This is a genomic window from Kitasatospora sp. NBC_00039 (assembly GCF_045160625.1).
Lineage (GTDB): Bacteria > Actinomycetota > Actinomycetes > Streptomycetales > Streptomycetaceae > Kitasatospora.
The window spans coordinates 501,652-732,337 of the sequence record NZ_CP108289.1 but is presented as its reverse complement, the minus strand read 5'-3'; the positions used below and the strand labels follow the sequence as shown (position 1 = coordinate 732,337).

Genomic DNA, 230,686 nt, shown 5'->3' with positions numbered 1-230,686 from the left:
GCCGAGGAGGAGCAGCGCTCCCTCGGTCGGGTCGCCGACCACCGTGCCGTCCACCAGCTTGGCGTCGCTGGCGATCAGGTACGGCAGGATGGCGTCCTCGATGTCGGCGGAGGAGCCGGCGGCGTGGTGCACACGCCCCTCCAGACCGTAGCCGCTACCGGAGACGGTGTAGCGGTCGGTGGGGCTGAGGACCTCGACGACCGTCATCTGGTTCATCGTCAGGGTGCCGGTCTTGTCGGAGTTGATGGCGGAGGTGAACCCCAGGGTCTCCACGGACGGCAGTTCCTTGACGATGGCGTTACGCTTCGCCAGGTTGAGGCTGCCGACCGAGAGGATCACCTGGGTGACGGTGGGCAGGGCCTCAGGGATGGCGGCGATGGCCAGCGAGACGGCACTGACGAACAGGGCGTCCCAGGCCTGGCCGCGGCTGCGGCCGAGGGCGAACATCACCACCATGGTGAGGCCGGCCGCCGCCACGATCCACAGGGTCAGGGTGTTGAGCTCCCGGGTGAGCGGTGTCTGCTCCTTCTCCGTCGCCGAGAGCATCCCGGAGATCTTGCCCAGCTCCGTGCCGGCGCCAGTCCCGGTGACGATCAGCACGCCACTGCCGTGGGTGACCGGGGTGTTCATGAACGCCATGGTGGACTGGTCGCCCGGGCCGAGCTGATCGCCCGTCAGGGTGCCCGCCTCCTTCACCGCCGGTACGCTCTCGCCGGTCAGCGCCGACTCGTCGATCTGCAGCGAGCTGGCCCGCACGATCCGCCCGTCCGCCGGGACGGTGTCGCCGGCGGCGATCAGCACGACGTCTCCGACCACCAGCTGTTCGGCCGGGATCTCCGCCTCGGCCCCGTCCCGCCGGACCCGGGCCGTGGTCTCCAGCATCGACCGCAGCGCGTTCATCGCGCTCTCGGCCTTGCCCTCCTGCCGCAGCCCGACGACCGCGTTGAACAGCGTCAGGACGATCAGCAGGATCGCGGTGCTCCACTCCTTGATGGCCAGCGCGACCACCGCCGAAGCGACCAGGATGATCTGCATGTAGCTGCGGTACTGGTCGAGGAAGCGCAGCCAGCCCGGCCTCGTCTTCTCCTCCGGCAGCGCGTTCGGGCCGTGCGCGGCCAGCAGCTCCACCGCCCGGGCGGCGGAGAGTCCGACCTCCGGGTCCACGCCGAGCCGTGCCGCGACCTCGTCCGGCGGTGTCGCGTACCAGGGCCGCATGGCCGGGCCCGATCCCGGCGGGTCAGTCCGTGCCGCCATGGCAGCACCTCCGATACGTTCCGTTCCTCGCGAGGGTCGGCCCCTGCGGTGCTCAGCCACGGTGCCCGTTGCGGTGCTGGTGCTCGGCTGCGTACGGGTCGCGGGCGGCGCCCTCGGGGGCGTCCTGCTCCAGCAGGCGCTTTGCGGCGCGCAGCTGTTTGCGGGCCTTCTTGCCGACGACCGGGTACCGGGGGTCGATCTCCATCAGCGTGTGCACGAGCACCGCGGCGGCGCAGATGCGTGCGAACCACTTGCGGTCGGCCGGCACGACGTACCACGGTGCCCATGGGGTGCTCGTGGCCGAGAGCATCTCGGAGAAGGCCTGCTGGTACTCGTCCCACCTCTCGCGCTCGCGAAGGTCCGCGGCCGAGAACTTCCAGTTCTTCTCCGGTCGGTCGATCCGTTTCAGGAAGCGAATGCGCTGCTCTTCCTCGGAGAGGTTCAGGAAGATCTTCACCACCCTGAACCCGTTGTCGCAGAGGTAGCGCTCCCAGTCGTTGATCTCCCGGTAGCGGCGCGCCCAGACGTCCCGGCCCTTCGCCTCCTCGGGCAGTCGTTGGCGGTCGAGGTTCTCGGGATGCACCCGCACGACGAGGACTTCCTCGTAGTGCGACCGGTTGAAGATCGCGATGTCCCCGCGGGCCGGCAGGCGCCAGGCGTAGCGCCACAGGTAGTCGTGGTCGAGCTCTTCGGCGGAGGGCACCTTGAAGCTGCTGACGTGAACGCCCTGCGGGTTGACCCCGCTCATGACGTGACGGATCGTCCCGTCCTTGCCGCCCGCGTCGATCGCCTGGAGGCAGAGGAGCACACCGTAGGTGTCCTGGGCGGCCAGCTTCGCCTGGTACTCGGCGAGCAGGGCGACACCGGTGCGCAGCAGCTCGGCGCCGTCCCGTTTCTTGATCCGGGCCTTGTAGCGGGGGTCGAAGTCCTCGGCGAGGTCCACCCGTGAGCCCGGCTCCACGCGCAGCGGTTCGATGAACTTCGCGATCCGTCTGGCCTGCTTGTCCGCCATCGCCGGCAACGCTTCCTCTCGGTCCGCGACTGCTGTGGCTCACCCGCCCGGTCCCTGCCGTCGTCATCGCCCCGGCCGGCCGGGGTCGTCGGCCGGCTGGCCGGTCGGTCGGTCGGGTCCGGTGCCCGGCGCGCGGCCGGTCCCGCTGCTGCGGTGATCCGGCCCACCGTGCGGTGGGCGTCGGTACCTGTCACCCTCCGACCGGCCGTCGGGCCCGTCCAACCGGACGCCGCCGTCCGGGTGGCCGCGCGTCCCACCGCCGGGACGGGCAGGTTCAGAACGCCGCGCGCACCGCCGGCAGCAGCGTGTCCTGGGCCCAGTCGAGGAACGCGGGCTGGCTGTCGCCGCCGACCTGGACGAGGGCGACCTCGCCGAAACCCGCCTCGACGAACGGTCTGACAGCCTCGACGAACTCCTCGACCCGTTCGCCGCAGGGGATGGCCTCGGCGACGTCGTCGGGGCGGACGAACCGGCTCGCGGCGGCGAAGCCCGCCGTCCCGGGCAGTTCGGCGTTGACCTTCCAGCCGCCGCCGAACCAGCGGAACTGCTGGTGGGCCCGGCGTACGGCCGCGTCCCGGTCGGCGTCCCAACACACCGGCAACTGGCCCACCGCCGGTTTCCCGGCTCCGCCGTGCTCGGCGAACCCGGCGATCAGCTCCCGGTCGGGCTCCACGGCGATCACGAGGTCGGCCAGCCGGCCCGCCAGTTCGCAGGAGCCCGGCCCGGACACCGCGACCCCGATCGGCGGCGGCCGCTCGGGAAGGTCCCACAACCGCGCGCCCTCGACGTCGAAGTACCGGCCGTGACGGGTCACGTACCCGCCGTCGAACAGGGCGCGGATGATCTTCACCGCCTCGTCGAGCATCTCCTGGCGCACCGGCACCGCCGGCCAGCCACCGCCGACCACGTGCTCGTTGAGGTTCTCACCGCTGCCCAGGCCGAGCCGGAAGCGGCCCTCGGAGAGCAACTGCACCGTGGCGGCTTTCTGCGCCACCACCACGGGGTGGTAGCGGAAGGTCGGGCAAGTCACGTAGGTCATGAGCGGGATCCGGGAGGTGGCCTGCGCGGCTGCGCCGAGCACCGCCCACGCGTAGGACGCGTGGCCCTGCTCGTCCAGCCAGGGGAAGGAGTGGTCCGAGATCACCGAGAAGTCGAAACCGGCCCGCTCGGCACCCACCACGTCCGCGACCAGGTCACGCGGGCCTCGCTGCTCGGTCATCATCGTGTATCCGATTCTCACCATGACCCGCGCCTGCCCAGTTCGCCGCAGGTGACGCGCTGAGGTTCGGCCTCGAGGAGAACGGCCTCGAGGAGAACGGCCTCGAGGAGGAGAACGGCGCTTCGCACCGGAGCGGTATGGCTGAACACGACCGTGGACCTACCCCCGCCGGATCGCTCGGCCACCACTGAGGGCAGCGAGCGTACCCGGATGCGGCTCCCGGAGCGGAACTCCACGGCACGCCGTGCGGACCGCTGCCGGGTCCCGGCGTCCCGGCGTCGCCGCTCAGGCGGTCGGCGGGTACATGGCGGCGGTGCTGAGACCGACACGCCATGCTCCTTCCCTCAGGAGCGGTCCGCGCGGGCGCCGTCGGGGTCGACCGGATCCTCGGGAATGACATGGACCGCGGCCTCCTCCGCCGATGCGGCAGCGCCATCCACGCCGACGTCCACTGCGAACCCGTCCGGTCCCCGCCCCGGCGGCTCGACCAGGCGCCCGGCGCGCTCGTCGCCCACCTCGCGGTCGGCGCCGACCGGCTCGTCCGCCGCGCCACCGTCGGCCGGGTCGCCGACGACCTCCAGCGCAGGGTCCGGGACCTCCTCGGCCAGGCGCTGGTCGAGGGTCTCACCGGCCCGCTGCTCGGCCGGCGTGGTGCCGGTCCGGTCGACGGCCAGCGGACGTTCGACGGGTGACCAGCCCTCCTCGTACGGATCGGCACCGCGATCGATCAGGGTGTCCTCCGGATCGAGTACCCCGCTGTCCTCGCGCTGCTCACCGTCGGGCTGGTAGACCTCGTCACCCTTGGCTCCCTCCGGTGTCGCCGCCATGAGCCCGCTCCCTTCCGGTCGGTCGTGCCGAAGCGTCTGCCCGGCCCACCTCGGAGCATGCCCCCGGCGCAACGGCCGATCGCCGGAGCGACCTGCACGGCGCCACCAGCGGGGCGGCCCGGCCCTGGGGCCTTCCAGCGCCGGTCGAGCCGCCGGTCGAGCCGCTCGCGGACGAGGTCTCGCGGCTTGCCCCGGGTGCGGATGGGGTCCGGCACACTGCGACCGGACAGCCGCCGACTCGTGCGTGGTGTGCCCGCCTCAGGTGATGGGTTCGGGGGCTGGTGCCGGCCCCGGCAGCGGGCCCGGTTGCGGCCCCGGCCCCGGCCCCGGCCCCGGGGCGGGTGGCGGCGGCGGGTCGGGCTCGGGCTGCGGCGGTGCGGGCGGTACGGGGTCGGGCCCGCCCGGCGTGGGCACGGGCCCCGGCACCGGGCCGGGCTGCGGTCCCGGACCGGGTCCGGGAGCCGGCGTCGGACTGGGAGGTACGGGATCGTTGGGAGGGATGCCCATGACGCCTTCTTTCATCGGGGTCCAGGAGGGAGCAGGCCTCATCGAGGCGGCTACCCGTATGCGGCCGGGTGAAGCCGCTCGCAGGGCGGTATTGTGTCGGGCCGGCGCGTCGGGGGCGAGGATGGTGCGGTGGACCACACGCTCCCCGGAGGCCCGGTGCTGCGGCGCCCGGTTGTGGGGGACGCCCGTGAACGGGATCGCGGTGCCGGTCGCGGGCGACGGCGAGGGGTTCAAGCGGGTCGTTCGGGCGATGGTCGACGAGCCGGGCTCGGACAGGGTGGACGCGGGCGGCATCGACGAGTCCTGGCGCAGGCAGCCGGCCACCCCGGTGTACGGGCTGCGCGCCGGCGTCGAAGCCCCGGGCGCTCGCGGAGGTCTCCCCGGAGCGCCCGGAAGCCCACCGGGCGTAATGTCCCCGCGGATCATCGGGCGCCCGGTTGAGGATGAAGCGCCCGTGGTCAGGTCGAGGCGGCGTCGCCGCTCGACCTGACCGTTCGGCTACTCCTCAGGCGGGATTCCATCCAGCAGAGGAACGCCGTGGCTCAGCATCGCCTCTGTGACGGCGCGCCATTCGTCGCTGTCCTCCCGCCTGGGTTCATCACTTTGCCTTCCGGGTCGAACCGGTGGACCTTGCCACCCCCGCCCACTGGAATGATCGTCGACGAACGCATCGGAGACCCGAAATTCAGGGTTGACACGCGGGTCCAGGCAGCGTGTCAGCTGGGTTAGCTGTCGCCCCGTCAACCGGCTGCACTCGGGTCAGTGGTCAGACCGGTAACGGTCCGACGTGCACGCCTCAAGGACGTTGCGCCCGTCCGGTCCCGGTAGTTAGGCCGGACGGTGCGTTTGACGGTCTCGGTGACCTCCGGGTCGGCACCGTGCACCGGGTCCCTGACCCGGTGGCAGATCTGCTGCTGCCAGGCGGGCAGCGCGTCGATTCAGGCGTCGACGCGCGGACCGGTCGCGTGGGCGGCCATGGCGGTCCTCCTCGGGCGGTGCTGCGGACGGGAGCTCACCTCGGACGATTGTGCTCCTGCTCCACGGGGACGGCGGCGAACACTGCGCCGCCGGCGGCCCGTTCGAGGCGGTACCGCCTGAGCGCCCGGTCGAAGCGGGCCCGGCTGCCCGGCGGGGCCCCGCGAAGGTCGGCTATCAAGGCGTCGTCCGGTACCCGGGCGGCGAGTTCGGCGACCACCCGGTCCGTGCCGGGGCTCCGCAGTTCGGCCGCTGGGTACAGCGGCAGCGCGGGGCCGGTCAGGTTCAGGAGGTCCCAGAAATCGTCGGCGTACGGCTGGATGCCGTCCTCGAAGCCCGTCTCGTCGACCAGCTCCTCCGCGGTGCCGATCACCCGGTCCAGCCAGTCGGGCAGGGAGTCGGCCTCGATGAAGAGTCCGCCCTCGCGGTACTGCATCAGCACCTGGCCCCAACGGCCGTCGGTCTCGATGTCGACCCAGGTGACGCCGCCACCGCCGTCGTCGGTGACCAGCCAGTGCGGGTGCGGGAGGCCGTGGTCATGGGACTGGCGGGGGTGGCCGGTCAGCGTGAACTCCACCGGCGGCACCGAGAAGCCGCCCAGGCGGCGCAGCAGTTCGCGGGCCGCGGACGGCACCGGGACGGGCCAGCCGTCGAAGTCGTCGGCCGTTGCTCCGGGGCGGACCGCGAGGTCGAACGGAACGCGGGCGGCCAGCGCACGCAGCCGTGTCGTGAGGACGTCAGCGAAGATCACGCGTACACGCTAGCCGAGCGGTCGGACACCCTTCGTTGCGCCCGGACCTCGTGGTGCCCGGACCGTCCCTGCCTCGCTGCCCGGGTCACCCCCGCGCGGCGGCGGGGCACTTCGCCGTCCGGCGGCCCGCCGCCCCGGGTAACGGAAGGGTCTCGGGGTGGCGGTCGGCCGCGCAGAGGGCTTGACGGGGCCACGAGGGTGAGCGTTTGCTGTCTCCCACCCCACGGACCTGTTTGGTTCTGCTTGGTTTTGGGGATTTGAACGTTCAAATTCGGGAGGGATCTCATGCCGGTGCGCTCTGTCCCGGAGTACCTGCGGCAGTTCGGCGAACCGGCCGGGTATCTGGACTTCGCGCGGTTCGGGCCGGTGTCGGCTGCGGTGCACGAGGCGCTGGTCCGGTCGGCCACGCAGATCAGTCACCTGGGCTGGGAGGCGCTGGACTCCCTGGACGCGACGGGGGAGGAGGCGGCGCGGACGGCGGCCGAGCTCCTCGGGTGCGCGCGGCACGAGATCGCGTTCGTCGGCTCGACCTCGCACGGCATGTTCGCCGCGGCCCACGCCTTCGCCACCGCGCCGCCGGGGAGCACCGTCCTGGTCGGCCGGTCGGACTTCCCCGGCGCGCTCTACCCCTGGCTGCGGGCCGCCGGCAACGGCGGCCTGACGGTGCGGCTGCTGGACAACCCGGTCACCGCCGACACCGTGCGGGAGCACCTGGACGAGCGGGTCCGCGCCGTCTCGGTCTGTGCGGTGGACGGTGCCACCGGGTTCCGTGCGCCGCTGGCCGCGATCAAGGAGGTGATCGGCCCGGGGCGGGTCCTGGTGGTGGACGCGGTGCAGGCGCTGGGGGCGGTGGAGTTCGCCGCCGACGCCGCGGACGTCCTCGCCTCCGGCGGCCAGAAGTGGCTCCGGTCCGGCTGGGGCGCGGCTCTCCTGATGGTCCGCGACCGGGTGGCCGGGCTGCTCGCCCCCGGGCTCGGCGGCTGGTCGGGCGTGGTCGACCCGATCGACGCGCCCGACCACCCGCGCCCCGCCAGGACGGGCGCCGTCGCGCACACGCTCACCAACCCGGACGGCCCGGCCGTCGCCGCGCTGGGCGCCGGCCTCGGGCTGGTCCGGGACGTCGGCGTCGGGCGGATCAACGCCCGGATCGGCGAGGTGCTCGGCGTGCTGCTGGACGCCGCCCGGGCCGCCGGCGCCGAGACCTCCGGCAGCCCGGAGGCCGGCGGCGGAGCGGCCGGGGTCAGCGGGATCGCCCGGCTGCGGCTGCCCGGCGCCGACCCGCAGGCCGTCCACGACGTGCTGACCCGGGCGGGCCTGGCCACCACCCGGCGCGCCGACTGGATCCGGCTGTCGCCGCACGCCAGCACCGACCCGCACGCCGCCGCGCGGCTGGCCGAGGCGCTCAAGCGAGCCGCCACCACCTGACCGTTACGCACGGACCGGCGCACAGCCGCACGACTCCCGCCCTCGCGCGAAACCCGCCGTCGCGCACCCCCCGCCTCGCCACGGCCTCAAGCCCCCGCAGCCCCAAGCCCCCGTAGCCCCAAGCCCCCGTAGCCCCAAGCCCCCGTAGTCGCAAGCCCCGTAGCCCCAAGCCCCCGTAGTCGCAAGCCCCCGCAGGACCGGGCCCGCCCCCTGAATCGGGCCACCCCTCAGAGAGGAATGCAATGTCACACCTTTCCCGCCGCGATCTGCTGCGCGCCTCCGGAGCCGGCCTGCTGGCCCTGGCCGCCGGTGGTGCGATGTCCGCCTGCTCCGGCTCGGGAGGCGACGTCGCCTCGGGCGGAGACGCCGCCACCGGTACCGTCACCGTCTGGTCCTGGGCCACCGCGGCCGAGGCGCTGCGTGGCGTGGTTCCGGCCTTCGAGAAGGACAACCCCGGGATCAAGATCGACGTTCAGGACGTCGGCGAACCGGCGATCTGGGACAAGATCACCGTCAGCATGGCGGCCGGTGGCCAGGGCCTGGCCGACGTCCTGCACATCGGCTGCGACTACCTGCCCGGCTACATGGAGAAGTTCCCCGGCGGCCTGGCCGACCTCTCCGCGCTGGGCGCCGACGCCCACAAGGACAAGTTCGCCCAGGGGCTCTGGCCCGTCGTCACCGGCAAGGACGGCCGCGTCCACGCGCTGCCCTGGGAGGTCAACCCGCTCGGCTTCTTCTACCGCAAGGACATGTTCGACAAGGCCGGAGTCGACCCGACGACGTTCCAGACCTGGGACGACGTGCTCGCCATCGCCGACCGGTTCAAGGCCGCCAACCCCGGCAAGGCCCTGATCGGCCTCAACAAGCCCGCCACCCCCGGCGCCGACCTCGACTTCCTGCAGGCGCTGATGCAGCTCCAGGGCGCCTTCTACTTCGACCTGAAGGGCGACATCACCCTCGGCTCCCCGGAGGCGGTGCGGGCGCTCACCATCATCAAGCGCCTCGACGAGGCCGGGCTGGTCGCCGACGCCGCCGGCGACCACGGCTGGCGCAACCTGATGAAGGCCGGGACGCTCGCCACCGGCCCGCTGCCCGCCTGGGCCGCGCACTACCTGGAGGCCAAGTTCCCCGACCAGAGCGGCAACTGGCGCCTCACCCGGCCGCCGGCGGTCACCCCCGGCGGCCGGCGCACCGCGATCGTCAACTCCACCTACCTGGCCGTCGCCGGCTCCAGCCCACGCCGCGTGGCCGCCTGGAAGTTCGTCGAGTACGCGCTCACCCGGCCCGCCTCGGTCAACGCCATGTTCACCTCCGGCGGCGTCTTCCCCGCCCTGACCGCCGCCCACGCGGACCCGATGTACTCCGCGCCCAGCGACTACTACGGCGGACAGCCCGTCCTGAGGCCCTTCGCCGACCTGCTCGCCGAAGGCGCCGAGGCCACCAACTACTCCGCCGACTTCGCCCGCGCCCTCAAGCTCGCCAGCGACGCCCAGGTGAAGGTGTTCCTCAAGGGCGGAGACCCTGCCACCGTGCTCCAGGAGGCCGCCAAGCAGCTCGGCCAGCAGACCGGGCGTGCGGTCCGGTGACCGCGATTGCCCCACCCGCCGCCACGGTCCGGGCGGAGTCGCCGCCGGCCCGCCGCCGGGCCGTGCTGCGCCGCCGGGCGCTGCCGTACCTGCTGCTCGCCCCCGCCCTGGTCACCTTCGCGGTGTTCAAGGCCTATCCGATCGTCTCCTCGCTGCTGCTGTCGCTGACCACCGGCTCCGGTGCGGCCACCCACGGCGCCGGCGCGGCCAACTACCGGCGCCTGCTCCACGACCCGCTGTTCTGGACGGCCCTGGGCAACACCGCCCGGATCCTCGTCGTCCAGGTCCCGCTGATGCTCGCGCTCGCGCTCGGCCTGGCCGTCGGCATCAACTCGGCCGTCGTCCGCTGGCGCACCGTCTGGCGCTTGGGCGTCTTCATGCCCGCCGTCACCGGCCTGGTCGCCACCGGCGTGGTGTTCGCCTTCCTCCTCAACACCCGCCAGGGCGCCGTCAACCACGTCCTCGAACAGCTCGGCCTGCCCGGCGTCGACTGGCTCGGCAGCCCGTTCTGGTCCCGGATGGCCGTTGTCCTCGTCCTCACCTGGCACTACACCGGCTACAACGCGGTGATCTACCTGGCCGGTCTGCAGGGCATCCCCAAGGAGCTGTACGAGGCCGCGATGATGGACGGCGCCGGGCCGCTGCGCCGGTTCGCCTCGGTCACCCTGCCCGCCCTGCGCCCGGTCCTGCTGTTCACCGTCGTGCTCTCCACCATCGGCACCCTCCAGCTCTTCGACGAGCCCTACGTGCTGACCCGCGGCGGCCCGGACAACGCCACCCTCACCGTGTCGATGTACCTGTACGACAACGGCTTCCGCTACTTCGACTTCGGCTACGCGTCGGCCATCGCCTACGCGCTGACCCTGCTGGTGTCGGTGCTCGGCGCGGCCCAGATGCGTCTGATGGGAGAACGCCCATGAGCACCGCGAGGTCCGCGCGGCTGCGCGGCTGGCCCCTGACCCTTGTCCTCGCCGGTGTCGCCGGCCTCTCCGTCGGCCCGTTCTACTGGCTGGTGGTGGCCGCGACCCGGTCGGACTCCGAGATCTTCGACTGGCCGCCGAACCTGCTGCCCGGCGGCCACCTCGGCGAGAACCTCGACCACCTCCAGGCCAAGATCGGCCTCGGCCGGGTCGTCCTCAACTCCCTGGCCGTCGCCGGCCTGCAGACCACCGGCGCGCTGGTCGTCGCCCTGCTCGCCGGGTACGCCTTCGCCAAGTTCCGCTTCCGCGGGCGCACCGTGCTGTTCGCGCTGCTGCTCTCCACCCTGGTGGTGCCCGAACAGGTCATGCTGGTGCCCCTGTTCAAGATGATGATGTCGCTCGGCCTGCTCGACAGCTACCAGGCCGTGGTCCTGCCCGGCCTCTGCGTGCCGTTCGCGATCTTCCTGATGCGCCAGGCCCTGAGCAGCATGCCGGACGAACTCCTGGACGCCGCCCGGGTCGACGGCGCCGGCGAGCTGCGGGTGCTGTGGAGCGTGGTCGTCCCCGTCATGCGCCCGGCCCTGGCCGCGCTGGCGATCTTCCTCTTCCTCGGGTCCTGGAACCAGTTCGTCTGGCCGCTGATCGCCCTGCGCAGCCCCGGGATGCACACCCTGCCGGTGGCGCTGGCCACCCTCCACGCCAGCGAGAGCACCACCGACTACGGTGCGATCCTCGCCGGAACCGCAGTGTCCACCCTGCCGATGATGGTCCTCTTCCTGGCCCTCCAACGGCAGTTCATCTCCGGCCTGCTGGCCGGCGCCACGAAAGGCTGACCCATGGACGACATCTGGGAACCGCACGCCCCCACCGCCGGCGGACTCCGGCCGCTGCCCGCCGAGGGCCTTGACCTGCGGGTGAGCGGTGAGGCCACGGTCCGCCCGGTCACCGAGGGCGTGACCGAGGTGACCGCCGAGAGCGAGGGCGAGACCCGGGTCGAGTGGCGCGTCCCCTGCGTCGACGCCACCGCCTTCTGGACCCCCGAACCCCGCGGCACCGGCTGGCTGCCCGCCGCCTGGAGCGCCCCGCGCCGCACCGGCCTCGCCAAGGGCGCGCCGGTCGCCGCCCTGATCGGCACCGGCGACGTCGCGCTCTGCGCCTTCGCCGCCGACCGCACGGACGTCCTGGCCGGCGCGGGAGTCGTCGAGGAGAACGGCGAGTTCCGCTTCTGGGCCCAGGCCACCGGCCGCCTCACCGTCCGGATCGACACCTCCCGCCGGCACTTCGCCCGCAGCCTGGCCGACCTCGCCCAGTGGTGGGGGAGCGGCCGGGCGGCCCACGTCCCCGACGCGGCCCGCCGACCCGCCTACTCCACCTGGTACACGCTCCAGCAGAACGTCACCCCCCGGACGGTGGAGACCCAGGCCGCCCTCGGCAAGGCCCTCGGCCTCGACACGATCATCGTCGACGACGGCTGGATGACCGGTGACCGCACCCGCGGCTACGCCCACTGCGGCGACTGGGAACCGCTCTCGCTGCCCGACACCGCCGCCCACGTCGGCCGCGTCCACGACCTCGGTGTCCGGTACCTGCTCTGGTACGCCCTGCCGTTCATCGGCAAGGAGAGCGCCGCCTGGGATCGGCTCGGCCGCTACGCGCTCGCGGACGCCGCACACATGGGCGCCGTCGTCGCCGACCCCCGGTACCCGGCCGTCCGCGAGCACCTCACCGACCGGCTGGCCCGAGCCGTCGAGGAGTGGGGGATGGACGGGCTGAAGATCGACTTCATCGACTGGTTCGCCGTCCCGGATCCGCCGGCGCCCGGCCCGGAGGCGGACTGCGCCACCGTCGACGAGGGCGTCGAACGGCTGCTCGCCGCCATCCACCGCCGGATCACCGCCGCACAGCCCGAGGCGATGACCGAGCACCGCCAGCCCTACACCAGCCCCGGTCTCTGGCCGTACACCACCATGGTCCGCGCCAGCGACTGCCCGCTCAGCCCGCAGGAGAACCGCCAGCGCACCATCGACCTGCGGCTGGTCGCCGGGCCGGTCGCGGTCCACGCCGACATGCTCATGTGGCATCCGGCCGAGCCGGCCGAGCAGGTCGCCTGCCACCTGATCAACGTCCTCTTCGCCGTCCCGCAGATCTCCGTCGACCTGGCGGCCCAGAGCCCGGAGCAGCGCGAGGCCCTCGCGTTCTGGCTCGGCGTCGTCCGCGAGCACCTGCCCACCCTGCAGCTCGGCGAACTCCTCCCGGCCCGGCCCGACCTGGGCTACCCGATGGTGACCGCCACCGGCGACGGGACGGTGGCGGTCGCCCGCTACGCCCCGCTGCCCGTGCGGGCCGGTAGCGGCCCGTGGCACACCCTGCTCGTCGCCAACGCCGACGGCGACCCCGAGGTGCGCGTGCTGGGCGTCCGCGGCCCGGCCGCGGTCACCGTCCACGACGCCCGCGGGCGTATCGTCCGTAGCGACACCGCCGACCTGGCCGGCGACGGCGTCGTCACCGTTCCCCGCGGGGGGCTGCTGACCCTGCGCCGACCGCAGGCGTAGCCGCCCGGGCCGCCCGACACCTTACGGAGCACCGATGACCCAGGGAGCACGCCCGCCGCGCCGCGCCACCACCATCGCGGAGGTGGCCAACGCGGCGGGCGTCTCCCGTCAGACGGTCTCCAACACCCTCAACGCCCCCCACCGCGTCCACCCCGACACCCTGGCCCGGGTCACCGCGGCCATCGAGGAGCTCGGCTACCGGCCCGACCAGTCGGCCCGCTCGCTGCGCACCGGCGAGCGGCGCACGATCGGCTACCTCGCCCCGGTGGACGACCCGTTCGACCCGAACCCGCTGATGGCGGGCTTCCTGGAGGCCCTGGTGGACGCGGCCGCCGCGGAGGGGCACCGCGTCCTGCTGGTCCGCCCGGCGCCGGGCGAGGCGGCGGCCCGGGCGGCGATCGACGAGCTCGTGGCGGCCCGTCAGGTGGACGGCCTGGTCTTCGCGGACGTGCTGCACGACGACGCCCGGGTGGCCCGGGCAGCCGGGGCCGGCGTCCCGTTCGCCGCCTTCGGACGCACCACGGCCGACCTGCCGCAGCACTGGGTGGACATCGACAACGGCGCGGCGATGGCCGACGTGGTCCGGCACCTGGCGGCGCGCGGTCACCGCAGGGTCGGCTTCGCGGCCTCGGCCGCGGACCTGCCATGGATGGCGGCGCGGCGCGAGGGCTTCCACGCCGAGGCCCGCCGGCTGGGCCTGGACGTGGTGCAGCCCCCGCCGGGCGGGCCCGGGGCGCCCGGGGTAGCCGGCGCGCCGGGGGTGGCCCCACTCCGCGCCCTGCTGCGAGGCCCGGACCGGCCGACGGCCGTGGCGGCCGAGAGCGACCTGTCGGCCCTGGACGTCTACGAGGCGATCCGCGCCGAGGGCCTGGCCGTCGGGCGCGGCGTCGCCGTGACCGGCTTCCACGACACCCCGCTCTGCCGGCACCTGCACCCCGCGCTGACCTCCGTGCGGCTGCCCCTGCGGGCCATCGCCTCCGCCCTGGTGCGGCTGCTGCTCGCCCAGGTCCGCGGCCAGACGGTGCCCGCCGCCGGCCAGGTACTGGCCACCGAGCTCGTCGTCCGGACCAGCTCGGAGTAGTCGGGAGCAGCTCGGCCGGCTGGGACCGGCCTGGCACGGAGCAGCTCGGCCCGGCTCGGCCTGGCACGGACCGGCCCGGCGGCCCGTCGGCCACCGTTCGTACCCTCGGGCCCGCGTGTCGTCCTTGCGGACCCTTCCTGTGGGCTTCCGGCTTCCTTGTTGAGTACTGTTCGATAATGTTTGCTCCTGGTTTACTCCCGTCGCCGTGCAAGGAAGACGAAGAACACATGGCCGAGACCGCCGCCGCACCGACCGTCAGGACCGTGACCAGGCTGGCCGACGGGCGTGAGCTGATCTACTACGACCGTGGTCCGGCGCCCGGCCGGGACACCGCCGACCGCCGTCCGCTGGACCGGCCCTCCGGTGGCTCCGAGATCCGCCTGGATGCGGCCACCGGCGCCTGGGTCACCATCGCGGCGCACCGCCAGGCCCGGATCTACCACCCGCCGGCCGACGAGTGCCCGCTCTGCCCCTCCCGGGGCGGCCGGCTGAGCGAGATCCCGGCCGAGGAGTACCAGGTCGCCGTCTTCGAGAACCGCTTCCCCTCCCTGGCCGGCCTGCCCGGCCCCGACCTCCCGGCCGGCGAGGACCCGCTGCGCACGTCGCGGCCGGCGGCCGGCCGGTGCGAGGTGGTCTGCTTCACCGCCGACCACGACGCCTCCTTCGCCGACCTGGACGAGGAGCGTGCGCGGCTGGTGCTGGACGCCTGGACCGACCGCACCGCCGAGCTCGCCGCCCTGCCCGGCGTCCGGCAGGTCTACTGCTTCGAGAACCGCGGCGCCGAGATCGGCGTCACCCTCGCCCACCCGCACGGCCAGATCTACGCCCTGCCCTTCACCACCCCGCGCACCAGCCGCATGGCCGAGCAGGCCGCCCGCCACCGCGCCGCCACCGGCCGCAATCTCTTCGAGGACCTGGTGGCCGCCGAACGCGCCGACCCCGCACGGGTGGTGGCGGCCGGGGAGCACTGGACGGCGTTCGTGCCGTTCGCCGCCCGCTGGCCCTACGAGGTCCACCTCTACCCGCACCGCCGGGTGCCCGACCTCACCCGCCTCACCGCGGACGAACGCGCCGAACTCCCCGGCCTCTACCTCGACCTGCTCCGCCGCTTCGACCGCCTCTTCGGCACGCCGCAGACTCCCGTCCGGGCGCCCTACATCTCCGCCTGGCACCAGGCGCCCGCCGTCGGCGGAGACGAACTCGCGCTCCACCTCGAACTGTTCACCGTCCGCCGCACCGCCGAGAAACTCAAGTATCTGGCCGGCACCGAGTCCGGCATGGAGGCCTACATGAACGACGTCGCCCCCGAGGACGCCGCCCGCCGTCTGCGCGAGGTCGCCCGATGAGTGCCACCGCCTTCCAGCAGCTCTACGGCCACGCCCCCGACGGCACCTGGGCCGCTCCCGGCCGGGTCAACCTGATCGGCGAACACACCGATTACAACGACGGGTTCGTGCTCCCGATCGGACTCCCGCAGACCGTCCGCGCCCAGGCCCGCCGCCGTGACGACGGCCTGCTGCGCCTGCGCTCCACCCGCAGTGGCGGCCCGCCCGTCGAGCTGGTCGTCGACGATCTCGCCCCCGGCGCCGTGGACGGCTGGGCCGCCTACCCCGCCGCCGTGGTCTGGGCGCTGCGCGCGGCCGGCCACCAGGTCGGCGGCGCCGACCTGCTGTTCGACAGCGACGTCCCGGCCGGCGCGGGCCTCTCCTCCTCGGCCGCCCTGGAGTGCGCCGTCGCCATCGCCTACCGCGACCTCCACCAACTCGACCTGGACCGGAAGCAGTTGGCGCTGATCGCTCAGCGGGCCGAGAACGGGTTCGTCGGCGTCCCGTGCGGGGTGATGGACCAGATGGCGTCGATGTGCTGCCGCGCCGGTGCCGCCCTCCACCTCGACACCCGCGATCTCAGTGCCCGGCAGGTCCCGTTCGACCTGGCCGCCGCCGGACTGACCCTGCTGGTCATCGACACCCGGGTCAGGCACGACCTCGGGGACGGCGCCTACGCCGCGTTGCGGGCCGGCTGCGAACGGGCCGCCGCCCTGCTCGGGCTGCCCGCGCTGCGCGATCTCCCGGCCGCCGACCTCGACCGTGCTCTCGCCCGACTGCCGGACGAGCTCGGGCCTTTGGTGCGACACGTGGTGACCGAGAACGACCGGGTCCGGCAGGCGGTGGCGCTGCTCGACGCCGCCGACCCGGCCGGCCTCGGCCCCGTCCTCACCGCCGGCCACACCTCCCTGCGCAAGGACTTCCGAGTCTCCTGCGCCGAGACGGACCTCGCTGTGGAGGCGGCCGTCGCCGCCGGGGCGCTCGGTGCCCGGATGACCGGCGGGGGGTTCGGCGGCTCCGTCATCGCCCTGGTGCCCGACCGCGCCGCCGCGGCCGTCGCCACTCAGGTCACCGCCGCCTTCCGCGCCGCCGGCCACACCGGGCCGCGGATCTTTCCCACCCTCCCCGCCGAGGGAGCCCGCCACCTGGCCTGACCGCCCCGCGGTCTGCCGGAGCCGGGCCGGAGAGCCCCGAGCGCCATGAAACGGCCCGGGCGCGGTGCCGGACCACGTCCGACACCGCGCCTTCGGGCCGAGGTGAAGGTCAGCAGGTGAGAACGGGGTTCGCCCAGTCGGCGTGGTCGCTGTTGGTGCCGTCGCCGCCGTCGGTGACCACGAGGTGCAGCTCGTCGGCGCCCGTGAGGTCGGCGGTGAGGTGCTTGGCCGCGGACGCCGCGAGCATCAGGCCGCTGTCGGCGACCTTGGCGGCGTCCTTGTAGATCTCGAAGGTGACGCTGCCGCGGCCGTTCGCCTCGGCGTCCACGCCCACGTCGGTGGTGAGGGAGGTGCAGGAGCCGCCGAGGTAGTAGACCACCTCGCTGAGCGCGTTGACGCCCAGGCCCTTGGCGTACGTGGTGCCCGCGATGGTGATGGTCCGTCCGTCCCGGGCCTGGTTGTCGCCGTTGCTCATGTCCCTCTCGACCGGGCCCCAGCTGTTTCCGGCCGAGGACCAGGGGAGGCTGGAGAGCTGGTGGGTGCCGGCGGCCGGGCCGCTGCCGCAGGCGATGTGCGCGCCCGCCCAGTCGGCGTGGTCGTAGCTGGTGCCGTCGCCGGCGTCGGTGACCACCAGGCGGACGGTGGTGGCGCCGGTCAGGTCGGCGGTGAGGTGTTTGGGCTGGTCCTTGCCGGTGACGGTGCCGCTGTCGGCGACCTTGGCCCCGTCCTTGAAGACCTGGAACACCACCGAGCCGTTGCCGTAGGTCTCGTCGTCGAGCCCCACGTCGGTGGCCAGGTTCCGGCAGGCGCCGCCGAGGTGGAAGCTGACGTCACTGGGGGCGTGCACGCCCAGGCCCTTGGCGTAGGTGGTGCCGCGGATGCTGAGGGTGTGCCCGTCACCCGGCTGGTGATCACCGTTGCTGCGGTCCCGCTCGACCGGGCCCCAGTGGTTGGCGGCCGCGCCGAACGGGAGGTCGCTGAGCTGGGTCACCCCGGTCGGCGGGGGGACGGGCGAGCCCGGGGTGACCCGGAACATCGCCGTGCCGTGCCCCGGGACGGTGGCGCTGACGGTCCCGTTGCCGGTGGTGGTCTTCTTCGACCACAGGTCCTTGACCTTGTAGGAGTCCGCCCCGCCGATGCCGAGGGTCTGAGCGGTGGCCGTGATGGTGGCGTCGTAGGAGCCCTCGTTGGTCAGGGTGACCGCCCGGCCGCCGTCCGCCAGCGGCTTGGACATCACCACGAGGCCCTGTTCACTGGAGACCACGGAGCCCTGCCGGCCCAGCGGGTCCTGGTCCACCGCGATCACGTCGGTGTTGGTCAGGATCTCGAAGGTCTCCGGCTCGGCGCTGCGCAGGTCGGTGCCGATCATCAGGGGTGCGGCCATCTCGGCCCAGAGGCTGAAGTGGGTCCGGTACTCGGTCGCGGTCATCCCGCCGTTGCCGACCTCCAGCATGTCGGGGTCGTTGAAGGCCCCGGCCTTGGCGTAGCCGGCCAGGCCCTGGTTGGCCTGGGCGATGGAGATCATGCTCTGCCAGGTGTCGCTGATGTCGCCGGTGGTGCGCCAGGAGTTGCCGACCGACGGTGCCCAGTTCCACGGGCCGGTGCTGCCCCACTCGCAGATGCTGTAGAGGATCGGGCGTCCGGTCGCCTTCAGCGCGTCGCCCATCGCCTTGTAGCGGGTCTGGGCGTCGATGCCCAGGTTGTGGCAGTTGTCGTACTTCAGGTAGTCCACGCCCCAGGAGGCCCAGAGCCTGGCGTCCTGCCGCTCGTGGTTGAGGCCGCCGGGGAAGCCCTTGACGTCGCAGGTGTGGTCGCCCGCGCTGGAGTAGATGCCGAACTTGAGGCCCTTGGCGTGGACGTAGTCGGCGAGCGCCTTGATGCCGTTCGGGAAGCGGACCGGGTCGGGGACGAGGTCGCCCGCGGCGTTGCGCTGCGGCAGCGCCCAGCAGTCGTCCAGGTTGACGTACTGGTAGCCGGCGGCCTTGAGGCCCTTGCTGACGAAGAGGTCGGCGATACCCTTGATCATCGCTTCGTTGAACTGGGCACCACACTGGGTGGAGTTCCAGTTGTTGAAGCCCATCTGCGGCGTGAGGGCGAGCCCGTTGTCCGCTGCCAGCGCCGGTGGCGCGGTGGCGAGTTGGAGTCCGACGGCGAGGGCGCCGCCACCGGTGAGCAGAGTCAGGGCCGTCAGTGCCGACGCGATGCGGCGGGAGGGCGCGGAACGGCGGGACTGCGAGGTGCTGGGGGAGCGCAAAGGTCCTCCAGAGAAGGTGTGTTGGATGGGACCCCCGGCCCCGGCGAGACGCCGGAGCCGGGGGAGCAGGGGGTGGGGAGCATCAGGAGAGCAGGCTCCAGGACTGCCCCGCCGCCGATCCGTCGGACGGACTGAGGACCACCGGGGAGGTCGCGGCGGCCTGCGGGGCGGCCAGGACCAGACCGGTCGCGACGTTGGTGACGGTCAGCGCTCCGGTCGCGGTGTTCTGGACGACGCGCCACTTCTGGGCGGGGTTGCCGGGGTCGTAGGCGTTCTGGACCCGGGCGGGCTGGCCGGGCGTGCCCGGGCCGGTGAGCGTGCCGTGGATCTGCGTGCCCGTGTAGCAGTTGTCGGTGATGCGAACCGTGCCGTCGGCGTTCGCGGCGAAGTTCCACTGCTCCGAAGTGTGGGAGCTCCACCAGGTGTTGATGTCGACGGGGGAGCCGTCGGGGGCGCTGCACGTGCCCTGGACCTCCAGCGCCTGGCCGCCGGTGCCGCCGGCGCTGATGCCGTGGTACCGGCCGTCGCCGATCACCGTCGCCGGGACGGTGCCCGGCAGCGCCTTGAGGCGGTACAGGGTGACGCCGTGCGGCTCCACCTGGGCGCTGAGGCTGCCGGTCACGTTGCCGGTGGCGCCGGTCCAGAGGTCCTTGGCCGAGTAGCCGGGCCCGGTCAGACCGAGGTCGGCCAGGCTGGTGGAGACGGTCCGGTAGCCGGCCGGGTCCTGGTTGATCAGCAGGACAGCGGTGTCACCGTTGGCGAGTTGGCGCTTGAGGACGACCGGTGCCGTGCTGCTGTTGGGCGGGGCGCCGACCAGGGTGGCGGGCTTGGCCAGCCGGTCCTGGTCGATCGCGATGACGTCGGTGTTCTTGTAGACGGCCAGCTGGTCGGCGGTGATGCCGGTGGACCAGGTGAGGCCGTCCCGGGTGTGCTGGGAGTTGGCGGCGGTGCGCAGGTCCGCGCCGGAGATGAGCGGGGAGGCCATCATGGCGAGGACCGACATCTCGCTGCGCGACTCGGTCAGGGACATGGGCTTGTGGCAGGGGCAAGTGTCGGTCTGGCCGTACACGCCGTAGGGGTTCTGCCAGCCGGCGAACATCATGTCCATGTCATTCCAGCTGCCCGGCCGGGCGTTGCCGGGGTACTTCAGGGCCGTCTGCAGCTGCCCGTTGTAGAGCACGCCCTCCAGGTCCGGGCCGCGGTCGCCGCCGATCCGGCAGAGGTTGGCCACCTGCCCGCACCACACGCCGGTCGGGGCGTAGCCCGGTGCCTCGTTCGCGGGAGTGCCGGCCGCGACCACCACCGGGTCGGTGCGGGCGGGGTCGTCGGAGGCCAGGAGGTAGGGCACGCCGGTGTGCACCGGCTGCGCGGAGACGCTCAGTGCCACCCGCGGGCGCCCCTGGGACTGGGAGGCGGAGTCGAGCGCCCGCTGGAAGTCGCGAACCCGGGCGTAGATGGACCGGGTCAGCTCCCTCCCCTCGCCCTGTGTCCAGTAGTTGTGGCCGTCGGGGCCGATGATCTGGGGGCCGTACGGGCAGTCGTCGTACTTGACGAAGTCCACGCCCCAGGCGACGAAGTCGGCGGCGTCGGTGGACTCGTGGCCCAGGCTGCCGGGGCGGCCCTGGCAGGTGGTGTAGGTGTCCGTGGCGTAGAGGCCGAACTTCATGCCCTTGCTGTGGGCATACCAGGACAGGTACTGGATCCCGTTCAGGGACTGCCCGTTGACGGTGTGCGCGGGGAAGCGCGCCGCGTCGGGGACGAGGTGGCCGGAGGTCAGGTCGAACCCGGAGCCGTCGGTGCCGCTGGTGGGGTTGCGGTTGGCGTCGTAGAGCTGCATCGCGCCGTAGGAGTTCTTGACCAGGTCGGTGGTCTGGCCGTCGCGGTGGCCGAGCGACCAGCCGTCGTCGATGGTGACGGTGTCGTAGCCGGCCTGGACCAGCCCGTTGGCGGACATGAAGTCGATGGTCTGGACGACCTGTTCCTGGGTCACTCCGGTGCCGAGGGTGTTCCAGGAGTTCCAGCCCATCGGCGGGGTGAGGGCGAGTCCGTTGTCCAGGGCGGCCGCGGGGGCGGCCGCACCGAGGACGACGGTGCCGAGCCCGGTGGCCGCGAGTGACAGCGCGACCAGGGCACGGGGCAGTGAGCGGGGCAGGGGTATCCGCATGGGCGCTCCAGAGTGCGCGGGTGGGGGGTGGGGGTCGGCAGTCCACTGCCGTTGATTTCTGTTTGAAGTCCCAACAGAAAGCAACGCAGCATAGACACACGGACACGCCGGGCTCAAGTGCCTTGCACAGAGCCGCCGGTGACGGCCGCTCGACCCGAGTGGCACGGAGGGCTCCGCCACGTGCCGTGGCATGTCACAGGTTGATCTCGGCGTGACAACCTGCTTGACGCCAGCTCAGTGCAGCATGTGATATTTCACATCGCGTTGAAATTCGTTCAGTTCTGATCGCTTATTGAACAGGTGCTCGATCCCGGGCCTGTTCGGCGCACCCTCGATCCCCACCCGTGTCGGTACCGGTCCCGCACCGGCACAAAGGAGCGTTTCCCCCATGATCCGAAGCACCGCCGGCCGTGCCGCCACCACCGCCGGCCTCCTGCTCGCCCTCGGCCTGACCACGACCGCCTGTTCCACCGGTCAGGAGTCCGTGAAGTCGGGCGACGCCTCCGTGGCCACGGTGAGCGGGAAGATCTCGATCACCTACCTGCAGAAGCAGGGCGACCAGGAGTACTTCGTCGGGGAGGCGGCCGGAGCGAAGGCGAAGGCCGCGGAGCTCGGCGTCGACCTGAAGGTGGTGAACCTGGGCAGCGACGCCAACAAGACGGTCAGCGAGGTGCAGGCGGCCATCGCGCAGAAGACCAACGGGGTGATCATCGTCGTCCCGGATCCGGCCGTGGGGCCGCAGGTCGTGCAGACCGCCCGGGACGCCAAGGTCGCGCTCCTCACCTCGGACGACCAGGTCTGCGCCACCGGCCCGGACCCCGCCGCCTGCGCCAAGAGCGACCTGGTCGCCCGGATCGGCTTCTCCGGCCAGCAGATGGGCACCGAGGTCGGCAGGCGCGCCGCCCAGGAGTACAAGAAGGCCGGCTGGAGCCCGGCCGACACCCGGATCATCTCCGCCTGGAAGCAGGACGTCACCGTCTGCGGCGACCGCGTGAAGGCCGCCAAGGAGGCGTTCAGCACCGCCGCCGCCCAGGTGCAGACCATCGACGTCGCCACCGACAACACCCCCACCGGCGCCCAGGACAGGGTCGCCGCGACCGTCACCGCCAACGCCGGCGTCAAGCACTGGATCGTCTGGGGCTGCAACGACGAGAACGTCCAGGGCGGCGTCACCGCCCTGCGCAACGCCGGCGTGAGCGCCGACAACGTGGCCGGCGTCGGCCTCGGCGCCTACCTCGCCTGCAAGGACTGGAGCGGCACCCAGCCCTCCGGTATGAAGGCCGCGCTGTTCATCAACGGCCGGGACGTCGGCGCGCTCGCCGTCCAGACCATGTACGACAAGCTCAAGAACGGCAAGGACATGCCCGCCGAGGCATTCGCCAAGACCACCATGGTCGACGCCGCGACCTGGAAGAGCGCCGGGGTCACCTGCAGCTGACCGGCCGTCACCGGCGGCCGCCCGCCCCGTACGGGCCGGGCGTGCACCCGGTGCTGCGGCCCGGCGCCGACCCGGCGGAACGTCGTCAGGGGCGCGCTGCCGGCGGCCGCCGCGGTCGTCCGGCAGCGCGCAACGGGGACCGCGCCCCCGCGACCGCGCCGCGGGCCCGCCCGGGTAGGGCCGCACCGGGCGGCGCTGGTCGCCGAGGCGTCGTGCTCAGGTCGCGGGCACCTCGGCGACCACCAGTTCGCCGACCGCCTCCGCCAGGACGCCCCGGGCGTGCTCGCCCAACCCGGAGTCGGTGACGAACACGTCGATGTCCTCCAGCGCCGCGAACCCGCTGAGGCCGACGACGCCCCACTTGCTGTGGTCGGCCACCACCGCGACGCGCCGGGCGGAGGCGATCAGCGCCCGGTTGGTCTGCGACTCGGCGAGGTTCGGCGTCGTCAGACCGGCCTTCTCGGACACCCCGTGGGCACCCAGGATCAGCAGGTCGACGTGGAGCGCCCGGATCGACTGGTCCGCGAGCGGTCCGACCAGCGCCGCGGACGGCGTCGGGGAGCCCCCGGTCAGCAGCAGCGACGGCGCATCCGGATCGTGCTGCTCCCCGGCCGACCGGATCAGGTCGGCGACGGGCAGCGAGTTGGTGACGACGGTGAGCCGCGGCACCCGCAGCAGCCTCGCCGCGACCGCGAACGCCGTCGTCCCCGCCGAGATCGCGATCACGCTGCCCGGTTCGACCAGGGCCGCCGCCGAGTCCGCCACCGCCGCCTTCGCCGCGGACTCGAGGCCGGACTTCACCTCGAACCCGGGCTCGGCCATCGCCGTCTCCGACCCGAGCACGGCACCACCGTGCACCTTCTTCACCGTGCCCGAACGCTCCAGCGCGTCCAGGTCCCGGCGGACGGTCATGTCGGAGACGCCCAACTGCTCGACCAGATCCGCGACCCGCACCGCACCGCTGCGGCGCACGATCTCGGCGATCAGCGCCTGCCGCTGATGGGCCAGAAGTCCGGTATCCGCCACAGCCCCGCTCCCCTCACCACCACACCGAAAACACCAGAACCAAACAGCTACAGAGGATACGCAACCCACGGGCGCAGCGGCCCGGCGCGTACCGGGGAGCGCCTTCGAGGCGGTGCCCACCGGGATCGTACGTCGTCAGCCGCCGGCGGAAGGCCCGCCGTCGAACTGCTCCGCCAGCGCCGTCAACGTCGCGCCGAGTGGCAGGGAGAGCGTCACCTCCGCGTACGCGTCCCCACGCGTCCCGCCCTGGTTGACGATCGCGACGGGCTTGCCGGTGGCGGCGGCGTGCCGCACGAAGCGCAGGCCCGACAGGACGGTCAGGGAGGAGCCGAGGACGAGCAGCGCGCGGGCGTCGTCGACCAGGTCGTAGCAGTGCCGGACCCGTGGCCCGGGCACGTTCTCGCCGAAGAAGACGACGTCGGGCTTGAGGATGCCGCCGCACGCCGTGCAGGGCGCGACGCGGAAGGACGCGGCCGCCGCGTCGGGCAGCTCCACGTCCCCGTCCGGGTTCACCCGGGCGTCCGCGCCCGCGGCGGCGCCGTTGAGGGCGTGCAGGCGACGGTCGAGCTCCTCGCGGGTGCTGCCGCGCCCGCAGCCGAGGCAGACGACCCGGTCGAGTCCGCCGTGCAGTTCGACGGCGTCGACGGTGCCGGCCGCGCGGTGCAGCCCGTCGACGTTCTGGGTGATCACCGCCGACACCTGGCCGGCCCGGCGCAGCCGCTCGACCGCCCGGTGCCCGGCGTTCGGCCGCGCCTCGGCGATCGCCCGCCACCCGGCGTGACTGCGGGCCCAGTACCGGCACCGGCTCGCGTTGCTCCCCACGAACTCCTGGTACGTCATCGGCGTGTGCCGACGAAGCAGGCCGGTGGCACCCCGGTAGTCGGGGATGCCCGACTCCGTCGACAGCCCCGCGCCGCTCAGGACGGCGACGCCCCGCCCCGCCAGCAGCCGCCGGAGCTCGTCCAGCCCGTCGGCCTGCGGCACGCGCTCACGGGCGGCCGGCCCTTCGGGTCCTCGATGTACGGGCATGCAGCCAGCGTAGGACAGCCGCCGCCCGGGCGGGCCGGAGAGCCGCCGCTCGTCGCTCGGGGAAGGACGAGCGGCGGCCCCCGCGGTCAGCGCGCGGCGGTGGCCAGCGCGGCGACCTCGGCGCGCAGGGCGGGCAGGCTCGCGTACATGGAGCCGCCGGGGCAGTCGGTGGCGAGCCAGTCGCGGTGGCCGCTGATCATCTCGACCGGCTTCGTCACGCCGTTGACCGGGTTGACGAAGGTGACGTGGGCCTGCGGGTCGAGGTGGTGCGTGCCGGTGACGAGGGCGAGCAGGGCCGTCAGGGAGCGGCGGGCCTGCGGGGTGGGGTCCTGGGTGCTCAGGGTGCCGAGCAGGGCGATGCCGAGGTTGCCGGAGTTGAAGCCGGCGGTGTGGAAGGCGGTGACCACGTTGCCGGCGCCGTCCTCGGCCGGGGCACCGTCGTCGCCGGACCAGCGGCCCTCGTAGATCCGCCCGGCCTCGTCGATCAGGAAGTGGTAGCCGATGTCGCCCCAGTCGTTGGTGATTGCGTGGTACTCGTATATCGCGCGCACGGTCGCCGCCGGGTCGGGGTCGGCGTTCGGGGTGTCGGTGTGGTGGACCGTCAGGGTCTGGAGCGGGTAGTACTTCGCGGGGGAGTTCTCCACGCCGTTCTTGAAGCGCTTGGACTCGTCGGCGCCCCAGGCCGCCCGGGAGAGGTACTCGGCGCCGGCGAGGGTGACCGGCGAGGTGGGGGAGACGGCCAGGCGGCGGACCGGGCCGTGCACGGTGTCGATGGCGGCGGTGCGGACGTTGCCGGCACCGTCGGGCAGACGCAGGTCGTAGCCGGGCGCGCCGCCGGCGGCGACCAGCGCGGTGGCGGTACCGGTGTCTCCCGGACGGCCCGGGCCCTCGGGGCCGTCCGGCCCACCCGCGCAGCCGGCGGGCAGCGGCTGCCAGGCGCCGGGTACCGCGCCGTCCTGGTGGAGGCGGATCGCGGCGCCGCGCCGGGGGCCGTCCCAGCTGACGCCGACGTACCGGATCGGGAACCCGGCCCGCACGCTCGTGGCCTCGCTGCCCGCCGCGGACTGCGCCCGGGTGGCCGGGGCGCTGACGGTCCGCGCGCCCCGTCCGGTGGCGGGCGCGGCGGGCGCGGCCGGAGCGGTGGACGTGGCGGCCGCGGCGGCAGGAGCGACGGCGAGGGCGGCGGCAGTGGCGCCAATCGCCCCGACGACGGTGCGCCGGGTCACGGCGGGCTGCGGGTTCGGCATCAAGGGTCCTGTCCAGGGTGCGGGAACGGCTCCGAGGGCGCGACGACCTGCTCCGGCTCCGCGCCCCCGGTGACTGATCATCAGTCAGCCGCGAATGTACCCGATTGATCGTTTCTGCTGGTCAGATTTCGGATCATCTCCACCCATCTCTGCCCGAAGAGGCACACCGTCCGCACCGGGATTCCGGTGGATCCCGGCCACGGCCACCGGCCGGCCGGGATCCACCCGGGGCCGGCGGCCCACGCCGGAGGGCGGGTGCCGCACGCGCGGCCCCGCCCTCTGCCGACCAGCCCGGGCGCCCGCCGTCGTGCCCGGCCACGCCCTCCCGCCTCAGCCGGTACCGGCGCTCAGGAGGCCTCGACCGCCGCCTTGATGCGCCGCCCGAACGCGGGTGCGTCCTTGCGGGCCGCGCTCAGGGCCAGGCCCACCAGCAGCTTGCCCAGGCCGTGGCCCTCCAGCTTGTTGAAGATCCGCACCCGGGTCGTGGTCTCCGTGAGCGGCGCCAGGTCGTAGCCCCCGACGTCGGAGGTGACGAGGTTCTTGGAGACCTCGGTCCAGCGGAGCGTGGTCGGCGCGTCCAGTGCGGTGATCCGGATCTGCCGCCGGGTCTTCATCCCCGCGTCCTTGACCGTGCTGCTGAACACGGTGCCGACGGTGGTCGGACCGTCCGGCGTCTTGCTGATCTCCAGCACGCGCGGGCTGAACCTGGGGTCGTTCCGGCCGTCCGCGAGGAAGGCGAACACCTCCGCGATGGGCCGCTCGACCTCGATCACGGCCTCGAACTGACCTGCCATGGATCCTCCTTCGACATTGGGGTGACGTGGCGTCATGGTTCCAGTCCACCGGGGTGACTGACGTCAGGCGCGGCGCTGCATAGACTCGGTCGCCAGCTGTCCGGACGAGCCGAGGAGCCCCCGCATGCCCACCCCGCCTCCCAGCATCGACGCCGGCGCCTCGGCCACACCCCTGCTGGACGACACCATCGGCGCGGCCCTCGACCGTGCCGTCCGCGCCTTCCCCGGTCGCGAGGCCCTGGTCGACCTGCCCACGGGCCGTCGCTGGACGTACCGCGAGCTGTCCGCCGAGGTGGACCGGGTCGCGGGCGGCCTGCTGGCCCTCGGCGTCGGCCGGGGCGACCGGGTCGGGATCTGGGCCCCGAACTGCGCGGAGTGGGTCTTCGTCCAGTACGCCACCGCCCGGATCGGCGCGATCCTGGTGACCGTCAATCCCGGCTACCGCACGCACGAACTCGAGTACGTACTAACGCAGTCGGGCATCCGGACGGTCGTCGCCGCGCCCTCGTTCAAGACCTCCGACTACGCGGCGATGCTCGCCGAGGCCGGGCCGCGGTGTCCGGAGCTGAAGGACGTCCTGCTGATCGGTTCGACCGGGTGGAGCGACCTGCTCGCCGCCGGGGACACCGACCGGCCCGGGAGCACGGGCGCCGCACTCGGTCCGGACGACCCGATCAACATCCAGTACACCTCGGGCACCACCGGCTTCCCCAAGGGCGCGACGCTCTCCCACCGCAACATCCTCAACAACGGCTTCTTCGTCGGCGAGCTGTGCGGCTACTCCGAACACGACCGGATCTGCGTACCGGTGCCCTTCTACCACTGCTTCGGCATGGTCATGGGCAACCTCGCGGCCCTCTCGCACGGTGCCTGCGTGGTGATCCCCGCCCCGGCGTTCGATCCAGCCGCAACCCTGCGCGCGGTGGCCGCCGAGCGTTGCACCTCGCTCTACGGCGTCCCCACCATGTTCATTGCCGAGCTCAACGACCCGGCCTTCGCCGACCACGACCTGTCCAGCCTGCGGACCGGCATCATGGCGGGATCGCCCTGCCCGACCGAGGTCATGAAGCAGGTCGTCGAACGGATGGGAATGCGCGACGTGTCGATCTGCTACGGCATGACCGAGACCTCCCCGGTCTCAACCCAGACCCGCGTCGAGGACCCACTGGAGCGCCGCGTCTCCACCGTCGGCCGGGTCGGGCCGCACCTCCAGGTCAAGATCGTCGACCCGCAGACCGGGCAGACCGTCCCCCGCGGCACCCCCGGCGAACTCTGCACCCGCGGCTACTCGGTCATGCTCGGCTACTGGAACCAGCCCGACCGCACGGCCGAGGTGGTCGACGCCGACGGCTGGATGCACACCGGCGACCTCGCCGTGATGGACGAGGAGGGCTACCTCACCATCACCGGCCGGATCAAGGACATGGTCATCCGCGGCGGCGAGAACATCTACCCCCGCGAGATCGAGGAGTTCCTCCACACCCACCCCGACGTCCTCGACGCCCAGGTCATCGGGGTCCCCGACGCCAAGTACGGCGAGGAGCTGATGGCCTGGATCCGGCTGCGCCCCGGCGCCGACGAGCTGACCCCCGAGACCCTGCGCGCCTACTGCACCGGACGCATCGCCCACTACAAGATCCCGCGCTACGTCCACCTGGTGGACGAGTTCCCGATGACCGTCACCGGCAAGGTCCGCAAGGTCGAGATGCGCGACCGGGCCGCCGCCCTCCTGGGCCTCCGCACGGAGGCGGGTGAGGAGCACGCCTGACGGCTGCCCGGGCCTCGCCGGCTGCTGCCGGCGAGGCGGCCCCTGACACCTGTGCAGCGCTTGCCGCAGGTCAGCTGTACTCGCGGATGCGGATGTCCTTCGACCGCCACGGCTCAGGGATCTCGTCCGCGTCCGCCAAGCGCTGCATCCAGGCCAACTGCTCGGCGAAGTACTGCCAGTACGGCGTGCCGTCGCCCTCGCCCTTGTCGAAGACCAGGATCGGTCCGTCGGTCCCGCGTTTCCCGTGGCCGTACAGCATGACGCGCATGGTGTCGTCGATCTGCTCGATCGCGAAGCTGCACGGGAAGTCGTAGAGGTAGACCTTCAGGTCGGTGCCCTCGCGGGCGACGGCCTGGACGAGAGGGTTCAGCACCTCTCGCACGTAGCGATTCGGATCCTCCATCGCTGCCTCGGCCGGCTCCAGCCGGTACCGGTCTCTACGGGAGGCGCAGTGTGGATCCATGATGAAGATCCGAATGGGAACCTCTTTGGACTTGGAGGTGAACAGCGGCAGCATCTCGTCGTTGCCGTAGAAGTTCCTGGTAAGGCCGAACATGACGATGCGTTCACGCGCACCGCGCAGACGATCGATCAGATCGGCTTTGGAGTCAGCGTTGGTCAGCGGGAAGGCGCCGGACAGGCCGGCCTGTTCGAGGTGTCCCAGCATGGCACCACTGTAGTCATGCCCAAACCCCAACCGGTCGGGCCGCGTGCCATAGACGCGGCAAAGGTAGTCAACGCGCTCATCGGACGGACGACGCTGGCCGTGCTCCCAGCGGCACAGCTCAGCGTCCGAGACGTGCGGAGGATGAAGTCCGTCGTCCTCGTAGACGCGGTCGATGTGGGCCGACAACTCTGATCGACTCCACCCCTGTGCCCATCGGTGCGCCTCCAGAAGGTGCACGTTGGGAAGGGCCGTCAGGATCCGCATCACGATCTCGCTGGGCGGTAGGCCATCACGGATGCCCCCGAGCCGAATTGTTCGGGCTGCTTGCTCCGCTTGCCGGCGTGACCCACGGTCTACGCGCTGGATTGACGTCGTCACGGCGCTCATATTGACGGATGGCGTCAATGCTTTTGGCGTCTTTGCGCATACTGCCAGGTCGTCAGGCATCCGATGCTGAGTAGGCGGCCAGCTCAACTCCCGGCGGGCTGGCTTTCCAGCGGGAGACGGCAGGTCCAGACAACACCTGAACGCGGGGTAAGGAGCGGCGATGACGGTACGTAGGCAGCTGGGTGGCGATGCGGTCCACGCGGAGGAAGCCCAACCGCCCCCGAACCCCTGCAAGTACGCGCCCCCGGATGGGTGCGGGTGCCCCTCGCACGCGTGGCAGGGGGTGCTGGGTGGCGCTTCGTAGGACTGCCCCGCAAACGCCCGACGCTCCCGCGCCGGCCGCCCATGAGTGTCCCGAATGCGCGTTCTTCGCCGGCGCCGAGGAGCAGTACTCGGCGGATGAGTACCCCACGATCCGGCGCAACCTCGCCAAGGCCCGTGCACAGCACGTGGACGACGGGGAGTGCGTGGCTCTGGAGGCAGTACATGGGCAGCGCTGAGGAGCGGCACCCGGCCCCGTGGACGCACTTCCTGGGCGGCCCTGCACCGTACCCGTCGGATGTGCCGGGCGATGAACTGGCAGTGCCGGTCAACCCGTTCGAGTGGCTGAGGGAGCACCGGTGGCCGCCGAAGCGCCCGTCAGCTCCCCGCCCGGTTCTGACGCCGGAGGAGTTCAGCGAGATCCCGTTGACGTCGGAGCAGCGTCAGCGGCGAGCGGAACTGCTGGCCCGGGTTCGCGAAGCCAACCACCTGAAGCTCCGCTGATGCACCCGTACTCCGCGGCCGTCTTTGGCATCGGCGGCCTATGAGCTGACCAGCGCCGAGCGCGGGACGGCCTCTCACCTCCTGTGCCCCGGTAGGCACAGGACCTGCCCTCTTGGGTCCGCACAGATTCCCGCCCCGACCGTCAATCCCTGGCAGGCAGCCGGCCGGAGCGGGTTCCGCAACACCGAACGGCCCCGGCGTCGCCGACGTCGGGAACCCCGCAGTGTGAGGAGACACCAGTATGACCACTCCGACGCCGCCCACACCGCCGGCTCCGCCCGGATCCGGGCCGATGATCCCGGCGAAGCCGGACGCCCCGACGATGACGTTGCTCACGCGGGACGAGTTCCGCCGTGTTGCCCTGACCGTCGTCGGCAACAACCCCGGTATGGAGATGAACCTTGCCGGGCAGATCGTCGGGGAAGCCTTGGCCTACCTCGTCACAGTCTCGCGGAACCGGGACCTCCCGCTCGCGCCGTCGCCCGTGGTGGACGAGGGCTGGCACGCCCTGATCCTGCACACGGAGACGTATGGGCAGCTCTGCGAGAAGCTGGGTGGCTTTATCCACCACTACCCGGAGACGCCGGAGGAGACGGCGTACGACGCCGAGAGCATCGCCCTGACGCTCGCCACCATGGAGGCGGCCGGGGTGGCCCCGGACCGTGCGCTGTGGGCCGGCCCGGAGGAGAACGAGGTCGGGGTCCGGTCGATCGTCTGGCACACCCCGAGCTCCAACTGCGGGCCGATCAAGATCGAGAAGAAGCCGAAGCCGAAGCCCAGCAAGGCTGTTCCGGCGTAACAGTCGGCCACGCTCCGGGCAGTCCGTACGCTGCTGCGGGAAGGGAGACCTCATGGACAGCTGGACCGACCCGCAGTACGCGGATCTCGTCAGGACGTACCACCAGGCGGTCGAGGATGCCGAAGGGGAAGCGGAACAGCCCGTAGCGCGCATGTTCCTCGTTGACCCCGACCCGGAGTAGCCCGAGCCGGCCCGGCCGTTCCCACGTCCCCCACGGAGGACGGCTGGGCCCCTGAACGCCTCCCCCTCGCGCCGGCGCGCAGGTCTGGGGGAGAGGGCAGGGCAGAGCAGAGCCCCCGGAGACGCTTGGCGGTGTCATTCCGGGGGCTCTGTGCTGTGGGCGCGATTCTCGTGCGCTTTGTAAAGCGTAAATACAAGGTGCGGACTGTGTTCTTCAGAGCGACGCTGCTGAATTACTTCGGAATTGGCCCACGTGGAATAGAAGGATTGAACGCCAGGCTCCGTGATCTCTAGGGAGAATTGGCAGCCAAATTCGTCGCCCTCAAGTGAAGACTCGGCTATCTCCATTACTGCCGTGAACTCACCGGGGTTGCATGGCTGATTAATGGCTCTGGCGTCCCCTGCCCTGATCGAGCTGGTGAGTACCGTCTCGGTACCTTGGAACGTCGCGTCTGGTTGTTGCTTCTGCCTCGTCGGGAACATTCTCTGGCGAAGGCTTTTGTGATGGGTCTGGCCAGATTGGTGGTAGCTGGTATGAGACATGAAGCAGGGGCGTGCAAGGAAATTCCAGTAGACGTCACCGTCCTCGCTGCGACGAATGTCAAAAACCTGATGCAATCCAGCCCCATCCCGTACGGCGATGGCGTACTTTAACTTGCATTTCTTCTGCTCGAACCACAAGTCGCCCATGCCTATCGTCTAGGGGCGGTTTCGGCGGCCTGTCTGGTCGGGGGTGCGTGGCAGACTTCGCGTCTGAGGCGCACGCTGAAACTCGGATGAATTCGCGAACTGCTGCTACGGACCGTAACGCCAGGCCGTAGGCCGTCGTTAGACTGCCCTAACCCGCTCCACCGTCCGGCCAAGTCCACCGTCCTCCGCCCTATAAGCTGGACGAACAAACTGTTGCCTAGGTGTTCCATTGTCATTCGGCATGGTCATGGGCAACCTTGCCGCCCTCTCGCACGGTGCCTGCGTGGTGATCCCCGCCCCGGCGTTCGATCCAGCCGCAACCCTGCGCGCGGTGGCCGCCGAGCGTTGCACCTCGCTCTACGGCGTCCCCACCATGTTCATTGCCGAGCTCAACGACCCGGCCTTCGCCGACCACGACCTGTCCAGCCTGCGGACCGGCATCATGGCGGGATCGCCCTGCCCGACCGAGGTCATGAAGCAGGTCGTCGAACGGATGGGAATGCGCGACGTGTCGATCTGCTACGGCATGACCGAGACCTCCCCGGTCTCAACCCAGACCCGCGTCGAGGACCCACTGGAGCGCCGCGTCTCCACCGTCGGCCGGGTCGGGCCGCACCTCCAGGTCAAGATCGTCGACCCGCAGACCGGGCAGACCGTCCCCCGCGGCACCCCCGGCGCCGGCGAGCTGACCGCCGAGACCTCCACGCGGAGGCGGGTGAGGAGCACGCCTGACGGCTGCCCGGGCCTCGCCGGCTGCTGCCGGCGAGGCGGCCCCTGACACCTGTGCAGCGCTTGCCGTAGGTCAGCTGTACTCGCGGATGCGGATGTCCTTCGACCGCCACGGCTCAGGGATCTCGTCCGCGTCCGCCAAGTGCTGCATCCAGGCCAACTGCTCGGCGAAGTAGCTGGAAACCCCTGGAGCAACACGACCTGCCCCCGCACCCGCACGCGACACCCACCGAGGTGACCGTGGGCAGCTGGGGCGAGCTCAACGTCTTCGCCTGCCCCACCGACCCGGGCCACCCGCACCGCTGGAGCCTCCAGTAGGCCGCCGGCCCCCGGTCGGAGGCCCCCAGCGGGCCCCCACCGCCCCCGGAGGACCGTCAGGCGGACACCCGGTCGACGAGAGCGGCCAGCGCGCCCGCCAGTGCGCCGAGCCCCGAGCCCGCCGGGCCGCCGGGCTCGTCCATGTAGAGGTCGCGGCGGATCTCCACCATGAGCGCGCTGACGTCGGCGGCCTTCCCGTAGTACCGCAGGGGCACGTACGTGCCCGCGAACGGGCTGTCGAGGCCGGTGCCGCCGAGGCCGGCGAACGCCTGCTGCGCCGCGTCGAGCAGCGCTGCGGGCGTGTGGAAGGGGTCCGTGCCGAGGCAGATGGGCGGCCGGGGCCCGTCGCCGTGCAGCTCGTACGGCAGGGCCTTCGTCGGGTACGAGTGGACGTCGATGACCACCGCGCGCCCGACCGCTTCGAGGCGGTCCGCGACCGCGGCCGTCACCGCCTCCGCGTACGGGTGGAAATAGCGCTCCAGCAGCGGCTGCCCGTCGAAGCCGGCCGGGCGGAGCTCCTCGCGGTGCGTGGTCCGGGTGTAGACCGCCCCCATGCCGGCGGCCAGCATCTCCTCGCGCTCGTCGGGGAAGCGCTCGGGGTCGATGACGAGGCGGGACAGCCGGTTGACGAACCGCCAGGGAGTGACGCGCGCCGCCGCTGCCGCAGCGGCGGCGATCTCCGCCGTGTGCGCGTCGGTGATGTGGTCCAGTTCCAGCGCGAGCGCCTCGTCGTCCGGCACGATCCCGGCGCGGACGTCGGCGGGTATCGCGCGGGAGGAGTGCGGGACGTGCAGGATCACGGGGGAGCCGGGCGATCCGGGGTGGAGCCGGAAGGAAGCGGAGGCGTCGGTCATCTGTCCTCGATGCGGGTCGGGTCCGGTGATGGGGTGTCACCCCCATCATGTCCGCCCGACGGCCGGCTCCGTGCGGCCCGGGTGGCGTGCGCACGTGCGGGCAGGCGTGCCCGCTGATCCGGGCGCGCCATTTGCCCCCGGAGCCTCGGTGGCCTGCCGCGACAGGCGTCCTCGGCCTGCCGGGCTGCACCCGGGTTCACGTGCGGATACGCTGACGTTGCCCGCTCCCCGTCCGTCCCCGTTCGCTTCCGTCCGCTTCGATGGCTCTGCGTCCCGAGGCTCCCATGACCCACCGGCTGGTGCTCTCCGCCGTTCCCCGGCTCGCCGGCTCGGCGGTCCTCGGAGCTGCTGCCGGCGCGGCCGTCGGTGTGCCGACCAACCTGCCGCTGGGAATCCTCGCCGGCATCGCGGTGGCGGAGACGGTCTTCGTGGTGGCCGGGTGGCTCGTCCTGTGGCCGATGAACCCCACCAGCACCCATCACAACGTCGGGCGTGAGGAGTTCCGCCCCGTCGTCGAGGAACTCGCCGTCGTCGCGGCCGCCCTGTGCGGACTGGTCGGGATCGTGGTGCTGCTCCTGGTCGGCAAGACGGACGTGAGCCGGGCCGCCGCGGCGACGGCGCTCTGCGGCGTGTTCATGGCCTGGGCGGCGCTTCACCTGATGTACGCCACCCGCTACGCGTACCTCTACTACCTGCCGCCGGAGGGCGGGGTCGACTTCAACACCGACGACCCGCCCCGGTACAGCGACTTCCTGTACTTCAGCTACAACCTCGGGATGACCTACCAGGTTTCCGACACCGGCGTCTCCAGCTCGGAGCTTCGGGCGGTGATCCTCCGGCACTGCCTGCTGTCCTACGTGTTCGGTGCCAGCATCCTGGCCACCACCATCAACCTGGTGGCCGGAATCGTCGGGCTGACGGGCTGATGGGCTGACAGGTTGTGGGCAGACGGGCTGCCCGAACCGCAGGCGCCGACCTGTCGCCCGTCATCCCGAGTCCGCCCGCCTCCCGAGTCGCCCGCCTCCCGAGTCGCCCGTTTCCGGCCGTCGTTACCCGTCGTCCCCGCCGCCGAGGGAGAGCACGACGGCCGTCGTCCGCCCCCCGGGCGCCTCGTAGCTGACGGTGTCGCCGGCGCGGCGGCCGATCAGGGCGCGGCCGAGCGGGCTGTCGGTGGTGACCAGTGTCCGGTCCAGTGCCCCGGCGACCTGGCCGATCTGCAGGGTGATCTCCGTGCCGTCCGCGAACCGCACCGTCACGGTGCTGCCCACGCCGACCGCATCGGTACTCGGAGGGCCCGCCACGGCGGCCTGGCGCAGGCGGCCGTTGATCTCGGCGATGCGGGCGTCCAGCCGGTCGACTTCCGTGGCGCGCTGCAACTCGTCGGCCTGGTCCGCCCGGTCGCCCACCTCCTCGCCGCCCCGCAGGGTGTCGGCGACCTTTTCGCGGTCGGTGCGCAATGCGGCGAGCTCGCGTTCGAGTGCCTCGCGGGCGACAGTGCTGATGGGCTCGGCTTCACCGGTCATTCCTGGCTCCTCGGGGGGCAGGTGGCACGGGTGAGTGCCACAGGACAATTGCGGCATTTCCGAAGATATCAGGCAAGTGGTGGGGCTGCGGTGGCTGGCCGTGGCCCCACTCCCGGCCCCGGCCGGCCCGGGCGGGGCGGGTGGCTCGCCGTCGCTCAGGCGAACGGTGTGCGGTGGAGGGAGATCAGCAGGCGCCAGCTGTGGGCGGCGAGTTCGGCCGGGGTGGCCGGCACCAGGTCGTGGAGCCAGTCGGCGAGCAGGGCGGTGAAGGTGGCGGCCACCGCGGTGGCGACCAGGTCGGGGTGCGGGGCTCCGGCCAGCTGCCGCTCGGTGCGGCTGCGTTCGCGGAGCTCGCGGTGGAGGAGGTCGCCCAGCGGGCCGGTGCCGCCGGGCCGGAGCAGGGAGCGGTAGACCGCCGCGAGCCGGTCCACGTCGGTGAGGAAAGCGGTCAGGGCGGGTGGAGGGGCGGCGGGGTCGGGGGTGCCGCGCCACGCGTGCAGCGCATCGACGGCGTCCCGGACGACCTCGGCGCAGGCGTCCACGGCGAGGGCCTGGAGGTCCTCGTAGTGGAGGTAGAAGGTGGCCCGCCCCACGGCCGCCCGCCGGACCACGGCGGCCACGCTCACCTCTGCCAGCGGGCGTTCGGCGCACTCGGCGAGCAGTGCGGCACGGAGGCGGGCCCGGGTGCGGTCGGCCCGTGCGTCGCTCATCGGGCGGCCAGGACGGCGGCGAGAGCGAGGGTGCCGGGCAGGGCCTGGGCGAAGAGGATCCGGCGGTTGGCGGTCGCCGCGCCGTAGAGACCCGCCACGACAACGCAGGAGAGGAAGAACACCTGGACGCGGAAGCCGGTCGGGTCGTCGGCGACCAGGCCCCAGACCAGGCCGGCGGCCAGGAAGCCGTTGTAGAGGCCCTGGTTGGCGGCCAGCGGGGCGGTGGCCTTGGCCATCGGTGCGTCGAAGCCGGAGAGTCCCCGGCCGGGCGCGCGCTCCCAGAGGAACATCTCCAGCACCAGGATGTATCCGTGCAGTGCGGCCACCAGGGCCACGAGTGTGTTCGCCACGATGACCACGACGGGCCCCTTTCTGGACTGTTGTCCAGCAATCATAGACACATGTCCAGGAGCGTGGCGAACGCGATCGATTCAAGAGGTGAACTCACGTGACTGGGGCAGAAGTTCGTTGCTTCACCTCTTGACCGTGGCGGGCCAAGGCGGGACAGTGTGTCGACTGTGTGAGAGCGCTCTCAGGCGCGCTCTCCTTCATTCCCCTCTCGTCCGCCGCGCCCCACTGCGCCGAGGGAAGGCCTCCCCATGACGGCACCCGCCCCCGCCCCCGCCCCCGTGCCGGGGCCCGCCGGCCACCGCCCGGGCCTCGACAGCCCGGGCCTCGACAGCCCGGCCATCCGTCGCCCGGACCACCATCGGGAGGCCCAGCACCGACCGTGGCAGCACCGCCCGGCCCAGCACCGCCGGCCGCGACGCGGCCTGCCGATGGCCGTGCTCACGGTGCTCGCCCTCCTGCTCACCGGCCTCTGGACGGCGGCGGGCGCGCGGGCGGCCACCGACTACACCCAGTCGGCGGCCACCGCCGGCCCCGGCTCGGTCCGGTTCACCTTCACTCCGGCCACCCCCACCGGCCTCGTCGACGTCCACTACCGGCCGAGCACCGGCGGCCAGCAGGACTTCCGGATGACCCAGAGCGCGGGCAGCTGGCAGAAGACCGCCGACGGGCTGGCCGCCGGCTCCACGCTGGAGTACTGGTTCACCTACGAGAAGTCCGGCCCGCTCTACGACACCCCGCACTTCGCCTTCACCGTCGGCTCGTCGGAGCCGGGGACCCCGGGCGGGGGCGGCGGGCCCGGCACCTTCCCGCTCACGTTCGCGAACAACACGCGGGGCGCCTACGCCGACTCCCAGATCTACGTGACCGTCCTCGGCATGGTCACCCCCGGCCAGTGGTCCTACCTGCGGCCCGACGGCACGACGGCGCACATCGACCACCGCGACGCCATGGCCCCCGGCCACCTGACCAAGAACGGCGTCGCCTACCCGAACATGTCCTTCGCCCTCGACCGGGCGCGCACCGTCCCCTCACCGGCCTCGATCCGCGGCGGCCGGATCTACATCTCGCTCGGCTCGCCCCTGTTCATCCCCGTCTCGCCCGACGACCAGGGCTGGGGCGGGCCGGACCCACGCAACGCGGCCGACCCCAACAACGACGTCTACTACGACTGGTACGAGTACACCTACGTCAACGGCGAGGTCGCGTTCGGCGGCAACACCACCCAGGTCGACGGCTTCGGCTTCCCGCTGACCGCCCGGCTCCAGCAGGCGTCCAGCGGCTACGACACCACCGCCGGGATCACCCGGACCCGCGCCGAGGTGATGGCCGGCTACGCCGCGGCCGTCGGGCCCGCCTTCCGCCCCCTTCAGGGCACGTACCGGATCGTCGCGCCGCGCTCGTCGGACCTGTTCCTGGCCGGCGGTGCGCAGCAGGCTTACCTCCAGCCGGTGATCGACCGGTTCTGGTCCACCTACACGGCGGGCCAGTTCACCCTCACCCGGCTCGGTGAGACCTTCACCGGGCGGGTCGCCGGCGACACCCTGGCCTTCACCAAGAACGGCGCCGGGCCGTTCCACCTGGCCAAGCCCACCTCGCCGGACGTGATGGCCTGCGCAGGCGCGCTGGCCAGCGGCAACGACACCGAGAAGCAGCTCGGCGCAGAGCTGTGCGCGGCCTTCCACCGCGGGGTCGCGCTCACCCCGGCGGACTGGTACCGGCCCTCGGCCTACTACCACAGCGGCGTGGCCGGGAACGACTACGCGGCCTACCTGCACGGCGTCAGCCTCAACGGCCGCTCCTACGCCTTCCCGTACGACGACATCAACGACCAGTCGTCCGTGCAGATCCTCGGCAACGCCAACCCGCCCACCGGCCTGACCCTCGGCATCGGCTGGTGAACCCGAGCCGGCGGGCGGGAGGTGCCTTTTCGCCCGCCGTTCCGCCCGCACGCGGCTCCGCCGTACCGCCCGCGGCCGGCTCCGCCGTACCACCCGAACCCTGCACCGATCCCACGTCCGCCCATCCACGGAGGTGCACCACCGTGTCCGCACGTACCGTTCCCAGAACCACCGTCACCCGCCGCCGGCGTCCGCGCCGGGCGCTGGCCACCGTCCTGACGGCGGCCGGCGCCGCCACCGCGCTCTGCGCCGCGCTCCTCGGCTCCACCGCCACGGCCGCCGTCCCGCCCGCCCCGGCCGGCTGGACCACCGTCTGGAGCGACGACTTCGGCGGCGCCGCCAACACCCTTCCCGCCGGGGCCGACTGGATCGTCGACACCGGGACGAGCTACCCCGGCGGCGCCGCCAACTGGGGCACCGGCGAGGTCCAGACCTACACCTCCGACACCGCCAACCTCCGCCAGGACGGCGCCGGGAACCTGCGCATCACCCCGATCCGGGATGCCAACGGCAACTGGACCTCCGGCCGGATCGAGACCCGGCGCAGCGACTTCGAACCGCCGGCCGGGGGCAAGCTGCGGATCGAGTCCCGGATCCAGATGCCGAACGTGACCGGCCCGGCCGCCGCCGGCTACTGGCCGGCCTTCTGGACGCTGGGCGCGCCGTACCGCGGCAACTACTGGAACTGGCCGACCATCGGCGAGTTCGACCTGATGGAGAACGTCAACGGCGTCAACCAGGTCTGGGGCACCCTGCACTGCGGCGGAAACCCCGGCGGCCCGTGCAACGAGACCACCGGCCTCGGTGCCGTGCACGCCTGCCCGGGCTCCGCCTGCCAGGGCAACTTCCACACGTACGCGCTGGAGTGGGACCGGAGTGTCAGCCCGCAGCAGCTGCGCTGGTACGTGGACGGTGTGCAGTACCACTCCGTCACCTCGGCGCAGATGGACGCCGCCACCTGGAACGCGGCCACCGCTCACGGGCACTTCATCCTTCTGAACGTCGCGATGGGCGGCGCGTTCCCGGACCCGGTGGCCGGGTACAAGACGCCGACGGCGGGGACGGCGTCCGGCGTGCCGATGCTGGTCGACTACGTCGCGGTCTACAGCTCCGGGGGAGGGGGCACGACGCCGCCGACCACGCCGCCGCCGACCACCCAGCCCCCGACGACGCCGCCGCCCACCGCGCCGCCCGGCGGCACGGGCAGCGCGTACGGCACCATCCAGGCCGAGGCCTACAGCGGCCAGTCGGGAACGGAGCTGGAGACCACCACCGACAGCGGCGGCGGCCAGAACCTCGCCGCCCTGGCCAACGGCGACTGGGCGCTCTACCGGGGTGTCGACTTCGGTGCCACCGCGGCCCGGCAGTTCAAGGCGAGGGTGGCCTCGGGGGCGGCCGGCGGCGTCAGCGGGCTGGTGGAGGTCCGGCTGGACAGCCCGGCCAGTGCTCCGGTCGGCTCGTTCGCCGTCGCCAACACCGGCGGCTGGCAGAGCTGGACCACCGTGCCGGCCAACATCAGCGCCGTCACCGGCAAGCACGACGTCTACCTGACGTTCACCAGCGGCCAGCCGGCCGACTTCGTCAACGTCAACTGGTTCACGTTCAGCACCACCTGACGCGGGGCGCCGCGCGGCGGCAGACGGTCACCGTCTGCCGCCGCCGCGGCGTGCGCGGGTGCGGCGGCAACGGGCACGGCAGCGCTCATGCGAGCGCCCGTGGGAGGGCCGCATGGGAGCGCTCTCAACCGTGCGGCCGCGACCCGCTAGGCTCTGGGACGAAGCGTCCGCGTGCGAGAGGAGCCCACGGTGCCGGAGCAGACGCCGCGTCCCACGGCCGAGGCCGACGCGGCCGCGCCGCGACCGACACTGGAGTCGGTCGCCGAGCGGGCCGGGGTCTCCCGGGCCACGGCGTCGCGGGTGGTGAACGGGGGAGCGGGGGTCCGGGAGGCGCTGCGGGAGAAGGTCCGGCGGGCCGTCGAGGAGCTCGGCTACCTCCCCAACCTGGCCGCCCGCACGCTGGTGACCCGGCGCAACCACGCGGTGGCCGTGGTGGTGGCCGAGCCCGGCAGCCGGCTCTTCTCCGACCCGTTCTTCGCCCAGCAGCTGCGCGGAATCGGCCGTGAACTCTCCGCGGCCGACAACCAGATGGTGCTGATGATGGTCGAGGACCAGCACGACTACGAGCGGGTGGGCCGCTACCTGGCCGGCGGCCACGTGGACGGCGCTCTGCTGTTCTCGCTGCACCAGCCCGACCCGCTGCCCGAGATGGCGCGCAAGGTCGGGCTGCCCTTCGTGGTGGGCGGCCGCCCGGGCTGGCCGGGCGCCGAGTCCGACCGCGAGCTGGTCTACGTGGACAGCGACAACCGCGGCGGCGCCCGGCTGGCCGTCGGCCACCTGCGTGCGCTCGGGCGCGGTGCCATCGCCACCATCACCGGCCCGCTCGACCAGACCTCCGCCATGGACCGCCTGGACGGCTACCGGGACGTGCTGCCCGACGGTGACCCGGCGCTGATCGCCGAGGCGGACTTCACCCCCGACGGCGGCGGCCGCGCGATGGCCGAACTGCTGGGCCGCCGGCCCGACCTGGACGCGGTGTTCGCCGCCTCCGACGCGATGGCCTCGGGCGCGCTGCGGGTGCTGCGCGACGCGGGGCGGCGGGTGCCGGAGGACGTCGCCGTGGTCGGCTTCGACGACGTCGAGTCGATCGCCGCCTGGACCGAGCCCCCGCTCACCACGGTGCGCCAGGACATCGAGGAGATGGGCCGGCTGATGGCCCGCCTGCTGCTGCGCCGGCTCGCCGAGGCCGGCCCGGCCACCGGCGCGCCCGCGGGGCCGGCACCGTGGCCGGCGGTTGGACCGCGCCCGGGGGGTCCGGCCTCGGTGATCACCCCGACCAGGCTGGTCCGGCGCGCCTCGGCCTGAGTGGCACCTCCTCCCGAGTAGCGCCCTCCGGCTCCCGAGAGGCGCCTTCCGGCTCCCGAGTAGCGCCTTTCGGGTGCTGCCTTCTGCGCCGCCGCCTTCACTTCCTGAACGCCCGTTGGCGGTAACTCCGAGATTACGTTCGGGTTTCGACCCCTTGACCGGTGCGCCCACCGCGCGGCACTCTCCTCTCAGCGCTTGAGAGCGCTCTCAGAAAGCGCTCTCACCCACCGCGCCGCGCTCGCACCCATCGCGCCACGCACTCACCAAGCGCTCTCGCACCGAGCCCGCGCACTGCTCTCTTGCACCGCAAGCACCGCTCGCACCGCCTCGGCCGCCGATCTCGGTCGGCCCGCCCGCATCGCCCGCCCCCGAAGCCCGCCCGCCCCGCCAGGGAGACCTCATGCGCCGCTCCGCCGCCGCCCTCGGCAGCACCGCCCTCGCCGCCATCCTCCTGCTCACCTCGTGCAACAGCTCCGCCGGCTCCTCCGACACCGCCGCCGACGGCAAGGTGACCATCACCGTCGACCTCTTCGGCACCTTCGGCTTCAAGGAGAGCGGCCTCTACGAGGAGTACATGAAGCTGCACCCCGGCATCACCGTCAAGCAGACCGACACCCAGGACGAGGGCCAGTACTGGCAGGCCCTGCAGACCAAGCTGGCGGGCGGCGGCGGCCTCGCCGACATCCAGGGTCTGGAGGTCGGCCGGGTGGCCAGCGTGCTGCAGAAGCAGGCCGACAAGTTCACCGACCTGAAGACCCTCGGCCTCGGTGCGGTCAACGACGAACTGGTGCCGTGGAAGGGTGCCGCGGTGAAGACCGCCGACGGCCGGGTGCTCGGCGCCGGCACCGACATCGGGCCGGAGGCGATCTGCTACCGCACCGACCTGTTCAAGGCCGCCGGCCTGCCCACCGACCGCACCGAACTGGCCGCCCGCTGGTCGACCTGGCAGGGCTACCTCGACCTCGGCAGGGAGTACGTCGCCAAGGCCGCGCCCGGCAATGTCTGGACCGACAGCGCGGCCGGCATGTTCACCGCCGAGGTCGGCCAGCAGAAGGTCCGCTACGCCGATGAGAGCGGCAAGCCGGTCTTCGAGACCAGCCAGGCCGTGAAAACCGCCTGGGCCGACGCCGGCCGACTGGTTGCGGACGGCCTCTCGGCGAAGCTGCCGCAGTGGACCCCGGAGTGGAACAAGGCCTTCAGCACCGGCAAGTTCGCCACCCTCAGCTGCCCAGCCTGGATGCTCGGCTACATCAAGGGCCAGGCGGGGGAGGCCGGTTCGGGCACCTGGGACGTCGCCCCCGGACCAGGCCGGACGGGGAACTGGGGCGGCTCCTACCTGATGGTGCCGAGGGCGGCCAAGCACCCGAAGGAGGCCGCCGAGCTGATCAAGTGGCTGACCGCCAAGGAGCAGCAGACCACCCTGTTCACCAAGCAGGGCTCCTTCCCGTCCTCCACCGGCGCACAGGCCGCGATCAAGGGCGTCGCCGACCCGTACTTCAGCAACGCGCCGATCGGCCGGATCTTCAGTGAGTCGGCGGCCGGCATGCCCGCCCAGGTGCTCGGTGTGGACGACGGCGTGATCGGCAAGGCGTTCACCGACGCCCTCGGCGAGGTCGAGCGGACCGGCACCGCGCCCGACACCGCCTGGAAGCACGCCATGGACAACATCCGCAAGGCCAACGGCATCTGACGATCGATCACGAAAGCGCCATGATGGCCACCCTCTCCTCCGCCGGCCTGCCCGCCGCCAGCCCGGCAAAGGCCCGCACCCGCCGGGCCGGCCGGCTCGCGCCCTACGGCTTCCTCGCTCCCTTCTTCGTCCTCTTCGCGGCCTTCGGGCTCTTCCCCCTCCTCTACACGGCCTACGTCTCGCTCCACCGGGTCGAGCTGCAGAGCGCCGACCGGATGGACTGGCTGGGCCTGCAGAACTACACCCGCCTGCTGGTCGACCCGTTCTTCTGGAACGCGCTGCGCAACACCTTCACCATCGGCGTGCTCTCCACCGTCCCGCAGCTTCTGATGGCCCTCGGCCTGGCCCACCTGCTCAACTACCGGCTGCGCGGCCGTACCTTCTTCCGGGTCGCGATGCTGCTGCCGTACGCGACCTCGGTGGCCGCCGCCACGCTGGTCTTCGCCCAGCTCTTCGGGCGCGACTACGGCTTGATCAACTGGGTGCTCGGACAGCTGGGGCTCTCCCCGGTGGACTGGCAGGCCGACACGTGGGCCTCGCAGTTCGGCGTCTCGGCCATCGTCACCTGGCGGTGGACCGGCTACAACGCGCTGATCTACCTGGCCGGCATGCAGGCCATCCCCGGCGAGCTGTACGAGTCGGCGGCGGTGGACGGCGCCTCCCGGTGGCAGCAGTTCCGGCACGTCACCGTCCCCGGCCTGCGCCCGACGATCGTCTTCACCGTCGTCGTCTCGACGATCGGCGCCACCCAGCTGTTCGGCGAACCGCTGCTCTACGAGGGCAACGCCGGCGGCGGGATCTCCCACCAGTACCAGACCCTCGGCCTCTACCTGTACGAGCAGGGCTGGAGCTTCTTCCACCTGGGCCGCGCGGCGGCCGTCGCCTGGGTGATGTTCCTGTTGATCGTCGTCCTGGCCCTGTCGAACGCGGCGATCGCCGCCCGGCGCAACCGTACGGACCGGTGACCTCGTGACCCTCGTGCGACCTACCTCCCGCCTCCGGCTGGCCCGCCGCCTCCGGAAGGGCCCGAGCCTCCGGAAGGGACCGAGCCTGCGAAAAGGTCCCAGCCTCAGGAAGGCCCCCCGCTCGCCGCTGCACGGCGGCCCACTCGCCTACGCGGTGCTGATCGCCGCCACCCTGGTGTTCGCGTTCCCGTTCTACTGGACGCTGGTGGCCGCCAGTCGCTCCAACGCCGAACTCAGCTCGGCCGCACCGGCCCTGACCCCCGGGCCGAACCTGCTGCACAACATCGGTGAGGCCCTGCAGCAGGCCGCGATCGGCGAGGCGCTGCTGAACTCGCTGATCGTCTCTGCCACCGTCACGGCCGGGGTGGTGCTCTCCTCCACCCTGGCCGGCTTCGCCTTCGCCAAACTGCGGTTCCGCGGCCGCGGGCTGCTGCTGGCCGTCACCGTCGCCACCATGATGATCCCGCCGCAGCTCGGCGTGATCCCGCTGTTCATGCTGATCGTCCGCCTCGACCTGCAGAACACCCTGCCGTCGGTGATCCTGCCGTCGCTGGTCTCCGCCTTCGGTGTGTTCTTCATGCGCCAGTACCTGATCCAGGCCCTGCCGGACGAACTGGTCGAGGCCGGGCGCGTCGACGGCGCCTCGCTGCTGCGGATCTTCCGGTCGATCGTGCTGCCGGTGGCCCGGCCGGGGATGGCGGTGCTGGGCATGCTGACCTTCATGGCCACCTGGAACGACTTCTTCTGGCCGATCGTCGCCCTCAGCTCCCAGAACCCCACCGTGCAGGTGGCGTTGAAGTCGCTCGGCCAGGGGTACGTACCCGACCAGTCGATCGTCCTGGCCGGCACCCTGATCGGCACGCTCCCCGTCCTGCTCGTCTTCGGCCTGCTCGGCCGCCAGATCGTCGGCGGCATCATGCAGGGCGCCGTCAAGGGCTGAACCCCCGAGACGCCACCACCCCGAACCCGGACCCACCACCCCGAGAAGCCACCACCCCGAACCCGGACCCACCACCCCGAGAAGCCACACCCTTGAGAACCGGCGACCCCGGACCGGCGGTCCCGACCCACGACCCCGGACCCGACGGCCGGCCCCCGAACCCGCGACCCCGGAAGGCGACATGACCGACCACGCCCCGCCCCTCACGTTCCCCTCCGACTTCGTCTGGGGCGCGGCCACCGCCGCCTACCAGATCGAGGGTGCGGCCGCCGAGGACGGCCGCACCCCGTCCATCTGGGACACCTTCAGCCGGACACCGGGACGAGTCCGCAACGGAGACACCGGCGACGTCGCGACCGACCACTATCACCGCTACCGCGAGGATGTCGCGTTGATGGCCGAACTCGGCCTGCCCGCCTACCGGTTCTCGCTCGCCTGGCCGCGCGTGCAGCCCGGCGGCAGCGGGCCGGCCAACAAGGCCGGCCTGGACTTCTACGACCGGCTCGTGGACGAACTGCTCGCGCGCGGCATCGCCCCGGTGGTCACGCTCTACCACTGGGACCTGCCACAGGAGTTGGAGACCCCAGGCAACGGCGTCTCCGCCGCGGGCGGCGGCTGGACGGACCGGGCCACCGCCCACCGCTTCGCCGAGTACGCGGCGCTGGCCGCCGCCCGGCTCGGCGACCGGATCGGCACCTGGACGACGCTCAACGAGCCCTGGTGCAGCGCCTTCCTCGGCTACGGCAGCGGCGTCCACGCCCCCGGCCGTACGGACCCGGCCGCCGCCCTCGCCGCCCACCACCACCTGCTGCTCGCCCACGGCCTCGCCGTCGGCGCGCTGCGCGCCGAACTCCCCGCCGCCGCACAGGTTTCGCTCACCCTCAACCTGGCCGCCGTCCGCCCGCTCACCGAGGGACCGGCGGACCGGGAGGCGGCCCGGCGGATCGACGGCCTGGCCAACCGGATCTTCCTCGACCCGGTCTTCCACGGCCGCTACCCGGCCGATGTGCTCGCCGACACCGCGCAGGTCACCGACTGGTCCTTCGTCCGGGACGGCGACCTCGCCGAGATCTCCCGCCCGATCGACGCGCTCGGCATCAACTACTACACCCCGACCGTGGTCGCCGCCGACGACCCGGCCGATCCGGCCCCCCGCGAGGACGGCCACGGCGGTGAGCGGTCCCCGTGGCCCGCCGACCGGGGCATCCGCTTCCTGCCTGCCGAGGGCGAACGCACCGCCATGGGCTGGCCGGTGGACGCCGACGGTCTGTACGAGCTGCTCACCCGCCTCCGCGACGAGGTGCCCGGCCTGCCGCTGCTGGTCACCGAGAACGGCGCCGCCTACGACGACTACAGCGACCCGGCCGGCGCCGTCCACGACCCCGAGCGGATCGCCTACCTGCACGCCCACCTCACCGCCGTCCACCGGGCGATCGCCGCCGGCGCACCCGTGCGGGGGTACTTCCTCTGGTCCCTCCTCGACAACTTCGAATGGGCGTACGGCTACGGCAAGCGGTTCGGCGTCGTCCACGTCGACTTCGCCTCCCAGCGTCGCACCCCCAAGGACAGCGCCCGCTGGTACGCCGAGGTCATCCGCACGGGCAGGCTCGGGCCTGCGGCCTGAGCGGCCGACCGCGGCCCGGCCGGGAGGAGAGCCGAAAACCCACTGGCGCGAAGGCGGTGACTTGGCCAGGCTGCGGCCCATGGACTGGATGCCCCTGCTCTCCACACTCGCCGGTGCCGGTATCGGCATCACCGCCACCCTGATCGCGGACCGCAACCGCTGGCGGCGCGAGCAGGCCCGGCACGCGCTGGACGTCCGGCGCGAGGTGTACACGGAGTTCGTCTCCGCGCTCAAGGCGGCCGGTGAGGACATCCGGGCGGTCGCGCTGGGCGACCACCGCTCCGACGCGGCGCGCGACGCGGCCGTGCGGGAGGCCTTCCGGAGCACCGGCCTGTACACGGCGAGCGAACGCCTCTGGCTGGTCGGGCCGCCGCCGGTCGTCACGGCCGGCAACGAGGCCTTCCTCAGCCTGCGCCGGATCCGCGACGCCTACGCCCGCGGGGTGGCAGTCGGCTCCGTCGAGGACGCGCCCCTGATCGCCCGGCGCCGCACCGCCATGGCCCGGATGCGCGGCCTGATGCGCGAGGACCTCGGCATCGGGCCGCTGGGCTTCGAGTGACCGCGCCCCACCCGTGACCGCGCCCCACCCGTGACCGCGCCCCACCCGTGGCCGTGCCGGCGGCGCGGCACCGACGCGGGGCGCGGGGGTGGCTCTCCCCTCCGGACCCACCCCCGCGCCCCGTCCCCCGTGCGCCGGCCCCGTCCGTCGGCCGCCTCCGCACTCGTTGGCGTCCCGTCAGGCCAGCGGGCTTCCCACGTTGCGCAGCATGCGCTGCAGCACCCGCAGGGCCGCCGCGTAGTCCGCATCGTCGATGCCCTCGTGGATCCGGGCCCGGATGGCGGGCGCCTGCGACTTGAGCCCGGCCCGGGCCGCGTCACCGGCCTCGGTGATCCACAGCCGTCCGTCGTCGTCCCGGGAGACCCAGCCGCGCTCCAGCAGCACCTCGGCCTCGGCGTCCAGATCGTCCTCCGGCCGCAGGTACGACGCGGTGGCGTCGACCAGTTCGGGGACGGTCATGCCGTGACCGTCCTTGGAGATGTCGTTGCGCGACAGGTGCCGCAGCATCCAGTACTGCGGCTGGGTGAAGCCGAGTTCGGCCTGCTGGCGCCGGATGAACGCGATGATCTCCTCGTAGGCGACGCCGGTCCAGTACGCGACCGGTTCCGCGGCCAGCGCCTGCTGCGTGTACTCCTGCGTTTCCACGGTGGTGTGCTCCTTCGGTGAGGTGGTGTTGCGGGTGGGTGATGGAGGTGGCGGTCTGTTGGTCAGAGCGTGGTCCGGCGGGCGTACCAGACCGTCAGCGTGGTCAGCAGGCCGATCCCCGCGCCGGTCCAGAGAGCGGTGGTGAGGGTCGCCGCGTCGACGATGAGCCCGCCGCCCAGCGCCCCGAGGGCGATCGCGAGGTTGAACACCGAGGTGTTCAGGGCGGTGGCCGCCTCGGTGTCGCGGGGTGCGGACCGCAGGATCCAGGTCTGGACGCTCACGGGGACGCCGCCGAAGGCGAGCCCCCAGCCGATCAGCAGCGCCGCGCCACCGACCGGCGCCGTTCCGACGAGCGGGAAGAGCGCCAGGATCACGGCGAGCGCCAGGCCGATGGCCATGACGATGCTGCGGATGTCGCGCCCCACGGCCGCGCCGACGAGGAAGTTGCCGGCGATGCCGGCGACGCCGAAGGCCAGCAGCAGCGGGCCGACCATGCCCGGGCTGATGCCGGAGACGTCCTGCAGGATGGGGCTGACGAAGGTGAAGGCCGCGAAGTGGCCGCCCACCAGCAGGAAGGTGGTCAGCACGCCGGCCCGTACCGCGGGGTTGCGGAGCTGCGCGGCGAGCGTGGCCAGCCGCACCGGTTCGGTGGCGGGCATCGCCGGCAGCAGGACGAAGAGGGCGGCGACGACGAGCAGGCCGAGCCCGCCGACGGTCGCGAAGGCCGTCTGCCAGCCGCTGAACTCCCCGATCAACGTGCCGGCCGGCACGCCCAGCACGTTGGCGGCGGTGGCGCCGCCGAAGGTGATGGCCGTTGCCCGGCCGACGAACGCGTCCGGCACCATCCGGACGGCGATGCCCGCGGCGAGCGCCCAGAATCCGCCGATGCTGATGCCGATGAGGAAGCGCGCCCCCAGCAGCACGACGAAGTCGGGTGCCGTCACGGAGAGCAGGTTCGCCGCGGCCATCAGGCCCAGCAGTGCGATCAGGACGGTCCGGCGGTCCCGGCGTCCGATCAGTACGGGCAGCAGCGGCGCGGCGGCGGACGCCACGAGGCCCGGCACGGTCACCATGAGGCCGGCGACCCCTTCGGAGACGTCGAACGCGCCTCCGATGGGCGTGAGCAGCCCCATCGGCAGCTGCTCGGCGGTCACCATGGCGAACGTGCCGACGGCCACGGCCACCAGGGCCAGCCATCGTCGCAGGGGTACGGCGTCCGGGCCGGGAGCCGGTTCGGTGCCGGCGGTGGTCGCCCGGGCGGATTCGACTGTCGTCATGTGAGGCGTTCCTCGGGTGGGGGCGGGCAGGCGGAAGCAGCCGCCGGCCCGTCAGCGGACAGGCGTCGTGGGGTGCAGGGGGGAAGGGCCGGCGGCGCGTGCCGTCGGGGTCAGGCCATGACCGGGGTGGTCTGCGCGCTGCTGATCAGCCAGCTGCTCCCGGCTGCCGATCCGTCCCCTGCTTGGTCGAACTGGCCCTCATCGCCGACGAGTTGCCTGACGACGACATAGGTGAGACGCCCTGTGCGGGTGGCGGGCAGGCGGACGCCGGGGCCGTCGTCGGGTGACGGCTCCCGCTGGTCGAAGACGTGCTTCACGCAGGCCACGATCGCCGTGTCGGGGCCGATGAAGCGGATGTCGTCGATCTCGGTCCTCGTCAACACGTCCGCGAGCGACGATGCCAGCGCCGCGGTCATCGCCCGGGCCAGGCTCTCCCGGCCGGCGACCCGCCGGCCTCCGAAGTTGACGACGCTCACGTCCGCCGTGTGGAGCGGGATGAAGCGGGCCGGGTCGCTCTGGTACTCCTCGGCCTCGGCGACCAGCCGTCGGATGGCCGCGAGGTCGTGGTCCCGCTGGGAGAGATCATTCATCGTGCAAACCCCGTTCGTGTCGTCGATCGGCCTGCGCCGCGGGCAGGTCCGTGGAGGTGTCCGGTCCGGCTCGCCGGGCGTGGACCCGGCCGAAGTGCGCCCACTGCTCCTCGGTCACGAGGGCCTGGACCAGCGGGAGCACCGCCTGCTCCTCGTGGCCGAGGTGGCCGCCGACTCCCGCGACGAGCGAACCGGCGAGGTCGGCGAGGAGGTCCGGACCGGCGCCCGGAGCGGCCAGCGCCTCGTCGATCGCCCCGATCAGCCGGTCGATCGCGAGGTGTTCGGCCTCCAGCGCCTCCAGCAGCGCCAGGTCGAAGGGCCGGCCGTTCAGCGCCCGGCGCAGGACCGGCCAGAGCGCGTCGTCCTCGGCGCTGTGGTGGACGCGCAGCGCCTCCTTGAAGGGTTCCCAGACGCCTGCTGTGCGCAGGCCGTCCCGGGGGTCGTCCTCGGGGTCGGCCACGGCCTCGGCGATGCCGTGCAGGCCCCGTCGCAGAACCTCGTGCATGGCGTGCATCGCCGCCATGTCGAGCTTGTCGTTCACGGCCGTCCGTCCTCCGCGCTCGCGCGGTCCGGCGGGTCGCTCGCGGGTTCCGTCACGCGTACGGACACGTTGTCTCCTTCGGGGGATCGGTCGGTCGCCCGTTGAACGGGCAGGCCGTGGCGAGGGCCGGCCGCCGCTCGGAACAGGCGGGCACGGCACGTCAATGAGGTCTGCGGAAAGGCGAGTTGCGCCGACCGAGAAGCGCGGCGGACGTGCTTCCGTGGACTCTCCCACCTTCCACCCGCAGTAGTTCGGCGATCAACGTAGACTTCGCGCGCCGATCGATAACTCCGGGGTTATCGCACGTGAGGGGCGGGGGAGCCGTGGAGCTGCGCGATATCGAGATCTTTCTGACACTGGCCGACGAACTTCATTTCGGCCGTACCGCCGAGCGGTTGCACATCTCCCAGGCGCGGGTCAGCCAGGCCATCAAGAAGCAGGAACGCCGCATAGGCGCCGCCCTGTTCGACCGCACCAGCCGCACGGTGACGCTCACCCCCGTCGGACGCATCCTGCGGGTCGAGCTGCAGCAGGCCTACGACCTGATCCACGCCGGGCTGGCCCGCGCCAGCGACGCCGCACTGGGCGTGCGGGGCACGCTCCGGCTGGGGGTCATGGGGGTCATCGGCAACGAGATGCGCCCGATCATCAGCGCCTTCGAGACCCGGTACCCCGAGTGCACCGTCCAGGTCGTCGAGTACCACTTCAGCGACCCCTTCAGCCTGCTGCGGGCCGGCAAGCTGGACGTGCAGGTGGCCTGGCGCCCCGTGCACGAAGCGGACCTCAGTGTCGGGCCCACTGTCTTCACCGAGGGCCGCGTCCTCGGCGTCGCGGCCGGCTCGGACCTCGCCGACCGTGAGTCCGTCTCGCTGGAGGACCTCGGCGGCCGGCTGGTGCTCGACGGCGGGCCCCGCGTCCCGGAGTACTGGATCGAGGCCATGATCCCCAAGTACACCCCGAGCGGGCGCCCGATACCGCGCGGCAACTCCGTGCAGACCTTCCACGAGCTCCTCTCCCTCCTCGCCGCGGGCCAGATCGTCTGCCCGCTCAACGGCCATGTCCGCCGCTACTACACCCCACCCGGCATCGCCTTCATCCCCATCCACGACGCCCCACCCACCGAGTGGGCCCTCGTCTGGCCCACCGCCACCGAGCCCGCCCGCCTCCGCGCCTTCCTCGACACGGCCGCCGAGTTCGGCGCAGCCCACGCCCCGCGGACCGGCTGAGTCGTCGAGGCGCCTGCGGGCGCGGGGGAGCCGCGGAGTGGCGGCGGGAGCGGAGCCGGGCCTCCGGGGTGCCGGCCCGCAGCGGCGCGAGGGTCGCGACCGCCCGCACCGTACGCACCGCACCGCCCGCATCTCATGCACCTCACGCACCGCACTGCAGCACCCGCACGTCACGTACCACACGGCACCGCCCGTACCGCGCCGCACCGGCCTCCTCCGGCCAATTGGTGGCGACCGACGTCTTGGCAGGGCGTGGGCGCCGTCCTTACCGTCGAGTAACGCGATTGGGCGACACCGCCTCCGACTCGCGCTCCGACGCCTGCCCCCGCACCCCTGCTGTCCGGCGCCTGCTCCCCTGTGCCTGCTTTCCGATGCCCTGCTTTCCGACCCTGCTTCCGACTCTGCGCACCCGCGAAGGAGCGGCGATGTCCCCGCAAGAGCCCCGGTCCGACTCCGGCCCGTCCCGCCGATCCCGGCCCGCCAGGGCCCTGGGCGCCCTCGCGGCCGCCCTCGTCCTGCCCCTCACCGCCATCGCCCCGGCGGCCGCGACGGCCGGCGCCGCACCCGAACCCGCGGGCGCCGCCCTGCGCGAGGTGATGTTCGTCGGCAACAACTGGGACGGCACCGCGGACGTCATCCGCTCCACCGGCGACCTGGCCAGGATCGGCCGCGTCAACGTCGTCCCCGACAAGGACCAGCGGCTCGCCGAGATCTACCTCAACCCCGTCAAGCTCGCCTACTTCCTGGGCATCCGGCTGGGTCCGGGCGAGGGGCACGACCAGTTCGTCGACGACATGTACTCGACCCCGGACGGATCCGCCGTGGTCGTCTCCCGCCCGAGCTTCGCCGACGTGGTGTCCATAGACCTCGCCACCGGGCGGATCAACTGGCGCTTCCCCGTGTCGGGTTACCGCTCCGACCACATGGCGCTCTCCCCGGACGGCACCCGCGTGGCGGTCTCCGCCTCCACCTCCAACACGGTCCACGTGCTCGACGTCCGCACCGGCGCGCAGCTCGGCTCCTTCCAGACCGGCGACAAGCCCCACGAGAACCTCTTCACCGACGGCGGGCGGCAGATCTGGAACATGTCGATCGGCGAGGTCAACACCGCCCTCGACGCGCCGTGGCTGGACTGGACGAAGGGCGACCGCCGGATCACCGTGGTCGACGCCGCCACGTACGCGCCGGTCAGGATCATCGACATGCGGGAGCGGCTGGACGCCGCCGGCCGCTCGGACCTCTCCGACGCGATCCGCCCGGCCGCGTTCACCCCCGACGGGTCGACGCTCTACTTCCAGGTGTCCTTCTTCAACGGCCTGGTCGAGTACGACGTCGCCGCCGACCGGATCACCCGGGTCAAGACCCTGCCGAAGAACCCGGCGACCAGCGAGGACCGCACCACCTGGGTCAACGACTCGCGCCACCACGGCCTGTCGATGAGCCCGGCCGGTGACAAGCTGTGCGTCGCGGGCACCATGGACGACTACGCGACCGTGGTCGACCGGGCCACGCTCCAGGAAGGGCCGCTGGTGCCCGCCTCGAAGCCGTACTGGGCCACCGTGAACGGCGACGGCACGGCCTGTGTGATCTCCGAGAGCGGCGCCGACCAGGTCACCGCGATCGACTTCGCGACCGGGCGCAAGACCGTCTCCGTGCCGGTCGGCGACCACCCGCAGCGGGTGCGCCTCGGCCATGTGCCGGCCGACTGGACCGGCCCCTCGGGAGCGTGAGCGCGGCCGGTCCCGGCGTCACCCGTCAACGTCAATCGGTGTGGTGGACGATCAGGAAGTCGTCGAAGACGTGCCGCCCGGGCCGGCCGGCCACCTCGTCGAGCGCGCTGCGGACGTCGTGCAGCTGGCCGACCGTCATCTGCAGGGGAGGCTCGTCGGGCTGGTACGTGTAGCGGATCGGGTAGTCGACACCCGGCTGGTCGGTCATCTCGACGTGGCAGCCGAGCACGTGGCTGACCGGGTGGTCGGCCGCGAAGGCGATCAGCCGGTCGATCGTCGCCACGTAGGCGTCCCAGTCGGCGACGTACAGGCGGCCCGGGTAGACGGTGTCGCCGGTGAGCAGGAACCCGGTGAACGGGTCGTAGTAGGTGATCGCGGCCTCGTGGTGGCCGGGGCTCGTCAGACAGGTGAGCACCCGGCCGCCGAGGTCCAGCCGGGCCGGCTCGTCGGGGTCGTCGCCCAGGCCGAGGAACGCCCGGACGGTGCCGAGCCCGGCGTCCACCACCTCGGTGTCCGCGCGGTCGGCGAACTGGGCGTCCCCCGCGATGTGGTCGCCGTGGCCGTGGGTGTGCAGGACGAGCAGCCGGTAACCGGTGCGCGGGTGGCGGGCGAGCCAGTCCGCGACCAGCTCGTCGACGACGCGGCGCAGCGGGAAGTACGCGGGCGACGCGGTGGCCCCGGTGTCGATCAGGACGGCGCACTCGTTGCCGAACAGCAGGAACAGGAACGGCGCTTCGTAGTTGACGGCCTTGTTCTGCCGCAGGATGACGGTGTGCTCGTCGTAGTGGTGGACCTGGAGCTCGGGGTCGGTGTTGTGCTTCGCCGACTCGGAGCCGTGGATCCAGCGCACGTCGAGCGAGCGCCCCGCGAGGTGCGCGGCCTGGTCGGTGAAGTCGACCGGGCTCGTGAAGTCGGCCGGTTGCTGGCGGGGGGTCATGCGGTCTCCCGTGGACGTCCTCCTCGCCGGCCGAGTGCGGCACCTGCCCCGCCGGCGGCGGCCCGACTGCGGGCCGCCGTTCGCGAACCTACCAGGCACCGCGGCGGGAGCGCGGCGCCCCCTTCGGGCATGCCCGGCTCCGACCGCCCCGGGCCTGTGTCCGGGCGCCCGGGGATGCGCGGAGCGGCACCGTCGGCTATTCCTCCCGGGCCGGACGGAGTACCCGGCGCACGGCGTCACGCAGCCACTGGTGGCCCCCGTCGGCGGTGCGGCGCGGGTGCCAGGCCATGCCGATCGTCAGTGGCGGCAGCGGCAGCGGGATTTCCAGCAGGCGCAGTCCCAGCGCGTGCGCCGCGTCGCTGAGTGGTGACGGGGGCTCACCCGGCAGCGCGGTCGGCACCAGGCAGACCGCGTCGCCGCCTGCGGCCAGCGCCATCGCCGCCAGATGTCCGGGCAGGACGGCGCTGACCCGCCGGCTGAGCCCTTGCTCAGCCAGGGGCCGCGTCCAGCGGGCCGGTGAAGCGTCCCCGGCGGCTGACCGCCACGTGCTCGGCGGCGGCCAGCCTGGCGGGCGTCAGGGTTCCTTCGGCGAGCGGGCCGCCCGCCGCCGATCCCGCGTCGGCCCCCGGTCAGAGCGGGCGGCGCGGCTCGATCCGGAAGTCGAAGGCCGCGGTGCCCGGGTCGAGGGCGGTGACCCCGCCGTCGACCGTGAGCACCGCGCCGGTCACGTAGCCGGCCGCCGGCGACAGCAGCCAGCTGATGGCCGCGGCCACCTCCCCGGGCTCGCCGGGGCGGCCCGCGGGGGTGAGCCGGGTGGCCTCGCGGTAGGCCTCGTCCACGCCTCCGGCCAGTCCCTCCCGCTCCGCGAAGCGGGCCATCGGGCGGTCCGCCATCTCCGTGCGCACCCAGCTCGGGCAGACGGTGTTGGCCCGGAGCCCGAGGTGGCCGTAGTCGACGGCGAGCGAGCGGCAGAGCTGGAGCAGCGCGGCCTTCGAGGTGGCGTAGGCGGCGTTGGCGGCCCCGTTGCGCAGAGCCGAGACGGAGGCGACCGCCACGACGGCCCCGCGGGACCGCAGCAGGTGCGGCAGCGCGGCGCGCAGGAGGAGGAACGGGCCGGTGACGTTGGTGCGCATCACCAGCTCCCAGTCCTCCAGGGTGACGTCCCCGACCGAGCCGCCCCGGCCGACCCCGGCGTTGAGCACGAGCCCGTCGAGCCGGCCGAAGGTGGAGACGGCAGTCTCGACGAGGGCCTCGACGTCCTCGGGGTCGGTGGTGTCGGAGACGTGGGCGATCGCGCCGGTCTCGCGGGCGACGCGCTCCAGCGGTTCGGGGCGCCGCCCGGAGATCACCACCTGGTGCCCCTCGGTGCGCAGCAGCCGGGCGGTGGCAGCACCGATGCCGGTACCGCCGCCGGTGATGACGACGACGCGCTGGTCGGACATGGGGGTGCCTCCGTGGGGTCGATGGTCTGCGGATCATCGGATCCTATGCTCACGCAGCGTCAGGTCCACTCCCGGGGCTGCAGGGTTCTCCCGCCGCCCCTGCCCGACAGGACCGTCATCAAGGCCCTCGCTCACCACCCGCACACCCCACGGCAGTTGAGCCTGGCGAAGCTCCGGCTCGATGTCCGACCCGGGCCGGAGCCGGTCGAAGTCGGCGCAATCTCCTTCGACTTCGACGAGATCGTCCGCCGGCTCGCCGGGCCGGGGTCGACGCCGACGTCCCGGGGGCCCGGCGGGCCGAAGGAGGCCCTGGTTAGGATGAGATGACTTGACGTCACGGATCGCGGGGAGAACTCATGTGGGACGATGCGGTGCTCGGCGGGCCGGGGCAGGCGGTGACGGGGGAGTGGCGGCCGCCGGCGGAGCTGAACACCGGGATCCCGCACCCGGCGCGGATGTACGACTACTACCTCGGTGGGAAGGACAACTTCCCGGCTGACCGGGAGGCCGCCGAGAAGGTCATCGCGGCCATGCCCGACGCCCGGCTCGGGGCGCGGATCAACCGTGACTTCCTCGGGCGCGCGGTGGAGTTCGCGGTCGGCCAGGGGGTCCGCCAGTTCCTGGACATCGGCACCGGGATCCCGGCGGTGGGCAGTACCGGCGAGGTCGCCCACCGGGTGGCTCCGGACGCCCGGGTCGTCTACGTCGACAACGACCCGATCGTCCTCACCCACTCGCGTGCGCTGCTGGCCCGCCACCCGGCCGGTCACACCACCGTCCTCCACGCCGACCTCCGGGACCCGCAGGCGATCCTCGGCGATCCGGGCCTGAAGGAGGCGCTCGACCTCTCCCGGCCGGTGGCCCTGATGCTGGTGGCGGTGCTGCACTTCGTCCGGGACGAGGAGGGCGCCGCCGATACGGTGGCCCGGCTGCGGGACGCGCTGGCGCCGGGCAGCCTGCTGATCCTCTCCCACGGGACGCAGGACTTCATGTCGGCGGAGGCGGTCGCCGAGACGACGCGGGTCTACAGCCGGGCGAGTTCCCCGCTGGTCCTGCGGACCCGTCCCGAGGTGCAGGAGTTCTTCGGCGACTTCGAACTGGCCGACCCCGGGCTGGTGCAGCTGCCGCTGTGGCGGCCGCAGACGGACCTGCCGCAGGGATGGCAGCAGGCGGCCCCCGCCTACGCGGGAGTCGCCGTCAAGCGCTGACCGCCCGGCGGAGCCGGCCGTTGACGCCGACGGAGGCAGCGCTGACAGGGGCAACGGCTGACAGGAGTCAGCGGCCGACAGCGGCGACGGCCGACGAACGGAACGGTTGACGAACGGACCGGCCGACGGCAGCGACGGCCGGCGGACGCGGCGAAGGGGCCCGGCGGAGAGCCGGGCCCCTTCGTCTGCGGAGGGCCGGTCAGTCCGTGCCGGACTCCATCGCGGCGCGGTCCAGCAGTTCGTCGGCACCGGAGACCTCGCCCCGGGAGGCGATGGCCTCGGCGCCGCCCTGCGGCATGGCGCCGATCAGCCCGGTCGCGGCCGCCTGGGCGGCACCGACGGCGGGGTTGGCGTCGCCGATCAGGCCGAGCCGGGCGTACTGCTCCAGCTTGGCGCGGGAGTCGGCGATGTCGAGGTTGCGCATGGTGAGCTGGCCGATCCGGTCGACCGGGCCGAACGCCGAGTCCTCGGTGCGCTCCATGGAGAGCTTGTCCGGGTGGTAGCTGAAGGCGGGGCCGGTGGTGTCGAGGATCGAGTAGTCCTCGCCGCGCCGCAGCCGCAGCGTCACCTCGCCGGTGACGGCGGCGCCGACCCAGCGCTGGAGCGACTCACGGATCATCAGGGCCTGCGGGTCCAGCCAGCGGCCCTCGTACATCAGCCGGCCGAGGCGCCGGCCCTCGTTGTGGTACTGGGCGAGGGTGTCCTCGTTGTGGATGGCGTTGACCAGGCGCTCGTAGGCGGCGTGGAGCAGGGCCATGCCGGGCGCCTCGTAGATGCCGCGGCTCTTCGCCTCGATGATCCGGTTCTCGATCTGGTCCGACATGCCCAGGCCGTGGCGGCCACCGATGGCGTTGGCCTCCATCACGAGGTCGACCGGGGTGGCGAAGGTCTTGCCGTTGATCGTCACCGGGCGGCCCTGGTCGAAGCCGATCGTCACGTCCTCGGCGGCGATCTCGACGGACGGGTCCCAGAACCGCACGCCCATGATCGGGTCGACGGTCTCGACCCCGGTGTTGAGGTGCTCCAGGGTCTTGGCCTCGTGGGTGGCGCCCCAGATGTTGGCGTCGGTGGAGTACGCCTTCTCCGTGCTGTCGCGGTAGGGCAGGTCGTGGGCGAGGAGCCACTCCGACATTTCCTTGCGGCCGCCGAGCTCGGTCACGAAGTCCGCGTCCAGCCAGGGCTTGTAGATCCGCAGGTGCGGGTTGGCGAGCAGGCCGTACCGGTAGAACCGCTCGATGTCGTTGCCCTTGAAGGTCGAGCCGTCGCCCCAGATCTGGACGTCGTCCTCGAGCATCGCCCGGACGAGGAGGGTGCCGGTGACGGCGCGGCCGAGCGGGGTGGTGTTGAAGTAGGCGCGTCCGCCGGAGCGGATGTGGAACGCACCGCAGGTGAGCGCGGCCAGGCCCTCCTCGACCAGCGCCGCGCGGCAGTCGACCAGGCGCGCGATCTCGGCGCCGTAGGTCTGCGCACGGCCGGGTACCGACGCGATGTCGGGCTCGTCGTACTGGCCGATGTCGGCGGTGTAGGTGCAGGGGACGGCGCCCTTGTCGCGCATCCATGCGACCGCGACCGAGGTGTCGAGGCCGCCGGAGAAGGCGATGCCGACGCGCTCGCCGGCGGGAAGGGAGGTGAGGACCTTGGACATGGGAAGAGTATGCATGATCTCGCATGGTCATGCAAGAGGACGGTATGTCTCCGAAAATGCCGGAGCGGGAGGCCCGGCCGGCCCGGCGCCGTGGCGGCCACGGCAGCCCGACCGCGGGGCAGTCCGGCCGAAACCGCTGCGCGCGCCGCCCGACCGCGGGGCACACCGCCCCGGCTCTCCCGTCCCGTGCGGCGCGCCCGTCCGGCTAGGGTCGGGAGCCGACTGCCGGCCCGGGAGGACCAAGCATGACCAGCGAAGCAGCACCGTTCGACGAGCTGGACCGCCGAATCGTCAACGCCCTGATCGAGAATGCCAGGGCGAGCTTCGCGGAGATCGGTGCGTCGGTCGGCCTGTCGGCCAGCGCGGTCAAACGCCGGGTCGACCGGATGCGCAAGGACGGCGTGATCACCGGGTTCAGCGCCACCGTCCGACCGGCGGCCCTCGGCTGGAGCACCGAGGCGTACGTGGAGGTGTACTGCGACAGTGCCGCGCCGCCCAGGCGCCTCGCGGAGGTCGTGCGCGACTACCCGGAGATCACGGCCGCCATGACGGTGACCGGCGCCGCCGACGCGCTGCTGCACATCCGGGCGACCGACGTCCGGCACTTCGAGGAGGTCCTCGAACGCATCAGGAACGAGCCCTTCGTCCGCAAGACGATCAGCTGCCTGGTCCTCTCCCACCTGCTGCCGGAGAGTCCGGAGGCCGGGGTGGGCCGGGCGGGCGAGCGGGCCGCGCCCGGCCACGCAACGAACACGCGCTGACCGGCGGCCGAACGCAGCATTCGTGCGTACCTGAGCAGCGCAGACGCCTTGTCCCGCGGCTGTGGGCATTCCTACCGTTGAGACACGTCAGATCACCACCTCACCGGAAGCGGAGGAACCCCGCCGTGCCCACGAGCTGCGAGGTCCAGGAGTTCTTCGTCGCCCCGCAGGACCGCGGCCTCGTCGGCCGGCCCGCCGACCGCGGGTACGTCCCCGTCCCCGTCGACCGGCCGGAGTTCCGCAAGGCCGGCGGCGGCATCACGTGCTGCACCCAGGAGATCCGCGCATGACCACCCCCACCACCGCCTCCACCTCCGCCTCTCCCAGCGCGGCCTCTCCCGCCCGGGCCGCGCGCTCCTCGGCCGAGCTCATCCGGGCGGAGGAACCCGTTCTCGCGCACAACTACCACCCGCTGCCCGTCGTCGTCGCCCGCGCCGAGGGCGTCTGGGTCGAGGACGTCGAAGGCCGGCGCTACCTCGACCTGCTGGCCGGCTACTCGGCGCTCAACTTCGGCCACCGCCACCCGGTGCTGGTCGAGGCCGCGCACCGCCAGCTCGACCGGCTCACCCTGACCTCCAGGGCCTTCCACCACGACCGCCTCGCGGGCTTCGCCGAGGCGCTGGCCGGACTGACCGGCCTCGACATGGTCCTTCCGATGAACACCGGCGCCGAGGCGGTGGAGAGCGGCATCAAGGTCGCCCGCAAGTGGGCGTACGACGTCAAGGGCGTGGCCGCGGACCGGGCGACGATCATCGTGGCCGCCGACAACTTCCACGGCCGCACGACGACCATCGTCGGCTTCTCCACCGACGACACCGCCCGCGCCGGATTCGGGCCCTTCGCCCCGGGCTTTCGCGTCGTCCCCTACAACGACCTCGCCGCACTCGAGGCGGCGATCGACGAGACGACGGCCGCCGTCCTGATCGAACCCATCCAGGGCGAGGCCGGTGTGGTCATCCCCGACGACGGCTACCTGACCGGCGTCCGCGCACTGACCCGGCGTGCGGGCTGCCTCCTGATCGCGGACGAGATCCAGTCCGGCCTCGGCCGCACCGGGCGCACCCTGGCCGTCGACCACGAATCCGTCGTACCGGACGTCCTGCTCCTCGGCAAGGCGCTCGGTGGCGGCATCGTCCCCGTCTCCGCGGTGGTCGCCCGCCGCGAGGTCCTCGGCGTGCTGCATCCGGGCGAACACGGCTCCACCTTCGGCGGCAACCCGCTGGCGGCCGCCGTCGGTTCGGCCGTGGTCGGGCTGCTGGCCACCGGCGAGTTCCAGCGCCGCGCGGCCGAGCTGGGCGAGGTCCTGCGCAGCGGCCTGGAGGCCCTGAACGGCAGGGGCGTGACCGGCTACCGGGCCCGCGGGCTGTGGGCCGGGGTGGACATCGACCCGGCGATCGGGACGGGCCGCCAGATCAGCGAACGGCTCCTGGGCGAGGGCGTCCTGGTCAAGGACACCCACGGCGCCACGATCCGGATCGCCCCGCCCCTGACGATCACGCGGGAGGAGCTGGAATCGGCCCTCGCGGCTCTCGGAACGGTCCTCGGCCACCGAGGGTAGAAGCACCGCAGAGCCCTTGGCCGGGGCCCCCGCACCGGCCCCGGCCAGGGCCGCACGGGGCGTGCGCAGGGGCCGGTCCCGTTCGGCGTCCGCCCCCGTCACTTCCAGATACCGGTGATGTCGGATGCCGTCATCGAGCGGCCGGCGTGCGCGGTGCCGAACATGGACTCGATGGCGTGCAGCACGTCGTAGTGGTCGTAGCGGGTGCCGCTCGTGCTCCCAGTGGGACGCGAGGCCGGCGGCCGCGGCGCCGTCACCCCCTCCCCTCCAGCAGAACCCGGTGCTCTGGGCGTGGCGAACGGGGCACCGACCCTCGGCACGCCCGGCGCAGCGGCGCCTGTCGTGACGGCTTCGGCGGACACGCGCCGGGCCGCCGCCGGTCCGCCGTCCGTCCGCCGTCCGGACCTCCACCGGTCACCCGGGGGAGTGGTTCGGCGCCGGTTCCCGAAGGGGCGAACCGTTCACCGGGCGGGCCGTGCCGAAGGTGTGGCGGGAGCCCTGACGTCGTCACCCGTGCGACGGCCCGGCACGCCGCCGGCCCCGCCGGTGCGACGGTCCTTCCCCCCTTCGAACGGAGCCCCCGTGACCACCTCCCGACTGCTCCGGGCCGCCGGTGCCCTGCTCCTCGCAGCCGCGCTCGGCGCCTGCTCCAGCAGCAGCTCAGGAAACGGCGGTGCGAGCTCGGGCGCTGCGAGCACCGCCACCGCGGGTGCGGGCCCGGCGAGCACGAGCACCGCCGGTACGGTCAGCGCGAGCGCAAGCACCGCGAGCGCGTCCGCCACCGGCACGCCGTCGCCGTCGAGCACGACCAGCAGCGGCGCCGTGCAGGTGACGATCAAGAACTTCCTCTTCGAGCCGGCCGACTTCACCGTGCGGCCCGGCGAGACCGTGACCGTCACCAACGAGGACTCCGCCGCCCACACCCTCACGGCCGCCGACAAGTCCTTCGACACCGGCACCATCGCCCCGGGCAAGTCGGCGACCTTCACCGCGCCGACCCAGCCCGGCAGTTCCCCCTACATCTGCACGATCCACCCGTTCATGCACGGCACCCTCACCGTCGGCTGACCCGCCCCCCACCGACCCGTCCCAGAGACCCGCCCCCCGAGCCGTCCCACCGATCCCGGAGGTATCCGCCATGGCCGGCCCCGCCCCAGGCACCGTGCGCCGCGGACGAGCCGTCGACGCCGTCCTGCGCCTGCTCGCGGCGGCCGGTCTGGCCGTGGACGCCGCCGTCCACGCCCGCCTCGCCGGCCAGTACGACGCCGTCACCGCGGACATCAGCCAGGGAACCCTGTTCCGCGCCGAGGCCGCCGCGGCGAGTCTCGCCGTCGTCCTCGTCCTGCTCTGGCGCCACCGGGTCGGCGACGCCTTCGCCTGGCTCACCGCCGCCGCCGGCCTCGCCGCGATCCTCCTCTACCGCTACGTGGACGTCGGAGCGCACGGCCCGCTGCCCAACATGTACGAACCGATCTGGTCCACCGACAAGACCACCGCCGCCTGGGCGCAGGCGGTCGCGGTGGCGGCCCTGACCGTCCTGCTGCTCCGCCCCCGCGGCCGGCGCAGACTCCGGCGCACCGAGGCACCCGGCCCGGACGGATCGGCTTGACCCCGGTCCTCCCGGCTTCGCTCCCTACGACTCGGCGGGGGCGAGATGCCACACGCCGCGTTCCAGGTCGAGCGTAGCGACCTGGTCGGCCCGCTCCGGCAGCTCCTGGCCGAGGCGCCACCGCCGGGACAGGGCCGAGAGCTTGACGGTCACCACGGTCCCGGATGCGGTCCCGACGACTCCGATCCAGTGCGGGCTCTCACCGATCAGCTGCTCCGGCAATGATCCGTGCGGTTCCGGAACCCTCACTGATGAGACCCCATCGGCACCGACCAGAGCGGAGCCGGCCAGCAAGGCCAGAAGCCGGCCGAGGACCGAGGCGGGCACGGCCGGATCCGTGGATTCGATCGCCAGGTAGCAGTCGTCGTGCCCGGAGAACCAGAACCGCGAGCCGTCGAGGCGCGGAAGGACCGGCTCGTCGCCGGTGGCCGTGCCGATGGCCAGAGCGAGCTCATCAAGCTGATCGGGGGTCGCCCCCGCCGGCACGTCGACCAGCAGCAGCTCGTAGGGCCACCAGTCGTTGCTCAGGAACCGGGGCAGGCTGTCCCGGTGCATCACCAGGAACTCCTCGCCGAGCTCGATGGAGCCGGAGGCCCATGCCCCGACCGGGTGGACGGTGCAGTCGACCCCTTGCTCCGCTGCGATCAGGGACGGCCGCCATTGCTGGTGGTCCTCGTGCAGGAAACTGGTCGTCGCCAGGTTCACGACGACGACCGTGTGGTTCGCCGTGCGGGTGAGCACATCGATCAACTCTCCGGCCCGGGCGGCCGCTGCATTGATCATCCACGAGCCGTCGGCCTCGCGGACGCTGAAACTCAACGGGAACGGCAGACGCTCCAGCCCGACACAGTTGGCGTTGAAGGCCCCGTGGCGCTCTACCTCGATCACTGTCGCATCCCCGTGTGAACTCGCCCGCACCGTGAGCTGTGCAGGCCACCATCCCCTCGGGCGCCGGACGGTGGCTCTGCTCGGCCGGTCGACCCGCCAGCGATCGGCAAACACCCGGTACGGCGTCGTACCACCGGTTTGCTCGCGCCAAGACCTACCCTGGCCGCATGATCATCGGTGGGCACGTTATCGTCTACAGCCGCGATGCGGAAGCGGACCGGGCGTTCTTCAGGGACGTGCTGGAGTATCCGCACGTCGACGCGGGAGGCGGCTGGTTGATCTTCAAGCTCCCGCCGAGCGAGATCGCGGTGCATCCGACGGAAGGCCCGGGAAGCCAGGAGCTCTACCTGATGTGCGACGACGTCGACGCAACGAGGAGGACCCTGGTCGCGAGGGGCGTGGAGTTCGTCCAGCCGGTCACCGATGCGCGCTGGGGTCGGCTGACCAGGTTCCGGCTGCCGGGCGGTGCCGAGGTGGGCCTGTACGAGCCCCGCCACGAGCGGGCCACCGATCTGTAGTTCTCCCGGGACTCGCGCAGCACCCGTTCCTCGGCCGGCACGGCTCATGCCCCGCCCCGGCCAGCCGGGCTGGCCCGCGGCGGGGGCGGGCGGGGCGGCCGGTGCCGCCCGCAGGGGAGCCGGGTGCGCCGTGGAGGGGGCCAGCCCCATGGCCAGTGCCGACGCCGCCACGAGTGCCGACGCCACCCGCGGGCGACGCGACGACGCCGCACGGTCCGACGGTGAACGGTGTGGGGCATGGATTCGCTCCTCTGGGTCGGGCGGCCTGGGCGACCTGGGCGGCCTTCGACTGTGTGGGCGAAGATCATGGTGACAACGGATGTGTGGCCGGCTGCCGTTCCGCCTCCGCCGTTCAGTTCGGTCGCTGATGCATCGTCACGAGCCGCTCCGTGAAGCAGGATCGGGCCCGTTCCCGCGTCCGGTCGGGGGAGGACGCCGCCCGCCGTGTGCGATGGGGAGGCCCGGGAGGTCTGCCGGGCGTGGACTTCTCCCGGCTGGCCTGTCACATCTCCGGCCCGGGATCCGTCGAGGGGGTGTAGGCAGAAGAAACCGCTGAAGGGACCCGCTGTGAACACCACCATCACCACCACCGAGCCGTTCCAGCCCGCCGACACGCCCGTGACCTCGGCGCCGGCGTTGGCGTCGCGGATGCCGGACCCGTCGGAGCTGGTCCCGGAGCTGAAGGAGCTGGGCGGCTGGCTGTACCGGGCGACGGGCAACCGCTCGGTGCCGCGCACCACGATCGGCCTGGTCCAGCTGCGCGCGGGGCAGATCGTCGGTTCGACCTACCTGACCGCCCTGCACACCGGTCTGCTGCGCAAGGCCGGCGAGACCGACCAGCGGATCGACGCGGTGGCGACCTGGCGCACGGCCCCGTACTTCACCGACGCCGAGCGCGTCGCCTTCGCTCTGGTCGACGCCGTCCTCACCGCGAACCCTCACGGCGAGCGCGTGCCCGACGACCTCTACGCCGAGGCCGCCCGCCACTACGACCCCAAGGCCCTCGCCACCCTGACCATCGCCATCGGCCAGGTCAACTTCTTCGTCCCCCTCGCCCTGATCGGCAAGCCCGTCCCCGGCGTCGCCCCGTCCGAGCAGTGGACCTGACGCCCCGCCCGGCCGCCTGCCGCCCCGGCCCGGTGCCGGCAGGGCCGTGACCTGTGCGGTAGCGCCGCAGGCGCCCCGGGAACGGTTGCGGGACTGCCGCACCTGGCCGTGCGCGGCCCGCGGGGTCCCGCTCCTGACGGGGTGGGCGGTGCGCACCGGTGCCGGTGGAGGGGAATCACCTGCCGGCACCCGAGGGATGTCAGAAAGGCGTCAAGGACGGCCGCCTGCGCGTAGGCCACGCGTCAAGGCCGGCTGCGTCCGGCCCGCACCGGGGCTCCACTGGAGCAGCGGGCCCGAACCGGTGGTCCGCTCGAACCCCGGAAGGAAGCGTCCACCATGAGCGAGACCCAGACCGCCGTCGCCACTGTCGCGCGGCCGCTGCGCAGTGTCGCGCAGATCGGGCAGACCGCCGTCCTGCCGCGCCGCCCCGGCGCGGCGCCGGTCCCGGCGTTCCGGCCGGAGCCGGGCGAGGACGAGCCTGCGGACGGGCCGTCCGCAGCCGGTGCCCAGCCGCTGCGCGAGCGGGTGGCGCACTGCCGGATCGCCATGCAGTACCTCGATTGACGGCGTCTGTCGTCCGCCGTCCGCGGTCTGCCCGGGCTGTCCGCCGACGCCGTCCGCGCCGTGCGTGGGTCCGCCACCGACACGCCTCGCCCTCCCCGCAGGAGTACCCGCCATGACCAAGCCGTCAGCCACCCCGCTCGCCCTCCTTCCGCTGCCCGGCCGGCCGGCCCCCACCGCTCCGACCGCCACCGTTCCGGCCGCCGTCGCTCCGGGAGACGCCCCCGGTACCGGAGCCGCCACCGGCAGTCCCTGGCCGGCCTCGGCGCGCGCCGGCGCCGGCGGGGAGCTGCTGGTCGGCGGAGTCGGCCTCGCGGAGGCCGCCGACCGCTTCGGTACCCCGCTGTACGTCCTGGACGAGGCCGAGGTGCGGGCCCGCGCCCGTGCCTACCGGCAGGCGCTGCCGCACGCCGAGGTGCTGTACGCCGCCAAGGCGTTCCTGTGCAGCGCGATGGCCGACTGGGTCGCCGAGGAGGGCCTGGGCCTGGACGTCTGCTCGTCCGGCGAACTGCGGCTGGCCGCCTCGGCGGGCTTCCCGGCCCACCGGATCGTGCTGCACGGCAACGCGAAGACGCCGGAGGAGCTGCGGCTCGCCCGTCGGCTGCGGGTCGGCCGGATCGTCATCGACGGCGCGGCGGAGATCGCCCGGCTGGCGGCGCTGGTGGCGGCGGACACGCCGCAGCGTGTGCTGGTCCGGGTGCTGCCGGGGATCGCCGCCGGCCATCACGAGGCGGTGCGCACGGGCGTCGGCGGGCAGAAGTTCGGGTTCGCGATCGAGGGCGGGGACGCGGCCGACGCGGTGGCCCGCGTGCTGGCCCAGCCCGGGCTCGAACTGACCGGCCTCCACTGCCACCTGGGCTCGCAGATCACCGAGGTCGAGCCCTACCTCGCCGCCGTGGACGCCGTGGTGCGGTTCCTGGCCGGACTGCGCGACCGCCACGGTGTCGAGCTGCCGGAGCTGGACCTCGGCGGTGGCCACGGCATCCGCTACCTGCCCGGGGACGGCGAACTCGACCTCGCGGACTTCGCCGGCCGGGTGACCACCCGCCTGGCCGCCCGGTGTGCGGAGACCGGCCTCGCGCTGCCGCGCCTCGTGGTCGAGCCGGGCCGCGCCATCGCGGGGCCGGCCGGGGTCGCCGTCTACCGCGTGCTGTCCGTGAAGCACACCGCCGACGGCCGGGTCTTCGCCGCGGTCGACGGCGGTATGAGTGACAACCCCCGACCCGCGCTCTACGGATCGCCGTACACCGTGCGGCTGGTCGGCCGACGCTCCGACGCCCCGCCGGCCCGGACGGACGTGGTCGGCCGGCACTGCGAGGCCGGCGACGTCCTGGTCCGGGACGCGTGCCTCCCGGCCGACCTGCGGGCCGGCGACCTGCTGGCCGTCCCCGCCGCCGGCGCCTACCAGCTCTCGATGGCCTCCGGCTACAACCTGGTCGGCCGCCCCGCCGTCCTTGCCGTCCGTGACAGCCGGGCCCGCCTGCTGATCCGCCGCGAGACGGTCGACGACTTCCGCTCCCGCGAGGTCGGCCGCTGACCGGGCGGACGCACGGAGCCCGGGGCAGGCGGGCGCCCGGGGCGCGCAGCTGCCCGGCGGGCCGGGCGGCGGGACGGCTCCTCGTGGCCGGACTCCGAGGGGGTCCGCCCTTCCCGGCGGGACAGGAGGCCGGACCGGTCAGGAATCGAGAAGCGCAGGCCCCCGAGCGGCTCGAAGCTGGTTAGATCGAGCCGGGTGATGCCGGCGGAGACCGCGGAGGCGGCGCTGCCCGGCAGTTGAAGGCGGCCCCGCGCAACAGATGGAGACACGATGAGCACGGCCCCGAGGACGAACGCGCAGTCGCCCGAGCTGCACGTTGCGGACAGCCACGACCTGATCCGCGTGCACGGCGCGCGTGTGAACAACCTCAAGGACATCAGCATCGAGATCCCGAAGCGCCGCCTGACGGTGTTCACCGGCGTCTCCGGCTCGGGCAAGAGCTCACTGGTCTTCGGCACGATCGCCGCGGAGTCCCAGCGGCTGATCAACGAGACCTACAGTGCCTTCGTGCAGGGCTTCATGCCCACGCTGGCGCGGCCCGAGGTCGACGTCCTCGAAGGGCTGACGACCGCGATCCTCGTCGACCAGCAGCGGATGGGGGGCGACGCCCGCTCCACGGTCGGCACCGCCACCGACGCCAACGCGATGCTGCGCATCCTCTTCAGCCGGCTCGGACAGCCGCACATCGGCTCGCCCCGGGCGTACTCCTTCAACATCCCCTCGGTCAGCGGGGCGGGTGCGATCACGCTCGAACGCGGCGGGAAGACCGTGAAGGAGCGGCGCAGCTTCAGCATCACCGGCGGCATGTGCCCACGCTGCGAGGGCCGGGGCTCTGTCACCGACATCGACCTCACCCAGCTCTACGACGACAGCAAGTCGCTCAACGAGGGCGCGCTCACGATCCCGGGCTACAGCATGGACGGCTGGTACGGCCGCATCTTCAGCGGCTGCGGCTTCTTCGACCCGGACAAGCCGATCCGCAGGTTCACCAAGAAGGAGCTGGACGACCTCCTCCACCGGGAGCCGACCAAGATCAAGGTCGACGGCATCAACCTGACGTACGAGGGGCTGATCCCGAAGATCCAGAAGTCGATGCTCTCCAAGGACATCGATGCGCTGCAGCCGCACATCCGCGCCTTCGTGGAACGGGCGATGACCTTCACCGCCTGCCCCGAGTGCGGCGGCACCCGGCTCAGCGAGGCGGCCCGCTCGTCGAAGATCGGCGGAACCAGCATCGCCGACGCCTGCGCGATGCAGATCAGCGACCTGGCCGCATGGGTCCGCGCCCTCGGCGACCCGGCGGTGGCGCCGCTGCTCACCACGCTGCAGCAGACCCTCGACTCGTTCGTGGAGATCGGCCTCGGCTATCTCTCGCTCGACCGGCCCTCGGGCACGCTGTCGGGCGGCGAGGCACAGCGCGTCAAGATGATCCGCCACCTCGGCTCCTCGCTCACCGACACCACCTACGTCTTCGACGAGCCCACCACCGGCCTGCACCCCCACGACATCCAGCGGATGAACGGCCTGCTGCTGCGGCTGCGGGACAAGGGCAACACGGTGCTCGTCGTGGAGCACAAGCCGGAGACGATCGCGATCGCCGACCACGTCGTCGACCTCGGCCCCGGTGCCGGTTCGGCGGGCGGCACCGTCTGTTTCGAGGGCACCGTCGAGGAGCTGCGGACCGGCGGCACCATCACCGGCCGCCACTTCGACGACCGGGCCCGCGTCAAGGAGACGGTGCGCAAGCCCACCGGTGCGCTGGAGATCCGCGGCGCGACGGCGAACAACCTGCGCGACGTCGACGTCGACATCCCGCTCGGGGTGCTCACGGTGGTCACCGGCGTCGCCGGCTCCGGCAAGAGCTCGCTCCTGCACGGGTCGCTGTCCCGGAAGCCGGGGGCCGCCGACGAGGGCGTCGTGTCGATCGACCAGGGTGCGATCCGCGGCTCGCGGCGGAGCAACCCGGCGACGTACACCGGCCTGCTCGATCCGATCCGCAAGGCGTTCGCCAAGGCCAACGGCGTCAAGCCGGCGCTGTTCAGCGCCAATTCCGAGGGCGCCTGCCCGACCTGCAACGGCGCCGGCGTCGTCTACACCGACCTGGCGATGATGGCCGGCGTCGCCACCACCTGCGAGGACTGCGAGGGCAAGCGGTTCGAGGCATCGGTGCTGGACTACCACCTCGGAGGCCGCGACATCAGCGAGGTGCTCGCCATGCCGGTGACCGAGGCCGAGGCGTTCTTCGGCGACGGCGAGGCGCGCACACCGGCCGCGCACCGCATCCTCGCCCGGCTCGCCGACGTCGGGCTCGGCTACCTCACCATCGGCCAGCCGCTCACGACGCTGTCCGGCGGCGAGCGGCAGCGGCTCAAGCTGGCCACCCACATGGCCGACAAGGGCGGCGTCTACATCCTCGACGAGCCGACCACCGGCCTCCACCTCGCCGACGTCGAGCAGCTGCTCGGCCTGCTCGACCGGCTCGTCGACTCCGGCAAGTCGGTCATCGTCATCGAGCACCACCAGGCGGTCATGGCCCACGCCGACTGGATCATCGACCTCGGTCCCGGGGCCGGCCACGACGGCGGCCGGATCGTCTTCGAGGGCACCCCCGCCGACCTCGTCGCCGCACGCTCCACCCTCACCGGCGAGCACCTCGCGGCCTACGTCGGCGCCTGACGGAGGACTTTGCCGGCACCGATTGCCTGCCCGACCCGCGGCGGAGCGTGTTCCACGGGTCGGGCAGGCATTCCCCTGCCCGACCGGTGCCCTCTGTGGCACGATCTCGAAGATGACCAGCAAACCCGACGAGACGCAGCGCCTGAGCGATCTGGCACGGCTACGCCGCGTCCGCGACCGCATCGACCGGGAGTACGCGCAGCCGCTCGACGTGGAGGCGCTCGCCCGCGGCGCGCACATGTCGGCCGGGCACCTCAGCCGCGCGTTCCGGCTCGCGTACGGGGAGTCGCCGTACGGTTACCTGATGACGCGCCGCATCGAGCGCGCGATGGCGCTGCTGCGCCGTGGCGACCTCAGCGTCACCGACGTCTGCTTCGCGGTGGGCTACGGGTCGCTGGGCACCTTCAGCACCCGCTTCGCCGAACTGGTCGGCATGTCGCCCAGCACCTACCGCCGCGACGCGGCCGGCGCGACGGAGGGCATGCCGTCGTGTACCGCGAAACAGGTGACCAGACCGATCAGGACCCGCGAAACCCAGGCCTCCGCCGACCAGCCCCGGTAGCGACCGGGGCTGGCCGGCGGCTCCGGTCGCTGCGCAGGACCGGGCGCCGCCCACGGGCACGTCGAACCGCTCATCCATCGCACCGCCGGGGCCGCCGGGTCCACGGGCGACCAGGGCGTAGGCGGCGGGGCGTCACTCCCGGTGGGGCCGGGGGCCTGTGGCGGTGGTCGCCGCGGTGAGGACCTTCAGAGCGACGGACGGGTGGAACAGCACCGCGGGAGAGGCGGTCATGTTCACGACCCGGACGAACCGGGCCCAGACCCCCGCGTCCTTCACGGCGACCTGGAACAGCCGGGCGTTGTACCAGTGCGCGATCCGGGCGCCGAGCGGCTGCCTCTCGGGGTTCCACATGAGGTCGGAGTTGGTGGACAGCGTCCACGGCGCGAGCAGGAGCCGCCCCACCCGCTTCTGGCAGGCCCGGGCCAGCCCGTCCAGGCCCTCCCCGGGCCGCCGGGCCGCGAGCATCCGGCGCAGCAGGTCCGCCTCCATCGCGGCCACCGTCAGGCCCTGCCCGTAGACGGGGTTGAAGACGCAGACCGCGTCGCCGAGGGCGATCAGCCGCTCCGGCCACTCCCGGACGGCGTGGTACTGGCGCCACTGGTTGTCGAGGTTGGTGTAGCGGTAGGTGGGCTCCTGGGCGGTGCGCTGCTCGATCTGCTCGGCCAGCCGCGGGTTGCGCAGGCCCTTGGCGAAGCCGAGGTAGCCGTCGTCGTCGGTGGGCGGCTCGTCCTCGAACGCGAACAGCGAGCACGTCCAGCGGTTGTGCTCGACCGCCAGCAGCACGCCGGCCTCCCGCACCGTGGGAGCGGACAGCATCTGGTAGGCGATCCGGAAGTCGGCCGGCCGGTCCTCGGGCCGGTCGAAGTTCATCGAGGTGTAGGTGACCTTCGCCCTGACCACCCGCTTCGGCGGTACCGCGACGCCACCCGCGCGCAGCCAGTCCTCCAGCTTGCTGGTCCGGCCGGAGGCGTCGACCACCAGGTCGGCGGCGACCTCCTCCGGATCGGCGGCCTGCCGGCTGATCCGGACGCCCGTCACCCGGCCGGAAGGGTCGCGGAGCAGCCCCTCGCACCGGGTGGAGGGCATCAGTGTGACCTCGGGGAGGGCGAGCACCCGGCCCCGGATCCGCCGCTCCAGCTCGTCCCGGGTGAAGGTCTGGATCATGACCCCGGTCGGCTGCCGCGGCGCATACCCGGTCGGGAGCAGGAAGTCGATGCCCTGCCCGTAGTCGAACACGGGGGCCCCGAGGGCGGCGAGTTCGTCCCGCAGCCCGGGGAACAGCTTCTCCAGGACCTCGCCGCCCTTGGCGAGCATCGCGTGTGCGTGATACCCCTGCGGCGCACTCGGATGCGCCCCGCTACGGTCGTCCACGGCGTCCCGTTCGACGACCACCACCTCGCCGAAGAACTCGGCCAGGACGCGTGCGGTCACCAGCCCCGCGTAGCTGCCGCCGATCACGACGGCCTTCCCCGATGCGTACTTCTTGCCCATGCGGCCTCCGCCACCAGATTGCGAACCGGGTCCACCCTTGCGGCAACTCCCCGCTGGAATGCCGGTGTTGAGGAGAAGGCCACCCGAACGAGGGACGTGTGGATGTTCGGCTGTCCCGCGTCGCGGCCGGCCGTCCCGCGGGTGCGGTGCCGCCCCTGTGCCTACCCACGACGGACCGGCCGACGCCTGCCGCACCCCGTGCCGGGCAGGCCGTGGCCGTCAATTCGGTTGCGTCGATCTTGAGGAGGGCTAGGCTATGGCCGTTCTCGCTGCGCAGTTGGCGTGGCCGTGGTTCCGTGTTGCCGCGTGAGGACTGACGTAGAGACCCAGAGGAGGTGTGTCCGAATGGTTGCCGCCCTGTCGCGGCGCGCTTTCGTGTGCGCGCCATACGCCTCTCTCTTCCGTCTTTCGCCCACCGGCTGACGACGCGTCGCATCCGGCGCACCGGTGGGCCGTTCCTCAGGAGCCACCGCAGTGCGCGAGCGCTTTTCCGACAGCGATTCCTTCTCCCGTATCCGCCCCAAGGGCGCACCCCGGCGCGGCCGCCGGTCCGAGCGGTTCGACGACCACGAGCCCGAGTTCACCCACTCCGGAGCCTTCGAGCCCTTCGAGTCCTTCGAGCATTTCGCGTCCGGGACTTCCGGTTCCGGCGCCTTGGACGACCACTCCGACGACTCCGCCTTCCCCGCGCCGGCGGCCGACGGTCCGGCCGAGGGCGATCGCTGGTCCACCTGGGACCAGTCCACTCCCACCGAGAAGGGGCCCCAGCCGCGCCCCGCATGGGTGGTGACCGAACTCGCGGCCGTCGACACCGAACTCGGGATCGTCAAGACCGGCAAGGAGGCCGACGTCTTCCTCCTCGAGCGCGGCGTGCCGGGCACCGGCCGGCGCACGCTGATGGCCGCCAAGCGCTACCGCGACGCCCAGCACCGGATGTTCCACCGCGATTCCGGGTATCTGGAGGGCCGTCAGCACAAGGAGAGCCGGATCGCCAGGGCGATGGCCAAGCGCACCGCCTTCGGCAAGGAGGCCATCGCCGGGCAGTGGGCCGCCGCCGAGTTCTCGGCACTGTGCCGGCTCTGGTCGGCCGGCGTGGCCGTTCCGTACCCCGTGCAGATCACGGGCACCGAGATCCTCATGGAGTTCGTCGGCGACGCGGGCGGCACGGCGGCGGCGAGGCTCGCCCAGGTGCGCGCCGAGGAGGCGGATGTGGACGACCTGTGGGAGCAGCTCGGCCGCAGCCTGTCGCTGCTGGCCCGTGACGGCTACGCCCACGGGGACTTGTCGGCGTACAACATCCTGGTCCACGACGGTCGGCTGGTGATCATCGACGTGCCGCAGATCGTGGACGTGGTCGCCAACCCGCGCGGGCGCTCGTTCCTGGAGCGGGACGTGCGCAACGTCGGTGCCTGGTTCGTCGCCCGGGGGCTGCCCGAGCGGCGCGTCGGCGAGCTGGTCGAGTCGCTGGAGTTCGACGCACGGCTGGGGTGAGCCCGGGGGCCGCGGGGGAGGGCCGGCCGTGCCCCGGCCAACCCCCGGCACGGGCCCGAACGATGCGTATGAGAGGGTCGGCAGCCCGGACGAGAGGAGGCGCCGATGAACGGGAGCGGGCCCGGGGCCGTGGGCGGCCCCGCCGGCCGGGTGCTGGTGGTCGACGACGACGCGGCGATCCGGCGCACCCTGGAGCGCGGCCTGCGGCTGAGCGGGTTCTCGGTGAGCCTGGCCGAGGACGGCGAGGCTGCACTCGCCGTGCTGGCGGCCGCCGCGCCGGACGTCCTGGTGCTCGACGTGTCGATGCCCGGCCTCAGCGGCGCCGAGGTCTGCCGCACCCTGCGGACCCGTGGCGACGACATCCCCGTGCTGATGCTCTCGGCCCTGGACGAGCCCGCCGACCGCGTCGCCGGGCTGCAGGCGGGGGCGGACGACTACCTGGTGAAGCCGTTCGCGCTGGAGGAGCTTGTGCTGCGGCTGCGGGCGCTGCTGCGCCGCCGGCCCCCGCAACCGGACGAGCGGGTGGTCGCCGGCCCGCTGGTGATCGATCCGGCAACCCGGCAGGCCCGGCTCAACGGCGAGGAACTCCGGCTCACCCGCCGGGAGTTCGAGCTGCTCACCCAGCTCGCGCGCAACGCCGGCCTGGTGCTCTCCCGGGAGGTGCTGCTGGAGCGGGTCTGGGGCTACGACTTCGACGTCCGCAGCGACGCCGTCGACACCTTCGTCAGCTACCTGCGGCGCAAGATCGAGGCGGGCGGCCGGCCCCGGCTGCTCCACACCGTGCGGGGCGTCGGCTTCGTCCTGCGGATATCCGGCGGCGACGGGGCGGGGTCGCCGTGAAGCTCTCCACCCGGATCGCGCTGTGGGCGGCCGCCGTGGTGCCGCTCCTGGTGGCCCTGGCCGGGCTGTTGCTCCTACCGCTGGTCGGCCGGGACCTGCGCCACCAGCAGGACACCCGGCTCAACGACCGGGCGGCCGCCGTCCTGCCCAGCGTCCGCGCCCTCGTGGCCGCCGACAGCAAGGGCCGGCCCAAGGCCGAGCAGACCCAGCAGCGGAAGGTGCTGGACTCGGCCCTGGACGCGGGCGTGCGGGTGGCCGGCCAGGACGGGGCTGTCCTGCTGTCGGTCGGTCCGCAGCCCGCCGACGCGGAGGCCTTCCCCGCCGTGCCGGGCGGTCCGGTGACGGTGCGCGACCAGGGCAGGGCTTGGCGGGTGCTGACCGTCAGGGTCGGCGCCGCGGGGGCGGCCGGCTCCGGCGGCACGCTCTGGGTGGTGGCGCCCGCGGGGCAGACCGACAGTGAGACGGCCGCCGTCCGGCGGCGGGTACTGCTGGTGGCGCTGGTCGCGGCGCCGGTCTCCGCGCTGATCGGGTTCGTCCTCGCCGAGCGGGCGACGGCGCCGCTGCGCCGGCTCAGCCGCCGCGCGGCCGCGCTCGACCCGGCAGCACCGGCTGCCACCAGCGGGGCGAACGGTGCCGGCGGGCCGGACAACGCCGGCGGACCGGCCGGTGCACCCCGTCCGTCCGGCGGCGACGATCCGGCCGGCACCCCCGGGCCGGACAGCACCCCCGGTCCGGCCGACGCCGACGGCCCGGACAGCACCCCCGGTCCGGCCGACGCCGACGGCCCGGACAGCACCCCCGGTCCGGCCGGTCGCTGCTTCGTGGCGGAGCGGACCGGGACGACGGAGGTGGACGAGCTCTCCGCCGCGCTCGCGCTCCTGCTCGCCCGTTACGACGAGCAGGCGCGGCGCACAGCCCAGGCCCTGGACACCGCCCGCGCGTTCTCCTCCACGGCCTCGCACGAACTGCGGACCCCCCTGATGAGCCTGCGCACCAATCTGGACGTGCTGGCCGCCCACCCGGATCTGCCCGCCGCCGACCGGGCGGAGATCGTCGCCGAGCTGCGGGACGACCACGCCCGGATGCTCGACCTGCTCACGGCGCTGGCCGCGCTCGCCCGGGGCGACCTGGTCCAGGTGGACGCGTTCCGGTCGGTGGACCTCGCCGAGGTCGCCGACGCGGCGGTCGGCGAGGCCGCCCGCCGCCATCCGCGGGCGGCTTTCGAGGCGGACGTCCCGCAGGAGGTGCGGGTGTTCGGCTGGGAGCCCGGACTGAGGATCATGCTCGCCAACCTGCTCGGCAATGCCGCTGTGCACGGCCGCCACGGGCAGGAGCCGGCGCAGGTGGCGCTCCGGCTCGCGGCCGAGGGCAAGACCGTGCTGCTCACCGTGGACGATCGCGGCCCCGGGATCGGTCCGGCCGAGCGGGAGGCGGTGTTCCGCCGGTTCCACCGCCGGCGCGACAGTCCCGGCTCGGGCCTCGGCCTCACCCTGGTCGCGCAGCAGGTCGCGCTGCACCGGGGGACGGTCCGGATCACGACCGCGCCCGGCGGCGGCTGCCGGATGGAGGTCAGGCTGCCGCGGCCCCGCCCCGATGCCCCGACCATCGAGCTGCCGGCCGGCCGCGACTGGATCTCGGGCACCGGCCACTGAGCCTGGATCCACCGATCAATGATCGAGGCGGCGAGGGGCTGACGCAGAGAGATGCCCGTTGACCTGGGATGATGGGAGTTCTCACGCTTCAAACAGGCTCGATCAGCGAGGTACCTCGTAAGTGAAATCTTCCCACACTGCTGCGGTGACGCTCCCGCCGTGATGATCTGGGCTGCTACGTACCTTGGACTCCGCCTGTTGATACCGGCTGCGGGTACGGCGTCGTGGTCGTTCCGGTCAGCCAGGCTTTGAGTACCGCGGCTGCATCCACGGGGGTACCGCGCAGACCGCTGCCGAACAAGCGGTCGTAGAACAAGCCGTTCATGACGCCGATGAGATCGACGGCCCGTTGCTCGACGTCGGACACCCCGAGGGGGGCGAGTAGTTGCCGGGCCTGCTCCAGCACGGTGGCGCGGACCGGCGACGCCGTCGTGAGCAGGGCATGCAGTTCTGGATCGCCCGCGCTTTCGATCGTCAGCGCCATCCGGGCGCGGATGTCGACACCGCGGGCGACGACGTTCTCGAAAGCGGCGGTGAGTTGCGCGACGGCCTGGTCGGTCGTGCGCGGTGGCGGCGCGTCGGGTGCGCGCAGGTGCGCGATGCCGGCGATTCGCTCGACCACCATCAATACGAGATCGCGGCGGGTCCGCGCGTAGTTCGAGGTGGTGCCCTCCGGCAGGCCCAGGCGACGGTCGATCCGACGATGGGTGAGCGCGTGGCTGCCGCCCTCCGCGACCAACTCCATCGCCGCCTGCGCAATGTCGTCCCGCCGAGCCATGCATACCTCCTTGAAGCGGTCACTACGACAGTAGTACGCTTCCTACTACGATCGTAGTGATGGTAGCGCAGGGGGAGTCGGATGACAGGTGCACTGAGTACCACACTGATCCTGGCACTGTTCGCGGTGATCGCACTGCGCCCACCGATGCCCCGCCGCTCCTCGCCGTTCAACCTGCAGTTCGCCCTGGGCTGGTGGATCAACGAGATGCCGTTCGTGGGCCTGTACTGGCTGCTCGCGGGCACGATGGGGGCCCTGGCCGACCCGCGGTCGGGGTTCCTGTGGTGGCTGCTCGCCGGGTTCACGGCGGCGGACGTTCTATTGCTCGCCCGGATCGCGGTCCGCGCCCGGTCCGCCCGCCCGGCACTGGTGACGGCGTTCCGCGCCGCCTACGGGCCCGACGGCGTGCCCCGGTACACCCCTCCGCCCTGGTGGCGCTTCTTGCTGCCGATGGTCTCGTGGCGGCCGGACGTGCGCCGGATCCGCAACCGCCACTACGGCCCGGCACGCCGTGGGAACCGGCTGGACGTGTACGTCTCCCGCCGCCACCGGACCGCAGCACCGGTGCTGGTCTACGTGCACGGCGGCGCATTCGTGACCGGCAACAAGATGCTGGGGGCCCGCCCCCTGCTCTACCGGCTCGCCGCCCAGGGCTGGGTCTGCGTCAGTGTCGACTACCGGCTGTTTCGGGCCCGCTACGGGGATCAACTCACCGACGTGCGCGCCGCCCTGGCCTGGACCCGCGCCAATGCGCCGTCGTACGGGGGCAGCACCGAGGCGGTCTTCGTGGCAGGCGGTTCCTCGGGCGCGCACCTGGCCGCGACGGCGGCCCTGACCAGTACCGACGTTCGCGGCGTCATCGGCCTGTACGGCTACTACGGCCACGTCGGCCGCCGTTCGCCGGCGCCCACGTCACCGCAGGACTGCGTCAACCCCGACGCGCCGCCGTTCCTGATCGTCCACGGCGCGCTGGACACCCTGGTCCTGCACCACGAAGCCCGAGCATTCGCCGACCGGCTCCGCGCGGTATCCCAGCAGCCAGTCGTCTACGCCGAACTCCCCGGAGCGCAGCACAACTTCGACTTCTTCCACTCCCCGCGGTTCCACACCGTCACCGACGCCGTCGTCCGTTTCGCAGAACTCACCCTGGAGGCCCGCGGTGCCGGATCCGCGACACGGCCAACCTGACCGGCCGCTGCGGCTCGCAGCCTGGCTGCTCAGCGCCTCGTATCCGCATCATTCCGGCGTTGCTTCGGCAAGGCTTCGGCATAGTCGCGTGATGTCTGGTTTGTGATCACGTGAGGCCGAGGAGGGCGAGCGGCCGGGTGGCGTCTCGGGCGTTGCGGCGGAGGGCTGCGGCGATGTTGGTGACTCCGGCGAGCTTCAGGGCGCCGATGGCGAGGTTTCGCCAGGTCGCCATCGCGCGCGGTGCGTTGCCGGTGCGGAGCTGGGAGGCGTCCTCGGCGAACGTGGTGTCCCTGACGTGATGCAGGGCCTCGATGTGCCAGTGGTCGCGGATCAGCTTCGTGCAAGTTCTAGCTGCGGAGGGTGTCGGCGGACGTATCCGCTAGTGTCGAGGACAGGCAGACACTGTGATCCAGGAGGAGCGGTGTACTACAGCGGGTTGGGGCTCGACCGTGTCGTTGATCGGCGGGGAGACTCGGACTGGATCGAGGCACTGCTGACCAGGGCCAGTACCCAGGTCATTCCCCTGTGGCAGGACCAGTGCCTGGTGCGAAACGAAACGCCGTTGCGGCTGCCCTTGGCCCAGGCGAGGGACATCCTCGTCGCGGCCGGCGACCGGGTGCTGCTCGGCCTCGAAGGCGAGAGGGCGGTGTTCGCGGCTGATGTGTCCGGGCTCGAACGGGAGAGCGCCGTCGAGCTGGCCGGCGCGGACAGGATGCTGGACGTGCGGGCGATGGTTCCCACCATCACGCCGGACGAAGCGGGTCTGCTGGCGTACGCGCGGGGAATTCTGCACTGGAACCGCAATCAGCGGTTTTGTGGCGCCTGCGGGGGCCCGGCCCGGTCCTGCAATGGTGGCCACCTGCGGACCTGCCAGAACTGTGGGAAGCTGCTGTTCCCGCGGATCGAACCGGCCGTGATCGTGCTAGTCGAGCTTCCGGGCACGCCCCGGCGCTGCCTGCTCGGCCGCCATGCGGCATCCGGCCCGAACCGCTTCAGCACCCTAGCCGGGTTCGTCGAGATCGGCGAGAGCTTCGAGGACACGGTGCGCCGCGAGGTGCGGGAGGAAGCCGGCGTCACCGTGGGTGCGGTGACCTACCAGGGTTCCCAGGGGTGGCCGTTCCCGGCCGGGGTGATGATCGGGTTTCGCGCCGAGGCCCTTTCCGACGCGATCGATGTGGACAACGTGGAAGTGGTGGAGGCACGCTGGTTCACGGCCGCGGAACTGCGCGCGCGGCTGGCGGACGCTGCTCTCGGCGGCCCGTACCGGGTCGATTCGATTGGCAAGGCGCTCATCGACCAGTGGCTGGCCGACACAGACTGAACCCGGATCCACCGGGTGATCTGCACGGTGGAGCGACGCCCGAACGAAGAGATGCCTTGTGACCTGCGATGATGTGAGTTCTCTACGCTCCATCACGCACGATCAGCATGGCATCTCTTAAGTGCAATCCTCTCACGGCCCCGCGGCCGTCTCCGCCGTGTTCGATCGACGAGCCGAACCTGGTCGCTGATGCCGGGCTCGTCCCGCTGGTCCGCCTGGCCGAGCGGCTCGGCCTGCCCGGCTTGGTCGCCGACCGGGTCCGGATCGACGGCGCGGCCAACAGTGCCGGGGCGAACCCGGCCGCCAAGGCGATGAGCCTGGTCGCGGCGATGTGCGCCGGGGCGGACTCGATCGACGACACCGACCGTCTCCGGCACGGCGCGATGAACAGGCTGTTCGGCGGCGTGCGGGCCCCTTCGACCCTGGGGACGTTCCTGCGCGCGTTCACGCACGGACACAACCGCCAACTTCACGCCGTGCATCGGGAGTTCCTCGCCCGGCTCGCGGCATCCACGCCGCTGCTGCCCGGCGCGGACCAGGTGGCGTTCGTCGACGTGGACCCGACCCACCGCCGCGTCTACGGCCACGCCAAGCAGGGCGCCGAGGTCGGGCGCCTCAAGGGCCAACGGACGCTGCACCCGATCCTGGCCACGCTGTCGACGCCGCTGGCCCGGCCGGTGATCGCGGCGGTGCGGCTGCGGCGGGGCAAGGCCGCCGACGCCCGGGGCGCCGGCCCGTTCACCGGTGAGGCCCTGGCCGCCGCCCGGCAGGCCGGCGCGACCGGCGCCGTCGTGGTCCGCGCGGACAGCCAGTTCTACAACGCCGACGTCGTGGCGGCCTGCCGCAGAGCCGGGGCCCGGCTCTCGCTGACCGTCCGGATGAACCCGCACGTCGCCGCAGCGATCAGCCGCATACCCGAGACGGCGTGGCAGGCGATCCGCTACCCGGACGCGTTCGTGGACCCCGACACCGGCGAGCTGGTCTCCGACGCCGAGGTCGCCGAGATCGAGTACACCGCGTTCACCAGCCGGAAGAAAGCCGAGCACGTCACCGCCCGCCTGATCGTGCGCCGAGTACGCCGCCTGAATGCCGAAGTCGCCGCCGGGCAGGGCGAGTTGTTCACCGCCTGGCGCTACCACCCGGTCTTCACCGACAGCCCCTTCCAGATGCTCCAGGCCGAGCACCAGCACCGGCAGCACGCCACGATCGAGCAGGTCATCGCCGACGGCAAAGGCTCCGCGCTGGCTCACCTTCCCTCGGGATCGTTCCAGGCCAACGCCGCCTGGCTGACCCTGTGGGCGATCACCCACAACCTGCTGCGGGCCGCCGGAGTACTCGCCGGGACCTTCCACACGAAGGCCACCACCGCCACGATCCGCGCCCACCTCGTCCACGTCCCGGCCCGAATCGCCCGCACTGCACGGCGGTTGACGCTCCACCTGCCCACACGCTGGCCCTGGCGGCACAACTTCACCGACCTCTTCGACGCCGCCCACCCACCGCCGACACGCTGACCACCCGACCACCGCCCGCGAGGGCCCGACCAGGACAGACGTGGAAAAGCTGGGCAGACCAGCCGGCACCCCACACCCTCCAGTCGGGCATCAGCCCCGCGCGCCCGAAACGATCACTCCGCAATCACGCCGGTGGATTCGGGCTGAGCCGCCGTCCGGCTCCGCCACTGCCGCCCGATGCCCGCCGCTTGCCGCCGTTCCCCGTTCCACAGGGAATCCACAAAGAGCCGTCCTACTCTCCTGGCGACCGTCCCGGCACCGGCCGGTCCTTGTGTGCCCGGCCGGTGCCGGCACCCGTAACGGAAGGAAGCCACATGCCCGCCAACCGTGTGTCCGTCAGCCGCAAGGCCGCCGCCCTCGGCGCCCTCGCCATCGCCGGTTCGCTGCTCGCCGCCGTGCCGGCCCATGCCGACGGGGGCGGCGGCTCGCCGTCGGGTGCCCCGACCGCCGCGGCGACGCCGAAGAGTGACGGTGCGAAGAACATCTGCAAGCGGCTGCCCAAGACCGAGGAGCGAGTCACCAAGGCGCTGAACCGGCTCAACGGCGACGCCACCGTGGTCGGCTCGGTCGCCCGCCTGCAGCAGCGGGTCACGGAGGCCAAGGCCGCCGGCCACGCCGAGATCGAGACCTACCTCACCAACCGGCTGACCGCCCGCAAGGCCCTCGTCACCACGCTGCAGGCCCGCCAGGGCGACCTCAAGGCCGTGGAGACCTGGTGCGCCGCCCACAACGAGGGGGCCGGCAAGTGACCCGCCGCCCGGCCACCGGGCTCGCGGCGCTGGCCCTGGCGGCAGCCGCCCTCCTCACCGGCTGTGGCCCCTCCGGGTCCCACACGGGTGCCACCACCGGATCCTCCGCGGGCAAGCAGGACGGCGGCGCGGCCGACGGCGCCCAGGCCCAGGACATGCAGCAGAAACTGGACGCCGCCGAGAGCGCCGCCGCCCAGGCGGACACCGACACGGCAGCCGACAACGGCTGACGACTCACGGCGGACGGCGTGCGGCTGACGGCTCACGAGGTTCTCCCGGTGTTGCCGTTCGCCACGGTTGGTGGCGTAGCCACGGTTGCACGGGGCTGCTGGGCCGGCTCGCCCGCGGCCACGGAGCTCACCTGGCTGGTCCGCGACCCTGCCCACCAGGGCGGGCTGCTCGACGCCGTCCGGGCGGCCCGGTTCCCCGAGGGCGCGCCGTACGCGTGGATCGCGGGCGAGTCCGGGGTGGTGCGGGCCTTGCGGCGCCACCTGCTCGGCGAGCGCGGCCTCGACCGGCGGGCCGTCGACTTCTTCCCGGCGCCCCGGGAGCAGCGGCCACCGCGGGGCCGGCCGTTCCCGGGGCCGGCCCCGCGGGGGAGGCCCGCTCAGACCTGGATCTCCTGGATGTCGGCTGCCGTGCTCGTGAACCCGTTGGTCGAGATGATCCTCAGCTGGACCTGGTCGCCCGGGCGGAACTGGCTGCGGTCCACCTGGATCGTCGGTTCCTTCAGACCGACGCCGATCGTCTGCCACGTGGCGCCGCCGTCGGTGCTGACCTGTGCGGCGAAGGTCTGGCCGGCCTCCGGTCCCCGGTCGAAGTCCAGCGCCAGCCCGAACGCCCCGGCCTCGGCGCTCGCGTGGCGGGCGGCGCGCAGGGCCGGCGGTGCGCCGCCGGGGCGGAAGGTGTCCACGACCTGGCCGCCGACGACCAGCTCGATCGCCTCCGGGCTGGCCCCGACCGGCACGACGGTGTCCACCAGGCCGGTGCGGTCGTCGTTCGGGCCCAGCTCGGAGGCGAGCTTGACCGGGACCGGGATCTCGCGTGGCGGTGCGCCGTCCGTCTGCCGGATCCGCAGGACCACCTGGGTCCCGCCGTTCGGGCCGGCGGCCTCACCGTCCGGACCGGCCGCACCGCCGGGCTGGGCGGGCTGGGCGGCCAGGGGCGTCACCGGATTGACGAAGCGGATGCCGCCCTCGCGCCGGGTGAGGTTCACCGTGCCGACGACGCTGACGAGTGGCTCGGCCTCCGGGGCCGCTCCGGCCGCCCGGAGGGCGGGCTCGGCCGCCGGGGGAGGCGCGGGAGTGACGGACAGCTTCGGGAACCGCTCGTCGGGGCGGCCTCCCTCGGGCCGGGGAGGCCCGGCGACCGGGGCGACGGCGAGCGGGGCGGCGGCGGACACCGGGGTGTCCGCGGGCAGCGGGGCACCGGCCACGAGCGCGTCCTCGGCGGCCAGCCGCCGGCGGATGCCCTCGTAGGTGTAGCTGCTCATCCACTGGCGGTCGCAGTAGGTCATCACGTCGTGCCACTGCACCCCCGGCCTGGCCTTCATCGGCAGGTTCAGCGCAGGGTCGCCCACGTCGAACCCGACGAAGGTGTCCGGCCCGTCGGCGAGCTGCCCGCTCTGGAACGGGTAGCCCTGCCGGTCGTCCGCGGACTCACCGCAGAAGCCGGGGTGCAGGCGGCCGAAGGTGTGGCCGAGTTCGTGACCGCCGTACCAGTCGCCGTAGGTGCCGTCGAAGTCCCAGCCGAAGGAGGCCGAACCACACGGCGACGAGGCGACGACGCTCGGGTCGGCCGCCACGGGGAGGCCGGAGGAGCACCCCCGCAGGAAGAACCCGCCGTCGGCGACCTGGCCGATGTAGTGGGTGCGCCGGTCGCCGCCGACGCTGATGTCCAGGTTGCGGATGGCCGCGAGCTGGGCGTTGGTGTCGTTGCACAGGAAGGGAGGGGTGGCGGTGGCGTCGATGACGGCGTGTGAGCTGATGACCTCGGCCACCGGGTAGGCGCGCTTGAGCCAGCTGACCAGGGCGGTGAAGTCCAGATCCCTCGGGGTGAACGTGCCCGGCGGGTTCGTCGTGGTGTAGCGCAGTCCGAGGACGCGGATCCGCAGCGGGGGGCCGGTGCGGAACAGGACGGTCGGGCCGGCTCCCGTCGCGCCGAGCGGGAGGACGGCACCGGTCAGGGCATCGCTGAGGGTCACCGAGCTCACGCTGAGTGCCCCTTCCAGCGTCAGCGCGGGCGGCACGATGAAGTTGAGGCTCAGGTTCGCGTCGGCGCGGCGGGCGGCGAGGCCCTGGGTGGAGTTCGGGTCGAGGGCGATGGTGTTGACCGACGTCACCTTGACGCCGGGGTCCGTCGTCGACCGGATCAGCGTGACGGTACCGCGCACACCGGCGGGGGGTCCGCTGGTGCCGCTCACGTAGACGCGGATCACGGTGACCTTGCCGGCGATCAGGGCGACGCGGTGCTGGAGGTCCTGCACCGACTGGGTGACCTCCGTGGCGTCCCAGACGGCATGCGTCGGAGCTGGAGCTGTCATGACTGCCCCCATGGACAAGTGGTCGGGTTCTTTCAGGCTATGCCGGACGGGGCTCCGCCGCCCGCCCGCCGGCGCTGCCAGAAAGCGCTGAGCGGCCAACGTCTCTCCTGGTCGTACGAGTACGCATGGTTTCTGCGGTAGGCGTCCGCGACGCCGTCCAGGAACGCCGCGTAGTCGGCGAGCGCGGAGGCCGTCCGGCCGGGGGCGGCCAGGCACGCCGCCACGGTCTGCCCCGCGCGGGCGCCGGTGTGCAGCGCGGTGAGGATGCCCTGCGAGGAGAGCGGGTCGAAGGCGAGGGCGGCGTCCCCGGCCGCCACCCAGCCCGGGCCGACGGCCGGGCTCAGCCGCAGGCCGTGGGCGGGCGTCCAGCACGGCGCGGCGGTTGCGGCGGGGTCGTAGCCGGCCAGCCGCCGCCGTACGTGCTCGGTGCGGGTGATGCCGCGCCAGAAGCCGTGGGGTGTCCGCAGGGCAGGGTCGGCGAGGTCGGCGTCGGTCAGGTGGGCGACCAGGCGTCCGGCCGGGGTCAGGGTGGTGTACCACCAGCCGTGCGGTGCCGCCTCGACGAGGGTGCGCGCCTCGGCGTCCCGCGGCTGCGCCGGCTCCGCGGCGCTGGGATCGCGGAACACGGCGTACGCGGCGACGAGCCGGTCCTGCCGGTGGCGGTGGCCGTACCGGCGGCCGATGACGCAGCGCCGGCCGGTGGCGTCGACCGTCCAGCGGCTCTGCAGCTCCGTCACGGCGCCGGTGTCGCGCTCACGGAGGGTCAGGAGGCCGCCGGCGTGCTCCAGCACGGTGGCCCGCCGCAGCTCGGCGCCGGCCGCCACGGCCGCGTCCCGGAGGAAGGCGTCGAAGCGGAGCCGGTCGAGGTGCCAGCCGTGCCCGTACGGGTCGAAGAGGTGGCTGCGACCGTCCAGCGCCGCCGAACCCCAGGCCGCGTACGTCCCCGTGGACGGGGGGTGGCCGGCGGCCAGGAAGCCGTCCAGCAGCCCGAGATCGCGCAGCAGCGGGCGGGCGGCGGGCGGCAGGGACTCGCCGATCTTGAACGCGCCCCGGCGGCCGGCGGCCGCCGGGGACCGCCCGCCGGGGTCGAGGAGCAGGACGCGCCGGCCCGCGGCCGCCAGGACCAGCGCCGCGACCGCGCCCGCCGGGCCGCCGCCGGCCACGGCGGCGTCGACGGGCCCGGACGGGCGCGGGCGGACCGTCACCGGTGGCGCCGGAAGCGTTTGACCTTGTCGATGAAGCCCGCCGACACCTCCTCGTCGGGCAGCTCCGCCATGGTGACGGCGGTGGCCATCGCGGCCTCGCCGAGCACCGGGTCGGCGCCGAGCGGTACGTGCACGGCGACCAGGTTGCGCCGGGCGGGCGGAGCGGGCTCGGGCGGGAAGCTCACCTCGGACTCGACCAGCAGCTCCGCCGGCAGCCGGGGGTCGTCGGTCGGCCCGGGGCGGCGCTCGACCAGACCGAGCTTGCCGAAGTCCGTCACCATGGCGTTGATGGCGTCGACGTAGCGCGGGGGGAGCCAGCGGAGCCAGGCCCGCCGGTTCCCGAAGGCCGCCAGGCGCTCCGCCATGGGCCGGGAGGTGTCCATCACGATCGCGTACTCCTCCTCGGCGATCACGTGGTTGGGCACCCGGGCCGGCCAGAAGGTGGGGAGGTACGGGTCGTAGATGCCGAAGCCGGAGAGGTACTCGTAGCCCGAGCGGCAGCTCGCGGTGTCGGTCTGCCAGGGCACGGCCATCCACCGGGTCAGGTCGCCCGGCCGCTGGGCGTAGAGCGGGCCGTCGAAGGAGAGGGCGGTCTGCGGGGTGAGCTTCGGGCCGTAGGCGGGCGGGGGCGGCAGGTCCGGATCGCGGCGGCGCACCCGGAAGGGGCTGCTGTACAGGGTGGTGTGGCGCATCGGCCAGGTGAGTTCGCAGCCGGGGTGGAAGGCGTCGGCGAGACAGAACGACAGCGCGGCCCGGTCGAGCGTCTGGGGCCGCTCGGCGAACGGCACCTGGTCGAGGGAGGCGGGCGGTGAGGCCTGCGGGTCGTGGTCGGCGGCGAAGTCCCCGCCGGCCCAGCGCTCCAGGAGGCGGTACTGGAGCGGGGAGAGTGTCACGTGCTGGCGTACCGACTCGGCCGGTACGTTCATCGCGTCGCCGTAGACCCCCGGCCACGGCACCGGGGACGTGCCGTCGCGGTCGTAGTTGCGGATCGTGAGCCAGACCTGCCGGCGCAGCTCCTCGTGGACGGGCGAGGGGTCCGCCAGCGCGGCGAGGGTGTCGGGGGCGAGGAGGTCCTCCCGCCCGCCGTGCCCCAGCTGGACCGCCACACCCTGGTTGACCCACTGCAGGTCGCAGAGGCGGCGCAGGACGGGCAGCACGTCGCGGGTGAAGGACGGCTGCCGCGGTTCCGGGAGGAGGCCGGCGGTGACGAAGACGTCGCGGACCAGGTCGTACATCGTCCGCACCGAGGTGAGTTCGGGCGCGTAGTTGGGCGGTGCGGTGACCACCCAGCCCGGCTCGACCGGGATGGGCCGGCCGTCGATGCTGACCTCGGCGGTGACCGGGCCGTCGGAGACGTCGTCGTGCCAGCCGTCGTTGTTGGCGAAGGTGTCGGCGGGGGTGTCGGTGGCCGACGCGGACACGCCCCGGCCGCCGAGGAAGATCAGCCGGCCGCTCTCGTCGGTGCGCAGCTCCCCGAGGTAGACCGGCCGGTCCAGGAAGGTGCCGGTGTCGAAGAGGTGCTCGGGGCCGCCGGCCCGGTTGCGGCCGCGCACCGACCGGAAGCCGGGGTCGATGACCAGCCGCTTGCGCCGGTTGGCGGGGACCTTGGGATTGCGCAGGTTGCTGTCCTCGGTCTTGTCCGCCTCCGGGATGTCGAGGGCCAGCTGGAACTGGTACCAGGCGGCCTTCGAGTTGACGACGTGCACGGTCCAGCGCAGGTCCGCGTTGTCGGCGGTCAGCTCGGCGACCGGTTCGCCGGCGGCGTTGTAGCCGTAGACCCGGAACCGGACGGCCTGCCGCTTCAGGGCTCCGGTGGCGTCCTTGTAGCTCCCGGTGGGCAGCGGGGCCGGGTGGTCGACCTCGGGGGCGAGCACGTACTCGTCCACGCTGTCGCCGACCCGGGCCACGCCGATCGCCGGGTGCACGGCGGCCCGGACGATCCGGGTGTCGCGGGCGGGCGGCGGCGTGATCTGCGGGCGGGCCGGGCCGGGCTCGGCCGCCGGGACGCCGTTGACGTCGCGGCGCTGTTCGGCCGAGGCCTGGTAGACCGTCCTGCGGACCTCGGCGATGCTGCCCACCGGTCGGTGCTCGGCGAGGCTGTGCCACGGGTTGTAGGCGAGGTTCTCGCCGTACGTGGACTGGCCCCGGGCGGTGACGTCCTGCTTCTGGAGGGTCAGCCGGGCCACCTTCACCGGTTCGCTCTCGGACTCCTCCCAGCGCACGGTGGCCTGGTCCAGCGGCATGCGTTGCGGGTCGGTGCGGAACTGCAGCAGCAGGTCGAAGGCCGCCGTTCCCGCCGAGAGGCGGTGGCGCAGGTCGGCGCCCAGGTAAGCGGGATCCTCGTCGGGGGGCACCGCCGCAGGATCGCCGGGTTCACAACCGGCGGGCACCAGCTTGTACTTGACGAACCGCTCGGGGCCGAAGGCGTAGGGCAGCACACCCCAGTACGTCGCGGTGAGCACGCTCTCCTCGAACGTGGCCATCGCGTCGAGGATCTCCTGGGTGACCGGGTGGTCCCGAAGGTACGGCTCGTAGCTGCCGTCGACGACACCGGCCCTGGTGAACTCGCACATGTCCTGGGCGGTGTCGACGAAGAACACGTCGTGATTCTGCAGCAGCAGGTCCTGGGTTCCGGCCTCGGTGTCGCCGTCCAGCAGCTTCGGGCCGGGCACGCCGAACAGCTTGATGCCGATGCCGAGGGTGGTGTTGAGGTCGGGGCTGCCGGGCACGGTGTCGCTGGAGAAACGCACCCAGGTGGTCAGGCCGCCGGTCTGTTCGTGGGCGCTCTTGAGAAACCCGACTCGCAGGTCGGGCGGCAGGTCGGCGGAGACCGTCAGCACTCCGCGGGCCACACCGTGCGGCTTGAGGAACACCGGCCGCCTGACGGGGTCCTGGCCGCGGGAGATGCGGCCGCCCTGGGTCAGGTCGACGAACATCTGCTTCAGCGCGGCGGCCGCGTCCTCGGCGCAGCCCGGTAGCGGCGGAGGTCCTGCGTTCTCGTCGAAGGGTGCGGGGGTCCCGATCATGTTGTGCTCCGATCCGTGCAGCGGTCTGCCGGTCCGGAGGCCGTGCCTCCGTCCGTCCGTCCCCGGTCCAGCGTGCACAAACCTGTGAGGACCAGCGCGCCGACGTACGCCCGAACCGAGCACAGACCGGGCCGGCGGCGGGCCGGCTCACTCCAATCGGCCATCAGCGGTCGCATGTCCGGGTCCCGTGGTGGGAGCGTCGTCGGGCGCCCGCCGGTCCGTGGTGGCGAGGCCGCGGCGGCCGCCCCGGCACCAGGGCCCGAGGGGCGGGGTCGACGGGGCCGGGCCAGCGGGCCCCGCCCCGGGGCGGATCAGCAGGAGGCGGCGTCGGCGGGCAGCGCCAGCCCGGCGGTCACGATGCGGTCGCCCGGCACGGTGACGTTCTGGTCGTACGGCGCGGTGGGCGGCGGGTTCGGCGTGACCATGGTGAACTTCGCCGGGAGCTCCGCCTCCCGGACGGCTTCGCCCAGGTGCACCACGGACAGCACGCCGGTGCAGTGCGAGGTCGCCGGGGGCACGCTGCCCGCAGCGACGCCGTTGGCCGGACCGACCGCCACCCCGACCGAGTCCAGGGGCGTGTACGAGAACGAGAACTGCGACCCCGGCACCGTGCCGGTGTGGGCGAGCCGCACCGAGAACCGAGTGATGGTGACGGCCACCGGACGGCAGGGCCGTTCGTCCGTGCGGGTGTCGAGGTGGAGGCCGTCCAACCGCATGAAGAGCCCGGGATCGATGATGCGCGCGGTGCCGGGAAGGCGGGCCAGATAGCCGCTGACGGTCGTGTCACCGACCATCGAGGTGTCGAAACAGGTCTCGCTCGGCGACGGTGCGGGCGCCGACACCGTGGTGCCGGCCGCGGCGGCCGACGCCGTCGGCGAGGTGGTCCCGCTCGCGGTCGGTGACGACGAACCGGCTCCCGCGGCGCCCCCGGCGGCGCCCGACGAACAGCCGGTGACCGCCAGGGCCACCACCGCCACCGAGGCACCGAGCGCCCTCACGGACCGGCCGATGTGCTTGGTGCGCATCCCCACCCCCTCGTGGAACTACGCCGATCGTGCCAGAAATCCGCTCCGGGGATGGGCAGTTCACCTCAATCCGGTGCACCGGCGGGCGCCCGGCGCCGGCACCCCGGCTCGGGCCCGCTCCACGCGGTGACTCGGTGGCACGCCGGTCAGACGCGGGTGAAGGTCACGTGCGTCACGCCGCTCGGGCTGGTCACCGACTCGGTGCGGAACCGCTCTTCGAGCCCTTCGAGTCCCTCCCAGAGCCGTTCGCCGCGGCCGAGGACGATCGGCACCACGACGACGTGCAGGTGGTCGACCAGGTCGGCGGCCAGAAAGGCGCGGACGGTGCTGGGCCCGCCGCCGATCCGGACGTCCAGGCCGCCGGCGGCCGCCCGGGCCTGGCGGAGCGCCTCCTCCGGGGTGGCGTCGACGAAGTGGAAGGTGGTGCCGCCCGCCATCTCCACCGTGGGCCGCGGATGGTGGGTCAGCACGAAGACCGGGGTGTGGAACACCGGGTCCGGCCCCCACCAGCCGGTCCAGTCGTGATTCTCCCAGGGGCCTCGCTGCGGGCCGAACTTGTTCCGCCCCATGATCTCGGCACCGATGCCGTCGCCCCAGGCCCGGGCCATCGCGTCGTCCACACCGGTGTCGCCGCCCTCCTGGCCTTGCATCCGGCGGAACGTCCTGGTGTGGAAGAACCAGCGGTGGAGGTGGTCACCGGCGTGGCCGAAGGGTGCCTCCAGGCTCTGCCCCTCGCCGGTCCCGTAACCGTCGAGCGAGACCGAGAAGTTGTGGACGCGGACCAGGGACACGGCAGGACCTCCGGCGTTCGGCACTCCGGCACGGGCGGGCCGCACCGGCCGGAGCCCGAGGCTATCCCGTCCCCGCGGCGTTTCCCGGCGACCGACCCGCCCACGAGGCGGCCGAGTCGGGGGCGATCCGGCGGGCCGCCCGGCTGCCGTCGTCGCCTGCCGCCGCCGCCGTCGCCTGCCGCCGCCGTCGCCTGCCGCACCGGTCGTCCAGCACGCCGACCCATGACCGGCAGGCCGACGACCGGTCACATTACGTCGGGACGACTGATGCCTGTCGGTCGGCGCCGGGCCTACCGTCAAGGACGTCACCCCGCCTCCTCTGACCGAAAGCAGGTCGTGTGCGCCGTCTCACCTACTTCGTCGGCACCAGCCTCGACGGCTTCATCGCCGGCCCGGAGGGGCAGATCGACTTCTTCCCCTTCGAGGGCGACCTCGCCGCCGTACTCCTGGCCGAGTACCCCGAGACCGTTCCGGTCCAGGGCCGCGGGCCGTTGGGCATCGACGGGGCCGCCGACCGGAGGTTCGACACGGTCCTGATGGGCCGCGGCACCTACGAGCCCGGTCTCGCGGTCGGCGTCACCAGCCCCTATCCGCACCTCACCCAGTACGTCTTCTCCCGGACCCTTGCCCGGCTCGACCCCGAGGTGGAGATCGTCTCCGCAGACCCGGTCGCGTTCGTCCGTGACCTCAAGCGGCAGGACGGGGCGGGCATCTGGCTGTGCGGCGGGGCGGCCCTCGCCGGACAGCTGCTGGAGGAGATCGACGAACTGATCGTCAAGCGGTACCCGGTCGTCATCGGCTCCGGCCTCCCGCTCTTCCACGCACCCTTCCTCCCGGTGGGGTTCACGCTGACCGACTCTCGCGTCTTCAACACCGGCGCGACCATCACCACCTACGCAAAAGCACCGGAAATGAGCCTGAACATGTTGTTCCGCCCCACCGACGAGACCGACCTCGACCGCGTCACCGCCGTGACGGTCGACGAACCCGTCAGCTGGATCGACGCCGACCGCTACCTCGAAGAACTCGAGGAGGGCATGTACCGGCCGGAGTGGACGTGGATCGCCGAGGACGGCGGCCGGATCGTCGCCCGCGCCCTGTGGTGGGGCCAGGCCTCCAGCGAGCACCCGATCGCGCTGGACTGCCTGCACGTCGACCCGTCGGTCGCCGACCGCGCGGCCGTCGCGGCCGGGCTGATCACCGCGGGCCTGCGGGCCTTCGCCGAGCAGGGCGCGACCAAGCCCCCGCTGTACAACGTGACGCTGCCGAACGGCTGGCGCGAGCTCCCGGACGTCGTCGCCGCCCTGGCCTGGCGGCACGAGGCCGCGCTGGCGGCCGGGCTCACAAACGAGGTGGAACGGCTGCGCCTGGAGTGGACCCCCGACGCCGGGCTCCCGGCCTCCAGCGGGCGCCTCACCTTCACCGAGGGTTCGGACGAGGAGTTCCTCGACGTCTTCCGGCGCATCGCGGAGGGCAGCCTCGACGCCGAGACACGCCGGAACGTGGCGTCCATGGGAGCCGAGGCCGCCGCCCGCGAGGAGGTGGACTTCTACCTCGGCTGCCCGGGCGAGCGCTCGTGGTGGCGCCTCGCCCGCACCCCCGACGGGCAGGTCGCCGGGCTGGCCCTCCCCTCGGCGACGCCGTACAACCGCAACGTCGGCTACCTGGGTGTCGTCCCCGAGCTGCGCGGACAGGGGTACGTCGACGACGTGCTCGCCGAGATCACCCGGGTGCAGGTGGAGGCCGGCGCCGAGCTGATCACGGCCACCACGGACACCGGCAACGCCCCGATGGCCGCCGCCTTCGCCCGGGCCGGCTACCGGACCGCCCAGACCCGGATGATCTACTCGGCGCCGGAGGCCTCAAAGGCCTCAAAAGGCCTCTGAGGCGGCGCCGGCACCGGCCTCATGAGGCCAGCAGCGTGGCGAGTTCGGTGCGGGAGCTGACACCCAGCTTGGGGAACGCGCGGTAGAGGTGGTGCCCGACGGTGCGGGGGCTCAGGAACAGCTGCGTGGCGATCTCCCGGTTGCTCGCGCCGGACGCCGCCAGCCGGACGACCTCGCGTTCCTGCGGGCTGAGCAGGCTGATCGGCCCGTCCCGGCGGGCGGTCAGCCCCGTCTCCCCGCCCGCGGCTCCCAGCTCCGCCCGGGCGCGGCCGGCCCAGGGCTCGGCGCCGAGCCGCTCGAAGGCCTCCAGGGCGACGCGCAGTTGGTCCCGGGCGTCGATCTGGCGCCGCAGCCGGCGCAGCCATTCCCCGTAGAGCAACGCGGTGCGGGCCCGGTCGTAGGCGCTGCCGCCCTCGTGCAAGGCCAGCGCCGCCGTGAAGTGCTCCTCGGCCGTGCTGTCGGGGCCGGTCAGCGCCTGGCAGCGGCGGGCCAGGGCGGAGAGGGCGGGCTGCCCCAGCGCGGTGGCCCATTCCCCGAGCAGCCGGGCCGGCTCCGTCGCCCGTTCCGGGCGGCCGGCGCGTCCCGCCGCCTCGACGAGGTCCGGCAGCAGGGGCAGGGAGAGCAGCGGATGGGCCGCCTCGCGCCGCGCCGACTCCAGTGGTTCCAGCGCGGCCTCCGCCCGGCCCAGGCCGAGCCGGAGCAGACCCAGCGCCCACAGGGCGTCCGCCGTACCGCGTCCCACCCCGCGTGGTCGCGAGTACTCCAGGGCTTCGCCGGCCAGGGCGCGGGCCTGCTCCTCCTGTCCCCGCAGGCCCGCCAGCATCGCCAGGGTGGTGCGCAGATGGGCGGCCCGGTGGGCCAGGTCGTGGTACTCGGCCAGCTGGAGCCCCTCGGTGGCGTGCGCGGACGCCTCGTCATGGCTGCCGAGGGCCAGTTCGGTCTGGGCGAGCAGGTGGAGCGTGGTGGGAAGCCAACCGCTGATGCCCTGCTCGCGGCAGTGGGCGACGGCTCCGGCGGCGGCCTCCCGCGCGGCCGCGTGGTCGCCGGTCAGCTGGCAGTAGATCCCGGTCATCAGCCGGTCCATGACGCCGGTGGCCGGCTCCCGGCAGCTCTCCACGAGCGCTCGCAGCGCGCAGAGCGCGCCGGGCACGTCACCGCCGAACAGCCGGTCGGGCACGGCCAGTACCGGCAGGTCCGGGGCGCGGGACGCGATCTCCGCCATCAGCGTGGCGTTCCCCGCGGAGAAGGCCGCGTGGACCGCGTCGGCCAGCAGCGACGCCGTCGTGTCCGGGAGCCCGGCGCCGGTCAGGTCCGCGCTGTCGAGCAGGATCCGGGCGGCGGTCTCCGGCCTGCGATAGCCCAGCTCGACCACCGCCCGGGCGCGCGCGAACTCCGCCGCCACGCCCGGGTCCTCCAGCGGCAGCGGCACCTGGTCGGCCAGGGCGGCGCACCGCTCGTCCTGCCCGGCGTCGGCGGCCTTCTGCGCCGCCCGGACCAGGCGGCGCGCACGCCGCCGTGGATCCGCGGTGAGCTGGGCGGCACGCTCGTAGGCGGCGGACGCGGACGCCATCGCCTGCCGGCTCCCGGCCCACTCGGCGACCCGTTCCAGCTCCTCGGCGACCCGTTCGTCCGGGCCCGTCGACGCGGCGGCCAGGTGCCAGGCCCGCCGGTGCACGTGGCCGGCCGCGCTCAGCGCCTCCGCCAGCGCGCGGTGCGCGGCGATGCGCCGGGCGAGCGGGGCGCCCTGGTAGGCGGCGTAGCGCACCAGCGGATGCCGGAAGCGCACCCCCGCCCCGGACAGGAGCACGAACCCGGCGCGTTCCGCGGGTTCGAGGTCCTCGACAGCTCCGCCGAGCGGTTCCGCGGCCCGCAGCACCAGGGTGAGATCCCCGGTGTCGTCGGCGGCGGCCACCAGCAGCACCGCCTGGGTGGCGTCGGGAAGCCGTCGGATCTGCTCCAGGAAGCCGTCCCGGATCCGGCTCGGCGGCCCGGCGGCCGCCTCGGGGAGCGCCAGCGGGCCCAGCCGTCCGGCGCGCTGGGCCGGGGTGAGCGCGGCCGCCAGCTCGATCAGGGCCAGCGGGTTGCCGCAGGCCTCCTCGATGACCCGGTCCGCGACGTACGGCGGCAGGCCCGGCACCAGCTCGGCGGCGGTCGCGCGGTCGAGCCCGTCGACGAGCAGCCGGGGCAGGCCCTTCACGGTGGCGCCGGGCGCCCCGTCGCGCACGGCGAAGAGCATCACCACGCCCTCCGCCCGGAGCCGGCGCGCGGCGAAGGTCAGCATGTCCACCGACGGCTGGTCGATCCACTGGGCGTCGTCGACCAGGCACAGCAGCGGGCCGTCGGCCGCGGCGTCCGACAGCAGCGTGAGGACGGCGAGGCCGACGGTGAAGCGGTCGCGCACGCCGTCGGCGGTCAGCCCGAAGACCGCCCGCAGGGCCGCGGCCTGGGGCGCCGGCAGGGCGTCGACGAGGTCCAGCACGGGCAGGAACAGCTGGTGGAGGCCCCCGAAGGCCAGTTCCATCTCCGACTCGATGCCCTCGACGCGCAGCACGCGCACGCCGTTCGCCCGCCCGGCGGCGTGGTCGAGCAGCGCGGTCTTGCCGATCCCGGCCTCACCGTGCAGCAGCAGGGCGCTGCTCGTCCCCTGACGAGCGCCGTCGAGCAACTGCTCGATCCGGGCCCGCTCCGCGTTCCGCCCCCGCACGCTGTGCCCCTGTTCCGATCTCCCCGCCCGGGCCCGGCGAGACCGTGTGACAGCAGCCGGGAGGCCGCGTCGATGATCTTCCCGCCGGGCATGTCGGAGTCATTATCGCTGGTCAGACGGAGTCGCCGGCCATGCGGGACTGACGTCGTGTGCACCGCGGCCGGGATCGGGCGCCGCTCGCGCTGCCGTACCCGCCGCGCCGGTGGCGCCCGTCACGGGGCCGTGAGCGGCCGGGTCGTGGACGTGAACGGCGGCCCGGTGGGGTGACGGGCTCCCGCGACCGCCCCGCGTGGTCGGCTCGGCCCGTCTCAGCCGGTCTCGGCCGGGAGGCGGCCCGCGTCGATCGCGTCGACCAGGGCCCGGTGGTCCCGCTCGTTCTGGTCGGCGTACGCCTCCGCGAACCGGACCAGGGCCCGGTCGAACACGTCCCCCTTCCCGAGGTACGCGGCGATGGCGATGCGATCCCCGGACCGTGCGTGGGCCCGGGCCAGCGTGGCCCCGCACAGCTCGCCGAAGGCCCGCATGCCGCGCGGCACCATCTTCTCGGCGACCACGATGCCCTTCCAGTCGCGGAGCTGGCGGATGTAGAAGTCCCGGGTCCTGCCGTCGATCCCCTCGACGCGCTCCCAGCCGAGGAAGATGTCGCTGGTCGCCTGCATCAGACGCTGGCCGGCGACCACCCGCTCGCCCTGGTTGTGGTAGAGGCTCGCGCCGACGTACGGGGCCAGCACCGAGACGCCGGCCTCCTTGGCCTGGAGGAACAGCGGGTCGTCGCCGTCCCGGCCGAGCAGCAGGAAGATCCAGCACCGGGTGCCGACGCTGCCGACACCGACGACCTTGCGGGCCGCGTCCACCAGCCGGAAGCCGCTGAGCAGGGCCCGCCGGTCGGAGGGGAGGGTGCGTGCGTAACGCTGGACCAGGCCGTGGAACAGCGTCATCAGGGCCGACCGTTCCACATCCGGCAGGAGGTCGGCGATCGGGACGAGCAAGGGCGGATCGGCGGCGATCCGCACCCGGCCGTCCACCATCTCGGTGAGCTTGCCGAAGGCCTGCAGGCTGTCGCGGGTGCGCGCCTTCGACATCGCTTCGTCGAGGCCCTGGCGCGCCCGTTTGGACACCCGGCCGACCGCCAGCTCGCGCAGGCGCTGCGAGTCCAGCTGCGCGTACCAGACGTCCAGGTTGCGCATCCCCGCGAACCGCCGCATCGTCTCCCGGTACGAGCGGACCGTCGCGGCGACGATGCCTGCGCGCTCCGTCTCGTCGAACCCGTTCGCCCGGCCCGCGATCACCAGGCTCGACGCCAGCCGCTTCACGTCCCACTCCCAGGGGCCGGGCAGTGTCTCGTCGAAGTCGTTGATGTCGAAGACCAGCCGCCGCTCCGGTGACGCGAGCAGCCGGAAGTTCAGCATGTGGGCGTCGCCGCACAGCTGTACCCGGACGCCCGAGTCGGGGGTGCCCGCGAGATCGGACGCCATCAGCGCGGCCGCACCCCGGTAGAAGCGGAACGGGGACTCGCTCATCCGCCCGTAGCGGATCGGCACCAGCTCCGGCACCCGCAGTGCCGACTGGGCCTGCAGGATCGCCAGCGGATCGGGCCGGTCCGGGCCCGGCCGGTACTCGCCGTGGGCGGAACGCGGCGTCGGGTGGCGCGCCGCCCGGCCGCCCGCCGCCCGCTCCTCGGGGGTGGCGCGCCGCAGCGGGCGCGTCTGGTCGTGGCTCATTCGGTCCTCCCGTCCGACCGGGCCGCGCTCCCGTCTGCCCCGCCCTGAGGGGGAGCATCGGCCTGCCGGGGGAGCGTCGGCCGCCGTCCTCCGATCATCGCCGCCACCGTCCGATCCGGCCCGCCGGGGGAGAGGCGTGGGCCGCCGGCCGGATGCGCCGGGGCGGTCGGCCGTCGCGGATGCGCGATGGGCCGCCGTGGTCCGCAGCCGGTGGTTCGCGGCCCGCTGCACCGTGGCCCGCCGGACGGTCGGCGCCCGCGCACAGCCGGCGCCGGACGTCGCGGGCGCGCCCGCCCCGGCGCGTTGCGATGCGCCCTCCCGCACTCCCTGTACGTGACGGGTCACAGGTGATGACATGGACGCGACAACCCGCTGAGGTCCGCACGTGGGGGTGCGAGGCCGGAAACGGCGGGCAAGTGGAAGGAAACGCCCGTGACCGTACGCACCATGGCCGTCGGCGGCGCAGCCGCGGCACTGCTCGTCATCCCGCTCGGCGGCGTCGCCGCCGGCACGGGCTGGACGACGCCTCCGCCGGACAAGATCGTCATCGACGTGGCCACCGTCAACGGATCCGGCTGCCCGGCCGGCACGGCGGCCGTCGCCGTCTCCCCGGACAACACCGCCTTCACGGTCACCTACAGCGACTACATCGCGCAGGTGGGCGTCGGGTCCAAGCCCACCGACTTCCGTAAGAACTGCCAGCTCAACCTGAACGTCCACGTCCCTCAGGGCTTCACCTACGCGATCGCCTCCGCCGACTACCGCGGCTTCGCCCACCTGGAGAAGGGGGCGACCGGGACCCAGCGCGCCAGCTACTACTTCCAGGGCTCGCCCCAGACCACCTCGCGCAGCCACCAGTTCGCCGGAGCGCTCGACAGCAGCTGGCAGGCGACCGACACGGTCGACGTCGAAGCCCTGGTCTGGGCGCCCTGCGGGGAGCTGCGCAACTTCAACATCAACACCGAGCTCCGGGTCGGCGCCGGCACGTCGGACCCGACCAGGACCACCAGCTTCATGACCATGGACTCCACCGACGGCAGCATCAACACCATCTACCACCTCGCCTGGAAGCACTGCCCCTGATCGTGCCCCGATCCGGGGCGTCCGCCCGGCCGCGCAACCGGGCGGCCGGGCGGACGGGCGGTTCGCAGCCGGGAGCAGGAGCCGGCGCGGGGGCCGGGGCCGGGTGGGTCGGCCCGGCTTCCGCAGGCCTGCGCGGGCCCGGTGTGCGACGGTGGATAGCGGGAGCAGTGTTCCCGTCGCGAGAGGAGTGGCCATGTCGTCGAAGCGTCGTCGCAAGAAGAAGGCACGGGCGAGGCGCGGGGCGAACCACGGTCGTCGCCCGCAGTGCTGAGCTCCACCCCGTACGTCACCGGCAGCCCGGCGAGGGGCTGCCGGTGGCTCTTCTGCCGCCTCCGGCGCGGTCCGGGAGGTGCGCCCGCTCCCGCAGACCGGCAGGAGGGCCCCGCTGGGGGAGGCGTCCGTGCCGTGCGTCCCTGGCTGCGCGCCTGAGCAGAACCAGAAATCCCTGAAGCAAATCTGACTTAACGTCACCAGGTGTCGCATTCCCGTAAGACCGTCAGATCGCCGCCCCGGTAGGCATACCGCCCGTCCGCCGTCGGGGCCGCCTCGTAGGATTCCGGGCATGACGACGGTACCGTCCCTGGCCTCGGGCCAGCGCTCCCTCGGCGACCCGCAGATCCGCTATCCGCTGCTCCCCCCGCTGACCCGCGGCTGTCCGCGCACCAGCACCGGGACCGTCTCCTACCCGGTCGAGGTCGACTACGACTATGCGCGCGTTCCCGCCGACTTCCTCACCGCGCGGCCCGCCGGTCGCGGGCTCGACCGCTGGGCGGCGCTGCTGCCGCCGCTGGCCGCTCCCGGGCTCGGCGAGGGCGGCACGCCGCTGGTCGGCCTCGGCGGCGGCGTGTACGTCAAGGACGAGTCGCGCAACCCGACCTGGAGCCACAAGGACCGGCTCAACCGCTGCACCGTCAGCGCCGCGCTCGCCACCGGCGCCCCCGGCGTGGTGGTGGCCTCCTCCGGTAACCACGGCGCCTCCGCCGCGGCCTATGCGGCCCGCGCCGGGCTGCGCTGCGTCGTTCTCGCCTCTCCCGACGTGCCGCCGGCCGCCGCCTCCTTCCTGAACGCGTACGGGGCGGTGGTCCTGCCGGTGCCCGTCGAGGCGCGGTGGCCGCTGACCGAGCGCATCGTGGCGGAGTTCGGGCTCTTCCCGGTCAGCAACCTCACCCCCTTCCACACCGGCAGCTCCTTCGGACCGGAGGGCTACAAGACCGTCGCGTACGAGATCGCCGCCGACCTCGGCGTGCCCGCCGCGGTCTTCGTCCCGACCGGCTACGGCGAACTGCTCTTCGGCATCGGCAAGGGCTTCGCCGAACTGCACCGTCTCGGCCTCACCGACCGCGCCCCGCGGCTGTTCAGCTGCGAGCCGGCCACGGGAGGGCCGCTCGCCGCCGCCGTCCGCGAGCGGCTTCCCGTCGCCCGGGTCGAGGCCGGGGCCACCGATGCGTACGGCATCGACTGTCCGGTCAACGGCTACCGCGGTGTCCTGGCCCTGCGCGACAGCGGCGGCCGGCCGCTGCTGCTCGACGACCGCCGGCTGCGCGAGGCCCAGGCCGAACTCGCCGCCCAGGGCCTGTGGGTGGAGCTGTCGGCCGCGGCCGGGCTGGCGGGCCTGCGAGCCCTGGACGAACCGATCGACGGGCCGGTGGTCTGCGTCTCCACCTCCAGCGGCTTCAAGGACCGCGGCGTCGGCCTCAACTCGCCGGCCCCCGCGGACCCGGCCTGGGACGCCGTCCGCAGCCGCCTGCGCGCCGCGGGCCTCGAGGGCTGACCGGCCACCGCGGCACCGGGGGCTGACAGGCCTGCGCGGTCAGCCGTGCTGCGCGGCCCGCGGCCCGGCGCCAGGGGTGCGCGTCCCGGTCGGGTGGTGCCGCCGGGTCGGCGGCGACGTGAGCCGGGCGACCAACTGCCGGGCGGCCTCACGTCCGTCGGGGCGGGGCGCCGGCACCCGGGGGCCGGCCAGGTGCCGCTCGGTGAGCGACCTGGCGCGGACCGCGGCCCAGTCCTCACGGCTGACCACGGCGACGTGCCCCTCGACGTGGGCCTTGGCGTCCTTCCAGTCGTCCGGCGGTGCCATCAGGACGCGAAGGTCCCGGTCGTTCAACCACTCCAGTCCCAGCACCTGGCGGCCGAAGTGGTGCTCGATGAGCGATCGGACGGCGCCGGAGTCCAGGTCCAGGAGAAGGAGCTCACCCTCGAAGAGGTAGCCGCCGTCATAGTCGCCCGTCCCCATTGCGAGCATCGGCAGCGTCGGATGGAAGGCCATCGCCTGCACGGGGAAGTGCGTCTCCAGGAGCAGACGGCGGCGGGCACGGTCGGTGACATCGAAGACGCCGACGGTCCTGGCCCCGCCGTACTCGTCGGCGCCGGCCACGGCGACCAACTGCCGCCGCGTGGCGGTGACGGCGAGGATCGGCTCGCCGAGCTCGGCGAAGGGGCTGTCACCGGCAGGCCGGTCGACGGGGAGCGAGGTCATGCGGAGGATCGTCGCAAGGGCCGGGCCCAAGTGGAAATCGCCGGGCGGCAGTGTCGCGGGGGAGAGGCCGCGGCAGCGACGGACGCCGGGGTGGGCCGCCCTGGCGGCGGGGCTGATCCGGCGGTCGTCGGCGCTGTCGAAATCGGCGGTGAAAACGTACCTCTCCTTCTCCGGCGTGGGCAGGCTGATCCCGAAGGCCGTCGGCGTGCGATGCCTCCCGAAAGTCTCATTTGTGACACGTGGCTGACGCAGCGTAGGCACGTCCCCTACGGTGACGCCTGCCGTCGACCCGTACACGTCCGAGGGAGCAGCCTATGTCCCGGAGCCGGAAGCTCCACCGCCTCAGCAGCCCTGACACCGACGAGCGTCGCGCGCAGCGCATGCTGTTCCGCCACCTCCGCGACGACACCACCGCGAATCGCGGCCGGATGGCGAAGCGGGTTCGCGAGCTCCAGCTCCTGCTGGCGATGGACCCGGTGGAGTTCGAGCAGCTCATCGCCCGGTTGATGGAGGCGATGGGCATGAAGGTCGAGTTGACGGCCCGGTCGCGGGACGGCGGGGTGGACGTGCGCGGCGTCGACACCGACCCCTTCCGCGGCGGCAACGTGATCGTGCAGGTGAAGCGGTACCGGGACACTGTGACGCCCTCGGCCGTGCGGGACTTGTACGGCACGCTGCAGCACGATCAGGCCGCGACGAAGGCCGTGCTGGTCACGACCAGCAGGTTCGGCCCGAGTTCGCACCAGTTCGTCGCAGGCAAGCCGATCACCCTGATCAACGGCGCCGAGCTGGTCGGCCTGCTCAAGCACCACGGCCTCCACGAGGTGTTCGCGGCCGCCCAGCACGGGGCCGACGGGGCCGACGGTTCCGGCGGCGGGGCCGACCTGCCCGGGATCGAGGTCGCCGCCGAGCCCGCCCGGCTTCTCCTCCACTGGACCGGTGAGGAGGAGTACGACATCGCCGCGCTGGTGTGCCAGGGGAACAGGGCCCTGTCGGACGAGCACCTGGTGTTCTACAACAACGCTTCGACGCCCGATGGTTCGGTGCGGCTGGTCACCGGCTACGGCGACGCCAACGCCTGCCTCATGGTCGACTTCGAGGCGCTGCCCGCCGCCGCGGACCGGCTCGTGATCGTCGCCGCGGCCGACACCGAGAACCACCCCGCGGCGACCATGGCGGGGTTCGCCGGGCCGGCGCTGATCCTGGAAGCCGGCGCCGACCAGGACCCGGCCGTGGCGCACCTGGCCGACGGTGCGGTGGCCAACACCGCGATGCGTCTGGGCCGGTTCGACCGCGACACTGCCGGGGACTGGGACTTCACGCCCGCCCTCGCCGGCTACCCGGGCGGACTGCGGCAGGCCGTCGTCGCCTACGGCCTGGAGGTCGACGAGGCGTAGGGACCGGCACCCGCGAGGGCGTCGGCCCGGTCGCCTTGGTGGCCGGGGGCGGAAGCAGCGCCGACCGCACGCCCGTACCCCCGCGGGGCCGGGGAGACCGGCCACCGCCGGGGGTACGGGGCGCAGGGCGTCAGTCGGCCAGGTTGACCGGGCGGTAGGCGTGGTAGCCGTCACCGGACTTCAGGCCGTAGCTGTGCGTGGTGTGGCGGGTGCCCACCTTGCCGGCCTGCTCGTAGGAGCGGTAGGAGTTGTGCTTGCCGTCCACCCAGCCGTCGAAGATGACGACGTGCCGGTGGTTGGAGTCGCTGCTGTTGGCCTTGATGACGAGGTCGCCCTGGCGCAGCTCGGACATCGCGATGGGCTTGGTCCAGCCGTCGTTCTTCAGCGACACCGTGTTCGGGCCCGACTTGGGGAGCTTGAGGGCCATCGAGGCGTAACCGGAGCAGTCCTGACGGTAGCCGTCCTTCCAGTTCTTCTTCTGGCTGTAGGGCACGGGCTTGCCCGCGTTGTCGGTGAGCCAGACCTTGGCCCGCCGGATCTCCTCGGCGCGGGTGATCTTGGGCGCGGAGGTCCGCAGGTCGGTGTCGGTCCCGGCATCGGTGGCCTCGCCGCCGACCGCCTCGGCATCGGCCGAGGCGGCTGCGTCGTCGGCCGTGTCGGTGACGGCGGCGGCGGCCGGAAGGGAGCCGGTCGGCAGCGCGGCGGCGGGCCCGGTGAGGACGAGCGAGCCGAGGACGGCGGTGGCGAGGGCGGTAACGGTCGAGCGGCGGATGTTCTTCATGGGTGCTGCCTCCTGTGGCATGCGGTGAGGGAAAGGGGCGGAGAGGGGAGTCGTGGGCGGTCTCAGCCCAGGTGGGCGAGGTGGCGCAGGGCGGCCCGGTCGGCGTGGAAGACGCTGGCGTCGACGTTGCCGGGGGTGCCGGGGACGGACGCGTGGTCGGTGTACTGCCAGAAGTCCCACCCGGTGGCGCCGGGCAGGGGCCGGGGCGGGGTGTCGCCGTAGCGGGCGAGCCAGACCGGGTAGCGGCTCAGCTCCTTCGTCCCGCCGAGGCAGTCGTCCACGAAGCCCTTGCGGGTGTAGATGATCGGGGCGGCGCCGGTGACCTTCCGGACCTGCTGGAGGAAGGCCTTCACCTGGCCGAGCTGGAGCCGGTGCCCCGCCTTCTCGCACTGCTCGAGGTCCAGCACCGGCGGGAGCTCGCCCGGCTTGGTGCCGGTGAAGCCCTCGTGGTGCAGCACGTCGAGGAAGTGGTCGGCCTGGGCGGAGCCGTCCTCGTCGGCGGTGAAGTAGTGGTAGCCGGTGCGGATGAGGTCCACCGAACGCGCGCCGGCGAGGTCCCGGGCGAACCAGCCGTCGGTGAAGCCGGTGCCCTGGGTGGCCTTGAGCATCACGAAGGACTGGCCGCTGCGGGCGATCGCCGGCCAGTCGAAAGCCTGCTTCTCCTCCGGTCCGTGGTCGCCGTGGTAGCTGTCGATGCCGCGCACGGTGTAGGCGTCCGGGCCGGCGCCGGCGGCCCCGGCGGGCGGCGCCGGCAGCAGGGCCGCCGCGCCCACGGCGACCACCACGGCGGCGGCGACGGCGGTCACCCCGATCGCGTGCCGGAACGTGCCACCGGCCGCGGCGGACGTGCCGCCGGGAGAGGCGGACGTGCCGCCGGCCGTCGGGCCGGCCGTCGTACGAGCCGCTGACGTACGAGCCGCCGACGTCGGGCGGAGTGCGGCGCGGGAGGTCGGGCGGGATCGGAGCTTCACGTCGGGTTCTCCTCTGCTGCGGTTCACGGGTGGTGACGGATCGTCCGGACCTGACGGCGTGTCGGCCGGCGGTCCGCTGCCCGGTGAGAGCTTGGCCCGGGAACGGCGATGCTCGCACCTGTTGCCTGTTGTCGGCTGGGCAGGACATCTCGACAACCCCTCTGACCTGCCGGAATCACTCCTCCGAGGGGATTGCCCGACAGTGCGTGACCAGGGCCTCACCGGCTCGTTGACCGATCGGGACCGAACAGAGCGGGGGCTGACGGTGAGCACGGAGAGCGACGTGACCGGCCCGGAGCCGACACCGGAACGGGCGCCGGAGCCGGACGGAGCGGGATTCGGGGCGGTACTGCGCACGCTGCGCCGCGGGGCCGGTCTCTCGCAGGCGGAGCTCGCCGGTCGCGTGCACTACGACAAGAGCCACATCAGCAAGGTGGAGAACGGAGACAAGCCGGCGACCGCCGATTTCGCCCGCGCGTGCGACCGTGCGCTGCGGGCGGGCGGCTCGCTGGTCGAGCTGGCGACGCGCGGGCAGTGCCCGTACCCGGGGCTCGCCTCCTTCCGGGCGGAGGACGAACGCTGGTTCCACGGCCGCGACCGGGCCCGCGCCGCCCTGCTCGGTCTGCTCGCCGAGCGGCTGGCGGACCGCGGCGGGCCCGTGCTGGTCGTCGGACCGTCCGGCGCCGGCAAGTCCTCGCTGCTGCGGGCCGGCCTGATGCCTGCTCTGCGGCGCGGCGGCCTGGCCGGGCTGGGACCCGCCCCGGCGGCCGTCATCACCCCGACCGGCCGTCCGCTCGACCGCCTCGGGAGCCTCGCCGACGGCCCGGACGCGGTGTGGATCGTCGACCAGGCCGAGGAGCTGTTCACCCTCTGCACCGACCCCGAGGAGCGGCGGGCGTTCCTGGACGCCCTCTGCCGGGAGGCCGGCCCCGGGGGCGGCCGGCTGGTGGTCCTGGGTGTCCGGGCGGACCTCTACGGGCACTGCCTGGCGCACGACGGCCTGCTGCAGGCCGTCCGGCGCGGCCAGCTGGCGCTCGGTCCGATGAGCGCTGCCGAGGTGGCCGAGGCGATCACCGGCCCGGCCCGCACCGCCCGACTGGAGCTCGAACCCGGTCTGCTGGAGCTGATGTCGACCGACCTCGGGCTGGAGGGGGCCGGCACCTCGGGCGCCTACGACCCGGGCGCGCTGCCGCTGCTCGCCCACACCCTGCGCGCGGTCTGGCAGCAGCGCTCCGGCCGCTCGCTGACACTGGCCGGCTACCGGGCCATCGGCGGGCTGCACGGGTCGGTCGCGGCGACGGCGGAGCGCGCCTGGGCACGGCTGGACGACGACGAGGCGCGGGCCACCGCCCGCCGGGTGCTGCTGCGGCTGGTCCACCTCGGGCCGGACGGCCGGACCTCGCGCCGCCGGGTGACGCGCGCGGCCCTGGCCGGCGCCCTGTCCGACGCCTGCGTGCCGGCCCAGTACCCTCCGGCCTCGCGCCCGCCGGCCGCCCAGCCACCGGCCACGCATCAACCGGCCGCGCCACAACCCCCCACGCCCGCACCGGACGACCGGGTGCTGAGCCACGTGCTGGCCTCCTTCGCCGCCGACCGGCTGCTCACCGTCGACGCGAGCGGCGTGACGCTCTCCCACGAGGCGCTGCTGCGCGCCTGGCCGCGCCTACGCGGCTGGGTCGAGGAGGGCCGGGCCGGCCTGCGCCTGCACCAGCAGCTCGCCCAGGACGCGGAGCACTGGGCCGCGGCGGGCCGCGAGACGGCGCTGCTCTACCGGGGGAGCCGGCTGGAGCTGGCCCGGGAGTGGGCCGCGGAGCCCGCCGGCGAGGAACTGCTCACCCGGGCGGAACGGGACTTCCTGGCGGCCGCGACGGCGCGGGCGGAGCACGAGCGGACGGCCGAGCGGCGCCGGGTGCGGACGCTGCGCCGGCTGGTGGCGGGGCTGGCCCTGTTGCTGGTGTCGGCGCTGCTGGCGGCCGGGTCCGCCTGGCAGCAGCGGGACCGCGCGACCACGGCCAACCGGACCAACCTCGCCCGTGCCCTGCTCTCCGAGGCGCAGCGCAACGCGGCCCAGGACCCGTACGCGGCGATACTGGCGGCGGTCGAGGCCCGCCGGACGGCACGGTCCGGTGTCACGGGCCTGGAGCAGGCGGCCGACGACGCGGTGCTGAGCACGCAGTCGCAGTACCTGACGGGGCGGATCCCGGGGTTCGCCTGGGGCGTCAACGCGCTCGCTCTCAGCCCCGACGGGCGGTTGGTGGCCACCGGTGACTCCCAGGGGCAGGTGGCCCTCTGGGACACGCGCACGACGGCCCTGGTGGCCGAGTTGCAGGACCACACCCTGGGCAAGCCGGTGCAGGACGTGGAGTTCAGCCCCGACGGCTCGCTGCTCGCCGCCGCGATCACTTGGGAGCCGAGCAGGCGGATCGTGCTCTGGCGGGTCGCCGACCGGCAGGAGCTGCCCTCGCCGGTGATGCCGCCGAGCACCACCGGGAGGTCCTCGGTGGCCAAGCGGCTCGCGTTCAGCCGGGACGGCGCGTTGCTGGCCGCGGGCAGCAGCGACGGCGACCTGCCGGGCCGGGTCTGGGTCTGGCGTACGGACGCCGGCGCGGCGCCTCCGGTACGGACGCTGACCGTCCACACCGGGGTCGTCCAGGGGCTGGGTTTCGGCCCCGGCCACCTGCTGGCCTCGGTGTCGACCGAGGGCGTCGTCCTGGTACGGGACCTCGACGCGCCGCCGGTCGGAGGCGGCCAGGAGGCACCGGCGGTGTTCGCCGGGCGGGCCACCGCGCCCCGTTCGCTGGCCTTCGCGGCGGACGGCCGGCTGCTGGCGGTCGGCAGCGAGTACGGCGGCATCCGGCTCTGGCGCCCGCCGTCCGGCGGTCCCGCGCCGTCCGGCGGCTCTTCCACCAGCCCCTCCGCCGACCCCTCCACGCCGCCGCCCGCCGACTCGTCCGAAGCCCCGTCCGAAGCCGCCTCCGAAGCCCCGGCCGCGAGCGCGTCCGCCGCCCCGCCCGCCGGCCCCGACTGGTCCGTCACCGACCTGACGCCCGCCCACCTCGGCTCGGTGAACGCGCTGGCGCTCACCCCGGACGGGTCCACCCTGCTCTCGGCGGGCGCCGACCAGTCCACCCGGGTCTGGGATCTCCCCACCGGCCGGGTCACGGCGGAGCTGCGCGGTCACCCGACCTTCGTTCTCGGCGTCGCGGCCGGCGGCGACAACCGGACGGTCGTCACCTCGGCCGGCATCAGCTCCCCGCCCGGCAGCATCCTGATCTGGGACCTGCGCCGTGGCACCGACCTCGCCCCCGGCCCGGACCGCCCCCGCGTGACGGCGGTCGCCGCGGCCGGCGACCGCGCGGCGGTGGGCACGGCCGACGGGCGGATCGCACTCTGGGACGTCGCGGGCGCCGCGCCGCGTGCGGTGGCGGTCTCCCCGCCCAGCGGACGGGCCGTCACCGGGCTGGCGTTCGACCGGGGCGGCCGCACGCTGGCAGCCGCGTTCGCGGGCGGCACCGTCCGGCTGGCCCGCGCCCGGGACGGCGTGCAGTCGGCCGTCACCGACGTGGGCGCCGAGCCGACGGCGGTGGCGCTCAGCCCCGACGGCACGGTGCTGGCGGTGGGGACGGAGAACGGACGGCTGCTCACCGGTGCCCCGGACGGCTCACCGCTGCGGGCCCGCCCGCACACCCCCGGCGGCCCCGTGCACGCGCTGGCGTTCCTCGGGGACGGCGCCGAACTGGCCTTCGTGTGCGAGTCGCAGGCGGTCTGGCTGCTCACGGTCGCCGACCCGTCCGCGGATGCCCGGGCGAGCACCATGAAGCATCTGGACCACATCCGCCACCTGGCCGTCAGCCCGGACGGCCGACGCCTGGCCACGGCCGGGAACGACCGCGTCGTCCTGGTCTGGGACGCCCGCACGGGCAAGCGGCCGGACGGCGGGGCCCACGCGGACGCCGATCCCGGCGGCGACGCCCGCACCGTGGGCTCCGACACCGTCCGGTCCCTCGCGTTCGCACCGGACGGCGGCGCCGTCGCGGACGTCGGCCGTCAGGGCGTGCTGCGCCGGTGGGGGCTGACCGCCGCGGCTCCGACCGCCACCCTCACCGGCCCGGGCCAGCCGCTCAACGGGCTCGCGTTCCTGCCCGACGGCCGCGTCCTGGCCGCGGGCGACAACGGCTCGGCGCCGCTCTGGAGCCTCGACCCGGCCAGGGCCGCCCGCGAGGCCTGCGTGGTCCTGCGCCCACCCGTCCCCAGGCGCGACTGGCTCCGCCTGGCCCCCGGCGCTCCCTACCGCCCCGGCTGCCCCTGACGGCGTGCCCCGGGAGCCGTCCGGCGGGGGAGGGCACGCCGGCAGGGGTGCACCGACCGGCCCCGCCTCCTCGGACCGGCCACGCCTGCGGCCGTTTGAGTGCGTGTCGGCCGCGCGCGTGTGCGGTGGTCGGGTGACGGCCCTCCTGGGCGAGCATCACGACAGCGGGTGACCGAACGGTCATTCGTGGCCGCGGACGGAGGAACCATCCCGCCGGTACCGGAACGGCCCCTGACGACGGCCGGATGACCGCTGGCCCGCCCGGGCCCCGGCCGCCGGCGCCGGCCGCAAGGCTCGCGTCCGTGGCGACCTCAGCGGTGGCCGCAGGCTCGCGTCCGTGACGACGTCAGCGGTGGCCGCCGGCCCGGCGGAGGCGGTGCAGGGCGGTCTCGGCGGCGTTGGCGCCGCACATGCCGTGGACCCCGGGGCCGGGCGGGGTGGCGGCGGAGCAGAGGTAGTGGCCGGGGACGCCGGTGTCGTAGGGGTGGAGGGTGATGCGGGGGCCGAACAGCACCTGGGGGATGTCCTTGGCCCCGGTCATGATGTCCCCGCCGACGAAGTTCGGGTTGTCGGCGGCGAAGTCGGAGGTGGTGCGGACGGAGCGGCCGATGACGCGCTCCCGGAACCCGGGGGCGAAGCGCTCGATCTGCGCAGTGACGGCCTCGGTGGCGTCACCGGTGTAGCCGTGCGGCACGTGCGCGTAGCTCCAGACGGGGTGGACGTCGCCGACGGAGCGTTGCGGGTCCGCCAGGTACTGCTGGCCGACGAGGACGAACGGCCGCTGCGGCATGCGCCCGGCGGTAATCTCCCGTTCGGTGGCGGCGACCTCCTCGAAGGTGCCGCCGAGGTGGACGATGCCGGCCCTCCGCGCCGGCTCGGCCGTCCACGGGACGCCGCCGGCCACGGCGAAGTCGACCTTGAAGGCGCCCGGTCCGTGCCGGAACCGGCGGTAGGCGCGGGCGACGCGGGGCGGCAAGCGGTCGCCGAGGATGCCCGCCACGGCACTCGGCGCGAGGTCGAACATCGTGATGTCCGCGGGCGGGAGCTCGGCGGCCGAGCGGATCCGCCGGCCCGTTTCGATCGTGCCGCCCAGGTCGGTGAGCAGTGCGGCCAGCGCCCGGCTGATCGAGCGCGATCCTCCGGCGGCCACGGCCCATCCGTACCGGTGGCCGGCGGCCAGGATGCCGAGACCGACGCCGGAACTGAGCGGACGTTCCAGGGGCTGGTAGGCGTGGGCCGCCACACCGCCGAACAGCGCGCGGGCCTGGTCACCGGTGAACGCGCGTGCCAGGACCGTGGCCGGCAGCAGGGCCGGGGCGCCGAAGCGGGCCAGGCGCAGCGGGTGGCGGGGGAGGCGCAGCAGCGGGCGCATGATGTCCTCGGCGAGTTCGTCGTAGGCCGCGGCGGGTGCCGCGAACAGCCGGCGCCAGCGCGCACCGTCCGCGCCGAGCCCTGCCGCGGTCTCGTCGACGGAGCGGTGCAGGACGCCGGCGGTGCCGTCGTCGAGAGGGTGGACGCAGTCGATCTTGGGCAGGCACCACCGGAGCCCGTAGCGGTGCAGGCCGAGGCCGCGCAGGAAGGCCGAGCCGACGGTGATCAGGTGGACGGCGGAGCAGTGGTCGTGCAGGAGTCCCGGGAGGATCGCCTCACCGCTTCGGGCGCCGCCGCCGATCTCGTCGGCGGCCTCCAGGACGGTGACACGGACGCCGGCCCGGGCGAGCCGGACGGCGGCGGCCAGCCCGTTCGGGCCGGCCCCGACGACGACGGCGGTGGCCTCGCCGGCCCGAGCGGCGTGTGACCGCCGGCCACGCCCGTCACCTGCTCCAGGAGTGCTGTCCACGGCACCAGTCTCCCGTGCGGGACCGGCCGAGGCCCGTGCACCACGGCGAGGACGACCGACGGTGCGGCGGGGCGGGCGACGGGCGCGGTGCGTCGTGCCCCTGCCGTCGGACGGGCGGCACCCCGGGGAGTCCTGTGCCCGGCCGCGCACACCGACTCCGGGAGCCGTTCCGAGCCGTGCCGTGCGACCGGGCGCGTCGGGAGCAGGCGCCAGGGCCCTGACGTGACGTGAGCCGACCCGACGCGGCCTGACCTGGCCCGCCGGTCCTGCGGGCCCATCCCGCGGAATCCCTGCGCCGGGGGCCGGCCTGCTGCGAGAGTGGTCGTCGTGCACGAACAGGACATCGAAACCACCGAGCCGACCGTCCCTCAGCTGGTCGAACAGCGCTGGGGGAGCGCCCTCCCGGCCGAGGGCCTGCTGCTGCGCTTCACGGAACCGGGCTGGAGCTACCAGGAGCAGGTGCCCCGCCCGTGCCCCGACTGCGGCGAGGCGTTGCACTCGCTGCGCCGCCCGTACGAGGCGGGCGGGCGCCAGTACCGGTACGTGGCCGTGGTCTGCCCGGCCTGCCCGCGCGCCTACACCCTCGCCGAGCTGGGTGTGAAGACCTACGACAAGCTGCTGCGCCCGGCCGCCCCGGCGTCCGACCCGGTGCCTGCCCAGCGGACCGTGACCGTGCGCACCGCCGCCCGGATCATGGCGGGACTGGAGCCCTGCGACCTCCCGGAGGGGACGGGACCGGGAGTGACCGTCACGCCGATCACGGTGTGGCGCCCGCCCGGCGCCACGGCCCGCCCCACGCCCGCCCCCGACTGGCCCGAGGACCTCCCCAGGCCCACGCAGCCGGAGACCCGGGCGCTCTGGTGGGGCAAGGTCACCGACCCCGCCCGGCCGCTTCCCGAGGCCGCCCTGCGCGCCGCCGACGACGCCCGGGTCATCCTCCCGGCCGGCGAGGACTTCGACGCCCTGGGCCGCGAACTGACCGCCCTCGGCGCGCAGGTGCGCCGCGCCGCGCACTGGGCCGAGGCCGAGCACGTGGCCACCGTGTCGGACCTCGGCGGGCGCACCGACCTGGTGGCCTGGCCGGCCGGCAGCGTCACCCCTGCCGCGGGCCCCGCCGCCCACGCGGCCCGGGACGCCTTCGCCGCCCAGTGGGACGCCCTGGACGACCTGCCCGCCGACGACGAGGACGCGTTCGTACCGGTCGAGGCGCTGGTGCCCGAGGCGTGGGCCGGGCTGCTGCCGCACCCCACCTTCAACCCGGTCCAGGCCGCCGCCGTCCCGGCCCTGCTGGACGGCGACGAGCACGTCATGGTGGTCGCCCCCACCGGGGCCGGCAAGACCGCGATCGGCGTGGTCGCCGCGCTCACCGCCTGCGAACGCGGCCGCAAGGCCGCCTGGCTGGTCCCGCAGCGCTCGCTGACCGACGAGCTCGACCGCGACCTCGACGCCTGGCGCCGGGCCGGGCGCCGCGTGGTCCGGCTGACCGGTGAGGCGGCCGTGGACACCGACCTGATCCGCGAGGCCGACCTCTGGGTGGCCACCACCGAGAAGTTCGAGGCGATCTGCCGCACCAGCTCACTGCGTGCCGCGCTCGCCGAGGTCGGCTGCCTGGTCGTCGACGAGATCCACCTGCTGGGCGATCCCACCCGCGGCCCGGTCCTGGAGGCCCTGCTCGCCCGGGTGCGGGAGGACGCCGCCCGGGTGCGGATCGTCGGCCTGTCCGCCACCGTGGCCAACGCCGAGGAGACCGCAGCCTGGCTGAACGCCCGTCTGATCCGCTCGCCCTGGCGGCCCACCCGGCTGACCTGGCAGCTGCCCGCGCTGCCCCCGGACGCGGACGCCCCCGACTGGGCGACCCGCAACCAGACCCGTACCCGGGAGGCCGTCCGGCTGGCCCGCCGGCACGGCGCGGACGGGGGCAGCGTGCTGGTGTTCTGCGGCAGCAAGCGCTCGGTGCGCACCACCGCGCTCGCTCTGGCGCACGACCGCGGCGTCGACACGGCCGGCGTCGACGCGGACGACGTCGACCTGGTGGAGCGCCTGTGCAGCAAGGCCGGAGTGCAACTGCACTACCGTGACTGGCCGTTCAAGCGCGAGGCCGAACACGCCTTCCGCACCCGCGGGGCCGACGTCCTGGTGGCCACCTCCACCGTCGCCGCGGGCGTCAACCTGCCCGCCCGGGCCGTGATCGTGCGGGACACCCAGATCGGCCTGGACCGGATCGAGGTGTCCATGGTCCAGCAGATGTTCGGCCGGGCAGGCCGGATCGGCGCCGGCGAACGCGAGGGCTTCGCCCATCTGCTCACCGCCCCTGGCGAGCGCCACCACTGGCAGGCCCGGCTGGCCGCCGGGTACACCGTCACCTCCCGCATCCGCGACCGGCTCTCCGACCACCTGCTCGCCGAGGCCGTGCAGGGCCGGATCGCCACCCTCGCCCAGGCCGAACAGTGGTGGACCCGCACCTTCGCCTTCCACCAGGGCCAGCACCCCTTCGACCCGCTGTACGACGCCACCGAGTTCCTCACCGCCACCGGTTACCTCAGCCGCGCCGAGACCGCCGAGGCCGCCGAGGCCGCCGAGACCGCCGAGGGCGACGCCGGGCTGGCGGCCACCGAACTCGGCAAGCTCACCAGCCGGTTCATGGTCGAGGCCGAACTCGCCGCCGCCCTCGCCGAGGCCGCCCACGCGCTGCCCGTCCCGGACGACCCGGAAACCGCCGAGGACGCCCTCATCGCCATTCTGGCCACCCGTCTGCCCGCCCTCGAACAGGCCCCCTTCACCGAGCGGGCCAAGCGGGCACTGTTCCAGGTGCTGCGCACCGCGGGCCGCCCCGACGCCCCCGAGCAGCCTGGCGATGAGGCGGCGGAGGACGCCAAGCCCGTGGCCGGCGACCTCGCCCGCGCCGTCCTGCTGCTGGTCGCCCACAGCCCCCAGGCGTTCCGCGGCCGCAGCGCCTACGTCCTGGGCATCCCCACCGACTCGATGACGCCCGTGCTGGAGGAGGCGCAGCGCTACCTCGCCTGGCTCGGCGCCCAGGGCCACCTCGGGACCGTCCACCCGTGGATCGCCACCGTCGCCGCCGACCTCGCCCAGCGCATCCGCTGGCGCACCCTCGGGCCGCGCCGCGGCGCCGGCCGGCTGCTCTGGATGTGCGAGCAGATGGCCACCCCCGCCCACACCACCGCCCTCGTCCCGGCCATGTGGAAGGCGGCCCGGGCCCGCGGCCTCGACTCCCCGGACTGGTCCGGCACCACGCCGCCCGGCAGCTGCCGGCTGTCCGCCGGGGACTACCAGGGTCTGCTGGCCGCGCGTGCGACCCGCACGACGATCACCCTGCACGCCGGCCACGCGGAGGTGCACGCCCCGCGCGGTGCCACCGTCCTCATCTGGAACGGTGCCGCGACCGCCCGTCACACCGGCACCGGCACGACCGTCGAGCTCACGTACCCCGCTCCCGCTCCGGACGACCCGGCCGCCGGTCGCACCGGCGCTGCCGTCTTCACCCGTGGTGACCACACCGCGGGTGGCTGGGCCGCTGCCTACCGCACCATCAGTTGATGGAAGGTCAGGAGCGGAGAGCTGCCGGCCGAGTACCCAGCCCGGACGTCGCCCGGGCGAGTACCCAGCCCGGACGTCGCCCGGGCGAGTACCCAGCCCGGACGTCGCCCGGACGCCGCCCGGACGCGGTTCGGTCCCGACGGGCGCGGGCCGGCCCGACGGCCTCAGTGGGTTGCCCGGGTCACCACGCCGACCAGGTGGACGATCGCCTGGCCCCACGGTGTGGCGGCGATGAGGACGCCGAACACGGTGCAGAGGAGTGCGGTGAACTTCTCGTCGGCCCGGGAACGGGCCTCGGTCCGGCGGCCCAGTCGGATGAGGATGATGATGGCGAGGGCCGCCGATGCGCTGACGGTCAAAGGAAGGTCCCCGTTCCTGAGAGCTGTCTGACGTGGTGTCCGGTCCGGTGGTGGGCTCCGGCCGCGGCCGGTCCGCGGGGCCGAGGCGTGGCGTACGGGGGGGGCTGGTCAGTGGCCTCGGCCGGACCGCGGTGCCGGGATGCGGGGCAGGAGGTCCCACAGCGGGCGGCCGTCGGCGGCCCAGCGGCCGAGGAGTTCTCGGTCGACCAGGACGACGTCCTGCTCACGGCCCCACTTCACCGCCGGGGCGGTGAACTTGCCGTTGGTGACGACGACGGGCACCTCGGCCCGGTGCACCCGTTCGTTGGTGCCGACCAGCGCGTACAGCACGCCGACCCCGACCGCCGTGCCGTGGGCCGGGTCCTGTTTGTGCTTGCACTGCAGCACCCAGCGGCGGCCCGTCGGGTCCGTCGCCAGGACGTCCGCACTCTGGTCGCCGCCGCCGCCGACCTGCTCCGCGCGGCACCCGTCGCGACGCATCAAGTCCCGTACGGCGAACTCGAAGGCCCGGTGCCCCATGTGGTCCAGGCCGCCGGGCCCGGTCAGCGCGAGCCGCAGCCGGCGCTGCCGCTCGCGCGCCGCGGCCTCCCGGGCCCGGCGGCTCCGGGCCGCCACCACGGCGATGGCCGCGCCGGCCGTGAGCAGGACCACCAGCACCCACCAGTGCGCGAACAGCCACCGGAGCAACGCCAGGACGAGGCCGGCCACGACCACGCCACCGACCAGCCACAGGACGGCGGACTCCCCGCCGCCGCCCTTCCTCGAACCCCCGCGCCGTGCCGGCGGCCTGCGTGATCCCACCCGTTCTCCCCGCGACTCGGTTGTCAGGCGACGCACCTATGACACCAGCCGCCACGGGCAGCACAGCAGCCGCGCACGGGAGCACGCCGACGGCGCCCGCCGAGGTCCTCATGCACCGATCAGGCCTCGGGGTCGGGAATGCCCGCCATGGTGCCGCTCGCGCCGCGGCCGGTCAGGCCCTTTCGTCGGCCACGTGACCGACGCGGCGCACCCCCCTCCGACCGCCGGCCGTTCCCGACCTCGGCGTACCCCGACCGTCGCCCCGGCCGTACTCCGGCGGTCAGCCCCGGTCGCACCCCGACCGTCGGTTTCGGCCGTACCCCGACCTCGGCCGGGCGGTCGGGTCGGAGAAGGGCCCGTCGGGGCCGAAGGCGAGACGGGCGAAGTTCTCGGCGATGCGGCGGTGACCGGCCGGGTCGGGGTGGATCTCGTCGGGCAGGGGCAACTCGTCGTAGTCGGCCGGGCCGTAGAGCGCGCGGCCGTCGAGGTGATGAAGGTGCGGGTCGTCGGTGGCGCGCCCGGCGACGATGCGGGAGAGCTCGTCGCGGATGACACCGAGCGTCAGGCGCCCGGCCGCGCGCTCGGCGGGATCGCCGGTGGCCCGGAACTTCAGCGTGCCACTCGTGAAATCCGGTGCGAGCGGGCCGGGGGTGTCCTCCTGGACCGGGCAGAACACGGGGAGACGACCAGGAGCGGCGTGCGTGGATGGCCCTCGCGGATCGTGTCGAGGAACCCGTGGACGGCCGGACCGAAGGCGCGCAGACGCATGACATCGGTGTTGACGAGGTTGATGCCGATCTTGAGGCTGATCAGGTCGGCGGGAGCGTCGCGCATCGCCCGCGCGGTGAACGGGTCCAGCAGGGCGCTGCCACCGAAGCCGAGGTTGACCAGCTCGACGCCGCCCAGCGCAGCGGCGAGGGCGGGCCACGTGGCGGTCGGACGGTCCGCGTTGGAGCCGTGGCTGATCGAGCTGCCGTGGTGCAGCCACAGCCTGCGCCCGCGGTCCGGCGCAGCCGTGACGGGGGCGTCGGTGCGCAAGGCTATCAGCTCGGTGATCTCGGTGTGCGGAAGCCAGATCTCGACCGTCTTGTCGCGCGCGGGCAGGCCACGGAACCACGCGGTGCCGGGCGGGCCCGGGTGCAGCTCGGCGGAGCCGGTGGTCATGTCGATCACCCGCGTGTTGCCGCCGGGAACGCCGGCCCGGGCGACCGGGTCACCGTCCACCAGGAGGTCGTAGACGCCGGACGCCGGCGCGGGCACACCCCGGTAGGCGCGCTTGGTCGGCAGGGTCTCCAGGCCGATCGCGGTGGCCCGGGTGCGGAAGACCAGCCGCACGCCGGAGGGCTGCGCCTCGGCCATGGCGAGCTGCTCGTCGGGGATCTGACGGCGGGCCCGGGCGGGCAGCCGGTGCGGCAGCAGTCCGTGGGCGGTGCGCTCGACGTCGAGATGGCCGCGCAGCAGGTCCGGGGTGACGGGTGTGGTGATCAGGTCGTGCTCGGTGCTCATTGCTTCCAGCCTGGTGATCAGGGGTGACCGGAGTGCGCGACGTTCGGGGAGGGGCCGCTCAGTGCGCGGCCCGGGCCCGCAGCACCGCGTCGAGGGAGTCGACGATCCAGTCCCACGACTCCTGCGGGTCGACGGCGGTGTGGCCGAAGCTCCCGCCCAGCTCCAGGCTGACGTAGCCGTGGAAGACGCCGCCCAGCATCCGGACGGCGTGGGTCTGGTCCGGCTCGGTCAGGTCGTAGCCCCGCAGGATCGCGCGGGTCATCTGCGAGTGCCGGACGCCGGCACTCGCCGCCGCCGTCCCGGGGTCGAGCCGGTACTGCGTGGCGGCGTAGCGCCCGGGGTGCTGCCGCGCGTAGCTGCGGTAGGCCTCCGCGAAGGCGGCCAGGGCGTCCTTGCCGGCGCGCCCGGCCAGGGCGTCGGAGGCCCGGTCGGCGAGCTCCTCCAGGGCGAACAGGGCGATCCTGGTCTTGAGGTCGTGGGAGCTCTTGACGTGTGAGTACAGGCTCGCGACCTTGACGTCGAACCGCCTGGCGAGCTCGGACACGGTCACCTGCGCGAAGCCGACCTCGTCGGCGAGCTCCGCGCCGGCCCGGGTCAGCCGTTCCGCGGTCACCCCTGTTCTGGCCATCATGCGCACCTTTCCTCTGCCTGCGCCGATCATGCTCTTACCTAAAGTGTTTAGGCAAATTCTATGGTCGGCTAGGCGGTCGAGTTGGCAGCCCTAGGCTGACGGCCGGGCCGGCCAGACCGTGCGTGGGCCGAGCACGCCGGCGCCGAGCGTGGTGACGCGGCTCCGCAGGCCGCGGTCCGCGGTGACGACCAGGCAACTCCGCCGCGGCCGGGCGGCCAGAGCCTCCTCGACCAGTTCGACGATCCGGTCGTCCCCGGAGCCGGACGCGTCCACCACCCGTACCAGCGGCACCCCCGCCACCCCGCGGGCGGCACCCTCCACGACCAGCACCACCTCCACGGGCCCGGTGGGCGCCGCAGCGGGCGACCCTCCCCGATCCGCCGGTCCCTGCTGCGCGACGCCGACCAGCGCGTCCCGCAGCCGCTCGGCGGCCCCGCGCCGGTCCCGCCACCAGCCGTCGGGCACCGAACCCACCACGTTGGCGGCATCCACCACCAGCAGCGGCACCTGCCCCGCGTCCCCACGGCCCGCCCCGCTCTCACGCATGTTCATGCCCCGCAGCCTGCCACGTCGGGGCCCGGTCGGCGGGCCACCCGGCCGCCCGGCCGTCGGGCGGCACGAGGCCGCGATGGCCCGTGCGCACGGGGCCGTCACCCCTCCGGCCGGAACGGGCCGGGCGGGCGCCGTCAGGAGCGGTCGAAGCAGCGCCTGAGCTCGTCGAGGTCGTAGAAGTAGCTGCCCTTGGCGACGGGCCGGCAGGAGGACTTGAAGGCGGTTTCCTTCTCGTTGTAGAGCATACGGACCAGGTACGCGGCCGAAGTGCCGTCACCGTGCTTGGCGGTGAGGTCGGTGCCGGCGTAGAGGTCCCACTGGATGTTCGCGGCCATCGGCACTACCTCGGCGCCGCGCCAGGGGTTGTTCCGGTAGGAGTACGGCTGCCCGGGCATGGCCGGCTCGGTGCTGCCGGGGAGGCCCATGAGGGCGGCGAGCGGCTCGATCTCCTCGGCGTGGGTGAAGCGCAGGACGGCGCCGTTGTCGCTGGTCCCCGCGGCCTTTGCCGCCGCCTGGGCGAACAGGTCGTCGAGCAGGACGTCCGCCATCTTGTAGGTGATGGTGCGGCCGCTGAATGCGGGGCCCTTCTGGTAGAACTCCTCGGCGTCGTCGAGGTAGGCGAACCACTGTGCGTCGCGGGGCGTCAGGAAGGGACCGAGGTCGACGCCCGGTGCCTCGACGACCAGGTCGGGCGCCGTGCTGTAGAGCGCGTACAGCGAGCGGGCGAAGGAGATCCGCTCGCTGTCGGACAGCGACGCGGCGAAGTCGTCCTCGAAGAGGCGCTCGACCACGTTCCGGGCCGCCTGGGTGGTGCGGGGCAGCCCGTCGATGCCGGCGAGGACGGTGGCGAGGTCCGGGTCGGCGGCCAGGTAGGCCTGGTAGTCGGCGTTCTGCGGCTGCTTGTGGAAGTACAGCAGGTTCTTGTCGGTGACCGGCGCCTTGACGAGCTCCGCCAGCGCCGGGTCGCCGCCGGTCAGGCCGGTGGTGAAGGCCTGGGCGCTCGCCACGGTGCGTGCCACACCCGAGGTCTCGACGACGATCGGTTCCCGGTCGGCGGCGATCGTCCGGAAGAGTGCGGGGAGGCGCTGCTCCATGCGCAGCGCGGTCTCCTGCTGCTCCCGGGCGCCGAGGCCGGAGAGGTTGCCGTATCCGAGGGCGGAGGCGGCGGTCAGGAGCGACTGGACCTGCGGGCCGAGCTTCTTGCCGAGGCCGGTGAGGGCGTTCCGCTCCTGGGCCGTCCGCAGCACGGCGAGCACCGCGTCGCCGTCCTCGCTGTCCGTCATGGCCCGGGAGCCGTGGCGGGCGACGTTCTCGGTGAAGACGGGGGTGAATCCCTTGGGTGCCCGCTGGTAGTGGCTCGCCGTGTCCTTCGGCTCGTACGGGGTCTTCGTGCCGTAGTACCCCCGGCCTGCGTGCCGGGCGCCGTCGTGCCCGTCCCGGTCGGCCGCGGACGCGGTGCCCGCGGTCAGCAGCAGGGTGGTGGCCAGGGTGACGGCCATGGCGGCGGGCAGCGAGGTCGTGCGCTTCAAGGCGGGCCTTTCGGACGGATCCCGCGAATGCCGGGCAGGAGCGGCAGGCACGGCAGGCACGGCTGGAGGGGCGCGACCGGCAGGACGGGCCGCGGCCGCAGTCTCCGGCCGTCAGCCGAACCGCGGTCGACCATTCGGCATGGCCGCGGCAATACGTGAGTGAACATCACGTGGAAGCCGCACGCCTGCCGTGTTCGAGGACCGGGCCTCTCGTCCGTACGCTCGGCCGAACCCGCCGAACCCGCCGAACCCGCCGAACCCGCACGCCGGGCAGCCGTGACTGTCCGGCGTGCGGGTTCGGTCAGGGGCGGGTGAGGCGTGCCGGTCGGGAGAGCCGGTCCGTGAGCCGGACCGCGCAGAGGGCGATCAGGTAGCCGAAGGAGAAGAGGACGACCAGCCGCTCCAGCATCGGGATCTCGAGCTCCATGCGCCTGTGGGCGAGGGCAGGGGCGAGCAGGGGCGGCGCGGCCAGGAGGGCGGTGGCCAGTGCCGCGCGGACCGCGGTGCGGGCGGTGAGGGCGATGGCGGCGCCGGTGGCGACGGGGGCGACGAGGTCGAATCCGCCGAGGAAGATCCTCTGCCCGAAGCCGTCCGTGAGCGTGGTGATGACGACCGCGGCCACGATCGGGACGGCGACCGCCCAGGGCGCCGCGGAGCGCGGGTGCGTCCGGCCCGATGGTGCGATGAGGAGGATGAGGGCGTTGAGCACGAGCAGCCCGGACTCCTGCCTGGTCAAGCCCAACGTGTTCGCGATGTCGACCGACAGGCCGAGCAGGCCGGGCCGGGAGAGGACGTCGAGTAACGGTGCCACCACGATGGTGGCCAGAGCCAGGGCCCTGGCTGCCGGCCAGCGGTCGGTCAGGACCGCGCCCGCCATCAGCGTCGCGGGGAGGAGCAGCGCCGCCGCCGCGACGAGCGGGCCGGCCTTCTCGGCGCCGTCGACGGAGAAGGTGGCGAAGTCGGGATCGGTGACCAGCAGGACGGCCCACCAGAGACGGGCCGCCGCGAAGGTCCCGGCCAGCACCGCGGCGAGTGGGGCGGCGGTGGCGAACGCCCGGCCCAGGGGGCGGTGGGAGACCAGGCCGAGCCGGGCGCGGGCCCCGTGCCCGGCGACGTCGGCCACCTCGCGCAACCCGGCGAGCCGGCCGGCGTGGGCGACGTGGCGTTCGGCGTGGTCGGCGACCTCCGTCAGGGCGCCGGCGCCGTACGAGGCCGGGTACAGCGCGAGGGCCCACCGCAGCAGCCGCGCGGCCAGGGGGTGCCGCGCCGGGGTCATGCCGTGCCTCCCACGAGAGGGGTCCAGTTCGTTCCCAGGCGCCGGTCGGCTTCGCGGAGGGCGGTCCGCAGACGCTCGCTCTCGACCCGCAGCGCCTGGGCACCCTCCTCGGTGAGGGCGAACACCCGCCGGGGGCGCCCGTCCACCGTTTCCTCCCGCTCGATGCGGATCAGCCCCTCGCTCAGGAGGCGGTCGAGGGTGCCGTACAGGCTGCCGGCGCCGAGCCGTACCTGGCCCTCCGAGATCGCGGTGACCTCCTCGCCGAGGGCGTAGCCGTGCCGCGGCTGGTCGGCCAGGGCGGTGAGGAGAAGGAAGGTTGGCTCCTGCATGGAGCGTTTGTTCTTCATGACAGCCACCATAGTACGGTCACTGTAGTGTCTGGCAAGGGGTCAGATGATCAGCCGTCAACTCGTCGATATCGGAGCAGGTTCCGGAGGGTGGGCTGAACGGGGGCCGGGGGCGGCGGCCGGCCGGGTTCGCCGTGCTGGTGAACGGCCGGGCCCTCCGACGGCGGACCCTCGCCGCGCTGGGGGCCGACCCCGACGGTCGGCCCCCAGCGCGAGGAGACCTGCTCAGTTCCGCACGAGGAGAGCCGCTCAGTTCCGCGCGAGGAGTTCGAGGGTGTCGATGACGCGGTTGGAGAAGCCCCACTCGTTGTCGTACCAGGCGACGACCTTGACGTGCTTGCCGTCCACGCGGGTCAGGGCCGCGTCGAAGATCGAGGACGCGGGCTCGCCGGTGATGTCACCGGAGACCAGCGGCTCGTCGGCGTAGTCGAGGATGCCCTTCAGCCGGCCGTCGGCGGCCTCGCGGTAGGCGGCGAGGATCTCCTCGCGGGTGACCTCGCGGGCCACGGTGGTGTTCAGCTCGACGATGGAGCCCACCGGGACGGGCACGCGGATGGAGTCGCCGGACAGCTTGCCGTCGAGGTTCGGGAGGACCAGGCCGATGGCCTTGGCGGCGCCGGTGGTGGTGGGCACGATGTTCACGCCGGCGGCGCGGGCGCGGCGCATGTCGCGGTGCGGGCCGTCCTGGAGGTTCTGCTCCTGGGTGTAGGCGTGCACCGTGGTCATGAAGCCGTGCTCGATGCCGGCCAGTTCGTCCAGCACCGACGCCAGCGGGGCCAGCGCGTTGGTGGTGCACGAGGCGTTCGAGACGATGACGTGCTCGGCCGGATCGTAGGCGTCGGTGTTCACGCCGTAGGCGAGCGTGACGTCGGCGCCGTCGGCGGGGGCGCTGACCAGGACCCGCTTGGCGCCGGCCTTGATGTGCGCACGGGCGGCCTCGGCCGAGGTGAAGCGGCCGGTGGACTCGAGCACGAGCTCGACACCGAGCTCCGCCCACGGCAGGGCGGCGGGGTCGCGCTCGGCGAGCACCTTGATGCGGTGCCCGTCGACCACCAGGTCGGTTCCGTCGACCGAGACCGGGCGGTTGAGGCGCCCGAGCGAGCTGTCGAACTTGAGCAGGTGGGCAAGGGAATCGGGCGCAGTGAGGTCGTTGATGGCGACCACTTCGAGGTCGCTGCCGCGCTGGAGCAGGGCGCGCAGGCTGTTGCGTCCGATACGACCGAAACCGTTGATGGCGATGCGGGTCATGGAGGTCTTCCCTTCCGTTCGTTTCGCCATCCATGCTCGGCGTTCGAACGAGGCCCGGACAGGGGCTTGATCGACAGGGTGCGCAAGTATCCCGCCACACTTGTTGCCACCGACCGCAAGGATCTCGCCAACGCCCCCGGGGGGCGGGCGTCAGGGGGTGGGTGTCAGGGGGCCGGGGCGGCGAAGGTGTGGCGGTACTCCGTCGGCGAGGTGCCGAGGATCCGGTGGAAGTGCAGCCGCAGGTTCGCGCCCGTGCCGAGCCCCACCCGGTCGGCGATCTGCTCCACTCCCAGATCCGTGCGTTCGAGCAACTCGCGCGCCAGGTCCACCCGCGCCCGCAGCACCCACTGCATCGGCGTGTAGCCGGTGTCCTCCACGAACCGCCGCGAGAACGTACGCGCCGACACCCGCGCGATACCGGCGAGCGTCTCCAGGGTCAGCGGCTCGGCCAGGTGCTCCAGGGCCCATTCGCGGGTGCCGGCGAACAGGTCGCCGAGCGGCTCCGGCACGCTCCGGGGGACGTACTGCGCCTGCCCGCCACTGCGGTACGGCGCGGCCACCAGGCGCCGCGCGACATGGTTGGAGAGCCCGACGCCGTGGTCACGTCGCACCAGGTGCAGGCAGAGGTCGATGCCCGAGGCCGCGCCCGCCGACGTGAGGACGTCGCCCTCGTCCACGAACAGCACGTTCTCGTCCACCGAGACCAGCGGGTGCTGCTCGGCGAGGGCCTTGGTGTAGTGCCAGTGGGTCGTAGCCTTCTTGCCGTCGAGCAGCCCGGTCGCCGCCAGCGCGAACGCCCCCGTCGAGATCGCCGCCAGCCGGGCCCCCCGCTGGTGCGCGGCGATCAACGCCTCGACCACCGCCGCCGGCGGTTCGGTGGTCGACGGATCCCGGTACCCGGGCACGAACACGGTGTCCGCATGCTCCAGGGCGTCGAGACCGTCGGCCACGTGGTACGCGAGCCCGTCACCGCCGGTCACCAGCCCGGGCGCCGCGCCGCACACCCGTACTTCGTAGGGCATGCTCGGCCTGCTGGAGAACACCTGCGCGGGAATGCCGACGTCGAGCGGCTTCGCACCCTCCAGCACGAGTACGGCGACGCGGTGTCTCCTGCGAGCCATCGGACCCTTCCTTCCCCACCGGCCCGGCCGTGCGGGCCTTTCGTCGTGCCCGTGACCGGGACCTCGTGACCGGGGCGCCGTGACGGGGCCCCTCTGACCGGACCGGTAACCCGGACCCGTGGCCGGGACGCCGTGTCCCGGACCCCGTGACCGGGACGCCACCTACCGCAAGCATCCTGCCACTGCCGGGCAGGCGCCCGAGTGCACGGCCCCCCGGGTGGGGCGGTCCGTACGGCGGCGACACCGGCTCAGCGCAGCAGCCGGTCCAGGACCCGGCCGAAGACGATCCTCCCGACGCGGGCCACAGCCGGATCGAGCACGGTCGGCAGGCCCGCGATCACGACCTCCTCCGCCCATGTCACCTGGCTCCGTTCGCCCCGCGCACCCACCGCCCGTACGCGGAGCTCGGCGCCGCCACGGATCGGGCGCCCGCGCTTCTCCAGCCTGCACACCCCGTCGCGCCCCGGCAGCGGTCCGGCGATCTCGACGATCTCCATCGGATCGTCGAACAGCCGGAACGCCCCGACGGCGGTTCGGGCCACGATCGTGTCACCTGGCCGCCGGCCGTTCCCCGAGCCGACCGACACCCGGGTGAACGGCACACGGTCGCCGTGCCGGGGCCAGTCGGTCAGCCGCGCCCAGCAGACATCGGGAGGCAGGGGCGAACGGCGGGTCAGGACGAAGCAGGCCATGCCTCACCGTACTGAGCGGCCGCCGCCTCCTCCCCGGCGCCGGGCCGGGGCTGTGGCCGGCCGGTTGCGAGCCCGCGATACTCGTCCGATGTTCCAACCGACAGGTCGCATGACCGCCTTCCGGCCCGAGACCGTTCACACCGACCGCCTGCTCCTCCTGCCTCTCACCGTCGAGCACGCCGAGGAGATGACCACGGTGCTGTCCGACCCCGGTCTGCACACCTTCATCGGCGGTGCGCCGGAAACCGCCGCGGCTCTGCGGGCCCGATACGAACGCTGGGTCGTCGGCTCACCCGACCCCTCCGAAGCCTGGTGCAACTGGGTGATCCGGCTGCGCGGCGAGGAGTGTCTCACCGGCACCGCCCAGGCGACGGTCACGGCCGACGACCGCGGGGCCACCGCGGAGATCGCCTGGGTGGTGGGGACCCCCTGGCAGGGGCGCGGAATCGCTGCCGAGGCGGCCCAGGGCCTCGTCACCTGGCTCCGGCGGCGCCCGGTGCACACGGTCGTCGCCCACATCCATCCCGACCACCGGGCGTCCGCCGCCGTTGCCGCCGCGGCCGGTCTCGCTCCCACCGACCGGTGGGACGACGGCGAGGTGAGGTGGCAGCTGCAGGTCGGCTGACCGCCGACGGCAACGCCTCCCGCACGGCCACCCGGTTCGCCGGAAGTGCAACGGCCGACCCGCAACAGGGCACGGGAGCGACAGCCCGGGCCAGCCGTGGGCGCCGTCCTGGTTCCGCCAGCCGGTGACGAGGGCGAGGGTGAAGCCGTCGTAGCCCTTGGCATCGACGGTCTGGACGGTGGTGGCGGTCAGACGGGGGTGGGCGGCGATGAGCTCGGTGAAGCGGCGCATGCCCTGGACCCGGGGTCGGCGTCGGCCGGGTCGGTGACGGCGCCCTCGCGTACGACGTTGTCCCCGATGATGACGCTGCCGGGGCGGGTGAGCCTGAGCGCCCACTCCAGGTACTCGGGGTTGGAGGGCTTGTCGGCGTCGATGAAGACGAGGTCGAACGGGCCGGCGCCCTCGTCCCGTGTCAACCGTTCCGGGGAAGGACCCCGTCCGGGTGATGTGCCCCGGTTCCTGAAAACGCACGACGCCGCTGTTCCCGGACCGTGGGTGTTCGGTCGGGTGCAGCGGCGTTGTCGTGGGGGTGACGTCGGGTGGGCGTCGGGGGGCGGGCGGGCCGGTGGGGTGGTGGCCGGGTGCCGCCTGGTTGGTGGTGGGGGGTGTTACTTGGTGAGGCCGGCCTTGACGGAGCAGACGGGCCAGGCGCCGGGGCCCTGGGCGGCGAGGACCTTTTCGCCGATGGTGATCTGCTGGGCCTTGGTGGCCTGGTGGGCCTGGGGGGCGTAGGCGGTGCCGCCGAAGGCGGCCCAGGTGCTGGAGGTGAACTGGAGTCCGCCGTAGAAGCCGTTGCCGGAGTTGATGGCCCAGTTGCCGGTGGCCTCGCAGGCGGCGACCTTGTCCCAGACGGAGGCGGGTGCGGCGGAGGCGGTGTTGGCTGCGACGAGGCCGGCCACCGGCAGGGCGGTGAGGGCGCCGGCCATGAGTGCCATGCGGACGCGGTTGCGGCGCTTGGTGGTGGTGGCGGTGGTGGTCTCGTTGCGGAGGGTCATGTGGTTCCTTTGCGTGTGGCGTGTGGCGTGAGGTGTGTGGCGGGTGTGCGGGCGTGCGGAACCAGGCCCTGGGGGCTGTTGGTTTCGGGGGGTGTGTCGCTCGCGTGGGTTGTGCGCCGTGGTGCTCCGGGGTGGGGGCCTCGGGGCGGTGTGGTCGGTGCAACGGGTTCGAAGTTACGGGGGTGGTGGTGGGGGTTTCAAGGATTCGTGGGTTTGGGCACGTCAGGGGGTTGTTACCGCGGGTAGGGATCAAGGAAATGGGATGATTTGAAGCCAAATGCCCCATTTTTCAAGATCGAATGGGGGTGGAAGTGGTCCGGGCCACACGGGTGGTGGTGTGAGGCCGCGCACATCGTCGACGGTGGGTGACGGGTCCTCGGCCGCGCGTGCCGAAGTGGTGGGGTGGTGACCGGGCCGGGGGTGGCCCGCGCCACAGCCCTCACGCCCGGCCCGCCGGCCGTCCACACTCCGTGACGAACCGCGGTCCGGCGCGGTGCCCGACGGCGGCTCCGCGGCCGGGGTTCAGCAGGTGGGTGCGGCGGGCTCGGCCAGGGGATCGTCGCCGGCGCTCGGTGCTCGGTGCTCGGTGCACCACAGGCCTCGTGAACCTTCACCGCACTGGCTAGAACTCCCCGCCCACCCCCAGGTCCTGCCGCATCGCATGCCGCATGGTCTTGATCAGCGCCCACAGCTCGTCCTGTGCCTCGGCGGCGGATCGCAGGTTCTCGCCGGGCCGCGCGTCGCCCTGTTCCAGGCGCTTCACCATTCCGTACACGTGGGTGAGGGCCTGGTTGGCGATGTCGCCCGGGGCTATCACGGCATCGGGTGCGATCATCAGGGTCTCGGACCAGTGGTTGCGGTGCGCGTCCTTCGCCTCGTCCAACGCCCGGGCGTCGTCCTCCCCGGGCGTCCGGTCGCGCAGGACGCGCAGGTGCCGGTTGAGCGCGGTCGCGAACTGCCGTGCGTCGCGGTACAGGTGGGTGTAGCAGTCGCGCCGCAGGGCGAGGTTCTCGCGGGTCTCCGAGAAGGCCTGGCTGAGCTCCAACTCGCGCCGCTTTGCTCGTTCGGCGCCCCGTTGGGTGAGCAGTGCGGCCCCGAGGGTCCCCGTCACTCCGGTCACCGCGATCGCCACCGCTGCTATGTCCACCGGGTCACTCTAGACACGTCGGCCGGCGGGCGGGGCGTGTTCGGGCGGGCCCGCTCTTCCTGGAGGTACCGGCCGGGTTGGCGCACACCCCAGACCCGTTGGTGGTGCGTGCGTGAGCCGAGCGGCCGACGTCGTGGGGGAGCACACCCAGCACGTGACCACCGACCTGCCGGAGGGCCGGCGACTCCGCGAGCCGCGGACCGTGGTCGCCTGGATGCGCGAGAAGTGGCCCGGGCACCGCAAAGGATGACGTCAACGCGCCCGTACGCGACGTCCTCGGTTCCGCGAACTCAGGCCCCTCTTCCACGTCCCGGCTCGGCACGTCCGGCCAGTGCGCCCCGAAGACGGGTCGGGGCGGGCGCTCAGGCCGCTGGTTCCGGTGGTCCGGGTGGCGGCTCGGCACGTCCGGCGGCGCCGGCCGCGGCCGCGGGGTCCGGTCACGGGATCCGGCCGCGACGCGGCGGTTTGCGGGGACGGGAGTCGTGTGATCCATTGGAAGGACACCGGATCGCCCGACACGCCCCGGTTCGCCCCCTCGGACCACCCGGGTTCGGCCCTCCCCCCGAACCACCCGAGCCCCGACGGGCCGTGGCGCCGGACCCCGTGCCGTCCGCGGCCGTCCGCGCCGCCGCGGAAGTCACGGGGGCGTCAGGGAGGGCGCCGGCGGGCGGGGCACGCGATCCGACCGGTGAGGAGGTGCTGACCGATGCCGGAGTTCGACCGCGGACCGACGACCGAGTTCGCGAGGTTGCTCGCCCAGGTGCCCGACCCGCCCGTCGCCGAAGCGTTCTGGTCCGACTGGGGGCCGATCTTCTACCGCGGCCGGCTCGACGGTTCGGCCCGCGTGCTGATCGTGGCCTCGGACCCCGGACCGACCGAACGGATCGCGGGGCGCAGCCTCGTCGGCAACGCCGGCCAGCGGGTACAGGGCTTCCTCGCCAAGCTGGGGCTGACCCGCTCCTACGTCTGCCTCAACGCCTGGGCGTACGCCGTCCACCCCGCACAGGCCCTGGCGATGAAGGAGCGGCTCGCCGACCCCGCGCAGGCGCAGTGGCGCAACGAGGTCTTCGGCCGGGCGGTGGGCACGGACCTGCAGGCCGTCGTCGCCATGGGGTTCATGGCCCAGGAGGCGGTGCGGCTCTGGAGCGACCGGCCCCAGGCCACGCTGGCGAAGGTGCCCCACCCGTCGAGTCATGACCCGGTGGCGTTGCTGGATGCCTGGCGCGAGGCGGTCACGACGCTGCGCCCGGTGGTCGGGCCGGACGACGACGGGGACAACACCGGGCCCAACTACGGCGCCGCCTTCGAGGAGTCGGACTACAGCCCGATCCCCCGACGTGACCTGCCCTTCGGCGCACCGGCGTTCCTCGGTGACGACGCCTGGGTGCGCGCCACGCCGGGCGGGGTCCAGAACTCCGTCAACCGTCCCGCGCCGGACGACGGGCACACGCTGGTCTGGAAGGCGCCGGGCTGATGGCACTCGTGCTGCTCGGCACCGTGGTCACCTTCGACGGCGACCATCGGATCCTCGACCCCGGCGCCGTGTACGTCGGCGACGACGGCCGCCTGGACGCGGTACAGCCGGCCGGGGCGGACCCGCCCGCGGGCTTCGCCGACGCACCGCGGATCGACACGGGCGCCCTGATCCTCCCGGGGCTGGTCGACCTCCACAACCACCTCGGCTACAACACCCTCCCGCTGTGGGAGGCCGTCGGCGTCCCGTACCTGCACCACGACCGCTGGGTCGACGAGAAGCATCCGCCCGACTACTCGACGACGGTCACCTGGCCCGCGAGGGTGCTCGGCCAGGCCGCGCCCGAGGCGCTGATCAAGTACGTCGAGGTCAAGGCGCTGATCGGCGGGACCACGTCCATCCAAGGGCCGCCCCACTCGACCCGCCCGGTCGACGGCTGGCTGCTGCGGATCATCGACAACGAGAAGCTGCCGGCGGGGCGTGACCTGGTGCTGACCTCGGCGCTCCAGCTCGACGCCGACGTGCTGCGCCAGGACCGGGCGCCGAAGCTCGACGGGACCCGTCTGCTGATCTACCACGTCGCGGAGGGCCGGCGCGTCGAGGAGGTGGACCCGGTGAGCCCGCAATCGGTCGTCCACCGCGAGTTCGCGGACCTCGAAACCTGCCTGAAGCCCGGGCTGATCGGTGTGCACGGCACCGCGCTGACCTCCGCCGAGTTCACGAGGTGGCGCGACTGTGTGGCCGCGATCGACGCCGCCGAGCGGGGCACCGTCGTCTGGTCGCCGTTCTCCAACTACTGGCTCTACCACGAGACGACGGATGTGGTCGACGCTGCGGGGAAGGGGCTGCGGATCGCGCTGGGGTCCGACTGGTCGCCGTCGGGGACCAAGCACGTGCTCGGCGAACTGAAGGTCGCCGACGCCCTCAACAGCCACGAGTTCGGCCGCCACTTCGACGACCGGGACCTCTGCGACATGGTCACCGCCAACCCCGGCGACGCCCTGGCGACCGCCTGGGGACCGCAGGTGGGGCGCCTGGAGCGCGGCAGCGCCGCGGACCTGCTCGTGCTCCAAGGTCACGACCCGGCCGGGGACGTGTACCGCAACCTCATCGACGCGGTCGAGCGCCACGTGCTGCTGGTGCTGGTGCGCGGCCGGCCGTGTTACGGAACGTCGGCACTGATGACGGCCGCCGGGGCGAGGGGCACCAACACGATCCCGGAAGCCGGGCCCGGGCGCAGCGTGGCGGTGCGCCAGCCGGGCCGGGCCGACGCCACGCTGGACTGGCGAGGCGTCAAGCAGGCGCTGGCGAAGGTCCGCCACGACCCGGTGGGCGCCTGGCGCGGTGCGCAGATCGCGCTGGCGGCCTGGGGAGGGCCGCCCGACGGCCCCGGTGCGCCGCTCGCGCTGTTCGGCGACATGCCGGAGGGCGATCTGGGGGCTTTCGCGGCCACCGATGACATCCCGCCGGACCTGGTCGTCCCGGGCCCGGCCGCGCTGACCCACGACGCGGCCTACTTCGCCGCCGTGGCACGCAGCAGGGTGCCCCAGCTCGAGCGCCTCAAGGCCTACTACACATGAGCCCGAGGATCACGGAGCCGCCGCGGCCCCTGCCGGGGTCGACCGGGCTCGACGAGTTCATGGAGCAGGCCGCCGCGGACCCGCTGCCGGTCGCGGCCCGCTACCAGCTGGTGGCCGCCGCCCGCGTCCTCGTCGAGGAGCTCTACGTCCACCTGCCGCTCAAGCGGGCGAGGTACGCCGCCGACCCGGTCCAGCGCCTGCGCCTGCTGGAACGCCGCGTGCCCTCACTCAGCGAACCGCAGTTCCACTCCGAGCTCGCAGCCGTCTTCCGGGACCTGCGCGACCTGCACACCGTCTACCAGCTCCCCGACCCGTACCGCGGGCACGTGGCCACGCTGGGTTTCCTCGTCGAGCGCTACGTCGACCAGGACGGGACGCCGCATTACATCGTCTCGAAGATCGACCGGTCGCTCGACCACGCGGACTTCGGCGCCGGAGTCGAGCTGGAGTTCTGGAACGGGGTCGAGATCGAGCGCGCGATCGAGCGCAGCGTGACCGCACAGGTGGGCTGCAGCCCCGACGCGCGGCTGGCGCGCGGGCTGGAGTCGCTGACGCTGCGCCCGCTGCGGACCAGCCCCCCGCCCGACGAGCGCCGGGTGCTGCTGTCCTACCGCACGCCCGACGGCCGCCCGCGGGAGACCAGGATCCAGTGGTGTGTGCGCGCCGCCGAGTGGCACGCCGGGCGGGCGCAGGACCCCGTCCCGACGCTCACGCCGCACCTCGGCATCGACGCCGGCAACGAGGCCACCCGCCACCTCAAACGTGCGCTGTTCACCCCGTACCGGGCACCGCGCTCGCCCGCACGTGGCCCCGGCGGCGTCCTGGCCTACCGGCTCGCACCGGGCCGCAGTGGTCCGTACGGCCACCTGCGGATCTTCTCGTTCAACGTGGCGAGCGCACGGCTCTTCGCCGAGCAGGTCGCGGAGATCGCCGCGAAGGCCCCCAAGGAAGGGCTGATCGTGGACATCCGCGGCAACCCGGGCGGCAACATCCTGGCCGCCGAGGCCGCCCTGAGAGTCCTGAGCGGGCACCCCGTCGCCCCGGTCCGCTTCTCACTGCCGACCACGCGGGCGGCACTCGCGCTGGCACGGTCCAACCCGGGCTTCCGGGACTGGACGAGCTCGATCCGCACCGCCGTGGAGACCGGCGAACCGTACTCGCAGGCGTTCCCGCTCAGTGACCCGGAGGCGATCACCGCCGGGCTGCCGCACTACCCGGGCCCGAAGGTCCTGATCATCGACGCCCTGACCTACTCGGCCGCCGACATCTTCGCCGCCGGCTTCCAGGACAACGGGCTCGGGAGCATCCTCGGGACGTCCGAGTTCACCGGGGCCGGCGGCGCCAACGTGTGGACGTACGACCTGCTGGGCGTGTGGCTGCCCGAGCTGCTCGGTCCGCTGCCGCGCGGTGCCGGGTTCCGCGTCGCACTGCGGCGCGCCACCCGGGCCGGCCGCAGCGCCGGGCTCGCGCTGGAGGACTTCGGCGTGCAGGCGGACGAGGTGCACCGCCTGACCCGGCGTGACCTCACCCTGCGCAACAAGGACCTGCTGACGAGGGCCGCCGCACTGCTGTCCTGGGCCGGCGCTCCCCCCTGAACCTGTCCTGAGCCGGCGCTCCTGTGAACCGGCGCCGCCGGGAGGAGCCCCGACGGGCGGGCCTGCGGTCGGTTTCGGTCACGAGGGGATAGTTTACGGACCGTTCCGTCGATGGTCGCCCGAATGCGTCCTGACGGCTCCGCCGCCATGGGAGCATCGATGTCAGATGTGACATATCACATTGCTTACAGGTGTCGGCCCCACACGGCATGCCTTGCCGACTCTCAGGAGAAGACCCGTGAACCGAACCGTCCCCGTCCTTGCCGCCCTGGCCGCCCTCGGCCTGCCGGTCGCGGCCGCCCCGGCGGCAGCCGCAGCCCCGGCGGCCGCCCCTGCCGCAGTCGCCTCCACTGCGACGACGACCTGCGGCCCGTCGGTGCGGATGATCAACCGGCTGAACACCGTCTGCGTGACGGTCGACGGGCCGTCCGTCCGCGTCCAGGGCACCAGCACGCAGCTGATCGCCGGGCCCGGTCGGAGCTACATCTACAAGCTGTCCGCGAGCGTCGTCGACGGCGCGTCGCTCGGTACGGAGAGCGACTCCGCCTTCCTCGGTTCCGGATCCGCCTACCTCAGCGGTCCGAGCGCCGTCGTCCCCTGCGGCTCGACGGTCCGGGCCTCGTTCTCGCTGACGGACTTCGGCACGCCCCCGCCCACCTCGGTCGTGGACGTGGTCGTCGCCTGCTGACGCCGGCCGGTCGTCAGGGGCCGCCCCCGGGGTGCGGGTGCGCATCCCGGTGCGGTCGGCTGCGACCGGGGTTCCGTCCGGGCCGTGGTCCTCCGCCTGCCCGGCATCATCTTCTATTCATTTGCCTAAAGGGTTTAGGCAAATTAGCCTTCCGTGTCATGAGGCAGCTGACCGAACAAGACATCCGCAACTCCTTCCTGAACTGCAGCAAGGGCGAGGCGAAGCGCCTGAACCTCCCCCGTGACCTGGCCGAACAGCCCTGGGGCGACCTGGACTTCCTCGGCTGGCGGGACCAGCAGGCCCCGGACCGCGCCTACCTCGTCACCGAGCTCGACGGCCGTCCGCAGGGGCTCGTACTGCGCAGCCCGGCCGCTGCCGCATGGCAGGCCCGGCGCAGCATCTGCTCCCTGTGCGTCACCACCCACACCGGCGGGGTCTCCCTCATGGTCGCGCCGAAGGCCGGACCGGCCGGTCGCCAGGGCAACTCGGTGGGCGCGTACATGTGCAGTGACCTGGCCTGCTCGATGTACGTGCGAGGGAGCAAGGACGCGGGCGCCGGCTCCCGGCTGCACGAGTCGCTCACCCTGGAGGAGAAGATTCGGCGCACGGTGTCGAACGTCGCCGCCTTCATCGCCAAGGTGACGGCCTGACCGCCCGCGCAGGGCTGCTGGTCCGGCGTGGGGCGGCCCGGTGCCTGTCGGCGGTGAGCCCGCACCGGCAGGTCGCGATCGCCCGCCTGCCGGTGCGGCACGCAGCCAGCGGTGGGGGAGGTGGGTGCGGCGGGGAGTCCGGGCGGACCGGCGCGCGGGGGAGGAACACGGCCGGAGGTCTGGGGCCGGACAGGACTCACGGCCAGCCCGTCGGCTTCGAGGTGACGGCGGCCCGGGCCGCCAGGATCGAGGCGCAGGCCTGCCCGACCGCCGGGGCCACCCAGCCGGACGGCAGCGGCCCCTGCGCCCTGAGTGCGGCGGCCTGGCGCTGGAGGTCGCGGAGTGCGCCGCCCTGAGCGCTGGAGAGGCCCATCTCCTGGTAGTCGCCGAGGTCCGAGCCACCGTCGAGGTACGTCTGCAGCCACGGCGTGATGCTCGTGACGCAGTCCGCCAGCGGGCTGTTCGACGGCTGCGGCTGCGTCTGCGTCTGCGTCTGCGTAGTGACGGCCGCGCTGGGCGCCGCGGCCGGCGCGCTTCCGCCGCACCCGGACGCCGCCGCGACCACGACCAGGCCGCCCAGGAGCCGTTTGCGCATGCCCGCATTGTGGCTGCCGTCGGCCGGTCGCACCAGAGGCCGTACCGCCGCGGTCGCCGGAGGCCGTACCCCCGCGGGGCGGCGCCCTGACGCCCCGGCGCCACACCTGACCGGCCCGTGCCCCGCCGGGCCCACGCCCGACCACCCGCCCTCCACGACGGCGGCTACCGGGTGAGGTCCTCCAGGACGGCCTGCGCCGCGTTGTGCCCGGGGATGCCGCTGACGCCGCCGCCGCGGACCGCCCCCGCGCCGCACAGCAGCACGTTCGGGTGCGCCGTCGCCACGCCCCAGCGGGCCGCGGCCCCTCCCGGATCCCCGGTCGCGAACGGGAACGAGAGGTCCTGATGGAAGATGTGACCGCCCGGCAAGCCGATCTCCCGCTCCAGGTCCGGCGGCGTCCTGGCCTCCACGCAGGGCAGCCCGGCGGCGTCCGGTGCCAGGCAGTCGGCGATCGGCTCGGCCAGCACCTCGTCCAGCTGCGCCAGGCTCGACGCCAGCGCGCTCTCCTTGGCCGCCGGGTCGGTGAACAGCCGTGCGGGCATGTGCAGGCCGAACAACGTCAGTGTCTGGAACCCCTGTCGGACTGCCTCCGGCCCCAGGATCGACGGGTCGGTGAGTGTGTGGCAGTAGATCTCCGACGGCGGCGCCGAGGGTATCCGGCCCGCCTCCGCCTCGGCGTAGGCCGTCTCCAACTGCCCGTAGGACTCGGCGATGTGGAAGGTCCCTGCGAAGGCGTCACGCGGATCCGTGGCGGCGTCCCTCAGCCGAGGCAGCCGGCGCAGCACCATGTTGACCTTCAGCTGGGCGCCCTCCGGTGCGGGCCCGGGCTCCTCGCCCAGCAGCCGTGCCAGCGTCGCCGGGGCGGCGTTCACCAGGACCCGGCTGCCCGCCGCCGTCGCCTCTCCGCCCTGATGACGGTAGGTCACCTCGGCCTCGCCGACGCCGTCGGTGGCGATGGCGGTGACCTCGCAGCCGGTCCGGATCTTCGCCCCGGCAGCCAGCGCCGCCCCGGCCAGCGCGCCCGTCACCGCGCCCATCCCGCCGACCGGGACGTCCCAGTCGCCCGTCCCGTTGCCGATCACGTGGTAGAGGAAGCAGCGGTTCTGCCGCAGCGAGGGGTCGTGGGCATGGGTGAAGGTACCGATCAGGGCGTCCGTGAGCACCACTCCGCGCACCAGGTCGTCGGCGAAGGTCCGTTCGATCGTCTCGCCCAGCGGCCGTTCGAACAGCGCCTCCCAGGCGGCGTCGTCCGCGACCAGCCGGCGCAGCCCGGCGCGTGAGGGCAGCGGCTCGGTGAGCGTAGGGAACACCCGCCGGGCGACCTGCCCGGTCATCCCGTAGAAGCGCTGCCAGGCGCTCCACTCGCGCTCCGAGCCGGTCAGTGCCCGGAACGAGTCCCGCGTCCGGCCCGGGTCGGCGGCGTCCACCAGCAGTCCGGTGGGCTTCCCGTCCCGGACGGCGGGGGTGTACGAGGCGATCCGGCGCCGGCGCAGGTCCAGCCGCAGCCCCAGCTCCCGGATCACCTTCCGCGGCAGCAGGCTCACCAGGTACGAGTAGCGCGACAGCCGGGCGTCCACCCCCGCGAACACCTGGGCCGACACCGCCGCCCCGCCCACCTCGGGCAGCCGCTCCAGCACCAGGACCCGTTGCCCGGCCCGCGCGAGGTAGGCCGCCGCCACCAGTCCGTTGTGCCCACCACCGACGATCACCGCGTCGTACCGGGCCGACGAGTTCGTGTTCACCCGGCCACGCTACGGCACGTCGGAACGCCGGGGAACAGCCGCGCACCGACGCGTTGCGCCCGGATGCCGGCGGTGACGCGTCGCCGCCGCCGGGGCGGGACGTCCTCACTCGGTGGGGGATCGCGGCGTGGGACGGACGCCGTTGTTCACCTCCGGCGTCGACGTGGCCGGGTGGGCGCGGCGCCGGTGCAGCCAGACGTACAGCAGCAGGCACGGCAGCAGCAGGCCGACGACGCTGAGGGCGATGAACGCCGCCAGGCTGTCGATGTGCTCGACCAGCCAGCCGAAGTTCTGCCCGAAGAAGCCGACCACGAAGGACAGCGGGAGGAACACGGTCGCGATGATCGTGAGCCGCTCCATCGTGGCGCTCTGCCGGAGGTTGATCCTGTTCTGCTCGACGGAGATCACCGCGATGTTCGCCTCCAGGACGGTGGTCAGCAGGTCGCGTTGGGCGGCGACCTCCTCGTTGACCAGCAGGAGGTGGTCGTGCACGTCGCGGAAGTACGGCAGCAGTCCGGCCGCCGACCTGCCGCCCCGGAGCCGCCTGGCGAGCACGGCGAGAAGGGGGTGGACGGCACGGTAGAAGTCGGTGGCCTCGCGGCGCAGGAAGTAGATCCGCTCGGTCGGGGCGACCGCGCCGGAGAACACGGTGGCCTCGATCTGCTCGATGTCGCGCTCGAGTTCGGTGACGACGGGTGCGTAGCTGTCGACCACCTGGTCGAGGATCGCCCACAGTGTCGAGGCGCTGCCGGTGCGCAGCAGTTCGGGGCTGCGTTCGAGCCGGCCGCGGGCACCGGCCAGCTCGCTGGCGATGCCCTGGCGGACGGTGATCACGAAGTGTTCGGCCAGGAAGATGCTGATCTCGCCGGTGTCGATCTCCTCGCGTTCGTCGTCGTAGCGCGCGGTCCGCAGGATGATCAGCTCGGTGCCGTCCTCGTACTGCTCGGCCTTCGGTCGCAGGTGGAAGGCCTGGGCGTCCTCGACGGCGAGCTCGTGCAGCCCGAAGCTCTCGCGGACCCTGGCCAGTTCTTCGGGGCCCGGCTCGAACATGCCCAGCCAGACGAATCCGCCCAGTGCGCAGCGCGCGGCCGCCTCCTCCAGCTGCATGGGGCCCTCGTGCTGCCGGCGCCCGTCACGGTAGTGCGCGCAGTCGACGATCATGGCCTTCCTCCTCGCACCCGGCCGACCACTCCGTGTGCCGCCCCACCGGCGGCTCGGCGCGCCGTGGTCGCCTCCGCAATAGATGCTCCTCCGATCCGGCCGGACCTGCTCCATGGCGGGCCGGGAGCCCGGCCCGCGCAGGTGTTCGCGGCGGTGAGCGGGCGGTGAGGGTGCGGTGAGCGGTCGTCGGCAGTCTTCGGTTCATCGCCGGAACCGCCGAGGGGCCGGCCACGACCGAGGGAGCATGATCATGGGTGAGCTGACCGGCAAGGCGGCGCTGGTGACGGGCGGATCGCGCGGGATCGGGCGGGCGGTCGCGCTGCGGCTTGCCGCCGAGGGCGCGCTGGTCGCGGTGCACTTCGGCGGCAACGAGGCTGCCGCCAAGGAGACCGTGGCGCGGATCGAGGCCGCGGGTGGCCGGGCGTTCGCCGTGCAGGCCCGGTTCGGGGAGAGCGGCGCGGTGGACCGGCTGTTCGAGGGGCTGACCGCGGGGCTGGCGGAGCACGGTGCGGACGGCCTGGACATCCTGGTCAACAACGCGGGCATCAGCTCCGGCAGTTCGATCGGGCAGGTCACCGAGGAGGAGTTCACGCGGCTGCTGGCGGTCAACGTGAGCACGCCGTTCTTCGTGATCCAGAGGGCGCTGGCGCTGTTGAACGACGGCGGGCGGATCATCAACATGGGGTCGACGGCCAGCCGGTTCGCCGTCTCCACGCAGATCGGGTACACCGTCACCAAGGCGGCGCTGGAGTCGATGGGCCCCTCGCTCGCCAACGAGCTGGGCCGGCGGGGGATCACGGTCAACACGGTCGCGCCCGGTGCGGTGCGGACCGACATGACCGCGGCGTACACCGGGATTCCCGCGGTGGTCGCGGGCCTGGAGTCGATCACCGCGCTGGGCCGGCTCGGCGAGCCGGAGGACGTCGCCGACGTCGTGGGCTTCCTGGCGGGCCCGCAGGGGCGTTGGGTGACCGGTCAGACGGTCGACGTCTCGGGCGGCACCTACCTCGGCCCCATCGTCCCGGCGTGATCATCTCTGGTGGATAATCACCCGCATGCGGTTCGGAATCCTCGGCGAGACCAAGGCGTGGCGCGACGACGGGGCCGAGGTCCCGCTCGGCGGGCCGGCCCGACGGGCACTGCTGGCACTGCTGTTGGTCCGCCCCGGCGAGGTGGTCTCCGCCGACCGGCTGGCCGAGGAGGTCGACCCGGTCGCCGAGTTGTCGGCGCACGCGGTGCAGTCCCAGGTGTCCCGGTTGCGGACGGCCCTGGGACAGACGGCCGCGATCGAGCGCGCAGGGGCGGGCTACCGGATCGTGGTCGAGCCGGACGCCGTGGACGCCTGCCGGTTCGAGAGGCTCGCCGGCGAGGGCCGTGCCGCTCTGCGGGACGGCGACGCCGAACAGGCCGTCGCGCTGCTGCGGGAGGCGCTCGGGCTGTGGCGAGGTCCCGCGCTGGACGAGGTCGCCGAGCGCGAGACGGCCCGGGCGGCGGCGGCACGGCTGGATGAGCTGCGGCTCGCAGCGCTGGAGGACCGGTTCGAGGGGGAGCTCCGTCTCGGCGAGCACCGCGCGGCCGTACCGGAACTGCGCGAACTCGTCGGCCGCCACCCGCTCCGTGAGCACCTGGCGGCGCTGCTGATGCGCGCCCTGTTCGCCGAGGGCGGCCAGGCCGAGGCACTGGTGGTGTTCGAGGAGACCAGACTCCACCTGGCCGAGGAGCTCGGCGCCGACCCCTCGGCCGAACTGGCAGCCCTCCACCGGGAGTTGCTGAGCACCGATCGGGCGCCGGCGCCGGCCGCGCCACCGGCGCAGCTCACCTCCTTCGTGGGCCGCGCCGACGAGGTGAACGAGACCGCGGAGCTGCTGCGGGTGGCCCGGCTGGTCACCCTGGTCGGCCCCGGCGGTGTGGGGAAGACCAGGCTCTCCGTCGAACTCGCCGGCGGCGTCGCCGACGAGGTGTGCTTCGTCGAGCTGGCCCCGCTGCGCGACGGCGCCGCGCTGCCGCAGCTGCTGCTGGGCGCACTCGGCCTGCGCGAGAGCGGGCTCCACCTGGACGGCGCGCGGGCACCGGTCGACCGCCTGATCACGGCGCTGTCGGACCGGGTCCTCCTGCTCGTCCTGGACAACTGCGAGCACCTGGTCGAGGAGACCGCGACGCTGGTGGCGCGGCTGCTGGCGACCTGCCCGCGGCTGCGGGTCCTGGCCACCAGCCGTGAGCCGCTCGGCATCATCGGCGAGAGCCTGCAGTACGTCGGGCCGCTCGACGAGGACGCGGCGATACGGCTGTTCACCGACCGGGCCGCCGCCGTGCGGCGCGGCTTCGCCGCCGATCCCGCTCTCCTGCGGAGGATCTGCACGGCGTTGGACGGCCTGCCGCTGGCCATCGAACTGACCGCGGCCCGGCTGCGCACGCTGGAGGTCGCCGACCTCGCGGGACGCCTGGACGACCTGCTCGGGATCGCCGCGCGCGGCGCCCGTACGGCCGACCAGCGCCACCGGACCCTGCGCTCGGTGGTCGCCTGGGGTTGGGAGCTGCTCTCCGAACCCGAGCGGCGGGCCGCCCGGCGGTTCGCGGTCTTCGCGGGCGGAGCGTCGGCCCAGGCGGCGGCGCAGGTGTGCGACGCCGACGGCGAGACGCTGGAGTCGCTGGCGGACAAGTCCTTCCTGCAGGCCGGCCGCGGCCGGTACCGGATGCTGGAGACGATCCGCACCTTCGCCGCCGAACAGCTGGCGGCGGCGGGTGAGCAGGACGTGACCGGCCGCGCCCACGCCCGGTACGTCCGGCAGCTGGTCCGGACCGCCGACCCGTACCTGCGGACGGCCGAGCAGCTGGAGTGGCTGCCGGCCGTCTCCGCCGTGCACGACGACCTCCTGGCGGCGGTGCGCTGGGCCGTCGCGGCGCAGGAGGCGGAGACGGCCCTGGAGCTGCTGGCCTCGGCCTCGGCCTACCTGTGGATCCGGGGCGCCTCGACGTCGGCGGCGCCGCACGCCGCCGCGCTGCTGCAGCAGATCGGTGACCGGCCCCCCTCGGGGTGCGGTGAGGAGTACGCGGTGTGCGTGCTGCTCGCGGCGTCCGGCAGCGCCGGGCGGCCGCTCTGGCAGCGGCACCGTGCCACGGCCGAGGAGGCGCTGGCCGCGGCCTGGCCGGGTGAGCGGGCGGGCCGGTATCCGGTCGCGCTGCTGGTGTGGATGATGCGGAGCGCCGGCCAGGCCCAGGCCGAGGAGCGGCAGAGCGCGTTCGAGCTGGTCTCGGCCCAGTGTGACTGCCCCGAGCCGTGGGCACGGGCGGTGGCCCGGTACGTGTCCGGATTCGGCTTCCTCGGTGCGGGCGACACCCCGGGGGCCGAGCACGCCTTCGGGCTGGCCGTCGACGAGTTCGGTGTGCTCGGCGACCGCTGGGGAGCCGCCTTGGCCCTGGACATGCTCGCCGGAGTGGCGTCCGGGCGCGGCGACCGGGTGGAGGCGGTCGCGCTGACCGATCGGGCCATCGCCCTGACCGAACAGCTCGGCGCCCTGGAGGACGCCGCCGACCTGCTCGTCAACCGGGGTGACCAGTTCGCCGCCGACGACCGTACCGCGGCCGGAGCCGACTACGCGCGCGCCGCGGAGCTGGCCGTCGGCGCCGGCAGCGCCGACGGCCTCGCGGCCGCCCTGCGGGGGCAGGCCGACCTCGCCCTGTCCGACGGCGACCTGACCGCGGCGGAACGGCTCTATTCCGAGGCGCTGGAACGGATCGACCCGCACTGGATCAAGGCCCTCGGCAACCGGGTGCGCGCGCTCGCAGGGCTCGCCCGCATCGCCGAACTGCGCGGTGACCACGCCACGGCCCGGACGCGCTACCGTACGGCCGCCGAGTCCGCGGCCGAGGTGGGCCACGACGCCCCCGCGCTGCTGCGCCTGCTCGGCCTTCCCGAGCCCGTCGTGGAGGCGGTGAGCCGGCGGTGAGCCCGCGGTGAGCACCCCCGGGCAGGCTCACCACCATGAAGAACCGCAACGTACTGATCTCCGGCGCCTCCGTCGCCGGCCCCGTCCTCGCCTACTGGCTCCACCGCCACGGCTTCAACCCCGTCATCGTGGAGCGCGCTCCCGCGCTGCGCGACGGCGGCTACGCCGTCGACTTCCGCGGCGAGGCGCACCTGTCGATCCTGCGCCGGATGGGCATCCTGGCCGAGCTCGAGAGCGCCCGTACCGGCACGGGCTCGATGTCCTACGTCAACAGCGCCGGAAAGCCGCAGGCCAAGCTGCCCGCCGACCTGTTCGCCGGGGATCTCGAGATCCTCCGCGGAGACCTCGCGCGCATCCTGTACGACGCCACCAAGGACCACACCGAGTACCTCTTCGGAGACTCCGTCACCTCGCTCACCGAGGACGCCGACGGTGTGACCGTCACCTTCGAGCGTGCCGCCCCCCGCAGGTTCGACCTGGTGATCGGCGCCGACGGGCTGCACTCCAACACCCGCCGCCTGGCCTTCGGCCCCGAGGAGGAGTTCGTCAGGCACCTCGGCGTCTACTGCGCGATCTTCACCACCGACAACCACCTCGGCCTCGACCACACCGGGCACGCCTACCGCACCGCCGGCAAGCTCGTCGCGATGTACAGCGCGCGCGACAACGCCGAGGCCAAGGCCGTCTTCTACTTCGGCTCGCCGCAGCTGGGGCTGGACCGCCGGGACGTGGTGCGCCAGCAGGCCGTCCTCGCCGAGCACTTCACCGGCAGCGGCTGGCAGAGCGACCGGCTGCTGCACGACATGCGGTACGCGCCCGACTTCTACTTCGACTCCGTCGGGCAGGTGCACATGGACGCCTGGACGCGTGGCCGGGTCGCCCTGGTCGGCGACGCCGCCTACTGCCCCTCCTCCCTGTCCGGCATGGGCTCGGGGCTCGCCCTGGTCGGCGCGTACGTCCTCGCCGGGGAACTGGCCGCCGCCGACGGCGACCACCGCGTCGCCTACGCCCGCTACCAGGAGCAGGTGCGCGCCTACGCGACCGGCTGCCAGAAGATGGGTGACGGCGTCGCCAAGCTCATGGTCCCGGACAGCCGCCTGATGGCCTCCGTGCTCAACCGCTACTACAAGGTCATGCCCTACCTGCCGGGCAAGAACATGGCCGCCAAGATCGCCCGCAAGGCCGCCGAGAACATCACGCTCCAGGACTACCCGGTCGGACTGCCGGGATCCTTTACGCGGCGGGGCACGGCAGTCGGCCAGGACCTGGGGCTTGTCTGACAAGCTCCGGCGGCGGCGGGCTCGGCCGGGTCCCTTCGAGGGCTCCGGCCGCCGCCCGGCCCCCGGGGGCATGGGCGGTTGAGGGTCTGGCGGTTCCGCGCCCGAGGGCGTCCCCGCTGCCGGGGACGCGCGGGAGGGGCGCGCCGCCGGCTTTTCCCGGCTCCCCGTAACTTCTGCGTGCGCGCACCGTTCATCCCATAGTCCGACCGACTTATGGGCTGAGGGGAATCCGCCGTGGCCACCGTGCCGTACCAGACGTCCGCCGACACCGCCGAGAGGCTGATCGCCGAGGCGATGAAGCAGGGCACCAGCCATCTGACGACCGGGCTGGACGCGCCACCGGGCACCCACCTGCGGATCGGGGGCAGGGATCTGGTCAACTTCGGTACCTGTGGCTACCTCTCCCTCGAACAGGACGAGCGCATCCAGCGTGGCGCCGTCGACGCGATCAAGCGCTTCGGCGTCCAGTTCTCGGTCTCGCGGTCGTACGTGGCGTCCGGACTGAACCTCGAACTCGAAGAGCTGCTGCGGGAGATGTACGCCGGTCACCCCGTGCTCGTGTACTCCTCGACGTCGCTGTGCCACATCTCCGTGCTGCCGGCCCTGCTCGGGGCCGGCGACATCGCCGTGCTGGACCAGCAGGTCCACTTCAGCGTCCAGACGGCCGCCCAACTCGTGCGGCAGCAGGGGGTCGAGCTCGCGATGGTGCGGCACGGCGACCTGGGCGCGCTGGAGCGGCGGCTGCGGCGCGCGGAGGCCACCGGCGAGAGGGTCTGGTACCTGATCGACGGCGTGTACTCGATGTTCGGTGATGTCGCGCCGGTCGAGGACCTCGTCCGGCTGATGGCGGCGTACCCCTCGCTGCACCTCTACGTGGACGACGCGCACGGCATGAGCTGGTACGGGCGGCACGGCGCGGGCTACGTCTTCGAGAAGCTCGGCCGGCGCCTCGGCGAGCGCGTGGTGCTGGTCACAACGCTCGCCAAGGGGTTCGGGACCATCGGCGGCGTGGCCGTGTTTCCCACCGAGCAGGCCTTCGAGAAGGTCCGGATCAACGGGGGGCCACTGATGTACTCCCACCCGTTGCCGCCCCCGATGCTCGGGGCGGCGATCGCCTCCGCGCGGATCCATCTCTCCGCCCGGATCGAGGCCGTCCAGGCGGACCTGGCGCAGCGCCGGGACTACTGCAACGAGCTGCTGGCCGCCGCCGGCCTGCCCGTCGTCTCCGACCCCCGGACGCCGATCTACTTCGTCGGCCTCGGTGAACCGGAGGTGAGCTACGCCATGGTGCGGCGGATGCTCGACGAGGGGTTCTACGTGAACCAGTCCTCCTTCCCCGTCGTCCCACTGAAGAAGTCGGGTCTGCGCTTCACCCTCACGCGGCATGTCGACCGTGACCACATCCGGGGGCTGGTCGAGGCTGTCGCGCACCACCTCCCGCAGGCGCTCGACGAGGCCGGCCGCACCATGGCCGACGTCCGGGCCGCGTTCGGGCCCATGCTGCCCGAGGCCGGCGCGGCCCCGGCGCGGACGGACTAGGGGCGCCCCGGCCCGGGGGGTTGCGGAGCGGGCGGCCGTCGCCCCGCGGCGGCGTCAGGCCCGTTCCGCCGCCAGGAGGGCGGCGGCGATGCGGCGTGCCCGTCGCGCGGGTTCCGTGGTTCCTTCGCGCACGGAGGTGACGATGGCGCCGTCGATGAGGAGGACGAGTTCTTCGGCGAGCGCGGCGTGCTCGCCGTGCCCGGCGTCCGTCAGCAACTGGTCCAGGTAGTCGATGACGGCGGCCTTGTGGGCGGCGGCCACCCGGTGTGCGGCGCTGCTGCGGTCGGCCGCCTCGACCATGGTGTTCACGAAGGCGCAGCCGCGGAAGTCCTGGCGGGCGAAGCGTTCCGCCAGGGCGTCGAAGACGGCGAGCGGGCGCTGCTCGGGTGGCAGTTCGCGGGCCACCTGACGGGTGTCCGGTTCGCGATCGAGGGCGGTTTCGTCCACGTCGCCGTGCCGGGAACGGCGGACATCCAGGTCGTCTCCGCGCCGGCCGTCCGCCTGCTCGGCTACCGCGCCCCGGCACCGGGGGAGAGCTGACGAACGGGCGAGGCCCCCGGCATCCCACCGTCCCGGGGCCGTCCGTACCGAGCGCCCAGGACTCCGCCGGCCCCCTCCCCCCCCGGCAGGGTCTGACAAAGCCCTGCCGGGGCGTCACCACGCCGGTACCCGAGACCCCGCGGCCGTGACATCGCCGTGTCGCCCGGTTGGCGCCGGCCGGCGGGACAGGCTGCCCGCCGGACGGTGCAATGGCAGACGAGGGTGGTCAGGGCCACGCCGAGATCCGGTTGACGCCCCACGGGAGCGAGGTGCGATGCGCCGCTTGCCCGGCCGGCCGGAGCACCCGCGCCGAGCCCGCCCCGATCCGGCGGTGCTACACCGCGCGGTCCGGGTCACCGCGGCCGCGTGCGCCGGCTTCTACACCTTCCGCTACGGCCTCCACCAGCCGGTGACGGCCACGTACGCGCTGTTCGGGGCGGTGGCGGTCGGTGTCCTGGCCCGGGTGGAGGGCGACGCGCGAAGCCGGGCGCGCACGCTGCTGCTGACACTGCCGTTCGCCTGGGTGCTGGTGTGCCTGGGCACCGTCCTGGCCGTGCACACCGGGGCGGCGGCGCTGGGGATGGCGGGCGTGGGCTTCGCGGTGGCCTTCGGCTCGGTGGGCGGGCCGCGCCTGGTCGGGCTGGCGAACGGACTCCAGCTGTTCTACATCCTCCCGTGCTTCCCTCCCTACGCCCCGGACACCCTGCCGCAGCGGCTGACCGGCGTGGCGGCGGGTCTGCTGCTGCTCGCCGCGGCGGAGCGGCTGCTGTGGCCGGAGCCGCCGCCGCCGGACTACCGCGGCCATCTGGCCCGCGCCGCCGAGGCGCTGGCGCGGCTGGCGGACCTGGCCGCCGCCGACTGCGCCGGCCGCCCGCCCACAGCGGCCCCGCGCACGGCGGCCCCGCCCACGGCGCCGTCCGACGGCCGCGCACCGCCGGGCCGGGCCGACGCGCCCCGGACGGCGCCCGGCAACCCGGCCGAGGCGCCGGACGACGCTGCGAACGGCGCGGCGGACGTGCCGGAGCAGGCCCTGGCCCTCCTCGACCAGCTGCGGTTCTCCCGGATCCCGACGATGGAGCGGCCCGCCGGTCCGGGCGCCGTCGATCGCGCCCTCACCCACTGCGCCACCACCCTGCACTACATCGGAGCCGAGTTGCTGCGGGTCCGCCGGCTCGGGCCCGTCGGCGGGCCCTACCCGCAGGCGGCCGTTCTGGTGACGGCCACCGCCGACGCCCTGCGCGCGGCGGCGGCCGGGGTGCGGGCGGGCGGGCCGGTCCCCTCCACCGCGCCGATCGAGGCGCGGATCGCCGCGTTCGAGGCCGCCCGCACCTCACCCGGGCCCGCCCCCGGCTCGGCCCTCGGCCCCGGCCCCGCCCTCGGCCCCGGCCCCGCCCTCGGCCCCGGCCCCGCCCTCGGCCCCGGCCCCGCCCTCGGCCCCGGCCCCGCCCTCGGCCCCGACCCAGGCCGCGACGCGGTGGCAGGTCATGCGCGGACGGCGGCGGCCCGGCTGGGGCTCGGCACGGTCGCCCTGAACGCCGCCGAGGGAGCCCGCTTCCTCACCCTCGCCACCCGCACCGCCCGCCACGCGCCGCCACCGGCCGACGACACGCCTCCCGACCAGCGGCCCGGCCCGTTCTGGTACGCCCACGAGCCGGTCGCGATGCTCTGGTGGCGCCGCATCCGCGGCAACCTGACGACCCGCTCGGTGTACTTCCGCAACGCCCTGCGCACGGCCGGAGCCCTGAGCGCCGCCCGCCTGGTGGTCGGCGCCCTCGACCTCACCCACGGCTTCTGGGTGCTGCTGGCGACCCTCACCCTGATGCGCACCAGTGCCGCCGACACCCGGATGACACTGCGTCCGGCCCTGGTCGGCACGGCGTGCGGCGCCGCCGTGACCGCCGCGGTGCTGCTGGCGGTCGGTGAACACCCGGCCTTCTACGCCGCGGCGCTGCCGCCGGTGATGCTGTTCGCGTTCGCCGTCGGCCCGGTGCTCGGGCTGGCCTGGGCGCAGGGGCTGTTCACCGTCGTGGTGGCCATGGTCTTCACCCAGCTGGCCCCGGCCAGCTGGCGGCTGGCCGAGGCCCGGCTGCTCAACGTGGCCACGGGCGCGGCGATCGGCATCCTCGCCGGGCTCTGCGCCTGGCCCCGCGGCGGTGGCCAGGACCTTCGGCGGCGCACCGCCGAACTGCTCGACCGGAGCGCCGCGGCCCTGTGCGAGACGGTCGCCGTGGTCACCGGGACGGGCCCGGCGCAGGGAGCCCTGGGCCGGGCCCGGCACTCCGCGCTGCTCACCGAGGCGCTGTACGCCCAGTACCGCAGCGAGCGGCACGATCCGGCCGAGGACGGGCCGAACTGGCAGGCCGCCGTGCTCACCGGGCAGCACACCGTTCGGGGCGCCGAGCCGCTGCTGGCCCGAATCCCGCCCGGCACCGCGGCCACCGGCCCGGACGGGGCGGCGAGGCTGGTGGGCCGTGCGGAGCAGGTCGCCGCGGCGTTCCGCCGCCAGGGCACGGCGCTGCTGGAGCGCGGCCCCGCCGGCACCGCCGACCGGGCGCTGGCCGACGCCCGTGCCGCGCTGCGCGACGAGCGCGCGACGGCCACCCGGATGCCCGCCGACCCGGCGTCGCTGCACACCGTCGATGTGACCCTCTGGCTCACCGGGCTGCTCGACGACCTGACCCGGGTGCAGGGCGGCGCCCGCTCGGCCCTCGGTGACACGGACGGACACCGCCCGCAGACCCGGGGACCATGACAGGTCCTTGACGGATCGTCAGATGGACGTCCCGGGGCGGGGGCGCCGTCGGTCCGTCTCGCCCGGCAGGCCGCAGGACTTTCGCGCACGAGGTCGCCGTCGTCCGTACGCGGCTGCCCGTCGCTCGGTCGAGGCCGACGAGCTGGACGGAAGAGCAGCGGCGACGCCGCCGCCGTCGGCGGTGAGCGCCCGCAGGAGGGCGGGTGGCGAGCGGTTGCGGACTCCGGGAGAGGGTCGTCGGCGCGTTGGTCCGGTGCGGCCTGCCGGGGGTGTGAAGCTGTGCCCATGCTCGCTCACCACACCGGTCGGCCCGGCGGGGCGGACTGGCACGCGCTGCTGCTCGCCGATCCGCTGGCGACGCTGATGGCTGCCCGGCGGCGGCACGGCGACCTTGCGGTGCTGACGGACGGGGTGCCGGTGCTCTCCCGGGGGCTGGGTACGGCGGGGTGCGTCGCGGCCTTCGGCGCCGCCAACGTACGCGAAGTCCTGGTGGACGCCGAGACCTTCGGCCGGCCGGCCACCATGGCCGAGCGCGACGGCCTGCCGTCGGTGGTCGGTGCGCTGAGCTCGGGGCTGTTCAGCATGGGCGGCGCCGTCCACCGAGAGCGCCGACGGGCGTTCGGGCCGGTGTTCACCCGGCGGGCCGCCGGCCGGTGTGTCGACCTGGTGGCGGCGGAAACGGCCGCCCTGACCGGGAGTTGGCGGCCGGGCGTCGTCGTGGGGCTCTGTGAGCAGATGAACCGGCTCGCGCGGGCGTTGCTGGGCGGACTGCTGTTCGGTACCACCGCCGAGGTCCGCGGCCTCGGCGACGGCTGTCACCGCTTGCTGGCCCTACGCCGCCGGTACGCCGCAACCGGACCGCCGGACGGCCGACTTCGGTCCGGGCTGCACGCCGAGATCGCCGCCGTGGGCGGCGGCCTCCACACCGCCCTGCGGGCCCGGATCGGCCACCACCGGGCGCCGGGCCGCCCGCCCGGTGAGGCCGGCTGCCTGCTGGCGCGGCTGAGTCTGGTCCGTGACGAGGCCGGACGGCTGCTGCCGGAGGGAGAACTCGCCGCCCACGCCAACGCGTTCTTCCTGGCCGGCAGTGAACCGCTGGCCGCCGCGCTCGTCTGGACGATTCTCCTGCTCACCCAACTCGACGACCTGCGCGGCGAGTTGTGCGAGCGGCTGCGGTCGGGGGAGGGTGCCGACGCCCGGGGGCGGGAGCTGCTCGAAGCCGTGGCCCGGGAGAGCCTTCGTGTTCTGCCGTCGAATGCCGTGATGGTGCGCGTGACCACGCGGGAGGCCCTTCTCGGCGGCCACCGACTCCCACCCCGGTGCGAGGTGCTGGTCTCCCCGTTCGTGGCCCACCGGGCGTTCGTCGGCGACGCGCAGGCGGCCACCTTCGATCCGGGCCGGTGGTGTTCGGTGCGCCCCCCGGCCTTCGACTACCTGCCGTTCGGGGCCGGGGGCCGCTACTGCCTCGGCCGTGATCTGGCCATGACGGCACTGACGGGCACCCTGGCCACGATCCTCCGCCGGTGGGACGTGACCCTGGCCGGGGACCAGGAGATCGACTGGCGGCTGCGCGCCACCCTGGTGCCGGCCGATGAGGTGCGACTGCTGGTCCACGAGCCCGGCCGAGGCCCGGCCGGGGGAGGGCGGGCCGGCGGACCCCTGCGCAAGCTGGTCCGGCTGCCCTGACCCCGCTGCCTTGACGCGCTGCCCTGACCCGCCGTCCGCGCCGTCCCGCTGTCCTGACCTGTACGGCCGGTGCGTTGACCCGTTCGGCCGACCTCGACTTGACGGCTCGTCACTTGTCCTTGACGATGCGTCACTGTTCGTGCACATATGGACAACTCCAGCATTGTTTCTACCTGATTGGGGTGATCTGTATGGCCAATCCGTCGAACGGCGGCAAGTCCTCGGCGCGAGGCCCGACGGTGAACGGACGGGCGGCGGAGCACAGCATCCAGCTGCGGTCCCCGAAGATCGAGCTCGGCTTCGAGCTCACGGAGGAGCGAAAGCAGGCCATCACCACCTGCCTGCGTAACGGCAACCTCCGGATGACCGCCCACAACGCCAGCATCGACATCCTCGACGGCGACATCCGCGCCGAGGACGGCTACATCTGGGACTGACCGTCTCGCCGGTGGCCTCCTCGCGCACAGCGGGGGGAGGCCACCGGCCACACCGGGAGAGCAGGACACGCGTGGAGTACTTCGACCCGGACCGCGCCGGCACCGCCGTCGGGCTGGCCCACAGCCCGTACGTCGCGGAGCTCGTCGAGCGGCTGCCCGGCGCCCTCGACTATGTGGAGATCCCGTTCGAGCAGTTGCGGCACGCCCCCGCCACCGCGGACATCCAGCGGCAGATCCCGCTCGTCCTGCACTGCGCGAGCATGTCGGTCGGCGGCTTCGTCCCGCCGGAGGAGAGCACGCTGGAGGCCATCGAGCAGTGGCGGCAGCGCACGCGCACCCCCTGGATCGGCGAGCACCTCGCCTACATCCGGGCCGAGGCCGCCGGGCCGGGCGCCGAGGGCGCCGACCCCACCTCGCTCAGCTACACGGTCTGCCCGCAGCTGAGCGAACAGACCCTCGAGCAGGTCCTCGACAACCTCAAGCCCCTCCAGGACCGCTACCCCGTGCCGATCATCCTGGAGAACCCGCCCCAGTACTTCCAGGTGCCGGGCAGCACGATGTCGCTGGTCGACTTCACCAGTCGCCTGTGCGAGCGCAACGACCGGCTGGACCTGCTGCTGGACCTCACGCACTTCCTGATCTCCGCCACCAACATGGGCTTCGACGCCGCTCGCGAGCTGGAACGGCTCCCGCTGGAGCGGGTGGTGGAGTTCCACCTCTCCGGGCTGAAGAAGCAGTCCGGGATCGCCTGGGACGACCACGCGCAGCCGGCCCCCGAGCCGGTCTTCGCGCTGCTGGCCCGGGCCGTGCGACGGGCGCGGCCCCGCGCGGTCACCTTCGAGTACAACTGGGCACCGGAAGCACCCGAACTCTCCCTGCTCCAGCAGCAGTTCCGGCGCGTGCGCGACCTGGTGGAGGCGTGAGCGGGGCGAGCGGCGCGGCGGCGGAGCGCGACCACCTGCTCGCGGCGCCCCGCGTCCACGCGTACATCGCCGCGGGGCTCGCGGACCCCGGGATCATCGGCACCTGGCCGGCGGCCGGGGGAGCGGGGCAGGGCGACGATGCGGCGATCACCCGCTCCCTCGACCTGGACGGCCTGCGCAGGTTCGCCGGCTTCGTCACGATGGTGCGCCAGAACCCACTGCGCCCCGTCCTGCCGCTCACCTTCGACGCCCTCGCCCGGGCCGACCTGGAGATCGAGGTGTTCGCCGACTACGCGCCCCACTTCACCCTCCTGGCCCGGCGCGGCGGGCTGGACCTGCGCCGGCGGCTGACCGCCTTCGCCGGGTTCCTGGAGAGCCGGCTCGCCGCCGACGACCCGGCGCACGCCGTGGTGCTGGACGCCCTGGGGCACGAGCTCACCGTCGAGCGGCTGCGCCATGCCGTCGGCGGGCCCTTCGCCGCTCCCGGGGCGCCACGACCGGACTCCGTACCCCGCGTGACCGGCGCGCTCGCGGTCCGGGAGGCGCGCCACCACCCGCGTACGCTCGCCCGGTTGATCGAATCCGGTGCCGTCGAGTCCGCCGTCCGCCGCGGCGAGGACGGCCCCACCCTGCTCTACTGGCGCGACGAGCACACCCACCGGGTGCAGGTCACCGAGATCACGCCGCTCGCCGGCTACCTGCTCGGCCTGGTCGACGGCCACGCCACCGTCGGGGAACTCGCCGACCGGCTGGGCGCGGCCACCGGCGAGCGCTGTGATCCGGCCGGTCTGCTCGCCGTCCTCCAGGGTTTCACCGACCTGCGCCTGCTGACCTTCACCGGCGCGGCCCCACCCCCGATCGGAGAGAGCCCGTGCGCCTGATCCTCGTCGACAACATGGTCCTGCCCGGCCACCACGACCTGGGCGCACTCGACGTCCACCCCCACCTCGGGCTGGTCTCGCTCGCCGCCGTCGCCCGCCGGGCCGGTCACCACGTCACCGTGTACGACCCGAAGCGCCTGGTCCGGTCCGGGCAACTCGACTACGACGCCTCCCTGTACCGGCGGGCGGCCGACGCACTGCTCGCCGGCCGGCCGGACGCCATCGGCTTCACCACGCTCGGCTGCAGCTTCATCTTCGCGCTGCGGGTCGCCGAACACCTCAAGCGCACCGCGCCCGACCTGCCCGTCCTGCTCGGCGGCCCGCACGCGACCATGCTGCACCGGGAGATCCTGGACCGCTTCGCCTGCTTCGACGTCGTCGTGCGCCACGAGGCCGAGGAGACCCTCCCGCTCGTCCTGGAGGCCCTGGAGCACCGCCGGTTCTCCCACATCCCCGGAGTCTCGTGGCGGCCGGCGCCGTTCGCCGCCGAGGTGCGTGCCACCGAGGGGCGCCCGCTCGTCACCGACCTGGACACCCTCCCGCAGCCGGCCTACGACCTGTACCCGGTCGACGAACTCCCTCTGGACTACCTGCGGGTGGAGGCCGGCCGGGGCTGCCCGTTCAGCTGCACCTTCTGCTCGACCGCGACCTTCTTCCAGCGCTCGTACCGGCTGAAGTCCCCGGCCCGACTGGTCGGGGACCTCGACCGGCTCCACCACCGGTACGGCGCACGGGACTTCAAGCTCGAACACGACCTCTTCACGGTCAACCGCCGCAAGGTGCTGGACTTCTGCGACGCCGTCCGCGACCGCGGCTACACCTGGCGCGTCTCCGCCCGGGTCGACTGCGTGGACGCCGAGCTGCTGGACCGGATGGCCGAGGCCGGATGCGTCGCCCTCTACCTGGGCATCGAGACCGGCTCGCCGCGCCTGCAGCAGGTCATCAAGAAGCGGCTGGACCTCGGCCTCCTCGAAGAGGTCCTCGACCACACCGAACGCCTCGGCGTCGCCGCCACGGTCTCCTTCATCACCGGCCACCCCGAGGAGGAACCCGCCGACCAGGACGCCACTCTCGACCTCCTCGGCGACTGCCTGCGCCGGCCGCGGAAGGCCTGCACCACCCAGCTGCACGTCCTGCTGCCCGAACCCGGCACCGCGCAGCACGCCGCGCTCGGCGACCGGGTGCGATACGACGGCTACCGCACCGAGTTCAACGGCTGGCTCCTCGACGAGGCCGACGAGACCTGCGTCCGCGAACACCCGGACCTCTTCCCCACGTACCACTACTACCCGGGCGCGATGCCGCGTGAGCACCACGTCTTCGCCGTCGACCTGCACCGCGCCGTCACGGAACTCGGGCACACCGTCGCCGCCTACCTCCTGCGCCACTTCGACGGCCGGCTGAGCACGTTCACCCGCCGGGCCCTCCAGTGGCACGAACGCACCGGATGGACAGACCCGGTGGACACCGCGTTCGTCCGGGCCTTCGTCGCCGACGCGCTCGGCGCGGGGCACCACACGCACTCGCTCGTCCGGTACGTCCGGGACCTCCGCGCGGCCGGCCGGCCACCCCGGCCCACCGCCCCCGAGGACGACGGACTGCGGTACTCGCTGGCGCCCCGCGCCGTCCTGTTCGACGGGATCCACGACTGCGCCGCACTGCTCGGGTGCATCGCCGCCCTGCCGGCCGGCGGCCCGCCGCTCGGCGAGCACGAGGCGGGCGGAGTCGGCTGCCGCGTGGTGCTCGCCGCGGACGCGGGCTGCCGCGACTACGCGATCGACCCGGCGACCCACGCCGTCCTGAGCCTGTTCCGCGAGCCCCGGACGATGGACGAGGTCCGCACCGCGCTCGGCGAGCTCACCGGCGGCTGGGAGCCCGGGGCGGAGCACCTGCGGCAGCTGGCCGACACCGGGGTCATCGTCCCCTCCGGCCGGCGGGCGGAGGCGGGCGTCCATGGCTGAGCGCCGGACCGCCCTCGATCTGGTCGAGGGGTTCCACCTGGCGCACGCGGTGGCCGCCCTCCACGAGGAGGGCATCCTCGCGGCGCTGGAGCGCCCCGGCCCCGCCGAGCCACTGGCCGAGCGGAGAGGACTCGACGCCGCCTGGCTGCGCATCCTGCTCGACTACACGGCGGCCAACACCGAACTGCTGGAACGCACCCCCGACGGCTACCGGGCCACATCGCAGTACGACGCGCAGGCCCGCGGCCTGCTCGACCAGTACATCGGCGCCTACGGGCCGAACGCACGGCAGCTGCGCACCCTGCTGCGCGAGCCCCGGCACGCCGCCGCCACCGTGGACCGTGCCCGGCACGCGGCCGCCTTCGCCGGACTCGACCGCTCCCCGGCGCTCGGGCTGATGGCCGAGGTCATCGCCCAACTCGGTCTCGGCCGCCTGCTCGACCTCGGCTGCGGGGCGGGCACGCTGCTCCGGGACCTGGCCGGGCGTGACCCGGGCCTCACCGGCTGGGGCGTCGATGCCAACGCCGCCATGTGCGAGGAGGCCCGCCGCCGGCTCGCCGGAGCGGGCCTGGCCGGCCGGGTGACGGTCGTCCACGGCGACTGCTCCCGCCTGGAACAGGTCCTGACGGCCGAGGTCAGGGACCAGGTCGAGACGCTCTCCGCCACCAGCCTGCTCAACGAGTTCTTCGCGGACGGCCCGTCCGCGGCCGTCGCCTGGCTCCGGCGGCTGCGCGAGCTTTTCCCGGGCCGGGCGCTGATCGTGGCGGACTACTACGGCCAGGTCGGCCGCCGGGAGCCGCCGTGGCCGCGCATGCACGCCCTGCACGACGTCGTCCAGGTCATCTCCGGCCAGGGCGTGCCCCCGGGCGACCGCGCCGGCTGGGTGGAGGTCTACGAGGAGGCGGGGTGCGTGCCCGTTCACCTGATCGAGGACGGGCGGAGCACCTTCTTCGTACACATCCTGCGGTTGTGACACCGGCCGCCCGGAGCCGGGCGTCAGAGCCGGTCGTCCAGGACCTGCCGCCCGGAGCCGGTCGTCCAGGACCGCCCGCTCGCCACCGGCGCCCGGCCGTACCCCCGACCGGGCCCGTTCGCCGGAACCTCCGGGGAGTCGCGCGCCGGATCCGCCGCGGCGAAGGGCCCTCCGAGTACGTTCACCCGCGCACCGGCCCGTGCCCCGTGGCAGCCGGCCGGCACCGGCAACCGACCACCAGACAGGCAGGGACACGATGGGGAACACCGAGAACGGGACGCCGACGCTGCGCGAGGCCGCGGTGGCCCGGCGCCTGGACGCGCTCTTCAAGGCGATGTCGACGGACTTCCTGCTGCGCGAGCAGTTCGTCACCGACCCCGCGCAGATCCTCGCGGAGTACGTGCGCGGCTCCAGGCTGACACCGCAGCAGGCGGACACCGCCAACCACTTCATCTACGCGGTCATGTCCAACCCCGACCTCGTCCGCTGGCTCCGCGAACAGATCCTGACGCACCGCCGCGAGGGCCGCCGGCCGGACGGGCTGCTGGTGGACTTCGGCCGTGCGGTGGTCGAACACCGCGCGGAGCACGTCGTCGGAGCGCTGCTGCGCAGCTCCGCCGACCAGGAGCCGATCGTCGGCCTCGACACCTTCGTGCCGTCGGTCCTGGTCGGCAGCCAGGTTTTTCGCGAGCTCGCCACGACCGAGATGTCCACGGGCGCCGACCCGCTGACCGAGCAGAGCGGCACCCACGTGTCGGCCGCCGCCGAGGCCGCCGACCCGCTCACCGAGCAGAGCGGCACCCACATCTCGACGGGCGGCGGGGGGACAGACCCGCTCACCGAACAGAGCGGCACCCACGTCTCGATGCTGGAGGACCTCGGTGACCTGAGTGAGCTCCTCGGGGCCGGGCAGCACTCCGTGGCCCTGGCGGAGCTGATGCGGTTCGCGACCCGGCTCCGTGACCGGGGCCTGCTCGGCCCGGCCGGGGTCAACCGGTGAGCGCTGGACCGACCCCTGCCGCGCAGGCCCGCGACCTGACGGCCGGGCTCGCCCGCAGCGGCCGGATCGACCAGTGCCTCGACCTGTGGCACCGGCCCGACGTCGCCACCCCCGGCAACCTCGCCTGGCTGGACCGGGCGGCCTGGCGCGCACTGGACGCCGGGGACCTCGCCCTCGGCGGCGACTACGGCCGCCTCTTCGCCCACGCCCGCTGGCGCAGCGGCCTCGACCCGCAGGGCCGCCCGACCGCGGGAGGGGAGGGCGCCCTGCCCCCGGTGCCCGTTCCCTACCTGTCCGTCCCCAAGCTGCACCACGACATCGAGCAGTTCCGCCACCTGCGGGAGCGCGGCCTGCTCGGCAGCGGCTTCGACGCCGTCATCGACCGCTACCGGCGGATCGCCGACCGGCTCACCGAGCAGGGGGTTCCCGGCCAGGTGCCGCTGACCGGCGCGGACGAGGAGGCGATCGGGCAGGTCTACAACAGGCTCGTGCACGTGGGCACCGCGCCCCGGCTGGAGCGGGCGCTCTCGGACAGCTGGGACCCCGCCGAGGTGGAGGGCCGCTACCTGGGCGACCAGGCCGGCGTGGTGGTCATCGACGACCTCCTCACCCCGCAGGCGCTGGAGAGCCTGCGGTCCTTCTGCCTGGAGTCGACCGTCTGGTCGGCCAACCGCTACGCGCACGGCCGGCTCGGCGCGTTCTTCCGGGACGGCTTCAACAGTCCGCTGCTGCTGCAGATCGCCCAGGAACTCCGTCATGCGCTGCCGCGCGTCATCGGCGCTCGGTACCCGCTGCGCCAGCTCTGGGCGTTCAAGAACGGTCACGTCCTCCCCCCGGGCGGGAACACCCACGCCGACTTCGCGGCCGTCAACGTCAACTTCTGGATCACCCCGACCGAGGCCAACCTCGACCCCGGCAGCGGCGGGCTCCTGGTGCACCGCGCGGACGCCCCGCCCGACTGGGACTTCGACACCTACAACGGCAGCCCGGACCTCATCTGGTCCTACCTGCGCAGCCGGCACGTCCGCTCGGTCGAGATCCCCTACCGGGCCAACCGGGCCATCGTCTTCAACTCCGACCTCTTCCACGGCACCGCCGGCGTCCGCTTCAAACCCGGTTACGAGAACCGGCGGATCAACATCACCATGCTCTACGGCGAACGCGCCGACGACGTCCACCACCGCAACCCGCAGGCGGACCCGGACATCGGCGCCCGCACGGCTGCGGCGGCCGCCACCGGAGCCTGGCGCTCGGCGGCGTTCGCCCGCGCCCGCGGCGCCCGCAGGTGACCTCGCAGTACGGGCAGGACCGCTTCGTCCTCCGGGCGTTGAACGGCCTGCGCGGCGGCTTCTTCCTCGACTCCGGGGCGTCCGACGGCGTCGAGGTCAGCAACACCCGCGTGCTGGAGCGTGCGTTCGGCTGGACGGGCATCTGCGTCGAGCCGAACGCAGCCCTGTACGCCGAGCTCGTCGCGAACCGGTCCTGCCACTGCGTCAACTGCTGCCTCTACGAGCGGGACGACGACGTCGAGTTCGTCGAGGCCGGGACCATCGGCGGCATCCTCGACGAGTACCACCCGGCCCTGCTCGAGCGGGCCCGCGGCCTCCTCGGCGCGGCCCCCGGCGGGCCACCACCGACCGTCCGCAAGCCCGCCCGCACCGTCCGCTCGGTGCTGCGCGAGTACGGCGCGCCGCCCGTCATCGACTACTGGAGCCTCGACACCGAGGGCTCGGAGCTCACGATCCTGCGCAGCTTCCCCTTCGACGAGTACACCGTGCGGGTCCTGACCGTCGAGCACAACTGGTCGCCCGCCCGCGCGGTCCTGCGGCGGTTCCTCGAAGCCCGGGGCTTCCGCTGGGCCGCGGCGCTCGGCTGCGACGACTGCTACGTGAGCGGGGCGGTGGCCGGCGCCGGCCCGGGCGCCGGCCTCGGGCCGGACAGGGCGGGGGGCGGTCTCTTCGGCGAGCGGGCCGTCGGCCATGCCTGGCGGAGCTCGGTCTGGCACCGCCGCTGACGCTCCGGAGCAGGAGGCCGCCTACGAGGCGGCCCCTCCGGCGTCCGCCCGTCGGGCGGCGCTGCGGTGCTTGGCGAGCTTGGCCAGCGCGAACACCACCATGGCGGCGCAGCCCACGGCAGCCCACGCCGGCAGGAACACCGACGCGGGAACCAGACCTGCCGAGGTGAGCAGCAGACACGGCAGGTACCAGCCGAGAACGGTACGCAGGGCATCCCCGTACCGCAGCGAGATGGCGGCGTTGGCGGAGTAGAAGGCGAGGATGCCGCCGCACAGCGCCCACCGGGAGCCGGGCGGCAGCGGATGGTCGGGCTCGGCCACCGCGGTGCCGAGGGCGGCGGCGATCACGGTGATACCGGAGACCAGAACGAACGGCAGGTACATCACGGTGTCGCGGATGGCGCGGTCCGACCCGCCCGCCTGCGCCCGCAGGAGCCCGCGAGCGGCCTCCGTGGTGCCCCAGACGAAGAAGATCATCGCGAGCTCGGCCACCACCACGAAACCGAGCAGCGCGGCGGTGCCGGACGGGCCGGTGAAATGGTCCGCGAGGGTGACGACGACGGTGAAGACGCTCTCCCCGAGCACGATGACGACGAACAGTCCGATCCGCTCGACCAGGTGCTCGGTGGACAGCCGGGCGTAGAACTCCGTGGTGATGCCGGCGCGGATCACCAACAGCGTCACCTCCAGCACGACAGCCGCGATCCAGAGCACGAACCTCCCCGGGTTCGGCACCGCGGCCGAGACCGCCCAGAGCACGGCCGGCGTCAGGCAGTAGAGCACCGGCCGCCAGCGCGGCAGCGGACTGCCGGGCTGCCGCGCCCGGCCGAACCAGATGCCGAAGAACGCGAGCCGCACCCATGCCGCCCCCAGTGCGTACGCCCACGCCCGGTCTCCCAGCCCGTCCGGCGCCGCGGCTGCCATCAGCCCGAGGGCGGGCATCGCGGCCAGCAGGAGTGCCTGGCTGCCGGGACGGTCGGAGCCGAACACGTTGATCGTGACCGTCAGGTTGGCCCAGGCCCACCAGGCCGGGAAGAACAGCACCAGAAAGGTGCCGAACTGCTTCGCTCCGGGATCGCCGTGCAGGTCGTGCGCCAGAACGCTCACGGTGACGACGAACACCAGGTCGAAGAAGAGCTCGAACCAGCCCGCCCGCTGCTCCTCCGGCACCGCCTCTTGTGCCACCACCCCACCACTGTGCCCGCCCGCCGGCGTCCGCCGGCGGAGGGCGCGCCGTCGGGCCGGGGCACCGACCGGCCCACGACCACCTGAACGGGGAGACGGGACTGCCCGGCCGGCGGGGGCGGGGCGAGCGTGGGAGCCAAGGCGCATCCCCGGCACACAGGCCGGCTACCCCCGCCTCCGGCCGCGCTGCCGTCAGGCGCCGAAGACGGCGACGGGGTCGCCGGTGAACCAGGTGTTGTCGATGCGCATCCGGCGGATGAGCCAGCGGCTGCCGTCGCGTACCAGGTCCACGGTGTAGGGGTTCTTGAGCAGGGCGTGCGTGCCCGGGTCGGCCGTGAGCAGGTGCTGGGCCTCGACGAGCGCGGTGAGGCGGGCGGTGTCCCCGTCGACGGTGATCCGCGGGTTGGTGACCTGGTGGGTGGTGTCCACGCGGCCGGTGAACATGGCGAGGATGGCGTCGACGATGGTGTCCCGGCCGCTCATCAGCGGCGGCTTGCCGCCCCAGCGTGCGGCGGCCGGGCGGAAGTCGAGCTCCGCGTCGGCGGTGAAGGCCGAGGCGAACAGCTCGCGGTCCTTGAGGTCCTGGCCGAGGCCGAACCGGTAGAGGGCGTCGGTGATTTCGGCGCGGTCGCGCAGTTCGGCGACCACCGCGGCGGTGTCGGCGGGCTGCGCGGCCAGGGCGTGGTGGGCGGTGGTGTCCATTGTGGCCTCCGGTGAGTGACTGACGTCGTGTTCGACGTCACCCACTCTGGCGCAGTGATCACTGGCGACCAACGGCCGTGTGCGCAATGATCGTGAACCCAGGCTTAACGGCAGGAGGGGCGCGTGATCGAGCGGCACGAGGTGGAGGCGTTCCTGGCGCTCGCGGAGGAGCTGCACTTCGGCCGCACCGCCGAGCGGCTGCACGTGTCCACCGCCCGCGTCAGCCAGACCATCCGCAAGCTGGAGCGGAGGGTGGGTGTGCCGCTGTTCCGCCGCACCAGCCGCCGTGTCGAACTCACCTCCACGGGCACGCAGTTGCAGGAGGAGCTGCGCCCCGCCTGGGCGGGAGTGCGGACGGCGGTGGAGCGGGCGGTCGAGGCGGGACGAGGCGTGTCCGGCACCCTGCACGTCACCTTCGTCAGCGCGGCCGGCGCGCAACTCCTGGCCGGCGTGACCAAGCTGTTCCGCGAGCGGGTCCCCGACTGCGAGGTGCGCATCCGGGAGGTGCAGGCGGGGCAGTTGCTGCACTGGCTGCACTCCGGCGAGGTGGACCTCGCGCTGAGCGCCCTCCCCGTCGGCGAACCCGGCATCGCCCATGGCCCGGTCCTGGTGCGCGAGGCGTGGATGCTCGCCGTCTCCACGGACCACCCCTTCGCCCGTCGCAGCAGCGTCCCGGTCGACGACCTGGCCCGCGTCCGCCTGGTGCACCTGCCGGATCACGCTGCCGTACCGTCACTGCAGTCGGGCCGGTCGCCGGCCGTCGCACGCAGCGTCATGCCCGTCACTCCCGGCCCGGCAGCCGGGACGTTCCAGGAGGCACTCACACTCGTCGGAGCCGGGCAGGGGGCCCTGGCCGTCGGCGCGCACACCAGGCGCTACTACGCACGCCCCGACGTCGCCTACGTACCGATCAGTGACGCCCCGCCGCTGGAGTGGGGCCTGATCTGGCCGGCGGACCGCGGTACCGCCCGTGTCCGGGCGTTCGCCGAAGCCGCGGTCGACCTGGTCGACGGGCACGGCTGAGGGCCGGGCCCGTCGTGGTGGCGGACTCCGTCGGCGGTGGTCCCCGTGATCGTCGGAGCGGCGATCACGGGGACCTCGCCGGGCTCAGGAACCGGTGAGGACGACGAGCCGCTGGGTCGCCCGGGTCATCGCGACATAGCGGTCGACCGCTCCTTCGATGCCCTCGCCGAACGTCTCCGGGTCGATGATGACGACCAGGTCGAACTCGAGCCCCTTCGACAGCTCGGGCGTCAGCGACCGGACCCGGGGCGACGCCCGGAACGCGCCGTCGTCGAGGTCACCGGCGGCGATGACGCAGGCGACCCCCTCGGCATGCGCATCGAGCCAGGTGCCGAGGACCGAGTCCAGATCGGCGACGGACCCGTGCACCACGGGGATGCCGCTGCTGCGGATGGAGGTCGGCACGTTGGCGTCCGGGAGCGCGGCCCGGATGACCGGCTCGGCCTCCGCCATGACCTCCTCCGGCGTCCGGTAGTTGACGCTCAGGGAGGAGATGGTGATCCGGTCGAGCCCGACCCGTTCGAGCCGTTCCTGCCACGACTCCGTGAACCCGTGCCTGGCCTGGGCGCGGTCCCCGACGATGGTGAAGCTCCGCGACGGGCAGCGGAGCAGCAGCATCTGCCACTCGGCGTCGGTCAGCTCCTGCGCCTCGTCCACGACGATGTGCGCGAACGGGCCGGCGAGCCGGTCCGGATCGGCGGCGGGCAGGGCGGTCTCGTCGATCAGGGTGTCCTGGAGGTCCTGCCCGCGCAGCATCGTCACCGCGCCCTCGCCGTCGTCGTCGGCCTCCAGCAGACCGGAGATGACGTCGGCCCGGCGCGCACGTTCGGCGGCGACGGCGGCCTCGTGGCGACGCTTGCGGACCGACGCCTCGGCGTCGCCGAGCCGCTGCCGTGCCGCGTCCAGGAGCGGCAGGTCGGACACCGTCCAGGCCTGGGCGTCCTTGCGCTGCAGCGCGCGGATCTCGTCGCGGCTGAGCCAGGGCGCGCACTTGCGCAGGTAGGCGGGGACCGTCCAGAGGTCTCCGACGAGGTCGGTCGCCTCCAGCATCGGCCAGGCGCGGTTGAGGGCCTTGATGAAGTCCCGGTCCTGCAGCAGGGACCTGCGGAGCAGCTCGGGGGAGGCGTCGCTGTCGTCCTTCTCCATCAGGATCGTCAGCAGCTCCTCGCGGATCTGGTCGCGGGCCTCGTTGTGCGGGGTGCCGGGTTCGACCGCTTCGAACGCGGTCGCCCAGTCGTCGGCGGACAGCCAGAGGTCCGACCAGTGGCTCGAGACGGTCATCCCCTCGGTGGGCGGCTCCTCGTAGATGCCGACGGCCGGCTCGATGGCCTTCACCATGTCCGCGGACGACTTCAGGCGGGCCACCTCCGGGTCGGTCTCGACCGGTGCCTTGGCGCCCTCGGCGACGAGCTCGCGCACGGTGCAGGTCTGCACGCCCTCCTCCCCGAGGCTGGGCAGGACGTCGGCGACGTAGGCCAGGTAGGGCTGGTGCGGACCGACGAACAGGACCCCGCCCCGACGGTGACCGAGACGGGGGTCGGAGTAGAGGAGGTGGGCGGAGCGGTGCAGGGCGACGACGGTCTTGCCCGTACCCGGACCGCCGTCGACGACGAGAGCGCCGCGGGAGCCCGCGCGGATGATCGCGTCCTGGTCGGCCTGGATGGTGGCGAGCACGTCCCGCATCCGGGACGACCGGTTGGCGCCCAGGCTGGCGATGAACGCGGACTGGTCGTCGAGCGCGGCGTGCCCCTCCAGCCCGTCGGCGGTGAACACCTCGTCCCAGTAGTCGCTGATCCGGCCGCGGGTCCAGCGGTACCGGCGGCGGCTCACCAGACCCATCGGGTTGGCGTGGGTCGCCGCGAAGAACGGCTCGGCCGCGGGGGAGCGCCAGTCGAGCAGCAGCCGGCGGCCGTCGCTGTCGGTGAGGCCGAGCCGTCCGATGTAGACGGGCTCGGAGTCGTCCGCACCGACGACGTGCCCGAGACACAGGTCCAGGCCGAAGCGACGCAGGGCGCGCAGGCGGCCGGACAGCCGGTGGATCTCCGTGTCCCGGTCCATCGCCTCCCGGCCGATGCCGCCGGGCGTCCTGCGTACCTCGTCGAGGCGGTCGGACAGTTCGGCGATCGCCTGCTCCAGGCTCTCCTCGATCGCCGCGAAGTGCTGCTCGTCGGCGGAGATCAGCGCAGGGGCGGCCTTGGCGGAGAGACGGTCGGGCAGGTCGAACGCGCTGGTGGTCAGAGGGTCCATGTCAGCAGCTCCGATGCGAGGTCGTTCCCGCGAAGTCCGGTTGCGCGCACTCCCGCATCTCGGCGCCGAGTGCCCGCAGCCGCAGCGCGAGTCCCACCCCCGCCTCGACGTCCCTGCACGACCCGTCAACCGACGACAACACACGCACCTTGTGAATCTCCCGTTTCTGCAGGTAGTGGCCTCGGCCCGCGATTCTGCCCCACCAAGGGGGCCTTGCCGCAAGCCCCCCGGTGCGCTATAAGTTGAGAGTGGCAAGGAGTGGGTTCTCCTCTTTGCCCTCGTTCCGTCGCATCCGCGGAGCCGCGTCGCACCGGAGGCCGCTGCTGACGCGGGCCTTGATGCCTCTCTCACCACCCCGCCGCAGGCTGGATCACAGGGCCTGGGAGTGGAAGCCGATCTCCGGGTTGCCCGGGGTCGGCCCGTCCAGGATCGGCTGCTCGACGCCCTTGAGATGCAGGTCGAAGAAGGCCGCGACGAACGACCGGGTGAGCTCCACCGACCGCTGGGCGGAGATCGTGGTGCCGGGCGGACTGGGGATGCCGAACTTCTCGGCCAGCAGCGGGACGTCGGTGAAGGTGCCGTGGTTGGAGCCGGCGACGGTCAGCCAGCGCTTCCAGCCGTCGAGGTTGGCCCAGCTCCGCGTCCAGGTGGAGTCCTCCCCGCCGTCGTCCAGCGGGTGGCCGAGCATCATGAACGGCTTGCCGTCGAGCCCGGTGGCGGGCACCTCGAAGTCCATGGTGCCGTCCAGGTTCACCCCGGCGAGGATCCGGTCGTCGGTGAGCAGGGCCGGGACGGCCGCCGCACCGCCCAGCGAGTGCCCGGCCGTGCCGATCCGGTTGGAGTCGATCATGCGCGCGTAGCGCCAGGCCGGGTGGGGGTGGGCGGTCAGCCGGTCGATGACGAAGGACATGTCCTTCGCACGGCTCGCGGACACGGCCTCGGGCCCGCCCTCGGGGAACCGGTCGCAGATGACGCAGGGGAGCGTCGTCCCGTCGGGGAAGGTCGTCCCGGTGTTCTCGTAGGTGTGGTCGATCAGCGCGATGACGTACCCGCGGCTGGCCAGGTCCTCGGCGAGGCTGGTCAGTTCGGTGCGCGGCATGGTGAAACCGGGGGAGAGCAGCACCAGCGGGAACCGGCCGGGGGCCGGGCGCGCGTCGGACTCCGCCCACGTGCGGGTGGCGGTGAGCGCCTCGGTGGGGATGGTGTTGCCCGGCACCTTCCCGTCGAGCATGAGCCGGGCGGCCTCGGGGGTCATGTACGGGGCCGGGCCGCCCGTCCCGCGCTTGGCGGGGTAGTACATCGACACCATCAGCCGGCGCGGGCCCGCCGACGGGACCCACGGGTCGGTCCGGTCCTGGTCGACGAGGTGCAGGATCTCCCGGCCGACCGCGTACGGGCCGGTCGGGCGCGGCAGTTCGGTGTGGTCGCCCGCCGGCAGGGCGGCGGGCGCGGTGGCAACGGTGCCGGACGCGGGTGCGGCCAGCGCCGGAACGGCGGCGGCGAGGGGCAGGGGCAGCGCGAGCAGCAGGGCCGCCGCGGCGGCAGTGCGGCGGGTTCCGGTCATGCCCAGGACGGTAGTCCGGGCGAAGGGGAGTTGACGTCAGCTCAGAAGAGTAGGGGGTGCGCCTGAGGGGACGGCCCACCGCCCCCGGGATGCCCCACGGGTGCCCCTTAGGGGACTCGGCGGGTTCGGGCCCGGTCCCGGCACCATGCCGACGGGCGTCCCGCCGGGGAACCGTTCGGGCGAGGTGGGCGGACCGGCCCTCCTGTGCACACCGGTCGGCCGGTCACCGGGTCTTCGCGGGCTCCCGGCGGGTGGCCAGCAGGGTGGCGCCGGCCGCCGCAGCGATCGCCCCGGCCGTCAGGAACCCGCCGGTCGAGCGCCAGGACAGCACCGACCAGCGGGAGCCGGCGGAGAGCAACGAGCCGGTGCTCAGCCAGGATCCGGCCGAGAGAAGCGAGAGGGCGGAGCCGAGCGATCCCACCGACAGGGCGCTGCCCACCGAGCCGATGGAGAGCACCGAACCGACGGACCCGATCGAGAGCACCGAACCGACCGAGCCGATCGACAGCACGGAGTTCCTCGATGCGAGCGACAGGAACGAGGCGTCCTCGTGGGGCTGGGAGGAGCGGTGGTCGGCCATGGGAGCCATCCTAGGCTGTGTCCGGCCGGCGCGCCGGGGCCGCTGCGGGGAACGGGGGGAGGGGTGGATGCCGGTCCGGGCCCGGGCGGTGGCCGTCCGGTACGCGTTCCGACGAGTCCACTCGTTCGGAGCCACCCCTGTGTTCGTGGCGGTCGTCCGGGCGTGGCGGACGAGGCCGGACGGGCCACCGCCGTCGTCGGACGGGCTGCCACTGCCGGCCGGCCGCCGGCGAGGATCCGGCCGAAAGGTGCCGGCCCCGGCGGACCGGACTGCTCCGTTCGGCTGATCGACCGGCGTGGCGCGCACCGGCCCCGAAACCGCACGTGGCTACTGTCGGGAGGTCCGTTCAGCTTCACGTCGGGAGAGCGATGGCGAAGGGCCGCACGTTCCGCTCGCGATGGCTGGGCGTCACCATGGGGTTCTGCGTGGTCGCGTCCGTCCTGGCAGGCTGCGGGAGCAGCGGGCAGGGCGGGCCGGTGACGTTGAACTGGTACAACTTCCCCGACGACTCCGGGGCTCTCCAGGCGGCCGCCGACCGGTGCGGCCGGCAGTCCGGCGGCCGGTACTCCATCAAGTACAACAAGCTGCCGCGCGGGGCCGACGGCCAGCGCCAGCAGCTCGTCCGCCGCATGGCCGCGCACGACGCGGGGGTGGACATCCTGGGCCTGGACGTCACCTGGCCGGCCGAGTTCGCCGAGGCCGGGTGGATCCGGGAGTGGACCGGGCCGATGAAGGAGCAGGCCGTCGCGGACACCCTGACGGCGGCGGTGCAGACCGCGACCTGGCAAGGGCACCTGTACGCGGCGCCGTACAACTCCAACACGCAGCTCCTCTGGTACCGGGACGACCTGGTACCGGCTCCCCCGAAGACCTGGGCGGAGATGCTGGCCCAGGCCGACGCGCTGGCGAAGCAGGGGAAGCCGCACTACGTCGAGATCCAGGGCGCCCAGTACGAGGGACTGACGGTCTGGTTCAACACCCTGGTGACCAGTGCGGGCGGCTCCATCCTCACGCCGGACGCCCAGGCGCCCTCACTCGGTCCGCCCGCTGTCGCCGCCGCCGGGGTGATGCACGACACCGCCACCTCGGCGGCCGCCGACCCCTCCCTGCCCAATCAGATGGAGGACCAGAACCGCTTGGCGATGGAGTCCGGAACGGCCGCCTTCGAGCTCAACTACCCTTTCGTGTACCCGTCGATGAAGGCCAACCAGCCCGAGCTGTTCCAGCACTTCCGCTGGGCGCCGTACCCCGCCGTCCTGCCCGACCGGCCGGCCACCGTCACCATCGGCGGGATCGACCTCGCCGTGGGCGCGTACGGCCGCAGCCCGGACCTCGCGTTCGAGGCCGCGCTCTGCCTGCGGGACCGTGAGAACCAGCTCACCAACGCGCTGAAGGGCGGGCTGCCGCCCTCCCTGCGCAGCCTGTACCAGGCGGCCGAGCTCACGTCGAGCTACCCGTTCGCCGCGGACGTGCTGGCCGCGCTGGACAACGCCAGCGTGCGGCCGCAGACCCCCGCCTACCAGAACGTGTCCATCGCCATCTCGCACTCTCTCTCACCGCCCGCCGACATCCGGCCGGAGAGCACCATCGCCGGTCTCCGCGGGCAGATCGAGGACGCGCTCGGCTCCAAGGGGCTGATTCCGTGACACCGTCCACCGCGCCCGCCGACACCGGCGGGCACAAGACCGAGCAGCTGTCCGAGGGCGCCCGGCAGGAGCGCCGGCTGGGCCTGCTGCTCTGTGCGCCCGCCGCGATCGTCATGCTGGCGGTCACGGCGTACCCCATCGGGTACGCGGTCTACCTCTCGCTGCAGCGGTACGACCTGCGGTTCCCGCAGCAGGCCCGCTGGGTGGGGCTCTCCAATTACGGCGCTGTCCTCAGCTCGCCGTTCTGGTGGCAGGCGCTGTGGGTCACCGTGCTGATCACGGTGGTGTCGGTGGCGATCGAGCTGGTCCTCGGCATGGTCCTGGCCCTGGTGATGCACCGTGCGGTGTTCGGGCGCGGCACCGTCCGCACCGCGGTCCTGATCCCCTACGGCATCGTGACCGTGGTCGCCGCCTACTCGTGGCAGTACGCCTGGACGCCGGGAATCGGCTACCTCGCCGACCTCCTGCCCGAGGGCAGCGCCCCGCTGACCGACCAGTGGCAGGCGATCGGACTGATCATCCTGGCCGAGGTGTGGAAGACCACGCCGTTCATGGCCCTCCTCCTGCTGGCGGGCCTCGCCCTCGTGCCCGAGGAGACGGTCCGGGCGGCGATGGTGGACGGCGCGACCTTCGGACAGCGCATGCGTCTGGTGGTCCTGCCCCTGATGAAGCCGGCGATCCTGGTCGCCCTGCTCTTCCGCACCCTGGACGCCTTCCGCATCTTCGACAACATCTACGTGCTGACCGGTGGCTCCAACGACACCGGATCGGTGTCGATCCTCGGCTACGACAACCTCTTCACCGCCCTCAACCTGGGAATCGGCTCGGCGATCTCGGTGCTGATCTTCATGTGTGTGGCGGTCATCGCCTTCGTCTTCATCAGGGTCTTCGGTGCCGCCGCGCCGGGTGGCGAACCGGAGCGTCGATGAGCAGCCGCCGGACGCGCACACTGACCGGCTGGGGCATCGCCAACCTGGTCGTCATCCTCTACGCGCTGTTCCCGGTGTGGTGGATCGTGGCGCTCTCGTTCAAGGACCCGAGCACCCTCACCGACGGCGACTTCGTCCCGCGCAAGTGGACCTGGGAGAACTACCGGGGGATCTTCCAGACGTCCGAGTTCACCCGCGCCCTCGTCAACTCGATCGGGATCGCGGTGATCGCCACCACGATCGCCGTGGTGCTCGGCACCATGGCGGCCTACGCGGTGGCCAGGCTGAGGTTTCCCGGCAAGCGGCTGCTGATCGGGGTGTCCCTGCTGATCGCGATGTTCCCGCCGATCTCGCTCGTCTCGCCGCTGTTCAACATCGAGCGCGTACTCGGCCTCTTCGACACCTGGGCCGGTCTGATCATCCCGTACATGACGTTCTCCCTCCCGCTCGCGATCTACACCCTGTCGGCCTTCTTCCGTGAGATCCCCTGGGACCTCGAGAAGGCGGCGAAGGTGGACGGTGCCACCCCGTGGCAGGCCTTCCGCCTGGTCATCGCGCCGCTGGCCGCCCCGGGCGTGTTCACCACCGGCATCCTCGTCTTCATCTTCTGCTGGAACGACTTCCTGTTCGCCATCTCGCTGACCTCGACGATCTCGGCCAGGACCGTGCCGGCGGCGATCGCCTTCTTCACCGGGAGTTCGCAGTTCCAGCAGCCGACCGGCTCGATCGCCGCGGCCGCCGTGGTGATCACCATTCCGATCGTGATCTTCGTTCTGCTGTTCCAGCGCCGCATCGTCGCCGGCCTCACCGCCGGCGCAGTCAAGGGATGAGACCGCCCCACCGGGCGGACCAGGAAGGCGAACCGTGGCCGAGATCGTCCTCGACGGCATCACCAAGCGCTACCCGGACGGCGCCCTGGCCGTCCGCGACTTCAACCTCACGATCGCCGACGGCGAGTTCGTGATCCTGGTCGGCCCGTCCGGCTGCGGCAAGTCCACCACCCTCAACATGATCGCCGGGCTGGAGGACATCACCGAGGGCACCCTGCGGATCGGCGGACAGGTCGTCAACGACCGCGCTCCCAAGGACCGGGACATCGCGATGGTGTTCCAGAGCTACGCGCTCTACCCGCACATGAGCGTGCGGGAGAACATGGGCTTCGCGCTGCGCCTGGCCAAGGTGGACAAGACGGCCATCGCGGCCAAGGTCGAGGAGGCCGCCCGGATCCTCGACCTGACCCAGCACCTCGACCGGAAGCCCGCCAACCTGTCCGGCGGACAGCGCCAGCGCGTCGCGATGGGCCGCGCCATCGTCCGGGACCCGAAGGTGTTCCTGATGGACGAGCCGCTGTCCAACCTCGACGCCAAGCTGCGCGTCCAGATGCGGACCCAGATCGCCGCCCTGCAACGGCGGCTGGGCACCACGACCGTCTACGTCACCCACGACCAGGTCGAGGCCATGACCCTCGGCGACCGGGTGGTCGTCATGCGCGGAGGTGTCGTCCAGCAGGTCGGCAGCCCCCAGCACCTGTACGACGCACCCGTGAACCTCTTCGTCGCGGGCTTCATCGGCTCGCCCGGCATGAACTTCCTCGGTGCGGTCCTGGAACAGAACGTGTTGCGCACCTCGCTGGGCGACCTCCCGCTGGACGACCGGAAGCGGCAGGCCCTGGAGCGGGCCGACGCGCCGCGCGACCTCATCGTGGGCATCCGCCCCGAGGACTTCGAGGACGCCTCGCTGGTCGACGACCACGGCAGTGGCCTCATCGGCACCGTCACCGTGGACGTCCGGGAGTCCGTCGGCTCCGATGTGTACGTCCACTTCGCCGAGGAGGGCGGGCCCGCCCGGACCGAGGAGCTCGCCGAGCTGGCCGCCGACTCCGGCCGGGCGGACACCGGGATGCAGGAGCATCACGTGGTCGCCCGGCTGAACACCGGGACCCGCGCCGCCGAGGGCGAGGCCCTGCGGCTGTGGGTCGACACGGCCCGGATGCACGTCTTCGACCCCGGCACCGGGGCCAACCTGACCCGGCGGGAGGACCCCGGGGCCTGACCGTTCGGCCGCCGGGCCCCGAGGCGGGGCCCGGCGGCGGCGCGGCTGTCGCCGACCCCCGCCCGACCGGGCGGGTTGCGGGGGAGCGGCCCGGCCGTCACCGACGGCGGCCCGGTGCGGGTCAGGCCTCGGTGACCGCCTGGAGGGGGCCCAGAGCGCAGGCCCGGCGGGCCGGGAGTGCGGCCGCGGCGGCACCGACGGCGAGCGAGAGCACGACGGTGAGGGCGAGGGTGCCCCAAGGGAGGGCGAAGGTGTACTGGGGAATGGCCCCGTTGGCGAGTCCGCTGATCCTCCAGGCTCCGAACAGGCCGCCGGCGAGGCCCAACAGGGTGCCGTAGGCGGCGACGGTGAAGGATTCGAGGCGGATCAGCTGGCGGATGCCGCTGCGGTCCATGCCCACGGCGCGCAGGACTCCGATCTCCCGGGTCCGTTCGGTGACCGACATCGCGAGCGTGTTGATCATGCCGAGCGCCGAGATGATCACGCCGATGGCGAGCAGCCCGAGGCCCATGGTGAGCAGGTCGCCGGCGACGTCGGCCTGCTCCCGGACGAGCTGGGCGCGGTTCTGGACCTTCAGCAGGGGGCTGTTGTCGACCGCGCCGCGCAGCTGCCTCTCGCGCTCCGGGGAAGCGGCGTCGGTGGTCACGAGGATGCGCTGGACGGAGTCCCGCAGGAAGCCGTGCTGCTGGACATCGCCGCGGTAGGCGAGGACCTCCTGCGCGGTGGGGTTGTCCTGGTAGATCCCGACGACGGTGTAGGGCCGGTCGCGGTCGCCCTGGCCGGGACCGATGCTCGCGTTGATCCTCCCGCCGGTGCCGATCCGGTTGTCACGGGCGAAACTGCTGGAGACGGCGATCCGGCCCGGTCCGAGGTCGGCGACGGAACCGCTGGTGAAGTGGAGCTTCATGACGGCCCCCACGGTCTTCGGGTCGACGCCGGAGACCTGCCGGACGAAAGCGCCGGTGGAGATGGTGGAGTCCGCGACGGCGGAGGCGGTCGTGATGCCGGGCAGGGCCGCGACCCGTCGGACGGCGCCCGGGTCGATGGCGGTGGTGGTGTTGCGGGTGCTGATGACGTAGTCGGCGCTCAGGCCGGCGGCGGCCTGGGAGTCCAGGGCCCGGCCGGAGGAGTGGTCGATGACGGCGAGTCCGGAGACCAGCGCGGTGCTGATCATCAGGGCGGCGGCGGTGGCGGCAGTGCGGCGAGGATCCCGCAGGGCGTTCTGCCGGGCGAGCTCGCCCACGACGCCGAACCGGGCGGTGAGCCGGCCGAGGGGGCGGATCACCGGGCCTGCCAGCAGCGGGGCCAGCATGATCAGCCCGGTCACCAGGACGCCGCATCCGGCCATCGCGGTCCGCAGGTGCTCGTCCGAGGCGTCCTTCGCGTCGCTCAGCGAGAGGAGCAGTCCCGCGCCGAGGAGGAGCAGGGCCGCGCCGGCCGCGCCCCTGAGCCGGGACAGCGCCGCGGAGGGAGGCTGTTCGGCGGTGCGCATCGCTTCGATCGGCGCGATCTTGGCCGCGCGACGGGAGGGCAGCCACGCGGCGAGGACCGTGACGCCGACACCGACGACGAGGGAGGCGAGGACCGGCGCCGGTCCGATCACCAGCGGGCCCCGGGGCAGTGCGTCGTGCGCGGTGCCGAGCAGGGTGGGCAGGACGCCGGCGACGGCGAGTCCGAGGGCGAAGCCGAGCACGGAGGCGCCGAGGCCGACCAGGGCCGCCTCGGTGAGCACGGAGCCGACCACCTGGCGGCGGGTGGCACCGATCGCGCGGAGCAGCGCGATCTCCCGGGAGCGGCGCGTGATCAGCATGGTGAAGGTGTTGACGATGAGGAACGAGCCGATGAAGAGCGACACCACGGCGAAGACCATGGGCAGCCGGGAGTAGCCGCTGGTCTTGGTGGCGATGAAGACCGACTGCTGGTCGAGCTGCGCGGTCGCGGTGGTCGCCTCGGCGCGGTCGGCCGGCAGCAGCGCGCCGACGCGCTGGGCCAGGTCGGACTGGTCGGTGCCGGGCGCCGCGGACAGGTTGATTCCGGTGTAGTGGCCGGGGGTGGCGAACAGTTTCTGCGCGGTGGCCCTGTCGAACACCGCGAGGGTGCCGCCGGAGGTGACCCGGGTGTCGTCCGTGGCGACGGTGCCGACGAGCCGCAGCCGCAGGACGGGGCCGTCGGTGGCCAGGGTGACGGTGTCGCCCAGGGAGTAGGCGCCGGCTGCCGCGGTGGTGCGGTCCAGGGCCACCTCGTCGCCGGTGCGCGGGGCGCGGCCGGCCGTCAGCGGGTAGCGGCCGTCCTTGCCGTCGGCACCGGGGAGGTAGGCGGCGGCCAGCCTGCCCATCGCGTTGTCGGCGCGCATCGGGGTGCCGTCCTTGGCGGCGAGGGTGACCGATCCGTCGACCGCCGGGCGGGCCGCCGTGACGGCGGGCACGGCCGCCAGCCTGGCCACGAGCGCGTCGTCGAGGACGGTGGTGCGTTCGTCGGCGGGGGGGCCCGGGGGGTACTTCGGGTCCACGGTGACGGCGATGCCGGCGTAGTTCTTGGCCATGGAGGCGCGGTAGGCGGCGGTCGTGCTGTCGGCGAAGACGAGCGAGCCGGAGATGAACGCGACCCCGAGACAGACCGCGAGGACGGTCATGATCAGACGGGCCTTGTGCGCGAGGACGTTGCGCAGGGCTGTTCGCAGCATGGTGGGCTTTCGGCGGGTGTGGGTTCGACGGGCATGGGTTGGGCGGGTGCGGGCACGACGGGTGTGGCTTCGTCGGGCGCGGGGTGGCGCCGGCGGGGCCGCGAGCGCGGTCAGGAGGTGCGGCCCTGGGCCTCGAACGCGAGCATCCGGTCGAGGACGGCGCCGGAGGTCGGCTCGTGCAGTTCGTCCACCAGGCGGCCGTCGGCGAGGAACACCACGCGGTCGGCGTGGGCGGCGGCCACCGGGTCGTGGGTGACCATCACCACGGTCTGCCCCAGCTCCCGCACCGAGTCGCGCAGGAACCCGAGCACCTCGGCGCCGGCACGGGAGTCGAGGTTGCCGGTCGGCTCGTCGGCGAAGACGATCTCCGGACGGGAGACCAGGGCGCGGGCCACGGCGACGCGCTGTTGCTGGCCGCCGGAGAGCTGGGACGGGCGGTGGGTGAGCCGGTCCGCGAGGCCGACGGTGGTGACGACGGTGTCCAGCCACGCGCCGTCGGGCCGCCGTCCGGACAGCCGCAGGGGCAGGGTGATGTTCTCCAGCGCGGTGAGGGCCGGCAGGAGGTTGAAGCCCTGGAAGACGAACCCGACCTTCTCCCGGCGCAGCCGGGTGAGCTGCCGGTCGTTCAGGGAGGCCAGCTCGACCCCGCCGATCCGGGTCGATCCCGCGGTCACCGGATCCAGGCCGGCCATGCAGTGCATCAGCGTGGACTTGCCGGACCCGGACGGGCCCATGACGGCGGTGAACCGGCCGCGCGCGAACTCCACCGTCACCGCGTCCAGCGCGGTGACCCGGGTCTCGCCCTTCCCGAAGGTCTTGGTCAGGCCCGACGCGCGGGCGGCCGGCTCCGTGAGAGCGGTGCTGGAGGAAGGGAACGTCTGGGACATGGATACTCCGCCTGGCGTGCGACGGCCCGCGAGGAGTTCCGCGAGCCGGGGGATGCGTCCATCCTCACGGCCCTGAACTGCGAAAAGGTCGTTCTGAAGGCGGGAGTTGACCTCTGCCGAAGGGACTAGGGCAGCAGGCCCGTCTCTGTCGAAGGGCAGAGACGGGCCGGCGGAGCCCTGCCCCGGGGCGGGGACGGCGAGAGCTTCGCCGGCGCCCCGGGCGGGCCGCCGACGGGGCTGGTGAGCGGTGCCGTCAGGTGGCCAGGCCGATCCGGTGGGCCAGCAGCGCGGCCTGGACGCGGCTCGCCGAACCGGTCTTGTCCAGGATCGCGCCCACATGGGTCTTCACCGTGCCCGTCCCGATGCCGAGCCGCCCGGCGATCTCCTGGTTCGACAGCCCCTCGCCGAGCATCGCCAGGACCTCCCGCTCCCGGCCGGTGAGCCGGGCGATCCGCTCGTCCGCGAGCGCGCCGCCCGCCTGCGGTCCGTCACCCGCGCGCAGCATCCGGGAGATCACCGCCCCCGTCACACCGGGGGAGAGCACGGCGTCCCCGGCCGCGGCCGCCCGTACCGCGCTGATCAGTTCCTGCGGGCCCTCGTCCTTCAGCAGGAACCCGGCGGCGCCCTCCCGCAGCGCCCGGACGACGTTGTCGTCGTCGCCGAAGGTCGTCAGCATGACCACGCGCGGTGCGGGATCGAGGGCGAGCAGCGGGGCGATCGCGGCCAGCCCGTCGCACACCGGCATCCGGATGTCGAGCAGGACCACGTCGGGGCGGTGTGCGGCGGCCAGCTCGACGGCCTGCCGCCCGTCCGGGGCCTCGGCGACGACCTCGATGCCGTCGGCGTGCCGGAGGATGAGGCGCACGCCGTGCCGGATCATCGTCTCGTCGTCGGCGAGCAGGACACGGATCGGCGGGGTGGATTCGGTCACGGGGTCTCCCAGGGTGCGGCGTCCCGGACCGACGGGACGATGAAGCGGTCGATGGCGATGAGCCGCTGTGCGGCGTCGAAGCAGTAGCGGGCGATGGTCAGGCCGCCGGGGCGGGACTCGGTGGCGCCGTTGAACGGGTAGATGCAGCCCACCGTCCCGGCAGGGCGCGGGGGTTCGTGGCCGGTGGCCGCGGCCCGGACCGCCAGGTTGTCCAGGACACCCGACCCCGCCACGTCGGCGTAGGTCATGCCGACCCGGGGCAGCGGGCGCGGTCCGGCGTCGTCCCGCGGCGCGGTGGCGTAGACGAAGGCCGTCCCGAGGGCCATGAGCACGCTCACCGCCACCAGCCCGAGGGCGAGCGCCACCACCTGCGCGGTCCGGCGGTCGGGAGGGACGTCGCCCTCGTCGCCCTCGATGCCGGTCCGGTCGTCGTCGGTCCAGCCGTCGTCGGTCCTGTCCTCGCCGGGCGCGTCGTCCGGTCCCGCAGGGCCGGTGGCGGGCCTCGCGGGGCCGGGGGCGTCGCCGGGCTCGGCCGGCAACGCCGCTTCCACCTGGAAGCCGCCGGAGGGCAGGGCGGCGGCGTCGAATGTCCCGCCCAGCAGCCCGACCCGCTCCCGGAGGCCGGTGAGACCGCGGCCGGTGCCCACGCTCCCGGCGGAGACCGGGGCGGTGGGCCGGGCGCCGTTGCGGACGGTGACCCGCACCGTCGCGTCGTCGTGCACCACCGTCACGGTGACGTGCGCCGCGCTCGCGTACCGGTGCACGTTGGTCAGCGACTCCCGTACCACCCGGTGTACCGCCCGGCGCACCCGTGCCGGGCGGGTGTCGAGGTCAGGCCCCGCCCAGACGAGCCGCACGGCGATCCCCCCGCCCCGGGACTCCGCGACCAGCGTCTCGATGTCGGCGCGGGTACCGGTGGCGTCGGTGAGCGCCTCCGTCCCGGTGTCCCGGCCCAGCGGCCCGAGCACCCCGAGGGCCTGCCGCAGCTCGTGCATCGCGTCCCGGGTGGTCCGCCGCACCAGGACGGCCTCCTCACGCAGCTCCGGGTCGGCCGTCTCCAGCGCCAGCTCCAGCCCGCCGGCGTGCAGCGAGATGAGGCTGAGCCGGTGCCCCACCAGATCGTGCATCTCGGCGGCGATCCGGGACCGCTCATGGAGGCGGGCCTCGCTGTCGGCCAGCCGGCGGGCCCGCTCCGCCGCGTCCGCGCGCTCACGCAGCGCCCGCACCAGCCGCCGTTGCTGCCCGTACGACGTGCCGACCAGCCCGGGGACGATGACGGCGGTCGGGGTGAGGATGAGGCCGAGTGCCAGCCCGTACGGCACCGATCCCGGGCCGAGCCAGGGGGCGGACAGCGTCGCGCACAGCACGAGCAGAGCGGCCGCCGCGGCCGGCAGGCGGACACGCCTGCGCGCCCCGGTCGTCCGCCGCGCCACCGTGTACGCGGTCGCTGCCGTGAGAGGTCCGACGCAGGACGCCAGACCCGTGAGCCCGGCGAGGGCCAGGAGCACGGCCGCGGGGAAGCGGCGCCGCAGCGGGAGGAGCGCCGCACCGGCGGCCAGCACCGCCAGCTGCGGATACGGGTGACGCAGCAGCCCGAGGCCGGCGACCGCCCCCCACACGCCCAGACCCGCGAGCACCACCCCGGCCGTCTCCGCCGCCGCGCGGCCGGCCGCGCTCGGAAACCCTCCGGGCGGACGCGTGCGGACTGAGCGACGGAAGGGACGATGACGAGCCACGCTGACCAGTATCGGTACCGGGTGTCGCGATGGTGTGCGCCTCACGGCGGATCCCGCCTCTACCGAAAGACAGAGACGCGAGGGTGACGGCACGGCGGTTCCGCGTCTGGCCCGCCCCCTCAGGAGCCGCACCCCGCCCCTGGGTACGGCCCGGCCCGGCGGCGCCCCCGCAGGCGGGGGCGCCGCCTCGTGGGCTTCAGGGCAGCGGGGTGTCCCAGGTGAGGAGGTGCAGGAGTTCCTCGTCGGGGCGGGAGGCCGGGCGCTCGGAGCCCTGCGGCGGGGCCGCGGCGGAGGGCCGGCCGGAGGTGGGGCCGGTGGTGAGGCGGGCGCTGGCGGCCATGTTCTGTTCGGTCCGGGGCCGGCGGTGGTGCTCGTAGCGGGCCAGGGCGGCGGCGGGGGAGGACGTGTCGCGCAGGGCCTTGGCGAGGACGACGGCATCCTCCAGGGCCATCGAGGCGCCCTGGCCGGTGGCCGGGGAGGCGGCGTGGGCGGCGTCGCCGATCAGGACCGCGCGCTCGGTGCGCCAGCGGGTGCCCGGCTGCAGGTGGAGGGCGTTGGTGACCATCAGCCGGTCGCCCGTCGTGGCGACCATGCGCGCGGTGGGCGTGTCGTCCGGGTGCAGCAGCAGGCCCAGCTGCTCCCGCCACTGGGCGGGAGTGGTGCCGGTGGCCTCCTCGGCGGTCACGGGCGGGCCGGGCACGCGGGCGAACCAGAAGGTCTCGCCGGAGGGGGAGACCAGGTAGCCGAAGGCGGTGGCGCTGCCGCGGACCATGGTGATCCGCTCGGTCGGGCCGGGGGGCGGCGGGGTGGCGGTGCTGTACCCGTAGAAGACGCGCTGGCCGGCGTAGCCGGGGCCGGGCGCGGTGGGATCGAGCCAGGCACGGACGGCGGAGCGCAGCCCGTCGGCGCCGACCAGGAGGTCGCCGGTGGCGGTGGTGCCGTCGGCGAAGTGGGCCGTGATGTCGGCGGCGGTCTCCGTGACGGCGGTGAGCCGGGCACCGTGGCGGATCGTGATGCCGCGTCGGCGGACCTCGGACCGGAGGGACGTGCCGAGTTCCGCGCGGCGCAGGCAGCGGTACCGGATGAGCGGGTCGTCGGGCTCGCCGAGCGGGGCGGTGGCCAGCTCGGCGCCGTGCTGGTCGATCACGTGCATGACGGTGACGGGGAAGCCGAGGGCGGCGACGTGTCCGGCCGCGTCGACCTGGGCGAGCGCGCGCATGCCGTTGGAGGCCAGGGTCAGGAAGGCGCCGATGTCCTCCCCGGTGTCGGGGTGCGCCTCGTGGACGGTGACGTCGAAGCCCGCCTTGTGGAGCGTCAGGGCGGCCGCCGCCCCGGCGATGCCGCCGCCGATGACCAGGATCCGGGTCAACTCGCGTCCCCCTCGGACGTGTTGTCCCGCCACCGGCCGGGACGGCTCGGGGCGGGTCGAACTCCTCGCTCGGGTCGGAAGTCTAGCGAGACGAGTGGCTCCGAAGTCGGTGGCACCCGCAAGGCCGGCTCCGCCCCGGACAGCACGGTGGTCGCACCATGAGGGCGGCACGCCTGACCGCCCGCGCCGCCACAGTCTGACGCAGGCTTCGGGCGCCGGGAAGCGCTCGCCGGTTCGGGGGCGCGGGCGACAGCGCGTGGGTGGAGACAGGCATGGCGCTCTCCCGGGCGACGGCGGCGGCTCCGGGTACGGCCACGAGGGAGCCGTCGCGCACCGGTCCGGTTCGGGCCGCCGCACGAGGGACCGGAGCGGACCACCGCACAAGCGCGACCACCGGATCGCTGCGAACCCGGTTCCCGGCCCCGCGGGGCGGGTACACCCCGCAGCGACTGCCGCCTCGTGGTGCGCCGCTCCCCGGCCGCGCCGCCCGCGGCCCGACAGCCTCAGCGCGTCAAGGGGGCCGTTCCATGTCCGATCACCCCTCAAGCGACCACCAGGCCCAGGACGAGCAGACCGTGCGACGCCTCCGCCTGGGCATCGGCGTCCTCGGCCTGCTGCTGCCGATCGTCCTGCCCGTCGGCAACAGCCTCACCTCCTCCCGCATCGCCCTGCTCAGCTCGATGAGCGCGTCGTACTACACCCACATGCGCAACGTCTTCGTCGGTGGCCTCTGCGCCGTCGGCGTCTTCCTGATCTGCTATCGCCACGACCGCCGGGAGGACCGCCTGAGTTCGGTGGCCGGCGTCCTGGCGATCCTGGTGGCACTCTTCCCCGCCGAGCCACCGGGGTCGGTCGCACCACACCCGACCACCGCGCAGACGACCATCGGCACGTTCCATCTCTGCTTCGCCGCAGGCCTGTTCGGCGTACTCGCGTACTTCTGTCTCCAGCTCTTCGCGGATTCCCCGTCCAGCGGTGGGCGGCGGCCCGCGCGCGACTGGGTGTACCTGGTCTGCGGCTGGGTGATCGTGGCGTGCGTTGCCCTGGTCGCGGCCGGAGCTGTCCTCCACCTCACCTGGGACTCGCCCCTGACCTTGATGTACGCCGGCGAGGCGGTCGCCGTCCTCGCGTTCGGGGTCGCCTGGCTGGTGAAGAGCGAAGCCGTCGTCAGCTTCGCGCCGCGGGCCGCACCGGACGCCGCCACCGAGTCCTGAGCGGCCCGGGGTCGTCGGTCTCGGCGCGCGCGACCAGGCGGTCCATGCAGGCCCGTGCCAACGGCGACTACGGCCCGGCCGTCACCGCCCCGGCCGGTGCCTCCGCCTTCGACCGTGCGCTCGCCCTCAGCGGCCGCAGCCCGGGCTGGACCGGCTGACCCACCGACGGAAGGCCGGTGGGCAGCCCGACCGGGGCCGACCCACCGGCCTTTGCTCACCCCTCGTCGCCGTCGCGGTGCGCCGTCCACTCGCGTGCGCTCGCCCGGACGGCCCCGCGCGGCCGGCGGCGGGGCGCCGACGGCCGCGCGGGGTGTGGCCGTCGGTCAGCGGAGGACGCCGTGGACGGCCTCCGGGTCGGTGGGCGCGAGAGGAGTGACGGCGGTGGCGGTCCTGCCGGTCAGGGCCGGCGGCGGGGTCACGTAGACGGGGTCGGGCTCGGGCTCGGGGGCACAGGTCTTGGCGATGCGGCCGCCGCCCTTGGGGAGGCTGCCGTCGCGGAGGTAGGCGGTGAAGGTGTCGTCCAGGCAGGCGTTGCCGTGGAAGAGGATCTCGTGGAAGCTGCCGCCGGTCTGGACGACCAGCTTCGAGCCGGGCAGCGCGTCGTGCATGGCGAGGCCGCCCTCGTACGGGGTGGCGGCGTCCTCGGTGGCCTGGAAGAGCAGGACGGGCGGCAGGCCCTTGCCGGTGATCTTCGTCCGGCCGGCCGGGTTGCCCTGGGAGGGCCAGAACATGCAGGCCGCGTTGTACCACATGTTGTTGTACGTGTAGAAGGGTGCGACGGCGTTGACCTTGGTCTGGTCCTTCTTCCAGAACTCCCAGTCGCGCGGCCAGGCGTTCTCGGTGCACTGCGCCGCGTTGTAGGCGGGGAAGGCGCCGTCGTCGCCGCCGGGCGCCGCGTAGCGGTTGTAGGCGATGTTCAGCGGCCGGGTGTCGTGCTGGGTGAGGTAGGCCGAGAGGACGGTGGCCATCCGGGGCCAGCGCAGGAAGTTGTAGCCGCCGCCGTAGAAGGTGTCCTCGAATTCGGCCGGGCCGATCTTCCCGGCGGCCGGGGCGGCGTCCACCGGGTCGGTGCGCAGGGCGGCCTCGACCTGGTCGTAGGCCTTCTTGACCGCGGCGGTGTCGGTGCCCAGGTGGTAGGTGGAGTCGGCCTTGGCCGTCCAGGCCGCGAAGGCGTCGAAGCGGCGCTGGTGTTCCTTGTCCTGAAGGATGTTGTGGTCGTACCAGCTGATGGTCGGGCCGACGATGCTGTCCAGCACCATCCGCCGCACGTGCGAGGGGAAGAGCTGGCCGTACGTGGAGCCCAGCGAGGTGCCCCAGGATCCGCCGTAGAAGTTGATCTGGCGGACGCCGAGAGCCCGCCGGATGCTGTCCATGTCGCGCGCGTTGTCGACGGTGGTCATGTGCGGCATCAGCCACGACCAGTCGGCCGCGCAGTTGGCGGCGTACCCGGCCGCCTTCGCCAGCCAGGCCTTCGACGTGCCCTGGCTCGGCTGGTAGTCGGGGCGCTCGCCGTCGAAGTAGTGGGCGTCGCAGACGACATGGGGATCGCTGCCGTTGGTGCCGCGTGGGTCGAAGCCGATCCAGTCGTAGGTCGAGGCGACGTCCTGCGGGATCTGCCCGGAGATGTAGGCGGGCATCCACAGCCCGGAGTCCCCGGGGCCGCCGGGGTTGAGCAGGATCGGGCCCTGCTGCTTGTCCTGGGGTGCGGTGGCGGGGAGGCGGTTCACCTTGATCTTGATCTTGCGGCCGTGCGGGTCGGCGTAGTCCACCGGCACGTCGAGCATCGCGCACTGCAGCGCGGGCGTGGCGGCGTCGTTGCAGGAGCTCCAGACGAGCTTGCCCTGGCCGACGTCCTCGGGGGCGGGTGTGTCGGATGCGGCGCTGGCGGACGCTCCGCCGAAGGCGACGACGGCTGCGGCCGCCGAGAGCAGGGCTACGGCTTTTCTCATGAGGAGCATAATGTGATATGTGCAATGGCACATCCAGAGGGTCGGCGGGACGTTACCAAGCTGTGACTGCGGGGAGTCGGGGTGCCCGGGGCCGGGGGCCCGGCCACCCCACGCCGCGTCAGGCCGGAGTGCCGCAGGCGGTGGTGCCGCAGCAGGCGTCCGGAGCTGCGCCGCTCTTGCCGAGGGTGTCGGCGTCGGCCTTGACCACGTAGACCTCCCAGGGCTCCTGGCCGGGGCCGGTCACCCAGACCTTGTCCTGCAGCGCGAAGCAGCAGGAGGTGTCGGCCTCCTCGAAGGTGGCCAGGCCGGCCTCCTTGAGCCGGGTGGCGGCGGCGGTGACGTGCTCGGTGCTCTCGACCTCGACGCCGAGGTGGTCGAGGCGGGTGTCCGCGCCGGCCTCGCCCTCGATGAGGACGAGCTTGAGCGGGGGCTCGGTGATGGCGAAGTTCGCGTAGCCGGGGCGGCGCTTGGCGGGCTCGGCGCCGAACAGCTTGGAGTAGAAGGCGATGGAGCCTTCGAGGTCGGCGACGCGCAGGGCGAGCTGAACACGGGACATGGCGGTCTCCCTGATCCGGAGGTCTTGTTTCGACATCTGTCGATACAGCGAGCTTGCCTCTTCGCTTAGATGGCTGTCAACATAGACGTATGTCGAAATCAGAGCTGGTCGTCCTGGGGCAGGACGACACCGTTGCGTGCTGCTCGCCGATGGTCCGCGAGCCGCTGGGCGAGGAGGCCGCCGTCGACCTGGCGAAGATGTTCAAGGCACTCTCCGATCCGGTGCGGCTGAGGCTGCTGTCACTGATCGCGTCTCATGAGGGCGGCGAGGCCTGCGTCTGCGACCTGACCGGTCCGTTCGACGTCTCCCAGCCGACCATCTCCCACCACCTGAAGGTGCTGCGGGAAGCCGGTCTGGTGGGCTCCGAGCGGCGCGGGACCTGGGTCTACTACTGGGTGCTGCCGGCTGCCCTGGCCAAGCTGTCCTCCCTGCTCCAGGCCCCGGCCGGCACCGCCGCCGTGGCCGCCGGGGAGGCGAGATGACGGGGACGGCGCCGCTGGGGCGCCGGGCCGCGGTCGAGTTCGTCGGGACCGGAGCGCTGGTCGCCGTCGTGGTCGGCTCCGGTATCCAGGCCACCCGGCTGTCCCCGGACGTCGGGGTGCAGCTGCTCGCCAACTCCCTGGCCACCGTGTTCGGCCTGGGCACGCTGATCGCTCTGCTCGGCCCCGTCTCGGGCGCCCATTTCAACCCCGCCGTCACCCTGGCCGCCTGGTGGGCCGGCCGGCGAAGCGGGGAGGGGCCGAGCCTGCGCGAGGCCGCCGCCTACGTTCCGGCGCAGGTCACCGGGGCGGCTGGCGGAGCGGTGCTGGCCGACGCGATGTTCGCCGAGCCGCTGGTGCGCTGGTCCACCCACGACCGCTCGGACCCGCACCTCCTGCTGGGCGAGGTGGTGGCGACCGCGGGCCTGGTCCTGCTGATCTTCGGCCTGGCCCGCACCGGCCGCGCCCACTTCGCCCCGGTCGCGGTCGCCTCCTACATCGGCGCGGCGTACTGGTTCACCTCCTCCACCAGCTTCGCCAACCCGGCCGTGACGGTCGGCCGGGCCTTCACCGACACCTTCGCAGGCATCGCCCCCGCCTCGGTCCTGCCGTTCGTCGTCGCCCAGCTCGCCGGGCTGGCCGTCGGTGTCGCCCTGGTCGCCGTGCTGTTCGGCCGCCCCGTGCCCGCCGCTGTGGAGGACGTCGTCGTTCCGCACGGTGAGCACCACCCGGCCTCCTCCGGCCGCTGACCCGGCCCTCCCTCCTGTCCTCCCCCTCGAAGGGACCCGCTCGTGAGTACTCCCGCCGTCCCGTCCGTGCTGTTCGTCTGCGTGCACAACGCCGGCCGCTCCCAGATGGCCGCCGCCTTCCTCGCCCGTCTCGGCGGGGAGCGGGTCGAGGTCCGTTCGGCCGGCTCCGCCCCTGCCGGCACCGTGAACCCGGCCGTGGTCGAAGCGATGCGCGAGGTCGGCATCGACATCTCCGCCGAGGTGCCCAAGGTCCTCACCGGCGAGGCGGTGCAGGCGGCCGACGTGGTGATCACCATGGGCTGCGGCGACGCCTGCCCGTACTTCCCCGGCAAGCGCTACCTGGACTGGGAGCTGGAGGACCCGGCGGGCCAGGGCGTGGACGCGGTCCGACCGATCCGCGACCGGATCGGGCAGCGCATCCGCGCCCTGCTGGCCGAGCTCGGCATCGAGACCGCCGCGTGACGGGCGCACCGGTGACCGTCGCCGCGATGCTCCCCGCCCACGCCGAGCAGGTCCTGGCGATCTACCAGGCCGGGATCGACGGCGGCGACGCCACCTTCGAGACGACCGCCCCCGGCTGGGAGGTGTTCGACGCCGCCCGGCTCCCGGAGCACCGCCTGGCCGCCGTCGACGGTGGCGGCCGGGTGCTGGGCTGGGCCGCGGTGGTGCCGGTCTCCGGCCGGTGCGCGTACACCGGGGTGGTCGAGCACTCCGTCTACGTCCACCCCGAGGCCCGGGGCCGAGGCGTCGGCCTGGTCCTGCTGCGGGCGCTGCTGGCGTCCACCGACGCCGCCGGCATCTGGACCGTGCAGTCCGGCATCTTCCCCGAGAACACCGCCAGCCTCGCCCTGCACATCAGGGCCGGGTTCCGCGTGGTCGGCACCCGCGAGCGTCTGGGCCGCCACCACGGCCGCTGGCGCGACGTCGTGCTGGTCGAGCGCCGCAGCCCGACCGTCGCCTGAGAACCCCCTACGGCTCGCCGCCATCCTCCTGGCAAATTCGGCACGGGATTTCGCCGGCCTTTCCGCCCGGTGGGTGCGGGGGTTCGCTTCTTCGGTCGCGATCCGCGGGAACTCCGGCACCGTTCCGGTACGGAAGATCTCCGGGGTGGTGTGGCGGCGGTGGGATCCGCCCGTGTTCCGGGAAATGCCGGACCTGTCAATCGCATACACACCACAGGGCGGGAAATCCCGCGAGGAGATCACTCTCCGTCGCCTTGGCATCGCTCATCGAAGTCGCTGGAGTCACAGGGGCCAGCCCTGCTGGACCTCGCCTCGTTCACATGTCAACCACAAATCCTTGAAGCAGCATCCTCAACATCCATTGTGGCTACGCATGTTCGAAGGTAGAGTCCCGGCTCGCCGAGCACCGACAAGGGCTCGCACGGCATTCTTTGGGGCGGGCATGACAAATAACCGCAATATCAACGGAGCCACTTCCGACCTGATTGACGCGTTCACGGAAACCGTGGGCCGATTTTCCGCACGACCGGCGATTGTCCACCACGGACACGTCCTGAGCTATCGCCAACTCGGCATGTTGGCGGGCGCGTTGGCCGAACGGCTGGGTGCCGCTCCGGGCGTGGTCGCCGTGCCGGCGGTCCACACACCGGAGACGGTGGTCGGGCTGCTCGGTGTGCTGGCGGCGGGCGGTGCGTACTGCCCGGTCGATCCGGCCATCCCGCCGCAGCGCCGGCAGGCGATGCTGACGGCGGTGGGGTGCCGCACCGGACTGGCCACCGCCACCGGTCCTGACGACCGGTACGGCCCGGACGGGCCGCTCCTGGCAGGGCCGCTTCTGGACGGGTGGGGCCTGGAGCCGGGCCTGGACGGGCCGGCCCTGGGGCTGGTCGGTCTGCCGCGATTAGCCGGTCCCGACACGGCGGATCCGGTGGCGGAGCCGCCGGCAGGCGAGCCGCGCCGGATCGATCCGGAGCAGCCGGCCTATCTCCTGTTCACGTCGGGTTCGACCGGGCAGCCGAAACCCGTCGTGACGCCCCGCCGGGCGATCTCCGTGACCGTGGCGTCCCTGCGCGAGCTGTTCGGGCTGACGCCCGACGACCGGGTGCTGCAGTTCGCCTCGCTGAACTGGGACACCTGCTTCGAGGAGATCCTCCCGACCCTCACCGCGGGTGCCACCCTCGTCCTCGACGCCGAGGCGCACTCCGGCTCGTTCCCCCGGTTCCTGCGGATGGTCGAGCGTGAGCGGATCACCGTCCTGGACCTGCCGACCGCGTTCTGGAACGAGCTGGTGCTCCACCTCACCGAGGAACGGCGGACGCTCCCCGGCTCCGTCCGGCTGGTGGTGATCGGCGGCGAGGCGGCCAACCCCGCCCGGCTCGCCGACTGGGCCGCCCTGGACACCGGCCGGATCCGGCTGCTCAACACCTACGGGTCCACCGAGACCACGCTGATCACCCATGCCGTCGACCTGCACGGGCCGCGGGCGGCCGAGCGGGCGCGGCCGTGGGCGGCCGGTGACCGGGTGCCGATCGGCCGGGCGCTCCCACACGTCCTGGAACGGATCGGCGAGCAGGACGAGTTGCTCGTCGGCGGGCCCGCGGTGGCGCTCGGGTACCACGGGCTGCCGGAGGCCACCGGGGCGCGGTTCGCCGTCGTCGACGAGGTCCGCTGGTTCCGCACCGGCGACCGGGTGAGCCGCGCGCCGGACGGCGTGCTGACTCACCGGGGGAGGCTGGACGGCGAGTTGAAGGTCCGGGGCATCCGGGTCGACCCGGCCGAGGTCGAGGCGGAGATCGCCGGCCACCCGGGCGTCACCGCCGTCGCCGTGACCGGGGCGACGCTGGCCGGCCGATCGGTGCTGGTCGCGTACGTGGTGCCGCGTCCCGGCGCCACCGCCGGCACGCTCGACGCCGACGTCCGCGCGTACCTGCGCGGCCGGGTGCCGGGCCATCTCGTGCCCAGCCGGATCACCGTCGTCCCCGAACTGGTGCTCACCGCGAGCGGCAAGGTCGACCGCGCCGGCTCGCACGGCCGCCACGCGCCGCACGGACCGGGATCCGGCCGGACACCCGGAGCCGCCCCGGTTCCGGCGGTTCCGTCGGTCCCGGCGGTTCCGTCGGTTCCGTCGCAGCACTAGCCCCCGGGACGGGTTCACTCCCTGCCCGCCCCGACGCGGCCGGCCGGGGCCCGGTACGGCCGAGGGCGGGGCACGCCCCAGCACGCCCCGGCCGGGCCTCTTGCCAGGCCACCACCAGGTGCCCCACAGGCGCACCCACAGGTCAAAGGAGAGCACTGATGACCAGCGTTGACACCACGTCCGCCGACGCGGAGGGCGTGGCGGTGATCTTCCGCCGCGTCCTGGAGAGCGCCGACGTCGCGGCGGACTCGGACTTCTTCCTCCTCGGCGGCGACTCCCTCATCGCCACCCGGGTGCTGAGCGCCGTCGCCCGTACCTACGGGGTCGAGCTGTCCTTCGAGGACTTCGTGCTCGCGCCGACCCCGGCCGGCCTCGCCGAGCTGATCGCGTCCGCCGGATGAGCGGCCGGAGACGCGCCACAGTCGCCTCCGCCGTCGTCGTCGGGGCCGGGCCGGCCGGGCTGACCGCCGCGGCCGGGCTCGCGGCCCGCGGGGTCGAGGTCACCGTGCTGGAGGCACGGGACCGGGTCGGCGGTCGGACGCACGGGATCGAGGTTTCCCCCGGCGCATGGGTGGACGCCGGGGCCGCCTACCTCGGCGACCGGCACACCGAACTCCTCGCCCTCCTCAAGGAACTGGACCTCGGCACCACGCCGACCACGATGCTGGGCGCCAGTCGCTTCGCACTCGGCGGCGACAGGGGCGGAGACCCGGGCGGCGACCAGGCCGGCGACCGGACCGGCGGCGGGCACGCCACCCGGGACGGCCGATTCCCGCCGCTCAACGCCGTGGCGCTCGGCGACCTCTTCGACCGGCTCGCCGAACTCACCGCCGCCGTACGGCCGGACGCGCCCTGGCTCACCCCGGACGCCGAGCGGCTGGACACCCTGACGGCCGCCGACTGGGCCGAGCAGGAGCTGTCCCACCCGGACGCCCGGCTCTTCTTCCCGCTCTTCCTGGGCGAGATGATGGCCGCCGACCCGGCCGACGTCTCCGTCCTGCACATGGCCTTCTACCTCCGCTCGGGCGGCGGTCTGCGGTATCTCAACGCCTTCGAGGGCGGCGCCCAGCAGGACCGGGTGGCCGGCGGCGCGCACCTGCTCTGCGAACGGCTGGCCGCCCGGCTGGTCTCCTCGCCCCGCGGGCGGCTGCGGCTCGGCGAGCCGGTCCTGGCGGTCCGCCAGGACGAGGACTGGGTCACCGTCCGTACGGCGCGGGGCGAGTACCGGGCGGACGTCGCGGTGGTCGCGCTGCCGCCGCTGCTCGCCGACGCGCTCGAACAGCACCCCGCGCCGGCCGCGCCCCGCTCCGGCGAACGGACCGGACGCGGCTGTGCGGTGAAGGTCCACCTGGTCTACCCGACGCCGCTCTGGCGCGAGCACGGGCTCTCCGGCTGGTCGGTCAACGCCGAGGGTCCGCTGCTCTCGACGGTCGACGACTCGCCGGCCGGAGCACCGACCGGCGTACTGACCGGCTTCGTCACCGGCGCCGAGGCGCACCGGTTCGCCGCCCTGGACGGGGCGGAGCAGCGCGCCTCGGCGGCCGCGCAGGCCACCCGGCTCTTCCCGATGCTCCCCGATCCGATCGGCTTCCACGTCACCGACTGGGTCAACGAGCCGTACAGCATGGGGTGTTACGCGGCCCTCCTCGGGCCCGGCGACTGGCTGCGGCTCGGGCCGGCGCTGACCGCCCCGCACGGCCGGGTGCACTGGGCCGGCACCGAGACCAGCACCGAGTACTTCGGGCTGCTGGAGGGTGCGGTCCGCTCCGGGCACCGCGTGGTCGCGGAGATCCTCGACTTCCAGGCCTGAGCACCTCGCCGACCGATCACCGCGGGCCGGTCACTGCCCGCGGACCGATCACCTCCCGGCCCGGTCGCAGCCCGCGGCCCGAGCACCCCCGGCCCGAGCACGGCCCGGCCCGGTGGCCGCCCCGCGCGACCCCCCCGCCGCACCACCGTACGTCCGGGCAGGACGGCGGAGCGGCAGTCCGGCACCACCACCGCACGAACCCGTCCGCCGAGCACCAGATCTCCCACACCACCAAGCCCGTCCGCCCGTTCCACGAGAACCAGGCCACGGGCCACCCCCCCAGGAGACGCCATGAGCGACCAGAGTTCCCACCAGAGTCCCGTCGCGCCCCTTGCCGCCCGCGAGCGGCTGATGACCGAGCCCGACCTCGGCGCCGGCAACTTCCTCGACCACGCCATCGCGGTGAACCCCCACCGCGCCGTCCCGTTCGCCTACAGCCACCACACCGACCACCGGGGCGCCGTCGTGCTGCGCGGCCACAGCCTGCTCGACCTCGCCGCCCTGCGCGACCGGTACGCCGCCTGGTACCACGCCAACGGCGTGCGCCCCGGCGAGCCGGTGGCCGTGGTGATCGGCGAGGGGCTGGAGCCGCTGCTGCACTTCCTCGCGCTGAGCGCGCTGGGCGCCGTCCCGGCCCTGGTCAACGACGCGATGCGGCACGACGTGATGGTCCGCTACCTCAACCACGTGGGTGTGGTCGGCGTGGTCGCGGACGACACCACCCGCCTGGCCGCCGCCTACCGCCAGGACCCGCAGCGCCGGCCCCGGTTCCTCGCGCTCGCCGCCGAGGTGCAGGCCTTCGACGCGGACGCCTCCGGCGGGCTCCCGGCGGTGTACCCGTACCGGCACGCGGCGGACGACGTGGTCGCGCTGATCCACTCCTCCGGCACCACCGGCACGCCCAAGTCGACGATGCTGGCGCACCGCCAGTTCTGGGACGGCAAGCAGCCGCGCATGCTGCGGTTCCCGGCGGAGCCGTACGACCGGCTGATGTCGCTGATGCCGCACACCCACGCGGGCGGCCTGAGCTACTTCCTCACCGCGACGCTGCTCGGCCTGCCGACGGTGGTCATGGCCGACTGGCGGCGCCCGGTCGTCGAGCCGGTGATGGAGGCGTTCGAGCCGACCATGGTGGCGTCGTTCCCGCGCACCTTCGTCGAACTCGCCACCGGGGAACTGCCGGTGAAGGGTGCCGCCAAGGTGCACTCCTGGTTCAACACCGGTGACAGCGCGCACTACGGGCACATCCGCCGGCTGGTCCGGCTGGGCGAGCGCCCGGCCGGGCTGATCCGGCCGTGGCTGCTGCCGAGCGAGAAGGCCGGGCAACCTGCCCTCTCCGGCTCGCAGTTCGTCGACGGGCTGGGCTCCTCCGAGATGGGCATGGCGCTGTTCGGCCAGGTGACCACGCCGGAGACCGTCCGGGACGACCGCTGTGTCGGCAAGCCGCTGGAGGTGGTCCGCCGGGCGGCCGTGCTGGACCAGAACGGCGAGGAGGTCCCGGACGGCGCGGTCGGGCTGCTCGCGGTGGACACGCCGTCCCGCACACCGGGCTACTGGAACAACGCCCGCCTCACCAGCAGCTTCGAGCTGGCCGGCTACTGGCTGACCGGGGACGTCGCCCGCCGCGACGCCGAGGGCCGGTTCTACCACCTCGACCGTACGGTGGACGTCATCGACACCGCGGCCGGGCCGGTCTACAGCCTGCCGATCGAGGAGGTTCTGCTCGCCGACTGCGCCGAGCTGGTGCGGGACTGCTCCGTGATCGGTGTGCCGGGCACGGCCGGCGAGGGCCAACGGCCCGTCGCGGTGGTCCGGTTGCAGGCGCAGGCCGAGGACGCGCGGGCCGAGGACGTCCTGGAGGCCGCCAACAAGGCGCTGGCCGGGGCCGGTCTGGCAGCGCTCGCCGCCGTCCGGATCGCCCGCACCGCGGAGGAGTTCCCGCTCGGGCCCACCGGCAAGGTGCTCAAGCGCGAGCTCCGCACCCGGTTCGCCACCCTCTTCACCGGCCAGTAGCCGCCCGGATGGACCGCCCCGAACCCCCGGTGCGCACCCCGCCGCAGCAGCCGTACCAGTACGTCCGGACGACGCCGGTCGAGCCGGACTGGCGCCGGCTGCCGGGCTGGCGCGACGTGACCGACGCCCAGTGGCGCGACGCCCAGTGGCAGCGGGCGCACTGCGTCAAGAACGCCCGGCAGCTGCGGGCCGTCGCCGGCGAGCTGCTCACCGACGCCTTCTATGAGCAACTTGCCGCCGACCAGGCCGAGTTCGCGACAATGCCGATCCTGCTGCCGCCGCAGATGCTGAACACCATGGCGGCGCAGGTCCCGGCCGAGCCGCACGCCTTCACCGAGGCCTTCCTGGCCGACCCGGTCCGCCGCTACATGCTGCCGGTGCACGCCGACCGGCACCCGCGGTGGCCCAGCCACCCGAAGGCCGAACGCGACTCGCTGCACGAGGCACAGATGTGGGTGGTGGAGGGCCTGACCCGCCGCTACCCCACCAAGGTGCTGGCCGAGCTGGTCTCCACCTGCCCGCAGTACTGCGGCCACTGCACCCGGATGGACCTGGTCGGCACCTCCACGCCCCAGGTCACCAAGGCCAGGCTGGTGCTCCGGCCGGCCCACCGCCAGGAGCAGATGCTCGACTACCTCAAGCGCACCCCGGCCGTGCGCGACGTGGTGGTCTCCGGCGGTGACCTCGCCAACGTGCCCTGGCCGCAACTGGAGTCGTTCCTGCTACGGCTGCTGGAGCTGGAGTCGGTCCGGGACATCCGGCTGGCCAGCAAGGCGGTGGTCGGCCTGCCACAGCACTGGCTGCAGCCGCAGATCCTCGACGGCGTCCACCGGGTGGCCGCGCTGGCCGCCCGGCGCGCCGTCAACCTCGCCGTTCACACGCACGCCAACCACGTCCGGTCGGTGACCCCGCTGGTCGCCGAGGCGGCCCGGGCGCTGCTGGACGCGGGCGTGCGGGACGTCCGCAACCAGGGCGTGCTGATGCGCGGCGTCAACGCGACCCCCGAGGACCTGCTCGACCTCTGCTTCGCCCTCCAGGGGGAGGCGAACATCCTGCCCTACTACTTCTACCTCTGCGACATGATCCCCAACGCCGAGCACTGGCGCACCAGCGTGCACGAGGCGCAGCGGCTCCAGGAGGCGATCATGGGCTACCTGCCCGGCTACGCGACGCCGCGTCTGGTCTGCGACGTGCCGGACCTCGGCAAGCGCTGGGTGCACCAGGCCGTCGGGTACGACCGCGAGCGCGGCATCTCGTACTGGACCAAGAACTACCGCACCGAGCCGGAGGTCCGCGAGCCCACCGGTGAGGACCGGCTCGGGCGCCGCCACCCGTACTACGACCCGGTGGACACCCTCCCGGAGGCCGGCCGCCGCTGGTGGGCCGACCTGGCCGGCCAGGGGGCTCGCCCCGGGCCCGCCGGGCCCAACGGCCCCAATACGCGCGCCGCACACCCGACGACCGCACGGACCACCCCGGAAGGAGCACGGTGAACCCCACCGGCCTCGCGAACGACCCCGGCCCGCTGCGCCGGATGTGCTGGATCTTCCCTGACCGCGAGTCCACCCGGATGACGGCGACCTGGCACCACTTCTTCTGGGACCTCTACGCCGAGACCGCCGAGGAGCTGGGCCTCACCTGGTGCCGGCACGCGCCGGACGCGGTCACCGTGGACGCCACCGACCCGTCCAGGCCGCTGGTCTACGTCGACGAGGAGCCGGTGACCGCGCAGGACACCCTCTTCGTCACCGCGCTCTACTCGCTGCCGTACCAGTCGATGGACATCTTCAACCAGTACGCGCTCTACGCGGTGCTCGAACAGGCCGGTTTCTACCTGCCGTTCCCGCCGCAGGTGTCGCTGATCGGCAACGACAAGCTCGCCACCGTGCTGCACCTCGCCGACTCCCCGGTGCCGCCGATCCCGTCGGTCCGGATCGGCACCGGCCGGGACATCAGCAAGCACCAGTACGAGGTCGCCCTCGGCAACCTCACCTACCCGGCCATCGTCAAACCGGCCGGCTGGTGCGGCGGCGGCGGGATCAACCTGGCCCGCGGCCCGGAGGACATCCGGGGCCTGGCCAGCCTGGCCCAGGGCGGCGACACCACGCTGATCGCCCAGCCCTACCTCGGCGACGGCACCGTCGACTACCGGGTCTACGTGGTCGACGGCGAGCCGTACGCGGTGATGAAGCGGATCCCCGAGCCGGGCTCGCCGGTCGCCAACGCCAGCCGGGGCGGGGCGATGGAGTTCCCGCCCGTGCCCCCCGAACTGGCCGATGCCACCGCCTACTTCGCGGAGAAGCTGGCGATCCCGTTCTTCTGCGTCGACTTCCTGTACGACGGAGAGCGGTACTGGTTCTCGGAGCTGGAGCCGGACGGCGTGATCGCCCCGGACTGGTCCGACCCGGACCGGACACTCCAACGGGCCGTCACCCGCGCCCGGTTCACCGCCTACCGGGACGCCCACGCCAAGTGGCTCGCCAACCGCACCCCCACCACCCCACGGACGGACCTCCGATGACCGACACGTTCTCCCTGCCGCCCGGGGCCGCCGAGCCGCACCTACCCGTCGCCGCCCGGGCTCTGGCGCGGCTGCGGACGGTGCCCGCGCTGGCCCCGCGCTACGCCGGCGTGTCCGGCACCGTCGGCACCCTCGACGAGCTGGCCGCCCTCCCGCCGTTGCTCAAGGACGACCTGAACGTGGCCCTCGCCCACCTGGAGCCGCGCGCCGGGACGGGCGCCACCTGGCTGTTCCAGAGCGGCGGTTCCACCGGCGCCCCCAAGGTCGGCTACGCGCCCACCGGCTTCTACATGGCCGGGGTGCACGCGCACTGGCAGCCGCTCGACCGCGACGACACCTTCGTCAACGCCTGGGGCGCCGGCCGGATGTGGGGCGCGCACTTCCTCGCCGCCGCGCTGGCCGACCTGGCGGGCTGCCGGGTGATCGCGCTCGGCTCGGTCACCCGGGAGGAGTACGGGGACTGGCTGGGTTTCCTCGCCGACCGGCGGGTCACCGCCATCGGCGGGACGCCCAGCGTGCTGCGGCTCTGGTTCGCCCACGCCCGCTCCGCCGGGCTCGAGCTGCCGGCCCTGCGCAAGGTGCTCTGGCTCGGCGAGGCCTGGCAGCCGCAGCTGGCGGAGGACATAGCGGCCGTCGCGCCGCAGGCCCGCCGCTGGGGCATGTTCGGCTCCACCGAGACGTGGGTGGTCGCCACCAACACCCCGGACTGCCCGGCCGACACCTTCCACCCGCTGCCCGAGCATCTGGTGCACGTGGGCCCGGACGGGGCGCTGGACTTCACCACCCTCAACCCCGAGATGCTCAACCCGGTGCTGCGCTACCGCACCGGCGACGCGGGCGAGCTGACCACCTGCCCGTGCGGGCGGCCTGGCCGCGCGATGCGGGTGCTGGGCCGCCGGGACAGCGTGGTCCAGGTGCGCGGCCTCGGCCTGCACGTGGACGAGCTGGTCGCCCGGGCGGAGCGCGAGCCGGGGGTCTCCCGGGCGCAGGTGGTGATCACCGAGAACGGCGGCCGGGCCACCGGCGTCGACGTCCTGGTGCTCACCGGCCGCGGCGTCGCCGTGGACACCGACCGGCTGCGCGCGGAGCTCTTCTCGGCGACGTTCACGCTGAGCACCGCGTTCCAGCACGACCCGGAGAACCTCCGGGTCCGCGCGGTCGACGAGCTGGTGAGCAACGACCGCACCGGCAAGACGGCCGGCTTCGTGGTCCGCGCGGCCGACCAGGAGGCCTCGTGAAGGCCCGGCGCCCGGCCGACCTGGGACGCGGCTTCAACCTGTTCTGGGCCGGCCAGACGGTCAGCGTGGTCGGCGACCGGATCACCGTCTTCGTCGTGCCCACCCTGATGATCTTCGTCCTGCACGCCTCCGCCCTCCAGGTCGGTGTGGTGGCGATGGCCCAGTACCTGGGCATCCCGCTGCTCGGGCCGGTGGCCGGCGTGCTGGTCGACCGCTGGAACAAGCGCTGGACGATGCTGGTCTGCGACCTGGTCCGGCTGGCCGCCGTCGCGGTGATCCCGCTGGCCTACTGGCTGGACTTCCTCTCCACCCCGCTGCTGTTCGGCTGCGTCGCGATGATCAGCGGCGCGACCATCTTCTTCAACGTCGGCTATCTGATCGCCGTCCCCGCCGTGGTGAAGGAGGACCAGATGGTCCGCGCCTACTCCCGGCTGGAGGGCAGCGGTTCGGTCGCCGAGGTGGCCGGCCCCTCGATCGCGGCGGGCCTGTACAGCGCGCTCGGCGTGGCCGCGCTGCTGGTGGACGCGGCCAGCTACGTGGTCTCCGCCGCCTGCTTCCGGTCCATGAAGCCGTGGGGCGAGCGCACCGTGGTCGAGGGCACGGTCTGGGAGCGGCTGACCGCCGGCTTCCGGATGAACTGGGCCGACCCGGTGCTGCGCCGGGTGGTGCTGGCGGCCGTCACGCTCAACTCCGGCGGCCCGGTCTTCGTCACCGTGCTGCCGGTCCTCGCCTACCGCGGCCTGGACGTCTCGGTCGGCGTCCTCGGCGCGGCCATGTCGGCCGGCGCCGTGGGCGCGCTGGCCGGCGCCGTGGTCGCCCCGTGGATCAGCGAACGGTTCGGCCTGGGCCGCACGCTCGCCTGGTCGCTGCTGCTGCACTGCCTGGTCGGGCTCGGCGTCCTGGCCGCGCCCGCACTGCCGGCCGGGCCGGTGATCGCCGTGACCATGGGCTGCTACGGCTTCTTCATGTCCTGCATCAACGTGTGCAGTGCGCCCACCCGGCAGTCCCGGATGTCCGCCGAGCACCAGGGCGTGATGCACGCGGCGTTCCGCACCGTCACCTGGGGCGTGATCCCGCTGGCCGCGCTCGCCGGCGGTCTCGCCGTCTCGCTGCTCACCGCACCCCTGGGCATCCGGGACGCCGCGCGCTGGACCATGGTCGGCGGCACCCTGCTGGCCGCCTGCTCCTTCCTGCCCGCGCTCGGCATCCAGGCCCGGCTCGACGCGGCCGCCCGTGAGCCGAAGGAACCCTCCGACACGGCACCGGAGTTGACGGAGACCGCGCGGTGAGCGGGCGCGTCGTCCTGATCACCGGCACCTCCTCCGGGATCGGCCAGGCCACCGCCGTCGCGGCCGCCCGGGCCGGGTTCACCACGGTGGCCACGCTGCGCGACCCGGCCCGTGGGCGGGTGCTCACCGAGGCGGCCGAGCGGGCCGGCGTGACCCTGGACGTCCGCCGGCTCGACGTCACCGACGCCGGCTCCGTGACCGCCTGCGTGGACGGCGTGGCCGAGACCTACGGACGGCTGGACGCGGTGGTCAACAACGCCGGCATCTCCAACTGCGATCCGACGCTGGAGATGTCCACGATGGCGGCGCTGCGGGCCAACCTGGAGGTGAACTTCTTCGGCGTCATCGCCGTCAGCCGCGCCGCGATGCCGCTGCTGCGCGCCTCGGCCGGCCGGCTGCTCACTGTCGGCAGCGTGCACGGCGTGGTCGGCCAGCCCTTCAACGAGGCCTACTGCGCGGCCAAGTTCGCCGTCGAGGGGTTCATGGAGAGCCTCGCCCCGGTCGCCGGCGCACACGGCGTCCGGGTCTGCGTCGTCGTCCCCGGCTTCGTGCCGGACACCGGGTTCGGGGTCTTCCCCGACATCAACCGCACGACCATCGAGGCCGCCTCCGGCCCGTACGCGCCCACCTTCGCCGACTACCTGGCCTGGGTCGGCGGCCAGGGCTGGGAGGCCGCCGGGCAACCCGCCCGGGAGGTCGCCGAGGTGGTCGTCCGGACCCTGCGCGCCGAACGGCCCGCCTTTCGCGTGCCCACCAACGCCTGGGCCGCCGCGTATCTGGAACAGAAGCTCGCCGACCCGGACGGCGCCGCCGTCCAGACCCTCGCCCGTACCTGGATCGGCCGCCCCGACCCCAGCTGACCAACCGTCAGGAGTGTTCGTGCCCGCCAAACCGCTGCCGGAGCTGATCGACTTCGCCCGGCGCAACTCCCCCTTCTACGCCGAGCTCTACCAGGGCCTCCCGGCCCGCGTCGAGCACCTCGACCGGCTCCCCGTCATCGAGCAGACCGCCTTCTGGGCCGCCAACTCCTGGCCGGACAACCGGCTGCTCACCGGACCGCTGTCGGACGCCGGCGTCTACAAGACCGGCGGTACCACCGGCGTCCCGAAGTTCTCGCCCTGGTCGCGCGCCGAGCACGCCGACTCGGTGACCGCCTTCGGCGCGGGCCTGGTGCAGGCCGGTCTCAGGCCCGGGCACCGGGTGGCGAACCTGTTCTGCGCCGGCGAGCTCTACGGTGGCTTCCTCTACATCGAGAACGCTCTGCACCACGCGCCGGTGGACAACGTCCGGCTGCCGGTCGGCGCCGCCCCCGACGCCTATGTGGCCGCCCTGATCGAGGACTTCGGCGTCGACGTGCTGGCCGGCGAGCCGATGAAGCTCAGCTCGGTCGCCGAGTACCTGGTCAGGCACGGGAAGACCGCCGAGCGCATCGAACTGCTGCTCTTCGGCGGGGACCTGCTCTTCGCCGACCTGCGGCCGATCCTCTCCCGCGCCTTCCCCAAGGCGGCCGTCGCCTCGGTCGGCTACGCCTCGGTGGACGCCGGGCTGGTCGGCGCGCCGGTGCCGGGCGACGACGTCCGGGTGCACGAGGCGTTCCCGAACCGCACCGTGGTGGAGCTGGTCGACGACGTGACCGGCGAGCCGGTCACCGCCCCCGGGGTGCCCGGCCGGGTGGTGGTCACCAACCTGTTCCGCACCCTGATGCCGATCCTGCGCTACCCGACCGGCGACCGCGCCGAGTGGGTCGACGTCGAGCGCGGGCGGTTCCGCCTGGTCGGCCGGTCCACCGAGGGCGCCCGGGTCGGTACGGTGGCGATGCCGACCGAGGAGATCCGCGCCGTCCTGGTCGCCAACGACCCGGACCAGGTCATCTCCGGCATGCAGCTGGTCCAGCGGCGCTGGGACGGCAAGGACGGCCTGATCCTGCGGCTCGGCTGCACCGAGGAGCCCCCGCCGCGCCTGGGCGAACGACTGGTCGAGGCGGTGTACCGGGCCCGGCCGCTGTACCCCGACGAGGTGGCGGCCGGCGCCGTCCACCACCTCACCGTCGAGTGGGTGCCGCGCTCCGGGCTGATCACCAACCCGCGCACCGGCAAGCTCCAGCAGGTCGTGGACGAGCGTCCGCCGGCCTGATCCGGCGCTCCGCGCCCGGCGGCCGGGCGGGGGCCGCCCCCGCGCCCGGTCAGCCGGCGTGCGGCTTCCCGGCGAGCATCACGCTCTGCCCGCGGAACTCCGCGATCACCTGTTCCGCGGAGTTCCGCACCGTCACGTCGTATATCCCGCTCCGCCCGGACCGGACGCGTTCCACGGCCTCGGCGGTCAGTTCGTCCCCGACCGCCGCCGGGGCCAGGAAGGTGACCTGCGCGGCCTGCGCCACCGTCACCGGGCCGTAGCTGTTGCACGCGTAGGAGAACGCCGCGTCGGCGAGCAGGAAGAGGTAGCCGCCGTGCGCGATGCCGTGGCCGTTCACCATGGTCGGAGCCACCGTCATGCGCATCCGCGCCCGCCCGGAGGACACCTCGTCGAGCGCGATGCCCAGCCCCTGGCAGGCCTCGTCGCGCTCGTACAGCGCGGCCATCCGCGCATTCCGCCCGGCGAATTCCACTGCTTCCGTGGTGTCCACGCGCATGATTCCTGCTTTCCCCCGGGAACAGCCCGAAACGGCCGGTCCGACCTGCCTCCGTATTGCACCCGCATTACACCGAGCCCCGCGACGGGCTGTCAACGGTCCACCGGGTGAACGGAATCCCTGCCGGCGGCCGCTGCGGCTCCGCCGAACGGAGTCTGCAGCGCCGGAGCCCGCGTCACTGGCGCCGCGTCACCGGGCCAGCCTCACCGGCCTGCTCACCCCGTCGGCCAAGCCCGCCGGACGGTCGGCATGTCCTGGGTGTGGCCGATGACGTAGGTGCCGTCCGGCCGGGCGAAGTGCTGCTGGACGTAGGCGGTCAGCTCGGCACGGTCCGGCAGCGGGTCCATGGCGGCCAGGTCGCCACGTTCACCATGAACTCGGCGACGTCCACCGCCTCGTCCAGGCGGTCGGTGCGGGGTAGGCGGCACCGCTGACGTCCAGCACCCGCAGCGGACCCGACTCCGCAGTCCTTGTCTCCGCCGGGCTACCCCTTTCGACGGCCGGCTTGGCCCGGCCATTGCACCGGGCCGGGCGCCTCCGGCGCGCAGGGACGTTCCTGCCCGCGTGTCGCGGGGCGGGTGCCGGGGTGTCAGCGGTGCGGCACGCCGCCGACGAAGTCCTTGAGGGCGTCGAGACGGGTCCGGCGGTCGGGCGGGTAGCGGCGCAGGGCGCGTGCGGCCTTGCGCGAGTCCGGACGGTAGCGCCAACGTGCCCAGGGGGACGTCGGTTTGGCCAGGCGCAGGACGCCGACCAGCCCGACCAGGGGGACCAGCAGGCCGATCACGCCCATCGCCGTCTTGCCCTTGAGGATCGTGCCGACGCACAGGGCCAGGTTGACGAGCAGCACCCCGGCGAAGACGAGCTGGTTGGCCGTGCCCGACCCGACGTCGGAGAACGGGTTGAACCCGGCGACCAGCAGCAGGCCGACCGCCGCCGCCAGGAACGCCGCATCGACCGATTTGCGGCCCTCCTTCGCCCAGTAGACGTCCTCCAGGTGCAGCCAGAGCGCGTACTCGTCGACCGTCAGGGCGGCACCCGCGCCGAACAGCACGGCCAGGATCTGTGCCCCGGGGGTGTCCGGCCGGTACGAGAACTCGATCGCGCCGGCCACCAGCATCGCGAGGATGCCGTACACCTGGTGGTGCACGTGGGTGCCGCCGACCTCGACGTTGCGGAACGGCCCACGGCCCGCCCGGATCAGCCGGGTGACCGCCCGGGTGCCGCCGAAGGTCAGGATGAAGGCGCCGAGCATCCAGAGACCGACGCCCTGGTCGGGGATGGTGATGACCACGTTGATGTCGACTTCCGTGTGACGCACGGTGGGTCCCGTCCCGTCAGCCGTGGTGCGCCGGCACCCGGAGCAGGTCGCGCACCGTGGCGGAGGGCATGTAGCAGCGCAGCAGGGACAGGCCGATCCGGGGCAGGTCGGCCTCGTCGCGGTAGAGCAGGAACATCGGCTCGTAGCGCGGCTGGAACTTCGCCTTGAAGGAGTGCAGCGAGCGGAACCCGTAGTACGGCTCCATGGCGGCGCCCAGCTGGTCGAGGATCCGGTCCAGCACGGTGGGTGCGTGGGCGGGGCCGGTGCGGGCCAGCGGCGCGCCGGAGAGCGACAGGTAGCGCGCGCCGTCCTCCCGGAGGGCGAGGCAGCTGGAGGCGATCATGAACTCGACCACCGGCCGGAAGCCGTCGCGGCGGCGGCGCATCATGTCCAGGGTCCAGCCCTGTGGCTCTCCGTCCGCGCCGAACACCGGCATCCACGACGTCACGCCGTGGAGGTGCTCCTCTCCCTCCATCGCCAGGCCGACCCGCATCCGCGGATCCATGGCCTCCTCCACGCCGCCGAGCGTGAATCCCATCTCCGGGAGGCCCATGTCGCCGACCCACTCCTCGGAGATGCCGCGGACCTGGGAGAGGACCGGACGGGGCTGCTCGGCGAGGGAGACCAGCCGGTACTCGACGCCGTCCTTCTTGGCCCGGTTGAGGGCGGTGCGCACGTCCTGCCAGGCCTTGCCGCGGAACTCGAGGTCGGGCAGGTCGATCACGGTGTCCTCGGCGACCTGGACGGACCGCCAGCCCAGCGCGTCGGTGGCCTCGGCGGCCCGGGCGGTGGCGGAGAACAGGCACGGGACCAGCCCCGTGCGGTCGCACATCTCGGCGAAGCGCGAGATCGTCCGGGCCCGGTCGTCCGCCGCGCCCACCGGATCGCCCAGCGCGACCGCGACGCCCGCGTGTGCCCGGTAGGCGATGTAGCTCCCGTCGTCGTCGGGGAAGAAGTAGGAGTTGTCCGGCCAGGTCGTCATCCAGGAGAGGTTCTCCCCGCCCCGGTGCACCAGCAGGTCCGCGGCCCGGGTCCGAGGGTCCCCGTCGGCTGACGGCGCCGGCGGCCGGGTGCCGGCCGCGGGGGCCCGGCGGCGGGGGCGCCGTGCCCGGAACGCGTCCCGGCCGGCGATCAGCACGACCAGTTCGGCGGTCCAGACCACCGAGGTGGGGACGAACACCGCGGCACCCGTGACCGTGACCTGCTCGTCGAGGGCCTTGCCGATCACGTACACGACCCCGACGAACAGGCCCAGCAGCGCGTTCAGCACGCAGAGCAGCACCGTCCAGCGCCAGGCGGTGCGGCGGCCGCGGCGCAGCCCGTTGACCAGCAGCCCGATGAGCGCCAGGGAGAGCAGGACCTGCCAGCCCGGTCCGCCCAGCCCCCTGGTCTCCCCGACCGGGCTGCGGCCGGGGGCCAGCCAGACGACCAGCAGGATCGCCGCGATCAGAAGCAGGCCGGCCACGGCCAGCAGCCGCCACTCCCGGCGGCTGAGCCGGCCGGAGGTCCGGGCGGCTCCCGGCACCCGCAGCCAGTGGGTCGCCGCCAGCCCGCCGGCGACCGCCAGCGCGTGCTCCAGGTCGTCGAGCCCTCCGACGTACAGCAGTGAGACGCCGGCGTAGGCGATCAGGCCGAGCCGCAGCCGCTGGCGCCACGGCGAGGCCAGGGCCGCCGAGGCCACCGCGCCCGCGCAGAGCGCGCCCGCCGAGATGCCGACGTCGACGGTGCCGGCGAGGTCCTTCGCCCAGGTCCATGCGGTGTGCCGCAGGGCGAACAGCAGCAGGGCGGCCAGGAGGACGGCGCCGAGCTGGCCGGCGGCCGTCACCGCGGCGGTCCAGCGGGTCCCGAGCCGTGCCTCCGCGAGCCCGCAGAGCAGGAGGACGCCGACGAGCACCGGGAGGTAGTCGATCGGCGTCGCGCAGAACAGCGGCCCGGTGACCAGGGTCCACCAGCGCCCCTTCTCGAACGAGGGCAGGCCGTACGCGATGTCGGGGTACCACGACCGGTCGGACACCGCGTCCCAGAGCCCGCCGACGGCAAGCCCCAGCAGCAGGATCACCGCGGCGGTGGCGAGTGTGAAGGGGAAGCGCCGTACTGCGGCGGTGACCGCGGTCAGGGCGTCGTGCCGCCACCGCGGCTCTGATTCTCCCGGCACCTCGCACCTCCGCACGGCGTGGCCGATCTCACCCCCACCTCGGGCCCGGAGCCACCTTGCTCAGCGTATCCGGATTCGGCGACCGGGGCCGGGCGAGGAGACCGGGTCCCAAGCGGGCCGTTCGCGCGGGATGACGGCTGGACGAAAAGGAGTCATGTGCCCCCGGTTCTTGACATGTGCGCGTCATCACGGCTTAACCTGTGACGCACTACCGATCGGTAGCATCAGCGTAGACCCGGACAGCGGAACAGCGGAACCGCGCGAGGCGCTCCAACTCACCCCACGGCCTTGCGGGTGCTGTGCGGGAGTTTCCATCCCCTCAGGTGCACCACGATGCATACCGGAGTGTCGATGACGCCCAGCTTTCCGCTTTCCGACCTCGTCGTCGGGATCACGCCGTTCCACGAGCCGGACGCCGGCCTCGCCGAGGCCCTGTGTCGGGCGGGAGCGCTGGGCGTGCTCGATCTCGGGGCCGGGGGTCGTCGGGCCCGCGAGGAGTTCGACCGGCTCCGTGAGCGTGTCCCCGGGCGGTTCGGCGTCAGACTGGGCCCGGGCTGCGGCCTTTCGGCCGGTGAGCTGCGCAGACCTGACGGCAGCGGCCCGCACACCCTGGTGCTGGCCGCCGGCGCACTGGAGGCCGGTGACGGCCCCGGCCGGGACCGGGGCGGGTTCACCGGCCTCCGCCTGCTGGTCGAGGTGACCGATCTGCGGCAGGCGCTGAACGCCGTCCGCCGTGGTGCGGACGGCCTGATCGCGCGCGGCAGCGAGAGCGGCGGACCGGTCGGCGAGCTGAGCACCTTCGTCCTGCTGCAGCAGCTCCTGGGCGCACCCGGGATCGCCGTGCCGGTGTGGGCGGCCGGTGGCATCGGCCTGCGCACCGCGGCGGCGGCGGTGGCCGGTGGCGCCGCGGGCGTGGTGCTGGACACCCAGCTGGCCCTGTTGGCCGAGTCCGGTGCGTCCGAGCAGGCCGCGGCCGTACTGCGTTCGGCGGACGGCTCCGAGACCGTGCTCGTCGACGGGCGACGGGTGTTGCGGTGGGGCGGGCCCGGCGGCGGGAGAACCGAGCTGACGGCAGGTCAGGATGCCTTCCTGGCCGCCAGGTTCGCCGACCGCTGGGAGACGGTCGCACGGAGCGTCCACGCCGTGCGCGAGGCGGTGCGCGACGTGGCGGCCGGCGCCGGCGTCGCACTGCTCGGCACCGGCTCGCCGCTCGGTGGCGCATTCGGCACCGCACTCCCGGTCGCGCAGGGCCCGATGACCCGGGTCAGCGACCAGCCGGGTTTCGCCGCCGCGGTGGCCGGGGCCGGCGCGCTGCCGTTCGTCGCCCTGGCCCTGGCGGACGGGCCGCAGTCCCGCGAGCTGCTCTCCCGGACCGCCGCCGAGCTGGGCGAACTCCCCTGGGGAGTCGGAGTGTTGGGCTTCGCCTCGGAGGAGGTGCGGGCCGCGCAGCTGGCCGAGGTCCTGGCCGCGCGGCCGAGCCACGCGGTGATCGCGGGCGGACGGCCCGCGCAGGCGCGAGCCCTGGAGGCAGCCGGGATCCGGACCTTCCTGCACGTGCCCTCGCCCGGGCTGCTGCGGCAGTTCCTGGCGGACGGTGCGCGCCGGTTCGTCTTCGAGGGCTCGGAGTGCGGCGGTCACGTCGGGCCGCTGCACAGCTTCCCGATCTGGGAGGCCCAGTTGGCGGTCCTCGAGGACTTCCTCGACGCGACCCCCGGCCGTACCGCTGAGCCGGCGATCGAGGTGCTGTTCGCGGGCGGCGTGCACGACGAGCGCTCGGCCGCGATGGTGGCGGCCCTGGCCGCACCCGTCGCGGAGCGCGGCGTCCTGACGGGCGTGCTGATGGGCACGGCGTACCTCTTCACCGAGGAGGCGGTGGCGCTCGGCGCGGTGCAGCCGCAGTTCCAGCGCCAGGTGATCGCGGCCCGCGGCACGGAGCTGCTGCTGTCCGCCCCCGGGCACGCGACCCGCTGCGTGCCCAGCCCGTTCACCGCGGAGTTCCGCCAGGCCCGGGAACAGATGCGGGAGCAGGGCGTGCCGGACCGCGAAGCCTGGGAGAGGCTGGAGCAGTTGAACGTCGGCCGGCTGCGCGTCGCCAGCAAGGGGCTGGAGCGCGTGGCGGGCGGGCTGGCGCCGGTCGACGAGCAGGGGCAGCTGCGGCGGGGCATGTTCATGGCCGGACAGGTCGCGGTGCTGCGCGCGGCTACCACGACGCTGGCCGAACTGCACGGCGCGGTGACGGCGGGGGCGGCCGACTTCCTCAGGGTGCGGGCCGCCGAACTGGCCGGCCGGCTCGGCGGGGAGGGCGCCCCGGCCGGGCGGCCGAAACCGCTGGAGATCGCGGTGGTCGGCATGGCGGGCATGTTCCCGCAGGCGCCCGACCTGCCCGCGTTCTGGGCCAACGTGCTGGCCGGGGTGGACGCGGTCACCGAGGTGGCGCCGGAACGCTGGGACCCTGCCGTGTACTACGAGGCCGACGGCGGTCCGGGCCGTACACCGTCCAAGTGGGGCGGCTTCCTGCCCCGGATCCCCTTCGACCCGCTGAGATACGGCCTCCCGCCGTCCGCGCTCGGCAGCATCGAGCCGGTGCAGCTGCTGGCGCTGGAGGCGGCCCGGCGCGCACTGGTGGACGCCGGCTACGACAGCGGCGCCGGCGACGCCGGCCGCGGCTTCGACCGCTCGCGCGCCGGTGTGGTGTTCGGCGCCGAGGCCGGCAGCGACCTGTCCAACGCGGGCGTGCTCCGCTCGGTGCTGCCGTCCTACCTGGGCCGGGTGCCCGAGGCCCTCGCGGCGCAGCTGCCGGGGCTCACCGAGGACTCGTTCCCGGGCATGCTGGCCAACGTCATCTCCGGGCGGATCGCGAACCGGCTGGACCTGGGGGGCGCCAACTTCACCGTCGACGCCGCGTGCGCGTCCTCGCTCGCCGCGCTCGACGTGGCCTGCAAGGAACTCACGGCGGGGACGGCGGACCTGATGGTGTGCGGGGGAGCGGACCTGCACAACGGGATCAACGACTTCCTGCTCTTCGCCTCGGTGCACGCGCTCTCCCCGACCGGGCGGTCGCGGCCGTTCGACGCGGCCGCGGACGGCATCGCCCTCGGCGAGGGGGTGGCCTGCCTGGTGCTGAAACGACTGGCGGACGCCGAACGGGACGGCGACCGGGTGTACGCGGTGGTGCGGGGCATCGGCAGCGCGAGCGACGGCCGCTCGCTGGGCCTGACCGCCCCACGGCCCGAGGGCCAGCGCGCGGCCCTGGAGCGGGCCTACCACGTCGCCGGCCTCGCGCCGTCCGAGGTCGGCCTGGTGGAGGCGCACGGCACCGGGACGGTGGTCGGCGACCGGACCGAGCTGACCACGCTGACCGAGGTCTTCACCGAGGCCGGCGCGGCGCCCGGCAGCTGCGCGCTCGGGTCCGTGAAGTCGCAGATCGGGCACACCAAGTGTGCCGCGGGGCTGGCCGGTCTGATCAAGGCGTCGCTGGCGCTGCACACCGGAGTCCTGCCGCCGACGCTGCACCTGGACCGGCCGAACCCGGCCTGGCAGGCCGGCCGGAGCCCGTTCGTGTTCGGTACCGAGCCCCGGCCGTGGGCCACGGCGCCGGCCGGACGCGTCGCCGGCGTGAGCGCGTTCGGCTTCGGCGGCACCAACTTCCATGCGGTCCTACAGGGTTACGACGGGCCCGCGCCCGTGCACGGTCTGCAGGGCTGGCCGGCCGAGCTGTTCCTGTTCCGCGGGGCGGACCGGGAGCGGGCGCTGCGCGGAGTCCGCGCGATCCTGCGGCTGGCCGAGGCCCCCGGCGCACCGTGGCGGCTGCGCGACCTGGCGATGGCCGCCGCCCGGCGGGCCGCGGGCGGGCACGGACGGGTGCAGGTCGCGGTGGTGGCCACGGACGTCGCGGAGCTGGTCGGGTTGCTGAACCGGGCGCTGGACGGGGAGCAGGCACCGCAGCACGGACTCCATCAGGCGGACCCGGCCCTGGACGCGGCCCCGGACCCGACTCCGGCCGCGACCCTGGACGCGGCGTCGGCTCCCGCTCCGGGCGGCGGGCCGGTGGGCGAGGTGGCGTTCCTCTTCCCGGGTCAGGGCAGTCAGCGGCCGGGCATGTTCGCCGAGCTGTTCACGGCGTTCCCGGCACTCCAGCGGCACCTGCGGCTGGGCCGGGACCACGCCGGCCTGCTGCACCCGCCCGCCGCCTTCACGGCCGAGGCCCGTGAGCGACAGCGGGCCGAGCTGACCGACACCCGGGTGGCGCAGCCGGTGCTGGGCATGACCGGCCTCGCCGCCTACGAGGCGCTCGCGCTCGCCGGGGTGCATCCGCAGCTGGCGGCCGGGCACAGCTACGGCGAACTGGTGGCGCTCTGCGCGGCGGGTGCGCTGGCGGCCGAGGACCTGCCGGAGCTCAGCGCCGAGCGGGCGCGGTCGATCCTGGCGGCGGTCGGGGTGGCCGCCGGGCCCGGGGACGCCGCCGACGCCGGGACGGACCCGGGAACGATGGCGGCCGTCGCGGCCGGGGCCGCCGACGTCGAGCGGGTCCTGCGGGAGGCCGGAACGGCCGGCCGGGTGGTGGTGGCGAACCACAACGGGCCGCGGCAGACGGTGGTGTCCGGGCCGACCGCGGAGATCGAGGAGGCCGCCGGCCTGCTGCGGGCTGCCGGGTTCGGGGTGAAGCGGCTTCCGGTGGCGTGCGCCTTCCACAGCCCGCTGGTGGCGGGCGCGGGCGAGCGCTTCGCGGCCGCGCTGGCCGACCGGACGGTGCGGGCGCCGGAGTTCCCCGTCTGGTCGAACCGCACGGCGGCCGCCTACCCGGCGGAGCCCGCCGCGATCCGGGCCGAACTCGCGGCACAGATCGGCGCGCCGGTGCGCTTCGCGGCACAGATCGAGGCGATGTACGAGGCGGGCGCCCGGGTCTTCGTCGAGGCCGGGCCGGGGACGGTGCTGACCAGGCTGGTCTCCGAGGTGCTCGGCGACCGGCCCCACCGGGCCGTCCCGCTGGAACGGCGGCGCACCGGTCTGCCGGGCTACCTCGACGCCCTGGCCGAGCTGGCCGTCGCCGGTGTGGCCGTTCACACCGACCGGCTGTTCCGCGGACGCGACGCAGTGGACGCAGGCCGTGCCGAGGCGCCGCGCCGGCCGGGCTGGACGGTCGACGGCCAACTGGTCCGCACGGCCGCAGGAGAGACACCGCCCGGTGCACTGGCACCGGCCCGACTCGTACCGGAGGCATGGGTGACCACGCACGAACCACGGCGCGACGACCCGCAGACGCTGATCGCGGACTTCCTGAGCAGCAGCCGGGAGCTGATCGCGGCACAACGGGACGTGCTGCTCACGTACTTCGGTGCGGCGGGTGCGGCCCAGGCGCCGGCGCTCCCGGCACCGGTGCCGCAGGCCGCGGCACTGCAGGCGCCGGCGCTCCCGGCCCCGGCCGCGGGGCCGCCGTCGGTGCAGGGAACGGCGGTTCGGCCGACGGTCCCGCAGCCGTCCGTGACGGAGCCGCCGGTGCCCGCCCCCGCCGGTGCGCCCGCCCCCGGACGGCTGCCGGTGGACCCGCCGGCCGTCGGCGCCGCTGCCGTGCCGACGGCGGCGGAGCTGCTGGCCATGGTGATCGAGGTGATCGGCGAACGCACCGGCTACCCGGCCGACATGATCGAGCCCGATCTCGACCTCGAAGCCGACCTCAGCATCGACTCCATCAAGCGCACCGAGATCATCGGCAGACTGGTCCGCCGCCTGGCCGGCCCGTCCGATGCCGGCCCGTCCGGTGTTGGCCCGTCCGGTGCCGGCCGTCCCGACGACCGGATGGCACTGGGTGACGAGGAGGTCGAGCACCTCGCCCGGGCCCGGACGGCGGCGGCCGTCGCCGACTGGCTCGCCGAGCGTCTCGGGGAGGCGGAGGCGCCGGCCGGTGCCCTGGGCCGGGACGCCGCGGGCGAGGCCGAGCCCGCTGCGCCGGCCGGCGGACGGACGGGCAGCGAGCTGCCCGAGCCCGTCGCCGCCGGTTCGCAGGCGGCCGGCGAGCCGTACCCCGCCCGCCGCGACGCGGTGACCGCTGCCACCGGTGTCGGCGGCCCGGACGTCAGGCCGGTGCCCGAGGGCCACGAGCCGCTGCGGCTCCGCGTCGAGCCGGTTCCGCTCCCGGAGCCCGCCGAGCCCGGCCGCACCCTTGCCGGCCGGCGCTTCCACCTCCTCGGCGACGACACGCACGGCATCGCCGCCGCCCTCACGGCCCGCCTGAACGCCCTCGGCGCCGAAGTGGCCTCCCACGACGCGGCGTACGAACTGTCCACCGCGGACGGCCCCGTGGACGGGGTCGTGCTGCTCGACCCGCTCTCGCCCGAGGGTGCGCCCGTGCTGCCCGCGGCCGTCCCCGCCCTGCAGGCCGCGCTGGCCCGGGCACCGCGCTGGCTGCTCGCCGCCCGGGCGGCCGACGGCCCGGCGACGGGTCCCGCCGCGACGGGCCACCCCGCGACACCCGCGGGGACCACACCCGCCGGGACTGCGCGCGCCGAGGGCCTGCGCGGCCTGTTCCGCACGCTGGCCGCCGAGTACCCGCATCTCTCCGCCCGCCTGGTCGAGCTCGACCGGACCGGCGACCCGGTCCTGGCCGCCGAGCTGCTCGCCGCGGAGCTCCGGGCCGCCGATCGCGAGCCGGTGGTGCTGCGCACCTCCGCGGGGCGGCGCGGCCTCACCCTGCGCGAGTCGGGTCTCGGCGTGCTCGGCAGCACCGGCGCCGGCCCGGCCGGTGACGGTGTGGCGGAGGCCGAGGCACTGGGCCTCGACCGCGACGCCGTCGTCCTGCTGGTCGGCGGCGCCCGGGGGATCACGGCGCGGTTCGCCGCCACCCTGGCGGCCGCGAGCCGCTGCCGACTGGAGCTGCTCGGCCGCACCGCACCGCCGGAGGGCCCGGAGGACCCGGTCACCGCGGCGGCCGGCGACCGCGCCGCCCTGCGCGCGGTGCTCGCCCGCGGTGGCATGCCGCTTCCGGAAGTGGACGCCGCGGCGTCCGGGCTGCTCGCCGGCCGGGAGGTCGCGGCCACCCTCGCCGAGCTGGACGCGTTCGGCGCCCGCGCCGCGTACCGGACCGTGGACGTGGCCGACGCGGCGGCGCTGCGCCAGGCCGTCAAGGAGGTCCACGCCGAACACGGCCGCCTCGACGGAGTGGTGTACGCCGCGGGCGTGATCGAGGACAAGGTGTTCGCCGAGAAGAGCCCCGCCTCGTTCGGGCGGGTCTTCACCACCAAGGCCGAGGGTGCCCGCGCCCTGCTGGAGGCGCTGGCCGAACTGCCGGCCGGCCCGCGGTTCACCGTGCTCTTCGGCAGCATCGCGGCAGTGCTCGGCAACCGCGGGCAGGCCGACTACGCGGCGGCCAACGACGCGCTGGAGGGCCTGGGCGCGCGCTGGGCCCAGCAGACCGGGCACCGCGCGCTCACCGTGCACTGGGGGCCGTGGGCGCCGTCCGGCCGGCACGGCGGCATGGTCTCCCCGGAGCTCGCGCACAGCTACGCCGACCGCGGGGTGAAGCTGATCGCGCCGGACGCCGGCTCGCTCGCCCTGCTGCGCGAGCTCGCCTGGGGCGAGCCCGGCCTGCGCTCGGTCGTCTACACGGCCTCGGGCTGGTGACGCGGTGACGGACCGTCAGCCACCCGCGGTGGCCGTGGTCGGCATGGCCGTCCTCCTGCCCGGCGCACCGGACCTCGCCACCTACTGGCGGAACCTGGTGGAGGGGGTGGACGCGATCACCGATGTCCCGGCCGGGCGCTGGGACGCCGAGTACTACGACCCCCGTGCGGCCGCGGACCCGGGCCATGTGGGCGCGGGCGCACCGGACAAGGTGTACTGCCGGCGCGGCGGCTTCGTGGACGAGCTGGCGGCGGTGCAGCCGACCCGCTTCGGACTGGTGCCGAACTCCGTCGCCGGCACCGAGCCGGACCAGCTCATCGCGCTCCAGGTCGCCGCCGCGGCCGTCGAGGACGCCGGTGGCCCCGACCGGCTGCCGGACCGCGACCGGGTCGGCGTGGTGCTGGGGCGCGGCGGCTACCTGACACCCGGGATCGCCCGCCTCGACCAGCGGGTGCGCGGCTCGCACCAGCTGGTCCGCACGCTCCGCGAGCTGCTGCCGGAACTGACCGATGGCCAGCTCGACCGGGTCAGGACGGCGTTCACCGAGAGGCTGGGCCCGGACCGGCCGGAGGCGGCGATCGGCCTGGTGCCGAACCTGGCCGCCTCCCGGGTCGCCAACCGGCTCGACCTGCGCGGGCCCGCGTACACGGTGGACGCCGCGTGCGCCTCGTCCCTGATCGCGGTGGACCAGGCGGTCGGCGAACTGGTGACCGGCCGGTGCGACGTGGTGCTGGCCGGCGGCGTGCACCACTGTCACGACGTGACGCTGTGGAGCGTCTTCACCCAGCTGAAGGCGTTGTCCCCCAGCCAGCGGATCCGCCCCTTCCACCGGGGCGCCGACGGCATCCTGATCGGCGAGGGCACCGGCGTGGTCGTCCTGAAACGCCTCGCCGACGCCGACCGGGACGGCGACCGGGTGTACGCGGTGATCCGTGGCACGGGGGTCGCCGGCGACGGGCGCACATCCGCCCTGGCCAACCCCGACCCGGGCGGTCAGGGCCGGGCGGTTCGGGAGGCCTGGCGTTCCGCCGGGCTGGACCCGACCACGCCCGGCGCGGTGGGACTGCTGGAGGCGCACGGCACCGCGACTCCGGCCGGCGACCTGGCCGAACTCCGGACGCTGGCAGAGGTGTTCGGGCCCCATGCGGCCCGGGAGCCGCGCGCCGTCCTCGGCTCGGTCAAGTCGATGATCGGCCACACCATGCCGGCCGCCGGGATCGCCGGCCTGGTCAAGGCGGCCCTGGCGGTCCACCACGGGGTGCTGCTGCCCACCCTGCACTGCGAGGACCCGCACCCGGCCCTGGCGGCCACGCGCTTCGCCACCATCGGCACGGCGCGTCCCTGGGAGGGCACCGACGGTCCGCGCCGTGCGGCGGTGAACGCCTTCGGCTTCGGCGGCATCAATGCGCACGTCGTGATGGAACAGGCCCCCGGCGCCGGTGCCGTCCCGCCGCCGGCGACTGGCATCGCGCGGACGGCCCGGCCCGCACCCGGCACCGCCTCCACGAAGGTCGTGGAGCCCGAGCGGGTCCTGCGCCTGGCGGCCGACACACCCGAGCAACTCGCGGCCCTCATCGGCGACGACGCCACCGGCCCGGCGGCCGCCGGCCTGCCCGAGCCAGGCCCGTCGGCGCCGTCCTGCCGCCTGGCCGTCGTCGGTCCGACGCCGAAGAGCATGGCCCTGGCCCGCCGCGCGGTCGCCCGCGGCCGGGCCTGGCGCGGGCGCGGTGACGTCTGGTACGCGCCGCGGCCCCTGCTCGGACCGGGCGGCGGGCGGCTCGCGTTCCTCTTCCCGGGCCTGGAGGGCGAGTTCGCGCCGCGGGTGGCCGATGTCGCCGACCACTTCGGGCTGCCCCGGCCGGCCGTGGGCGATGCCGCCCGGGTCGGCGACATCGGCCGGCACGGCGCGGGCGTGGTCACGGTCGGCCGCCTGCTCGACCGTGCCCTGCGCCGGATCGGCCTGCGGCCCGACGCGGTCGCCGGGCACAGCGTCGGCGAGTGGACCGCGATGATCACCGCCGGCCTGTATTCCGGCGCCTCGGTGGACGCGTTCCTGGAGTCGTTCGACCCGGACGCGCTGCACGTGCCCGGCCTGGCCTTCGCCGCGCTCGGCGCCCCGGCGGACCACGTCGTCGATGCCCTGGCGACGCTGCCCGGCATGGCCGAGGTCGTCCTGTCCCACGACAACGCACCGCAGCAGGCGATCGTCTGCGGCCCGCAGCAGCCGGTCACCGAACTGGTGCGGTGGTTCCGGGCGCGCGGGGTGCTCGGGCAGGTCCTGCCGTTCCGGTCCGGCTTCCACACGCCGATGCTCGAACCGTACCTGGCACCGATCCGGGCCGCGGCCGAGCGGTTCGACCTGCACCGGCCGACCGTACCGGTGTGGTCGGGGACGACGGCCGCGCCGTTCCCGACGGCGGAGGCCGAGGTACGGGAGCTGTTCCTGCGACACCTGCTGGAGCCGGTACGGTTCCGGCCGTTGGTCGAGGCACTGTACGCGGCCGGCTTCCGGGCATTCGTCCAGGTCGGCACCGGACAGCTGGGCTCGCTGGTCGGCGACATCCTCCAGGACCGGGAGCACCTGGCGGTCGCGGCCAACTCGGCCCAGCGCGACGGCCTGGCGCAGCTGCGCCGAGTGGCGGCGGCGATGTGGGCGGACGGCGCCGAACCGGACGCGGCCGCCCTGCTGCCCGCCCGGACGGGGAGCCGGGGCACGGCGCGGGAGCACCCGGCGGTGCCGCTGGACCTCGGCAGCGCCCTGGTCTCGCTGGACCGCGCCACGCTCGACGGACTGCGCGCCGAGCTGACGCCGGCGGCCCGGACCGCGGAGACGCTCGGCGACCTCGGCCGGCGCTTTCCGCCGGCCGCCGGCCTGGACGCGCTCCTGCGCGAGACCGAGCGCACCGCGGTCGAGCTGTTCGGCGCGGCCGCCCGGATGCCGCACACGCCCCCGACGCGCCCGTCCGCCATGGCCCGCACCACCACGCTGCACCCCACTGCCCCGCACCCCACCGCCCCGAACTCCGTCACCCCAGTTTTCGCCACCCGGCCGGCGGCCGCACCGAACCCCGCACCGAGCCCCCGGCGGCACGTCCTCCCGCTGCACGTCTCGCTCGACGCCATGCCCTACCTGTCCGACCACTGCTTCTTCCGGCAACGCCAGGGCTGGCCCGATCCGACGGACCGCTGGCCGGTCGTCCCCGCCACCACGATCGTCCACCACCTTCAGGAGGCGGCCGAGCGGATCGCACCGGGCCGGATCGCCACCGGCGGGCGCGACCTGCGCTTCGGCCAGTGGGTACCGGCCGCCGAACCGCTCGACCTGGCCATCACCCTCCAGGAGACCGAACCGGGTCTGTACAGCGCCGAGTTCGGCCACTTCGCCCAGGGCGCCGTCGAGGTGGCGGACCGCTACGCACCGCCGCCCGCGCCGTGGCCGGTCCCGGTGGCCGGCGAGCAGGTGCCCGAGCTGACCGCGGCCGGCCTCTACCAGGAACGGTGGATGTTCCACGGCCCCGCGTTCCAGGGCCTGACCGAGCTGACCGCGATCGGCGCGTCGCACATCCGCGGCGTGATCACCGCCCCCGCTGCGCCGGGTGCGCTGCTGGACAACGTCGGCCAGCTGCTCGGCTACTGGATCATGGCCACCCGCACCGAGCGCACCGTGGTGTTCCCGGTCGGCATCCGGCGGCTGCGCATCCACGGCCCGGCGCCGCGCGCCGGCACCGAACTGCACTGCCACATCCGGATCACCGCCCTCACCGACCAGGTGCTCGAAGCCGACGTCCAGCTGCGCCCCGCCGGTGGCCCGGTCTGGGCGGAACTGCACGGCTGGCAGGACCGCCGCTTCGACAGTCACCCCGAGACCCGCCCCGTCGAACGCTTCGTCGACCGCAACACGCTGTCCCGGCCGCAGCCGGCCGGCTGGGTCCTGCTGCACGAACGCTGGCCGGACCTCGCCTCGCGCGACCTGATCATGCGCAACCACCTCGGCGCCGCCGAACGGGACCAGTACGCCCGGCAGCCGCCGCGCGGCCGCCGGGCCTGGCTGCTCGGCCGGATCGCGGTCAAGGACGCGGTGCGGCGCCGGCTGTGGGAGCACGGTGAGGGCCCGGTCTTCCCGGCCGAGATCGAGGTCGGCAACGACGCGGCCGGCCGGCCGGTGGTGGCGGGCGTCCACGGCCGGACGCTGCCGGAGCTCGACGTCTCGCTCGCGCACTGCGCCGAGGCCGCGGTCGCCCTGGTCCGCCCGGCCCGCGACGGCGTCGGCATCGACATCGAGCAGGTCGTCGACCGCCCGGGCGAGACGCTCCAAGTCGCCCTCGGCCGGGCCGAGTCGGAGCTCCTGGCCGCCTGCCGGGCCCGCGGCGGCCAGAGCGACGGCGACGGTACCGGCCCCGGCAACGGTCGCAGCGCCGGCCAGAGTGACGAACACAGCAACGGCCACAGTGGCGGACACAGCAACGGACACGGCACAGACCACGGCGACGCCGGCAGTGGTCGTGCCGACGAGGCCGGGGACGGGGCACTCTGGTTCACCCGGTTCTGGGCGGCCAAGGAGGCCGTCGCCAAAGCCGAGGGCACCGGACTGCGCGGCCGTCCACGGGACTTCACGGTGGTGGCGGCCGAACCGTCCACCCTGCTGGTCGAGACCGCCGGACCCGCCGGGCCCCGCCGCCACCGCGTGCACTGCACCACCGTCACCAGCCCGCCCGGCCTGCCCGGGCGGCGCTACGTGGTGGCCTGGACCGCCGGGCCGGACGACGGACCCCGGCCCGGACCCCGGCCCGGACCCCACGAGCAGACCGGACACACCGACCGCGACCCCGAAGGGACAACAGCCCCGTGACTGTCAGCGAGCAGACCGTGGACCACACCCCGCCGACCGCCCAGCAGGTCCTCGGCGAGATCACCGCCATGCTGGCCGCGCTGCTCGACGAGTACGGCCTCGACGAGGCCGAGGTCACCATGGACACCCGGTTCACCGCGGACCTCGAACTGGAGAGCATCGACCTGGTGACCCTCGCCGGGCAGCTCCAGGCCCGCTGGGGCGACCGCATCAACTTCGCCGAGTTCGTCTCCGGCATGGAGCTGGACGAGATCATCGAGCTGACCGTGGGCCGGCTGGTCGCGTACGTGGTGGAGCGCCTGAGCCCGGCCGAGCGGGGCTGACCGTGCCCTTCCTCGACCTCGAAGGGCTGCGCTGCCACGTGCAGCGGCTCGCCCCGTCCGACGGCCGCCCGCCCGCCGCCACGGCCGTCCTGGTGCACGGCCTGCTGACCGACAGCATGGCCAGCCACTACTTCACCATCGCCCCGACACTCGCCGCGGCCGGGCTGGACGTGCTGATGTACGACCAGCGCGGCCACGGCCGCTCCGGCCGGCCGCCCACCGGCTACCGGCTGGAGAGTTTCGTGGACGACCTCGCGCTGCTGCTCGACCGGTCGGCCGTCACCCGCCCGGTGCACCTGCTCGGCAACTCCTTCGGCGGCACCGTGGCCTTCGGCCTGGCCGTCCGCAGACCCGCGGCGGTGGCGAGCATCCTGGCCATCGAGTCCGAACCGGCCTCCCGGGCCTGGTCCGTGAAGCTGGACGGCATCCTGCGCCGGGCCGGGACCGAACTGCTCGACGAGGCCACCCTGGCCTGGGTCGCCGACCGGCGCGGACCGCACACCGCCAGGCTGGCCCGCTCGGCCGGACGGCTGCTCGCCGCGACCTCGCTCGCCCGGGACATCCCGGCGAGCCGGCTGCCGGGCGAGGCGGAGCTGCGCACGATCCGCTGCCCGGTCCTGGCCGTCTACGGGACCGAATCGGATCTGGCCGAGCAGGCGGCCTGGCTGGACGACCTGCTGCCGGACTGCCGCAGCACCTTCGTGTCCGGGCACGATCACTCGGTGCTGGTGGAGAACCCCGTCGTGGTGGGCGAGCTGGCGCTGGACTGGCTGCGCGAGCAGGGCGTGGAGCTGCGCGGCGAGCGGGCCGCCGTACCCGCCGGAGCACGCGACGAGCCGGCCGCCGTGGCCGCCGGAGCACGCGGCGACGACCGCACCGTGCTCGCACCGGGACGGACCCGCCCGTGAGCCGCTTCCTCTTCGTCGTCCCGCCCCTCGTCGGCCACGTGAACCCGGCCGTCGGGGTCGCCGCCGAACTGGCGCGGCGAGGGCACACCGTGGCATGGGCCGGAGTACCCGGCCTGATCACGCACCTGGCCGGACCGGACAGCGAGATCCACCCGTGCGCCACCCCGCCCCGGACCCCGGAGCGGCCACCCGACCTGCGCGGGCCGGGCGCGCTGAAGTTCCTCTGGCAGGACTTCCTGATCCCGCTCGCCGAGGCGATGGCACCGGGCGTCGCCCTGGCGTGCCGGCAATTCCGCCCCGACGTCGTCGTCGCCGACCAGCAGGCCCTCGCCGGCGCCCTCGTCGCCGAACGACTCGGCCTGCCCTGGGCCACCTCCGCGACCACCTCCGCCGAGCTGACCGGCGCGCTCGACGACCTGCCCCTGGTCGCCGCCTGGGTCCGCGACCTGCTCACCGGCCTGCGCGGACGGATCGGCGCCCCGCCAACGGCGACCGACCCGCGGTTCTCCCCGTACCTGGTGCTCGCCTTCACCACCCCGGACCTGACCGGGCCCGTGACCGCCGGCAGCGGCCCGGTCCACTTCGTCGGCCCCTCGATCGCACCCCGGCCGACGACCCCGGCCTTCCCGTGGCAGTGGCTGGACCGGGACCGCGCCACCGTGCTGGTCACCCTCGGCACGGCCAACGCCGACACCGGCGCCGCCTTCCTCACGGTCTGCAGGCAGGCGCTCCGGGCCCGTGCCGCCGGCCTGCAGGCCGTGATCGTCGACCCGGCCGGCGTGCTCGCGGACCAGCCGCCCGACCGCGACCTGCTGTCCCTGCCCGCCGTACCGCAGCTGGACCTGCTCCCGCACACCGCCGCGGTGGTCTGCCACGCCGGCCACAACACCGTCTGCGAGGCCCTCTGGCACGGCGTCCCCCTCGTGGTGGCCCCGATCCGCGACGACCAGCCGGTGATCGCCCACCAGGTCGCCGAGGCCGGCGCCGGCGTGCGGATCAGGTTCGGCCGCACCGACCCGACCCGGCTCGGCCAGGCCGTCGACACCGTGCTCGGCGACCCCGCCCACCGGGCCGCCGCCCGCCGGATCGGCGACTCCTTCCGCGCCGCGGGCGGCGCCGCCGCAGCCGCCGTACGGCTCGAAGCACTGGCCACCGGCCGCCACCTGCCGGACACCGGCACGCCGGCCGTCGCCCCGCCCGGCCCCGCCCGGTTCACCGTGCCGACAGCCGAACGGAAGGAGCCCCGATGACCACGCAACCGGCAGCCCGCTCCCGGCAGGCCGCCATCGCCGGCCTGCGCCCCGCCTACCAGAGCGAACTCGCCGACGGCACCGACCGGTTCTTCGAACCGCGCCGCACCGACTGCCCCTGGTGCGGCGCCTGCCTCCTCCGGCTGCGGCTGCGCACCCGCGACCTCCTGCAGTACAAGCCCGGCACCTTCGTCCTCGACGAGTGCGAGGCCTGCGGGCACGTCTTCCAGAACCCCCGGCTGACCGAGGCGGGCCTCGCCTTCTACTACCGCGACTTCTACGACGGCCTCGGCGAACAACGGCTCGGCGCCACCCTCGGCACCCGCAGGAGTACCTACCGCGGCCGCGCCCGGTCGGTTCTCCCGTTCACCGCCGCACCCGGTCGCTGGCTGGACGTCGGCACCGGCCACGGCCACTTCTGCGAGACCGCACGCGAGGTCTTCCCCGCCACGGTCTTCGACGGCCTCGACCTCAGCGAGGGCGTCGAACTCGCCGAACGCCACGGCCGCGTCACCCGCGGCCTGCGCGGAACCTTCCCCGGACAGGCCGGCCGGATGCCCGGACAGTACGACGTGGTGAGCATGTTCCACTACCTCGAGCACAGCACCGAACCGCACCGGGAACTCGCCGCGGCCCGGCAGGTGCTGCGCCCGGGCGGACTGCTGCTGATCGAGGTCCCCGACCCGCAGAGCCGCTACGCCCGGCTGCTCGGCCGCTGGTGGCTGCCCTGGCTCCAGCCGCAGCACCTCAACCTGGCCCCGGCGGCCAACCTGCGTCACCGCCTCGACGAACTCGGCTTCACCGTGTTGCTCGAACAGCACACCGAGCCGCACGACCCCGTCGACCTGCTGGCCGCCTGCTGGCTCCTGCTCGATGCGCTCGCCCCGCGCGAGGACGCGCCGTGGCGCGCAGGACGCCCCCCGGGCCGGCTACGGCGGGCGCTGCGCGCCGGTGTGTTCGTCGCGGGCGCGCCCGCCCTGCTCATCGCCGCTCTGGCGGACCGCCTCCTCGCCCGCGTCGCGGGTCCGGCGGGCCTCTCCAATGCCTACCGTCTGCTGGCCCGGAAGGACTTCGGCGGCGAGGCGCCCTGACCGGGCGCCGCACGTCGGCGGGTTGGATGAGTGCTTGGAACGCCGCGACGCCGCTGTTCCGGACCGTGGGTGTTCGGTCGGTGCAGCGGCGTTGCCACAGCCCTCAGCCCGGCCCGCCGGCCGTCCACACTCCGTGACGGACCGCGGTCCGGCGCGGTGCCCGACGGCGGCTCCGCGGCCTCACACGTACGACGCCTCCGCCCCGGCGGGGAGCGGGGCGGAGGCGGGGCGGCCGGCGTCAGGCGAGCGCAGCCGCCTTGCGCAGCAGCACGGACCGTTCGCGGCTGTTGCGGCACAGGCGTGCGGCGAGCTCCAGCTCCGCCCGTGCCTCGGTGGTGCGGCCGAGCCGCGAGAGCAGCTCGCCGCGCACGCTCGGGAGCAGGTGGGAGCCGGAGAGGCGGCCGGAGGCGACGAGCTCGTCGACGAGCGCCAGCGCGTCCTGCGGCCCGGTCGCCATGGCCACGGCCACCGCCCGGTTGAGTTCCACGACGGGGGAGGGCGCGACCCGGCCGAGCGCCTCGTAGAGGAGCACGATCCGCTCCCAGTCGGTTTCCGGGACGGACGGGGCCTCGGCATGGCAGGCGGCGATCGCCGCCTGCAGGCCGTAGGGCCCCAGACCGCGTCCGGTGGCCGTCGCCCGGTCGAGCGCCGCGAGGCCGCGGCGGACGGCGGAGCGGTCCCACCGGCGGCGGTCCTGGTCCTCCAGCAGGACGGGCTCGCCGTCGGGCCCGGTGCGCGCGGGGAACCGTGCGGCGGTGAGCTCGAACAGCGCGAGCAGCCCGAACACCTCCCCTTCGTCGGGCAGCAGCGCGGCCAGCGTCCGGGCCAGCCGGATCGCTTCGAAGGCGAGACCGGGGCGCAGCAGGTCATCGCCGGTCGTCGCCGTCGAGCCCTCGGTGAAGATCACGTACAGCACGCTCAGGACGCCGCCGAGCCGCTCGCGCCGCTCCGCGGGCGGCGGGAGCTCGAACGGCACCGCGGCCGCGGCGATCGTCTTCTTCGCCCGGGTGATCCGTGCCTGGACGGTCGGCACGGGGACGAGAAACGCGCGGGCGATCTCCTCACTGGACAGGCCGGCGACCACGCGCAGGGTCAGCGCGGCGCGGGCCTCCGGCGAGAGCACCGGGTGGCAGGCCACGAACATCAACGCGAGGACGTCGTCCTCGATCCGGTCCGGGTCCCACGGCGGGTCGTCCGACCGGTCCGCAGCGGGCTCCGCGCCGGAGCTCGCCTCGCCCTCGCCGAGCCGGGCCGCGAGCGCGGCGTACCGGTCGTCGAGGGCGGAGCGGCGGCGGAACTGGTCGATGGCGCGCCGCCGGGCGGTGGCCAGCAGCCAGCCCACGGGGCTGGCCGGCTCGCCGTCGCGCGCCCAGACGACGAGTGCCTGGGCCAGGGCCTCCTGGGCGACGTCCTCGGCGAGGTCGAAGTCCCCGGTGTAGCGGGTGAGTGCGCCGGTGATCCGCGCGGACTCGATGCGCCAGAGGGCCTCGACGGCCCGCCGGGCCGATTCGGTGTCCGGCGGGCCGTCGGAGCGTGCGGGTGTCAGAGCTGGCCGGTCCGCTCGCGCCATGCCCGCTCCTTGACGATCCACTCGTTGTCCTGCGGGAACTCGTCGATCCCCGGCACCCGGCGGATCTCCACCTTCGTGCCCGGGAACGCCGGGAGGCGCTTGGCCCATTCGACGGCCTCCTCCTTCGAGGCCACGTCGAGGATGTAGTAGCCGCCGAACAGTTCCTTGGTCTCACCGTACGGGCCGTCGGTGACAACGGGGGTCTCCCCGCCGAGATCGACCACCACGCCCTGCGAGGCGTCGTCCAGGCCCTCGGCTGCGACGAGCACGCCCGCCCGGATCAGCTCCTCGTTGTAGCGGCCCATCGTCGCGAGCATTTCGTCGAAGGGCGTCTCCATCATCTTCGCGACCGAGTCCTCGTTGCCTCGCATGATCAACATGTACTTCGCCATGGCTGGTCTCCTTGGTAGCGGGGCCGCTGTCCGACCCTCTCTCTATCTCAGGTCGAACGGGGCCGTCGCGGATCGACACGACGGAGAAAACCGAATCACCTTTCTTTCCGCCCCTGTGCCCCCGGTGGTGGGCGGGAGGGTGCGGCAGGCGGCGGGGCGCCGGCGTGCGAGGTCGAGGACGAGGTCGCAGCCCTGGGGCCGTGGGCCTCCTGGCCTGGTCACCGCCTGGGGGCGCCTGTCCTGAGCCTTCGGCGGTCCGGTCGCAGCCACCCCCGGGGAGTCGGCTCCCGCCCGGTGCCGGGTCCGGCGGAGCGGCCGGTCGTCGGACGGGTGCGCGAGGTGGCCGGGCTGTCGCGGACGGGCCGTAAGCTGTGGGCCGGTCGAACAGGGGAGTGGTGGCATGGCTGGCTGGATCTGGGCGCTGATACCTGCGGTGATGATCGGCGGGGGTTGGATCGGCGACAACGTCCGGGGCGCGCTGAAGACGCGCCACGAGCGGAAGATGGAGCTTCAGCAGGCCGCTGAACGGCGGCAGCTCGCACTCGACGCGGCGAAGCGGGCCCCGGAGCCCGTCTGCGGATGCACTCATCACCTGGCGAAGCACGACAAGCAGGGCAAGTGCCATGAGGCGGTCGAGGCACCCACGGCGTGGGACGCCGACCGCAAGCCCCTGCAGTTCGAGCCCCGGCAGTGCAACTGCCAACGGTACGTCGGCCCCGAGCCGCTGGGGACGGTCTTCGCACCGGAGATCGTCGACCCCCGCTGAGTACCACCCGGCCGGGCCGGCCCTCGCGGGCCCGTGTGCCGGCAGCTGACGACGGCCCCGGCGCTTCGGCGCCGGGGCCGCGGCCGTAGTGGGGGCAGGAGGTCCGGCCGGTCGTCCGGCTGACGTGTGTCCGGCTCCGGCTCCAGCTCCAGCACCGTGCCCTGACTTGAAATCACCGCATATCGGGCAAAAGGGGTGATTCGGCATGTCCGGGTGAGAAGTGTCACCTGTTCCGCGCGGCCGCCTCGGGAGGAGCGGGGCTGCCCCGGCCCGGCCCCGGTACAGACGGCCCGCGGGGTCGCCGCACGGGTCCCAAGGCCCGTCCGGTTCGGGACCAAGGACCCCAATCCGGTCGACCTTCGTCCTCGTGGGGACCGCTCCGGAGCGGGCAACCGTGGACGGTCGCCCGGTGTGTCCGGGTGACGGGGCCGCCCGCCCGGGCGGCCCCGACTTCTGCCGTCTACCAGGCGCACGGTGTGCGGGAGCACCGCCGTACGCCCCGGAGGACCCGAATTCCATGTCCCGAACCATCGACAACGCCCCGTATACCGGCTTCCATCGGAGACTGGCCCTGGCCTGCTCCGGTGGGCCCTTGCTGGACGGCTACATCCTGAGCATCGTCGGCGTGGCCCTGATCGGGATGCGTCCCGACCTCGGCCTCTCCACCGCCGAGGTCAGCCTGATCGGCGCCGCCGCCCTGGTCGGCATGTTCGTCGGTGGCGCGCTCTTCGGCGTGCTGACCGACAAGATCGGCCGGGAGGTGATGTACACCGCGGACCTGTTGGTGATGGTCGTCTGCTCCGTGCTCTCCTTCTGGGTCGACACGGTGTGGGCGATCGCCCTGCTGCGCTTCGTGCTCGGCATGGCGGTGGCCGCCGACTACCCGATCGCGACCTCGCTCCTCGCCGAGTGGCTGCCGTCCCGCCACCGCGGCCGGCTGCTCGGTCAGCAGATCGTCGCCTGGTACGCCGGTTCCGTCCTCGCCTACCTGACGGGCTATCTGTTCCTGCGGTTCGGCGGGCAGGGCAGCTGGCGCTGGATGCTGGCCAGCTCCACCGTCCTGTGCGTGGTGTTCCTGGTGATCCGGCGCGGCTCGCCCGAGTCGCCGCGCTGGCTCGCCGCCCACGGGCGGGTCGGTGACGCGGTGCGCGTGGTCGAGAAGCACCTCGGTGTCCGGGTGGACGGCCGGGAGTTGATGCCCGATCCCGCCGAGGCCGGCCGCCCCGGCGGTCTGCGCCTGCTGATGACCCAGCCCTACCGGCGCCGCACGCTGTTCTGCGGCCTGTTCTTCCTCTGCCAGGTCGGCCCGCTCTTCGCGATGCTGACGTTCGGTCCGCAGATCCTCTCGTCCTTCGGCATGCCGGGCGGCACCGTGCTGGACACGCTCGGCACCGGTCTGGTGAGCCTGGTCTTCCTGCTGGGCTGCTTCCCGGCGCTGCGGCTGATCGACACCTGGGGCCGTCGGCCGGTGATCATCTGGTCGTTCGCCCTGATGATCGTTCCGCTCGCGCTGCTGGGCGTCTGGCCCGCCGCCCCCGCCGCGGTCGCCGTCATCGCGCTGTGCGCCTACGCGTTCCTGTGCGGTGGGCCCAACGTGCTCGACTGGACCTACCCGAACGAGCTCTTCCCGACCGAGATCCGGGCGACGGCGGTCGGTGTCGCGACCTCGGTGAGCCGGATCGGCGCGGCGGTCGGTACGTATCTGCTGCCCCTGTCGCTCAGTGGGCTCGGTACCGGGCCGACCATGCTGATCGCGGCCGGCACCACGGCCGTCGGCCTGCTGGTGTGCGTCCTGTGGGCCGAGGAGACGCGAGGGACCGCCCTGGGTGCGGCGGCCTCCGGCTCCCCGTCGGCCGCGCCGGCCCGGCGCACGCCCGAGCCGGTGGGCTGACGCCGGCAGATCCACGAAGCCCGTGGAGGCACGGCCGCGCCGGCCGTGCCTCCACCGCGCCCGCCCTGTGGCCGGGCGGCTGTCCGCGGGCCGCGCTGACGACCGGCCCGCGGTGTGCGGCGCCTGACGAGCCCGCTGCCACGGCTACATCAGCGCCGCCAGGTACGTGAGCACGTCCTCGCGGGCGGCGGCCGGGGCGAGGAGGGCGACGTGGTTGTCCGGCCGGACGAGGACGAGGGCGTCGCCGGTGACCCCGTAGGCCCGGCGGGCCTCCCCGTCGGGGTCGTCGAGCGGCACCGGCCGGACGTGGTCGGGCAGCCCGGTGAGCGCGGGCCGGGCGCTCGGCCCGAAGCCGAGCAGCGTGAAGTGGTCGCCGGCGAAGTGCTCGAAGAGCCGCGCGGGCTCGCCGTCCGGGCCGGGGCAGGGGGCGTCCGGTGCCCGGTCGCCGGCCTGGAGCGGGCCGGCGGCGCGTCCGGTGGCGAGCCGGCTCCACCGGTAGCCGAGCGAGAGGCCGGTGAGGTCGCCGACCCGGCCGGCTTCGACGCCGATGCCGGGGGTGCTGATGCCGTCGATGACGGCGGTCATGCCGGTGCTGGTGACGTCGAGGGTCCAGGCGGCGATTGGCAGGCGTTCCTCCTGGTAGGTGTCCAGCAGGGCCGGAGCGGCGAGACCGCGCAGCACGTACCCGAGTTTCCACGCGAGGTTCCAGGCGTCCTGGATGCCGGTGTTCATGCCGAGCCCGCCCGCGGTGGGGTGGACGTGCGCGCAGTCGCCGGCCAGGAAGACCCGCCCCCGGCGGTACTGCTCGGCCATCCGGACGTTGACCCGCCAGGTGGAGAGCCAGGTGGCATTGGTGAGCCTGAGGTCCTGGCGGCCGGTGTGCAGGGCGGCCAGCCGCTGGAAGCTCTCCAGCGACGGGGCGACCGTCCGGCCGTCGGCGTCCGTCTCCGGGCTCGCCTGCAGCTGCCAGCGGCGGCTGCCCTCGAACGGGCAGAGCAGGAACACGCCCTGCGGCCCGAACCACTGGTGCCAGGAGCCCGGATCCAGCCCCTCGACCTCGACGTCGCCGCAGACCATCAGCGGTTCCGGGTCGCCTTCCCCGACGAACGGTACGCCCAGCAGCTTGCGCACCGTGGAGCGGCCGCCGTCGCAGGCGACGAGGTACTCGGCGGCGATCCGCCCGCCGTCGGCGAGACGCACCTCCACCCCTTCGCCGTTCTGCGTGAAGTCCACCAGTTCGGTGGCGAGTTCGACCGTCACCCCGTACTCGGCGAGCCGCTCGCGGAGCAGCCGCTCCACCCGCGTCTGCGGCAGCCACAGGCTCGCCGGGTACGGGACGGCCGCGCTGCGGCGGGCGCTCGCGAACGGCTCGGTCTCGTTGACGAACTCGCCGGCGAAGTACTTGCGGAACGGCAGGTGGGTGCGGCCCGCGGCCGCCAGCCCCTCGCCGAGGCCCAGGTCGGCGAGGACCTCCAGGCTGCGCGGGTTGAGCGTCTTCCCGCGGGAGCCGGTGTGGAATGCGGCTGCCCTCTCGATGACACGGACCGCGACGCCCTGCCGCGCCAGTCCGCACGCCAGGGTCAGTCCGGTCGGCCCCGCCCCCACGATCACCACGGTCGTCATGCGTGTGTCCGCCCTTCCGGCTTGTCGGTACACACCATGGAACAGCAACCCAGTAAGAAATGCAACCGAGTAACAAATGTCTCCGGGTTATGATCAGGGCATGAGCCCGAGCGAGCCAGACACGGGTCTGCGGACCCTCAAGAAGCAGCGCACCCGGCAGACCATCGCCGACGTGGCCATCGCCCTGTTCCTCGACCGGGGGTTCGACCAGGTCTCGGTGGCCGAGATCGCCGCCGCCGCCGAGGTTTCCAAGCCCACCCTCTTCCGCTACTTCGGGAGCAAGGAGGAGCTGGTCCTGCACCGATTCGCCGACCACCTCGGCGAGGCCGCGCGGGTCGTGCACGACCGCGAGGCCGGTCTCACCCCGCTGGACGCCCTGGAACGCCACCACCTGGATCGTCTGGCGGCCCGCGACCCCAACACCGGGCTGACCGATGACCCCGAGGTCCTGGCCTTCCTCCGGCTGGTCTACGAAACCCCCAGCCTCTCCTTCCATCTGCTCGACTATCTCGACGCCGACGCCCGCGCGCTCACCGAGGCGCTGGACCCGGACGGGAACGTGGCCGCCCGGCTGGTCGCCGCCCAGTACTCGGCGGTGCGCCAGGTCCTCGCCCGCTCCACCTGGACCAGGCTCGCCGAAGGGCAGGACATCGGCGACGTCGCGCCGAAGGCCGTCGCGGAGACGACCGAGGCGTTCGCCCTGCTGCGCGACGGCGCTGCCGGCCACGGATTCTGAGCCGGTCGCCGGCCGCCGCCGGGTCGTTGCGGCCTTGCCCTGCCCTGCCCTGCCCGGCCCCGGCGCCGGGTCGTTGCGGCCTCGCCCGGCCCCGGCCGGCCCTGCCCCGGGCTGTTGCGGCGCGTCGTCCTGGGAGCGGGGGTGCGGGGAGGCCGGCCGGCGGGGCGGTCGCCCCAGGGTGCGTGTCGGGTCGTGATCAACGAGCATCGCAGCTTGCGGGGCGGGTGCCCGTCCGGGGTGCGGGGCCCGGCGGTCCGCGGCTGCGCCGTGTGGGCGCGAGTGACCGGAGGCGATGCCGGAGGCACGCAGCCGGGGCCCGGGGACCCCGGCTGCGTGCCCGCCGGGGCGGTGGTCAGATCATGGCGAGCCGGTCCACCAGCAGCTCCACCCTGCGCTCGGTGTCCTCCGGCGGGAGCCGTCGCGCCCGGGTCAGGGTCGCCAGTCCGTGCAGGGCCGCCCAGAACACCTCGGTGAACAGTGCCGGGTGGACGCCGTCCCCGGCGACCTCGCCGAGGCTTTCCAGCAGGGCGGCGAAGGCGTCCTTCAGCGGTTCGGGGGTGTCCTCCTGCGCGAACGCCAGGCCGCCGTCGAGCTGGAACATCGCGTCGTAGACCGCCGGATTGCGTGCGGCGAAGTCGAGGTAGGTGCGGGCGAGGGCGGTGACCCGGGCGCGAGGGCCGTCCGCGGCGGAGGCCGCGGCCCGCAGCGCCGCGGCCATCTCGGCGGCGCCTTCGAGGGCGACGGCGCCGATGATCTCGCGTTTTCCGCGGAAGTGGCTGTAGAGGACGGGCTGACTGTATTCGATGCGCTCGGCGAGCCGACGGGTGGTGACCGCGTCCCAGCCCTGCTGCTCGGCGAGTTCGCGGGCCGTCGCCACGATGAGGCGTTCGCGCTCCGCCCGTTCGCGTTCCTTGCGTTCCTGTACTGACATGGTTTGATTCTAGCACTGCTAGACAATCAAGCGGCAGCAGTACTAACGTTGCCTTGTCATCTAGCAGCGCTAGATCCCAGGAGGGATCATCATGCTCAACGCACTCGAGGTCTTCACCACCGTGGTCGTCGGCGTGATGGTGGGGGTGGAGTTCTCCGTCGCCTTCGTCATCAACCCGATCCTCTACGGCCTCCCGGACGACAGCTGCCTGAGCGCCCGCGCCCACGGGGGACGGATGCTCGGCGCCGTGATGCCGGTCTGGTACATCACCTCGCTCGTCCTCGTCGCGGTCAGCGCCATCGCCGGACGGCACCACCACGGCACCGGCCTCGCCGTCACCGCCGGCGTGCTGCTGGCCGTCAGCGTGATCATGTCGGTCCTGCTGCTCGTCCCGATCAACAACCGGAGCAAGACGTGGACCGCTGAGAACCGGCCCGCGGACTGGAAGCAGCAGTCGAAGCGCTGGGACCGCTTCCACTACGCCCGCGTCGCCGTCCTCATCGCCGCCTTCGCCGTGCTGGTCGCCGCCCTCACCTGAGCCCGCAGGCCGACACCGCGCCCGGTGGCGCACGATCCCCGCTCCCTGGGCGGCGGCGGGCCACCGAGATCCCGGCATCCGGGACTGCAGCCGCCGCTGGGAGCCCACACCTGCGATCCCGACAAGCCTGCGGCATCCCCCGCTGCTGCCCGCCGGCCCTGAGCCGCCGGACCACGCCCTCGAACTGCCGGCGCAAACCGCTCGGGGTACGGGCCGTCCCCGTCGACCGGCAGGTCCGGCCCGATGAACTCCCGCTCCACATCGGTCGGCTGTGCACGCGTCACGCAGGACGATCCACCGGATCGAACTAGGGGTGGTAGAGCCGACGGGCGCGGGCGGAGTCGAGGGACCCGTCCTCGTCCAGGGACAGGAAGTGCTCCAGCTGCCAGGCCTGTGCGCTGCCGGCCTGGCGGTTGGTGGTGGTCACCCAGGGCGGGTAGACGCGGAAGGCGCGTTTCCCGCCGGCACCGTTCGCCGACACGACACCGTGCCGGCGGAGCGCGTCCATGGGAAGGACGAACTGGCCGAAGTGGTGACCGTCGCGGCTGCTGACGACGAAGAGGTCGACGGGGTCCGCGGCGTCGAAGGGCTGGATGGGCCCGCCGGGGGACCTCTTCCACACGGTGACGAACTGTCCGACCTTGGTGGGGGTCGTCTTCGCCGCGCGGAACCGGACGGAGCGGCCGTCGAGGGTGAACTCGTGGGCGGCGTACTCCGCGCTCTCGGCTTCGGGCACCGGCTGCGAGCAGATGAACCCGCAGGGGTCGTAGACCAGCGTCTTCGCGGTCAGGAGATCGCTGTGGGCCGCCGTGGTCTCCGACCACGGGGTGAAGCCGTCGGGTCGGAGAGCGGGTGAGTGGTCGCGGTCGGTCGTCATCCGTCCACCCTGTCACGGGTGCTCGGAGGGCCGTCGGCCTCCGCCCGGGCCGTGGCTCCGGCGAGGCGTTCCGAAGGCCCGCCCACCGGAGACGGTCACGTACCGGGACGGGTCGGTTCGGGCGCCGGCGCGGCCCGGTGCAGCAGGTAGGTCCCGGAGGCGGCGGCGAGGACGGCCATGCAGGCCGTGAACACCAGGCCGGCGTCGGCCAGGCCGAGCGCTTCGCTGAGCAGGCCGACCCCGATGACCGGGATCGAGATGCCGAAGTAGGCGACCACGAAGAGCATCGAGAGGGCGCCGCCGCGGTGCTCGGCGGGAGCGGCGGCCGCGACCTCGCCCACGGCTCCGCGCAGGCCCATGCCCTGGCCCGCGCCGCCCACCAGGGCGCTGAGCACCAGCGGCGGCAGGGTGGTCCACGCGAGCGAGGCGGCCAGCAGGGCCAGTCCGGCGATCAGCACCAGGCAGCCCAGCGGGATCGCCCGCGCGGTGCCCAGCCGGGGCACCAGGAGCTGGCCGAGGGTGGAGGCGAAGAAGGCCGCGAAGACGATGAGGCCGACGACCGCGCGGTTGTGGATGCCCAGGCTCTGGGCCAGGAAGGCGGGGCTGACCGAGGTGAACAGACCCAGCAGGGCGAAGCCGGCGAAGGCGGCGATCCCCGCCGGGACGAACACCCCGCGGACCTCCGCCGGCAGGGAGGGCCGCTGCGGACGGGCGGTGCGCAGCGGGCGGGCACCGGAGACCGTCTCCGGCAGGAACCAGGTCACCGCGAACGACGCGGCGACCAGCACGAGGTGGACGACGAACGGCAGGACGAGGGGATCGGGAGCGTACTCGGAGAGCAGCCCCGACATCAGCAGCCCGCAGCCCAGGCCGCCCATGTTGGCGGCGGTCGCGACGAAGCCGGCGCGGGCCCGGCGCGCGGGCGGGGCGAGCTCCAGTACGTACGCGGTGGCGGTGCCGGTGAACAGGCCTGCCGACAGGCCGGACAACAGCCGGCCCAGGCAGAGCAGCGGTAGGCCCCCCTCCGCGAGGAAGGCGACGGCGCTGCAGGCCGCGAGTGCCAGCCCGCAGAGCAGGACGGGCCGGCGTCCGACGGAGTCGGAGACGTTGCCGACGAGCAGCAGGACGCCGATGACGCCGAAGGCGTAGACGGCGAACACGACCGTCACCATGAGCTCGGAGAAGCCGATCTCCTGCTGGTAGAGCCCGTACAGCGGGGTGGGCAGGGTGGTGCCCGCCATGCAGACGGCGAAGGCGGCGGCGGCTCCGAGGTAGCCCGACCGGCCGGCGGCAGTCCGACCGGCCCGACGATCAGTCATCCGCCCACGGTAGGCGCCCGGCGCCGCCGGGCCGGGGCCCGGCGGGGTCGTGCTGCGCCGAACGGCCGTCATCCGCCACCTGAGGAACGCTCCCAGCCGGCGCGGCACCACGGCACGGGCACCGCCCGAGGCCGGCCGGCAACGTGCGCCGGTCACCGGACGGCGTGGGTCCGGGCGGGGAGCGGTCGGTGGTGCACCCGACACGCCGCCGACCGGCGGAACACGGCCCGACACTCCGGGAGCGCGCCTACTGTCGCCCTCGCCCAGCCAGGGATATTTACTGACAGAAGCGGAGAACCTCCATGAAGCGTCGCACCACGTGGTTGCCGGTCCTGCTCGCCGCCGTCGGAATCGCCGTCGTGCCGACCGTCGCCAGCGCAGACGTCGTCTCCGGCGGCAACCACGGGACGGTGATCGTCGGCAACGGCAATCAGGTCGCCGGCTACGACCTCATCAACGCCGGAAACGACGCCACCGTCGGCTCCCACAACGGTTCGGGGGCCGTGGCGGGCGGCGCCATGGATGCCGCCCAGGCCGCGGGAGGCAACTACGGCACGATCATCGTCGGCGACGGCAACCAGGTCGGCGGGGACGACATCATCAACGCCGGAAACGACGCCACCGTCGGCTCCTACAACGGCGCCTCCGGCCTGGCGGCGATGATCACCGACGCGCTGCGTCCGATCGCGGGCTGAGACACGGGCCGCCGCGGCGGGGCGACGGCGCTCCGCCGCGGCGCCCGGACGGTGCGAGCCTCCGGCCGCCGCCGGCGGGCCCGCCCCGGCTCCCGAGCCGGCACCTGCATCCCGGAGCCCCGGCCGCACCCGCACCGGTCCCGGCGGCACCGGCCGCCCCCTGCCACGGGAGGTGCCCGACCGGGTCGCCTCCCACCTCAGTGCGTTCGTCGCCCGTCTCGAGGAGGACCCCTGCCATGACCACCGTTGCCGCCTACGCCGCGCCCGCCGCGAAGGCCCCGCTGGAGCGGACGACCATCGAGCGTCGCGCGGTCGGGGAGCACGACGTACTGATCGACATCGCGTTCGTCGGCATCTGCCACTCCGACATCCACCAGGCCCGCGCGGGCTGGGGCGAAGCCATCTTCCCGATGGTGCCCGGCCACGAGATCGCGGGCGTCGTCTCCGAGGCCGGCCCCGGCGTGACGAAGTTCAGGGCCGGCGACCGGGTGGGCGTCGGCTGCATGGTCGAGACCTGCCGCGAGTGCGACAACTGCAGGGCGGGCCTGGAGCAGTACTGCGCCAAGAGCCCGGTCTGGACGTACAACGCCGTCGGCAAGGACGGGCGGCCCACCTACGGCGGCTACTCGCAGAAGGTCGTCGTCGACGAGAACTACGTCGTGCACATCCCGGACGGCCTCTCCCTGGACGTGGCCGCCCCGCTGATGTGCGCCGGCATCACCACCTACTCACCGCTGCGGCACTGGCGCGCCGGCCCCGGCAAGAAGGTCGCGATCGTCGGCCTCGGCGGTCTCGGCCACGTCGGGGTGAAGATCGCCCACGCGCTCGGTGCCGAGGTCACCGTCCTGTCGCAGTCCCTGCGCAAGAAGGACGACGGCCTGAGGCTGGGCGCCGACCACTACCACGCCACCAGTGACCCGAAGACCTTCGAGGAGCTGGCAGGCAGGTTCGACATCATCCTCAACACCGTCTCCGCCCCGCTCGACTTCGCCGCCTACATGTCGTTGCTGGGCACGGACGGGACCATGGTGAACCTCGGACTCCCGGAGGAGCCGGTGCAGATCGAGCTCCAGGCGATGTCCGGCAACCGCCGCAGCATGAGCAGCTCGGGCATCGGCGGCATCGCCGAGACCCAGGAGATGCTGGACTTCTGTGCCGAGCACGGGGTGGGCGCCGAGATCGAGCTGATCCGTGCGGACGAGATCAACGGCGCCTACGAGCGGGTTCGCGCGAGCGACGTCCGCTACCGCTTCGTCATCGACACGGCCACCATCTGACGGCGGGCCCGAGGGCACGTCACCGGGAGCGGGGGAGCCCGCCGGCCGCAGCGACCCGGTACGGGCGGCGGCGGAGACGCCGACAGCCGACGATCCGCCCCGGCCGGGCCGGAGCGGATCGGATGGTGCGGATCGGAAGGTCGGATCGGTGGGATGCGGCGCGCAGGAGCCCCCAGCCGCGGCAAGCCGGGCGGTCGGCCGGGTGCGGGACCCGGCCGACCGCCCGCGGCTGCGGCCCTACACGGAGGCCCGGTCGCCCGCCGTGGTCGGTCGGGCGGCCGGTGCCTGCCGGCCCCGGTCGTCGGCGTCGAGGAAGTGCAGGATCTCATCGACGCTCTGCTTGGCGTCCCCGAAGAGCATGCCGCTGTTCTCGCGGAAGAACAGCGGGTTCTGGACCCCCGCGTAACCGGAGGCCATGGACCGCTTGAACACGATCACCTGCTCCGCCTCCCACACCCGCAGCACCGGCATGCCGGCGATGGGGCTGGAAGGGTCGTCGGTGGCGGCCGGGTTGACGGTGTCGTTGGCACCGATGACGAGAACGACGGAGGTGTCGGCGAAGTCGTCGTTGATCTCGTCCATCTCCAGGACGATGTCGTAGGGCACCTTCGCCTCGGCGAGCAGCACGTTCATGTGACCGGGAAGGCGTCCGGCGACGGGGTGGATGCCGAAGCGGACGTCGACGCCGCGCTCGCGCAGCCGTCGGGTGAGCTCGGCGACCGGGTGCTGCGCCTGCGCCACCGCCATGCCGTAGCCGGGGGTGATGACGACGGACCGGGCCTGTGCGAGCTGGCGTGCCGCCTCCTCGGCGCGGATCTCGCGGTGCTCACCCTGCTCCTCCTCCCCGCCGGAGGGGGCTTCGATGCCGAAGCCGCCGGCGATGACGGAGAGGAACGAGCGGTTCATCGCCTTGCACATGATGAAGGACAGGTAGGCACCCGAGGAGCCGACCAACGCGCCGGTGACGATGAGCAGGTTGTTGTCGAGCAGGAACCCGGCGGCCGCCGCGGCCCAGCCGGAGTAGCTGTTGAGCATGGAGACGACGACGGGCATGTCGCCGCCGCCGATCGAGGCGACCAGGTGCCAGCCCAGCGCGAGGGCGAGCACGGTGACCGCGATCATCAGGCCGAGGCCGGGGCTGACGGTGAACCAGACCGTCAGCGCCACGAACGCGGCGAGCGCGCCCAGGTTCAGCCCGTTCTTGCCGGGCAGCACCAGCGGACGCGAGGCGATCCGGGCGGACAGCTTGAGGAAGGCGACGATCGAGCCGGTGAAGGTGACCGCTCCGATGAAGATGCCGATGAACACCTCGGCGTGGTGGATGCCCAGCAGGTCGGCCGGGACGGCGTCCTGTGCCGAGCCCTGCGACTCGACCTCCAGGTAGCTGTTCCAGCCGACCAGCACCGCGGCCAGGCCGACGAAGCTGTGCAGGACGGCGATGAGCTCCGGCATCTGCGTCATCTCGACCTGCCGTGCCCGCCACAGGCCGATCGCGCCGCCCAGCACCATCGCGACGACGATCAGGGCGACCGCGCCCGCGGTGATGCTCCGGGACGCCACCACGACGGTGGCGACCAGGGCGAGGGCCATGCCGGCGATGCCGTAGGCGACGCCGGCGCGGGAGGTGCGGTGCTGGGACAGCCCCGCCAGACTGAGGATGAACAGCAGGGCGGCGACCAGGTCCGCGGCGTGGGCGGCCGTCGTGGAAGTCATCGGGCTCAGCGCCTTTCGGGGGACGTCGAGAACATGCTCAGCATGCGACGGGTGACGGCGAAGCCGCCGAAGATGTTCACGCTCGTCAGCAGGATCGCCACGAAGGAGAGCACGGTGACGAGTGTGCTCCGGTGCCCGATCTGCAGCAGGGCGCCGATCACCACGATCCCTGAGATCGCATTGGTCACCGACATCAGCGGGGTGTGCAGGGCGTGGTGGACCTTGCCGATGACGTAGTAGCCGATGACCACTGCGAGCGCGAACACCGTGAAGTTCTCGGCGAGTTGTGCGGGGGCGAAGGCGACCAGCGCGAACAGCGCCAGCATGCCGACGCCGATCAGGCCGAGGCGGGCCGCCGGGGTGAGCCGGGGCGGCTTCGGCTCGACGACCGCGGGAGCGGCGGCGGGCTGCGCGGCGGGAGCGGCCGAGACGGCGACCGGCGGCGGCGGCCAGGTGATCTCGCCGTCCCGGACCACGGTCACCGCGCGCTGGACGACGTCGTCGAAGTCGACGACCAGCTGCCCGTCCTTGCCGGGCGTCAGCAGCTTGAGCAGGTTGACCAGGTTGGTGCCGAACAGCTGTGACGCCTGCGCGGGCAGGCGGGACGCGAGATCGGTGAAGCCGATGATGGTGACGCCGTTGCCGGTGACCACCGTGCGGCCCGCGACGGTGCCCTCGACGTTGCCGCCCTGGACGGCCGCCATGTCGACGATGACGCTGCCGGGCTTCATCGCCGCCACGTCCGCGGCGGTGAGCAGGCGCGGGGCGGGCCGCCCGGGGATCAGCGCCGTGGTGACGATGATGTCCACGTCCTTGGCCTGCTCGTGGTAGAGCTCGGCCGCGGCACGGTCGTAGTCGGCGGACGTCGCCTTGGCGTAGCCGTCGGTGCCGGCCTCCTGGGCGACGTTCACGGCGAGGTACTCCCCGCGCAACGACCGTACCTGGTCGGCGACTTCCGGCCGGGGGTCGGTCGCCCGGACGATCGCCCCCAGGCTGGAGGCGGCGCCGATGGCGGCGAGCCCGGCCACGCCGGCACCGGCCACGAGCACCTTCGCCGGAGGGACCTTGCCCGCGGCCGTCACCTGGCCGGTGAAGAAGCGGCCGAACACGTGCGCCGCCTCGATCACGGCACGGTACCCGGCGATGTTCGCCATCGAACTGAGCACGTCCATCGACTGCGCACGCGAGATCCGCGGCACCGCGTCCAGCGCCAGGGCGGTGACCGGGCGCGACGCGAGCGCCTCCAGCAGTTCGGGCCGCTGGGCCGGGGCGAGCAGGCCGACCAGGGTCGAGCCGTCACGCAACCGGGCGAGCTCCCCGGTCGACGGGGCGTTGACCTTCAGGACGATGTCGGCCGCCCAGGCGTCCCCGATGTGCGCGCCCGACTCGGCGTAGGCCTCGTCGGTGAAGCCGGAGGCCGCGCCCGCCTCGGACTCGACGACGACCTCGTAGCCGAGCGCGAGCAGCGCGCGCACCGTCGACGGTGTCGCGGCGACGCGGGTCTCCCCGGTGGCCGACTCGGCGACCACACCGATGCGCTGCGGGGGGTGGTGCGCGGTGTCCTGTGCAGACATCACCTGACTTCTCCCAGGAGGCTCCGGCCTTCAGGCCGGGGAGATGGGGGTCCCCCCGCCCGGAGGGTGGGGGAGGGTCCTTGGCTCGGGGCCGCGTAGCGGCGGAGCGCTTTGCTCATCTGCTGTGACCTGTGCTTTCTTCCACTGTCAGTGGGTGGCTGTAGGTTGCCCGACATGACGGTGCGACAGGTTGTGGAGGACACCGGGCATGCCCGGTACACCTACCGTCTTCGCGTGTCGTCCACCGCGCTCGCCCGGCTCGATGCCGAGTGGGGCCGGTGTCGTTGGGTGTGGAACGAGTGTGTGGCTGTGTCCCACAAGGTGCACTTGCACAACAAGGCCACCGGCGGGAAGACCACGTGCGGGCCCGCACAGCTCGACAGGATGCTGACCGAGGCCCGCCAGTCGATGGCGTGGCTCCGTGAGGGCGCTTCGGTGCCGCAGCAGCAGGTCATCCGGGACTTCGCCGAGTCCCGTGCGAAGGCGCTCAAGGACATCAAGGCGAAGGTTCCGGTGCGCCGGCGGGCCGGGATGCCCCGCGTCAAGCGAAAGCGTGAGGCACTGCCCACGCTGAACTACACCACGCGCGGGTTCCGGCTGAAGGACGGCCGTCTGCACCTGGCCGGCGGCATCGTGCCGACGGTGGTGTGGTCGCGTGACCTGCCGTCCGCTCCGTCGTCGGTGCGCGTGTACCGGGACGGCCTCGGGCACTGGTACTGCTCGTTCGTCGTCGTCGTCGTCGTCGTCGCCGAGACGCAGCCGCTTCCGGTCACCGGCCGCGTGATTGGTGTCGACTGGGGTGTGAAGGAGACCGCGACCACCACCAGTGACGCCCACGACCTCCCCCACGCAGAGCACGGCAGGATCGCGGCGCAGCGTCTTGCCCGCTACCAGCGGATGATGGCGCGTCGACGGACCCCGAAGAACAAGCCGGACACCAAGGGGTACAGGAAGGCCCGCAAACAGGCCGCGAGGGTGTCCAGGAAGATCGCCCGGCAGCGGCAGGACACCGGCCGCAAGTGGGCGAAGTCCGTGGTGCGGGACCACGACCACATCGCGGTGGAGGACTTCCGGCCGACGTTCCTTGCCGGGACCACGATGGCCCGCAAGGCGGCCGATGCGGCGATCGGTGCGACCAAGGCCGCGCTGATCGAGATGGCCCGTAAGCACGGGCGCACCGTGCACCTTGTCCACCCCGCGCACACCACGATGGACTGCGCGCCCTGCGGAGCGAGAGCCAAGCACGCACTTCCCCTTTCCGAAAGGACCTACACGTGCACCGCGTGCGGAGTCTCGTCCCCACGGGACAAGAACTCCGCCCGCGTGATGCTCGTCCGGGCTGGTCTCAACCTGGCTGGTGCTGATCTTGTAAGCCCTGCCACCTGCTAGGTGCCAGGCGAAGTGAGCCAGGAATCCCCGCGCTTCAGCGCCGGGAGGATGTCAATCGTGCCTCTCTCGTCGGAGGAGTTGTTGACGGTGGGATCTGCGTCCAAGGGGGAGTGTCCTCCCCTTGGACGAAGGAACCTACCTGCTCCGACCCGGTGGGGGGACGGGGCGAGGCCGTGACATGCTTCACCTGTTCGCGGCCTGTCGGAAGAGCCGGGTCACGTGCCGGGCGTTGCAGCGGCCGCGGATCGACCTGCCAGGGACCACTCGGGGGCGCACGCCGTGGGGGAGCGAGGACGGCTCCCGGCGGACGACTGTCGCCAGG

At 73.6% G+C, this 230,686-nt stretch carries 181 protein-coding genes and 9 pseudogenes (1 of these 190 cut by a window edge); 107 read left to right on the top strand and 83 right to left on the bottom strand.

Annotation, left to right across the window (positions count from 1 at the left end):
* The 4 genes from OG286_RS03615 to OG286_RS03600 all read right to left on the bottom strand — a co-directional run.
* Positions 1 to 1,254, bottom strand: the 5' end (the start) of a protein-coding gene (locus OG286_RS03615) for a cation-translocating P-type ATPase (protein WP_396322376.1). Its footprint begins 1,464 nt before the window's first position; only the first 1,254 of its 2,718 coding nucleotides appear in the window; it begins with the start codon at positions 1,252 to 1,254; its stop codon lies beyond the left edge, outside the window.
* 52 nt (positions 1,255 to 1,306) lie between these two features.
* A complete protein-coding gene (locus tag OG286_RS03610) occupies positions 1,307 to 2,266 on the bottom strand; it encodes a polyphosphate kinase 2 family protein (RefSeq protein WP_396322377.1) in 960 nt (319 codons plus the stop codon).
* 274 nt (positions 2,267 to 2,540) lie between these two features.
* On the bottom strand, positions 2,541 to 3,509 hold the full coding sequence (locus OG286_RS03605) for an LLM class F420-dependent oxidoreductase (RefSeq protein ID WP_405363178.1): 969 nt from the start codon (positions 3,507 to 3,509) through the stop codon (positions 2,541 to 2,543).
* 320 nt (positions 3,510 to 3,829) lie between these two features.
* A complete protein-coding gene (locus tag OG286_RS03600; protein ID WP_405363180.1) occupies positions 3,830 to 4,312 on the bottom strand; it encodes a DUF5709 domain-containing protein in 483 nt (160 codons plus the stop codon).
* A 703-nt stretch (positions 4,313 to 5,015) separates the two neighbouring features.
* On the opposite strand from OG286_RS03600, the pseudogene OG286_RS03595 reads away from it, so the two are divergent.
* A pseudogene (locus OG286_RS03595) lies at positions 5,016 to 5,229 on the top strand (NADP oxidoreductase); the annotation flags it as partial.
* A gap of 602 nt (positions 5,230 to 5,831) precedes the next feature.
* On the opposite strand, the gene OG286_RS03590 reads toward OG286_RS03595, so the two are convergent.
* Positions 5,832 to 6,545: an SMI1/KNR4 family protein gene (locus OG286_RS03590; RefSeq protein WP_396322380.1), complete on the bottom strand. Its 714-nt coding sequence runs from the start codon at positions 6,543 to 6,545 to the stop codon at positions 5,832 to 5,834.
* A gap of 285 nt (positions 6,546 to 6,830) precedes the next feature.
* Between OG286_RS03590 and OG286_RS03585 the strand changes: the two genes are divergently transcribed.
* The 8 genes from OG286_RS03585 to galK all read left to right on the top strand — a co-directional run bounded on the left by OG286_RS03585 (position 6,831) and on the right by galK (position 16,588).
* A complete protein-coding gene (locus OG286_RS03585) occupies positions 6,831 to 7,970 on the top strand; it encodes an aminotransferase class V-fold PLP-dependent enzyme (RefSeq protein WP_396322381.1) in 1,140 nt (379 codons plus the stop codon).
* Positions 7,971 to 8,212: 242 nt separating this feature from the next.
* Positions 8,213 to 9,556: an ABC transporter substrate-binding protein gene (locus OG286_RS03580; protein WP_396322382.1), complete on the top strand. Its 1,344-nt coding sequence runs from the start codon at positions 8,213 to 8,215 to the stop codon at positions 9,554 to 9,556.
* Between the two features lie 5 nt (positions 9,557 to 9,561).
* Positions 9,562 to 10,476 (top strand): carbohydrate ABC transporter permease, encoded by a 915-nt coding sequence (locus OG286_RS03575; RefSeq protein WP_396322398.1) that lies wholly within the window; start codon positions 9,562 to 9,564, stop codon positions 10,474 to 10,476.
* Complete coding sequence (locus OG286_RS03570; protein WP_396322383.1) at positions 10,473 to 11,309, top strand: carbohydrate ABC transporter permease; 837 nt, start codon at positions 10,473 to 10,475, stop codon at positions 11,307 to 11,309. Before OG286_RS03575 ends, OG286_RS03570 begins: the two co-directional genes overlap by 4 nt.
* A 3-nt stretch (positions 11,310 to 11,312) precedes the next feature.
* Entirely contained in the window at positions 11,313 to 13,028 is a 1,716-nt protein-coding gene (locus OG286_RS03565; protein WP_405363183.1) for a glycoside hydrolase family 36 protein, read from the top strand.
* 34 nt (positions 13,029 to 13,062) lie between these two features.
* Positions 13,063 to 14,109: a LacI family DNA-binding transcriptional regulator gene (locus OG286_RS03560; RefSeq protein ID WP_405364725.1), complete on the top strand. Its 1,047-nt coding sequence runs from the start codon at positions 13,063 to 13,065 to the stop codon at positions 14,107 to 14,109.
* A gap of 227 nt (positions 14,110 to 14,336) precedes the next feature.
* Complete coding sequence (gene galT, locus OG286_RS03555; RefSeq protein WP_396322386.1) at positions 14,337 to 15,455, top strand: galactose-1-phosphate uridylyltransferase; 1,119 nt, start codon at positions 14,337 to 14,339, stop codon at positions 15,453 to 15,455.
* Positions 15,452 to 16,588, top strand: coding sequence for a galactokinase (galK, locus tag OG286_RS03550; RefSeq protein ID WP_396322387.1), 1,137 nt, complete (start codon positions 15,452 to 15,454; stop codon positions 16,586 to 16,588). The genes galT and galK overlap by 4 nt, the downstream gene beginning before the upstream one ends.
* Before the next feature lie 109 nt (positions 16,589 to 16,697).
* Here galK and OG286_RS03545 read toward each other — a convergent pair whose 3' ends face one another.
* Entirely contained in the window at positions 16,698 to 18,842 is a 2,145-nt protein-coding gene (locus tag OG286_RS03545; protein WP_405364723.1) for an NPCBM/NEW2 domain-containing protein, read from the bottom strand.
* Positions 18,843 to 18,924: 82 nt separating this feature from the next.
* A complete protein-coding gene (locus OG286_RS03540; RefSeq protein ID WP_405363187.1) occupies positions 18,925 to 21,006 on the bottom strand; it encodes an alpha-galactosidase in 2,082 nt (693 codons plus the stop codon).
* A 388-nt stretch (positions 21,007 to 21,394) separates the two neighbouring features.
* Here OG286_RS03540 and OG286_RS03535 point away from each other — a divergent pair, with 388 nt between their 5' ends.
* Complete coding sequence (locus OG286_RS03535; RefSeq protein ID WP_405364721.1) at positions 21,395 to 22,444, top strand: substrate-binding domain-containing protein; 1,050 nt, start codon at positions 21,395 to 21,397, stop codon at positions 22,442 to 22,444.
* 216 nt (positions 22,445 to 22,660) lie between these two features.
* Here the strand turns inward: OG286_RS03535 and OG286_RS03530 are convergent, their stop codons facing one another.
* The 4 genes from OG286_RS03530 to OG286_RS03515 form a co-directional block, all read right to left on the bottom strand.
* Positions 22,661 to 23,470, bottom strand: coding sequence for a DeoR/GlpR family DNA-binding transcription regulator (locus OG286_RS03530; RefSeq protein ID WP_396324899.1), 810 nt, complete (start codon positions 23,468 to 23,470; stop codon positions 22,661 to 22,663).
* Between the two features lie 135 nt (positions 23,471 to 23,605).
* Complete coding sequence (locus OG286_RS03525; protein WP_405364719.1) at positions 23,606 to 24,499, bottom strand: NAD-dependent protein deacetylase; 894 nt, start codon at positions 24,497 to 24,499, stop codon at positions 23,606 to 23,608.
* Positions 24,500 to 24,585: 86 nt separating this feature from the next.
* Entirely contained in the window at positions 24,586 to 25,746 is a 1,161-nt protein-coding gene (locus tag OG286_RS03520; protein WP_405364717.1) for an N-acetylmuramoyl-L-alanine amidase, read from the bottom strand.
* Positions 25,747 to 26,093: 347 nt separating this feature from the next.
* A complete protein-coding gene (locus tag OG286_RS03515) occupies positions 26,094 to 26,540 on the bottom strand; it encodes an SRPBCC family protein (protein WP_405363195.1) in 447 nt (148 codons plus the stop codon).
* A 124-nt stretch (positions 26,541 to 26,664) separates the two neighbouring features.
* On the opposite strand from OG286_RS03515, the gene OG286_RS03510 reads away from it, so the two are divergent.
* Positions 26,665 to 28,308 (top strand): AMP-binding protein, encoded by a 1,644-nt coding sequence (locus tag OG286_RS03510; RefSeq protein WP_396324903.1) that lies wholly within the window; start codon positions 26,665 to 26,667, stop codon positions 28,306 to 28,308.
* A gap of 70 nt (positions 28,309 to 28,378) precedes the next feature.
* Here the strand turns inward: OG286_RS03510 and OG286_RS03505 are convergent, their stop codons facing one another.
* Positions 28,379 to 29,422, bottom strand: a complete 1,044-nt coding sequence (locus tag OG286_RS03505; RefSeq protein WP_396324904.1) for a helix-turn-helix domain-containing protein — start codon at positions 29,420 to 29,422, stop codon at positions 28,379 to 28,381.
* Positions 29,423 to 29,848: 426 nt separating this feature from the next.
* Here OG286_RS03505 and OG286_RS03500 point away from each other — a divergent pair, with 426 nt between their 5' ends.
* The 3 genes from OG286_RS03500 (at position 29,849) to OG286_RS03490 (ending at position 31,107) form a co-directional block, all read left to right on the top strand.
* Positions 29,849 to 30,127, top strand: a complete 279-nt coding sequence (locus OG286_RS03500) for a hypothetical protein (RefSeq protein ID WP_396324905.1) — start codon at positions 29,849 to 29,851, stop codon at positions 30,125 to 30,127.
* A 241-nt stretch (positions 30,128 to 30,368) separates the two neighbouring features.
* Positions 30,369 to 30,926: a glycine-rich domain-containing protein gene (locus tag OG286_RS03495; RefSeq protein ID WP_405363198.1), complete on the top strand. Its 558-nt coding sequence runs from the start codon at positions 30,369 to 30,371 to the stop codon at positions 30,924 to 30,926.
* A gap of 52 nt (positions 30,927 to 30,978) precedes the next feature.
* A complete protein-coding gene (locus tag OG286_RS03490) occupies positions 30,979 to 31,107 on the top strand; it encodes a hypothetical protein (RefSeq protein WP_396324907.1) in 129 nt (42 codons plus the stop codon).
* Positions 31,108 to 31,241: 134 nt separating this feature from the next.
* On the opposite strand, the gene OG286_RS03485 is transcribed toward OG286_RS03490, so the two are convergent.
* On the bottom strand, positions 31,242 to 31,796 hold the full coding sequence (locus OG286_RS03485) for a hypothetical protein (protein WP_405364715.1): 555 nt from the start codon (positions 31,794 to 31,796) through the stop codon (positions 31,242 to 31,244).
* 232 nt (positions 31,797 to 32,028) lie between these two features.
* On the opposite strand from OG286_RS03485, the pseudogene OG286_RS03480 reads away from it, so the two are divergent.
* Positions 32,029 to 32,484, top strand: a pseudogene (locus tag OG286_RS03480) (AMP-binding protein); the annotation flags it as partial.
* 415 nt (positions 32,485 to 32,899) lie between these two features.
* On the opposite strand, the gene OG286_RS03475 reads toward OG286_RS03480, so the two are convergent.
* Positions 32,900 to 33,697 (bottom strand): N-formylglutamate amidohydrolase, encoded by a 798-nt coding sequence (locus OG286_RS03475; protein ID WP_396324909.1) that lies wholly within the window; start codon positions 33,695 to 33,697, stop codon positions 32,900 to 32,902.
* A 260-nt stretch (positions 33,698 to 33,957) separates the two neighbouring features.
* On the opposite strand from OG286_RS03475, the gene OG286_RS03470 reads away from it, so the two are divergent.
* On the top strand, positions 33,958 to 34,623 hold the full coding sequence (locus tag OG286_RS03470; protein WP_405363201.1) for a DUF1345 domain-containing protein: 666 nt from the start codon (positions 33,958 to 33,960) through the stop codon (positions 34,621 to 34,623).
* 123 nt (positions 34,624 to 34,746) lie between these two features.
* On the opposite strand, the gene OG286_RS03465 is transcribed toward OG286_RS03470, so the two are convergent.
* The 3 genes from OG286_RS03465 to OG286_RS03455 form a co-directional block, all read right to left on the bottom strand.
* Positions 34,747 to 35,220, bottom strand: a complete 474-nt coding sequence (locus tag OG286_RS03465; protein ID WP_396324911.1) for a GreA/GreB family elongation factor — start codon at positions 35,218 to 35,220, stop codon at positions 34,747 to 34,749.
* Between the two features lie 155 nt (positions 35,221 to 35,375).
* Positions 35,376 to 35,930, bottom strand: coding sequence for a TetR family transcriptional regulator (locus tag OG286_RS03460; protein ID WP_396324912.1), 555 nt, complete (start codon positions 35,928 to 35,930; stop codon positions 35,376 to 35,378).
* Positions 35,927 to 36,289 carry a DUF1304 domain-containing protein gene (locus OG286_RS03455; RefSeq protein WP_396324913.1) on the bottom strand — a complete coding sequence of 121 codons (363 nt, stop codon included), beginning with the start codon at positions 36,287 to 36,289 and terminating at the stop codon, positions 35,927 to 35,929. The genes OG286_RS03460 and OG286_RS03455 overlap by 4 nt, the downstream gene beginning before the upstream one ends.
* A 240-nt stretch (positions 36,290 to 36,529) precedes the next feature.
* On the opposite strand from OG286_RS03455, the gene OG286_RS03450 reads away from it, so the two are divergent.
* From OG286_RS03450 to OG286_RS03415, 8 genes are all read left to right on the top strand, one after another.
* Positions 36,530 to 38,179, top strand: coding sequence for a glycoside hydrolase family 64 protein (locus OG286_RS03450; RefSeq protein WP_396324914.1), 1,650 nt, complete (start codon positions 36,530 to 36,532; stop codon positions 38,177 to 38,179).
* Between the two features lie 143 nt (positions 38,180 to 38,322).
* Positions 38,323 to 39,795: a glycoside hydrolase family 16 protein gene (locus tag OG286_RS03445; RefSeq protein ID WP_396324915.1), complete on the top strand. Its 1,473-nt coding sequence runs from the start codon at positions 38,323 to 38,325 to the stop codon at positions 39,793 to 39,795.
* Between the two features lie 189 nt (positions 39,796 to 39,984).
* Positions 39,985 to 41,100: a LacI family DNA-binding transcriptional regulator gene (locus tag OG286_RS03440; protein WP_396324916.1), complete on the top strand. Its 1,116-nt coding sequence runs from the start codon at positions 39,985 to 39,987 to the stop codon at positions 41,098 to 41,100.
* Positions 41,101 to 41,500: 400 nt separating this feature from the next.
* Positions 41,501 to 42,790: an extracellular solute-binding protein gene (locus tag OG286_RS03435; protein ID WP_396324917.1), complete on the top strand. Its 1,290-nt coding sequence runs from the start codon at positions 41,501 to 41,503 to the stop codon at positions 42,788 to 42,790.
* A 23-nt stretch (positions 42,791 to 42,813) separates the two neighbouring features.
* Positions 42,814 to 43,755 carry a carbohydrate ABC transporter permease gene (locus OG286_RS03430; RefSeq protein ID WP_396324977.1) on the top strand — a complete coding sequence of 314 codons (942 nt, stop codon included), beginning with the start codon at positions 42,814 to 42,816 and terminating at the stop codon, positions 43,753 to 43,755.
* A gap of 85 nt (positions 43,756 to 43,840) precedes the next feature.
* On the top strand, positions 43,841 to 44,695 hold the full coding sequence (locus tag OG286_RS03425) for a carbohydrate ABC transporter permease (protein WP_396324978.1): 855 nt from the start codon (positions 43,841 to 43,843) through the stop codon (positions 44,693 to 44,695).
* 181 nt (positions 44,696 to 44,876) lie between these two features.
* Positions 44,877 to 46,319, top strand: coding sequence for a GH1 family beta-glucosidase (locus OG286_RS03420; RefSeq protein ID WP_396324918.1), 1,443 nt, complete (start codon positions 44,877 to 44,879; stop codon positions 46,317 to 46,319).
* Positions 46,320 to 46,398: 79 nt separating this feature from the next.
* A complete protein-coding gene (locus tag OG286_RS03415; RefSeq protein WP_396324919.1) occupies positions 46,399 to 46,878 on the top strand; it encodes a hypothetical protein in 480 nt (159 codons plus the stop codon).
* A gap of 177 nt (positions 46,879 to 47,055) precedes the next feature.
* Here the strand turns inward: OG286_RS03415 and OG286_RS03410 are convergent, their stop codons facing one another.
* The 4 genes from OG286_RS03410 to OG286_RS03395 form a co-directional block, all read right to left on the bottom strand.
* Positions 47,056 to 47,523, bottom strand: a complete 468-nt coding sequence (locus OG286_RS03410) for a MarR family winged helix-turn-helix transcriptional regulator (RefSeq protein WP_396324920.1) — start codon at positions 47,521 to 47,523, stop codon at positions 47,056 to 47,058.
* Between the two features lie 62 nt (positions 47,524 to 47,585).
* Positions 47,586 to 48,800 carry an MFS transporter gene (locus OG286_RS03405; protein WP_396324921.1) on the bottom strand — a complete coding sequence of 405 codons (1,215 nt, stop codon included), beginning with the start codon at positions 48,798 to 48,800 and terminating at the stop codon, positions 47,586 to 47,588.
* Positions 48,801 to 48,910: 110 nt separating this feature from the next.
* A complete protein-coding gene (locus OG286_RS03400) occupies positions 48,911 to 49,390 on the bottom strand; it encodes an SgcJ/EcaC family oxidoreductase (protein WP_396324922.1) in 480 nt (159 codons plus the stop codon).
* Complete coding sequence (locus tag OG286_RS03395) at positions 49,383 to 49,931, bottom strand: hemerythrin domain-containing protein (protein ID WP_396324924.1); 549 nt, start codon at positions 49,929 to 49,931, stop codon at positions 49,383 to 49,385. The genes OG286_RS03400 and OG286_RS03395 overlap by 8 nt, the downstream gene beginning before the upstream one ends.
* A gap of 323 nt (positions 49,932 to 50,254) precedes the next feature.
* On the opposite strand from OG286_RS03395, the gene OG286_RS03390 reads away from it, so the two are divergent.
* Together OG286_RS03390 and OG286_RS03385 are read left to right on the top strand one after the other, a co-directional pair.
* Positions 50,255 to 51,157 carry a LysR family transcriptional regulator gene (locus OG286_RS03390; protein WP_396324925.1) on the top strand — a complete coding sequence of 301 codons (903 nt, stop codon included), beginning with the start codon at positions 50,255 to 50,257 and terminating at the stop codon, positions 51,155 to 51,157.
* Between the two features lie 425 nt (positions 51,158 to 51,582).
* On the top strand, positions 51,583 to 52,887 hold the full coding sequence (locus OG286_RS03385; RefSeq protein ID WP_396324926.1) for a YncE family protein: 1,305 nt from the start codon (positions 51,583 to 51,585) through the stop codon (positions 52,885 to 52,887).
* Positions 52,888 to 52,918: 31 nt separating this feature from the next.
* Here OG286_RS03385 and OG286_RS03380 read toward each other — a convergent pair whose 3' ends face one another.
* From OG286_RS03380 to OG286_RS03370, 3 genes and pseudogenes are all read right to left on the bottom strand, one after another.
* Positions 52,919 to 53,824: an MBL fold metallo-hydrolase gene (locus OG286_RS03380; protein WP_396324927.1), complete on the bottom strand. Its 906-nt coding sequence runs from the start codon at positions 53,822 to 53,824 to the stop codon at positions 52,919 to 52,921.
* A 214-nt stretch (positions 53,825 to 54,038) separates the two neighbouring features.
* Positions 54,039 to 54,426 (bottom strand): annotated as a pseudogene (locus OG286_RS03375) (LysR substrate-binding domain-containing protein); the annotation flags it as partial.
* Between the two features lie 27 nt (positions 54,427 to 54,453).
* Positions 54,454 to 55,266, bottom strand: coding sequence for an SDR family NAD(P)-dependent oxidoreductase (locus OG286_RS03370; RefSeq protein ID WP_396324928.1), 813 nt, complete (start codon positions 55,264 to 55,266; stop codon positions 54,454 to 54,456).
* Between the two features lie 356 nt (positions 55,267 to 55,622).
* Between OG286_RS03370 and OG286_RS03365 the strand changes: the two genes are divergently transcribed.
* Positions 55,623 to 56,474 (top strand): SAM-dependent methyltransferase, encoded by an 852-nt coding sequence (locus OG286_RS03365; RefSeq protein WP_396324929.1) that lies wholly within the window; start codon positions 55,623 to 55,625, stop codon positions 56,472 to 56,474.
* 199 nt (positions 56,475 to 56,673) lie between these two features.
* Here the strand turns inward: OG286_RS03365 and argG are convergent, their stop codons facing one another.
* Positions 56,674 to 58,119 (bottom strand): argininosuccinate synthase, encoded by a 1,446-nt coding sequence (gene argG, locus OG286_RS03360; RefSeq protein WP_396324930.1) that lies wholly within the window; start codon positions 58,117 to 58,119, stop codon positions 56,674 to 56,676.
* 245 nt (positions 58,120 to 58,364) lie between these two features.
* Between argG and OG286_RS03355 the strand changes: the two genes are divergently transcribed.
* The 3 genes and pseudogenes from OG286_RS03355 (at position 58,365) to rocD (ending at position 60,438) form a co-directional block, all read left to right on the top strand.
* Entirely contained in the window at positions 58,365 to 58,880 is a 516-nt protein-coding gene (locus OG286_RS03355) for an Lrp/AsnC family transcriptional regulator (protein WP_396324931.1), read from the top strand.
* A gap of 155 nt (positions 58,881 to 59,035) precedes the next feature.
* Positions 59,036 to 59,170: pseudogene (locus OG286_RS03350) on the top strand (amidinotransferase); the annotation flags it as partial.
* Complete coding sequence (rocD, locus tag OG286_RS03345; RefSeq protein ID WP_396324932.1) at positions 59,167 to 60,438, top strand: ornithine--oxo-acid transaminase; 1,272 nt, start codon at positions 59,167 to 59,169, stop codon at positions 60,436 to 60,438. The pseudogene OG286_RS03350 and the gene rocD, both read left to right, overlap by 4 nt.
* A gap of 98 nt (positions 60,439 to 60,536) precedes the next feature.
* Here the strand turns inward: rocD and OG286_RS03340 are convergent, their stop codons facing one another.
* Entirely contained in the window at positions 60,537 to 60,695 is a 159-nt protein-coding gene (locus tag OG286_RS03340) for a hypothetical protein (RefSeq protein ID WP_396324933.1), read from the bottom strand.
* Between the two features lie 325 nt (positions 60,696 to 61,020).
* Here OG286_RS03340 and OG286_RS03335 point away from each other — a divergent pair, with 325 nt between their 5' ends.
* A complete protein-coding gene (locus OG286_RS03335) occupies positions 61,021 to 61,506 on the top strand; it encodes a cupredoxin domain-containing protein (RefSeq protein ID WP_396324934.1) in 486 nt (161 codons plus the stop codon).
* 70 nt (positions 61,507 to 61,576) lie between these two features.
* Positions 61,577 to 62,047 carry a hypothetical protein gene (locus OG286_RS03330; RefSeq protein WP_396324935.1) on the top strand — a complete coding sequence of 157 codons (471 nt, stop codon included), beginning with the start codon at positions 61,577 to 61,579 and terminating at the stop codon, positions 62,045 to 62,047.
* A gap of 24 nt (positions 62,048 to 62,071) precedes the next feature.
* On the opposite strand, the gene OG286_RS03325 is transcribed toward OG286_RS03330, so the two are convergent.
* On the bottom strand, positions 62,072 to 62,935 hold the full coding sequence (locus tag OG286_RS03325) for a hypothetical protein (protein WP_405364712.1): 864 nt from the start codon (positions 62,933 to 62,935) through the stop codon (positions 62,072 to 62,074).
* A gap of 167 nt (positions 62,936 to 63,102) precedes the next feature.
* On the opposite strand from OG286_RS03325, the gene OG286_RS03320 reads away from it, so the two are divergent.
* From OG286_RS03320 to OG286_RS03295, 6 genes are all read left to right on the top strand, one after another.
* The gene (locus OG286_RS03320) at positions 63,103 to 63,453 is read left to right on the top strand and encodes a VOC family protein (protein ID WP_396324937.1); all 351 of its coding nucleotides are present in this window, start codon (positions 63,103 to 63,105) and stop codon (positions 63,451 to 63,453) included.
* 648 nt (positions 63,454 to 64,101) lie between these two features.
* Positions 64,102 to 64,560, top strand: a complete 459-nt coding sequence (locus OG286_RS03315; protein ID WP_396324979.1) for a carboxymuconolactone decarboxylase family protein — start codon at positions 64,102 to 64,104, stop codon at positions 64,558 to 64,560.
* Between the two features lie 336 nt (positions 64,561 to 64,896).
* Complete coding sequence (locus OG286_RS03310) at positions 64,897 to 65,124, top strand: hypothetical protein (protein WP_396324938.1); 228 nt, start codon at positions 64,897 to 64,899, stop codon at positions 65,122 to 65,124.
* Between the two features lie 112 nt (positions 65,125 to 65,236).
* Complete coding sequence (gene lysA / locus OG286_RS03305) at positions 65,237 to 66,658, top strand: diaminopimelate decarboxylase (RefSeq protein ID WP_396324939.1); 1,422 nt, start codon at positions 65,237 to 65,239, stop codon at positions 66,656 to 66,658.
* A 270-nt stretch (positions 66,659 to 66,928) separates the two neighbouring features.
* Entirely contained in the window at positions 66,929 to 69,334 is a 2,406-nt protein-coding gene (locus OG286_RS03300) for an ATP-binding cassette domain-containing protein (RefSeq protein ID WP_405363218.1), read from the top strand.
* A 112-nt stretch (positions 69,335 to 69,446) separates the two neighbouring features.
* On the top strand, positions 69,447 to 69,896 hold the full coding sequence (locus tag OG286_RS03295; protein WP_396324941.1) for a helix-turn-helix transcriptional regulator: 450 nt from the start codon (positions 69,447 to 69,449) through the stop codon (positions 69,894 to 69,896).
* Between the two features lie 132 nt (positions 69,897 to 70,028).
* On the opposite strand, the gene OG286_RS03290 is transcribed toward OG286_RS03295, so the two are convergent.
* A complete protein-coding gene (locus OG286_RS03290) occupies positions 70,029 to 71,387 on the bottom strand; it encodes an FAD-dependent oxidoreductase (protein WP_396324942.1) in 1,359 nt (452 codons plus the stop codon).
* A gap of 474 nt (positions 71,388 to 71,861) precedes the next feature.
* Between OG286_RS03290 and OG286_RS03285 the strand changes: the two genes are divergently transcribed.
* The 3 genes from OG286_RS03285 (at position 71,862) to OG286_RS03275 (ending at position 75,370) form a co-directional block, all read left to right on the top strand.
* On the top strand, positions 71,862 to 72,878 hold the full coding sequence (locus OG286_RS03285) for a serine protein kinase RIO (RefSeq protein WP_396324943.1): 1,017 nt from the start codon (positions 71,862 to 71,864) through the stop codon (positions 72,876 to 72,878).
* A gap of 105 nt (positions 72,879 to 72,983) precedes the next feature.
* Entirely contained in the window at positions 72,984 to 73,718 is a 735-nt protein-coding gene (locus OG286_RS03280; RefSeq protein WP_396324944.1) for a response regulator transcription factor, read from the top strand.
* Positions 73,715 to 75,370, top strand: coding sequence for an ATP-binding protein (locus tag OG286_RS03275; RefSeq protein WP_396324945.1), 1,656 nt, complete (start codon positions 73,715 to 73,717; stop codon positions 75,368 to 75,370). Before OG286_RS03280 ends, OG286_RS03275 begins: the two co-directional genes overlap by 4 nt.
* 175 nt (positions 75,371 to 75,545) lie before the next feature.
* Here OG286_RS03275 and OG286_RS03270 read toward each other — a convergent pair whose 3' ends face one another.
* Positions 75,546 to 76,148, bottom strand: a complete 603-nt coding sequence (locus OG286_RS03270; RefSeq protein WP_396324946.1) for a TetR/AcrR family transcriptional regulator — start codon at positions 76,146 to 76,148, stop codon at positions 75,546 to 75,548.
* Between the two features lie 81 nt (positions 76,149 to 76,229).
* Here OG286_RS03270 and OG286_RS03265 point away from each other — a divergent pair, with 81 nt between their 5' ends.
* On the top strand, positions 76,230 to 77,336 hold the full coding sequence (locus OG286_RS03265; protein ID WP_396324947.1) for an alpha/beta hydrolase: 1,107 nt from the start codon (positions 76,230 to 76,232) through the stop codon (positions 77,334 to 77,336).
* A gap of 106 nt (positions 77,337 to 77,442) precedes the next feature.
* Here OG286_RS03265 and OG286_RS03260 read toward each other — a convergent pair.
* Positions 77,443 to 77,673, bottom strand: a pseudogene (locus OG286_RS03260) (ISAs1 family transposase); the annotation flags it as partial.
* Positions 77,674 to 77,757: 84 nt separating this feature from the next.
* On the opposite strand from OG286_RS03260, the gene nudC reads away from it, so the two are divergent.
* The 5 genes and pseudogenes from nudC to OG286_RS03235 form a co-directional block, all read left to right on the top strand.
* Positions 77,758 to 78,657: an NAD(+) diphosphatase gene (nudC, locus tag OG286_RS03255; RefSeq protein WP_124286798.1), complete on the top strand. Its 900-nt coding sequence runs from the start codon at positions 77,758 to 77,760 to the stop codon at positions 78,655 to 78,657.
* Positions 78,658 to 78,778: 121 nt separating this feature from the next.
* Positions 78,779 to 80,171, top strand: a pseudogene (locus tag OG286_RS03250) (IS1380 family transposase).
* A gap of 314 nt (positions 80,172 to 80,485) precedes the next feature.
* Positions 80,486 to 80,920: a hypothetical protein gene (locus OG286_RS03245; RefSeq protein WP_396324948.1), complete on the top strand. Its 435-nt coding sequence runs from the start codon at positions 80,486 to 80,488 to the stop codon at positions 80,918 to 80,920.
* Positions 80,917 to 81,150, top strand: coding sequence for a hypothetical protein (locus OG286_RS03240; RefSeq protein WP_396324949.1), 234 nt, complete (start codon positions 80,917 to 80,919; stop codon positions 81,148 to 81,150). The genes OG286_RS03245 and OG286_RS03240 overlap by 4 nt, the downstream gene beginning before the upstream one ends.
* An 18-nt stretch (positions 81,151 to 81,168) precedes the next feature.
* Positions 81,169 to 81,444, top strand: a pseudogene (locus tag OG286_RS03235) (SIP domain-containing protein); the annotation flags it as partial.
* An 83-nt stretch (positions 81,445 to 81,527) separates the two neighbouring features.
* Here OG286_RS03235 and OG286_RS03230 read toward each other — a convergent pair.
* The 5 genes from OG286_RS03230 to OG286_RS03210 form a co-directional block, all read right to left on the bottom strand.
* Positions 81,528 to 83,462, bottom strand: coding sequence for a hypothetical protein (locus tag OG286_RS03230; protein ID WP_396324950.1), 1,935 nt, complete (start codon positions 83,460 to 83,462; stop codon positions 81,528 to 81,530).
* 32 nt (positions 83,463 to 83,494) lie between these two features.
* Complete coding sequence (locus OG286_RS03225; RefSeq protein ID WP_396324951.1) at positions 83,495 to 84,667, bottom strand: tryptophan 7-halogenase; 1,173 nt, start codon at positions 84,665 to 84,667, stop codon at positions 83,495 to 83,497.
* Positions 84,664 to 87,693 (bottom strand): LodA/GoxA family CTQ-dependent oxidase, encoded by a 3,030-nt coding sequence (locus tag OG286_RS03220; protein WP_405363224.1) that lies wholly within the window; start codon positions 87,691 to 87,693, stop codon positions 84,664 to 84,666. Before OG286_RS03220 ends, OG286_RS03225 begins: the two co-directional genes overlap by 4 nt.
* A gap of 311 nt (positions 87,694 to 88,004) precedes the next feature.
* Entirely contained in the window at positions 88,005 to 88,718 is a 714-nt protein-coding gene (locus OG286_RS03215) for a hypothetical protein (RefSeq protein ID WP_405363226.1), read from the bottom strand.
* A gap of 146 nt (positions 88,719 to 88,864) precedes the next feature.
* Complete coding sequence (locus OG286_RS03210; RefSeq protein ID WP_396324954.1) at positions 88,865 to 89,509, bottom strand: dihydrofolate reductase family protein; 645 nt, start codon at positions 89,507 to 89,509, stop codon at positions 88,865 to 88,867.
* A 338-nt stretch (positions 89,510 to 89,847) separates the two neighbouring features.
* On the opposite strand from OG286_RS03210, the gene OG286_RS03205 reads away from it, so the two are divergent.
* On the top strand, positions 89,848 to 91,395 hold the full coding sequence (locus OG286_RS03205) for a dihydrofolate reductase family protein (RefSeq protein ID WP_396324955.1): 1,548 nt from the start codon (positions 89,848 to 89,850) through the stop codon (positions 91,393 to 91,395).
* A 19-nt stretch (positions 91,396 to 91,414) separates the two neighbouring features.
* On the opposite strand, the gene OG286_RS03200 is transcribed toward OG286_RS03205, so the two are convergent.
* Positions 91,415 to 94,099, bottom strand: a complete 2,685-nt coding sequence (locus tag OG286_RS03200; RefSeq protein WP_396324956.1) for an ATP-binding protein — start codon at positions 94,097 to 94,099, stop codon at positions 91,415 to 91,417.
* Between the two features lie 308 nt (positions 94,100 to 94,407).
* The gene (locus OG286_RS03195; RefSeq protein WP_396324957.1) at positions 94,408 to 95,820 is read right to left on the bottom strand and encodes a DUF2252 domain-containing protein; all 1,413 of its coding nucleotides are present in this window, start codon (positions 95,818 to 95,820) and stop codon (positions 94,408 to 94,410) included.
* Between the two features lie 447 nt (positions 95,821 to 96,267).
* On the opposite strand from OG286_RS03195, the gene OG286_RS03190 reads away from it, so the two are divergent.
* Positions 96,268 to 96,903 carry a DUF4360 domain-containing protein gene (locus OG286_RS03190; protein WP_396324980.1) on the top strand — a complete coding sequence of 212 codons (636 nt, stop codon included), beginning with the start codon at positions 96,268 to 96,270 and terminating at the stop codon, positions 96,901 to 96,903.
* Between the two features lie 562 nt (positions 96,904 to 97,465).
* Entirely contained in the window at positions 97,466 to 98,674 is a 1,209-nt protein-coding gene (locus tag OG286_RS03185) for a pyridoxal-phosphate dependent enzyme (RefSeq protein WP_396324958.1), read from the top strand.
* Between the two features lie 39 nt (positions 98,675 to 98,713).
* On the opposite strand, the gene OG286_RS03180 is transcribed toward OG286_RS03185, so the two are convergent.
* The gene (locus OG286_RS03180; RefSeq protein ID WP_405363231.1) at positions 98,714 to 99,379 is read right to left on the bottom strand and encodes a hypothetical protein; all 666 of its coding nucleotides are present in this window, start codon (positions 99,377 to 99,379) and stop codon (positions 98,714 to 98,716) included.
* 314 nt (positions 99,380 to 99,693) lie between these two features.
* Between OG286_RS03180 and OG286_RS03175 the strand changes: the two genes are divergently transcribed.
* Positions 99,694 to 100,776 carry a restriction endonuclease gene (locus tag OG286_RS03175; RefSeq protein WP_396324960.1) on the top strand — a complete coding sequence of 361 codons (1,083 nt, stop codon included), beginning with the start codon at positions 99,694 to 99,696 and terminating at the stop codon, positions 100,774 to 100,776.
* A gap of 130 nt (positions 100,777 to 100,906) precedes the next feature.
* On the opposite strand, the gene OG286_RS03170 is transcribed toward OG286_RS03175, so the two are convergent.
* A complete protein-coding gene (locus OG286_RS03170; protein WP_396324961.1) occupies positions 100,907 to 101,557 on the bottom strand; it encodes a hypothetical protein in 651 nt (216 codons plus the stop codon).
* A gap of 62 nt (positions 101,558 to 101,619) precedes the next feature.
* On the bottom strand, positions 101,620 to 102,528 hold the full coding sequence (locus tag OG286_RS03165) for a glycoside hydrolase family 25 protein (protein WP_405364709.1): 909 nt from the start codon (positions 102,526 to 102,528) through the stop codon (positions 101,620 to 101,622).
* Between the two features lie 265 nt (positions 102,529 to 102,793).
* On the opposite strand from OG286_RS03165, the gene OG286_RS03160 reads away from it, so the two are divergent.
* The gene (locus OG286_RS03160; RefSeq protein ID WP_405363236.1) at positions 102,794 to 106,837 is read left to right on the top strand and encodes a helix-turn-helix domain-containing protein; all 4,044 of its coding nucleotides are present in this window, start codon (positions 102,794 to 102,796) and stop codon (positions 106,835 to 106,837) included.
* 346 nt (positions 106,838 to 107,183) lie between these two features.
* On the opposite strand, the gene OG286_RS03155 is transcribed toward OG286_RS03160, so the two are convergent.
* Positions 107,184 to 108,575 carry a phytoene desaturase family protein gene (locus OG286_RS03155; RefSeq protein WP_405366033.1) on the bottom strand — a complete coding sequence of 464 codons (1,392 nt, stop codon included), beginning with the start codon at positions 108,573 to 108,575 and terminating at the stop codon, positions 107,184 to 107,186.
* Positions 108,576 to 109,004: 429 nt separating this feature from the next.
* On the opposite strand from OG286_RS03155, the gene OG286_RS03150 reads away from it, so the two are divergent.
* Complete coding sequence (locus OG286_RS03150) at positions 109,005 to 112,235, top strand: DEAD/DEAH box helicase (RefSeq protein ID WP_405364707.1); 3,231 nt, start codon at positions 109,005 to 109,007, stop codon at positions 112,233 to 112,235.
* A gap of 164 nt (positions 112,236 to 112,399) precedes the next feature.
* On the opposite strand, the gene OG286_RS03145 is transcribed toward OG286_RS03150, so the two are convergent.
* The 11 genes and pseudogenes from OG286_RS03145 to OG286_RS03095 form a co-directional block, all read right to left on the bottom strand.
* Complete coding sequence (locus OG286_RS03145; RefSeq protein WP_396324965.1) at positions 112,400 to 112,594, bottom strand: hypothetical protein; 195 nt, start codon at positions 112,592 to 112,594, stop codon at positions 112,400 to 112,402.
* A gap of 108 nt (positions 112,595 to 112,702) precedes the next feature.
* Positions 112,703 to 113,395 (bottom strand): restriction endonuclease, encoded by a 693-nt coding sequence (locus tag OG286_RS03140; protein WP_396324967.1) that lies wholly within the window; start codon positions 113,393 to 113,395, stop codon positions 112,703 to 112,705.
* 280 nt (positions 113,396 to 113,675) lie between these two features.
* Positions 113,676 to 114,901 (bottom strand): annotated as a pseudogene (locus tag OG286_RS03135) (GDSL-type esterase/lipase family protein).
* A gap of 58 nt (positions 114,902 to 114,959) precedes the next feature.
* Positions 114,960 to 115,529 (bottom strand): TetR/AcrR family transcriptional regulator, encoded by a 570-nt coding sequence (locus OG286_RS03130; RefSeq protein WP_396324982.1) that lies wholly within the window; start codon positions 115,527 to 115,529, stop codon positions 114,960 to 114,962.
* A 93-nt stretch (positions 115,530 to 115,622) separates the two neighbouring features.
* Positions 115,623 to 116,084, bottom strand: a complete 462-nt coding sequence (locus tag OG286_RS03125) for an NTP pyrophosphohydrolase (protein WP_396324969.1) — start codon at positions 116,082 to 116,084, stop codon at positions 115,623 to 115,625.
* A 134-nt stretch (positions 116,085 to 116,218) separates the two neighbouring features.
* Positions 116,219 to 117,613: a histidine-type phosphatase gene (locus OG286_RS03120; protein ID WP_396324970.1), complete on the bottom strand. Its 1,395-nt coding sequence runs from the start codon at positions 117,611 to 117,613 to the stop codon at positions 116,219 to 116,221.
* A gap of 301 nt (positions 117,614 to 117,914) precedes the next feature.
* The gene (locus tag OG286_RS03115; RefSeq protein ID WP_396324971.1) at positions 117,915 to 118,889 is read right to left on the bottom strand and encodes a hypothetical protein; all 975 of its coding nucleotides are present in this window, start codon (positions 118,887 to 118,889) and stop codon (positions 117,915 to 117,917) included.
* On the bottom strand, positions 118,886 to 119,236 hold the full coding sequence (locus tag OG286_RS03110) for a PadR family transcriptional regulator (protein ID WP_396324972.1): 351 nt from the start codon (positions 119,234 to 119,236) through the stop codon (positions 118,886 to 118,888). Before OG286_RS03110 ends, OG286_RS03115 begins: the two co-directional genes overlap by 4 nt.
* Positions 119,237 to 119,485: 249 nt before the next feature.
* The gene (gap, locus tag OG286_RS03105; RefSeq protein WP_396324973.1) at positions 119,486 to 120,484 is read right to left on the bottom strand and encodes a type I glyceraldehyde-3-phosphate dehydrogenase; all 999 of its coding nucleotides are present in this window, start codon (positions 120,482 to 120,484) and stop codon (positions 119,486 to 119,488) included.
* A gap of 164 nt (positions 120,485 to 120,648) precedes the next feature.
* On the bottom strand, positions 120,649 to 121,605 hold the full coding sequence (locus OG286_RS03100; protein WP_396324974.1) for a GlxA family transcriptional regulator: 957 nt from the start codon (positions 121,603 to 121,605) through the stop codon (positions 120,649 to 120,651).
* 248 nt (positions 121,606 to 121,853) lie between these two features.
* Positions 121,854 to 122,147, bottom strand: coding sequence for a hypothetical protein (locus tag OG286_RS03095; RefSeq protein WP_405363242.1), 294 nt, complete (start codon positions 122,145 to 122,147; stop codon positions 121,854 to 121,856).
* Between the two features lie 238 nt (positions 122,148 to 122,385).
* On the opposite strand from OG286_RS03095, the gene OG286_RS03090 reads away from it, so the two are divergent.
* On the top strand, positions 122,386 to 122,922 hold the full coding sequence (locus OG286_RS03090; RefSeq protein ID WP_396324976.1) for a GNAT family N-acetyltransferase: 537 nt from the start codon (positions 122,386 to 122,388) through the stop codon (positions 122,920 to 122,922).
* 123 nt (positions 122,923 to 123,045) lie between these two features.
* On the opposite strand, the pseudogene OG286_RS03085 reads toward OG286_RS03090, so the two are convergent.
* The 3 genes and pseudogenes from OG286_RS03085 to OG286_RS03075 form a co-directional block, all read right to left on the bottom strand.
* Positions 123,046 to 123,329 (bottom strand): annotated as a pseudogene (locus OG286_RS03085) (O-methyltransferase); the annotation flags it as partial.
* Positions 123,330 to 123,530: 201 nt separating this feature from the next.
* Entirely contained in the window at positions 123,531 to 123,917 is a 387-nt protein-coding gene (locus OG286_RS03080; RefSeq protein WP_405362999.1) for a transglycosylase family protein, read from the bottom strand.
* Positions 123,918 to 124,539: 622 nt separating this feature from the next.
* Complete coding sequence (locus OG286_RS03075; protein ID WP_396326097.1) at positions 124,540 to 125,064, bottom strand: hypothetical protein; 525 nt, start codon at positions 125,062 to 125,064, stop codon at positions 124,540 to 124,542.
* Between the two features lie 112 nt (positions 125,065 to 125,176).
* Here OG286_RS03075 and OG286_RS03070 point away from each other — a divergent pair, with 112 nt between their 5' ends.
* From OG286_RS03070 to OG286_RS03045, 6 genes are all read left to right on the top strand, one after another.
* Positions 125,177 to 125,314 (top strand): hypothetical protein, encoded by a 138-nt coding sequence (locus tag OG286_RS03070; RefSeq protein WP_396326098.1) that lies wholly within the window; start codon positions 125,177 to 125,179, stop codon positions 125,312 to 125,314.
* 456 nt (positions 125,315 to 125,770) lie between these two features.
* Positions 125,771 to 126,538: a hypothetical protein gene (locus tag OG286_RS03065; protein WP_396326099.1), complete on the top strand. Its 768-nt coding sequence runs from the start codon at positions 125,771 to 125,773 to the stop codon at positions 126,536 to 126,538.
* Entirely contained in the window at positions 126,538 to 128,118 is a 1,581-nt protein-coding gene (locus OG286_RS03060; RefSeq protein ID WP_396326100.1) for an amidohydrolase family protein, read from the top strand. Before OG286_RS03065 ends, OG286_RS03060 begins: the two co-directional genes overlap by 1 nt.
* Positions 128,115 to 129,713: a S41 family peptidase gene (locus OG286_RS03055; protein ID WP_405363246.1), complete on the top strand. Its 1,599-nt coding sequence runs from the start codon at positions 128,115 to 128,117 to the stop codon at positions 129,711 to 129,713. Before OG286_RS03060 ends, OG286_RS03055 begins: the two co-directional genes overlap by 4 nt.
* Positions 129,714 to 129,951: 238 nt before the next feature.
* Complete coding sequence (locus tag OG286_RS03050) at positions 129,952 to 130,401, top strand: hypothetical protein (RefSeq protein ID WP_396326102.1); 450 nt, start codon at positions 129,952 to 129,954, stop codon at positions 130,399 to 130,401.
* A gap of 158 nt (positions 130,402 to 130,559) precedes the next feature.
* Positions 130,560 to 131,051: an FBP domain-containing protein gene (locus tag OG286_RS03045; protein ID WP_396326103.1), complete on the top strand. Its 492-nt coding sequence runs from the start codon at positions 130,560 to 130,562 to the stop codon at positions 131,049 to 131,051.
* A gap of 196 nt (positions 131,052 to 131,247) precedes the next feature.
* Here the strand turns inward: OG286_RS03045 and OG286_RS03040 are convergent, their stop codons facing one another.
* The 3 genes from OG286_RS03040 to OG286_RS03030 all read right to left on the bottom strand — a co-directional run bounded on the left by OG286_RS03040 (position 131,248) and on the right by OG286_RS03030 (position 134,549).
* Positions 131,248 to 131,646, bottom strand: coding sequence for a hypothetical protein (locus tag OG286_RS03040; protein WP_405363249.1), 399 nt, complete (start codon positions 131,644 to 131,646; stop codon positions 131,248 to 131,250).
* 164 nt (positions 131,647 to 131,810) lie between these two features.
* Positions 131,811 to 133,388: a phytoene desaturase family protein gene (locus OG286_RS03035; RefSeq protein WP_396326105.1), complete on the bottom strand. Its 1,578-nt coding sequence runs from the start codon at positions 133,386 to 133,388 to the stop codon at positions 131,811 to 131,813.
* A gap of 105 nt (positions 133,389 to 133,493) precedes the next feature.
* Positions 133,494 to 134,549, bottom strand: a complete 1,056-nt coding sequence (locus OG286_RS03030; protein ID WP_396326106.1) for a magnesium and cobalt transport protein CorA — start codon at positions 134,547 to 134,549, stop codon at positions 133,494 to 133,496.
* Between the two features lie 250 nt (positions 134,550 to 134,799).
* On the opposite strand from OG286_RS03030, the gene OG286_RS03025 reads away from it, so the two are divergent.
* The 4 genes from OG286_RS03025 (at position 134,800) to OG286_RS03010 (ending at position 141,315) form a co-directional block, all read left to right on the top strand.
* Positions 134,800 to 135,579 carry an SDR family oxidoreductase gene (locus tag OG286_RS03025; RefSeq protein WP_405364705.1) on the top strand — a complete coding sequence of 260 codons (780 nt, stop codon included), beginning with the start codon at positions 134,800 to 134,802 and terminating at the stop codon, positions 135,577 to 135,579.
* A 25-nt stretch (positions 135,580 to 135,604) separates the two neighbouring features.
* Positions 135,605 to 138,496 carry a BTAD domain-containing putative transcriptional regulator gene (locus OG286_RS03020; protein WP_405364703.1) on the top strand — a complete coding sequence of 964 codons (2,892 nt, stop codon included), beginning with the start codon at positions 135,605 to 135,607 and terminating at the stop codon, positions 138,494 to 138,496.
* A 35-nt stretch (positions 138,497 to 138,531) separates the two neighbouring features.
* Complete coding sequence (locus OG286_RS03015) at positions 138,532 to 139,776, top strand: FAD-dependent monooxygenase (protein WP_405364701.1); 1,245 nt, start codon at positions 138,532 to 138,534, stop codon at positions 139,774 to 139,776.
* A gap of 234 nt (positions 139,777 to 140,010) precedes the next feature.
* Complete coding sequence (locus tag OG286_RS03010) at positions 140,011 to 141,315, top strand: aminotransferase class I/II-fold pyridoxal phosphate-dependent enzyme (protein ID WP_405364699.1); 1,305 nt, start codon at positions 140,011 to 140,013, stop codon at positions 141,313 to 141,315.
* Between the two features lie 54 nt (positions 141,316 to 141,369).
* Here the strand turns inward: OG286_RS03010 and OG286_RS03005 are convergent, their stop codons facing one another.
* Positions 141,370 to 141,762 (bottom strand): TetR family transcriptional regulator C-terminal domain-containing protein, encoded by a 393-nt coding sequence (locus tag OG286_RS03005; RefSeq protein WP_405364697.1) that lies wholly within the window; start codon positions 141,760 to 141,762, stop codon positions 141,370 to 141,372.
* 424 nt (positions 141,763 to 142,186) lie between these two features.
* On the opposite strand from OG286_RS03005, the gene OG286_RS03000 reads away from it, so the two are divergent.
* The 10 genes from OG286_RS03000 to OG286_RS02955 all read left to right on the top strand — a co-directional run bounded on the left by OG286_RS03000 (position 142,187) and on the right by OG286_RS02955 (position 154,482).
* Positions 142,187 to 144,607 (top strand): FUSC family protein, encoded by a 2,421-nt coding sequence (locus OG286_RS03000; RefSeq protein ID WP_405364695.1) that lies wholly within the window; start codon positions 142,187 to 142,189, stop codon positions 144,605 to 144,607.
* Positions 144,608 to 144,892: 285 nt separating this feature from the next.
* Entirely contained in the window at positions 144,893 to 146,293 is a 1,401-nt protein-coding gene (locus tag OG286_RS02995; protein ID WP_396320453.1) for a cytochrome P450, read from the top strand.
* A 191-nt stretch (positions 146,294 to 146,484) separates the two neighbouring features.
* The gene (locus tag OG286_RS02990) at positions 146,485 to 146,730 is read left to right on the top strand and encodes a hypothetical protein (RefSeq protein WP_396320452.1); all 246 of its coding nucleotides are present in this window, start codon (positions 146,485 to 146,487) and stop codon (positions 146,728 to 146,730) included.
* A gap of 71 nt (positions 146,731 to 146,801) precedes the next feature.
* Complete coding sequence (locus tag OG286_RS02985) at positions 146,802 to 147,653, top strand: DUF692 family multinuclear iron-containing protein (RefSeq protein ID WP_396320451.1); 852 nt, start codon at positions 146,802 to 146,804, stop codon at positions 147,651 to 147,653.
* Positions 147,650 to 148,534: a hypothetical protein gene (locus OG286_RS02980; protein WP_396320450.1), complete on the top strand. Its 885-nt coding sequence runs from the start codon at positions 147,650 to 147,652 to the stop codon at positions 148,532 to 148,534. The genes OG286_RS02985 and OG286_RS02980 overlap by 4 nt, the downstream gene beginning before the upstream one ends.
* Positions 148,525 to 150,495: a B12-binding domain-containing radical SAM protein gene (locus tag OG286_RS02975; RefSeq protein WP_396320449.1), complete on the top strand. Its 1,971-nt coding sequence runs from the start codon at positions 148,525 to 148,527 to the stop codon at positions 150,493 to 150,495. Before OG286_RS02980 ends, OG286_RS02975 begins: the two co-directional genes overlap by 10 nt.
* Positions 150,488 to 151,468: a methyltransferase domain-containing protein gene (locus tag OG286_RS02970; protein ID WP_396320448.1), complete on the top strand. Its 981-nt coding sequence runs from the start codon at positions 150,488 to 150,490 to the stop codon at positions 151,466 to 151,468. The genes OG286_RS02975 and OG286_RS02970 overlap by 8 nt, the downstream gene beginning before the upstream one ends.
* A 256-nt stretch (positions 151,469 to 151,724) precedes the next feature.
* Complete coding sequence (locus tag OG286_RS02965) at positions 151,725 to 152,468, top strand: hypothetical protein (protein ID WP_396320447.1); 744 nt, start codon at positions 151,725 to 151,727, stop codon at positions 152,466 to 152,468.
* Complete coding sequence (locus OG286_RS02960) at positions 152,465 to 153,757, top strand: hypothetical protein (protein ID WP_396320446.1); 1,293 nt, start codon at positions 152,465 to 152,467, stop codon at positions 153,755 to 153,757. The genes OG286_RS02965 and OG286_RS02960 overlap by 4 nt, the downstream gene beginning before the upstream one ends.
* Positions 153,754 to 154,482, top strand: a complete 729-nt coding sequence (locus OG286_RS02955; protein ID WP_396320445.1) for an FkbM family methyltransferase — start codon at positions 153,754 to 153,756, stop codon at positions 154,480 to 154,482. Before OG286_RS02960 ends, OG286_RS02955 begins: the two co-directional genes overlap by 4 nt.
* 21 nt (positions 154,483 to 154,503) lie before the next feature.
* On the opposite strand, the gene OG286_RS02950 is transcribed toward OG286_RS02955, so the two are convergent.
* Positions 154,504 to 155,670 (bottom strand): low temperature requirement protein A, encoded by a 1,167-nt coding sequence (locus OG286_RS02950; RefSeq protein WP_396320444.1) that lies wholly within the window; start codon positions 155,668 to 155,670, stop codon positions 154,504 to 154,506.
* Between the two features lie 189 nt (positions 155,671 to 155,859).
* Positions 155,860 to 156,369, bottom strand: a complete 510-nt coding sequence (locus OG286_RS02945; protein WP_396320443.1) for a nuclear transport factor 2 family protein — start codon at positions 156,367 to 156,369, stop codon at positions 155,860 to 155,862.
* Positions 156,370 to 156,492: 123 nt separating this feature from the next.
* Between OG286_RS02945 and OG286_RS02940 the strand changes: the two genes are divergently transcribed.
* Positions 156,493 to 157,392, top strand: coding sequence for a LysR family transcriptional regulator (locus OG286_RS02940; RefSeq protein WP_396320442.1), 900 nt, complete (start codon positions 156,493 to 156,495; stop codon positions 157,390 to 157,392).
* Between the two features lie 84 nt (positions 157,393 to 157,476).
* Here the strand turns inward: OG286_RS02940 and helR are convergent, their stop codons facing one another.
* The 3 genes from helR to OG286_RS02925 all read right to left on the bottom strand — a co-directional run bounded on the left by helR (position 157,477) and on the right by OG286_RS02925 (position 161,783).
* Positions 157,477 to 159,639 (bottom strand): RNA polymerase recycling motor ATPase HelR, encoded by a 2,163-nt coding sequence (helR, locus tag OG286_RS02935; protein WP_396320441.1) that lies wholly within the window; start codon positions 159,637 to 159,639, stop codon positions 157,477 to 157,479.
* Between the two features lie 370 nt (positions 159,640 to 160,009).
* On the bottom strand, positions 160,010 to 161,203 hold the full coding sequence (locus OG286_RS02930) for an alpha/beta hydrolase family protein (protein WP_396320440.1): 1,194 nt from the start codon (positions 161,201 to 161,203) through the stop codon (positions 160,010 to 160,012).
* 223 nt (positions 161,204 to 161,426) lie between these two features.
* Positions 161,427 to 161,783, bottom strand: coding sequence for a hypothetical protein (locus OG286_RS02925; RefSeq protein WP_396320439.1), 357 nt, complete (start codon positions 161,781 to 161,783; stop codon positions 161,427 to 161,429).
* A 368-nt stretch (positions 161,784 to 162,151) separates the two neighbouring features.
* On the opposite strand from OG286_RS02925, the gene OG286_RS02920 reads away from it, so the two are divergent.
* Genes OG286_RS02920 through OG286_RS02905 form a run of 4 tightly spaced genes read left to right on the top strand, consistent with a single transcriptional unit; the run spans position 162,152 to position 166,410 of the window.
* Positions 162,152 to 163,429, top strand: coding sequence for an ABC transporter substrate-binding protein (locus OG286_RS02920; protein ID WP_396320438.1), 1,278 nt, complete (start codon positions 162,152 to 162,154; stop codon positions 163,427 to 163,429).
* Complete coding sequence (locus OG286_RS02915) at positions 163,426 to 164,358, top strand: carbohydrate ABC transporter permease (protein WP_396320437.1); 933 nt, start codon at positions 163,426 to 163,428, stop codon at positions 164,356 to 164,358. The genes OG286_RS02920 and OG286_RS02915 overlap by 4 nt, the downstream gene beginning before the upstream one ends.
* Complete coding sequence (locus tag OG286_RS02910) at positions 164,355 to 165,188, top strand: carbohydrate ABC transporter permease (RefSeq protein WP_396320436.1); 834 nt, start codon at positions 164,355 to 164,357, stop codon at positions 165,186 to 165,188. The genes OG286_RS02915 and OG286_RS02910 overlap by 4 nt, the downstream gene beginning before the upstream one ends.
* A gap of 34 nt (positions 165,189 to 165,222) precedes the next feature.
* Positions 165,223 to 166,410, top strand: coding sequence for an ABC transporter ATP-binding protein (locus OG286_RS02905; protein WP_396320435.1), 1,188 nt, complete (start codon positions 165,223 to 165,225; stop codon positions 166,408 to 166,410).
* A gap of 121 nt (positions 166,411 to 166,531) precedes the next feature.
* On the opposite strand, the gene OG286_RS02900 is transcribed toward OG286_RS02905, so the two are convergent.
* The 5 genes from OG286_RS02900 to OG286_RS02880 form a co-directional block, all read right to left on the bottom strand.
* On the bottom strand, positions 166,532 to 169,093 hold the full coding sequence (locus tag OG286_RS02900; RefSeq protein WP_396320434.1) for an ABC transporter permease: 2,562 nt from the start codon (positions 169,091 to 169,093) through the stop codon (positions 166,532 to 166,534).
* Positions 169,094 to 169,203: 110 nt separating this feature from the next.
* Entirely contained in the window at positions 169,204 to 169,980 is a 777-nt protein-coding gene (locus tag OG286_RS02895; RefSeq protein WP_396320433.1) for an ABC transporter ATP-binding protein, read from the bottom strand.
* A 253-nt stretch (positions 169,981 to 170,233) separates the two neighbouring features.
* Positions 170,234 to 170,860 carry a response regulator gene (locus OG286_RS02890; protein ID WP_396320568.1) on the bottom strand — a complete coding sequence of 209 codons (627 nt, stop codon included), beginning with the start codon at positions 170,858 to 170,860 and terminating at the stop codon, positions 170,234 to 170,236.
* Positions 170,861 to 170,907: 47 nt separating this feature from the next.
* Positions 170,908 to 172,551: a sensor histidine kinase gene (locus OG286_RS02885; protein ID WP_396320432.1), complete on the bottom strand. Its 1,644-nt coding sequence runs from the start codon at positions 172,549 to 172,551 to the stop codon at positions 170,908 to 170,910.
* A 292-nt stretch (positions 172,552 to 172,843) separates the two neighbouring features.
* The gene (locus OG286_RS02880) at positions 172,844 to 174,016 is read right to left on the bottom strand and encodes an FAD-dependent oxidoreductase (protein ID WP_396320431.1); all 1,173 of its coding nucleotides are present in this window, start codon (positions 174,014 to 174,016) and stop codon (positions 172,844 to 172,846) included.
* Positions 174,017 to 174,543: 527 nt separating this feature from the next.
* Between OG286_RS02880 and OG286_RS02875 the strand changes: the two genes are divergently transcribed.
* Entirely contained in the window at positions 174,544 to 175,230 is a 687-nt protein-coding gene (locus OG286_RS02875) for a DUF998 domain-containing protein (protein ID WP_396320430.1), read from the top strand.
* Between the two features lie 323 nt (positions 175,231 to 175,553).
* On the opposite strand, the gene OG286_RS02870 is transcribed toward OG286_RS02875, so the two are convergent.
* Positions 175,554 to 177,179: an alpha/beta hydrolase gene (locus OG286_RS02870; protein WP_396320429.1), complete on the bottom strand. Its 1,626-nt coding sequence runs from the start codon at positions 177,177 to 177,179 to the stop codon at positions 175,554 to 175,556.
* A 118-nt stretch (positions 177,180 to 177,297) separates the two neighbouring features.
* A complete protein-coding gene (locus tag OG286_RS02865; RefSeq protein WP_396320428.1) occupies positions 177,298 to 177,735 on the bottom strand; it encodes an ArsI/CadI family heavy metal resistance metalloenzyme in 438 nt (145 codons plus the stop codon).
* 89 nt (positions 177,736 to 177,824) lie between these two features.
* Here OG286_RS02865 and OG286_RS02860 point away from each other — a divergent pair, with 89 nt between their 5' ends.
* The 14 genes from OG286_RS02860 to OG286_RS02795 all read left to right on the top strand — a co-directional run bounded on the left by OG286_RS02860 (position 177,825) and on the right by OG286_RS02795 (position 193,066).
* On the top strand, positions 177,825 to 178,217 hold the full coding sequence (locus tag OG286_RS02860) for an ArsR/SmtB family transcription factor (protein WP_396320427.1): 393 nt from the start codon (positions 177,825 to 177,827) through the stop codon (positions 178,215 to 178,217).
* A complete protein-coding gene (locus OG286_RS02855; protein WP_396320426.1) occupies positions 178,214 to 178,963 on the top strand; it encodes an aquaporin in 750 nt (249 codons plus the stop codon). The genes OG286_RS02860 and OG286_RS02855 overlap by 4 nt, the downstream gene beginning before the upstream one ends.
* 42 nt (positions 178,964 to 179,005) lie before the next feature.
* Positions 179,006 to 179,425, top strand: coding sequence for an arsenate reductase ArsC (locus OG286_RS02850; protein ID WP_396320425.1), 420 nt, complete (start codon positions 179,006 to 179,008; stop codon positions 179,423 to 179,425).
* A gap of 26 nt (positions 179,426 to 179,451) precedes the next feature.
* Positions 179,452 to 179,925, top strand: a complete 474-nt coding sequence (locus OG286_RS02845) for a GNAT family N-acetyltransferase (protein WP_396320567.1) — start codon at positions 179,452 to 179,454, stop codon at positions 179,923 to 179,925.
* 184 nt (positions 179,926 to 180,109) lie between these two features.
* Positions 180,110 to 182,062: an amino acid adenylation domain-containing protein gene (locus OG286_RS02840; RefSeq protein ID WP_405366032.1), complete on the top strand. Its 1,953-nt coding sequence runs from the start codon at positions 180,110 to 180,112 to the stop codon at positions 182,060 to 182,062.
* 158 nt (positions 182,063 to 182,220) lie between these two features.
* Entirely contained in the window at positions 182,221 to 182,463 is a 243-nt protein-coding gene (locus OG286_RS02835; RefSeq protein WP_396320424.1) for a phosphopantetheine-binding protein, read from the top strand.
* Positions 182,460 to 183,872 (top strand): flavin monoamine oxidase family protein, encoded by a 1,413-nt coding sequence (locus tag OG286_RS02830; RefSeq protein WP_396320423.1) that lies wholly within the window; start codon positions 182,460 to 182,462, stop codon positions 183,870 to 183,872. The genes OG286_RS02835 and OG286_RS02830 overlap by 4 nt, the downstream gene beginning before the upstream one ends.
* Before the next feature lie 291 nt (positions 183,873 to 184,163).
* Entirely contained in the window at positions 184,164 to 185,885 is a 1,722-nt protein-coding gene (locus tag OG286_RS02825) for a class I adenylate-forming enzyme family protein (protein ID WP_396320422.1), read from the top strand.
* A gap of 8 nt (positions 185,886 to 185,893) precedes the next feature.
* Positions 185,894 to 187,378: a KamA family radical SAM protein gene (locus OG286_RS02820; protein ID WP_405364692.1), complete on the top strand. Its 1,485-nt coding sequence runs from the start codon at positions 185,894 to 185,896 to the stop codon at positions 187,376 to 187,378.
* Complete coding sequence (locus OG286_RS02815) at positions 187,375 to 188,406, top strand: RimK family alpha-L-glutamate ligase (RefSeq protein WP_396320420.1); 1,032 nt, start codon at positions 187,375 to 187,377, stop codon at positions 188,404 to 188,406. The genes OG286_RS02820 and OG286_RS02815 overlap by 4 nt, the downstream gene beginning before the upstream one ends.
* The gene (locus OG286_RS02810; protein WP_405364690.1) at positions 188,403 to 189,644 is read left to right on the top strand and encodes an AMP-binding protein; all 1,242 of its coding nucleotides are present in this window, start codon (positions 188,403 to 188,405) and stop codon (positions 189,642 to 189,644) included. The genes OG286_RS02815 and OG286_RS02810 overlap by 4 nt, the downstream gene beginning before the upstream one ends.
* Positions 189,641 to 190,933, top strand: coding sequence for an MFS transporter (locus OG286_RS02805; RefSeq protein WP_396320418.1), 1,293 nt, complete (start codon positions 189,641 to 189,643; stop codon positions 190,931 to 190,933). The genes OG286_RS02810 and OG286_RS02805 overlap by 4 nt, the downstream gene beginning before the upstream one ends.
* A complete protein-coding gene (locus OG286_RS02800) occupies positions 190,930 to 191,793 on the top strand; it encodes an SDR family NAD(P)-dependent oxidoreductase (RefSeq protein WP_405364688.1) in 864 nt (287 codons plus the stop codon). Before OG286_RS02805 ends, OG286_RS02800 begins: the two co-directional genes overlap by 4 nt.
* A gap of 19 nt (positions 191,794 to 191,812) precedes the next feature.
* Positions 191,813 to 193,066: a phenylacetate--CoA ligase family protein gene (locus tag OG286_RS02795; protein ID WP_405364687.1), complete on the top strand. Its 1,254-nt coding sequence runs from the start codon at positions 191,813 to 191,815 to the stop codon at positions 193,064 to 193,066.
* 49 nt (positions 193,067 to 193,115) lie between these two features.
* On the opposite strand, the gene paaI is transcribed toward OG286_RS02795, so the two are convergent.
* From paaI to OG286_RS02775, 4 genes are all read right to left on the bottom strand, one after another.
* Complete coding sequence (gene paaI / locus OG286_RS02790) at positions 193,116 to 193,511, bottom strand: hydroxyphenylacetyl-CoA thioesterase PaaI (RefSeq protein ID WP_396320565.1); 396 nt, start codon at positions 193,509 to 193,511, stop codon at positions 193,116 to 193,118.
* A 266-nt stretch (positions 193,512 to 193,777) separates the two neighbouring features.
* Positions 193,778 to 193,909: a hypothetical protein gene (locus OG286_RS02785; protein WP_396320415.1), complete on the bottom strand. Its 132-nt coding sequence runs from the start codon at positions 193,907 to 193,909 to the stop codon at positions 193,778 to 193,780.
* A 242-nt stretch (positions 193,910 to 194,151) separates the two neighbouring features.
* Entirely contained in the window at positions 194,152 to 194,880 is a 729-nt protein-coding gene (locus OG286_RS02780; RefSeq protein ID WP_396320414.1) for a hypothetical protein, read from the bottom strand.
* 16 nt (positions 194,881 to 194,896) lie between these two features.
* The gene (locus OG286_RS02775; protein WP_396320413.1) at positions 194,897 to 197,035 is read right to left on the bottom strand and encodes a bifunctional lysylphosphatidylglycerol flippase/synthetase MprF; all 2,139 of its coding nucleotides are present in this window, start codon (positions 197,033 to 197,035) and stop codon (positions 194,897 to 194,899) included.
* 351 nt (positions 197,036 to 197,386) lie between these two features.
* Here OG286_RS02775 and OG286_RS02770 point away from each other — a divergent pair, with 351 nt between their 5' ends.
* The 6 genes from OG286_RS02770 to OG286_RS02745 all read left to right on the top strand — a co-directional run bounded on the left by OG286_RS02770 (position 197,387) and on the right by OG286_RS02745 (position 213,073).
* Positions 197,387 to 204,652, top strand: a complete 7,266-nt coding sequence (locus tag OG286_RS02770) for an SDR family NAD(P)-dependent oxidoreductase (protein ID WP_405364685.1) — start codon at positions 197,387 to 197,389, stop codon at positions 204,650 to 204,652.
* A 4-nt stretch (positions 204,653 to 204,656) separates the two neighbouring features.
* Positions 204,657 to 209,501, top strand: a complete 4,845-nt coding sequence (locus tag OG286_RS02765) for a beta-ketoacyl synthase N-terminal-like domain-containing protein (RefSeq protein WP_396320411.1) — start codon at positions 204,657 to 204,659, stop codon at positions 209,499 to 209,501.
* Positions 209,502 to 209,569: 68 nt separating this feature from the next.
* Positions 209,570 to 209,824 (top strand): acyl carrier protein, encoded by a 255-nt coding sequence (locus OG286_RS02760; protein ID WP_396320564.1) that lies wholly within the window; start codon positions 209,570 to 209,572, stop codon positions 209,822 to 209,824.
* 2 nt (positions 209,825 to 209,826) lie between these two features.
* The gene (locus OG286_RS02755; protein WP_396320410.1) at positions 209,827 to 210,732 is read left to right on the top strand and encodes an alpha/beta fold hydrolase; all 906 of its coding nucleotides are present in this window, start codon (positions 209,827 to 209,829) and stop codon (positions 210,730 to 210,732) included.
* Positions 210,729 to 211,982 carry a glycosyltransferase gene (locus tag OG286_RS02750; RefSeq protein ID WP_396320409.1) on the top strand — a complete coding sequence of 418 codons (1,254 nt, stop codon included), beginning with the start codon at positions 210,729 to 210,731 and terminating at the stop codon, positions 211,980 to 211,982. The genes OG286_RS02755 and OG286_RS02750 overlap by 4 nt, the downstream gene beginning before the upstream one ends.
* Positions 211,979 to 213,073, top strand: a complete 1,095-nt coding sequence (locus tag OG286_RS02745) for a class I SAM-dependent methyltransferase (RefSeq protein ID WP_396320408.1) — start codon at positions 211,979 to 211,981, stop codon at positions 213,071 to 213,073. Before OG286_RS02750 ends, OG286_RS02745 begins: the two co-directional genes overlap by 4 nt.
* Positions 213,074 to 213,311: 238 nt before the next feature.
* Here OG286_RS02745 and OG286_RS02740 read toward each other — a convergent pair whose 3' ends face one another.
* Entirely contained in the window at positions 213,312 to 214,643 is a 1,332-nt protein-coding gene (locus tag OG286_RS02740; RefSeq protein WP_396320407.1) for an RNA polymerase sigma factor, read from the bottom strand.
* Entirely contained in the window at positions 214,616 to 215,035 is a 420-nt protein-coding gene (locus tag OG286_RS02735; RefSeq protein WP_396320406.1) for a YciI family protein, read from the bottom strand. The genes OG286_RS02740 and OG286_RS02735 overlap by 28 nt, the downstream gene beginning before the upstream one ends.
* A 400-nt stretch (positions 215,036 to 215,435) precedes the next feature.
* Between OG286_RS02735 and OG286_RS02730 the strand changes: the two genes are divergently transcribed.
* Together OG286_RS02730 and OG286_RS02725 are read left to right on the top strand one after the other, a co-directional pair.
* Complete coding sequence (locus OG286_RS02730) at positions 215,436 to 215,801, top strand: hypothetical protein (protein ID WP_396320405.1); 366 nt, start codon at positions 215,436 to 215,438, stop codon at positions 215,799 to 215,801.
* Positions 215,802 to 216,318: 517 nt separating this feature from the next.
* Positions 216,319 to 217,692 carry an MFS transporter gene (locus OG286_RS02725; protein WP_396320404.1) on the top strand — a complete coding sequence of 458 codons (1,374 nt, stop codon included), beginning with the start codon at positions 216,319 to 216,321 and terminating at the stop codon, positions 217,690 to 217,692.
* Positions 217,693 to 217,836: 144 nt separating this feature from the next.
* Here OG286_RS02725 and OG286_RS02720 read toward each other — a convergent pair whose 3' ends face one another.
* Positions 217,837 to 219,315 (bottom strand): FAD-dependent monooxygenase, encoded by a 1,479-nt coding sequence (locus OG286_RS02720; RefSeq protein ID WP_396320403.1) that lies wholly within the window; start codon positions 219,313 to 219,315, stop codon positions 217,837 to 217,839.
* 100 nt (positions 219,316 to 219,415) lie between these two features.
* On the opposite strand from OG286_RS02720, the gene OG286_RS02715 reads away from it, so the two are divergent.
* Positions 219,416 to 220,051: a TetR family transcriptional regulator gene (locus OG286_RS02715; RefSeq protein WP_396320402.1), complete on the top strand. Its 636-nt coding sequence runs from the start codon at positions 219,416 to 219,418 to the stop codon at positions 220,049 to 220,051.
* 352 nt (positions 220,052 to 220,403) lie between these two features.
* Here the strand turns inward: OG286_RS02715 and OG286_RS02710 are convergent, their stop codons facing one another.
* Positions 220,404 to 220,982, bottom strand: a complete 579-nt coding sequence (locus tag OG286_RS02710) for a TetR/AcrR family transcriptional regulator (RefSeq protein ID WP_396320401.1) — start codon at positions 220,980 to 220,982, stop codon at positions 220,404 to 220,406.
* Between the two features lie 91 nt (positions 220,983 to 221,073).
* On the opposite strand from OG286_RS02710, the gene OG286_RS02705 reads away from it, so the two are divergent.
* On the top strand, positions 221,074 to 221,520 hold the full coding sequence (locus OG286_RS02705; protein ID WP_396320400.1) for an anthrone oxygenase family protein: 447 nt from the start codon (positions 221,074 to 221,076) through the stop codon (positions 221,518 to 221,520).
* Between the two features lie 307 nt (positions 221,521 to 221,827).
* Here the strand turns inward: OG286_RS02705 and OG286_RS02700 are convergent, their stop codons facing one another.
* Complete coding sequence (locus OG286_RS02700; RefSeq protein ID WP_396320399.1) at positions 221,828 to 222,397, bottom strand: MepB family protein; 570 nt, start codon at positions 222,395 to 222,397, stop codon at positions 221,828 to 221,830.
* Between the two features lie 95 nt (positions 222,398 to 222,492).
* Positions 222,493 to 223,716 carry an MFS transporter gene (locus OG286_RS02695; RefSeq protein WP_396320398.1) on the bottom strand — a complete coding sequence of 408 codons (1,224 nt, stop codon included), beginning with the start codon at positions 223,714 to 223,716 and terminating at the stop codon, positions 222,493 to 222,495.
* A gap of 302 nt (positions 223,717 to 224,018) precedes the next feature.
* On the opposite strand from OG286_RS02695, the gene OG286_RS02690 reads away from it, so the two are divergent.
* Together OG286_RS02690 and OG286_RS02685 are read left to right on the top strand one after the other, a co-directional pair.
* Positions 224,019 to 224,411: a hypothetical protein gene (locus tag OG286_RS02690; RefSeq protein ID WP_396320397.1), complete on the top strand. Its 393-nt coding sequence runs from the start codon at positions 224,019 to 224,021 to the stop codon at positions 224,409 to 224,411.
* 236 nt (positions 224,412 to 224,647) lie between these two features.
* Entirely contained in the window at positions 224,648 to 225,688 is a 1,041-nt protein-coding gene (locus OG286_RS02685; protein ID WP_396320396.1) for an NAD(P)-dependent alcohol dehydrogenase, read from the top strand.
* A gap of 237 nt (positions 225,689 to 225,925) precedes the next feature.
* On the opposite strand, the gene pntB is transcribed toward OG286_RS02685, so the two are convergent.
* Entirely contained in the window at positions 225,926 to 227,401 is a 1,476-nt protein-coding gene (gene pntB, locus OG286_RS02680) for a Re/Si-specific NAD(P)(+) transhydrogenase subunit beta (RefSeq protein WP_396320395.1), read from the bottom strand.
* Positions 227,402 to 227,406: 5 nt separating this feature from the next.
* Positions 227,407 to 228,975, bottom strand: a complete 1,569-nt coding sequence (locus OG286_RS02675; RefSeq protein WP_396320394.1) for a Re/Si-specific NAD(P)(+) transhydrogenase subunit alpha — start codon at positions 228,973 to 228,975, stop codon at positions 227,407 to 227,409.
* 174 nt (positions 228,976 to 229,149) lie between these two features.
* On the opposite strand from OG286_RS02675, the gene OG286_RS02670 reads away from it, so the two are divergent.
* On the top strand, positions 229,150 to 230,364 hold the full coding sequence (locus OG286_RS02670) for an RNA-guided endonuclease InsQ/TnpB family protein (RefSeq protein ID WP_396320563.1): 1,215 nt from the start codon (positions 229,150 to 229,152) through the stop codon (positions 230,362 to 230,364).
* The last annotated feature ends 322 nt before the right edge of the window (positions 230,365 to 230,686 follow it).

What these genes read in the sequence shown, in the direction of transcription:
- OG286_RS03470 (WP_405363201.1), top strand. Translation starts at nt 33,958, where the DNA reads ATGGCTCTGCGTCCCGAGGCTCCCATGACCCACCGGCTGGTGCTCTCC.
- OG286_RS03300 (WP_405363218.1), top strand. Translation starts at nt 66,929, where the DNA reads ATGAGCACGGCCCCGAGGACGAACGCGCAGTCGCCCGAGCTGCACGTT.
- OG286_RS03585 (WP_396322381.1), top strand. Translation starts at nt 6,831, where the DNA reads ATGCCGGTGCGCTCTGTCCCGGAGTACCTGCGGCAGTTCGGCGAACCG.
- OG286_RS03505 (WP_396324904.1), bottom strand. Translation starts at nt 29,422, where the DNA reads ATGCCTGACGACCTGGCAGTATGCGCAAAGACGCCAAAAGCATTGACG.
- OG286_RS02865 (WP_396320428.1), bottom strand. Translation starts at nt 177,735, where the DNA reads ATGTCCCGTGTTCAGCTCGCCCTGCGCGTCGCCGACCTCGAAGGCTCC.
- OG286_RS03355 (WP_396324931.1), top strand. Translation starts at nt 58,365, where the DNA reads ATGACCAGCGAAGCAGCACCGTTCGACGAGCTGGACCGCCGAATCGTC.
- OG286_RS02895 (WP_396320433.1), bottom strand. Translation starts at nt 169,980, where the DNA reads ATGTCCCAGACGTTCCCTTCCTCCAGCACCGCTCTCACGGAGCCGGCC.
- OG286_RS03190 (WP_396324980.1), top strand. Translation starts at nt 96,268, where the DNA reads ATGGCCGTCGGCGGCGCAGCCGCGGCACTGCTCGTCATCCCGCTCGGC.
- OG286_RS03600 (WP_405363180.1), bottom strand. Translation starts at nt 4,312, where the DNA reads ATGGCGGCGACACCGGAGGGAGCCAAGGGTGACGAGGTCTACCAGCCC.
- OG286_RS03460 (WP_396324912.1), bottom strand. Translation starts at nt 35,930, where the DNA reads ATGAGCGACGCACGGGCCGACCGCACCCGGGCCCGCCTCCGTGCCGCA.
- OG286_RS03570 (WP_396322383.1), top strand. Translation starts at nt 10,473, where the DNA reads ATGAGCACCGCGAGGTCCGCGCGGCTGCGCGGCTGGCCCCTGACCCTT.
- OG286_RS03060 (WP_396326100.1), top strand. Translation starts at nt 126,538, where the DNA reads ATGGCACTCGTGCTGCTCGGCACCGTGGTCACCTTCGACGGCGACCAT.
- OG286_RS03510 (WP_396324903.1), top strand. Translation starts at nt 26,665, where the DNA reads ATGCCCACCCCGCCTCCCAGCATCGACGCCGGCGCCTCGGCCACACCC.
- OG286_RS03450 (WP_396324914.1), top strand. Translation starts at nt 36,530, where the DNA reads ATGACGGCACCCGCCCCCGCCCCCGCCCCCGTGCCGGGGCCCGCCGGC.
- OG286_RS03420 (WP_396324918.1), top strand. Translation starts at nt 44,877, where the DNA reads ATGACCGACCACGCCCCGCCCCTCACGTTCCCCTCCGACTTCGTCTGG.
- OG286_RS02835 (WP_396320424.1), top strand. Translation starts at nt 182,221, where the DNA reads ATGACCAGCGTTGACACCACGTCCGCCGACGCGGAGGGCGTGGCGGTG.
- OG286_RS03320 (WP_396324937.1), top strand. Translation starts at nt 63,103, where the DNA reads ATGATCATCGGTGGGCACGTTATCGTCTACAGCCGCGATGCGGAAGCG.
- OG286_RS03110 (WP_396324972.1), bottom strand. Translation starts at nt 119,236, where the DNA reads ATGAAGAACAAACGCTCCATGCAGGAGCCAACCTTCCTTCTCCTCACC.
- OG286_RS03045 (WP_396326103.1), top strand. Translation starts at nt 130,560, where the DNA reads ATGAGGCAGCTGACCGAACAAGACATCCGCAACTCCTTCCTGAACTGC.
- OG286_RS03380 (WP_396324927.1), bottom strand. Translation starts at nt 53,824, where the DNA reads ATGACCCCCCGCCAGCAACCGGCCGACTTCACGAGCCCGGTCGACTTC.
- OG286_RS03030 (WP_396326106.1), bottom strand. Translation starts at nt 134,549, where the DNA reads ATGATCGTCGACTGCGCGCACTACCGTGACGGGCGCCGGCAGCACGAG.
- OG286_RS03220 (WP_405363224.1), bottom strand. Translation starts at nt 87,693, where the DNA reads ATGATCGGGACCCCCGCACCCTTCGACGAGAACGCAGGACCTCCGCCG.
- OG286_RS02840 (WP_405366032.1), top strand. Translation starts at nt 180,110, where the DNA reads ATGCCGGACCTGTCAATCGCATACACACCACAGGGCGGGAAATCCCGC.
- helR (WP_396320441.1), bottom strand. Translation starts at nt 159,639, where the DNA reads ATGGACCCTCTGACCACCAGCGCGTTCGACCTGCCCGACCGTCTCTCC.
- OG286_RS02725 (WP_396320404.1), top strand. Translation starts at nt 216,319, where the DNA reads ATGTCCCGAACCATCGACAACGCCCCGTATACCGGCTTCCATCGGAGA.
- OG286_RS03265 (WP_396324947.1), top strand. Translation starts at nt 76,230, where the DNA reads ATGACAGGTGCACTGAGTACCACACTGATCCTGGCACTGTTCGCGGTG.
- OG286_RS03515 (WP_405363195.1), bottom strand. Translation starts at nt 26,540, where the DNA reads ATGGCAGGTCAGTTCGAGGCCGTGATCGAGGTCGAGCGGCCCATCGCG.
- OG286_RS03490 (WP_396324907.1), top strand. Translation starts at nt 30,979, where the DNA reads ATGGACAGCTGGACCGACCCGCAGTACGCGGATCTCGTCAGGACGTAC.
- OG286_RS03025 (WP_405364705.1), top strand. Translation starts at nt 134,800, where the DNA reads ATGGGTGAGCTGACCGGCAAGGCGGCGCTGGTGACGGGCGGATCGCGC.
- OG286_RS03500 (WP_396324905.1), top strand. Translation starts at nt 29,849, where the DNA reads ATGGGCAGCGCTGAGGAGCGGCACCCGGCCCCGTGGACGCACTTCCTG.
- OG286_RS03125 (WP_396324969.1), bottom strand. Translation starts at nt 116,084, where the DNA reads ATGAACATGCGTGAGAGCGGGGCGGGCCGTGGGGACGCGGGGCAGGTG.
- OG286_RS03280 (WP_396324944.1), top strand. Translation starts at nt 72,984, where the DNA reads ATGAACGGGAGCGGGCCCGGGGCCGTGGGCGGCCCCGCCGGCCGGGTG.
- OG286_RS03180 (WP_405363231.1), bottom strand. Translation starts at nt 99,379, where the DNA reads ATGACCTCGCTCCCCGTCGACCGGCCTGCCGGTGACAGCCCCTTCGCC.
- OG286_RS02745 (WP_396320408.1), top strand. Translation starts at nt 211,979, where the DNA reads ATGACCACGCAACCGGCAGCCCGCTCCCGGCAGGCCGCCATCGCCGGC.
- OG286_RS02810 (WP_405364690.1), top strand. Translation starts at nt 188,403, where the DNA reads ATGACCGACACGTTCTCCCTGCCGCCCGGGGCCGCCGAGCCGCACCTA.
- pntB (WP_396320395.1), bottom strand. Translation starts at nt 227,401, where the DNA reads ATGACTTCCACGACGGCCGCCCACGCCGCGGACCTGGTCGCCGCCCTG.
- OG286_RS02830 (WP_396320423.1), top strand. Translation starts at nt 182,460, where the DNA reads ATGAGCGGCCGGAGACGCGCCACAGTCGCCTCCGCCGTCGTCGTCGGG.
- OG286_RS02825 (WP_396320422.1), top strand. Translation starts at nt 184,164, where the DNA reads ATGAGCGACCAGAGTTCCCACCAGAGTCCCGTCGCGCCCCTTGCCGCC.
- OG286_RS02920 (WP_396320438.1), top strand. Translation starts at nt 162,152, where the DNA reads ATGGCGAAGGGCCGCACGTTCCGCTCGCGATGGCTGGGCGTCACCATG.
- OG286_RS03215 (WP_405363226.1), bottom strand. Translation starts at nt 88,718, where the DNA reads ATGCGCACCAAGCACATCGGCCGGTCCGTGAGGGCGCTCGGTGCCTCG.
- OG286_RS03435 (WP_396324917.1), top strand. Translation starts at nt 41,501, where the DNA reads ATGCGCCGCTCCGCCGCCGCCCTCGGCAGCACCGCCCTCGCCGCCATC.
- OG286_RS03245 (WP_396324948.1), top strand. Translation starts at nt 80,486, where the DNA reads ATGCCCGCCAACCGTGTGTCCGTCAGCCGCAAGGCCGCCGCCCTCGGC.
- OG286_RS03430 (WP_396324977.1), top strand. Translation starts at nt 42,814, where the DNA reads ATGGCCACCCTCTCCTCCGCCGGCCTGCCCGCCGCCAGCCCGGCAAAG.
- OG286_RS03230 (WP_396324950.1), bottom strand. Translation starts at nt 83,462, where the DNA reads ATGACAGCTCCAGCTCCGACGCATGCCGTCTGGGACGCCACGGAGGTC.
- OG286_RS02900 (WP_396320434.1), bottom strand. Translation starts at nt 169,093, where the DNA reads ATGCTGCGAACAGCCCTGCGCAACGTCCTCGCGCACAAGGCCCGTCTG.
- OG286_RS02695 (WP_396320398.1), bottom strand. Translation starts at nt 223,716, where the DNA reads ATGACTGATCGTCGGGCCGGTCGGACTGCCGCCGGCCGGTCGGGCTAC.
- OG286_RS02670 (WP_396320563.1), top strand. Translation starts at nt 229,150, where the DNA reads ATGACGGTGCGACAGGTTGTGGAGGACACCGGGCATGCCCGGTACACC.
- OG286_RS02875 (WP_396320430.1), top strand. Translation starts at nt 174,544, where the DNA reads ATGTCCGATCACCCCTCAAGCGACCACCAGGCCCAGGACGAGCAGACC.
- OG286_RS03055 (WP_405363246.1), top strand. Translation starts at nt 128,115, where the DNA reads ATGAGCCCGAGGATCACGGAGCCGCCGCGGCCCCTGCCGGGGTCGACC.
- OG286_RS03310 (WP_396324938.1), top strand. Translation starts at nt 64,897, where the DNA reads ATGAGCGAGACCCAGACCGCCGTCGCCACTGTCGCGCGGCCGCTGCGC.
- OG286_RS02760 (WP_396320564.1), top strand. Translation starts at nt 209,570, where the DNA reads ATGCTGGCCGCGCTGCTCGACGAGTACGGCCTCGACGAGGCCGAGGTC.
- OG286_RS02870 (WP_396320429.1), bottom strand. Translation starts at nt 177,179, where the DNA reads ATGAGAAAAGCCGTAGCCCTGCTCTCGGCGGCCGCAGCCGTCGTCGCC.
- rocD (WP_396324932.1), top strand. Translation starts at nt 59,167, where the DNA reads ATGACCACCCCCACCACCGCCTCCACCTCCGCCTCTCCCAGCGCGGCC.
- OG286_RS02730 (WP_396320405.1), top strand. Translation starts at nt 215,436, where the DNA reads ATGGCTGGCTGGATCTGGGCGCTGATACCTGCGGTGATGATCGGCGGG.
- OG286_RS02855 (WP_396320426.1), top strand. Translation starts at nt 178,214, where the DNA reads ATGACGGGGACGGCGCCGCTGGGGCGCCGGGCCGCGGTCGAGTTCGTC.
- OG286_RS03100 (WP_396324974.1), bottom strand. Translation starts at nt 121,605, where the DNA reads ATGGCTCGCAGGAGACACCGCGTCGCCGTACTCGTGCTGGAGGGTGCG.
- OG286_RS03560 (WP_405364725.1), top strand. Translation starts at nt 13,063, where the DNA reads ATGACCCAGGGAGCACGCCCGCCGCGCCGCGCCACCACCATCGCGGAG.
- paaI (WP_396320565.1), bottom strand. Translation starts at nt 193,511, where the DNA reads ATGGCCGCGCTGTACGAGCGCGACGAGGCCTGCCAGGGGCTGGGCATC.
- OG286_RS03610 (WP_396322377.1), bottom strand. Translation starts at nt 2,266, where the DNA reads ATGGCGGACAAGCAGGCCAGACGGATCGCGAAGTTCATCGAACCGCTG.
- argG (WP_396324930.1), bottom strand. Translation starts at nt 58,119, where the DNA reads ATGTCCAAGGTCCTCACCTCCCTTCCCGCCGGCGAGCGCGTCGGCATC.
- OG286_RS03195 (WP_396324957.1), bottom strand. Translation starts at nt 95,820, where the DNA reads ATGAGCCACGACCAGACGCGCCCGCTGCGGCGCGCCACCCCCGAGGAG.
- OG286_RS03605 (WP_405363178.1), bottom strand. Translation starts at nt 3,509, where the DNA reads ATGGTGAGAATCGGATACACGATGATGACCGAGCAGCGAGGCCCGCGT.
- OG286_RS02675 (WP_396320394.1), bottom strand. Translation starts at nt 228,975, where the DNA reads ATGTCTGCACAGGACACCGCGCACCACCCCCCGCAGCGCATCGGTGTG.
- gap (WP_396324973.1), bottom strand. Translation starts at nt 120,484, where the DNA reads ATGACCCGCATCGCCATCAACGGTTTCGGTCGTATCGGACGCAACAGC.
- OG286_RS02705 (WP_396320400.1), top strand. Translation starts at nt 221,074, where the DNA reads ATGCTCAACGCACTCGAGGTCTTCACCACCGTGGTCGTCGGCGTGATG.
- OG286_RS03400 (WP_396324922.1), bottom strand. Translation starts at nt 49,390, where the DNA reads ATGAATGATCTCTCCCAGCGGGACCACGACCTCGCGGCCATCCGACGG.
- OG286_RS02930 (WP_396320440.1), bottom strand. Translation starts at nt 161,203, where the DNA reads ATGACCGGAACCCGCCGCACTGCCGCCGCGGCGGCCCTGCTGCTCGCG.
- OG286_RS02820 (WP_405364692.1), top strand. Translation starts at nt 185,894, where the DNA reads ATGGACCGCCCCGAACCCCCGGTGCGCACCCCGCCGCAGCAGCCGTAC.
- OG286_RS02995 (WP_396320453.1), top strand. Translation starts at nt 144,893, where the DNA reads ATGCTCGCTCACCACACCGGTCGGCCCGGCGGGGCGGACTGGCACGCG.
- OG286_RS02845 (WP_396320567.1), top strand. Translation starts at nt 179,452, where the DNA reads ATGCTCCCCGCCCACGCCGAGCAGGTCCTGGCGATCTACCAGGCCGGG.
- OG286_RS02715 (WP_396320402.1), top strand. Translation starts at nt 219,416, where the DNA reads ATGAGCCCGAGCGAGCCAGACACGGGTCTGCGGACCCTCAAGAAGCAG.
- OG286_RS02860 (WP_396320427.1), top strand. Translation starts at nt 177,825, where the DNA reads ATGTCGAAATCAGAGCTGGTCGTCCTGGGGCAGGACGACACCGTTGCG.
- OG286_RS02735 (WP_396320406.1), bottom strand. Translation starts at nt 215,035, where the DNA reads ATGGCGAAGTACATGTTGATCATGCGAGGCAACGAGGACTCGGTCGCG.
- OG286_RS03565 (WP_405363183.1), top strand. Translation starts at nt 11,313, where the DNA reads ATGGACGACATCTGGGAACCGCACGCCCCCACCGCCGGCGGACTCCGG.
- OG286_RS03020 (WP_405364703.1), top strand. Translation starts at nt 135,605, where the DNA reads ATGCGGTTCGGAATCCTCGGCGAGACCAAGGCGTGGCGCGACGACGGG.
- OG286_RS02685 (WP_396320396.1), top strand. Translation starts at nt 224,648, where the DNA reads ATGACCACCGTTGCCGCCTACGCCGCGCCCGCCGCGAAGGCCCCGCTG.
- OG286_RS03535 (WP_405364721.1), top strand. Translation starts at nt 21,395, where the DNA reads ATGATCCGAAGCACCGCCGGCCGTGCCGCCACCACCGCCGGCCTCCTG.
- OG286_RS02720 (WP_396320403.1), bottom strand. Translation starts at nt 219,315, where the DNA reads ATGACGACCGTGGTGATCGTGGGGGCGGGGCCGACCGGACTGACCCTG.
- OG286_RS02710 (WP_396320401.1), bottom strand. Translation starts at nt 220,982, where the DNA reads ATGTCAGTACAGGAACGCAAGGAACGCGAACGGGCGGAGCGCGAACGC.
- OG286_RS03365 (WP_396324929.1), top strand. Translation starts at nt 55,623, where the DNA reads ATGTGGGACGATGCGGTGCTCGGCGGGCCGGGGCAGGCGGTGACGGGG.
- OG286_RS02910 (WP_396320436.1), top strand. Translation starts at nt 164,355, where the DNA reads ATGAGCAGCCGCCGGACGCGCACACTGACCGGCTGGGGCATCGCCAAC.
- OG286_RS03465 (WP_396324911.1), bottom strand. Translation starts at nt 35,220, where the DNA reads ATGACCGGTGAAGCCGAGCCCATCAGCACTGTCGCCCGCGAGGCACTC.
- OG286_RS03315 (WP_396324979.1), top strand. Translation starts at nt 64,102, where the DNA reads ATGCCGGACCCGTCGGAGCTGGTCCCGGAGCTGAAGGAGCTGGGCGGC.
- OG286_RS02945 (WP_396320443.1), bottom strand. Translation starts at nt 156,369, where the DNA reads ATGGACACCACCGCCCACCACGCCCTGGCCGCGCAGCCCGCCGACACC.
- OG286_RS03065 (WP_396326099.1), top strand. Translation starts at nt 125,771, where the DNA reads ATGCCGGAGTTCGACCGCGGACCGACGACCGAGTTCGCGAGGTTGCTC.
- OG286_RS02925 (WP_396320439.1), bottom strand. Translation starts at nt 161,783, where the DNA reads ATGGCCGACCACCGCTCCTCCCAGCCCCACGAGGACGCCTCGTTCCTG.
- lysA (WP_396324939.1), top strand. Translation starts at nt 65,237, where the DNA reads ATGACCAAGCCGTCAGCCACCCCGCTCGCCCTCCTTCCGCTGCCCGGC.
- OG286_RS03185 (WP_396324958.1), top strand. Translation starts at nt 97,466, where the DNA reads ATGACGACGGTACCGTCCCTGGCCTCGGGCCAGCGCTCCCTCGGCGAC.
- OG286_RS02890 (WP_396320568.1), bottom strand. Translation starts at nt 170,860, where the DNA reads ATGATCCGGCACGGCGTGCGCCTCATCCTCCGGCACGCCGACGGCATC.
- OG286_RS03295 (WP_396324941.1), top strand. Translation starts at nt 69,447, where the DNA reads ATGACCAGCAAACCCGACGAGACGCAGCGCCTGAGCGATCTGGCACGG.
- OG286_RS03080 (WP_405362999.1), bottom strand. Translation starts at nt 123,917, where the DNA reads ATGACCCTCCGCAACGAGACCACCACCGCCACCACCACCAAGCGCCGC.
- OG286_RS02965 (WP_396320447.1), top strand. Translation starts at nt 151,725, where the DNA reads ATGGGGAACACCGAGAACGGGACGCCGACGCTGCGCGAGGCCGCGGTG.
- OG286_RS03040 (WP_405363249.1), bottom strand. Translation starts at nt 131,646, where the DNA reads ATGCGCAAACGGCTCCTGGGCGGCCTGGTCGTGGTCGCGGCGGCGTCC.
- OG286_RS02990 (WP_396320452.1), top strand. Translation starts at nt 146,485, where the DNA reads ATGGCCAATCCGTCGAACGGCGGCAAGTCCTCGGCGCGAGGCCCGACG.
- OG286_RS03475 (WP_396324909.1), bottom strand. Translation starts at nt 33,697, where the DNA reads ATGACCGACGCCTCCGCTTCCTTCCGGCTCCACCCCGGATCGCCCGGC.
- OG286_RS03485 (WP_405364715.1), bottom strand. Translation starts at nt 31,796, where the DNA reads ATGGGCGACTTGTGGTTCGAGCAGAAGAAATGCAAGTTAAAGTACGCC.
- galK (WP_396322387.1), top strand. Translation starts at nt 15,452, where the DNA reads ATGAGTGCCACCGCCTTCCAGCAGCTCTACGGCCACGCCCCCGACGGC.
- OG286_RS03270 (WP_396324946.1), bottom strand. Translation starts at nt 76,148, where the DNA reads ATGGCTCGGCGGGACGACATTGCGCAGGCGGCGATGGAGTTGGTCGCG.
- OG286_RS03130 (WP_396324982.1), bottom strand. Translation starts at nt 115,529, where the DNA reads ATGGCCAGAACAGGGGTGACCGCGGAACGGCTGACCCGGGCCGGCGCG.
- OG286_RS03540 (WP_405363187.1), bottom strand. Translation starts at nt 21,006, where the DNA reads ATGCGGATACCCCTGCCCCGCTCACTGCCCCGTGCCCTGGTCGCGCTG.
- OG286_RS03520 (WP_405364717.1), bottom strand. Translation starts at nt 25,746, where the DNA reads ATGCCGAACCCGCAGCCCGCCGTGACCCGGCGCACCGTCGTCGGGGCG.
- OG286_RS02785 (WP_396320415.1), bottom strand. Translation starts at nt 193,909, where the DNA reads ATGGACCCGCTGCCGGACCGTGCCGAGCTGACCGCCTACGTCCAGCAG.
- OG286_RS03290 (WP_396324942.1), bottom strand. Translation starts at nt 71,387, where the DNA reads ATGGGCAAGAAGTACGCATCGGGGAAGGCCGTCGTGATCGGCGGCAGC.
- OG286_RS03115 (WP_396324971.1), bottom strand. Translation starts at nt 118,889, where the DNA reads ATGACCCCGGCGCGGCACCCCCTGGCCGCGCGGCTGCTGCGGTGGGCC.
- OG286_RS03015 (WP_405364701.1), top strand. Translation starts at nt 138,532, where the DNA reads ATGAAGAACCGCAACGTACTGATCTCCGGCGCCTCCGTCGCCGGCCCC.
- OG286_RS03370 (WP_396324928.1), bottom strand. Translation starts at nt 55,266, where the DNA reads ATGTCCGACCAGCGCGTCGTCGTCATCACCGGCGGCGGTACCGGCATC.
- OG286_RS02690 (WP_396320397.1), top strand. Translation starts at nt 224,019, where the DNA reads ATGAAGCGTCGCACCACGTGGTTGCCGGTCCTGCTCGCCGCCGTCGGA.
- OG286_RS03405 (WP_396324921.1), bottom strand. Translation starts at nt 48,800, where the DNA reads ATGACGACAGTCGAATCCGCCCGGGCGACCACCGCCGGCACCGAACCG.
- OG286_RS02740 (WP_396320407.1), bottom strand. Translation starts at nt 214,643, where the DNA reads ATGGCGCGAGCGGACCGGCCAGCTCTGACACCCGCACGCTCCGACGGC.
- OG286_RS03170 (WP_396324961.1), bottom strand. Translation starts at nt 101,557, where the DNA reads ATGAAGAACATCCGCCGCTCGACCGTTACCGCCCTCGCCACCGCCGTC.
- OG286_RS03090 (WP_396324976.1), top strand. Translation starts at nt 122,386, where the DNA reads ATGTTCCAACCGACAGGTCGCATGACCGCCTTCCGGCCCGAGACCGTT.
- OG286_RS03495 (WP_405363198.1), top strand. Translation starts at nt 30,369, where the DNA reads ATGACCACTCCGACGCCGCCCACACCGCCGGCTCCGCCCGGATCCGGG.
- OG286_RS02770 (WP_405364685.1), top strand. Translation starts at nt 197,387, where the DNA reads ATGACGCCCAGCTTTCCGCTTTCCGACCTCGTCGTCGGGATCACGCCG.
- galT (WP_396322386.1), top strand. Translation starts at nt 14,337, where the DNA reads ATGGCCGAGACCGCCGCCGCACCGACCGTCAGGACCGTGACCAGGCTG.
- OG286_RS02970 (WP_396320448.1), top strand. Translation starts at nt 150,488, where the DNA reads ATGGCTGAGCGCCGGACCGCCCTCGATCTGGTCGAGGGGTTCCACCTG.
- OG286_RS03580 (WP_396322382.1), top strand. Translation starts at nt 8,213, where the DNA reads ATGTCACACCTTTCCCGCCGCGATCTGCTGCGCGCCTCCGGAGCCGGC.
- OG286_RS03415 (WP_396324919.1), top strand. Translation starts at nt 46,399, where the DNA reads ATGGACTGGATGCCCCTGCTCTCCACACTCGCCGGTGCCGGTATCGGC.
- OG286_RS03330 (WP_396324935.1), top strand. Translation starts at nt 61,577, where the DNA reads ATGGCCGGCCCCGCCCCAGGCACCGTGCGCCGCGGACGAGCCGTCGAC.
- OG286_RS03385 (WP_396324926.1), top strand. Translation starts at nt 51,583, where the DNA reads ATGTCCCCGCAAGAGCCCCGGTCCGACTCCGGCCCGTCCCGCCGATCC.
- OG286_RS02700 (WP_396320399.1), bottom strand. Translation starts at nt 222,397, where the DNA reads ATGACGACCGACCGCGACCACTCACCCGCTCTCCGACCCGACGGCTTC.
- OG286_RS03525 (WP_405364719.1), bottom strand. Translation starts at nt 24,499, where the DNA reads ATGCCCGTACATCGAGGACCCGAAGGGCCGGCCGCCCGTGAGCGCGTG.
- OG286_RS03175 (WP_396324960.1), top strand. Translation starts at nt 99,694, where the DNA reads ATGTCCCGGAGCCGGAAGCTCCACCGCCTCAGCAGCCCTGACACCGAC.